The organism is Acinetobacter sp. FL, assembly GCF_040744925.1.
Lineage (GTDB): Bacteria > Pseudomonadota > Gammaproteobacteria > Pseudomonadales > Moraxellaceae > Acinetobacter > Acinetobacter radioresistens.
This window is the reverse complement of record NZ_CP160437.1, coordinates 634,385-865,070: the sequence shown is the minus strand read 5'-3', so window position 1 is coordinate 865,070 and position 230,686 is coordinate 634,385. Positions and strand designations below refer to the sequence as shown.

The window sequence follows — 230,686 nt, the reverse complement described above, 5'->3', positions numbered from 1 at the left end:
GACTTGCTCTGTTACACCATGTTCCACTTGTAGACGGGTATTCACTTCCAAGAAGTAAAACTCTTGCGTGTCAGTGTCCATGACGAATTCAACCGTACCTGCCGAGCGGTAGTTTACCGATTGCATGAGTTGAATCGCGACATTTTGAATATAGGCACGTTGCGTATCATTCAGATGTGGCGCAGGTGTTTCTTCAATCACTTTTTGGTTACGACGTTGCACCGAACAATCACGTTCGCCGAGTGCTAGTACTAAACCATTGCCATCACCAAAGATTTGCACTTCGATATGTCGGGCATTTTGTACGAATTTCTCCAGGTACAAGCCTGCATCTTTAAAGTTGGCTTGGGCTAAATAGGACACGGTTGCGTAGGCATCTTTCAGCTCTTCTGCATTCCAGACCAAGCGCATACCGATCCCGCCACCACCCGCGGTACTTTTCAGCATCACAGGATAGCCAATACGTTCAGCCTCAAGCAGTGCTTCCTCTTCATCAGCCAACAATTGACTACCCGGAAGTAATGGTACATTGGCTTGAATCGCAAGTTCACGTGCAGTGTGCTTTAAACCAAAGGCTTTCATCTGTTCAGCATTTGGCCCTAAGAACACAATGCCTTGTGCTTCACACAGATTACAGAATTCGGCATTTTCAGATAGGAAGCCATAACCCGGATGAATCGCTTGTGCGCCCGTTTGCTTGGCAACTTCTAAGATTTTATCGACATTTAAATAGCTTTGGTTGGCAGGTGCTTCACCGATATACACCGCTTCATCCGCTAAAGTGACATGCAGTGAATCACGATCTGCTTCTGAATACACTGCAACCGATTGAATACCGAGTTTTTTTAAGGTACGAATCACACGGCAGGCAATAGCACCACGGTTGGCGATGAGAACTTTATTAAACATGGCTTATTCCTCACCTTCGCGGACAATCAGTTGAATTTTGGTTGGGTTATAGGCATTACATGGGTTATTCAGTTGTGGGCAGTTTGAAATGAGGACAATCAAATCCATCTCGGCTTTGATTTCGACATATTTACCGGGTGCAGAAATACCATCATCAAATTTCAGGTGACCATCAGATGTCACCGGCACATTCATAAAGAAGTTAATGTTTGGACCGATATGACGCACGTTTAAGCCATGCTTTTTCGCAATCGGATGTTGTGACAATGCGGTCATGAAATTGTTACGGCAACTGTGCATTGGATATGTATCATGTGCATAACGCACCGTATTACTTTCACATGAACATGCGCCACCTAAGGTGTCGTGGCGACCACAGTTGTCATCATGGATGGTGGCGATTTTATTGCCAAAATTGGTATATAAAGTTGTACCTTTTTCTAGATAAATTTGACGGTTCATCGCCAAAGTATCGGTTGCGCTATAGCGCTCTTCAGGGTTATGTGCGGAAATAAATAAGGTATCCACCGCTTGATTGCCTTCGAGATCAACAATACGGAAATACTGGCCTTTTTTAACTTCGCACATCCACGCTTCACCAGCAGGACATACTTCACTTAACACAGATTTTTCTAAATGGACTAAAGCTGTCATGTTGTATTCCCCCAATTAAGCGCTTAAAGCGTAGTAGCGGTTGTTGTTTTGGAACGCACGCTGATTTTGCGGGCATGAATCACGGCAGACATCGGTCTCACCTAAAGGCAGTGCCTTAAACAAAGAAAGTTGAATATCAGCAGGTGCATATTCCATGCTGTTATCTAAACCGTGTGGAGCAGCTGATAAGAACACCAAGCAGCCCATTTCAAAACGTAGTTCAATCACCTGATCAGTATTGTCTGATGCCACATAAGACAAGTTACCGTTGTCATCGGGTTGAACTTTTGAGAATAGGTTTAAGCTATTACTTAGGTCTGTTGCCGATAAACCAAATTTGGTCATCTCTAAAAGTAGGCTGTCTTTGCCATTACGGTACATATCGTTACGGGCATCTTGAAAAGTTTGAGTCCCAAATTGTTGTTCAATTTGCTGGGCGCTACTGGGCGCACAAAAGACATCATTCCAGCCGTGATCATCCTTGACAATTGAAACCATCGCACGTCCAAGATCAGACGCCAAAATGTGACCTTTACTTAGAAATGCGCTGTGTTGACCCTTTAAGCTGTCTGGCATGTTATAGGCTTCAAGCTTATCTTCTGCATTGACACAGAACAGCGAAACATTGGCATTTACGCCTAATGATTTGAGTTGTAAAACAGCGCCACGTTGAATGCGCCCAGACCAGTGATGGCCACCCGGTAAAAGTTCAGTCCACAGTGCGGAATTTTCGTGATAAGTAGTTGTGCTCATAACAGCCTCTGCATCTAACTTGTACGGTTTACCTCCCGGGCTTTTATCCCTCCGTGTAGCTTTGGTTTTAACAAACCTAGCCGTGAACTCTCGGTCTCAGACACAGCCCTTTAGAAAATAACTGTCGGAACCCTAGATCACTTTATGCTGTAGAGGTAAATGCAAAGGGTATGCCAACTTAATCATACGGATTTGGTATTTCGTAATACTTTTCTATAACACTTGTAGTGCGTTTCGATAATGATGCACTGTTACTGAGCACTATATACAAACAACTCTTGAGTTGATGCTTGATAAAGGCTGTAATGTTGATAAGTGTATGTGCACTTTTTCAGAAATTTTAATAGGGTCAATTCTTAGACTCGTATTTAAAACTCAGAGTCATCAACTGGATTAATTTAAAGCAGCCCTGAATTAGAAATACTCAACGATAAAATGGGTTTAATTACTAAAGCCTGTAGAGATAGAGAAAAAAATTTTATTTATAAATTGGTAAAATATATCTTGAATAAAAATAGAGATCTTTACGGGGCATTCTGAAGATGATGTAGAAATGCTTTATTTGCTTGACAGGGTTTAGTGAAATTTTTATTAAATACACATTTTCCGCTAAGTTCTCACGATAAATATATGAAAGATAGCCTACTTTAAACTATATTTTTAGTGAGTTCTGGATAGCTTTCTGGACTCTGATTCTTGCGCTTCTTTATGACTTGATCAAAATTTAAATTTAAACCTGTTTAATATAGAAACCTTTCTCTCTCAACTTTGTCCTATAGGTCAGGCTCTAGAATTCTCAAATTAAGAATCAAGCCTGTTACCAGGCAGATAGAACAGACTCATGATCAGAAATTACAGGCTTAATCACTTCTCTTTAAAAAACCTGATAAAACATAATTTTTGAAATAAATTAATTTATATCCAATATTTTAAATAATAAAATTAGCTTTTTGAGAAGTTTAATGACTGTTTTTATATATAACTCATAGCAATTATTATTTTTTATCATTATGGCTTAATAAAAAGAAATAATTAGGATCTTTATATTCTTTAAGACCAATTGATTACATAAATAGTGACTAATTACATCTAAATTATCTTATCAAAAGTTAAAATTTCACTCCTATTTATTTATACTTCTGTGTATGAATACATATTTAGAAAAATGAATACTATATGGCGAAGAACTGGCTTATAAGAACAAATCAGTCTATTACCTTTTTACCTATGATCATTGTTATATTTATAGGTTTAATTGGCTATGAATGGTTGCGTGCCGAGTTAGTAGGTAGCTGGGCGCTTTTTATTGCCTTGTTATTATTAGGACGTTTTCTTAATCTGGTTCAAGCTGTTATTCTTAGTGTACTGATATTTCTACTGTTCTTTATTTATCTTTTATTCGATATTCAAGATACCAACTTTGATACCAGTACTAAAATTCTACAACTTTTTATTTTACCTATCGCCCCGTTATTTCTAAGTATCTATTATGAAATTATGTCGACTAATCAGGAGACAGATAATTTACTGGATGCTTATAGAAAAAATTTGACCTATAGCATTTTACCAATTGGTAGCTACCAATATAACCATCTACAATTTCAGCGTATGCTTTCACTTAACATGATTCAAAATTATGCTGAAATTAGGGTGGATATTACCAATCACGAATTATTGCGTGACATGCTGCAAGTTGACGAGTTTAAAGCAGTACAGCAAAAGATTTTTGATGTACTGGAAACCCAGCGTACTTTACCTCACTTTTATTTCACAGATACCCGACTTTCCATTATTCGGATTATTATTATTACAGATGGAGATTTTAGCAAGGTTAAAGAACTGGCTGAACAGCTCAGAGTACTTGACCTGCTTAAGATGCAAATCACAATAAACACGCATACGGTAGAAGAATCCTCCTCGGAGGTTCTCCAATGAGCACATTAATCTATGTTTGCGGCCTATTGCTTTCGGTCAGTACCTTACCGGATCCTACTCTCTCATCTTACTATCAGACCTATTATGATTGTCCGTTGCGGCCTGCGAATACTTTAGAATCCAAAAATGTTTCCAGTATTTATCAGATACCAGAACACTTTCCTACTGAAAGAAAATTATGGCCTGTATTTACTGTTGATCAGGTGCATTCAAAAAACTTTAAACAGATCATGGATCAGGGCATTAAACCGGGGTTATTGATTCCAGAAAATTTTATGAATCCTCTCATTTATTTCCAGTTAAAAAGACAGATAAATAGAGGTGCCATACCTTTACTCGACTTTAGTAGCGTGGAACCATCACGTTTTAACAGCCTGGCTACTCTAGCGACCAGTGCCGGCCTGCGGCCTATGGGTGCTTATGTTCATGATGGCTGGAATCCTTTATTAAAAACTCTTCCAAAAGGGTTATATATTATTCAGGCCAACGAAGGCCAGATTCCCCTACCTGCTTTACCAATTCAGAGCGGACAGCATTTATTTTATACCGCTTATCCCAATTCATATGGTTTTAATGGGACGGGGATTTTATTAAATCCGGAAGGCAATCTTTCAAATGAAGATATTAATTATCCGGTGTTAGGAATTGGTTGGAAATTCCTGAATGTCTCCTTTTACAGTCAGCCCGACCGGATCCATACCAGTATTGCTGGGCATATACTGCTAGCTGCTGGTCTAATGATTCTACCGCTCCATCTGATCTTGTCTCTTCATTATCCTGAATTACTGGGTTTCTGGGGGACCTACACCTCCTGGATGTCTGTTTTCATGATTATGGTGTTGATGATCATCCTTGCAAGCGCCATGTTATGGAGGATATTCAAAAGATCATGAATACAATTGATATCTGTTTTATTGTTGGCTTTATTGGTATCTGGATTCCCCAAGCTTTTTGGGCTTGGCTGAGTTTTTCGGCTTGGCGTTATTCGATTCGGGCCAATCAGGAACTTTCGAATTTACCTGTACCCGAACGTTGGCCAATGCTGAGTGTACTGATACCGGCTTACAATGAAGAAGTAGTTATTGAAGATACATTGCGGGCTTTAGCAGCACAGGACTATCCGCCAGAAAGCTATGAAGTACTGCTGATTAATGACGCTTCCAAAGACAGGACACAGGAAATTGCTGACCGGATGGCAGCCGAGTACCCGGTAATTCGTGTCATCAATGTTCCTAAAGGCCAAGGTGGTAAAGGTAAGTCCCGCACTCTGAATAATGGCCTAAAACATGCCCATGGTGAGCTGATTGCAGTTTATGATGCAGACAGTACCCCTGAACCAGATTGTGTAAGACTTATTGCTCAGACCCTTCTGGCTGACTCAAATCTGGTTGCGGTTAATGGTAAAGTTCGGACCCGCAACTGGAAAGACAGCCCGCTAAGTACATTTATTGCCATAGAATTTATTTATTTCCAGTGGATTTTTCAAGGTGGTCGCTGGTTACGCTTCCGTCTTTCTACCCTCATGGGAACCAATTATGTAATCTGGCGTGATGCGCTGGATATTCTAGGGGGATTTGATGAAAAATCCCTGGTTGATGATACCGAAATGAGTTATCGCATTTTTCTGGGCCATAAACGCATTAAATGGGTACCTTATGCAATTGGATGGCAGCAAGACCCGGGTGATCTAAATATTTTTATTAAACAACGCTCCCGCTGGACACAAGGAAATTTTTATGTCACACGCAAGTATCTAAGTACGGCAATACGTCATCCTTTCCCGATTGGCATGGAAATTGGCAACAATATCATGTGTTATATCATGTTTGTGCCCGCTTTATTTTTAAGCCATATGACACTGGTCGTAGGACTGCTCGGTATTGATGGCACAACTATACCTGGGCCTTTTACTTTACTCTTTATTCTTGCATTCATTCTTTACCTTACACAAATCTGGTTTACTCTAAGTCTGGAAAAAGAAGTTCCAAAACGTTTTTATTTTTACGCGTTCATCGCTTACTTTACTTACTCACAGGTGTTTCTTTTAATCGTGTTTAAAGCTGCCTGGGACATGCTTAAAAATAAGATCAAAGGTGAAGGTATAACCTGGTACAAAACAGAACGAAAAAAGGAAAAAAAATGATCAGTCACTTTAAAAAATCCCGTTTTACGGTGTTATCTTCTGCCCTTCTTTCCTTATATGGCTCTCAGGTCTATGCTGATACCTGGCAGCTAGATGACCTGATATCACGTACTGCCCAGTACCAGTCTCCTTATTTCTTTTATGTGGGCAAGGGTGAAACCTGGCAAAACATACAGTTCAATAGCCAGTTTGACAGTCAGGGCGAAAGCACGCTGGTAGTCCGTTATGATAATCAGATGATTCATAGACAGGATTTAAATGGTAAAGGTGAGTTGAGCTTTACCTTACCTGCAAGTATTGCCGGTTTTCATCGCCTCGATGTCATGCTTTTACAAAAGCCGTCAGTTAACGGGCCCATCAGCAATAATTACTGTGTAGAGTCCACTAACCTTTATACAGCCCTGACCAAACTGACATTAAACTATCAGGCTCAGCATGGCATATTACAGCTCAATCAACTGCCCGATGCCCTGTTTAATACACAGCTGCGCCGTATAGCACCAATTAAGGCTTTACTACAATTTAATAGCCAGAACCGTTTAGAAGCATCCATGATTGCCCGCCTGGCTACAGCATGGAAGTTTAATACCCCAGTTCAGTGGCAAGTTGCTGAGTCTACCCAGCAAGAAGCTCCTGATTTTGTAATTAGCATACAACAGGTAGAACAGCCTCTAGCAGGTGCAAGAATCAGTTTAAGCCGGAATAATGAGATTCCCCGGCTAAATATTGAATACTCATCAGAATCCCAGCTGCTTATGGCAGTTAATGCTTTAATAAACCAGAATTATCTGCAGCAGCTTAATACAGCTACTGCTACATTAAGCGAACCGGTTGCCGAGCCAGCATGGGCAGTAATACGCAAATTCGAGACGCTGGCTGACTTGGGTATTTCTGATTTTGCTCTCGACAGTTCATCTAAAAATATTTCTCTAATTTTCCCGCCTGTATGGGAAGCAACAGACGTATTAAAGGGAAAATTAGCCTTTCGGGCACAAAGTGGCTTATTACAAGGCTCAACTTTACAGGTCTGGTTAAACGAATATTTAGCGGGCAGCTTAAGTCTGGCTAAACTGGATTCAAATCCGGTTGAGCGTCGTTTTGATTTTGTTGGTGCGGATTATCCTTATGTCAACAATTACAATATGACTTTAATAAACTCTCAATTAAACAATGAAGCATGTTTGCCAAATGCGGGCACTGCACTATGGATTGATGCAAATAAATCACTTGTTAACCTCCCCCATCAGATGAAACAGGGCGTAATCAATCTCTCTACCCTTTTCGCCAGTACTCCAGAGATCGCCATCAACAATCCGGCTGCCACCAGTATGGCCATTACTGTAGCAAATGTTGCGAAAACAATGCTGTTAAGCGACCAGCCTGTACCTGTAAACATTACTGAGCTGAATGCTAATAGGCCTAAAAAAATCAATATATTAGTTAATACAGCCCGTTTTAATGATGAATTACAGCGATACAGCCAGCTACTTTACTTACCCGCTACGGCAGGCGGATTTATTGTTTCTGTGAAAGATGGCAGATTCTGGATTAATACGGACAGTGCAGCCGGAGCACAGACTTTTACCCGTTTTTGGCCCGTAATCCAGCAAAGCATTCCCAACAATACAGCAGTACTATTTGTTTCAGCACAAGGCCAGATTACGGTTTTGAGTAAAAATTCGGTGAATAAAGCTAAGGCGCCCGTTGTCGAGCAAGTCTCTACCCGTACTCTTGTTATTGTTCTCACCATAATTACACTGATTATTATCGCTTTAATTCTATGGCGCAGAAGCCGTCGTAAAGTCAAAGGAACAGGTGAATGAGTATAAGGCAGTATGCATTTGTAGGTTTACTGATATTTATATGTTTTCCTGTGGCCATGTTTATAGTTTCTGCTTTATTAATGGAGCAGGCAGATGCCAATACAGCAGCACCTAAAATTGAGGGTATTTTTTGGCAAGTCGACCAGATGAGTCAGCCTTCTGGTAACTGGCAGCTTTTGGGTGTAGATACGCTGGTTAACCAGTGGAGTATTGTAGACGGACGGTCTTTTTTTAATGAAATTCCGGTGCAGCCATGGGATGTGCAACCCGATTGGCAACATATTGGCAAACAGCCTTGGGCAAAACATGTAATTTTAGGGCTGGCCGGCAGATTTCAGGAATCTGTAGCGCGTGAAAATATTGATCAGCTTTATCAGCAGTCTAGGCAGATTATTCAAGCCAAATTACCTGTACCAGTCACAAGCTACTATTTTCCTGTAGAAGCTGACCCTACATGGAATGGTGTCCATACTCTAGGACAATATATTGCTCAGTTTAAATTACCTGTCTGGGTAAGTATTTATAGTGCAGAACCTGAAGCCCCATTTCTAGAATATTGGTTAGAAAGCTGGCTGCCCCCCAATGCAAAAGTTTTTTTCCAGGATGGCGTCGGTGTAGGAACGCGCAGTCCTGAAGAAGCTGCACAAATTTATGGAACTTTAAAAGAGCAATTTGGTGAAGACCGGGTGGTAATTATTTTAGAGGCATTTCGACTAAAAAAAGATGGAACATTCAGAGCTGCCTATCCTTGGGAAATCAGTAAACAGCTTAAAGCCTATTCCGGACAGCGAATTTTCATTTTTGATGGTCCCCACTATTTAAATAGAGCCAGTGTTTTATGGCTCTATATATGGATGAAAATCAATTTTTAAGAGGAAATAGAGTTTAAATCTTTGATAATCTGCTCAAGAATGCGACCCGATGCCCGGCCATCACCAAATGGGTTTTCAACTTCAGCATGCTGAAGGTAATATGAATGATCATCCATCAGTCGTAAAAATTCCTGAACGATTTTAGTCACATCTGTGCCAACCAGAACACCACAACCAGCCTCCACTACTTCTGGACGTTCAGTGACATCCCGTAAAATAAGAACTGGTTTTTGATAGGTTGGACTTTCCTCCTGAATCCCTCCAGAATCTGTCATAATCAGATATGAGGCCTGCAAAATAGCAAGCAGGTCAGGATAATCTAATGGACTAAGTAAATGTACCTGCGGATGTTGAGCGAACTCCTGATGAGCAACTGTATGCACATGCGGATTAAGATGAACTGGCCAGGCAAAATGCAACTCTGGATAACGTTGACATAGCTCATGTATGGCCTGACATATATTCTGTATACCCTGCCCAAAATTTTCACGTCGATGGGCAGTAATTAGAACCAGTCTATTTTTTTCCTGCAGATTTAAGCCAAGTCTTTTTAAACGCTGTTGAGATTGCTGTGAAGAAGCCTGCATAATCTCACGCGCACTGTATATGGCATCTACTACCGTATTACCTGTGACAAAAATATGTTCTTCAGGCACATTTTCCTGTAACAAGTTACTGGCCGAAAGTGCAGTCGGGGCAAAATGCCAGCGTGCCAGACGAGATACTAACTGACGATTTCCTTCTTCTGGAAAAGGATGCAGCAAATCGAAAGAGCGCAAACCAGCTTCTACATGAGCCAGTCCAATATTTAAATTAAATGCGACTAAAGCACCAGCCAGTACTGTTGTTGTGTCGCCCTGCACCACAATAGCATCACATTTTGACATTTGGGTATAGACGCGGTCCAGTTCGGTTAGAGCCGTGCTCAATAAAATATTCAAGCTTTTGCCCGGCTGCATGACCTGTAGATGATGGTCAATTTCAATCTGGAAAAAATCTATAGCATCACGTACCAATTCTAGATGCTGCCCGGTAAATACTACACTTACTTCGAAACGGAAATCTTGTCGTGCTTGTAAAATTACTGGAGCCAGCTTAATCAGTTCAGGGCGAGTCCCGAAAATAAAAGAAATATGTATTGGCATTATTAGAAACTCCGGTAAAACGTTAATTCAACACGGGTATTATCAAAGCTACTATCTACAGATGCCGGGGTTCCATTAACATATTTCCCGTACATTTGTTCAATACGTAGTTTTAACGGCAGCCCTACGGGTTGCCATGCGATGCCGGGCCCTATTTCTGCTATGTTATTATAATATTCCTGTTCACTATCATTAATGGTATGCAGTTTCACATAAGCCTGTATATTACCCCAATCATTATAGTTAAAATTCCAGCCTGTCCGTAATCGCAAATCACCGATCAGATTATAATCCTCACGTGAATAAGCAGCGGCATTACCATAAAGTTCAGCAAAATACTGATTGCTTTGCTGAGCTGGCATATGGCTGGTCTGATCCATCCCCCAGTACCACTCCTGATAGCCTGTTAAACCACCATTAATGCTTTCCCTAAATTTTTTCCGGTTCAGATCAATCAGATCATAGCTACCACCTGCTTCCAGATATAGGTAAACAGGCCATTTCCACGGACGGTAATTTACCCCCAAACCTACTATGGCGGCATTCTGGTCAATAATTTCTGGACGGGCGCCGCCGGTGGAACGGGTATCACGATTGACACTGGCAAATCCATAGATCTGGCCTTGATTGTTTTCATCGAAATAACGGCCATAACGAATCTTTAACGGTAAAATTGTAGTGTCATAACGTCCTTCATAAGAAGGTGAGAAATAAACATCAGCAAAGGTTTTCTTGGCTGGCGTATTACCTGTTCCTGACAAGTTCTGTACTGCCTGTTTAGACTGGGATGCAATTTCCGGATTGGAAGAGCTTTGTAATTGCTTGAATATAACGAGTGCTTCATCATTTCTATTTGCCACATTTAACAAATAAGCTTTTTGCATGAGAAGCTGATCATCAGATGAGTCTAAGGCAAGCGAACGATTAATATATTCTAAGGCTTTATTATTATCATTTTGACGCAAGGCCAAGTATGCCCAAGTTTTCCAGACTTTAGGATCATTTGGTGTCTTTAGGGCAATCTGGTTAAGTAAATTGTCTGCTTTATTAGTATCCTGACTTTCAACTTGGTAATACTGCTCCCACAATGGATAAACGTCAGTGGTATCCATTGGGTTATTTTGAGCCTGTACCCCTAAACTTATCACAAACCCAAAAATCGTTAAGTAGATTTTTTTCATTGTTTTATAAATACTATAAAGTCACCGAGATAATGATTATCTTATATTCTCTAAAATAAAAATACAGATAAAACCGATAGTACTGTGAGAAAATTATTTATTGATTACATATTAATTTTATTTAAAACAGGGAATTAAATAATAAGAAGACTAATCTTTTTAACAAATTCTAACATTCAATAATAAGGATTAAATAGAAATTATTTTGCTACATTAATTTTTATATTTTTCATTGTCTACACTAATCTTATTAATAAATGGCTATTATTAAAGAGATAATGATAAAAAATAAGCCGCTATATAAGCGGCTTATTTAGAATTCTGGCGGAAGCGGTGAGATTCGAACTCACGGAGGGCGTGAACCCTCGTCGGTTTTCAAGACCGGTGCATTAAACCACTCTGCCACGCTTCCAACGAGCGCTATCATATAAACTATTAGTAAAATTGGCAAATCATTTTGTAGATTTAATTGGACAAGTGTTCAAAATAGAACCAGATATTATGAATTTCATGGTTTTTCATAACGAATTGCATTGATATACCACTGCTTCTTCCCTGAAGGGGTCATCACTTCAATCTCATCATTTACCTGTTTTGAAAGTAATGCCCTAGCCATAGGTGAGTTAATTGAAATATGTTGAGGATGATGATCATAAATCTCATCTACCCCGACAATTCGTAAAGTTTTCTGTTCACCATATTCATTTTCAATATCTACCCAGGCACCAAAGTAAACGCGTCCGTCCTGTTCAGGTGAATGGTCAACAATTCTCAGCTCTTCCAGCCGTTTTCCTAAATATCTTACCCGACGATCAATCTTGCGTAAGAGCTGTTTATTATATTGATATTATAACCCCACTATTAAACATACTATTACTCAATAAAAGAGTTTGACAATTGATCAAATATTGATAGTGTGTTTGTTAAACAACTCATACTTCATAATAAATAGTATATGGCTTATGTTAAGAAAATTTATGTAAATTACAAGGATTGTACTTCTCACAGTAGCTTAGTCCTTCCTTGTATCTTGACTGAGAAAGGAGTCATTATTTCTCATTTGCGATATTTGGCTTGGTTTAATTCAAAAAGTGAGGCATGGAAAGAAAGATCATGCTATGCGTTACAACTTCTTTTGAAATATATTAATTCTGTTCCAAATATCGATAGCGCAACAAAACTACTTAAAGCATTCACTGAAGCTTTAATCACTGGCACTATTAATCATTCCAACAGTAAAGACCCCCTGAATCTTTATTGGCGACCACGATCGGTTCGTGATACCAATAATTTATTATTTCATATTACGCACTACACAGATTTTCTCATGTTACAAGATAATCATTCGGCCAACAGAGTTAATCCTTTTCGTAAAGCAACTAGCTATGAAGAACGGTTAAATTGGTGCGCTTATTATCATAAACAGGCAAATGTATTTCTGAATCATTTAACGAAGAAAGATCTAACACAAAACCATGTACGATTAGTCGGCTCTTTTCATGAGAGCATGGTTGATTATGAATATGCTGTACGTTTTCCTGAAGAGCACATTGAAAGACTTCTATATTTGGGCTTTGAAAAGAATGGAAAAATCGATTTTAAATCCCAAGCAATTACTATGTTGATGAATTATGGTGGACTCCGGAAAAGTGAAATTTTTCATATTTACGTATCAGATATTAAATTACATCCAAATCATCATAAAGAAGCGCTAGTTAGAGTTTACCATCCTGAATTAGGTAGCTCTCCAGATCCAAGGTTCAAAAACAGAAAAGAATATTTACTAGCAAAAACTTCTTATAAACCTCGAAATAATTATTTGTTTTCTGAAAGACTTTATGCAGGTTGGAAAACCCCGTTATTAACCTCAAAATTAGGCTACTTTGAGGTCGTATTTAACCCTCCTGAAAAGGCTAAAGAATTTTTATTAATCTGGGCAAATTATCTAAAATATCAACGTATAGAGCCTTCAAAAAGTTCTCCTCATCCTTTTGCATTTACAAATAGTCTAGGTGAACCTGAAACTATAAAAAATTTCCAAAGATTACATAAAAATGCCGTAGAACGTATTGGATTAATCTGTAAAAAAGATCTTGGAACGACCGAACATGGTCATCGACATGCTTACGGTTTTCGAGCACGTCAGGCTGGCTTAAATCAAGTTGAAATTCAAAAAGCGATGCATCACAAAAGCCCAACTTCTTGCCTTGTTTATATCAAACCGACATTAGAAGAAGTTCAAGATAAATTAAGAGATATTAAATGATAAAACCACAAGCTATAAGGAAAATTGAAAATAAAAGATTTAATAGCAAATTTCCTACTTTAGAATCTTTAAAACAAACTTGTAAGAGTTTAGGTATTACAAACTCTGTAATTTATAAAGAAAAATATAAAGAATATGGACTTCCAGCACATCCTGAAAGAATCTATGAAGAATGGGTCAGTTATAAAGATTTTTTCGATATCGTTGAATTTATTTCATATGCTGAGTTACAAAAATTAGTTATTGAAAAAAATTTAACAACTTTAAATCAGTACAAAAAATTTGTAAAACAGCAGAATGATCCATCATTACCTCTTGACCCAGAAGGTGTTTATAAAAATGAATGGAAAAATAGTTACAAATTTTTCGGTAAAGATGAACCATTTAAGCCAGATTTCATCTCTCCAGAATATATTACTTGGGCGATTAAAATAAAAGAATTTATGACTACAGCACGAGGGGGAGATAGTAAAAAAACTCATCTTTGCCGCTTTGTTCGTCTTTATATTGAACCATTTGACCAAAGTAAAACACCCCACGCTTTTCTCATGCAAGAAAAGTTTGATGTAAAGTCCTTTCGTGATGTGCTTGCGAATATAGAATCTGAACCTACGAAGCGTAAACTAGTAGTTGCTGTTAATGAGTTCTTGGATTACATCATTAATAATGATTTAACCATTGAAGATGAAGAAACAGGAGAAATTGTTCGGGTTGAGAATGCTCGCAATCCATTTTCATTTTTTTTAACTCAACAGAATTTATCTTCAAGTTCAATTCGTTCAGAAACAACTAAGCCATGCTTACAGTACCATTTTGTTAAAAAGGCTCAAGAATGGATTATACCAACCAGTGCGAGGTGTTTTCAGGATCTTGAGCATCTGCATAAATTTGATGCCGACTGGATTAAAGTTAATTTTGATCAATTAGATCCGTATGATTCTGAATGTGTCTATCGTATCGAAAATAATCAAGCATATTTATGGTGTCCTACTGACTGGATTCATACATTTGCGCTTACTAAGGTTCCTTTACGAGGACGACAAATTGCCTATAATGATTCTGGTGAAGCTGATGAATATATAGCTGAATTAGATTCACAAAATAAAGTTATTTGGCAAAAGAATACTTCCCCACTATCAGGGATGACTAAAGAACAATCTTTTATTAAAAAAATGCCTGATGGACAAATAGGCATGTTTACCACCACCAATAAAACAAACAATAATGGACAGGGTTACACAATTCCATGGATACCTGAAGATTTAGCTTATTGGCTAGTTAAACTACGCCAATGGCAACAAAAATATAATCCTATAAATAGACCAAGTGAATGGAAAGATTGTGAAAGAACAAATTTAAATGAATTACAAAGAATAGCAAAAGGTTTAAATTGCTTTCTATTCAGGCGGTTTAATGATTTTGAACCCGCAGCTGTTTCAAATGCGCTTACCCCGAGACTAGCCGCTGCATTATGGAATATACAACCTTCAAACTTAACTTTAACAACTTTAGAAGGAAACCCTGCTACACTCGGTTGCTATAAATCAAAATATACTCCTCATAGCATGCGTGTCAGTTTAATTACCGCGTATGTTACTGAAATGGGCATGCCAATTGAAATAGTGATGAAAATTGTTGGGCATAGCTCTGTCATCATGTCTATTTACTATTGCAAGGTTTCAAATAGTGATATTAGAAAAAGACTAGAAGAAGGGGAAAAAATAGCGCTTAAATCTGAAGTAGAATCGATTCAAAAAACAATTGAACAAAACAAAATTGAAGATGTCAAAAATCAATTAATTGGGAATAATTCCGAATTATTACAAGCATTATCAAATGAAGTTCCTGCTGGAAATTATGTTTTTAGAGATTATGGTATTTGCCCTTTTGCAGCATCAAGGTGTGAAGATGGTGGTGAAGCAATCAAAAGTAGTTCTTTCTATACACCTACACCACAAGGTTATTTAGGTATTCAAAATTGCTTACGATGTAGGCATTTCATTACAGGACCCGCTTTTATTGGTGGACTATTAGCAATTACTAACGAAATTTTACTCCAATCCAATGATCAATCTGATGTCTGCGCAAAATTACAACTAGAAATCAATATGATTAATGAAGGTATTAATCAACTTGAAAAAGAAGAATATATCGCCAATCTAAATCAAAAAAAATTTGAAGGAGCTGCTGAAAGATCAAAATTAGAGACGGATCTTCGTAATTTTGAATCTGAATACGAATCAGCGGCAAAAAAATTAGACATGCTCTTGTGTGATATACAAGCTGCTTATATCTCTATAAATAAATGTCATAAGCTCATTAACAATGATGTTTTATTAGAGGATTCAAACAAGATATCTCTAATCACTACTGCTAATGCAGAGTTAGTTTTAGAATTGGAAGAAGTCAGTCACTATCAGCAATTACAGGAAGTCTGTGAAAATGCAGTAATTTATAAATCATGCCATGCAGATCAAGCTATCTATCCAAGAACACAACTGATCGATAAAATGGCGTTATTTAATGACATTATGCCAAAGCTATTTACGCTATCAAAAGATCAACAACTCTCAGCAGGTAACCAAATTTTTAAGTTATTGATGAGTCGGCTTAAATCTTGGGATAAAATCCAAAAAGTCATAGAGGGCGAAATTAAACTAATTGAACTTTCAGAATCTGAGAAAATCTCAAAATCGGAAATTGAATTAATTCTTCATAATTCCCCTACTTTAATTGAGACAAATTATGACTCCTGAAGATTTATTAAAAGAATTAAAAAAGGATAGCTCACTAAAAGTTCAACAATCTCTTGATAATATTTATGAAATATGTTCTGAACAGCAAGAAAGAGGGATTCATGACTTTTCTATCAGCACTATTTCAAAATTAGGTTTTAACCGTGGTGTTCCAAAAGCTCAAAGCATTAGAAACAAGTCTGGTGACAAATACAAAGCGCTAATTCAATGCTTTACAGATATTGCATCACAAAAACCTAGATTAAAAAAAACCTCACAAAGTGAAAATCAGTGGATTGAAGAAATTCAAAATCCCAAGCATCAATTACTAGTACGTATCATGGCATCTGAGTTAAAAGAAGCTCAACAAATGATTCGTGAAATCATTCCTCCTAAACAACGGATTGATATTTATGATCATAAGAATATGATACCTAATCAATCTTTTAAGCTTTCTGAGCAAGAAGTTCGGGCGTTACAGTATTTACTTTCTACAGATTTTCAAAAAAAATGGAATCTAAAACCTAGTTCTTTTGGTGAACTTGTGGATGAGTCGAATAAGCCTGTTTTTAAAGTTTCAACACTGGATGCCTTACGCAAGGCTTTGGAGTATTTGTCTTGAATCGTAAATTGCTAACCGCTGAAGGCTACCAACGCTTACAAGATGAACTAAATGATTTAGTCCGTAAGGAACGTCCAGAAATTACTAAAATCGTATCGTGGGCAGCCAGTCTCGGCGATAGATCAGAAAACGCTGATTACCTCTACAACAAAAGAAAGTTACGTGAAATTGATCGTAGAGTTAGATATTTAATCAAATTATTTGAAGTAGTACATAAAGTTGAGTATAGCCCTGAACAAGATGGAAAAGCTTATTTCGGTGCGTGGGTTGAATTGGAAAATAATGAAGGTGAAACCATCAAATTCCGTATCGTTGGCGATGAAGAAATATATGGTAGAAAAGACTATATTTCCCTTCAATCCCCTATAGCTAAAGCTTGCTTAGGTAAATCTGTAGGTGATGAAGTTAAAGTGCAAACCCCGAAGGGAATAAATGAATGGTACATTATAAAAATTGAGTACTTAGATGGTAATCCCCCTAAAAATAATAGGATCTAAAAGTAGAATTTTCTCTTAAGATACAAGCAAGAGATTCTACATGAAAACATCTAAATTTACTGATAGTCAAATTATGTCCATCTTAAAACAGGCGGATCCTAGCAGACCTCTTACTGCCCTTTGTCTTGAACATGACATAAGTAATGCCATCTTTTATAAATGGCGGGCCAAATATGGTGGTATGGATAAATCATTTATGGCAAAACTTAAAGAGCTAGAAGCCGAAAATACCAGACTTAAAAAGATGTATGCGGAAGAGCGATTAAAGGCCCAAATCATCCAGGAAGCGATGGCAATGAGTAGTACTGCTACGCAAGGGTGAAGCCATCATGCCATTAGTATTTGTTTGGCTTGAAAGCATTTGGCATTAGTGAAACCTGCTACCGCTATCAAGCCAAACTCAGCCATGACAATGCATTAATTGCTGAACAGCTCCTTGAACTTACTGAGAAAAATTCCGATTGGGGATTTGGTCTGTGCTTCTCATATTTACGGCATGTTAAGAGTTACTACTGTAATCACTAGCGGGTTACCGCATTTACTGCATATTCTTTTATAAACCATCCAGTGGTTCTTATTTTCAATCTACCCCTATCTCTTATTCACAATAGTCCCTGATAAGTAACGTTAAGATATTGAAGTGAATTTAGGTGAGTGAATAAAATTTCATATTTTATTTTGAACACCAATCTTTTTTATAGTAAAAGTTAGATGTAGCATCGAAAACTATCACTACTGAGGCTTTAGATATGACAACTAGTAAGGCAATAGATGAAGATGATATAGATGAACATGATATTGCTACCGCAGCAGCTCATATACTTCGAGAAAGATTTATTACAGTTTCTCGTACGGAAACAGTATTTTATGTAAAGAATGATATTGTATGGAGTAAAGCTCCAAATGATAGCCCTGTTTTCATTAAACAATTGTCTGGCCGTAACCCTGATCTTTCCAAAAAGTTCATTAGTCGCGGAACATTTAAATTTAAAAAACGGAATTAAACATTTTGCTATTTTAGTAAATTAAAGATTTTTATTCTAATTGAGCATTTATATGATATTTAACTTCAGCCAATCATTTAAATGCTTCTTAGAAACTGCAAAAGTAATGTCTAAGTATAATTGGACTCTAAAAATCTATTTTGTTTATATGTTTACTTAATGTTGATAAGAAGCCTAGGATGGAAGAGTAAGCACATTAGTTTTTCCATTGTTCTTAATAATTAAATGAGGCAACATATCATTCTTAAAAAATCATAAGCAATAATTTCTGGATGATGCAAATCTATAGCTTGACCAATAAAAACTCAGGCTGCATTTGATGCACATAGTAATAAATGGACTCTTTTAACATCATATTTATTTTTCAAGTCATGTAATAATTACTGTAATCGTACACAGAATTTTTTTCCACTCTCTGGATTAGGGATTGCCCCATTCCCTAAATACTTTGGTAATGCGGTTATTTCTATTATTCCTGCCCCTAATGTCCTATTAAGATTTTCAGCTCTTTGTTAAAGTGGTTCAGCTATTGCTGTGAAATTAATGCAGATTACTACTTCATCATTTTTTGTGAGTGAATCAAGACCTTTAATTTCATAAAATGCATCAATTACGTTTTCATGTGGCCATATAGTATGACATTTGATAATGGAAAAGAATTTTCCGAACATAAAAGGATTACTGATGCCGGCATGGATACGTACTTTGTTGATCCCTACAAGTCTATTCAGCGAGCTAGAAATGAAAATACGAATGGTTTAATCCGTCAATTTCTGCCAAAATCATCATCGTTTGATGACGTGTCAAACGAACGAATAGAGCAGATAGAATTTGCACTCAACCATCGTCCTAGAAAAACACTAGGCTGGCATACACCGAGTGAAGTTATGGCTGGTTTTTATACTATTGCACTTGCCGCTTGAATTCGCCAAATTTTAAAAGTTGTTCATTCTTAATTAAGCTAATGTCATACAATTAATGTAATTAAAGACCAGACACATCATAAAAATGAGAATATTTAATAAAATAATTAAGAGCAGGACAAATAAACTAGCGAAGCTCAAAGATCACAGCACTCTTAAATTTTTTAAAAAAATCATAATGTTAATTAAACCTAAATCTTAATAAAAAACCACAAATATGGTTTTAAGAAAAGTAATTTTGTTATATGATTTAGCATTTCATGAAATACAATTATTAAATATGACTGATGTACTTATTATTTGTGCCTTACGCGATGAATATAATGCCTTACTAAAAACACTTGATGGTGAAACCTCTTGGAAAGAAGAAGTTGTTAATGGGTGGACCGTTGCTAAAGCAACAATAGCAAGTCCATCAGGGACGTTATCTTTAATGGCTACTTGGCAAAACTTTATGGGCCGAGAGCAAGCAATTGCTGCAACTACCTCTTTGCTGCAACAAGAAAAAAATAGAATAAAGTGTATATGTATGACGGGTATTTGTGCTGGAAGAAGAGGTAAAGTTCATCTTGGTGACGTTATATTTGCCGATAGATTATGGTCATATGATGCTGGTAAATCAGTCGTTATTGAAGGTGTCGAGAATTTTCAAGGAGACCAACTCCAATTTAGACCTAATCCTAAAATTCTACAGAGAATGCAAAGCTTTAAGCTTGAAGAAGAAAAATGGTTGGAATTTAGACCAAAATACTCATTAGATTATCAAGAAAGATGGCTTATTTTACAACTACTTGATGGTATCCAACCTTCTAATAACGAAATTTTTCAGACTTATTGTTTTGGCTTCTCTGAAGTAATTAAACGTTTAAGAAAACGTAATTGGATTACATCTCAAGGCTTCAACTTAACTAATGTGGGTTTCAAGGAGGCAACAAAATTAAAAGAAGAGCATCTTTTCGGCCTCCCCAATGATCCTGATTTTTCAGTTCATGTCGCACCTATAGCAACAGGGGGTACTGTTAAAGAGGATGAGAATATATTCAATTATTTAGCTGAAAGAGATATGCGTAAGGTCTTAGGAATTGATATGGAAGCAAGTGGACTAGCGGCATTAGGTGAAATACTTGACATGCCCGTGATAATTTCCAAAGCTGTTTCAGATTACGGTGATACATTTAAAGATGATTCTTATAGACACTTCGCATCTCGTGCCGCCGCGGAATGTTTGATAAAACTATTAGTCAATTGTTCGGACCTAATTTTAAATACGCAAGATACGAATAAGCTTATCGCTGAGGATTCTCTTTCATCTCAAACATGCCTAATTAATGAGTTATCAACTTTATATTATGATGTAAATAGTATAAGAAATATTTGGGTCAGATCAGGAGGTAAACCATCAGATATTTCAAATATTTCAAATGTTTCTGACCTCTGGTTTGAGTTAATACATAAAGCGACTAATGGCGCGAATGTTACTGTAAACGACTTAATTAAAAATACATTGATAGATTTCCCTAAGAATCAATCACTTCAGCAATATCTATAGCTAGATGGAATTATATAATGAGTATGACTTTTTTAGAGGCTTTAAAAAAAGCAGGTTGTCTTGATAAGCAAATTACTGAAAACGACGATCGCTTTGATAAAGCAAACGCTGCAGCTGAAGAATTTGCAGAGAAAATGGATCCAAAACTATTAATTGATGGATGTAATGCTCTAATTAAAGAGTCATTTTTTGAATCAAATCTGGCAATGCAATCAGCGTATGCTACTCTAGAAAATAATTGGTCAAATATTGGTTTGGTTTATCCAGAAGATAAGCCTAATAGACTACTTACGGCCATGGTTCTGTATGCGTGTGAGAGACTCACCAAGAAAGATACTAATAATGCTAGTAAATTAGCATTAAATTTAATTGATATTTGGCCATACTTATCAGTTAATAATAATCATTTAATTCTTACAGAAGAACAAATTAATGAATGGAACAAAATACTTAACATAGAATCTTTTTCTGTTTACCAACAAACTGTTGATGTTAAAATATTAAAAAATAAAGCATTTAAGACTGAAAACTTTCAAAATGAAGGTGAAATTGAAGCCTCTGCGGAAAAAATAGCAAAAAATTTCACAGATACATTCAAAGAGTTAAATGAACAAATTAATTTAGTTTCTTCCTCCTTAAAAAGTCCTTTTGAATATCAAAATGAACAATTAGCAATACTCTGGTGGTATGAAGCAAAATACTCTCAAAGTTTTTTTAGAAGTTACCGAGAAATGGACGTTCTAATTAGACCATTAGTAATGGCAATAGATTTATTACAACTTATTAATGGATATCCAGCTCCTGTTAGTTCAACTTATATTTTGGCTGAATCAATTAATCAAACAGAAAATGCTAATTATGATAAGAAGTATCCATTAATTGATATCCTAACAAAAGTCAGAGAAAGTAGAACCGACCTTTTGGCTAAAGATATCTTCAATAATCTTAAATTTTCTACAGATCAAAATTACTTGAATATAAGAGATCTTATTGTTGCAACATTTAAAACCGAAACTGATTTAGAAACTTTAAGAAATCAATGTATTGTGAATATTGAAGAAATATCTTTACCTGATTTAGCTAAAGCTATTTATAGACAAGAGCAGGCTTATAGCTTATAGGAATAAAAATGTATAAATGTACTAATTCTGAATGTGGCTTAGAAGATGGTATGAGCTGTGATAAAGGTCATTTTGATCTAAATGATTGTGAATTTATCACTATGACTGAAGAAGCTAATGGTCAATTAATAGATGACTCATCTAGATCTACTTATAAAGTTTTTTGGAGTGGAACGCATCTAGGATTTAAAGGTCTCCAAAAGTTATCGGATGTTCGAAAACCTTTAATTATTGGCATAATAGGTCCAGCAGAAGCTGGAAAATCTACACTTCTACTATCGTTATACTTACAACTTTTAAGTGGTAAAAAACTTAGTTTTGGTGATTTTTGGGCAAGTTATACCCTTGAGTCATGGGAAGCTCTAGCAAAAAACTCTAGATTTTCATCGCCATTATCCACACCAGACTTTCCTCTACGAACACCAAGAGGAGATGCCAGAACGCCCGGTTTTTTACATCTATCTTTTCGAGATGAAAATGATGTAATTCGTGATGTTATTTTTATAGATGCGCCAGGAGAATGGTTCAATCAATGGGCAACTAATCCTAATTTAGCTCAAGGTGCTGATTGGGTAATAACTCATTCAGACTTACTCATTATAACTTCTGATTCAGAAAAGCTTTCGCACATAGATACTAAAATTCGTGGAAGTACTAGAAATGATATCTCAAGTATATTTGATCGATTAAAAGACTATCATTATGCAAAGCATATTGCTTTAGTTTGGACTAAAGCTGAAGAAAACAATAATATCCCAAAATCTATTCGTGATTTGATTACTCGTAATCTTAATTCAGTTAATTTCTGTTCAACATCTAGTCACTCTTGTTCAATAACACAACCAGATGAAATGTTTAATATAATTAATGAATTAATTACAAATATTTCAGTAGAACCTACTGAAATCACCGATCATATTATCGGTAATTCTATATTTGAGTCTTTTAGAGGAAGTCATGGATAAAACAAATTCTATTATGGTATTAGGAAAGCCTAATAGCGGTAAAACAGTTTATTCAGCTCAACTATATGGAAGATTAACACGTGGAGTAGAGCAACAAATTACTATACGTAACACTCCAGAAAATCTTGATATCTTTCAAGAGGCCCTAGAAAGGTTAGCTGAAGGTACGAATCCACAGAGAACAACATCTTCTCAATTTGCAAATGTATCATTGCCTTTGCTAATTAAAAATGAAAAAGAAGTCGATCTTACTTGGTTTGATTATGCTGGTGAACAGTTGACTCACATTTTTGATAGTAGATCAGTAAATGAAAAATGGGCTGAAACCTTAATTAATTCAAATGGCTGGATGGTTTTTATTCGTTTGAATGATGAAACTAAATATAAACACAAAATAGAAGATCTATTAAAAAATAGAGAAACAATAAAAAAGGATAAGATTAAAAAAGAAGAAACAGATACTATAGATGCAAACGTCTGGTGGATTGAGCTATTTCAAATAATACTTCATGTTTGCAATTTAAAAAGAAGCCAAAGGATTTTAAAACCAAAACTTGCAATTATATTATCTTGTTACGATCAGGTATCTGATTCAACAAATACTACACCTAAAGAAATTTTTGAAAAAGAATTACCCTTATTAAATCAATTTCTATATTCTAACTGGGAAAAAGATAATATATCTATATGGGGATTATCTTCACTAGGTACAGCTTTAAATAGAAGCTCGCAAAATACTTTTGTAGATAATGGACCTGAAAATCAGGGATGGATTATTTCACCAGACAATCATGAAAAAAATGTTGATCTAACCTCCCCTATAGTTTGGATTTATGGTTGATAATAATGGATAATATAGTTTGGCCAAAATATTTAGAATTTGGATATACTTCTCGAGGCCATAAATTAATATCTGAAACTGATATTGATGTTCCTATAGAGTTAGTTAGTTTAACAGATATTCCTCCCAGTCAGCCATCAAACTGGACATATATCCTTAATTGTAGTCGTATAGACACCTATTTCGCCATTTGGTATACAACACCAGATTTAACTCAAACAAGATCTGGTTCCGTTAAGAGTCAAGTTGCAATTTGGCCTATTACTCACATATTTAAACAAGACGAGATTGATACTGTAATCTATAAATTAATGGGTGAAAATTTTATAAATATCCCCTTACCTTATGATGAATGTTTAAATATTTTAAATACACTAATAGACTCAAACTCTATAGTTTTAACAAATAGTTTTGAGCAATGGCCCAATATAATGAGTTTTTTATGGAAGTCTTTATGGCCAAAGTCACGAAAAAACCTATCTCTACACTGTGTTTTTAAAGAACAAGATACAACATCATTATTGAATCCAACTATTTACTGTGTATTAGGAAATTATGAACTTTCTTGGACAGATAAATTTAATAAAATTAAAAATGATAGTTTACAAAGTAGAAAAAATATTTCAGAGTTTATTTTAGACAAACAAAGTGAAGGTTTTATATATTTTAAAGAATTAATTTGTGACTATGACAACTTAAATGAGTTAAGAATTGTAGATAAAATAATAAGTGTTTATCTAGAATACAGACAAGATTCCAATATATCAAATGCTATTAAGCTACTTAGAGCTAGCTTATCAACAAAAAAGGATAAAAACCCTCTAATTATAAAGTTAGTAAATGAAACCACAGAATTTATAAATGAAAATATAAATAATTTGGATATTGATCAATTATTTACACTTGCCAATATTCCTTTACCTCCAGACTTTAGCATTGATATATTTAACTGGATGATATCAAATATAAAAATTAATTTTAATTTAAAAAAAATTGAAAACACCCTTAAAGCAGCCAATGAAGAGAAGGCTTATAAATGGTGGAGTGAAATTGTTTTAGCTGGATTTAGCTACAATATAAATAAAACAAATGAGTTATCGTCAGAGTATTTATTACTCTTATCCAATCCTACAATCTCAAAAATTATAGAAAATGTTCTTATTGATAAAAAATCTTTTGAAAACAAATTAATTAATGCAACTAAATTTTCAAATAAAAATGTTACCAAAAACTTTTTAGATTTTTGTTTAAAAAATAATTTTTATAAATCACATGCATTAGCTGTAGGATACTTCTATAATGCTAAAGAATCTCTTACCTCTCAATTAGCTTTTGATACCCCCCAAAGCTTACAAACTTTAGTGGATGAGTATCCTAATTCTGAAATCATTTATGCAATTATTGAATATAATGATATAAGCATTTTAAAATACATCACAAATAGAATTATTTTAGATGTCAATATATTAAATGATATAGATTTAGAAAATTTTATTTGGGTTAAAGTATGGTTGAACTGCCTCAACTATAATAATAGAATTCTTCCAAGCAAAGAAACAAAAGAATACTATATTCTCTATGTTTTAAATAAAATTATTAGCAATAGTGATCCAAAGAAAGATTTTAATAAAATAATTGAAATAATACATATAGATGAAGAAATATCAAATATTATTTTAAACTATAATAATAGAGCTTCAATTTGGGCATACATTGAAAATAATCAAAAAAATTTAATACTTAATTCTGTAGCTGAAAAACTATTAACTCTACTAGCAGTTAAAACTATTAACCAACCAGAATCATTACTTAGTCAAAAAGTAATTAGACTTGCTCAGCAAAAAACCACATTACCATCGAATACGATTATACAATTAATCCAGTGGACTTCAATAAATGAGGAAATCGCAAGATATCTACTTAGTCATGGAAGCTGGAAAAGACAATCAAATATAATTGGTACAATTATTAGTCAAAATAACTGGAAAAATATTGCAAAAGATATTTATTCTTCATATAAAAATGGAGATAAAACTTTAAAAGAAACTATCCCTCATATTAAGACTTTATTATCTAAGACTGAAAGGATTATGTTAAAATTATTTGAAGCTAGAAGCTTTCCTACGAGGAATACAATAGTCTCCCAGCATGAAATTAACGAAATAATCATAGAGCTTTGTGCTGAACTTTTTTCTGACAGATTAAAAACTATATGGCTTAAAGCTGGTGGAAAGACTAGTGATCTGGTTAGTAATGGTACTATTTATGATCAATGGGTTCATGCAATTAATGCAGCTTCACAAGGTAAAATTCATGAGTACCCTAGGAGTATAGTAAATATTCTATCTTGTGAATTTCCGCGTAATGATGATGTAAAAAATCTTAATCAACTATTGAAATAATATTTTTACTTTTTGATGGCTTTGTTACACAAACCTAGCCTAGAAGGTTTATTCAGCCATACAATTTCAATATGAATAAACCTATTCCTAAAATCTATCGCACAACTAATTGGTCTTCCTATAATCGTGCCCTTATTAACCGGGGTAACATTTCCATTTGGTTTGATCCAAACACTCAATGGTATGCACAACTACAAGGCAAGCAAGGTCGAAATCAAATTTATTCTGATACAGCTATTCAATGCTGTTTAATGATCAAATCTTTATTCAAACTCTCTTTACGTATGGTCACGGGTTTTGTTCAAAGTCTGATTAAACTGTGTGGATTAAATTGGACTGCACCAGATTACAGTACGCTTTGTCGAAGACAAAAGCATATTGATATTTCGATTAGTTATCAAAAAAGTAGCGATGGGCTACATCTACTCGTAGACTCAAATGGCTTGAAGTTTCTAGGTGACGGTGAGTGGAAACGTAAGAAACATGGACCTGAATATCGTCGCCAATGTCATAAGCTTCATATTGCTATCGATGCTGAAACCTTGCAAATACGTGCAGTACAGCTCACTACAAACAATGTAAACGATTCGCAAGTACTCGATGATTTACTTTCTCAAATTCCCTTAGATGAACGAATTGATTCGGTCTATACCGATGGTGCTTATGACACGAAGCACTGTAGACAAGTCATTTTAGATCGAGATGCACATGCGGTCATTCCGCCAAGAAAAAATGCAAAACCATGGAAAGATCAGAAATTGAGATCTTTAGAGCGGAATGAATTACTGAAAACGGTCAAACGTCTAGGAAGAACGCTTTGGAAAAAATGGTCTGTTTATCATTTTCGAAGTTTGGTAGAAACCAAGATGCATTGCATCAAATTATTAGGCGATAAATTAACAGCAAGGAGTTTTCCTAGTCAGGTGAGTGAGATTCATGCACGCATAGCCGTATTGAACAAATTTACAGAATTAGGTCAGCCTCATACCCAAGTTGTCACTTGAGTTCTGTTCAAATTAGCAGAGTGTTGTCTTTCAAATCTTTGTGCAACAAAGCCGTTTTGGGTATAGGCAAGATTTATTAAGCACTCACATAAGACGTTTCACTCAATCGAAATTTAAAAAGGTTCTGTATTAAGAGCACATACTCTTAACCACCTTAGTTACGGAATTTCTGGTGAGTAAGTAAAAATATTGAACTTAATCCTAGAATAGACATCAAAAAGCGCTAAACTTATCTAAAAGAGGCTTATGACTAATCGCCTCCTCGCCATGCCATTTTAGACTCCACTTCCAACTATCTGGTCTTGAAACACAATCTTTACATTGATCGCAGTGGTTTTGTTTAAATCCTTTCAAAAAAACGGGGCCTTCATCTCGATCATAAACCTCAGCTAACGACCACCCACCACTAACGTAATGATGCTTCAAACAAACTAAAGTAATCATTCCTAAAGAATGCATTCCTAATTGTTGAGCAATCATCCCTCTAGGTTTGTAATGTACAAATAAGCTCTCACAATTCTTCATTACATTGGAAGGGTCATAGTTTTGAAGTCCTATTTTGACGAACTGCCCCTCTTCACTTTTAGAATCATCTGGATCCATCCCAAGACTCTTCGCTAAGTTTAAAAAGAATACTTTTTGTTCTTCTGGGCTTGAGTCATAAAAACTGTGCTCCGTGTGCAAGTCTTTAACATGCACTTCTATTTCATCCAACATATCTTTTGCATCAGGAGAAAGCTTAAGTACAAGCTCTCTTATTGAGACCAACTTGCTTCGGTTTTCATACATCTCATTGATATATAAAAAATAAAACTTTTCTAACTTACGGTAATCACCACATGACGAAACATAAGCTATAATTGTTTCGATACTTAGAGAATGCCACTCCTCTAAAAAATCTATAGACTGTTTTGAACCACGCGCAGAATGAACCATTTTGAATAAGTAAAGTAGTTGAGCTAATTCAACAAATAAGGACGCGAGTACATCAAATTGACTTTGGCTTATCAACCTATTACAAAGGATGATTAGCTTCTGAAGTTCTTTACATACTTCAAGATATAATTGATGTGTTTGCCCATCCATAAGCATATATTCAATACTTCGGCTATCAAAATTTGCATTAGAGAAATGTAATGCGTGAAGCTGCTCTAATTTTATTTTAAATATTTCTATGCGCAACTTTCCTATCGCAGTAGTTCCATATATATTACTTCGGACTTCCCTTGCGACATGGACTAACATCTCTTTAATCTTAAGCCGTTCAGAAATTTGTTCAACTTTAATGGTCTTGTATGGTGCAGCCTCAAATGCTTCAGCGAAATAAGCTAGAGCAATAAATCTATCTTTAGCAGGAACTATTGGTGATTGAAATATCTGGCTGGCTTGCTCATAAAGCGTCTTAAATTCCTTCTGTAAAAAGAGTCGATCAAGCTTTACATGGTGAGCTTTGAAAAAAGCGTCACCTATATTATTAATACACTTATCAATTTCATCAGGTCTAACAACTAAATAATTTGAAACTGCTTTCCTAATGCCCCTTATAGATAAATAATCCCAACATTGCTTTACAGCAGCTATCAATCCTAGAAATGAGTCATTATCTTTTCGAATGAGTTCACGTTGTATAGGCAGATGTACACTCTTGTTTTCATCATTCGTACTTTCTATCTGCTCTCTAATTATTTCACTATCAGTAATGGATACCCAAAACACTCTCTCCAGAGTCACATCCACCACTACCAATATTACAGGTATGTTAAATGATAAATAGTATTTCAGTCTTTCGACTTTGATGCTATGAGATACAACTTGCCCGTCCTTAATAAACGAACAATTTTCCTCGCCCTTTACTTGGATCTTAAAAACGTTGTCTTCACCAAGAGCCTTCCCTTCTGCATCTTTAATTTCAATCTCATAGTCAATACCATGATCATCTTGATCTTCTTGGCTGCGGGCAATCCAATTAGCAGGCAGCTTATATTCAAAAATCCGCCCCGCCTCTTTTCCAATTTCTCCAGCATTCATTTTACAGCCTCATACCTTTAACCAAGACATTATAGCAAATGTAGATTTTCAATCTGACCATTCAATTTATTTCAAATCTATCTACTAGATCAATTTAAAGAGAGTCAAGAGTGGTAAGCGCCTACCAGTCCAAAATAAGCTCATAGAAGTCTAATTTCTCATTCTGCCTCAGTAGAAAGAATGTCCACAATGCTGGCATTGAAAGCAAGATTGCACAGTTTGAGTTGAAGCCGAACCAAATACTGAACCTAACAAACCACCGACTACGACCACTGCCATCCCTCCTATGAGAAGTGACACAGGTAATGTTTTTGATAATGCTGCACCCATCGTGGCAAATGATGCTGACGATGCCAAGCTTTGATTGCCAGCCTGTGAACTACCATTTTGCATAACACGGATCATATGCTCTGAATGGCAATATGGACAATTGATTTGCATAAGATATACCTCTGAAATAGAAAAGGCCTAGTGTTAAGCTAAGCCTTTGAAAACGACGTGTTCTCATTCAGATGGTATATATGTGAAAAAAATAAAACCATTCCAACATGTTGTTTAAATGACTTGTAACCTGCCCTATCCTCAAGGGTCCAATCTATCCAACCTATCTTTTATTGAATTGTTCAGGTCTATGATCAATATCACGGCTAAACCTATCAATTTCTTCTAGAAGCCCCCCTTAGGTAATATCCTCTAAGTTGAAGTGATCCGAGCCTAAGTCTTCTTGAACTACCATAAAGCGGATTCGACTCATACATGTAGGACATAATATCGCTTACAGGAACTAGTCTGACTAATTAAGCAAAGTATTGCTATCATCAACAAGTATTATATATTACTGAATAATAGGTTAAAAATAAGGTTCTATACGTGGCATTAGAAGCAGGCGGTTTTGCTGAAAAATTGGGCAACTATTTTGAGACAAATTGGATTGCCAATCAATTCATTAAACTTCTTCAAGAAAAAATTGCTTATGTCACTATAGAGCCCATAGGTACTGATGAAGTAGGCGTAGACGTCATTATTGGGCGACTAGATGGCAAAACAGAACATCATCAATGCAAAGCTGGCAATGGAAGCAATGAATTTTGGACTCTTTCAGCCTTAAATAGTACAAGCATCTTAAAAAATGCCAAATTCCAGATTGAGCAAGGTACTGAAGAATTTAATCTTGTTTCACCTTTAACTTGTAAACTAATGTCGGACTTACGTTTAATTGCATTGAATTACAATGGAGTACCTCAAGATTTTTTAACTTATCAAATTAACTCTAGCGCAGAAAGACAAAAGGATTTTTCACAGCTATGTACATATCTTGGTTTGGATATTCAACAAGATATACACTTGGAACGTGCAATTAATTTTCTTCAAAAATTTATAGTGACCAGTTACTCTGAAGATGCCTATCAACGGAATGAGCTACTGGATAAGGCTTCTATACTCTTTTTTGATCGACCAATTAACGTAATTAATTTTCTAAAAACCTATCCTGTTGGCTTTAATAGGCTTAGGCAAAAAATTACAGCTTCTCAACTATTAAACGATCTTGAGGCCCACGGTTTCAGTCTAAAAATCACTCCTAATGATGAAAGAATCATGACTGTTATTAGACAACTATCAGAAGAATTCGTTAACTCTATTGAACCTCATCTAATTACTCAAAATGTTATCCCACGTCCTGAACTTAATGAAATTGTTCAATCAGTAAATCAAACAGCCGTCACTCTTATTAAAGCAGAAGCTGGTATGGGTAAAAGTGTTGTCTTATTGGATCTGCATCACCAGTTACAAGCACAAAATATTATTAGTATCCCTATAAGACTTGATCGAAAGCACCCTGAAAATAACATAGATCAGTTTGGGCAAGATTTAGGATTTCCTTCTTCCCCTATTAGCTGTTTAAAAAATTTTGCGAAACATCAAAAAGTAGTGATTCTTTTAGATCAACTAGATGCGATACGTTGGACGGGATCACATTCAAGTAATGCCTTAGAAATATGTCGTCAATTAGTAAGACAGATTCTTAGTTTACGTCAAGAAAAGATTCAAATTAGTATTATTCTTGCTTCTAGAGATTTTGATGCACAGGAAGATGCAGCCCTTTCAAGTTGGATTGGCAGCCTTAGCAGCCATCTTAATGAAATTAGTATTTCCACATTAGATCAATCAATAGTCAGTGATCTTATCAAAGATTATGAGGTTTATAATTCGCTGACTGAAGAAAAAAAGAAAACTTTACAGATCCCTTTATGGCTTAATATTTATTTAACGATCGCAGAAAGAATCCAATCTGCTCCCCAGTTTACAAATAAGTTAGAATTAGTACGACTCTTTAGAGAGAATCGCTTAGACCTCTTAGAATTTAGTCATCATATTTCTAAACAAGGTGCGATAAATCTTATCGATGTTATTGTTGAACAAATGTCTCGTAACTCACGCCTGAATGTAAATGAAAACATTCTTCCTTCAGGTAGCCAAAATACATTACATGCTTTAATTTCTGTAGGACTATTATCTAAGCAAAGCACTAGAATAAGTTTCAGACATCAAGCTCTTTATGATTATCAAATTGGACTTAAGTTCTTTAATGAGGCTATAATATCTACTGATCATCTAATTCAAATGCTTGGAAATCGTAGCGAACAAACTTTAACCAAGCGTGAGCATTTAAAATATGCTCTAAACCTTTTACTTGAAGCGGATCAAACCTCATTCTGCAATAGTATTAGAGCAATAATTTTTAATGAAAATATAAGATTTCACTTAAAGTATTTAGCCCTTAATTCACTAAAAAATATAAAAGATTTAAAAAAACCAGCTAAGCTCTTAATTGATGAAATTATTGCGGAACCTAGCCTATTTATTAAGTTCCTAAACAACAGCTGTTATGAAAATGTCGCAATTTTATCCTATCTTTCAGAAAAAAAGTGTTTGAATAGTTGGCTAAATGACCATAATCCTGAATTGCTAGATATTACTTTAAGATTACTTAGATCGATTGCAAACTATTCACCAGATCTTGTTCTCTCTGAAATGAAATCATTTATAGGGAAGACTGAACAATGGGATAGATATGTCTATAACACCTTATGCTGGGATATAGCTAATGACTCAGTAGAAATGTTTGAAGTACGCAAACAGCTTATAGCAGTAGGCTGTTATGTGAATTTTATCAACTGGAAAGATCTTTCTAGAAAAAATCCCCTACGAGCCTTAGACCTGATTGAGTTAATGCTGGATCATTATAAAGATATTATAGAAATTGATTATTATTCTGAAAAACGTTCTAGTAAACCCAAATTTTCAAATAGAGATAACTGGTCAAGTATCGAACTGGATGAAATTATTACTCTCGCTGATGCAATTCCCCAAAAAACTATTCGTAGATTACTTGCTCGCTTATCTAATCTCTTAAGCAGTACAGATAATGATGAACAACCCTATCACTGGTTATCTAAAAATACTAGATACAATAATGACCCTGTAGCTAATCTAATTCATGGAATAATTGAATTACTCGAAAAATCAGCTGAGAACCTACATGACCAATCTAATCTTTTGTTTGAGTTAATTCACGGCTATAGCAGCAACAAAAATTTTGTATTTAATCATATATTAGCTAAAATTATCATATATCTATCACCTAATTATTCAGATTTTATCATTGAATGGATTTTATCCAATCCTGAAATACGTTTTGAATGCGGAAATACCTACAAAGAACCAGCATGGATATTATCAGGAAAAATAATTGAAAAATTTTCTCCATTCTGTTCAGAAACCTTATTTCATGAATTAGAAAATCGAATTTTATTTTTTTCTTCCTTTGATTATGACGATATAAAAAGACAGCTTAAATATAGAAGAACAGGGTATTTCTCTCATTATTGGGGAGAAACTCAGTACTTCTTACTGCCAAAACTTGATAAAAAAAGGCGGTCTATCCAAGCAGAAGAAATGATCCAGATACTTAACCGTAAGTTTGGTCAATCTAAATCATCAGATTTTTGTAAAGCTTACGAAATAAATAGTGGTTGGGTCACCTCTCCTATACGCAACGCTAATCATCTTTCTGATAAAGCATGGACTAATTTGATTCTCACGCCTGCTAAAGAGTTTAATTCATTTAGATTAAAACGTATTAATGGAGATACTCTAGCAGAAGCAAGTATCCATCAATTTTCAAATGCATTATTTACTGCTACAAAGAATCAACCTATTCGCTTTTGTAGATTAGCCTTATCCTTACCTAAAGATATTGATAGTCAATATATTGAAGCTTTCTTTCGAGGCTTACGTGATTCCAGCTCATCGAATGTTACTGAACCATATCGTGATAGTTGGCAATCCCCTCCTATCGAATTAATTGGGCAAGTATTAGCCCACTTTTCACTAATAGATGATGGTCAAGCTTTAATTGATTTATTAGACACTCGTATAAAAATATTGTCTCCAAAATATATTAAACAAATTGAATATTTAGCGATAAATTCAAAAGATCCAATACAGGGTAAGCTTAATATCTACAACCCTCAAAAGGGAAATGACCCAGCAATTATTTCAGCTGAAGAGCTTAGGGGTAATACAATTAACTGTGTAAGAGGTAAAGCTTATTTGGCTATTGCCGAGCTCTTTTGGAATGATAAAGAATATGCTTTGTCTCATAAGCATTTTGTAGATTTAGCTATAAATGATCCTCATCCAGCAGTAAAATTAGCTGCACTGGAACTCTTAGCTCCTTTGTTAAATTATGACGAAGATTTTGCATTCATCCAATTTCTTGCCTTATGCAATAGAGACCTAAGAATGGCTTGTGGTTATGAGTCACATTATTTTTTCAATAATGGTTTTAAAGGTAAACATCAGGAAGATTTAATTTCACTTGTTTTGAAAATGTTAAGCTCAGAATATCAAGACGTTCGTAAAGAAGCTGCACGCCAAATTTATGCTCGTTGGTATTTTTATGATCTTTTTCAGGAGGAACTCAAAATCATTTTTAATGACACTGGTGTTCTAAAAGAAGGCTATACGTCTGTAGTTAACCAGCTTCTATGTGATGGACATGGAGATGAAAATTTAGAAAAATTGCAATCATCTTTTGAGATATTGGTTAATGATAACGATGAAGGCATACTGCGTTCAATTAGCAGTACAGTTGGACATGATGAGTTTTGGAACAAAACAAATTCAGTAGCACTATTTGAAATATTTGCCAAATCAAAAGCTGCTCATTTTAATCTATATGGTTTATTTCATTACTTTGAAAACAAAAGTGATAGTTACACTGAATATAGTTCATCACTTTTGACATTAGTTATTAATATAACAACTAACTCAACCAGCAATAGTGAATCTAAAAATGAAAGGTTCCAAGACTTAGAAATTATAAAAGTTGTACAACGTCTTTATGACGAAGCAACAAATGATGAAGATAGCGACACTCTTAACATTTGTTTAGATATATGGGACTACCTATTTCAGTCAGATGCTTATTCTTCACTTGTTCTAAGAACGACTAATCATATAGAAAATGGTCTTCTAAATTAAATAATAGAAGCGCTACGTAGGGTATGAAATCCAATAGATAAATCTATCTAATAAACTATTCACTTCATACTGGACAGTATAATGCGCACAAAATGAGGACTATAAACCTTTTAAATACATTCAGTGGCGTATATGAACGAAATTAAACATTCTCTTAAAGAACAATTTCTTCTATTAGTAGAAAATAATGCACTTATTACTTGGTATAAACCAAAAGAACTTTGGGAAAGGTTTGAACATACTAGTCAAATACAAAAATATCGAATTTACTCTTTTATTAATCAATTAGAAAAGTATGACTATATTAAAAGAAGTTATGATGAAACAGGTACCTTTTATTACTCAGAAACAGATAAACCAACTGATTTCAGAGTTAATTACTGTCAAGAAAAAGCTATCAAAGTTTTAAATGAAAAATTAAGACTTTTAGAACTAGATATAATAAAAAAGACCAGGAAATACAGTTAATCAGAGAACTTATTCAACAATTACCTGAAATAAATTTTTGCCTAAAAAACCATATAAAAAACAATCAAGATACTATTAAAAAAATCAAAAACAAGAAGGTAATTATTTATAAAATTCTTAAAAATATTAATGAATGCATTTACTAACCTCCAAACTAAATATTCGTATTTTAATAAATACATTAAATTTAAAAAAATAATTCAAATAAATATTAAAAATCTAAAAAAATAGATTTAAATAACATTTAAGAATCAGCTACCAGTAAAAATTTTATAAAACTAAAAATTAATATTCTTTTTTTCTAAAATAATTTTCAAAATTTCATTAGGAGTAAACTTACTCCACCTTTGAAAACTCTCAATGATATAGGTATTAATAAAAACCTCTATTTCCGAATCAACCCAATCATATGAAAGACTTTTTGAATATAACTCTACGTTATCATTCTTATCCAACTTATCAATTCTTGCTGATATTTCATACCTAAAAACATAGTTCTTTTTAAAATCAAATTTAGTATCTAACAGCTTTTCCATTTTGTATAACTGTGAAGTTGCATTTTTAGCACAATAATTTAAAATATTAAATATAACTTCTAAATTATACTTCCCTATCATTCTAGAAATTTCATAATCAAATGCATTATCTTTCTTCCATGGAATGGAGTTTTTTTCACAGATTAAATCTACCAACCTATAAATATCAAAAAACCTTTGATTTAAAATAAATTCTTCAATTTCTTTAACATCATTAATTGTTATATTGGCATTAATAATATTTGAGTAAATTTCAATCAACCAACTGTCAATATCATTATATTTTTCAGGTATAATAATCTCGCAATGATAATCAAAATTCAAATTTAAGTAGTTTTTTATTTTATTTTTCAATTCATCATCAAATTCTTTTTGATTCCCCATAATTAATGAGTGCAATTCAGCTTGTTTTAAATTACAAGAATGACAGCCTTTTATTTCTTTTATATATCCTTTTTCTATGATTTTTATTGCTAAAAATTGATTACCACTATAATTTAATGCATATAAAGAATTCCAATTTTTGAGAGGGCTATTTTTATAATTTTCAACTAAAAGGTATAAATAAATTTTCTCCAAATAACTCAATTCCAAAACTTCTAAATTTTCATTATTTAATCTACATTCGTGTTCTTGAATGTCGACAATCAATTTTTTAACTTTCTTAAGATTTCTATTTTTTTTACAATCATAGCAAATTATATCTTCTCTTAATATTTTCAATTTTAAATTTTTAAAATTTGCTCTATTAGAAAAAACAAAATCAGCATAACAATTATTACAATCTTTTAATTTCTTTATAAGAAGTGAGCCTGCGTCCGCTACTCTTTCAGAAAGATCATCATAGCCTTCCAAATTAAATTTATTAATTAAAAATTTAGCTGTAAAAACAAAATCAAATTTTATTTCATCTACAAATTTCCAGTAATCCAACAAAAGTTCAGTATTACCATCTTGTTGTTCTATAACTTCTAAAATTTTTGTTTTCATTTTTCCCTTTAACTTATATTTGATATGTTCTTCAAAATAGTACATACATATAGTATATATACTATTTTAAATATCTATTAAAATTAATTAATTAACGTTAGATAGTATAAAAAATAGGGTTATTTTTTTTAATCGGCATTTTCACTACGATCGCCCAGACTGGCAGCCCAGTTAACTTTCTTGGTTATTTCCGGACGTTCTTCGTGCCAGAGCTGTTGTAATTCAGCCACCAACCGGTCATGGCCGGCTCGAGTAATTAAGTTAGATTTCATTATGAATATTCAGTTTAAATACGTATTCAATTTATATAATTATCTATTATGCCATACAGTTTTAACATATTGCTATAATCTTAATTTAAAATATATTAATATCAATTACTTATATAAATATCGCTCATCTATTTTTGATCAAAATTTGACATAATAAAATTTGCACTTTATTATCCGTTCACTTTTTAGTATTTATATTCTTTTTATCTATGTAGTTAAACTACACAGTTTTATTTCATTCCTGTCATTTTAAATGACTTCATGACTGCCCATCCTCTTATTGAATTTATCAACTTATAAAAGTTGCAGACCCATTTTTGTCTGCCTTTTAGGGCATAAGTTACTTTAGCGGAGACACCATGCACAGTAGTTCAACTTCTGGGTCAAGGCTTAGCCTTAACTCTTTATTTTCTACTCTCCCTGTTCGATTACTTGTATTAAGCACAGCTCTTGTACCTTGGCACAATATTAATGCAAGTAAAGCTTCACAATATAATTCCGTTGTGAATACTAATACGTTAACTGTGGTCACGGTGGAAAGCCCGACGACCTTATTTAAAGATGGCAAGATTATGTATGGCTTCGGCTATGATCTTGTCCGTAATTATGCTCAAAACCTGAATGTCAGGCTCGAACTAAAGACAGTTGCGGACAACGCAACAGCTTTAAAATGGGTCGCTCAAGGCAAAGCCAATATGGCAATGACTACGGCTGACTTTAATACTATTGAAAAGCATCAGCTGACGTCTTTCTCTGCAAGCTGTGGAGATACAACCAGTCTGGTTAAAAATGGTTTAAACCCAGCATTGAACTGGGTATTCAAACAGGCCGAAGAACCGCTAGCTGCTACTGCAAGTGGCTATATCTGCCAAGGTAAACAAAATGGGGCGATTCGTCAGTTGGCTTCTTTTTACAACCGTAATGTAGTACAGCCTGATGCCTGGAAAACCATTCAGCGTGATTTGTCAAAACGTATGCCGATTTATAAAGCGAGTTTTCAGCAAAGTGCTGAACGTTATGACCTGGACTGGCACCTGCTGGCTGCAATTGGCTATCAGGAATCTTATCTAAAGCCCAATTCAGTTTCACCTACAGGCGTACGTGGCCTGATGATGCTCACCAGTAGTACAGCCAAAGCCATGGGAGTACAGAACCGTACAGATCCCCATCAGAGTATTCAAGGCGGGGCCAAGTACTATGATTTAATGCTCGACAAGTTTTCTGACGTTCCTTATCCGGACCGTAACTGGTACGCCTTGGTAGCTTATAATATGGGTCCTGGTGCTGTTGGCCAGATTCAAAAACGTATTCAAACCCAAGGTCGTAATCCAAATAACTGGGTAAATCTTTATGATTATCTGGAACGCCATCAGACCAGCAATGGTCGTTATCGTCAGGCTGTGCAGTATGTTACCCGTATTCGAGCCTATCTTGAACATATCAAGAAGTCCGATCTGGTCACAATTTAGACAAAAGCGTTATATGTAATATAGAATGTAGTACAAACAATTTAATTTATAAAAAAAGCTTACCTTCACGGTAAGCTTTTTTTGCTCTTAAGCTTCTTTTTTTCAAGAAGTTTGTGCAAGGATATTCTTAAACAGGTCTTTCTGCTCTTGGCTTGGCTTTACAGTCTGTAATGCCATCAATTGTGACATATCGCCCTGCACCTTGATTTTGCCTGTCATAAATGCTTGCATCGCAGCTGCCATATCGAATTCAAGGAAGACTTTACGCAGGGTTTCGCCATCCATATTCAAAGTAGTTTTAGCATTTGAAGACAGACCTTTCTGGATTTTTCCACCATCTAATGAAAGTTCAGTCGTATTATTGTCTGCATTTACAACTACAAGATTAATTGCCAGATTAGCCAAGGCTGGTGGCAGGTTCAAATCACCTGCTTCAGCAGTTAATTTATCAACAGTTGCAAACCAATCATCAGTGAGTAACGCAGGCATAATTTTTCCTCAAGTATATTTTTCAATTTATAGAGCTGCCTTTCCAGACAGCATATTCATGAAGCTGTGAGCTTTTATTTTGTTATAGCATGTAATGAGGCAATTAGAACAATTTTTTTGTACTGATCATTCAGTTTTTGATGTTTTTATGTATTACTGATTTAAATAGGCACCTTAACTGGGCAAGATGCCTAATATTTGGTTTTATTCAGCAGCAAAACTCAAATTAACTACATCCAGACGATTAGTTTTTTCCGGTTCTTTGAAGTCATACTCATGTTGCGAATCAAGTATCTCAAAATCGAACAGTTCACGGTCAGCCAGCTGAGATGGTGATACGTTCTGTAAAGCGCCGAAAATACTGTGCAGACGTTTCGGATGGGCTTTATCCCAATCACGCAACATATCATTAATGATTGCGCGCTGCAGATTTTCCTGAGACCCACAGAGATTACATGGAATAATTGGGAACTGGCGCAGCTCCGCATATTTTATAATGTCTTTCTCTTCCACATAAGCCAGTGGACGAATCAGAATATTCTTTTTGTCAGATGACAGCAGTTTTGGTGGCATGGCTTTTAGACTGCCACCATGAAACAGGTTCAAAAAGAAAGTTGCCAGAATGTCATCACGGTGATGTCCAAGAGCAACTTTGGTTGCGCCGATTTCCTGGGCAAAACCGTATAGGGATCCACGGCGTAAACGCGAGCACACAGCACAGTATGTTTTACCTTTCGGTGTCAAGCGTTTGGTAATGGTATAGGTGTCTTTTTCCAGAATGTAATATGGAATATTGTTTTCTTCCATATAACGCGGCAAGACATCCTCCGGAAAGCCAGGCTGCTTCTGGTCTAGGTTGACAGCAACTACATCAAAGTTAATTGGTGCAATACGCTTGAACTGTAGCAAAATGTCCAGCAAGGTATAACTGTCTTTACCACCCGATACGCACACCATTACCTTGTCGCCATCTTCAATCATCTTGAAGTCACGAATAGCATGGCCAACTTGGCGACGCAGCTTTTTAAGCAGACGATAATAGGCTGAACTGGTTGGCAGTTCTGGCTTGAAATTAAATCCCTGGTTGGACTCAACTGGCGAGTACATAGAACAGAATTACCCATAAAAGAAATACCGCGCGATTTTAGCCGATCTCCCTCCGATTCGCATCACCGAATTACAATTAATGTGGAACACCACTGGTCAGAAAAAAAATAAGCCCTTGTATAAAAAATAGACGCTTGCGTTCAAAATTGTATCAAAATGCTTATATTTTAGACTTTTCCACAGTTTTCCACAAAACCTGTGGATAAAATTGTGGATTTCTCTAGGCTTGACAGGGGGTGTAATCGGCCTATTAAGGGTTTTATTTAAATTGATTATTTTTTGATCAATTGATATTTATTAATAATTACAATTACTTATATATGTCAAGCTATACTTTTTAAAAATTTTTTTTTATTTATTTGATTATTTTCGAAACAAATGGTCTTGCTTTTTTTTCAATTTTTTTTGTCAAAGAAACTCAAGTTTTTGGTTTCCATTGTAGAGTTTTTTGTTAAACTCGGACTGAATTTTGAGCTCCAAGTTGCTTACAGATTACTATGAAAACTTACTTTGATATTTCACGCTTGGGTATTTGGGGATGTGCCGTACTTGTACTGGCTTCAAGCTATAGTAGTGCAGGTCAAATGTATGTCTATAAAGACCAAAGTGGCAGCACCCTCCTGACTAACCGTAAAATGAATGACAGTTCATTAAAGAAAGTTAAAGTTACTTATTATCCCGAGAGTAATATTCACAGTTATAGTAACTGGGGAAAGTCAGAAGCGGCGGTGTTGCCAAGCTATAGCAAAAATCGTGATGCTTTTGATCATATAATCAAACAGGCGGCTCAGCAGCATGGTGTCAGTGAAGGTCTGATTAAAGCAGTTATGCACACTGAATCAGGCTTTAATGTAAATGCCCGCTCTCCTGTAGGTGCACAGGGCTTGATGCAATTGATGCCTGCAACAGCACGGCGCTTTAATGTCTCAAATGCATATGATCCTTATCAGAATATTCTAGGAGGAGCCAAATATTTAAGCTGGCTCCTGAAACGCTTTAAAGGCAACACGCATCTTGCTCTTGCAGCCTATAATGCAGGAGAAGGTAATGTTGCTAAATACGGTGGTATTCCCCCATTCCGTGAAACCCAAGATTATGTTCGTCGGGTCACCAGTCGTTATAGCAACCTTTACTCAGGCGGAGCTCTAAACCTTACTGCCAGTAATAATCCGGAAAACGGGTTGCTGGTTCAGGAAACAGTGAATTCTGCTGCAAATACTCAAGCTGCAGGCCGGAGCTATGCGCCCCGGCAAATTATTACGCTGGCAGATGGCTCCTATACAGATGCACCAGGCACTTATGTCAGCTCTAACGCTACAGCCTCAGCACGTATTCATATTTCTAACTGATCTTTTGATTCATTTTTTCTATATATATTTTTCAAGTTTTTCTTGAATTTTAACGAGCATCACCGCATATTAGTTTTACGATTTATATTTCAAAATCGATTTATTTTTTCTATCAAAAGAGGATTATCTCAATGATGCGGATTGGTTTGTTCTTGCTAACCAACCTCGCGGTACTGGTAGTAGCTGGCATTATTTTGTCGCTCTTCGGAGTCGGAAGTTATCATGGTGCGGGTGGCCTTAATCTGGGCAACCTTTTAGTCATCTGTTTTGTATTTGGTATGGTGGGTTCTCTCATCTCCCTCTTTATGTCCAAATGGATGGCTAAAAAGGCGACCGGTACACAAATTATTGACCCTAATGCTCCTCAAAATCAGGCAGAAGCCTGGTTATTGCAGACCGTTGCTGAATTATCACAGCGTTCTGGCATTCAAATGCCAGAAGTGGGCATTTTTCCGTCTTATCAGTCTAATGCATTCGCAACAGGCTGGAACAAAAATGATGCACTGGTCTCGGTCTCTACCGGTTTGCTTGAACGTATGAATAAGGATGAACTGCGTGCAGTACTGGCGCATGAAATCGGCCACGTCGCTAATGGCGATATGGTTACACTTGCCCTGATTCAAGGGGTAGTGAATGCTTTTGTCATGTTCTTTGCCCGTGTAGTAGGCGACTTCATTGACCGTAACGTATTTGGCCGTGAAGATGGTGAAGCACCTGGGCTGGCTTACTTTGCAATTACGATTGTACTGGACATTGTATTTGGTATTCTTGCCTCTGCAATTGTCATGTGGTTCTCACGTTACCGTGAATATCGGGCCGATGAAGCGGGTGCACAGCTTGCCGGAAAACAGGCTATGATTTCTGCCCTGTTACGTCTACAGGCAGAGTCTGACATGCCAGATCAGATGCCTAAAGAAATGAAAGCCTTTGCAATCTCTTCTGGTAAAGAAGGTGGTTTTAGTCTGGCTGCTCTGTTTATGACACACCCGACTATTGAAGACCGGGTAGCTGCTTTACAGCGTCTCAACTGTCCATAAGTTTTTCTGTCGATTCATCCAGATTCAAAAAAGCCTCCTGCGTGGAGGCTTTTTTACATTTAACCTTTTAAGCTAATGCAGTGTATATTTTAAAAATACTGCTGTGCCAGCCTGATAGCAAACCACAAACCGGCTGCAAATAGAATCAGGAACAGAACTCCGACCAAGTCAGGTATATGTAGCCATAACCAGGCCACCACTGGCTGGCGCCAGAAAGTAGAATGTTGCTGTTTACGTTCTAACTTCTCATGCAGATAGGGATGCCTTAAATGAATATCTGTAGTCATCTGATATTCTGTGCGGATATGTTCATGCACAATATCAAGTGCCTTGCGGCTCGGCCGGATAAATATATCAAATACCGTACCGATTACAGGCACAAAACCGACTACTGCATCCAGGGCAGCCATTTTAATAACTGGCCGCAATTTATGGGAAGGCACGCCAATCTGGCGCCCCTTGTAAACTGCATAACAAGTCAGGGCAAAGCCTGCCAGATCTCCTGCAATTGGTACCGTGCTCAAGGCTGCATCCGCACCGATTCCCTGCTTGGTAAAAGGAATACGAACTAAAGAGTCCATGATATTGGCAAACTTGGCCAGATCACGCTCCAGACGGATCACTTCTTGCTGAGTAAGTTTTTTTTGTTTTTCAAGCCCGGGCATTACCAATTCCAGTCATTAGAGAGTTATCAGCATAAAACAGATTAGAACGCGGGATGTATTAATCTGTGTACTAAAACAATAGTTTGGATGCTACAAATAAGTAGATAATCACGCCTGTAGCATCACAGATTGAGGTAACTAAAGGTGCTGAAGCACTGGCAGGGTCCAGTTTCAACTTATTTAAAATAAAAGGCAAGCTCATACCCGTCAGACAACCCATGAGTACGATCCCTACCATGCTAATTGCCAGTACAATCGCGACCATGAAATCACCGCGAATATAACCTAGCATGGATACGGCACAAGCCATCGTTACGCCTAAACAAAGTGCCACCACAGTTTCACGGCCGAGCAAGCTGAACCAGTCTTTAAACTGTACATCTCCGGTCGCCAAGGCACGCACCATGAGAGTAGCAGACTGCGATCCGGCATTTCCCCCACTGCCCACCAGTAAAGGGAGAAAGAAAACCAGTACAATGTGAGTTGAAATAATCTCTTCAAAATGTGCAATTCCAATTCCTGACAGTAAACTGCCAAAGACCAGAATAACCAGCCAAAATACCCTTTTTTGGTATAAGGTTATGATGGGAGCAGTTTTCAGGCTGAGCTCAGCTAACGGACTGACTGCACCGGATTTTAAAATATCTTCGGTAGTTTCTGCCTCTACAATATCCATTACATCATCATAAGTGATAATGCCCAGCATTCTTTCCTGCTCATCCACTACAGGTAGAGCGATTAAATCATAGTAAGCCAGAGTTTTAGCAACGACTTCCTGATCATCATGGGTATAGACATAAATCACATCCCTTTCCATTACCTCTGCAATTGTAGCTTCGGGCCTGGCCTGAATAATCTGGCGTAGAGAGATGACACCTATCAGCTGATTCTGCTCATTTACAATATAAACCAGATAAAGGGTTTCCCGTGTTGCGGCGATTATACGCAGCGCCTGGATGGCTTCATCCATGCATAAGTCTTGGTGTAAGGTAACAAAGCTGGAACTCATCATCGCACCAGCTGTACCTTCAGGATAAAGCGCCAGTTTTTTTAAGGTATTTTGAGACTCCTCGGACAGCAGTGTTATAAGCTGTTGTTGTAATTCTGGTGACAGTTTTTTATAAATATCGACAAAGTCATCAGAATACATATTATCAAGAATAGGGATGAGATCAGGAACAGGTATAAATTCAGCCAAAACAGCTTGCTGGCTGAGCGGCAAATATGCAAACACCTCACTTGGCTCATCCAGTTTCTGCAGGATCTTGACCTGTTCTGCAGGGGTCAATCCTTTTAATACACTAGCCTGATCAGCAATATTTAATTCATTTAAAAGGCCAATAGCCGTATTGAACTTTTCAGAACGGAGCTGTTGGCGAACATATTGTATTTTCTCTGCAATCTGCGGCATGCCTGTCTCATGATAATTTATTGATTAAATAAAAATTTATTTTTGATCAGGGGGATTAAACTACTTCTATCATGCTCTGGAGAGTTTTCACTATAATTTTGCAATACGCCTACATTTATCGAATAAAGTCATAAACTGAGGGCGGTCTTTAAAGTAAAAAAACCTGATCTCGTCAGGTTTATTTAAAGACAAATCAAGATAAATCAACTAACCAAGGTGCTGTTTTCTTGTCATCAGATTCCGGACCAAAACATACATGAATGGAATGAATATCACTACCAAGACTGTTCCAAACATAACTCCACCTAGAACACTCGTACCAATTTCCTGACGGCTGGCAGCTCCTGCACCAGCGGCAAACACTAGCGGCACTACACCGGCACCAAAAGCCAGAGAAGTCATCAAGATCGGCCTCAAGCGCAAGCTGGCGCCTTCCAGAGCTGCTGCTACTGCATCTTTGCCACGTTGCTGGGCCAGTGCAGCGAATTCAACAATAAGAATGGCATTTTTGCATGACAGACCAATTGTTGTCAGCAATGCGATCTGAAAATAAATATCATTAGGAAAGCCAGCTAGATAACTGAACAGGATATTCCCACCAATACCAAGTGGTATTGCTGCCATAACCGCTGTCGGTATGCTCCAGCTTTCATAAAGGGCAGCGAGGCACAGAAAAATAAAGCCAATCGACACCAGATATAACCAGATTGCCTGATTACTGGACTGCTGTTCTTGAAAAGATAAACCGCTCCAGGCTAAGTCAATGTCAGGAAATTGATCAATCAGGGCCTGGACATCCTGCATCGCTTCACCGGTACTAAAACCAGATCCTGCATCTGCTTCCATTTGTAATGCAGTATAGCCCATGAAACGGTTAACTACTTCTGGCCCGCCAGTCCATTCAAAACTGGCAAATGTAGAAAATGGAACCATTTGACCAAGATCATTACGGACAGACCAGAAATATAAATCTTCAGGTTGTGCCCGATAAGCCGCATCACCTTGCATAATGACCCGCTTGACCCGTCCCCGGTCAATAAAATCATTAATATAACTACCACCCCAAGCAGCCGCCAGAGTACTGTTAATTGCAGGCTGACTTAAGCCTGCTGCCATTGCCTGTTTCTGGTTAATATTGACCTTTAACTCAGCCTTGTCCGGATTAGCTTTTTTGTCCAGATTTTGAAAACTGTCATATTGATTAGTTTTGGTCTGTAATGACTTAAACTGCTGTTCTAGATAAGTCCGGCCTTGGCCGTTAATATCGCGAATCCAGAATTCCAGTCCATCTGTCTGCCCGAGACCACGAACAGCTCCCGGCATATTGACCATGATTCTGGCATCAGGATTATTACTGAAATACTTTGTAGCACGCTCACGAATTGCCTGCGCAGAATTTTCCTGCCCCGGACGATCATCCCAGTGCTTGAGCGCAATGAAACCCTGTCCAAGATTTTGACCTGTACCAGAAAAGTTACGGCCATAGCGGATAAGTACCAGTTCAACATTCTCTTGTTCTTCACTCAGGAAATAACGCTGAATCTCTTCTCCTACTTGCTGGCTTTTAGCCATTGGAGCGCCATTTTGCAAGCTAAACTGGATATTAAGCGTGCCCTGATCTTCACTTGGAATAAAACTGCTAGGTAGTGCACGATAAAATAGCGCAAATACAGCAATCAAGGCTATAAATACCACTGAATAAATCATTTTGTGCTGCATGGAACTCTGGATCACTTTGAGATAATACTGTCTAAGTCGCTCCAGTTTTTTATTGAACCCATTGGCCCAGCGAGCATGTTGCTGCTTGGGTTTTAAAATCAATGCACATAAAGCAGGAGTCAAAATCAAGGCGACTAGCAATGACAATACCATTGCTGCCACCAAGGTAATTGAAAACTGCCGGTAGATTACACCAGTTGAGCCACTAAAAAATGCCATCGGAATAAAGACAGCAGTGAGAACCAGCGTAATACCCACTAGCGCACCGCTAATTTCCTGCATTGACTCTAAGGCAGCCTGTTTTGGGCTGAATTGCCTCTCTTCGATCAACCGCTCGACATTTTCAACCACAACAATCGCGTCATCCACCAGCAGGCCAATCGCCAGTACCAGAGCAAATAGGGTTAATGTATTTACACTTAGGCCTAATACGTACAGTATGGCAAAGGTTCCTAAAATTACTACAGGTACAGTAATGGTAGGAATTAAGGTTGCACGCCAGCTTTGTAAAAACAGGAACATCACCAAAATTACAAGAATCACTGCTTCAATCAGAGTTTTAACTACCTCTTTAATTGACTCTTGAACAAAAGGTGTATTATCACGTGGATAGACAATTTTATAACCGGCTGGTAGCTTCTCGGTAAGACGGTCTATGGTCTGTTTAATTAAGGCGGAAGTCTGCAAAGCATTTGCGCCCGTAGCCAGTGAAATACCCAGACCTGCTGATGGATAACCATTAATGGTATTAAATGACTGGTAGTTCTCTGCCCCAAGTTCAATTCGGGCAATATCTTTTAAATATACAAAACCGGCATTAGCAGAAGATTTAATAATAATATTTTCAAACTCTTCAACCGTTTTTAAACGTGAACCCGAACTGACTTTAGCATTCAAATACTGTTCACTGGCTGTAGGCAAGTCTCCAATACCCCCTGCTGCCACCTGAGTATTTTGTGCTTCTACAGCTGCACGAATATCACTTGGCATTAAATTATATTGTTTTAAACGGTCTGGATTCAGCCAGATCCGCATTGCATATTGCGAGCCAAAAACATCGACTTCACCAACTCCTTCAATCCTGGAAATCTCCTGTTCCAGATGGGTCATCATATAATCAGATAATTCGATATTATTACTTTTGCCAGTCTGGTCATAAAGGCCTATGACCATATGCGTATCGCCTAGCGATTTCCATACATTAACACCTTGCCGCTGTACATCCTCCGGCAGACGGCTGATTACGCCATTAATACTATTTTGTACCTGAACTTGGGCCGTATCTGGGTCTGTACCATTCTCAAAACTAATACTGATCCGGCTACGTCCCGATGAATCACTGCTGGAGCTAAAATATAAAAGATGATCAATGCCTTTAATTTGCTGTTCAAGCAGCTGCGTTACACTCTCTTCTACGGTTTCTGCAGAAGCACCATTATATGTAGCCGCTACTGTAATCTGCGGTGGAGCAATATCCGGATAGCGTTCTACAGGCAGGTTTATGACAGAGAAAATACCAAATGCCATTACAATAATGGCGAGTACTCCTGCAAAAATGGGACGTTCAATGAAATATTTCGACAACATAGATGTTCAGGCCACCTGCTCGGCTAGAGTGAACGAAAAAAGAATATGGCGGACCACAGTCTGGCAGATTAAAGTTATAACATTGAACAGGTATGACGAAAATTCATTATTCTCACGCATTTACATAAATTTATATAATCTATTAAATGAGGAGAGAATATGAAGAAAAGTGGTTTAAATACTATTACTATAGAGGTAATTGAAGTTATTGGGGCTTATAAACCATTTTCTTAGTCTGAGCTGCTGCTCATCAGAATGATTATTTGACAGCTCATTATGAAAATAAAATTAGCGAAATTTTGGATATAATGATCTTGCCAATTTACCAGGTAATAAAAATTAAAAATGGCTTCACATGAAGCCATTTATTAGAAATTATTTTTGCAAGACATTATTAAAATAGACAGGTATCCAGAGATACTGTTCATTGGAAACCTTAGAAATATGTCCAATGCCCGGAAAAGGTAAATGTGGTGCAGCCACCCAGCTACCTTCATCCGCAATTTTACTGAACAGTTTAAGTCGGGTTTTTACAGCCTCATCTGGCTGGATATCATACTCAATAGCAGTACGCGGCGCTTCAAACTGCACACTGTGCGAATGCACTGTATCTCCAATAAAAACCATTTTATCTTTATTATGCTCCAGCACAAAACTGTGGTGGCCGGGTGTATGGCCACGTGTATCCATCACCTGAAGGCCAGCAATCAATTGCCCCTCTTTAAAAGTCATAAATTGTTTATCTTGTTGATAAGGTGCTATCGCGTCCTGAATTTTGTTGCGGGTTGACTGATAATTTTCCAGTTGTTCTTTAGACAACTTTACTGGCGTCTGACCTAACCAGTAATTTACTTCACGTTCATGAGCATAGACTTTAGCGTTTGGAAAAACTTTTTGGCCCTCTTTAGTTAAACCGCAGACATGGTCAGGATGTAAATGCGTCAGTAACACTACATTCACGTCCTCAAGCCGATAGCCTGCCTTGACCAGATTACTGCTCACTGAACCGAGATGGGGACCAAAACAGCTAGCAGCACCACTATCTACTAAAACTAGCGCTGTTCCAGTATTAATTAGAAAAGCATTTACCGATGTTTGTACGCCCTGTTGCTGATCATTATGGTATTTTTTTAAAATCTGCTGAATGTGCTTTACCTGAGAATTATTTAGCGTTTTAAATAGACTAGGTGACATATAATTGGTGCCATCCAGTAACGCGGTAACTGTATATTTACCCCACTGCTGATGATAATAACCCGGCACCTGTTCAGTTGGTGTAGCTGTTGAAGCCATACCAGTTGAAGAAAGCACTGTAAAACTAACCAAACTGATGAGTGTCTTAAATATTTTCACTGCTTACCTGCTATATTAATTAAGAGCATGAATTGTTTTTAATATATTTTACCTCATTAAGCGAGTCTGTTCTGGGACACTCGTCAATTTTTATACTCTTCTGATAACCGATAAGCCCGTTACAAAAAGCTCTATACTGATTTAGTTTATAATATGGAAGAACATTATATTTTTTTATCAACCGATTTTTATCCTATAGGTTCTATAGAAACATTGTTAAAGTAGCAATGAACAATCCTATACATAATCCTAAAATAATTAAAATCATCTTTTTTTGAAATTCAGCAGCTCGTATATCTTCAATTAGAATATCCTGTTCAAATTGCTTAAACTCTCGATAAAGCTGGTCACCTGATTTGGAGCCCGGTGCACCTTTTAATTTAAAATTATGCATACCACTCTTTCTCGCTTTCGCAAACCTGAAAATCTATTCTCATAGAGAAAATCTAGTAAAAAATCTGCTTTTTCTAAAATAAACAGGACATTTGCTTTGAGACAATCTAATTTTAAAAAATGAAAAATTTAACTCTATATCCAGCTAATTATTTTATAATTCAATTAAATAGTTACACTGGCAACACATTACACTTTTATAAAAAACTTAAATCCAGGTATCTTGGACTATTTCTTTATATTTAGCTTATACCCTTACTATTTATAAGGTTTTTAATTATTTTTAAAATCTTTCTTTAAAATGAGTTTAATTTTGCAATAATTTTTTAAATTATCTCTATGGTATTTTTTTCCAAATTTAATTATTTTCTAAAATTTTATATATCACAAATTTTTTAGCAATAAGAATAAACCATAGGACTGAACTCTTAAATTAAATATTTTTCAGGTAAACCTATCTGCTTTAACTAACGATTCATAGAGTAAATATTTCAGGAAATAAAAAAGGTCGCACAAAGCGACCTTTTTTATTCACTCCACTATATCAAGAAAACTTTTGTAGTGAAGCGATAAATATATTCATGCCATATCCATATATGAAATATCAATGGCTTAAATAAAGCTTGGACAGATTACATCATACCGCCCATGCCACCCATACCGCCCATGTCTGGCACAGCTGGTTTGTCTTCTGGAATATCAGTAATCATGCATTCAGTGGTCAGCATCAGGCCAGCAACAGAAGCAGCATGTTCAAGCGCAGAACGCGTTACTTTTGCAGGGTCAAGAATACCCATCTCCAGCATGTCGCCATATTCACCTGAAGCTGCGTTATAACCATAGTTACCTTCGCCGCTCTTCACTGCATTAATTACTACCGAAGGCTCATCACCTGCATTAGAAACAATTTGACGAAGTGGTGCTTCAATAGCACGACGAAGAATGTTGATACCTACATTCTGGTCATCATTGTTACCAGTTAGGCCATCAAGTGCTTTTGCAGCACGAACCAGCGCTACGCCACCACCAGCAACTACACCTTCTTCAACCGCAGCACGAGTTGCATGCAATGCATCATCTACACGATCTTTTTTCTCTTTCATTTCAACTTCAGTTGCAGCACCGATTTTGATCACTGCTACACCACCAGCTAACTTAGCAACACGTTCCTGAAGTTTTTCTTTATCGTATTCAGATGTAGATTCTTCGATCTGTGCACGGATTTGCTGTACACGCTCAGCAATTGCATCAGCATTACCTGCACCATCAACAATCACTGTATTTTCTTTAGATACAGTAACTTTATGTGCAGTACCCAGATCTTCAAGGTTAGCCTGCTCAAGAGACATACCCACTTCTTCAGAAATTACGGTTGCGCCAGTCAGGATAGCAATATCTTGCAGCATGGCTTTACGGCGGTCGCCAAAGCCAGGAGCTTTCACTGCACACACTTTGATAATACCGCGCATGTTATTTACAACCAGAGTTGCCAGCGCTTCGCCTTCTACGTCTTCTGCAATGATCAGTAACGGCTTACCTGTTTTTGCAACAGCTTCAAGTACAGTAATCAGTTCACGAATATTACTGATTTTTTTGTCAACCAGAAGAATGAACGGATTTTCCAGCTCAGCCGTCAGAGTATCTTGCTTGTTTGCAAAATATGGAGAGATATAACCACGGTCAAACTGCATACCCTCTACAACATCAAGCGAGTCTTCAAAGCCTGAACCTTCTTCAACGGTAATTACGCCTTCTTTACCGACTTTTTCCATTGCCTGAGCAATCAGCTTACCTACAGTCTCATCAGAGTTTGCTGAAATTGAACCCACTTGTTCAATAGCTTTAAAATCATCTGCTGGCTTCGCTGTAGCACGGATATTTTCAACTACAGTCTTCACTGCAAGATCAATACCACGTTTCAGGTCCATTGGGTTCATACCCGCAGTTACTGATTTAATGCCTTCATTCAGGATTGCTTGCGCAAGTACAGTTGCGGTTGTTGTACCGTCACCCGCGATATCATTGGTTTTTGAAGATACTTCACGTACGAGCTGTGCGCCCATATTTTCGAATTTATCTTTTAGAGAAATTTCTTTAGCAACGGTTACACCGTCTTTAGTAATATGCGGTGCACCAAAAGAACGGTCAATCACTACATTACGGCCTTTAGGACCTAAAGTTACTTTAACAGCATCTGCCAGAGTGTTTACACCAGCAATCATTTTTGTACGGGCTGAATCACCGAATTTTACGTCTTTAGCTGACATTTTTAACTCCAATTTTTTAAGAAATACTTGATCTGATCACAAATGAGTTAAACGTAAATTAGCCTTCTAACACCGCAAGGATGTCAGACTCTTTCATAATAAGAAGCTCTTCCCCATTTACTTTTACAGTTGTACCGGCATAAGTTCCAAACAGAACCTTGTCGCCAACTTTTACGTCAAGTGCACGTACACCATTATCAGTAATTTGACCATTACCCACTGCAATGATTTCACCTTGAGAAGGTTTTTCTGCCGCAGAACCTGGCAATAAAATACCACCAGCAGTTTTTGTTTCTTCTTCTACACGACGAACTACTACACGGTCATGTAATGGACGAATATTGCTCATAATTAACTCCATCAGACTAAGTCTTTTTTAAGTAATCAGTTATTACTTTATTTATAAGTCTAAGTAATAACCTAAAGTGTTTTGATGACACTTTTGTGGGGATAGAAAAAAACGCTTCAAGGGGAAAAATAAAAAAAATTTGTATTTTTGTATTTTTTTTAACCGCTCGACAGATCTTGGGTAATTATTTAATCATATCTGTCCGTAAAACAAATGATTGACTCTCTTCATTAAACCAGTATTGCAGAATTTCACCAGATATTGAAACAGTGTTAAAACTGTTCGGCAGGTTCTTGTGCAAGCGCCAGGAAGTCGCAGTACCGGCATGAATATTATAAATAGGATGATCAACTTTTAAATTATATAGTCGGGCCAGATCATAGATCGCGGTTTTATGTAAATGGCCATGTAAAATACCAAACAATTCATATTGTCCCCAAACCTCTAGAGCCATACGGCCCAGTACCGGACAGTCTTTTAAACCATGGGGGTCGTCAGGTTCAGTATAAAACGGCTGATGTGACGTAATAATTTTAAGTTTATGTAAGGGGGCCTGTTCTAGTTTCTCACGGGTTTCATGAATTTGCTCTAGTGAGACATGACCACGTGTATGATAACGCCGTCTTACACTATTGACTCCAATAATATAAAAGTGTTCGGTTTCTAGTACATTTTCCAAATTACCGAAAAAATACTGGTAACGGGTAAACGGGCTAAAGACACGATTCCACAAATGATAAAGTGGTATATCATGATTGCCAGGTACAACCAGATAAGGAATCTGGAGACTCTCTAAAAACTGCTTACAATAATAAAATTGCGTAAACCGGGCACGTTGAGTCAGGTCCCCACTTACCACGAGAGCTTCGGGTTGTTGATCTTTACAGAATACTCGTAAGGCATTTATACATTCTGGCCGCTCGGTACCAAAATGCAGATCAGAGAGATGGAGCAGCATACGGCACCATTATGTTAAGCGCATTTTTTTCAACTGTAATTTTTAAAGGTGTCTGCAACTCGACAATTTCTCCATCAATCGCCACTTTAATATTTTTTTTAGCTGCGTGTACCTGAACCTGATCTGCGCAGAAGCTATAGACCTGTGAAGCCTGTTCAAGCTTGCCTTGTATCAGTTGAAATAGCAGTTTAAACAAAGTTCTTTTATCAGTATTTGCTACAGCCACACCGGCAACCCGGCCAGCCGCCGCACAGTCAGCAACACGCAGACGCATTTCCTGTAGCTGAAGTTGATTATTACCAAAAAAGACCAGCGGTGTATTTAAGGGATATCTTTTACCATCCACTTCTAAAGTCAGTTTTAAAGCTTTGCGGTCTCGAATCATGACATCCAGAGCTGAAGCATATGCATTAAATGTGAAGCGGCCAAACCGCTGGTTATATGCCTCCCTTCGCTTAATAAAGAGTGGATATAATCCTAGACTTGCATTGTTCAAATAAATCTGATTATTAAGTTTTGCCACATGAATCGCCTGAGGCCGACCAGAAATAATTACTTTTGTAGCTTCAAGCAAATCTAAAGGAATATTCAGGGCCCGCGCAACATAATTAAATGTCCCTAAAGGTAATAAGCCTAGCGGTATGTCAGTATGCAATAACTTTGCCCCTACTGCATTTAGAGTACCATCCCCCCCAGCTGCGACCACAACCCCTACATCTGGCCCATTTAAATGACGATCCAATACATCCCGCATCAACTGGTCAAAATCTGAGTTTGAATGTAATTCCAAGACCTGAATTTCGAAGCCATGTGTACTGAGTTGAGTTAGTATTTCTTCATAAAGCTCATCGCGACGGGCTGCATGAAAACCAGAATTTCTGTTATAAATAATGGTTAGAGGGCGCAATTGCTCATTCATAAACAATAAAAATTAAAGTAGTTGCTCTAATTTCGTCCAATTAATAGACAATTAAAATAGGCATTATGTAAAATTTAAATGAGTATGATTTATTTTACCAATAATAGTAAATTCAAGTTTTTTTAATGTAATTATTTTATTTTTAATAAAATTTTTTAAAAAAATACCATATATTTTTATTAAAAATAATTTGATATAAATTTCTTAATCTAATTTAATATATTGATTTTAAGAATATTTATATAAAGATCTACATGTAATTACTTTCAGCCTTTAGTCTTATTTTTTTTATTAATTTATGCTTTAATACTGCCACTTTTTTTATTCATTTTGTTTGTCTTGTTTAGACAGACGAATTTGTACTTGTACTTTGTACATATTTTTAATAGGCCTCACCATGACCCAAGTGAACGCACCAGAATTCGTTCGTCATCCTAAGCTTATTGCATGGGTTGAAGAAATTGCAAAATTAACGAAACCTGCAAAAATTGAATGGTGTGACGGTAGCGACGAAGAATATCAACGTCTAATTGACCTGATGATTGCTAACGGCACCATGAAAGCATTAAACCAAGAAAAACATCCTGGTTCGTATCTTGCAAATTCTGATCCTTCCGACGTTGCTCGTGTTGAAGACCGTACTTACATCTGTTCTGAAAAGCAAGAAGATGCCGGTGCGACCAATAACTGGGAAGCTCCAGCCGAGATGCGTACCAAACTGAATGGTTTGTTTGACGGTGCCATGGCTGGACGTACCATGTATGTCGTACCTTTCTCTATGGGCCCGCTGGGCAGCCACATTGCACATATCGGTATTGAATTGACTGACTCTCCTTATGTTGCAGTGAGCATGACTAAAATGGCTCGTATGGGTAAAGCCGTTTATGATGTGTTAGGAACTGATGGCGAATTTATTCCATGTGTGCATACAGTAGGTGCACCGCTTGCAGAAGGTCAAAAAGATGTTTCTTGGCCATGCAACAAAGAGAAATACATTGTTCATTACCCAGAGACCCGTGAAATCTGGTCTTACGGTTCTGGTTATGGTGGTAACGCATTACTTGGTAAAAAGTGTCTGGCACTTCGTATTGCCTCTGTCATGGGTCGTGACCAAGGCTGGCTAGCAGAACATATGCTTATTCTAGGTGTAACCAATCCTCAGGGCGAAAAACACTATATCGCTGCAGCATTCCCGTCAGCCTGTGGTAAAACGAACTTTGCCATGCTGATTCCACCTGCGGGTTATGAAGGCTGGAAAATTGAAACTGTAGGCGATGATATTGCCTGGATCAAACCAGGTGAAGACGGCCGCCTGTATGCAATTAATCCAGAAGCTGGTTTTTTTGGTGTAGCACCTGGAACCAATACTAAAACTAACCCGAACTGCATGGCAACGCTGCATAAAGACGTCATCTATACTAACGTTGCTGTGACTGAAAATGGCGAAGTATGGTGGGAAGGTCTGTCTAAAGAAATTCCAGCAAATCTTACGACCTGGAAAGGACAGCCTCATGCTGAAGGCGAAAAAGCTGCGCATCCAAATGCCCGCTTTACTGTTTCAGCAGCTCAGTGTCCTTCTATTGATGCAGACTGGGAAAACCCGGCAGGCGTACCTATTTCTGCATTTATCTTTGGTGGACGTCGTGCCGATACAGTACCTTTAGTTTCAGAAGCTTTTGACTGGGTAGATGGCGTATACAAAGCAGCAACCATGGGTTCAGAAACCACTGCTGCAGCTGTAGGTCAACAAGGCATCGTACGCCGTGATCCGTTTGCAATGCTTCCATTTGCTGGTTACAACATGGCCGACTACTTTGGCCACTGGCTAAGCATGGGCGAAAAAGTTGCTGCGCAAGCTGAAGCACATGGCAACTATTTACCGAAAATCTTCAATGTAAACTGGTTCCGTCGTGACGCTGAAGGCAACTTTGTATGGCCTGGTTTTGGCCAGAACATGCGTATTCTAGAGTGGATCATTGACCGTTGTGAAGGTCGTGCAAGTGCAGTTGAAACTCCAATTGGCTATGTTCCAACTTATGAACAGCTCAACTGGACTGGTCTAGACTTTAGCAAAGAACAGTTTGATACTGTAACTTCTCAAGATAAAGACCAATGGATTAAAGAACTGGAAAGCCATACTGAGCTATTCAGCAAGTTAGGTGACCGTTTACCACAAGCACTGAAAGACCGTCAGAATCAGCTGCTTGATGCTGTAAAATCAGTTTAAATCAATAAAATAAAAGAAGGTCGCAATTGCGACCTTTTTTATTTTAATTTTATCCACGCTCTATTAATCAATCACCAGAGAAAAATTGCTATTATCATTTACCTATTAAATTGATGTCTTTAACATTTACTTATAATTTCTTCAGCTTACTGAAGCATATCAGTCCTTAAGATTGCTTATTTCCGCTAGTTCTATGCCATACTTGAACCTATAAGGATAAAAGGCTTTCTAATTATGAAGAAAATAACTTTATTGGTTACTTTACCATTATGTTTTATTATAACGGCATGCCAGACTAGCCCTCGCCAGTACAATGGTATTACAGGCTATCAGATCGAGAACAAGTCTGCCCAATCAGCGACTATTGTCTATACTTTGGCATTACGTGCCAACCAGTCTATAGATGAAAATAAATTGCAGATGGCTTGTCAGCAAGTATTAGGTACTGGTAAAACTTATAAAATTTCAGTATTAAGCGCCAATGAGATTCCAAATCCTGCTGCTACCCAGCAGGACAATTATGGTATACAACTCGGCCAGAACCGGGCCTCATTCAGTTTATCTGATACCCCAAGTTTAAATAACAGTGAAGATTACGCAACTCGACAGGCACTTGAAGCCAAGCCTGCAACTCTACGCGTCATTCGCTATACCTGTTCGTAATATTTTATGCTTTATCAGCTCAGACGTTATTTAAACTTATAACGTCTTATAAAAGCTGACATTGCGAAATTCTTTAGCTTCATCTAGGTCTGGCCAAGTGGTGGCACTACGTTCTTCAGTTTTGCAGTAACGAGGGTGACTAAAGTTTTTTACCCGACTATCTGCCACCCAGACCGTTGAAGTAAATTTCAGAAATTCATCCAGAAAGAAGCGGTTACTCTGATCGTAAAGTACATCAGCCGCCAATAGCACATCAACCTGCTCTGCCTTATACAAGTCATCCAAATACTCAAGCTCGACATCATTAAGCTTTGCATTCTCGCGACAAGCCGCCAGACTGACCTGATCGATATCACAACAGATTACCCGTTTGGCACCTGCCATTTTAGCGGCAATAGCTACTATTCCAGAACCGGCACCAAAATCCAATACCACTTTATCTTTGACATGCTGTGGCTCGGCAAGCAACCACTGTGCCATAGCAAGTCCTGAAGCCCAGCAGAAAATCCAGTAAGGCGTATCATTCCAGATACGTCGAATAACCTCATCATCGAGGCGGTCAGTAGGAAAAACTGGCGGTATTAACCATAATAAAATAGGGGTTTCAGGTAATTGCTGTGCCTGTAGTTCACACTGTGGTATAACCTCATGTAACGCTTGAAGAAGATGCTCAGGAGCCTTAGCCAGTTGAAAAGTACAACTCATCAAAAATTTAACCTTTATTAAAGCGATTCAAAGTTATTAAAGCTTAATATGATAAGCACTCTAGTCCATACCCCACTGCTTAAAGGCAGAATTTATAATAAAAGAATAATTCTGCGCCCTATAATTTTTTAATACTTTTTAACGAGTTTCGCAGGCCAGAGATAGTTTTTCTGCCTTTTTCAAAACAGAAATAAAGTGAACAGCCGATTAATTCAAATAAAGATCAGGATAAACAGGCCATGAAAATAGCTTTAAAAGCTTTATTAACATAAAAGCCATGCAAACTTAACATTTACATAGCTTTTAATAATGCTTTTAAGATCAAGCCAAGGCTTTCTCAGCGGCTTCGACTGTCTGGCGAATTAAAGTCGTGATTGTCATTGGCCCTACACCCCCTGGAACAGGAGTATAAGCAGAAGCCAGCTCTTCAATACCTGCTAGTTGAATATCCCCTACACCACCGCCATCACGCGGATGAAAACCAGCATCAACCACCACAGCACCCGGCTTGATCCATTCCTTTTGTATAAACTCGGCTTTTCCAACAGCCCCTACAAGGATGTCAGCCTGCTTAACAAATTCAGAGAGGTTCTGTGTACGTGAATGGCAAATCGTCACTGTAGCATTAGCCTGAAGCAACATCATTGCCATTGGCTTGCCCAAAATAGCAGAGCGGCCTACAACAACGGCATGTTTACCTGCAATTTCAATATTATTTTCTTTTAAGATCGTCATGATTCCAGCAGGTGTTGCAGAGCCATAGGCAGCCTCTCCCATTGCCATACGACCAAAACCCAAGCAAGTCACGCCATCTACATCCTTTTCTAGCGATATGGCATCAAAACAGGCACGTTCATCAATCTGTTCCGGAACAGGATGCTGAAGCAGAATACCATGTACATCAGGGTTTTCATTTAGCTTTTCAATTTCTGCCAGTAACTGCTCGGTAGTTGTTTCTTTTGGCAGTTCCACTTTAAGAGAATCCATACCAACACGACGACAGGCATTCCCTTTCATGCGTACATAAGTAGCTGAAGCACCATCATCTCCTACCAGGATAGTTGCCAGAATTGGCGTACGACCTGTTTTTGTCTTTAACGCCTCTACACGTTGCAACAAGTCAGCTTCTATCTGTTTCGCCAGTGTACGACCGTCTAAAACCAATGCCACAGCACATCTCCCAAGTGGATATGAATCAATTTTGCACATAATACATGATTATTTAACCGTTTTTATTTTAGTTGCTGTTTTTATGTGCATATTCACCATACATCCTATTGTTTTTTTTTCAAAGATTGCTAATATGTGCATCACCAAGAGATGGCGGGGTGGCAGAGTGGTCATGCAGCGGACTGCAACTCCGTGTACGCCGGTTCGATTCCGACCTCCGCCTCCAATCTTGTGTAACGCCCGGGTGGTGAAATAGGTAGACACAGGGGATTTAAAATCCCCCGCCCACAAAGCGTGCCGGTTCGAGTCCGGCCCCGGGCACCATTTTAAAGCTAAAATAAAATGGTGTAATAAAGAATCCAGCTTAAAGCTGGTTTTTTTATGCCTGTAATTTCTTGAATATAAAAATATAAATTTTACAATGATCAAGTTTATTCAAATTACGATTTCCTCCTCTTCTAAATCAACAGTTTAGTAGCTTAAGTATCCAGACATTTTTAAATACAAGTTTTGCAATTATTTAAAAAATAGCTCATCAAATAGATAATCATCGCATATCACAGTGCTGTACTCTCAGTCACAGCTACTGTGCTTTAAAATTTAATAATTAAGGAAATAAATAACCATGAGAAAACAAGAATGATAATTCCGGCAAAAGTTAAGGATGTATGCCGTTAAGTGGATCAAATATTATATTTAACGATGACAGGATTGCAGAAAAACATTCAGGACAATACTGCCAACTATAGAATATCCTGAACAAACCATAAGACTTTGCAATAAAGTTATCTTACCACTCCCTATTGGTAACCAGTTCTTCCATATCAATATCTAGATAACCCGCCTCCTGTACCACCATCATCATAGCCTCAGCAATATAATCAGCTGCTGCATCATCTAGAGATGAATCCATCTGCTCAAACTTGGGTTTCATTTTATTGATTTGAACTATGATCTCCTGAGCAGAAGAATATATATCTATCTGACTCAAAGAACTTGCTGTAATTTTTTCAGAGAATTGTAGCAGCAACTGTTTAATACGTGATACCAGCTCTTCAGGGTAGTATTCATCCTCACACATAGGAGTTAATAACTCATCATTCATTACTTATTCTCAAAAATAAAAATCCGAGCCTAAAGAACCCGGATTCAGTCAAATATAGAAACCATCAGGCAGACAGTGTAGCACACCAGATTTTAATCGCATCACTGGTAGCCTTCACATCATGTACCCTTACGATAGATGCACCCTGCTGTATACTCAAAAGATGCGCTGTGACGCTGCCAATTACACGATCTTTTACCTCTGCGCCCTCCAGGGCCTCACCAATGAAGCGCTTACGTGACAGTGCAGATAGAACCGGATAACCTAATTCATTAAGCCGCCAGAAATCCTGCAACAGTTTCAGGTTATGACTAGCATTCTTGGCAAAGCCAAAGCCTGGATCAATAATGATATTATCCGCCCGCACTCCTGCTGCAATGGCCGCCTCAACTCTTACAGTCAACTCACGAAGCACTTCTTCAACTACATCTTCATAATTGGCCAGCTGGTTCATTGTGGTAGGCTCACCACGCATATGCATGATGACTACAGGTATATCCAGCTCTGCCGCCACTGCAAGTGCATCTGGGCGACTCAATGCCCGCACATCATTCCAGATATGGGCTCCCTTCTTCACTGCCTGACGGATTACTTCAGGCTCACTGGTATCAACAGATATAATTACATCATGTTGTGCCAAAGCTTCCACTACAGGAATTACACGTTGAAGCTCTTCTTTAATCGATACTGGAGTAGCGCCTGGCCGGGTAGATTCCCCTCCAATATCAATAATAGTTGCCCCGTCTTTTATCATCTGCAAAGCATACTGGAGAGCTTGCTCTCTATGGTTATATTTTCCGCCGTCACTAAAAGAGTCAGGAGTAACATTTAAAACCCCCATAATATGCGGGCGAGCTAAATCCAGACTTACATCTTTGCATTGTAAAGTCTGTTTAGGTAATGGCATTAGCCGCATTGGTTTCTCCTGATCTTATGATTGATACATTTTAACAAGTTAAATTCTGGCCGAGTGTTAAGTTATTTTCATGTTTTTATTTTTAAATAATAAAAAAGAGCCACTTGAAGTGGCTCTTTTCTAAATAACTGTATTTAGTTCATTGCTGGCAATGGAGGTGGTGTAGACGGCCCATTTTTAGGTGGTTCTAAGTCTGCAACCGGATTATCTGCAACATAAACTTTAGGTGGCTGAGGATCACGACCTTCCATAATGTCACGGATCTGCTCACGATCAATAGTTTCCCATTCCATCAGAGCTTTAACCATTTTATGTGCAATATCCTGATTACCTTCAAGAATATCCCAAGCAACTTTATATTGCTCATCCAGAATACGACGCACTTCCTGATCGACTTGTTGCTGGGTAGCTTCAGAAATAGTGCGACTATTCATACTGCCCATAAATGACTGCTGTGAATCATCTTCATAGACCATTACACCCAGTTTGTCAGACATACCGTATTTGGTGACCATCGCGCGTGCCATTTTTGTTGCACGTTCAAAGTCGTTAGATGCACCCGTTGACTGCTGATGAATAAAGATCTCTTCTGCAATCCGGCCACCGAACAAAATAGATATCTCGTTCAGCATTTTGTCCTTGTAATGGCTGGTCTGATCAAACTCTGGTAACTGCCAAGTTACGCCTAAAGCCCAACCACGCGGCATAATTGTTACCTTATGGACCGGATCAGTACCGGGCAGCATCTCAGCAACGATTGCATGTCCCGCTTCATGGTAAGCAGTAGCACGGCGTTCTTCTTCACGAAGAACCATCGATTTACGCTCTGGCCCCATATACAGTTTATCTTTTGCATCCTCGAAGTCATGCATGTCGACTGTGTTCTTGTTGCGACGTGCCGCAAAAAGAGCTGCCTCATTGACCAGGTTTGCCAGTTGGGCACCCGAAAAGCCAGGTGTACCACGCGCCAACACTTTAACATCTACACCGGTAGTTGAAGGCAGTTTTCTTAAATGAACATTCAGAATCTGTTCACGACCCTTAATGTCTGGCAGACCTACCATTACTTGACGGTCAAAACGACCTGGACGAAGCAAGGCTTTATCGAGTACATCAGCACGGTTAGTGGCTGCAATTACGATAATACCTTCATTTCCTTCAAAACCATCCATTTCAACCAGCATTTGGTTAAGAGTCTGCTCACGTTCATCATGTCCGCCACCTGTACCTGAACCACGATGACGACCCACTGCATCAATCTCGTCAATGAAAATGATACAAGGTGCATGACGTTTAGCCTGCTCAAACATGTCACGTACACGCGAGGCGCCCACACCAACAAACATTTCAACAAAGTCAGAACCGGAGATGCTAAAAAACGGCACTTTTGCTTCGCCGGCAATAGCTTTGGCGAGCAAGGTTTTACCTGTACCCGGCGGGCCTACCATTAAAACACCTTTAGGAATGGTTGCGCCTAGACGCTTAAATTTTGCCGGATCTTTCAAGAAATCGACAATTTCAACCACTTCCTGTTTGGCCTCATCACAGCCCGCCACATCGGCAAAGGTTACTTTAATCTGGTCTTCAGATAACATTTTTGCTTTGGATTTACCAAAGCTCATTGGCCCGTTCTTGCCACCTGCACCGCCACCCATATTTCGCATAAAGAACATGAATAACAAGATGATTAGAAGTACAGGAAAGCTTGCAATGAGTAATTGCATCAATAAACCTTGACGTTGCGGTGCTGTACCCTCAACGACAACATTATTTTTGATAAGGCTCGGCATAAGCTCAGGGTCTTGAACCGCAGGACGAATGCTTTCAAACTCTGAACCGTTGACTTTTTCGCCATTAATACGCTCGCCATCAATTGTGACTTGCTTAATTTGACCGGCATTAACCGCTGCCACGAATTCGGAATAATTCATCGCAGTCGGCTTGTTGCGGTCACTGATGTTACTGAAAATCAAGATCAGAACACCCAGTATTATTAGCCACAATACGGCATTCTTGAAGAGATCGCTCAAAGCTTTATTCCCATATCAATCTAATTTGATCATGCCCAAAATTTCTGGGGTGACCCTAACAAAAAACTGTAAAACAGCATGCAATGTCTAAAAAAGTACAAAATGCACAATTTTTGACGGGTTGGCAAGTAAAGTTTATTGCAACGCTTTTTTACGGCCTTGTCCAATTAAAAACACTTCTTTCGAACGGGCTCGTGACGCGGCGGGTTTAACAGTTTTTAACACATCAAAACTATCAACCACTTGCTTGCGAAACTCATCAAAGCCAGCCCCTTGGAATACTTTTACCACAAACTGTCCGTTGGGTCCGAGTACCTTTTGTGCAAAATCTAAAGCAAGTTCACACAAATATATCTGGCGGGGCTGATCAACCGCCCTATTACCAGATGTATTGGGGGCCATATCCGAAATTACAACGTCTACCTGACGTCCATTTAAAATATTTAACAATTTTTCGAATACTTCTTCTTCACGGAAGTCACCCTGCAAGAAAGTGACATCTGCCAAAGCATCCATCGGAAGAATATCGGACGCAATTACCAGTCCTTTATCCCCTACCAGTTTACCCGCTATCTGCGACCAGCTCCCTGGAGCCGCTCCCAGATCAACTACAGTCATACCCGGTTTGATGAGCTTATATTTTTCCTGGATCTCAAGAAGTTTATAGGCAGCGCGTGCACGATAGCCTTCCTTTTGCGCCTTTTTTACAAAAGGGTCGTCCAGATGCTCTCTCATCCACGCACGACTACTTTTAGATAACTTCTGGTTGGTAATGCGTGTTGCCATAACTACTAAATATTGAAATAACTTCTATTTTTTTATTGTACGTGAAAAATGTGCAGCTTGCAGTATACATCTGTATCTAAAGCGCCCTCCCCAACGGATATTTTTAATAAGCTTCATCGATAATTTAAGAGTTTTAGAGTGTTTGAATTCGGTTTTTGCTATACTGGGGCGTTTTTAAATTTAGGTTATATTTCATGGCGGCTCTCTCTATTCAAGAACGCAAGCGTTTACGTCAAATTGGACATGCTCTTAATCCGGTAGTAATGATCGGGGGGCAAGGCCTGACCGAAGGCGTGATTGAAGAAACCAACCGCGCATTAAACGATCATGAACTAATTAAAGTGAAGATTGCTGGCGAAGATCGTGAAGCACGTGGACAGGTTATTGATGCGTTAATAGAAGCTACTGGTGCTCAGGCAGTACAGAAAATTGGTAAAATTGTTCTGCTTTATAAAAAGGCAGCCAAACAGAATCAGCATTTGTCGAATCTGGTTCGTTACGCGCATCTTTCAAGCTGATCATTTTCTCTTATGGCTAGTTACGAACTTAATCCTTTTAAAAGGTTTTCTGCTATTTCCTTGGTAGGTGCAGTTGAACAGCAAGATCAGGCTTCTTTAAATATCGGTTTCTGGATTAGTGACCCAAACCGGCTAATCCTTTGGCCAGATAAAGTCGCATCAAATCCACGCCGTGACTATCTATGGGAAAATACCTGTTATGAAATTTTCATTGGTGTAAAAGATCAAGATTTTTATCGGGAAATTAACCTTTCCCCTTCTGAAGCTTGGCAAGCCTACCAGTTCGAAGAGTATCGCTATCCGGAAGATATTCCTCCAAAACCAGCTTATGATATTGAGTTAAATCAGCTCAAGCGGACACATTATGGTTTAAATGTGAGTCTGGATCTGGGACGGTTTATGGCAGACCATGAATTGAAGTGGTCAGATTTATATCTTGGCTTGTCGGCAGTACTTAAGACTTCACAAGAAGTACATTATTTCGCTATGCAGCATAGTAGCCCGCAACCAGATTTTCATAATAAGCGTGACTGGCTACATCAGTTTTGAAACTTCCAGTAATAATTTAAAAAAGTGAGTTTATACTCACTTTTTTATTATTTATTCAACTTAATTATGACGCTGAACCTTATTCCACACTTCAACAGCATTTGCTTTAGAGCGTTTAAATGTCTCGGTAAGGTTTTCTTTATGTTTTAATGAAATCTGGCTGATGTCTGCTTTCAAATCTTGGCTTAATTTGGCAAGCTCATCCACCAGATGAGTAAATTCACTTTTAACCAGATTTTTTAATTCAGAAATTTCTTGGCCCGAAAAGGTTAGTTGACTTTTTAATGACTCTAAACGCGCCCATAACGCCTGGTTGGATTCACGCGCAGGCTCCTGCTGTGTTAACGCTTCTGATGCTGTGTTGACAACTGGTGTAGTCTCAATTACTTCATTCTTTTGTTCTTTAGCCAATGGCTGAGCTGCTTTTTTAGCTTTCTGAGAAGAATTAGTCATAATAATATTCCCTGCTTTGATGAAAATTATAAAATCATCTTAATTTATTGAATAAAAAATGATCTATTTATTGTCTGACAATTATTAAAAATCTTGCTTGCTCTCTCATTCTTTTCTCATGGAAGGCTTGCGCTTGTGTTTATTTGAAGTTACAAGCTCCCTATCTGATATAAACATTATAATTAGCGTGGACTTTTAGACTCTTCATGCGTACAATACGCTGTTAAGTTACAAGCGAGCAGACCAAAAGGAGGGCGTGTTTTTTTTAGACAGCCACCCTTTTTTTATGTCTACTCGCTTTTTTACAGCCTAAAATTCAGGAGCTTTGGTTTGAGCATCCCCGCCATTTTAGCCCTTGCAGACGGAACTATCTTTAAAGGTAAGTCTATCGGTGCATCGGGTTGTACGACTGGTGAAGTCGTTTTTAACACCGCCATGACTGGCTATCAAGAAATTTTGACTGACCCAAGTTATGCACAACAGCTTGTGACATTAACTTATCCTCATATTGGCAATACTGGCTGTAATGCTGAAGATGCCGAGTCCGGCCGTATTCAGAAAGTCTGGGCCAATGGCCTGATTATTCGCGACCTGCCTTTATTACATAGCAACTTCCGTGCAGATATGTCTCTTGGTGAATATCTTGAGCAGAATAATGTTGTTGCGATTGCAGATATTGATACCCGCAAACTGACCCGTATCTTGCGGGATAAGGGCGCGCAGAATGGCTGTATTCTTGCAGGTGAAAATATTACTGCTGAAGAAGCATTAGAAAAAGCGCGGGCTTTTGGCGGTCTTGAAGGTCTAGACCTGGCAAAAGAGTGTTGTGATCCAGAAGGTTTTGAATGGACCGAAGGCTCATGGGCATTAGGTCAAGGCTTTACCCAGCCTGAATTAAAATATCATGTAGTAGCATATGACTATGGTGTCAAAACCAACATCTTGCGTATGCTTGCAGATCGCGGCTGTAAATTGACCGTTGTACCTGCCCAGACCCCTGTTGAAAAAGTACTGGCACTTAATCCTGATGGCGTTTTCTTGTCCAATGGACCAGGTGACCCGGCTGCATGCGGTTATGCAATTGAAGCTGTAAAAACTATTGTCGAAACAACTACACTACCGGTCTTCGGTATCTGTTTAGGGCATCAAATTCTGGCTCTTGCAAGTGGAGCAGCTACCCTCAAGATGGGTCATGGTCACCATGGCGCCAACCATCCTGTACAGAATATTGAAGATGGTACAGTGATGATCACTTCGCAGAACCACGGTTTTGCGGTAGATGAAAGTACCTTACCTGAAGTGTTACGTGTAACTCACCGTTCGCTGTTTGATGGTACAAACCAAGGTATTCATCGTACTGATAAACCGGCTTTCAGTTTCCAAGGACATCCTGAAGCGAGTCCTGGTCCGCATGATTGCGCACCGCTGTTTGATCATTTCATTGAACTTATCGAAGCATCTAAGAAGTAATTAAGGAGCGAAATAATGCCTAAACGTACGGATATTAAAAGCATCTTAATTATTGGTGCTGGCCCTATTGTAATTGGTCAGGCATGCGAGTTTGACTATTCAGGTGCACAAGCATGTAAAGCGCTGCGTGAAGAAGGCTACCGTGTTATTTTGGTGAACTCTAACCCGGCAACCATTATGACCGACCCTGCAATGGCAGATGCTACTTACATCGAGCCAATCACTTGGCAGACTGTTGCCGCGATCATTGAGAAAGAGCGTCCGGATGCGGTCCTTCCAACCATGGGTGGTCAAACTGCGTTGAACTGTGCGCTTGCACTTGACGCAAATGGTGTATTAGAGAAATACAATGTTGAATTGATTGGGGCGACCAAAGAAGCGATCGAAAAAGCAGAAGACCGTAAACTGTTCGACCAAGCAATGCGTAAGATTGGTCTTGAGTGTCCAAAAGCTGCGATTGCAGAGTCAATGGAAGAAGCACTTGAAATTCAAGCTCGTTTTGGCTTCCCAGTGATTATCCGCCCATCATTCACCATGGGTGGTTCTGGTGGCGGTATCGCTTATAACCGCGAAGAATTCCTTGAAATCTGTGAACGCGGTTTTGACCTTTCTCCGACTAAACAGTTATTGATCGATGAGTCTTTAATTGGCTGGAAAGAGTACGAGATGGAAGTTGTTCGTGACAAAAACGACAACTGTATCATCGTATGTGCGATCGAAAACTTTGATCCAATGGGTGTACACACCGGTGACTCGATCACGGTTGCACCTGCACAAACATTGACTGATAAAGAATACCAATTGATGCGTAATGCATCTTTAGCAGTTCTTCGTGAAATTGGTGTTGAAACAGGTGGTTCTAACGTTCAGTTTGGTATCAATCCAAAAGATGGTCGTATGGTGATCATCGAGATGAACCCGCGTGTATCACGTTCCTCTGCGCTTGCATCGAAAGCAACAGGTTTCCCGATTGCAAAAATCGCAGCGAAACTGGCAGTTGGCTATACCCTTGATGAACTGAAAAATGATATTACTGGTGGTACAACTCCAGCATCTTTCGAACCAGCAATTGACTATGTCGTCACCAAAGTTCCACGTTTCAACTTCGAAAAATTCCCGCAAGCTGACGCGACTTTAACAACTCAGATGAAATCTGTCGGTGAAGTCATGGCCATTGGCCGTAACTTCCAGGAATCTGTGAATAAAGCACTTCGTGGATTAGAAGTGGGCGCTTCTGGTTTTGATGAAAAAATCGAAGTGGGTACTGAAGGTGCACGCGAGAAGATTCTTCAGGAACTTAAAGTTCCAGGTCCAGAGCGTATCTGGTATGTAGCGGATGCATTCCGTCATGGTTTCACTTTAGACGAAGTATTTGCAGCGACCAATATCGACCGCTGGTTCCTGGTCCAGATCGAAGACATCATCAACACTGAAAACCAGATCAAAACTTTAGGTTTCGGTGACTTGAACGCGGACAACATCCGTTCATTCAAACGTAAAGGTTTATCGGACCTGCGCATTGCGAACTTGATGGGTATTTCACAAAAACAATTCCGTAAACACCGTTGGAACCTGGGCGTAACCCCTGTTTACAAACGTGTGGATACCTGTGCAGCTGAATTCGAATCGGATACAGCATACATGTACTCAACTTACGATGAAGAGTGTGAGTCTAACCCATCGAACCGTGACAAGATTATGGTGATCGGCGGTGGACCTAACCGTATTGGTCAAGGGATCGAGTTCGATTACTGCTGTGTACACGCGGCGCTTGCAATGCGTGAAGATGGCTATGAAACCATCATGGTGAACTGTAACCCTGAGACTGTTTCTACAGATTACGACACATCAGACCGTTTGTACTTCGAACCGATTACCTTGGAAGATGTACTTGAAATCGTTCGTACAGAGAAGCCTAAAGGCATCATCGTACAATACGGTGGTCAAACTCCGCTTAAATTGGCTCGTGCTTTAGAAGAAGCGGGTGCGCCAATTATCGGCACATCACCTGACGCGATTGACCGTGCAGAAGACCGTGAACGTTTCCAGCAAATGATTCAACGTTTGCAACTGCGTCAACCAAATAACAGTATCGTAAAATCTGCTGAAGAAGGTATGGCTGAAGCAGCGAAAGTCGGCTACCCGCTTGTGGTACGTCCTTCTTACGTTCTTGGTGGCCGTGCGATGGAAATCGTATACAACGACGAAGAACTCAAACGCTACTTACGTGATGCGGTTCAGGCATCTAACGAAGCGCCAGTTCTGCTTGACCGCTTCCTGGATGACGCGATTGAAGTTGACGTTGACTGCGTGTCTGACGGTAAAGACGTTGTGATCGGCGGGATCATGCAGCATATTGAACAAGCGGGAATTCACTCAGGTGACTCAGCATGTTCTATTCCTCCTTACTCTTTATCTAAAGAAGTTCAGGACGAAATGCGCCGTCAAACGATTGCTATGGCAAAAGAGCTTGGCGTAATCGGTTTGATGAACGTACAGTTTGCGGTGAAAGGCGACGACGTTTACATCTTGGAAGTGAACCCACGTGCATCACGTACTGTGCCGTTCGTTTCTAAGTGTATCGGCGAATCTTTAGCGAAAGTCGCTGCACGTTGTATGGCAGGTCAATCTCTTGAGTCACAAGGCTTCACGGCTGAGATTATCCCTGAGCACTTCTCTGTAAAAGAAGCAGTGTTCCCATTCAACAAATTCCCTGGTGTTGACCCGATCCTTGGCCCTGAGATGAAATCGACAGGTGAAGTGATGGGTGTAGGTAAAACATTTGGTGAAGCATTCTATAAAGCAGTGCTAGGTGCAAATGAACGTTTACCTGGTCTTCCAACTGAAGGCGAAGTGAAACATGCATTCATCTCTGTACGAGACTCAGATAAACCTCGTGCTGTCGGTATTGCGAAACAATTAATTGACCTAGGCTTCAAGATTCTTGCGACTGATGGTACATTTAAAGTGATTAGCGAAGCTGGTCTTGAATGTGAACGCGTGAATAAAGTGACTGAAGGTCGTCCTAACATTGTGGACCGTATCAAAAACGGTGAAATCCACCTTGTCATTAATACGACTGAAGGCAAAAAGGCACAAGAAGACTCATTCTCGATCCGTCGTTCAGCACTTCAAGGTAAAGTGTATAATACAACTACATTGAATGGTGCGGACGCTGTATGCCAAGCTCTAGCAATTAAATTGCCAATGGATGTATATCGTTTGCAAGACCTAACTAAAGGTTAATTCGCTTCCAAGAAGTCCCGCTACCTTCTTGGTGGCGGGCTTTTTTTTATTTATATATTTTACATCCTTCCACTGACTTTTGAGGGACAACATGCAACGTTATCCTATGACCCCTGAAGGCAAAACTGCCTTAGAGAAAGAATTACACCAGCTTAAAACTGTAGAACGTCCACGTATTACAGCAGCGATTGCAGAAGCACGTGAACATGGCGACTTGAAAGAAAATGCAGAATATCACGCTGCACGTGAACAGCAAGGTTTCTGTGAAGGTCGTATTCAGGACATTGAAGGTAAACTGGGTGCAGCTCAGGTTATCGATATTAAAGATCTTGAGCAGAGTGGCCGTGTAGTTTTCGGTGTAACAGTAACTATTGAAAATCTTGATACTGAAGAACAGAAAACTTATAAAATCGTTGGTGATGATGAAGCTGACTTTAAAATTAATAAAATTTCTGTGAACTCACCTATTGCACGCGGACTTTTAGGCAAAAGCGAAGGTGATGAAGCAAAAATTGTTACGCCTCAAGGTGAAGTAGAATATGAAATTGTGAGTGTTGAATATATTTAGTCAAACACGATACACATGAAGCCCCTTTCATCAGGGGCTTTTTATTGACAATATTATTTTCGCTCATCTCAAATTTTAAAATTTTTCAGATATAATCTGCTGCTCTTCAGTATTTAATTTTTCTTATGGATCAGCTGATCAACTCTCCGGTTAAACACTGGTGTGAGTTCGAATTCATCTCGAAGACAGTAAAGAATCCGAATATTCATATTAAAGGCAATTATAGCTATTACTCAGCCTATTGGGATCAAGGGTTTGAACGTTGTGTAGTGCGTTATCTTCATGATAAACCTGCTGCCCCAGATAAACCGATTGATCAGCTTTATATTGGTAATTTTGTCTGCTTTGGTGCTGAAAGTGTCATTATGATGGGGGGTAATCAGCTACACCGTACAGAGTGGATTTCAGTGTTTCCCTTTGATACCCGTAGTTTTGTGCTAGCAGGAGATACAATTATTAGTGACGGTTGCTGGATTGGTAGCCGTGCCATGATTATGCAAGGTGTAAAACTGGGAGAAGGCGCAGTAATAGCAACAGGTGCTGTAGTAACTAAAGATGTTCCACCTTATGCAGTTGTCGGTGGTGTACCTGCACGAATTATTAAATACCGTTTTTCTCAAGAAGACATCCAGAAGCTGCTTTCCCTTAAGCTTTATGATATGGACGAAAAGCAGTTATTAAAAATACGCGGGCGACTACAGTCAGATAACGTTTCATCTTTAATAGCATTTTTAAATGAATTTTAATCCGCATCTGATAGAGACTGTATATTAATTTTTATCTTGCTAATTTCCAGACAGAGAGAATTAGGGATCTTAAGTTGATTTGGAAATTCAGGGTAGCCACTGAAATTTTTTTAAGTTTATCTTTCCATTTATGACTGTCAGTCCCTCTTCAATTAATAAAACGGACTGTATATTTTGACCTTGTGTATTTAATTTACTCAGGCTAATTCTACCTTGACTATTAATTACGCGATGCCATGGAATATCAGTTTCTATAGGCAGATTTTTGAGTATATAGCCGACTAATCGTGCATGTTTTGGCAACCCGGCAAGACGCGCAACCTGCCCATAAGTTGCAACTTTACCACAAGGAATCAGACTAATAACTTCTAAAATCTGTCCATATAATTCATGTGCAGAAGAAATAATATCCTCCTTAAAATCTATAGCTTTATAAAGTATAAGAAAACTCAAAATTCTAAATAGATTATCACTTAAGTTTAAAAAAATTTTAACTAAAAACAAAAAAGGACCCGAAGGTCCTTTTTTGTTACCTTATATATTTAGAAAATAATTTGGCCATTCTGTAACAGTTCATCCAATGTAATGGCACTTGGCTGATTGGTCAGCTGTAATAATGGAGTGGCAATAAAAGTAGTTCCGGTTCCATCGCGGTCGATGGACAAGGTTACAGTTGATGACGTTGAATTATAGTTTAGCTGGATATATTGTCCCAGATTATTAGCATTAACCTCGCCTCCTAGCAGATCCGACACATCAATCCGGTCAGCCTGATTATCGGTACGAATATTACCTACATGGAAGTCTGTCCAGGTATCAGTACCATTACTGCCTGTTGCATTAGCGGCAACCAGTAAATCAAACACTACAGTATCAGCGCCTGGGCCACCAATAATAGTGTCATTGCCTGCACCACCATTAATATAATCATTACCTGCCCCTGCATTTAAAGTATCATCACCATTACCACCTCGCAGGATATCATTTCCTGAACCGCCATTTAACGTATCATTTCCATCATAACCATAGAGGCGCTGAGATACAGTACTATTGCTATTACCCAAAATATTAGCATTAGCATTACCCTCAACAATCGGTGAAGCGCTTCCTGAAAGTAGACCGCCCAACAGATCTACACTTGCAATCTCACCTCGGCTATATGAGGTAGATGAGCCTTGGCTATCTGTAGCAACCACATTCAAATTATTCAGTAAATTCAGATTTAAGATGCCTCCCAGCAAACCACCCGATAATTTGACTGATGCCAAGAATTCATTAATTTCCTGATTATCAAGTACCTGCCCTTGTGCAGCTTCAATTGTAATACGAGCTGGACGTCCTAACACAGTGCTACTTTGAGTAGTAACATTATAACCAAACAGATTACGTAACCCTGTTGAGAAGCTAAAATTCTCTCCACCCAGTGATACTGCAGAATTTAATGTAATTTCTACTCTTCTTAAATCGCCATTTGCATCTGCCGCTGCAAATAGTTGCTGATTTAAATCAATCAGACCTGCTACATCTGCGCCTACAACGCCCAGTAGAGCATTACTGTTAACAGCTGCAACAGGTGCAACCTGGCCAATAATATTCAAGTTAAAGTTAGCAGTTGTAATATTACCTGCCGTATCTGCTACTCTAGCCTGCCAAGTATGATTTACACCGGTCGCAGATGAAGACAGTGCTGTGGCAGGCGTATAACTCCAGTTACCACTAGCATCTACAGTAATTGGCGTAGTTATTGTTACACCGTCCTGAATAAGCGTAATGGTACTGTTCGGCGCTGCCCTGCCAAAGATTGTTGGCGTATTATCATCAGTAATCGTACCAGAATAAATATTGCCTTGAATATTACCTGCATTATCGCCTGCACCTACGATTGTAACTACTGGCGGTGTAGTATCTAGAGTAATATTACCTAAAGAAGAGGTATTCGTATGATTGGTAGTGTCTGTTACGGTAGCCGTCACATTATAAGTACCATCTGCAAAACCAGCTGGAGGCGTAGCAATCCACCTGCCAGTTGCGGTGTCATACACGGCATTGACGTTCACTCCAGTACCGGAAGCAGATGTATACCTTACCACTACTGTGTTCACATCCGGATCTGCGGTCACCGCGATGCGACCATCTTGGGTGATCAGGTCAGTATTACTGTTACCCGTATCATTAACTAAAGTAACTCTAGGGGCTGTTGTAGAAGTATCTGCAATGTTAATAGTAAGTTTTGCTGTATCTACTGTATTTCCATCAGATAATGTATAAGTAAATACTTCAGAACCGCCTATAGACGCTGGATCTCCATAAGCTGTATAAGTATAGGCTCCTGACGAATTAATAGTAAGTACACCATATAGTCCTTCGACTGTAACATTGCTTCCATTTGATGGAATGACTACGATAGGGCCATCAGCAATTTGTACCTGAGTAATTACACCTCCCTGTGCATCATCTGTACCACCATTACTGCTACCCGCCCCTGTAATCACATTACCACCTGTTAAGGCTTCATTAGCAAAATCGGTTTCCGTAAGCTGGGTCGTAATATCAGTAGCTTGCAATAGTGTAAGTGTATTACTTAAAAGAGCATCTGCTAGTGAACTCAAGACTGTATTGAGTAGTCCGGTAGCACCAACATTATTCAAAATAGTGACTAATGGATTAATAATCTCATCAACTGGCAAACCATTCAATGTAGTTAAAACAGGAGATAACAGCGTAGTAACTGTTGGCCCTAAAACTGGACCTAATGCATTAGAAACTGTATTGAGTACCAGCGTCTGATTTTCAGGCCCTAAAATGACGCCTGAATCTCCAAGCTCTTGTAAAGATACTCCACCACTATTATCTGAATCTAGCAAGTCAGTTAATGTACTCTCGTCATTACGAACCACAACACGATATGTACCCGGTTGCAAGCCTCTGACTGTAGCAGTTAAAGTATTATCTCCTGTTACACCTAAGACATTTAAACCAAGAACATCCCCTACTAGCGAGTTTTGTGTTACTGCAGAATAGACAACATTACCATTTGCATCAACAACATCTAACCGGAAGGCATCTGCAACTGCGGCGAGTGCAGTTTGGCTTATTTCAATATTGAGTACACCAAATTGATCAGGTCCTACAATTACAGTCACACCATTGTCAGTGCCATTATCAGACTCTAATAAACCCAATACCTGAACATCTGTATCGGTCACTTCGGGATAGACTGTAGTGATCTGACTTACAATGTCCAGGTTTACGACATCATCTATGGCATTTGGTGGTGTCAAATCTATTCTTACTGGGGCTGTAGCAACGTTTCCGGCTATATCTGTAGAATTCACGCTAAGCAGCTGGTTATCCACTACAGAGGCTGTCGGAATATTAAATGTATAGGTGCCGGTTGAACCTACTATCGTACTAACAGGATTGCCTAGATTATCTACAATTGCTACACCTGTATTTGTGGTTAAAGTAACAGTAGATCCTACCTCTGCTGTGCCACTTACAATGACAGTCGTCGGATCTGGGTTGCCATTATCTGAATCTAAAGTAAAGCGCGCAGTAACCGTAGTGATAGTATCTATAGTAACGCCTACCGCATTGGTTATACTGCTGTTGCCATTAACATCAGTCACGACAGCTCTGTATTGATAGGTATTATCTGCGACTCCAGTCTGTGCGGCTGTTGTTGCCACCCAGGTATTTCCGCCATCCGTAGAAATCTGGTAGACCACGGTAGAACCTGTTTCCTGACCCGTTAATGTCAAATTAAATGTATTGTCATTACTGATTCTATCAGAGAGGCTGATGCCCGTATCGGAGAAATCTGCCAGACTCAGGCTTCCAGGGATTGGTGCAATATTATCTGTTACAGTCGCGGTATCAGTGGCAGTGTTGCCATTGATATCGGTTGCGGTGGCGGTGTAGCTACCGGCAAGAGCCGGCGCAGCAATGCTGCCACTGATGCTGCCATCTGGCGCCACTGTGACCGGCACTGCTGCTCCGTTCGGGCCCCGTATGGTTACAGTGGCGCCCGGTTCGGTGGTACCGCTGAGGGTGGCACTGCCATCGGCATTGATCACCACGTTCAGCTCTACGGCCGGTGGCGTGCTATCTGTTGCAGTCGCGGTATCGGTGGCAGTGTTGCCATTAATATCGGTCGCGGTGGCGGTATAGTTACCGGCAAGAGCCGGCGCGGCAATACTGCCACTGATGCTGCCATCTGGCGCCACTGTGACCGGCACTGCTGCTCCGTTCGGGCCCCGTACGGTTACACTGGCGCCCGGTTCGGTGGTACCGCTGAGGGTGGCACTGCCATCGGCATTGATCACCACGTTCAGCTCTACGGCCGGTGGCGTGCTATCTGTTGCAGTCGCGGTATCGGTGGCAATGTTGCCGTTGATATCGGTCGCGGTGGCGGTATAGTTACCGGCAAGAGCCGGCACGGCAATACTGCCACTGATGCTGCCATCTGGCGCCACTGTGACCGGCACTGCTGCTCCATCCGGGCCCCGTACGGTTACACTGGCGCCCGCTTCGGTGGTACCGCTGAGGGTGGCACTGCCATCAGCATTGATTACCACATTCAGCTCTACGGCCGGTGGCGTGCTATCTGTTGCAGTCGCGGTATCGGTGGCAATGTTGCCGTTGATATCGGTCGCGGTGGCGGTGTAGTTACCTGCGAGGGCCGGCGCAGCAATGCTGCCACTGAGGCTGCCATCTGGCGCCACTGTGACCGGCACTGCTGCTCCATCCGGGCCCCGTACGGTTACACTGGCGCCCGCTTCGGTGGTACCGCTGAGAGTGGCACTGCCATCGGCATTGATCACCACATTCAGCTCTACTGTCGTAATAGTATCTATAGTTAAAGTTGCTGTATCTGTACCCGTATTACCTGCCTGGTCTATGGCTCTTACAGTAAGGTTATATGTCCCGTCCTGTAATACCGGTAAAGTATTATCTGCTAAAGTCCAGGTACCATCACCGTTATTTACGGCTTCATAATCAGTACCATTAAGAGTAACCACGATTCGTGCGGTAGTATCATTAACCGTACCACTCAACGGTGGGGTATTATCGCTGCTGGAACTATCATCCAGCACCACCACTGGCGCTGTAATATCAGCTGAAACTGTACCGCTATCCGATAATGATGCATTCCCTGCAGGATCTGTTGCTATTGCAGTAATAATATCACCATTAGCAAGACCACCTGGGTTAGCTACACTCCAGCTGCCACTTTCATCTGCAAGTGCGGTAGCGATCGTGCCATCTGGGAAGGTAACAGTGACAGTAGCCCCAATTTCTGCTGTTCCACTAATCGGATCAGTTACGTTAACCGGATCAAGCTCAGGAGCATCTGGAGCAGCTGTATCTACAGTGACATTAACTGTATCTGTGACACTGCTGTTGCCATTAACATCAGTCACGACAGCTCTGTATTGATAGGTGTTATCTGCGACTCCAGTCTGTGCGGCTGTTGTTGCCACCCAGGTATTTCCGCCATCCGTAGAAATCTGGTAGACCACGGTAGAACCTGTTTCCTGACCCGTTAATGTCAAATTAAATGTATTGTCATTACTGATTCTATCAGAGAGGCTGATGCCCGTATCGGAGAAATCTGCCAGACTCAGGCTTCCAGGAATTGGTGCAATATTATCTGTTGCAGTCGCGATATCGGTGGCAGTGTTGCCATTGATATCGGTTGCGGTGGCGGTGTAGCTACCGGCAAGAGCCGGCGCGGCAATGCTGCCACTGATGCTGCCATCTGGCGCCACTGTGACCGGCACTGCTGCTCCGTTCGGGCCCCGTACGGTTACACTGGCGCCCGGTTCGGTGGTACCGCTGAGGGTGGCACTGCCATCGGCATTGATCACCACGTTCAGCTCTACGGCCGGTGGCGTGCTATCTGTTGCAGTCGCGGTATCGGTGGCAATGTTGCCGTTGATATCGGTCGCGGTGGCGGTATAGTTACCGGCAAGAGCCGGCGCGGCAATACTGCCACTGATGCTGCCATCTGGCGCCACTGTGACCGGCACTGCTGCTCCATCCGGGCCCCGTATGGTTACACTGGCGCCCGGTTCGGTGGTACCGCTGAGGGTGGCACTGCCATCGGCATTGATCACCACGTTCAGCTCTACGGCCGGTGGCGTGCTATCTGTTGCAGTCGCGGTATCGGTGGCAGTGTTGCCATTAATATCGGTCGCGGTGGCGGTATAGTTACCGGCAAGAGCCGGCACGGCAATACTGCCACTGATGCTGCCATCTGGCGCCACTGTGACCGGCACTGCTGCTCCGTTCGGGCCCCGTACGGTTACACTGGCGCCCGGTTCGGTGGTACCGCTGAGGGTGGCACTGCCATCGGCATTGATCACCACGTTCAGCTCTACGGCCGGTGGCGTGCTATCTGTTGCAGTCGCGGTATCGGTGGCAATGTTGCCGTTGATATCGGTCGCGGTGGCGGTATAGTTACCGGCAAGAGCCGGCGCGGCAATACTGCCACTGATGCTGCCATCTGGCGCCACTGTGACCGGCACTGCTGCTCCATCCGGGCCCCGTATGGTTACACTGGCGCCCGGTTCGGTGGTACCGCTGAGGGTGGCACTGCCATCGGCATTGATCACCACGTTCAGCTCTACGGCCGGTGGCGTGCTATCTGTTGCAGTCGCGGTATCGGTGGCAGTGTTGCCATTAATATCGGTCGCGGTGGCGGTATAGTTACCGGCAAGAGCCGGCACGGCAATACTGCCACTGATGCTGCCATCTGGCGCCACTGTGACCGGCACTGCTGCTCCGTTCGGGCCCCGTACGGTTACACTGGCGCCCGGTTCGGTGGTACCGCTGAGGGTGGCACTGCCATCGGCATTGATCACCACGTTCAGCTCTACGGCCGGTGGCGTGCTATCTGTTGCAGTCGCGGTATCGGTGGCAATGTTGCCGTTGATATCGGTCGCGGTGGCGGTATAGTTACCGGCAAGAGCCGGCGCGGCAATACTGCCACTGATGCTGCCATCTGGCGCCACTGTGACCGGCACTGCTGCTCCATCCGGGCCCCGTACGGTTACACTGGCGCCCGCTTCGGTGGTACCGCTGAGGGTGGCACTGCCATCAGCATTGATTACCACATTCAGCTCTACGGCCGGTGGCGTGCTATCTGTTGCAGTCGCGGTATCGGTGGCAATGTTGCCGTTGATATCGGTTGCGGTGGCGGTGTAGCTACCTGCGAGGGCCGGCGCAGCAATGCTGCCACTGAGGCTGCCATCTGGCGCCACTGTGACCGGCACTGCTGCTCCATCCGGGCCCCGTACGGTTACACTGGCGCCCGGTTCGGTGGTACCGCTGAGAGTGGCACTGCCATCGGCATTGATCACCACATTCAGCTCTACTGTCGTAATAGTATCTATAGTTAAAGTTGCTGTATCTGTACCCGTATTACCTGCCTGGTCTATGGCTCTTACAGTAAGGTTATATGTCCCGTCCTGTAATACCGGCAAAGTATTATCTGCTAAAGTCCAGGTACCATCACCGTTATTTACGGCTTCATAATCAGTACCATTAAGAGTAACCACGATTCGTGCGGTAGTATCATTAACCGTACCACTCAACGGTGGGGTATTATCGCTGCTGGAACTATCATCCAGCACCACCACTGGCGCTGTAATATCAGCTGAAACTGTACCGCTATCCGATAATGATGCATTCCCTGCAGGATCTGTTGCTATTGCAGTAATAATATCACCATTAGCAAGACCACCTGGGTTAGCTACACTCCAGCTGCCACTTTCATCTGCAAGTGCGGTAGCGATCGTGCCATCTGGGAAGGTAACAGTGACAGTAGCCCCAATTTCTGCTGTTCCACTAATCGGATCAGTTACGTTAACCGGATCAAGCTCAGGAGCATCTGGAGCAGCTGTATCTACAGTGACATTAACTGTATCTGTGACACTGCTGTTGCCATTAACATCAGTCACGACAGCTCTGTATTGATAGGTGTTATCTGCGACTCCAGTCTGTGCGGCTGTTGTTGCCACCCAGGTATTTCCGCCATCCGTAGAAATCTGGTAGACCACGTTAGAACCTGTTTCCTGACCCGTTAATGTCAAATTAAATGTATTGTCATTACTGATTCCATCAGAGAGGCTGATGCCCGTATCGGAGAAATCTGCCAGACTCAGGCTTCCAGGAATTGGTGCAATATTATCTGTTGCAGTCGCGATATCGGTGGCAGTGTTGCCATTGATATCGGTTGCGGTGGCGGTATAGTTACCGGCAAGAGCCGGCGCGGCAATGCTGCCACTGAGGCTGCCATCTGGCGCCACAGTGACCGGCACTGCTGCTCCATCCGGGCCCCGTACGGTTATACTGGCACCCGGTTCGGTGGTACCGCTGAGGGTGGCACTGCCATCGGCATTGATCACCACATTCAGCTCTACGGCCGGTGGCGTGCTATCTGTTGCAGTCGCGGTATCGGTGGCAGTGTTGCCATTAATATCGGTCGCGGTGGCGGTATAGTTACCGGCAAGAGCCGGCGCGGCAATACTGCCACTGATGCTGCCATCTGGCGCCACTGTGACCGGCACTGCTGCTCCGTTCGGGCCCCGTACGGTTACACTGGCGCCCGGTTCGGTGGTACCGCTGAGGGTGGCACTGCCATCGGCATTGATCACCACGTTCAGCTCTACGGCCGGTGGCGTGCTATCTGTTGCAGTCGCGGTATCGGTGGCAATGTTGCCGTTGATATCGGTTGCGGTGGCGGTGTAGCTACCGGCAAGAGCCGGCGCGGCAATGCTGCCACTGATGCTGCCATCTGGCGCCACTGTGACCGGCACTGCTGTTCCATCCGGGCCCCGTACGGTTACACTGGCGCCCGGTTCGGTGGTACCGCTGAGGGTGGCACTGCCATCGGCATTGATCACCACGTTCAGCTCTACGGCCGGTGGCGTGCTATCTGTTGCAGTCGCGGTATCGGTGGCAGTGTTGCCATTAATATCGGTCGCGGTGGCGGTATAGTTACCGGCAAGAGCCGGCGCGGCAATACTGCCACTGATGCTGCCATCTGGCGCCACTGTGACCGGCACTGCTGCTCCATCCGGGCCCCGTACGGTTACACTGGCGCCCGCTTCGGTGGTACCGCTGAGGGTGGCACTGCCATCGGCATTGATCACCACGTTCAGCTCTACGGCCGGTGGCGTGCTATCTGTTGCAGTCGCGGTATCGGTGGCAGTGTTGCCGTTGATATCGGTGGCGGTGGCGGTGTAGCTACCGGCAAGAGCCGGCGCGGCAATGCTGCCACTGAGGCTGCCATCTGGCGCCACTGTGACCGGCACTGCTGCTCCATCCGGGCCCCGTACGGTTACAGTGGCACCCGCTTCGGTGGTACCGCTGAGAGTGGCACTGCCATCGGCATTGATCACCACATTCAGCTCTACCGTCGTAATAGTATCTATAGTTAAAGTTGCTGTATCTGTACCCGTATTACCTGCCTGGTCTATGGCTCTTACAGTAAGGTTATATGTCCCGTCCTGTAATACCGGCAAAGTATTATCTGCTAAAGTCCAGGTACCATCACCGTTATTTACGGCTTCATAATCAGTACCATTAAGAGTAACCACGATTCGTGCGGTAGTATCATTAACCGTACCACTCAACGGTGGGGTATTATCGCTGCTGGAACTATCATCCAGCACCACCACTGGCGCTGTAATATCAGCTGAAACTGTACCGCTATCCGATAATGATGCATTCCCTGCAGGATCTGTTGCTATTGCAGTAATAATATCACCATTAGCAAGACCACCTGGGTTAGCTACACTCCAGCTGCCACTTTCATCTGCAAGTGCGGTAGCGATCGTGCCATCTGGGAAGGTAACAGTGACAGTAGCCCCAATTTCTGCTGTTCCACTAATCGGATCAGTTACGTTAACCGGATCAAGCTCAGGAGCATCTGGAGCAGCTGTATCTACAGTGACATTAACTGTATCTGTGACACTGCTGTTGCCATTAACATCAGTCACGACAGCTCTGTATTGATAGGTATTATCTGCGACTCCAGTCTGTGCGGCTGTTGTTGCCACCCAGGTATTTCCGCCATCCGTAGAAATCTGGTAGACCACGGTAGAACCTGTTTCCTGACCCGTTAATGTCAAATTAAATGTATTGTCATTACTGATTCTATCAGAGAGGCTGATGCCCGTATCGGAGAAATCTGCCAGACTCAGGCTTCCAGGGATTGGTGCAATATTATCTGTTGCAGTCGCGATATCGGTGGCAGTGTTGCCATTGATATCGGTTGCGGTGGCGGTGTAGCTACCGGCAAGAGCCGGCGCAGCAATGCTGCCACTGATGCTGCCATCTGGCGCCACTGTGACCGGCACTGCTGCTCCGTTCGGGCCCCGTACGGTTACAGTGGCACCCGGTTCGGTGGTACCGCTGAGAGTGGCACTGCCATCGGTATTAATGATTACTATAAATTCTAAACTTGGAGCTGTAATGTCTGCATCAACCGTCGCGCTGACCGGGGCCGAGCTGTTGCCGGCCGCATCGCTGGCCACCACGCTGATCTGCTGCCCATCGCTCAGGTTGCCCGGGTTGACCACGCTCCAGTTCCCCGCAGCATCTGCCACGGTGCTGGCCGTGGTGCCGTTCGGATAGGTCACCACGATCCGTGCACCCGCCTCTGCCGTGCCGCTGATCGGGTCAGTGGTATTGACCGCATCCAGCAGCGGTGCTGCCGGGGCGGTGGTATCAATGCGGATGCTGCCGGTCACTGCACTGCGGTTCCCCGCCGCATCGGTGGCTGTCACGGTTACGTTAATCAGGCCTTCCGGCAGGACCGCGATGATGTTGTCGGCCAGGCTCCAGCTGCCGTCGCCATTGTTGATGGCCTGGTAGGTGCTGCCGTTAATGCTGACTTCAATCCGGGCTGCCGGGTCATTCACCGTGCCGCTCAGGCCCGGGGTGGTGTCATTGCTCAGCAGTGCATCCAGGCTGACCTCAGGTGCGGTGATGTCTGCATCAACCGTCGCGCTGGCCGGGGCCGAGCTGTTGCCGGCCGCATCGCTGGCCACCACGCTGATCTGCTGCCCATCGCTCAGGTTGCCCGGGTTGGCCACGCTCCAGTTCCCCGCAGCATCTGCCACGGTGCTGGCCGTGGTGCCGTTCGGATAGGTCACCACGATCCGTGCACCCGCCTCTGCCGTGCCGCTGATCGGGTCAGTGGCATTGACCGCATCCAGCAGCGGTGCTGCCGGGGCGGTGGTATCAATGCGGATGCTGCCGGTCACTGCACTGCGGTTCCCCGCCGCATCGGTGGCTGTCACGGTTACGTTAATCAGGCCTTCCGGCAGGACCGCGATGATGTTGTCGGCCAGGCTCCAGCTGCCGTCGCCATTGTTGATGGCCTGGTAGGTGCTGCCGTTAATGCTGACTTCAATCCGGGCTGCCGGGTCATTCACCGTGCCGCTCAGGCCCGGGGTGGTGTCATTGCTCAGCAGTGCATCCAGGCTGACCTCAGGTGCGGTGATGTCTGCATCAACCGTCGCGCTGGCCGGGGCCGAGCTGTTGCCGGCCGCATCGCTGGCCACCACGCTGATCTGCTGCCCATCGCTCAGGTTGCCCGGGTTGGCCACGCTCCAGTTCCCCGCAGCATCTGCCACGGTGCTGGCCGTGGTGCCGTTCGGATAGGTCACCACGATCCGTGCACCCGCCTCTGCCGTGCCGCTGATCGGGTCAGTGGCATTGACCGCATCCAGCAGCGGTGCTGCCGGGGCGGTGGTATCAATGCGGATGCTGCCGGTCACTGCACTGCGGTTCCCCGCCGCATCGGTGGCTGTCACGGTTACGTTAATCAGGCCTTCCGGCAGGACCGCGATGATGTTGTCGGCCAGGCTCCAGCTGCCGTCGCCATTGTTGATGGCCTGGTAGGTGCTGCCGTTAATGCTGACTTCAATCCGGGCTGCCGGGTCATTCACCGTGCCGCTCAGGCCCGGGGTGGTGTCATTGCTCAGCAGTGCATCCAGGCTGACCTCAGGTGCGGTGATGTCTGCATCAACCGTCGCGCTGGCCGGGGCCGAGCTGTTGCCGGCCGCATCGCTGGCCACCACGCTGATCTGCTGCCCATCGCTCAGGTTGCCCGGGTTGGCCACGCTCCAGTTCCCCGCAGCATCTGCCACGGTGCTGGCCGTGGTGCCGTTCGGATAGGTCACCACGATCCGTGCACCCGCCTCTGCCGTGCCGCTGATCGGGTCAGTGGCATTGACCGCATCCAGCAGCGGTGCTGCCGGGGCGGTGGTATCAATGCGGATGCTGCCGGTCACTGCACTGCGGTTCCCCGCCGCATCGGTGGCTGTCACGGTTACGTTAATCAGGCCTTCCGGCAGGACCGCGATGATGTTGTCGGCCAGGCTCCAGCTGCCGTCGCCATTGTTGATGGCCTGGTAGGTGCTGCCGTTAATGCTGACTTCAATCCGGGCTGCCGGGTCATTCACCGTGCCGCTCAGGCCCGGGGTGGTGTCATTGCTCAGCAGTGCATCCAGGCTGACCTCAGGTGCGGTGATGTCTGCATCAACCGTCGCGCTGGCCGGGGCCGAGCTGTTGCCGGCCGCATCGCTGGCCACCACGCTGATCTGCTGCCCATCGCTCAGGCTGCCCGGGTTGGCCACGCTCCAGTTCCCCGCAGCATCTGCCACGGTGCTGGCCGTGGTGCCGTTCGGATAGGTCACCACGATCCGTGCACCCGCCTCTGCCGTGCCGCTGATCGGGTCAGTGGCATTGACCGCATCCAGCAGCGGTGCTGCCGGGGCGGTGGTATCAATGCGGATGCTGCCGGTCACTGCACTGCGGTTCCCCGCCGCATCGGTGGCTGTCACGGTTACGTTAATCAGGCCTTCCGGCAGGACCGCGATGATGTTGTCGGCCAGGCTCCAGCTGCCGTCGCCATTGTTGATGGTCTGGTAGGTGCTGCCGTTAATGCTGACTTCAATCCGGGCTGCCGGGTCATTCACCGTGCCACTCAGGCCCGGGGTGGTGTCATTTGTTAACAATGTGTCTAATGTAGCTTGTGGGACAGTTTGGTCGCCTCCTGTAACCGGAGATTGTCCTGAACTGTTGCCAGCAGGATCTACTGCTTCAATTGTCCCCTGTTCTCCTTCATTTAACGGATTCGGCTCAATGCTCCACTTGCCGTCTTCTCCTACCTTAATTTCAGTCTGATTGCCTTGGCTATCTTTAACAATTACTGTACTGCCGGCTTCACCTGTACCACTTAAACCATCACCATTATTTTCAGTAATAATTGGTTTCTGTGGTGGTGTAATATCATTTCTTGTATCATCGGAAGAATCGCTAGTAGAGGTTACCGCTGCAGCCAATCCTCCTATTCCTACTGCCCCAACTAACCAGGGAACAAAAGCTTCACTCTCTGCTCCATATAAAAGTGGCGTGACTTCTTCTAAGTTTAAATAAGAAATTGGATCTAATATTGCCCCACTGGCATCAGTAACTTGAGCCAGTAAAAGCTGATTCTGATCATTTTTAAAGACCAGACTATTATCAGCGGCAAAATAATTTTCTATATAAATTTGCTCACCATTTTTCAGGATGATAGTAAGGCTATTTCCACTACGATCAATAGATGCTACCTCCTCTGGAGCAACATCAATAACGACAACTACAGGCTCCCCTAATTTAAAACTATTGCCTATATGCTCTACTTGCTGAGCTGTTTCTTTTGAAATTATAAAAATATCCGCCATTATATTCTTCCTTACATATTATTAGAGGAGCTAATTTCCTGAATTTTTTATTAAAAATTAGCTTTATTAGATTTTGCTTTGTAACTATTTTCTTCCTAGAAAATTTAATAAGCTTTATAAATAGATAGCATGAAATAAGTAAGTTTTTTATTAAGTTGAGTAAACAAGTCTGCTTTAAAGTTAAAATATATAAATCAAATACATATATTTTTTATTTTATTAAGTAATTGTTTTAAAAAGATAAAAAAAAGATATGTGAATAAGAAATATTTTCATCTTTCACATAAAATCAACAGTGAAATACATAGTAACACTTAGGATAAATTTATTAAAAATAGTCGATCTAGTATCTTAATTTTTATTTATTCCTAAAATAGTCTGTATATCAAATTGCCTTTAAAAATTGTCAGGACTTTCCAGACGTTTGACTTCTTGTGCTTTTATCGGATGATGGACAGCTGTAATGCCGTCATCAGTTTTCTGGTCCATTATTTCCTCGGGCTGATACACAGTAATGGTTTCATTACCATTCGCATCTTCTCCCACAATATATTTAAAACCTTTACGATTCATTTTGTGGCATAAACGTTGATACCATCCTTTAAAGCCCTGAGTCTCTTCATTTGGATTATAGTAAAAAGCATTCATAACGGCTGGTAGTCCTAAACCGCAAACCACACCTGAAAGCAATACACTAATGAAAGTATAGCCAATCAAAATACTGCTATATTCACGTAGTTGTGGAATATTAGCCACAGCTAATATGAGTGCCAGTGAAATACCACCCCGCACTCCTCCCCACGATAAAATGGTTAAGCTACCGTTATAACTCTTTTTGCGAAAAGATGGGAAAAAGGCAAAAGATAAGAAATTTGCGGCAAACCGTGAAATATGCAGGGCAAAAAATGCGAATATCCCTCCAAGGATCATGCTACTACTCAAGTCCAGAATGAACAGCTCTAATCCGATTAATGTAAACAGAAATGAATTAATAATGCCTTCTACAGTATGCCAAAAATGATTTACTTCACGAATTTCACGATCATGCAGAATTTCTTTCCATTTATTTCCGACGATGAGACCACCGATAACACAAGCAATTGGTGCAGAAGCATGAGCAAACAGGGCAACCAGGTAAGAACCGCAGGCCAGCAGCGCAGTTGTCAGGATCAGGGACTCCATTTCATGCTTACCGCGCAATAAGCGTAAAATTCCTAAACCGAACCCCCAACCGATAATTACAGCTACCACAATTTCATAGAGAAAATTTTCTAATGTGCCCAATAAGGTAAAATGTTCGCCTTGTAATACATTCAGTAAAGTCATGAACACGGCGATACACATTGCATCATTAAACAGTGACTCACCTTCGAGTTTCACAATCAAATGATGGGGTGCTCTAACTGAACTTAACACCCCTTTAACTCCAATTGGATCTGTTGCACCTAAAGCAGATCCCAATAACAGCAAGACTAAAATAGGGACCGGATTTCCAATTAATGCCTGAAAACCATAAAGGATGCCACCGAAAAATACAGCACAGATTACCAGTGCAATCGTGGCTAGAATTCCAATGGGTTTCCAGTGACTTCTTAAGTCAGAAATTTTAAATTTAAGCGCAGACGAGGTCAGGATAAAACAGATTACGCCATTAATAAGAAAGTCATAGAAATCAATCCCGCGTACAGCTTCTTCAATATTATGAATATTAATGACTATAAACTGGTTACCATTAAGTAAGCTCGCACCCCACTGCAAAATAAATACAAAAACTGCCGAGACAATTGGCACACCAATCGCCTGAGGAAAGTCTAAAATACGCTTATTGAAAATTGTAGTTGCGATTGAAAGTGCAAAAATAACCGTTAAAGCTTGAAGAAGAAAAAAATTGCCCATGCGAATCCTTGAATATAACTGCTGGCTTTCTTAAAACGCATCCAATCAGTCACTTCTAGATGAATATCAGTTATAAAACTCTTAACTGGGAATTTTACTCCCATTTCTAAGGGTAGGTCATGGATAATTTTATTTCATTTTAAATAGACCTGGTTCTCGCATAAACAATTCGGCTTTTGCCGTTTCCAGATCATTTCAAACTATAATAATATTTCTCATAAATACTGGCTGTATATTTCTTTTCATGCATCAATCTTTAAAATTCATTTTTCGTCTTATCCTGGCTTTAATCATTTTTACTGTAACTCTGGCACTATTACTGACCTGTTACAGCAAATTCAACACACTGGCACAGGCGAATACATGGCTAGAGCACCGCCAACAGATTGAGCTGGTTTCAAGCAATCAACAGTCTTACCTGCTCCTGTCTAATAGCCAAAAGCCAGATCGAGCAATTTTTATTGTTTTAAAAGGCAAAGGATATATCAGTAAAATCAGTTGTGAGCATTATCAGACTACGCTCTGTCTTTCTAGCTATGATAAAAGTCCGTATAGAGAGGTTCAAAAAGCAGTTCTACAAATTATTGGCCCTTATCAATATATTCAGTCTATAAACTATGTAGATACTCAGACTAACATGCCAGGTAACCTAACCTTAAAACAACAGCAAGTGGTTGATTTCTATCAACAGGATATGTCAGCCCTTAAATATTACTTGTTAGGAGTTTTTCTGTTTACGATCATTGCATTAATTTCAAGTATTCGTATCTTGAAAAATTTTCGCAGTTTTTTAACAAAATAGATTATTGAGTACAGTAATAACCTTATCTGTACTCAATAATTCTTTTAACTGCCTTAAACTGGCTGGTTAAAAGTATCGCACTGGTTAAGATCACCACTCTTCAAGCCGGTCTGGAACCACTGCATACGTTGTGCACTGGTTCCATGCGTAAAGCTATCAGGTACAACTTGTCCAGTTGCACTTTTTTGCAAATAGTCATCACCAATTTTATGGGCAGCATCCATTGCTTCCTGAACATCACCCTGCTCTAGAAACTGGGTACGCTGCTGGTTATGATGTGCCCACACTCCGGCCAAACAGTCTGCTTGAAGCTCTTGCCGGACTGAAAGCTGATTTCCTTGTACTTGACTGGCACGGCTGCGAGCCTGTTGCACTTGAGAAGAGATACCTAACAGGTTCTGTACATGGTGACCCACTTCGTGTGCAATTACATAAGCCTGAGCAAAGTCTCCGGCTTGGTCTTGTCGAGAGAGTTCTGTCTGGTTCTGCTCACCAGAAATTCCCATCTGCTGGCGCATATCTTTAAAGAAACTGGTATCTATATAAACTTTTTGGTCAGCTGGACAATAAAATGGCCCCATTGCCGCCTGTGCAGTACCACAACGTGAATTAACCACGCCACTGAACAAGACCAGTTTAGGAGGGGTATAATTTTGCCCCTGCTCCTGAAAAATTGCCTGCCAGGTGTCTTCGGTATCAGCAAGAACAGTCCCGACAAAATCTGCGGCTTCTTGCTGCTGGGGCGTTGGATTTTCCAGGCCGACGCTTTCTACCTGCTCTCCGGCGGTTACCTGTTTTGTTGCCTGATAAGCCTGCTGCGGATCTACACCAAAAAACTTCCAGGCGACAAAGGCAACAATCAGACCTAATATACTGATACCCCCTGCTTTTGCTCCGCCTCCACCCCGGCGATCTTCCAGATTAGTACTGACACGGCGACCTTTCCAACGCATAGTTTACCCCTTCCCTATTATTACGATGTCGCAAAAGCTGATAGCTTAAGCAGATTTCTGTTTAGATTTTGGCCAGATTTTTTTAACTCCACTGACTAAAAGCAGAACAATAAAACCCGCTACTATGCCGATTCCTAAATTTATTAAAGTTGGTGTAATTGCTCCTACGATATGCCCCAAAGTAGGAATCAGTTCAACATGATCAACAGTATCTTCAGTAAAATGATGTATTAAAGGAACAGCATGATTAATAATGCCTCCCCCGACCAGAAACATAGCAATGGTACCGACGATTGATAAAGTCTTCATCAAAATCGGGGCAAAGCTCAAAAGAGCCTGACCAATACGCTGTTTAAAATTTGAAACCTGTTCAGTCAAATGCAGGCCCAAGTCATCAATTTTTACGATCATGGCTACCAGTCCATACACGCCTATAGTCATTACAATAGCGATAATACTTAGTACTGTAACTTTGGTCATAAAACTGGCTGCTGCAACTGTACCCAAGCTAATTACTACAATTTCAGCAGAAAGAATAAAATCTGTTCGAATTGCACCTTTGACTTTATCTTTTTCATAGGCATGCAAATCAATGTCATCCTGTTCGAGCTTGGCAATTGCTTCTTCAGGACTATGTGGCTTTTTACGCTGTAGTGAATGCAAGACTTTTTCTATACCTTCATAGCACAAGAATAAGCCACCAATCATTAACAATGGGCTAATTAACCATGGAGCAACTACACTGATAAGCAACGCTAAAGGTACTAGAATAACTTTATTCACAAATGAGCCTTTTGCTACGCTCCAGACCACTGGCAATTCCCGATCTGAACGGACGCCACTGACTTGCTGGGCATTTAAAGCCAAGTCATCACCTAGCACTCCTGCGGTTTTTTTTGCAGCCATTTTACTCATGACTGCGACATCATCCAGAATTGTGGCAATATCATCTAATAATAAAAGCAAGCTGCTCGCCATTTTATGTTCCCAGTCTTATCTTTATGTAGCTAGTTTAAATCGCTTTAATCAGAGAAAGTGTATAAGCTTTATATGTTTATCTATTAAATTTCTCACTTTTTACCAGCTGGAGTTTATTGTAAAGAGGCACTACCAGTATTTATGCCTTACAATAGACTTCATCAATTAATATATTTTGCTTAATTTACAAACGCTTTGGAATGCATCATGAGTGATCAAGATACCCGTCCAGTTATTTTGACTGGTGACCGCCCGACCGGACAGCTCCATCTAGGACATTTTGTAGGTTCACTACGTTCTCGTGTAGGCTTGCAAGACTCCCATCACCAGCACCTGTTACTCGCCGATGCTCAAGCTTTAACTGACAATGCCGATAATTTTGAAAAAGTACGTCGGAATATTCTGGAAGTCGCTACAGATTATTTAGCAGTGGGTATTGATCCGGAAAAAACCACCATCTGTGTGCAGTCTCAATTACCGGCACTCAATGAGCTGACCATGCTCTATCTGAACTTTGTGACGGTGTCGCGTTTGGAACGTAACCCAACGATCAAGTCTGAAATTCAGATGCGAGGTTTTGAGCGCGATATCCCGGCAGGTTTTCTATGTTATCCGGTCGCACAGGCTGCCGATATTACGGCATTCAAAGCTACTGTTGTGCCGGTAGGAGAAGACCAGATTCCAATGATTGAACAAACGAATGAAATTGTTCGTCGCCTTAACCGTCAGATCGGCCGCGAGCTTTTGCCTGAATGTAAAGCCTTACTTTCTAACATGAGCCGTTTACCAGGATTCGATGGCAAGGCCAAAATGTCTAAATCTCTGGGTAATACCATTGTTCTGGATGCTTCAGATAAGGATATTAAAAAGGCAGTTAATGCCATGTATACTGATCCTAATCATTTGCGTATTGAAGACCCGGGTCAGGTAGAAGGTAATGTGGTTTTTACCTATCTTGATGCTTTCGATACCAATAAAGAAGAATTAGAAGAATTAAAAGCCCATTATCGTCGTGGTGGTCTAGGTGATGGCACTGTGAAGAAGCGTTTAGAAGGTATTTTAAAAGAGCTGATCGGTCCAATTCGTGAACGTCGTGCAGAATTGCAAAAAGATCCGGACTATATTATGGATGTTTTACGTCAAGGCACTCAAAAATGTCAGGTTATTACCCAGCAAACTCTAGATGAAATTAAAAGCGGTCTAGGAATGTTCCACTTTTAAAATTGTGGTATTAATACAGGCCCTGCTTTAAGGGCCTTTTTAATTGAAATATTAATTTATTAAAATTCAACTGTATAAAATATCATAGTTCAAAAAATTACAATATAACCTATAGTTTAACGTGATTTAACACTTGTTAACGTGAATACCAAGGAAGTTACTCAGGTATTCAAATATTATACTTTCATGATTTAGAAAGCTTCTAAATTCATGACATTTCTCCTTAACCGAAACTGTGTATGCAGATTCGTTGTTCTGCGCAATGATCACCCCAATCATTGCGTATTTTTTTGTCTATAAAAAATATGATATATCAAAATCTACAAGTTATAGACTTAAATTAAAGCAAATTACTTATCTAATCTACTTAAATAGTTTGCTTTAAGGTGGACAACTATAGGGTAAACTAAGCTTGAGTTAAACTTACAATCCTAATAGCGTTGAAGAAGAATTTATTCTCTCCATCATTCTCATAATAAAAAAGCCCCTTTCGGAGCTTTTTTGCTGTCTACTTAAGCCAGGCCTTTATCTTTCAACACCTGTAACATAGTAGAACCTAGCTCTGCCGGACTCCGTGTATATGCCATACCCGCTTTTTCAAAAGCAGCAAATTTTTCTTCTGCTGTTCCTTTACCACCAGAAATGATTGCACCTGCATGGCCCATACGTTTGCCCTTTGGAGCTGTTACACCGGCAATATAACCTACAACTGGCTTGGTCACATTTGATTGAATATATTCAGCAGCTTCTTCTTCGGCTGTCCCACCAATTTCACCAATCATAATGATCGCATCAGTCTCGGGATCATCCTGAAACAATTTAAGCGCATCAATCTGGTTCATTCCTGGAATTGGATCTCCACCAATACCAATACAGGTAGATTGGCCTAATCCCAGACGGGTAGTTTGTGATACCGCTTCATAAGTTAACGTACCAGAACGGGAAATAATTCCAATACGGCCTGGCTGATGAATGTGTCCCGGCATAATTCCAATTTTGCATTCACCCGGTGTAATGATACCCGGACAGTTTGGTCCAATCAGACGCGTACCGTTACCATTGGTTTCCAGATAACGCTTGGCTTTAAGCATATCAAGAGTAGGTACACCCTCGGTAATGACTACAATAAGTCCAATCCCTGCATCTACTGCTTCTACAATAGAATCCAGCACAAATGGTGCAGGCACATAAATCACAGACGCATCTGCCTGTGTTTCCTGTACCGCCTCGCGCATGGTATTAAATACAGGAAGATTTAAATGACTCTGGCCGCCTTTACCTGGCGTTACACCACCGACTACTTTTGTACCGTATGCAACAGCCTGTTCTGAATGAAAAGTTCCGTTTTTACCCGTAAAACCCTGTACCAATACTTTGGTGTCTTTATTTACTAATACGCTCATGATTGATACTCCTTATGCTTTGACTGCTGCAACAACTTTTTCTGCAGCATCAGCTAGACCCTGAGCAGAAATAAGTGTTAGGCCGGATTCATCCAGTAACTTGGCGCCAAGCTCGGCATTGTTACCTTCAAGTCGTACGACTACAGGAATAGTTACGTTCACTTCCTGAACCGCAGCAATAATTGCTTCTGCAATCATGTCACAGCGTACAATACCACCAAAAATATTGATTAATACTGCCTGAACAGAGCTGTCAGCAAGGATAATTTTAAATGCTTCAATCACCCGCTCTTTCGTTGCACCACCACCTACATCTAGAAAGTTGGCTGGTTGTCCACCATATAATTTGATGATGTCCATGGTTGCCATAGCAAGACCGGCACCATTTACCATACAGCCGATATTGCCTTCTAAGGCTACATAGTTCAGGTCAAATTCAGAAGCTTTAAGCTCGCGTTCATTTTCCTGAGACTTATCACGTAGCGCAGAGACCTCTGGTAAGCGATACAGTGCATTGGAATCAATGCCCACCTTGGCATCTACACAAAGAATGTCACCATTTTCACGTACAGACAGCGGGTTAATTTCAAACAGGGCAAAATCATTTTCTACAAAAGCATGGTAAGCCCCTGTCATCAGCTTAACAAACTGATTAATCTGGCCATCTTTCAAACCCAGTGCAAAGGCTACTTCCCGTGCCTGAAATGGTTGCAGGCCAACCAGAGGGTCTACTGTAACTTTAATAATTTTTTCAGGTGTTTCTTCTGCAACTTTTTCAATTTCAACACCACCTTCGGTGGATGCCATAAAGGTAATGCGACGAGTAGAACGGTCAACCACAGCACCCAAGTATAATTCACGCTCCACAGGATAAACGTCTTCACAGACCAGTACGCTATTGACTGGCTGGCCGTTGGCATCTGTCTGGTAGGTGACTAGGCGTGTACCAATAATACGACTGGTATAATCTGCGGCTTCTTCTTTTGACTTAACAACCTGTACACCGCCGGCCTTACCACGGCCACCTGCATGCACTTGGGCCTTAATGACTGCAAACTTTCCGCCAAGCTGTTCAAAGGCAGCAACAGCTTCATCAGCATTGGTTGCTAAAATACCTTCCTGAACAGGCATACCATATTTTTTTAATAGCGCTTTGGCTTGATACTCATGTAAATTCATTTACTTACCTTTTACTAGTTCTACTTTCTTATCCATACTTCTATGTACCCTTCCATCACGGTACACATTAGCAATTATTTAATCTTGTCTTTATATTTAGAGGGTTGTTCCAATCATTGCAACCCATGAAGCAAAAAAGAGCGGCTTTTGAACCGCTCTCTCTTTAATCTTATTTACGTTTACGCTGAATTGCGTGAATTGCACGTCCATCGACTGCAAGAGCTGCTTCATGTACAACTTCAGAGAAAGTTGGATGACCAAAAGTCATTAACTGCAAGTCTTCAACACTTGATACAAATTCAAGGGCAATCATACCCTGATGAACGATGTCAGAGGCAGCCGGACCTACTACGTGCATACCCAGTAGTCGGTCAGTTTTAGCATCAGCAACAAATTTTACAAAACCTGCGCCCTCACCTGCAGCAAGTGCACGACCATTCACAGCAAACGGGAATTGGCCAGTTTTAACGTCGTGGCCTTTTTCTTTTGCCTGCTCTTCAGTTAAACCGACCCATGCGGCTTCCGGATGGGTATAGATTACACTGATGATAGTGTCATAATTTACTTGTGCAGCGTGACCATGAATACGCTCAACAGCCATTACGCCTTCTTCCATTGCCTTATGTGCAAGCATTGGACCACGAACCAAATCACCAATCGCATAAACACCTTCAACAGAAGTTGCGCAATGATCATTTACTTCTACCAGACCACGTTCTGTCAGTTTTATACCTGAGTCTTCAGCTAACAGACCTTCTGCATAAGCTTTACGGCCTACACACACAATCAGCTTATCAAAAGTCTGTTCTTTGTCTTCACCGCCCTGGCTGTATTTAACAGTTACTTCGCGACCATTGATCTCAGTACCAGAAACTTTCGCGCCAATACGGATGTCCAGACCCTGCTTAGTCAGGATTTTCTGGAATTCTTTAGCCAGTGCTTTATCGGCCATTGGTAAGAATGTATCCATAGCTTCAAATACAGCAACTTCTGAACCCAGACGACGCCATACTGAACCTAGCTCAAGACCAATTACACCCGCACCGATTACCCCTAAACGCTGAGGAACTTCAGGGAATTCAAGTGCACCGGTAGAATCTACAATCAGATCTTGATCTACAGGAGCAACGGGAATATTTACTGGTACAGAACCAGATGCCAGAATTACATATTTAGGTTCTAGAACCTGAGTCTCACCTTCAAATGGTACAAACTCAACTTTTTTACCTGCCAGCAGTTTACCTGTACCTTGCAGCCACTCGATCCCATTACCTTTAAGTAGCTGAGCTACACCACCGGTCAGTTGCTCTACCACTTTGTCTTTACGAGCAAGCATCTTTTCAAGGTCAAATTTCACTTCAGCTGTTGTAATACCATGATCACCCAAATGATGAACGGTATCTTCATAACGATGAGAAGAGTCAAGCAATGCTTTAGATGGGATACAGCCAACGTTTAGACAGGTCCCACCCAGAGATGGTTTACCTTTATGAATACGTTTTTCAATACAAGCAACTTTGAAGCCCAGCTGTGCAGCACGAATTGCTGCTTCATAACCGCCTGGGCCACCACCGATCACAACAAGATCAAACTGTTGAGACATATTTATCTCCAAGTGCCAGGATAAAGGGAGACTTTATCCTGGTTTATTTTGCTGGTAAGTATTAAAGATCAAGGATAAGTTTAGCTGGCTCTTCTAACAATTCTTTGATTGTCACAAGGAAGCCTACTGCTTCTTTACCATCGATTAAACGGTGATCATAAGATAATGCCAAATACATCATTTGCAGAATTTCCACCTGTCCGTTTACAGCCATAGGACGCTCTTGGATTTTATGCATACCCAGAATCGCAGTTTGTGGCGTATTCAAAATCGGAGTAGAAAGTAGCGAACCAAAAGTACCACCGTTGGTAATTGTGAAAGTACCACCAGTCATATCTTCAATTGCAAGTTTGCCTTCACGCGCTTTGCCAGCATATGCACGAATACCGTTTTCAACTTCAGCGTAGTTCATACGATCAGTGTCACGCAGGACAGGTACTACAAGACCGCGATCAGAAGAAACTGCTACGCCAATATCATAAAAACCGTGATATACGATATCGTCGCCATCAATTGAAGCATTGACTGCCGGATAGCGTTTTAACGCTTCAGTTGCTGCTTTCACAAAGAAAGACATAAAGCCCAGACGCGCACCATGACGTTTTTCAAACGCATCTTTATACTGGTTACGCATATCCATGATTGGCTTCATGTTAACTTCATTAAACGTAGTCAACATTGCTGTTTCTTGTGTTGCTGCAAGCAGGCGCTCAGCAACACGTTTACGTAGACGTGTCATCGGAACACGTTTTTCAATACGCTCACCTACAGCTACGCTAAGCGCTTGAGGCTGAGCTGCAGCAGCTGGTTTAGACTGATGGTTTGCTACGTCTTCTTTAGTAATACGACCACCACGGCCTGTACCAGAAACATCAGAAGCGTTAATACCTGTTTCAGTCAAAGCTTTACGTACAGCAGGTGCCTGATCCTGTACAGGCTGGCTGCGCTCAACTACAGGAGCTGGACCAGCTTCTGTATTAGCAGATGCATTTTCCACATTTCCATCAGAAGTTACTGCTGTTTGAGCTGGCTCTGCTGTAGCTCCGGCACCTGCTTCAAATTGTGCAATTACTTCATCAGAAAGAACTGTGTCGCCTTCATCTTTAACAATAGCAACCAGAGCACCGTCTGCAGGGGCAACCACTTCTAGAACAACTTTGTCAGTTTCAATGTCACAGATGACTTCATCACGTGAAACAGCTTCACCGACTTTCTTGTGCCAAGTTGCGATCGTGCCGTCAGCAACTGACTCTGGGAATACCGGGGCTTTAATTTCGGTTGCCATTATTTAGAATCTCCTGATTGTTCAGCTTCGATTGCTAGAGCATTATTGATAAGCTGAGCTTGTTGTTTTGCGTGCAAATAAGGTGAGCCACATGCAGGTGCTGCAGATGCTTCACGTCCTGCGTAACTAATACGGACTTGCTTACCTGTTTTTATTACGTCGTCATACAAACGTGGCGCAATAAATAACCAGGCCCCTTGGTTTTTCGGCTCTTCCTGACACCACACGAGTTCTTTCACGTTTGGATAAGAGGCAAGAACTTCAGCAAGGCGTTTTTCTGGGTATGGATACAACTGTTCAATACGAACGATTGCAGTATTGTTCAGTTCCTGCTCGCGACGTTTTTCAAGCAGATCATAATAGACTTTGCCACCACAGAGCACCAGACGGGTAACGTCGGCCTTGTTAAGTGTATCGATCTCATCAATCACTGTCTGGAATGAAGTCGTTGCCAGCTCTTCTAGAGTCGAAGTTGCCAGTTTATGACGAAGCAGCGACTTAGGAGACATAACGATCATTGGTTTACGGATCGGACGTACTGCCTGACGACGCAGCGCATGGAAAATCTGTGCAGGCGTTGTTGGAGTAATCACCTGCATGTTGTCTTCTGCACATAGCTGCAAGAAGCGCTCAAGACGAGCAGATGAGTGCTCAGGGCCCTGTCCTTCGTAACCATGTGGAAGTAACATGGTCAGACCACATACACGCTCCCATTTAGTTTCACCAGAAGCAATAAACTGGTCAATCACGACTTGGGCGCAGTTTGCGAAGTCACCAAACTGTGCTTCCCAAATAATTAGGCCGTGCGGAATAGTGGTTGCATAACCATATTCAAAAGCAAGTACAGCCTCTTCAGACAGCAACGAATCATATAATGCAAAACGTGGCTGGTTTTCTTTTACATGGCAAAGCGGAATGTAAGTGGAACCATCTGTCTGGTTATGAAGTTTGGCATGACGATGTGAGAAGGTACCACGACCTACATCTTCACCGGTAATACGTACCAGATAACCTTCGTCTAGCAATGTTGCATAAGCCAGAGTTTCAGCAGCACCCCAGTTTAATGGCATTTCACCAGTTTGCATTTTCAGGCGGTCATCAATTACTTTTTGAACCTGACGCTGCATTACAAAACCTTCAGGAAGTTTACGCATGCCTTCGCCCAGCTGTTTCAGGCGGCTCAAGTCAAATGAAGTATCCCAGTCATCGGTATAGTCATGGCCGAGATATGGAGCCCAGTCCACAAACATTTTGGTATTTGGTTCAAGAACCAGTGCACTGGCAACATGATTACCTGCTTCAAGATCAGCACGATAATCTTCAACCATCTTGTCAGCAGCAGCACGGTCCAGAACATTTTCCTGAACAAGTTTGTCTGCGTACAAAGTACGGGTTGTTGGTTTCTTGCTGATAACCTGATACATAATTGGCTGAGTTGCTGCTGGCTCGTCCGCCTCATTATGGCCACGACGACGATAACAGAACAGGTCAATTACTACATCTTTACGGAAAGTATGACGGAAGTCATGCGCCAATTGAGTAGCAAAAATTACAGCCTCAGGATCATCACCATTCACATGGAAGATAGGTGCCTGAATCATTTTTGCAACGTCAGTACTATATTCAGTTGAACGCGCATCACGCGGGTCAGAAGTTGTAAAACCAACCTGGTTGTTCACAATGATATGAACCGTACCACCTACAGTATAACCACGGGTCTGTGACATCTGGAAAGTTTCCATATTCACGCCCTGACCTGCAAATGCAGCATCACCATGTACAATTAATGGCAATACATCGTCACCACCAATATCTTTACGACGTACTTGACGCGCGCGCACTGAACCTTCAACTACAGGTCCAACAATTTCAAGATGGGATGGGTTAAATGCCAAGGCAAGGTGTACTTCACCGCCTGGGGTCATTACGTTTGAAGAAAAGCCTTGGTGATATTTAACGTCACCAGAACCTTTCTTATTCAGCATTTTGCCTTCAAACTCACCAAACAGGTCAGCCGGGTTTTTACCCATAATATTGACCAGGAGGTTTAAACGGCCACGGTGTGGCATGCCAATCACAACTTCTTTACAGCCTACTGAGCCGGCACGCTGGATCAGTTCATTGACCATAGGAATGAAAGATTCACCACCTTCCACACCAAAGCGTTTAGCACCTACATATTTATTACCCAGAAATTTTTCCAGGCCTTCAGCTGCAGTTAAGCGTTCAAGAAATAATTTTTTCTGGTCAGCAGTAAAATCATACTTACCGCGTACACCTTCAAGACGTTGCTGAATCCAGCGCTTTTCCTTGGTATCAACAATGTGCATATACTCGGCACCGATTGAGCCGCAATAAGTCGCCTCCATTGCTTCAATCATTTCACCAAGGGTAGCTTCCGTCTTGCCAATTGCCAGATTACCTGTATTGAATACAGTATCCAGATCAGATTTGGTCAAGCCATGTGCAGACAGGTCAAGATCAGGAACATCTTCACGTTTTGCCAAGCCCAACGGATCCAATTTGGCTTTCTGGTGCCCACGGTTACGGTAAGCTGCAATTAATTGCAACACACCAATCTGACGACGTTCATGTTCAGAGCTTACTGCACTTTGCGCAACTGGTTGTCCACGGCTACCATTACGTCCTAATAACAGGAATTGCTCACGTACATTGCTGTGAGGCTGATCACCTTTAGGGAATTTATCAAAATACTGGCGCCAATCCTCACCTACTGAGGTCGGAGAAGTCAGGTACTGCTCGTAAAGCTCTTCAATATACGCTGCACTATCAGCGGAAAGTTCAGTGTCAAGACGCAATGCGTCAGCAACTTCTTGCATTTGTGGACCCATTTCCTATTGCAAAAACATTACAGGTTGCTTGTTAAGCATACCCATGCTTGATAATGCCAAATTGGTAAAATGACATTAATACCCACTCGGTACTCAGACCACGGGCGCTATAATCACACCAGAATTGACCAGTGTGTGTTATGAATCATAACGCTCTTACCTGCATCATCATTCATTTATATACTCGGCAATACCGAGCAATTTTTTTGCAAAATCGTCTTAGAAAAGATAAATCGGCGAATTAGCTTTTCTAAAGCAACTTTTAGTAAAATTTTGCTCAACCATCCTCAATCCGCTTAATAAATAAACAATAAAATAGCCATTTTTTTCAATTATAACTGTGTGTTATATCGTAACATGAACTCCAGATTGGATTGATTTTTTTGACACATACCTCCTATAAATTGGCTAAATACATTAAAAATTTTATGCTTTAACATACGGTGCTTTATATAAAAAATAGAGCGAATTACAAATAAAGTCCCCTGTCTTTTACACAAATGAACAAAAAGAGCGCACACCTGTGATGTACGCTCTTTTTTAGGGATTAATTAACCGGCTTGATCAAGTAGCATATTACGGATATGACCAATTGCCTTAGTCGGATTCAAACCTTTAGGGCAAACAGATACGCAGTTCATAATACCTTTACAGCGGAAAAGACTGAACGGGTCATCCATACGTGCCAGACGGTCTTGAGTCGCTGTGTCACGCGAGTCAATAATAAAACGATAAGCATTTAGCAATGCTGACGGTCCCAGGAATTTATCAGGATTCCACCAGAATGATGGGCATGCAGTAGAACAGCATGCACATAAAATACATTCATACAGACCGTTCAGATGATCACGCTCTTCCGGAGTCTGCAAACGCTCTTTTGGCGGTGCAGGCTGATTATTAATCAGGAATGGCTGGATCTTGTTATACTGCTCGTAAAACTGGTTCATATCAACAACCAGATCTTTGATTACTGGCAGGCCCGGTAATGGGCGAATAGTAATTTCATTTGGCAGGTCATTTAAATTTTCAAGACAAGCCAAACCATTTTTACCATTGATATTTACACCATCCGAACCACAAATACCTTCACGGCAAGAGCGACGGAAAGTCAGACTTTCGTCCTGTACTTTTAACGCCAGCAGAGCATCAAGCAACATACGGTGCTTATCAGTCAGCTCAAGCTTGAAAGTTTGCATGTACGGCGCTTTATCCTTATCAGGATCATAGCGGTAGATGTGAAATGTACGAGTACCTCTACTCATCTTTATACTCCTGATCAGAATGTACGCGGTGCTGGTGGAATTGGATCAACAGTCAGCGGGTTGAAACGCACTGGCTTATATTCCAAACGGTTATCTACTGAGTACCACAGAGTGTGTTTCATCCACTCATCATCACGACGACCATATGAATAGGTCGGGTGATCTGCTGGTAACTCGTAATCAACCACAGTATGAGCACCACGACATTCTTTACGCGCAGCTGCTGAAATTAAGGTGGCTTTTGCTACCTCATACAAGTTTTCAACTTCCAGAGCTTCAATACGCGCAGTGTTAAATACTTTAGATTTGTCTTTCAAGTGAATATTACGAACGCGTGGTTCAATCGCAAGAATCTGCTTAACACCCTCATCAAGCAAGGCTTGAGTACGGAATACACCTGCATGATCCTGAACAATATCACGAATCGCATCAGCTACTTCTTGTGCATTTTCACCAGCAGTAGATTCGTCCAGCTTGCGTATACGGGCTACGGTCTGCTGTAAAACATTAGTTGGCAGCGGAGCATATTCATCACCGTGATGTTTAGTCACGTAATCAATAATATGTTCGCCCGCAGCCTTACCAAATACCACCAGGTCAAGCAATGAATTTGTACCTAGACGGTTTGCACCATGTACAGATACGCAAGAACATTCACCAATAGCATAGAAACCTTTTACCGGCTTGGTGTAGTTGTCTGTACCTGGTTCAGGCAGTACAACTTGGCCATGCATATTGGTTGGGATACCGCCCATCTGGTAATGGATAGTGGGCACCACCGGAATCGGCTCTTTAGTAATATCAACGTTTGCGAATTTTTTACCAATCTCGAATACAGACGGCAAACGCTTCATGATTGTATCCGCACCCAAGTGAGTCATATCAAGCAAGATATAATCACCCTTTGGACCACAGCCACGGCCTTCTTTAATTTCCTGGTCCATAGAGCGTGATACAAAGTCACGTGGTGCCAAGTCTTTTAAAGTCGGTGCATAACGTTCCATGAACGGTTCGCCGTCTTTATTACGAAGGATTGCACCCTCACCACGACAACCTTCAGTCAGCAATACACCTGCGCCCGCAACACCTGTCGGGTGGAATTGCCAGAATTCCATATCCTGTAATGGAATACCAGCACGAGCAGCCATACCCAGACCATCACCTGTATTAATATAGGCATTAGTAGATGCACGGTAAACACGACCAGCGCCACCTGTAGCAAACAGTGTTGCTTTTGCCTGGAACACAGCAATATTACCTGTTTCCTGGTCAATTGCTGTTACGCCCAGTACCTCGCCTTCTTCATTACGGATCAAGTCAAGAGCGATCCATTCAACGAAGAACTGAGTTCCCATTTTCACATTGCTTTGATATAGCGTATGCAAAAGTGCGTGACCAGTACGGTCAGCTGCTGCACAGGCACGTGGAACTGGCTTTTCACCATAGTTTGCAGAGTGACCACCAAATGGACGCTGATAAATTGTACCATCTGCGTTACGATCAAAAGGCATACCTAAGTGTTCAAGTTCATAAACAACTTTCGGTGCTTCACGGCACATGAACTCGATTGCATCCTGGTCACCCAACCAGTCTGAACCTTTTACAGTGTCATAAAAATGGTAATGCCAGTTATCGTCCTGCATATTACCCAGTGATGCGCCGATACCACCCTGCGCTGCAACTGTATGGGAACGGGTCGGGAATACTTTGGTCAGTACTGCAACTCGCAAACCTGCTTGAGCAAGCTGGTAAGAAGCACGCATACCTGAACCACCACCACCTACAATGACTGCATCGAAAGTGAGGTTTTGAATATTTGAATAATCTTCTTTAGGGGTTATCGCGCCCATGATATCTTCCTATCAATTCGCCCAGAAAATCTGGATACCCCAGATTGCGTACACAAACACAGCAATAATGACTGCAGACGTAAGCACAAGGCGTAAACCATTAGCTGAAGGTCCCATCTGACGGGTAGTTACATAATCTGTAAACACCTGCCACATGCCAATCCATGCGTGTCCGATAAGTGATAAGATCGCCAACAATGAAAATATTTTCATTGGCACTGTCATCATAAAGCCAGACCATTGCTCGTAAGTGAATCCGCCATTTAGTAGGATCCATCCTAAAACCACAACAGTATAAGCTGCCAGTACCACAGCACTAATACGCTGAATGTACCAGTCGCGAGAACCCGAACCTGTTAATCCTGTAGCACTTTTCATCAGAACATAATCCATACAAAGGCTGCGATGATACCAATCACAGACAGAGCCAATGAAATTGTAGCTGCAGTACGACCACTTTGCAGGCCTTCACCCACACCGATATCAGCAAGCAAGTGCTTAAGACCAGTGAAGAAGTGATAAATCAAACCAGCTACAAACACCCATACGATAAAACGTACGAAGAAACCGCTAAAGATTTCCTGAACTTGAGCAAAACCTTCCGGTGAAGATAATGACTTATCTAAGAGCCATAAAAGAACTGGAACGAGTAAGAATACGATCACACCGGAAATACGGTGCAAAATTGATGCAATAGCCACGGGTGAGCGTAAGTTTACTGCTAACACCTGACCCATGGACAAATTGACAGGTCTGTTGCTTTTCACAGCGGGCATCCTGTAGGTAAAAACTCCAGCTGGAGTTTGTTGGAATTAATTCGAAGGAAAGCTGGCATTGTCAGGCAAGCAAATGCCTAAGACTTATAAAACGACATCGAATTATAAAACGTGGTCTGTCAAAATACAAACAATCAACTGGCGCTTTTCTATAAAAATCTCATTAAATAAGAATCATTAACAATAAAATAAGTAATTATAGCTCACCACAGAGCAGAAAAATTCAAGCTAAGTCACTCATTCATTTAAATTAATATACAATTTAACCTGATCGGAAAATATAAAAAGATAAAACAAATGTTTTAGACTAAAGATGAATAAAAGCAAATACTTATATTAATTAATATTTTTATTAAACCTTATGTGCTTTTAAAGTAATTATAGGCTGAAATGCTCTTAGAACAATTGATAAAAGCAAACTACATGTTTACTGACTCCATTATTTATGGCTTAAACAGTCATAATTTAAACTTTTTAAATGCCTTTCTTTGTTTAGAAATGGATAAGCTCAATCGATTATAAAATCTGAAATGACTATTTTATAAACAATTTTAGATTAATTTATGAGTCATTTTTTATACAATCAAACGTTTTTTTCGAAAGTATTTATTTGTTTTTTCTATGACCCATAGAAGTCTTTTAAATCTCACTAAACTAAATAAGTTAAAGGTTTCATCATCTTTTTTCACAATCATGTTTCTCTTAAGAAGGAAATAAAATACATTTTAAGGATAAAAATTTGCTTATATTTACGGCAACCATCCTATTTTTTTCTGCACCTGCCCTGTAATTTGACTTATTATAGCCAGCTGGTGCTGTGATTTTATTCATACTTTCCTTACTTGATTATAATGACTAAACCCATGTGGCCACGTCATTTTTTATCCATAAGTATAATTGACAAAATTTCAGTACTCACTAATCTTAGTAGCAATTTTTGATCCGTCTGGTTCGCATTAAAAGATTAGTAACGAATCAGATAAAATATCCACCAGGACAGGAGATCTATTGAATGTCTGAAGCAACTGGCAAAAAAGCCGTTCTTAAGCTTGATGGCAAAGAAATTGAATTACCAATTTACAGCGGCACATTGGGCCCAGATGTAATCGACGTTAAAGATGTGTTGGCCTCAGGTCACTTTACTTTTGATCCTGGTTTCATGGCGACAGCTTCTTGTGAATCTAAGATCACGTTCATCGATGGTAATAAAGGCATTCTTTTGCACCGCGGCTATCCGATTGATCAGCTGGCAACTAAAGCTGACTATCTTGAAACTTGCTACCTGCTTCTAAATGGTGAACTGCCAACTCCGGAACAAAAAGCAGAGTTCGATGCAAAAGTTCGCAACCACACTATGGTTCATGATCAGGTAAGCCGTTTTTATAATGGTTTCCGCCGTGATGCACACCCGATGGCCATTATGGTAGGTGTGGTTGGTGCGCTGTCTGCGTTCTATCACAACAATCTGGATATTGAAAATGTTGATCACCGTGAAATCACTGCGATCCGCTTGATCTCCAAGATTCCTACACTTGCTGCGTGGAGCTACAAGTACACCATCGGACAGCCTTTCGTTTACCCTCGTAACGATCTGAGCTATGCTGAAAACTTCCTTCACATGATGTTTGCGACTCCGGCTGACCGTGATTATAAAGTTGATCCGATCCTTGCAAAAGCAATGGACCGTATCTTCACGCTGCACGCAGATCATGAACAAAATGCTTCAACGTCTACAGTACGTCTAGCAGGTTCTACTGGCGCTAACCCGTATGCATGTATCGCTGCTGGTATCTCTGCGCTCTGGGGACCAGCTCATGGTGGCGCGAACGAAGCTGTTCTTAAGATGCTTGATGAAATCGGCTCGGTAGAAAACGTTGCTGACTTCATGGAAAAAGTGAAAACTAAAGAAGTTAAACTCATGGGCTTCGGTCATCGAGTTTATAAAAACTTCGATCCACGTGCTAAAGTCATGAAAGAAACTTGTGACGAAGTATTGGGTGCACTTGGCATCAATGATCCACAGCTCGCTTTGGCTATGGAACTTGAACGTATTGCCCTGTCTGATGAATACTTCATTAAACGTAACCTATACCCTAACGTAGATTTCTACTCAGGTATCATCCTTAAAGCGATTGGTATCCCGACTGAAATGTTTACTGTGATCTTTGCACTTGCACGTACCGTAGGCTGGATCAGCCACTGGTTAGAAATGCATTCTGGTCCATACAAAATCGGTCGCCCTCGTCAGCTTTATACTGGCGAAACTCAACGCGACATCGAAGGTCGTTAATTCATCTCAACATGAATTAGACTTCAGGAAGCCACCTTAGGGTGGCTTTTTTTATGCTATCTGTTTATTTAAAAAAGGGATACAGGCTTCATAAGCCGAACACTCCTGCCCTTTGACCCGCCTTAAAAAATAATCCTGTACCATCTGTGCCTGCTGCTCTATACCATATTCAAAAAACTGCTTTCCTTGTTGCAGTATGTATTGATAACGACGGTTAAATACGGCATTACGGATCACGTTCATTCCCTGCTGGTATTGCCAAACGTGAGTAAGTTCATGGATCAGCCAGGACTGTATGGACAATGGAGCCATAGAAAAATCTTCGCGCCAGTCCTGAATGTTAAAATAGATATGACCATTTGGGCTCATTGCATAGTTTTTTAAAATCGCGTGATGAGCAATGATTTCAATATGATCAAGTTTCAAACTGGAGTGAAATACAGAATAGGCTAATTCACGCTCTCCCGGAGTAAGCAAGCGTCTTTTAATAATAAATATATTCGTTAAACGTTTAGCTACATGCTGTAAAAAAAGTGCCATAAACCTTTGCCTGAAATAAGATATTTTATAAGTACATATTTAAATACTAGAATATGTATTTTTTTCGACTACAATACGGCAAAATCTTGTTCTTTTTTCGTTGTATAGCAGACAAGTGTGTTATATCAACCTATTAAATTTTATTTGTTTAATTGTTTTTAATATGTGTACACGAAGTTGGAAAATTATAACTTCTAAATCAACATGTTGTGTATTTTATACCCTATAGAAATAGGATTAGGTGTGAATGAAAAGTTTTAAGATCGCCCTGGCTCAGTTCTCTCCACATACTGGTAACTTTGAACTTAATGCTCAGAAAATGGTTGAGCAGGCAAATGAAGCGAAAAAACAGCGTGCTGATATTATTGTTTTTCCAGAACTGTGCACAGTAGGTTACTCAGCTGAAGATTTATTGTTGCGTCCAAGTCTGAGCAAACGTACACAAAAGGTCTTTGAAATTCTGGGACAAGTTAAAGATATCGTCATGGTATTTGGCTTTGTTAATCAGGCTGAAACCGGGCAGCGATATAACTCGGCTGCTGTGGTTAAAGATGGTCAAGTACTGGGGGTTTATAATAAACAAAACCTGCCGAATTATAGCGTATTTGATGAAAAACGATATTTTGCTTCTGGTAACCAGCAACTTGTATTTGAATATATGGAACACAAGTTTGCTGTATTGATCTGTGAAGATATCTGGTCAATTAATACAGTACAGCAGCTAACCCAGCTTAAGGCGCAGACCGTATTGGTACTTAACTCTTCGCCATATGAAGTAGGCAAGCCACAGCATCGTATTCAGACCATGCAGCAGCTGGTCAAACAGCTCAATTTTAATCTGGTGTATGTGAACCAGGTATGCGGCCAAGACGATATTATTTTTGATGGGTCAAGTTTTGTATTAAACCCGCAAGGCGAACTGGTTACACGTGCACCTAGCTTTCAAGAATGCCTGCACTACGCCGAATATAGTGCAGATAAAGACGCCTTTATAGTTCAGGAAATCGCACCTGAGCTTGACACTATGGCCGAGATCTATCAGGCATTGGTAATGGCAACCCGTGACTATATCCAGCGCTCTGGCTTCCCCGGCGTTATTCTCGGGTTATCTGGTGGAATCGACTCTGCCCTGACCTTGGCTATTGCTGTTGATGCGATTGGAGCCGACAAGGTCCAGGCAGTAATGATGCCTTATACTTATACCGCACAAATTTCTGTTGAAGATGCTGCAGCACAGGCCAAGACTATGGGTGTAACTTTTGGCATTGCTGAAATCAATCCGATTGTGAATGGCTTCTTGCAGACTCTATATCCATTCTTTGGAAACAGTCCGGCAGATACGACAGAAGAAAACCTGCAGGCACGTGCCCGTGGCACTTTGCTCATGGCACTATCTAACAAGTTTGGTAATCTGGTTCTATCTACCGGTAACAAGTCTGAAGTAGCTGTAGGTTACTGTACATTGTATGGTGACATGGTAGGTGGTTTTTCGGTATTAAAAGATGTTTATAAAACTATCGTTTTCGAACTGGCCAAATATCGAAACAGCTTAAGTGAAGTACCAGTTATACCTGAACGTGTAATTACCCGTCCACCTTCAGCAGAATTAAGTCCAGATCAGAAAGATCAAGACTCTTTACCACCTTATGATATTCTGGATGCAATTCTTTATGCTTATATCGAAGAAGATATGAGTCAGGAAGATATTATTGCCAAAGGATTTGAACGGGCAACCGTCGAGAAGGTAATTAAACTGGTCGACCGTAATGAGTACAAACGCCGACAAGGTGCGATTGGTCCGCGGATCAGCTCACGTGCTTTCGGACGGGATCGACGTTATCCGATAGTAAATGGCTGGAAACCTGGTGTCTAATAATCAAAAGACTTATAAAATCACTCCAAATGAACTTGCTCAAGCACTTTTGCTTGAGCAGGTGAAGTTTTTAAAACAACACTATATTTATTCTAAAGATCATCCAGCTTTAAAAATTTTGATCCAGCAGCTTTATCATTATTCGGAAAAGGTGCAGCTTAAACAGGTAATCAATGTGTCTCAGCTCCATGCTGTGGTACAACGCTACGCCTTTGAAATGAATCTGGGTGCAGAAATACTGGAACTGATCGGAATAATGTCGCAAAAGCTGCATCAGTACGCCTTACAGTCGGATACTGAACTTCAAGATCTTATTTCAGATCAGCAATATCAATTCTGGCTTACAAAGCTCGTCGAACTGACAAATGTCCGCTTATATTTACGCGATTTATTACTACAGAGTCAGCAGGTAGATGAAGTCTGTCTGCAAATGGCGACTCATATTATTGAAAGCAAGACCCCATGGTTAAACCAGTTACGCTATAGCAAATATAAAGTATCAGGCATTCAGCAACGGGTTTTACAGTTTATGCAGGAACAGCAGCAGACTATTGAAGCCAAGCTCGAATTCAGGCTCGCAAATATAATTAAAGAACAGCTCAGTGAACTTCTGCTGCTTCCTTCAGAAGATCTGTATGATATTGCAATGCATGTATGGCAGGAATTCAAATACAAGAGTCTGCAAGACAGTATGTCGCAATTCACTGCAATTGATATAGAAGAGTTCTTTGTATTACTTTATGAATCTTGGCGGGAATTACGTGAAAGTAGCTATTTACAGCAACTGATCCTTGAAGGGGTAAATATTTTTTATCAATATTTCCAGGAACATTCATTAAAAGAACTGCTGAATGCCGTAGGATTAACCCAGGATGACTTAATGAATGAAGGTTTACGCTTTATTCCATCTGTACTGCAAGCGCTCGATCAAAATGACATACTTGATCCGCTATTGCATCAGCTGTTATCACCATTTTATGCAGCACCGCATACAATAGAGCTCATCCGGCAATATCAGGTAAACTAATAAATATATTGAAGCTTAATTTTTATAAGATTGGGCTGATGATTAATCAAAAATATTCGGCAATAATTTTTAGGCACAAAAAAAGAGACCAGACTGAGAGCCTGGTCTTTTAAAATGGTGGCTATGACGGGACTCGAACCTGTGACCCCAGCATTATGAGTGCTGTGCTCTAACCAACTGAGCTACATAGCCGTAAACTGTGTGCGCATTATCTAAACTTCATTGCTCAGCGTCAAGAACTATCTTTAATGAATGCTCAGTCTTTAAGCAAAAAGATGCATTTTGCTGAAAAATAATACACATGTTTGATTTTACGTAGAAAATAATTTGAGAACTTTATCAGGACACAATATGAAAATTAAAGTGATGATCGCCAGTACTGTCTTGTCCGGATTTACAGCCTGCAGTGCGATTAGTCCGATCTTTGTAGATTATAACGGCGTACGTATGGATGTAGCCAAATGGATTAATCACCAGCAATTACTTAGCATGCAGCAAAAGCGCAGCTTGGCACAGCTCAGTCGGGCACAGCAGAAGCTTTATCGAATTGATGAAATCACAGAGAGTCAAAAACTCAGTATTGCCGAGGAGAATCAGATAGCACTGCACTGCGCCAGACAATATTTAAGTGAAAAGAAAATTACACAGCTACAGGAACAGGTCTTTGGCAAAGATCAACGCCAACGGATCTTAAACACATATACAGAAAGGTTTCCACAAATCAAACTAGATACCAACTCGATAACCTGTGACTAGTAAAGTCCTCTACTCGCTACTCAAACGATAACCACACAGACAAAAAAAGACCACGTTTTAGAGAACGTGGTCTATAAAAATGGTGGCTATGACGAGACTTGAACTTGTGACCCCCGCATTATGAGTGCGGTGCTCTAACCAACTGAGCTACATAGCCAAAAACTGTGCGCGCATTATCTGCATTTATCTTTAGCAGGTCAAGCTTTATTTACAGGAAAATTGTTGAAGTGAGCCTGTAAGCCGGGTTCTGTCGAGGACGGTCATTCCTCTAGGCGTACAATCACTCATACGCTCAAGCGACCTACCCGAATCCAGTACGGGCCGTACCTCAGGATTCCTATTTGGTCTTGCTTCTGGTGGGGTTTGCCATGCCGTATACTGTTACCAGATACGCGGTGCGCTCTTACCGCACCCTTTCACCCTTACCTCACGAATGAGGCGGTCTACTCTCTGCTGCACTTTCCGTCGGCTTACGCCGCCCAGGGGTTACCTGGCACCCTGCCCTATGAAGCCCGGACTTTCCTCCCCTGCTTTAGTCACGAAGACCTCCACAGCAGCGACCGTCCGGCTCACTTCGTCGCGCATAGTATCAAATTTATCTGTTAATTGCTCGCACTTTTTTGAGCAGTCAACATTTTATATTTCTGCATCAGCTCATCTTCTGTTTCCACATGGTTTGGATCATGGGGAATACAGTCGACCGGACAGAACAGCTGGCACTGAGGCTGCTCATGATGTCCGACACACTCAGTACAGAGGTCAGGATGAATTTCATAAATCATCTCCCCCATAAAGATAGCTTCATTGGGACATACGGGCTCGCATACGTCACAATTAATACATTCATCAGTAATATATAAAGACACGCTACCAACCTTGCTGATGTTTACGTTCAAAGGCTTCAACGACTGCCGGGGGTACAAACTTGTTTACATCACCTTTTAAGCGGGCAATTTCACGAACCAGTGTCGATGAAATAAAGGAATATTGTTCAGAAGGTGTTAAGAAAACTGCTTCAAACTGAGGGTCTAACTGCCGGTTCATATTAGCCAGCTGAAATTCATACTCAAAATCGGAAATCGCACGCAGTCCACGTAGTACTGCAGTTGCCTTCTGCTCATGAAAGAAATTGACCAGCAGCCCGTCAAAACCCACAAACTCGACATTACTTAAATGACTTAAGGAAGCTTTCGCCAGTGCTACACGCTCCTCCAGACTAAATACCGGATTTTTATGATGTCCTATCGCAATGGCAACCACCACTTCATCAAACATCTTGGCTGCACGGGTTACCAGATCAATATGGCCATTAGTAATTGGATCAAAGGTTCCCGGGTAAATAACGCGAGCTTTAGACATCGCTTGATACTCTAATTTATTGTGCAGGGCCCTAGTTTAACAAAAACTTGATTTTTTAGCGAAGTATCCCCATCTTTTTGAAAAAACTTTCTCTTGCTGGCACTTTACGGCACAATAAGTACAACTTTGGAATTTAATGATTATGGCGAACGTAAAAGTTGTGAAAAAAAATAATGGTGGAACAATTGCGCAGAATAAACGCGCACGCCACGATTATTTTATTGAAGAAAAGTTTGAAGCCGGCATGTCGTTACAGGGTTGGGAAGTTAAATCATTACGTGCTGGACGTATGAGCCTGACAGAAAGCTATATCCTTTTGAAAAATGGCGAAGCTTATCTGTTTGGTGCCCAGATTCAGCCTTTACTTTCTGCTTCTACCCATATTGTTGCTGAAGCAACCCGTACCCGCAAGCTGCTTTTATCTAAGCGTGAAATTGAGAAATTAATGGGTGCAGTTAACCAGAAAGGTTATACCTGTGTGCCCTTGGCCTGTTACTGGAAAGGACCTTTAGTCAAACTTGAAATCGCGCTGGTTAAAGGTAAACAGCTTCATGATAAACGTGCAACCGAAAAAGACCGTGACTGGCAGCGCGACAAGGCACGTATCTTCCACAAATAAGTATCCTGCAATGAAAAAACCTCCACAACTGGAGGTTTTTTCACACCGGAAAAATTTACAAATGAGTTTGAAGTAGCGAGCACAAAGGACCTGACTGGTTTATCCTGATGATTGCATAAAAACAAATGTTGCCATACGTCCGGTCTGGGCGTTTCGCCGATATGAAAAATACTGATCAGATTGCTGATATGAGCAGTGGTCGCCTCCTAGTACCATCTTTACACCTTGTTGTTGCAGAATATAACGGGCAATTGCATAAAGATCGGCATAATACTTCCCTGAGCGCCCTGATATAAAGGCCGATTCAACTTCCGCATATTTATGACAGAATGCTGCCTTGACCTCTGCACCAATTTCAAAACAGGACTGACTAATCGCCGCACCTAACCAGGCCCAACTAGGCCTGTCTTGCATGGCAGTAATGGTATTTTCAATAATACCACCTGCAAGTCCACGCCAACCCGCATGCAGATTGGCAACTTCAGTGCCTTGTGCATTTCCCATCACTACAGGCAAGCAGTCTGCTGTCATCATCATCAAGGCATGAGCTTTCTTCTGGGTAATTAAACCATCACCAATAAGAGCTTCGAATGGAAGTGCTTCATTAATCGTATGACAGATCGTGCTATGAGTTTGAGTCATCCATGTGATTTTATCTACACCATAGCCTGCCAGTCCTTCCAGCAAGATCATCCGGTGAGCTTGTACTCGCTGCGTATCATCCTGCACGTGCAAAGCCAGATTAAAGCCCGCAAGTTCCGGTTTTGCTGAAGTTAATGTACCTGGATGCCAGATACGTGTCTGTCCTGCATATACACCTGATGGAAGCCCTGAAACAAACTGCATGTCAAATTTCCCGTGTTAATGAATTAATAAGCAGCATTCTCTTGACGAAGTACTTCAATTAAACGCTTAAAGTCTTCAGGCCACGGCGCCTCAAACATCATATTCTCGCCTGTACGCGGATGAACTAGACCAAGCTTGGCAGCATGTAATGCCTGCCGTTTAAAACTGCGCAAAGTATCAGCCAGCTCTTCAGAAGCTCCGGCAGGTACACGTACCCGGCTCATATAGACCGGGTCACCAACCAGGCCATAACCGATATAACTAAAATGGACCCGGATCTGGTGAGTACGACCGGTTTCAAGCTGTGCCTGAACACGGGTAAAGTCTTTAAATCGCTCTTTCACGTTATAGTGAGTAACCGCTTCTTTACCACCCGGTAATATGGCCATTTTAACGCGATCGACAGGATGGCGTTTGATTGGCTCATCGATGGTTCCACCGGCTACAATATTTCCATAAACAACTAAATCATAAATCCGGTAGACAGTCTTTTTTGCCAACTGTTTGCTTAAAGAGAACTGGGCCTCAAGGTTTTTTGCAACCACCAGCAGACCGCTAGTATCTTTATCAATCCGGTGGACCAGTCCGGCACGGGCCAGTTCATTAGATTTCGGATAATGGTAAAGCAGCGCATTGACCAGAGTGCCCGACCCATTTCCTGCACCTGGATGTACGACCATTCCTACGGTTTTATTAATGACAATAATGTCATCATCTTCATAAATAATATCAAGCGGAATATTTTCTGGCTGGCTGGCAGTCTGAATTTCCAGCTCTGCCTCAAGCGTAAGCAGCTCATTGCCCTCACACTTGTATTTAGGTTTGACATTGTTACCATTTACTAACAAATGGCCGTCTTTAATCCATTGTTTAAGTTTCTCTCTGGAAAATTCATTCCAGACTAGTGCTGCTGCTTGGTCAATACGCTGCCCGAGATAGCTTTCATCCAATTGAAACTGCAACGATAAACGTGTTGCAGTCGGCTCTGAAGTATGGTTATCTGCATCCTCAGAATCTTCAAGTAAATTGAAATCAGTTTCAGGGAAAGTAGAATTAGAAGATTGTGCTGAAGTCATTTGATCATCGAGACAAAAGTGGTTTAATAGCGCAATTGTAGCTCATTGCCCGATTAACAGAGGAGTTTTTATGTCGCTACCACGTTATAAAGTTACGATGCTTGCTTTATCTTTAGGCATGGCATCTGCATTAGTGGGCTGTAGCAGCAATCCAAAAAAAGAAGTTGTCGATACTGGCCCACAGTCAAGCGAACAGGTTTATTTCAATAAAGCCGAACGTGCGCTTGAACGTGGTCAATATTCTGATGCTGCAAAACAGCTAGAGGCACTGGACACCTACTTCCCGACCGGACAATATGCGCAGCAGGCACAACTTGAGCTGCTTTACGTTAAATTCCAGCAAAAAGATTATGAAGGGGCGATTGCTCTGGCTGAACGTTTTATCCGTTTAAATCCACAGCACCCTAATGTTGACTACGCTTATTACGTACGTGGTGTAGCTAACATGGAACAGAATTATGATGGCTTGCTGCGTTATACTTCTTTGCAGCAATCACACCGTGATGTTAGCTATTTAAAAGTAGCTTACCAAAACTTTGTTGATTTTATTCGTCGCTATCCAAGCAGTCAGTATGCAGTAGATGCTGCACAGCGCATGAAGTTTATTGGTCAGGAACTGGCTGAAAATGAAATGAACGTAGCACGCTATAATCTAAAGCGTAAAGCTTGGGTTGCTGCTCTGGAGCGGGCGCAGTGGGTAGTTGAACATTATCCGCAGACTCCTCAAATTCCAGAAGCTTTAGCTACCATGGCTTACGCTTATGACAAGCTGGGCGATCAGGCTTCATCACAGCAGTATGTAGACGTCTTAAAACTAAACTATCCGGAACTGGTGCGTAGTAATGGCAGTGTAAACCTGCGTGCCGCCCGCAGAGATGCCAGCCTGCTTAACCGCGCTACACTGGGAATTTTTGGCCGTGAAGCCAAAAACAGTGCTGCAAGTGAAGTATCGCAGGAAACCTCTAGTCATTCTTCAGAAGAACGTAGCTGGCTCAACCGTCTGAGCTTAGGTATGCTCGGTAAATCTGAAAATGGACAGCAACATACACCAATGCTCGCCAAACCACCGGCTGATATAGCTACAGAAACTCCAAACGAATAATCTCGACCAGATGGTCGCTTTTTTCGGGGGGGAAAGTTAAAATACTTTCCCCCCCTTCTTTTTTTCAGTAAAGACGGCTAGATTCTGTACAGGACTGTTTAGTTCAAGTGATAGCAACTGAATAGTCCTTAAAGCAAGACTTCAGGTCAGCGTTTTTATGGTTAAAGTATATAAAATAATGGCTTTTTCTTATGGCAATTCCACAGCATACGATTGATCAGATCCTGGATCGTACTGATATTGTTGATCTGATTGGCCAACGCGTAAAACTTAAAAAAACCGGACGGACTTATTCTGGCTGTTGTCCTTTTCACCAGGAAAAGTCACCCTCTTTCCATGTCTACCGTGACAAGCAGTATTACCACTGCTTTGGCTGTCAGGCCAATGGCAATGCCATACGTTTTTTAATGGATATCGACAGCCGTAATTTTGTTGATGTTATGAAAGACCTGGCAAGCCAGACTGGTATTGAACTGCCAAAAGACAATCAGGACAATAAGCGCCTGTCCTATAAACGTGAAATCAAAAAAGTTAGCAAGCCGGTTCAGGCTCCTGCCGCGCAGGCTAAAGAACAGATCCAGTCTCCTATCACAAATACACCTTATACTCCGATTGATCCTTTCGTTGAATTTCAGAGTTTTGATCCGTTTGAACAATTTGAAAATGTGACAGATGTACCAGTACAGGAAGGTAACTTGTATGATCTGCTAGAGAATATTGCTCAGTTTTATGAACAGCAGTTACCTAAAAGTCAAAGCGCACAATTTTACTTTAAACAGCGAGGGTTAAGTCAAGATGCAGTCCAGTTCTGGCGCTTGGGCTATGCACCAGAGGACTGGCAGCATCTGGAAAAGGCGTTCCCCTATGATATTGAAGGTCTGAAACAGCTAGGGCTGATTCGCTCTAGTGAAAGCGGACGTGACTTTGACTTACTTCGTGACCGGGTTATTTTCCCAATCCGGGACAGTAAGGGCCGTGTAGTGGGTTTTGGGGGGCGTGCATTAAATGATGAGATCAAACCCAAATATATTAACTCGCCAGATTCTGAAGTCTTCCATAAGAATCAGTTATTGTACGGCCTTTATGAAGGTCGCAAGCAGAAAGCTCAAGACTGGTTAATGGTCGAAGGCTATATGGATGTTATTGCATTGCAGCAATACGGGATTAGCGGTGCAGTAGCAACTCTTGGAACAGCCAGCAATACTGAACATCTTAATATTTTATTCAGACAGAATAACCGGATTACGATTGCGTTTGATGGAGATGCTGCAGGTCAAAAGGCAGCCCGGCGAACACTGGAAATTGCTCTGCCTTTATTAAATGATGGCCGTGAACTGAAATTTTTTGTTTTACCCGACCAGCATGATCCCGATTCTCTGATCCGTCGTGAAGGACTGGAAAATTTTCAGCGTTTACTTGAACAGGCCCCCCTGTTATCCGATTTTGTATTTGCACATCTCACGCAACAGCGAGATGTTTCTTCACCTGAGGGTAAAAGTCAGGTAATGGGCGAGCTCAGGGAGCTTACCGACCTGTTACCTAAACATGGATCATTTCGCTATCTGCTCACTCAGTCATTTAAAGAAAAGCTCGGCCTAGGCAAGCGTTTTACTCCGAAACTTAGTAATGATGCATCACTCTCTTTTAATATCCGCACCAAGGATGAAGATTTCGCCATCGCTATGCTGATACGGCATCCTTATCTGTATATTCACTTTGAAACTCTGCGTGCTTTTATTCATCCGGATGAATTGCTGGCACAAATACTGGCAATATTAGATAAAATCTTTGATGAACTACCGGATGATCAGGAACTGGCTGTCTATTATGTGCTTGGCGCGTGCAGTATGTATTGTCATGCGGTTGCGGATATTTTACAGCGTACCAATATTGAAAGCCTGATTCCGGCACCAGAAATGGCAGACAAGCTTGCTAAAGAATATGCCTTGGGCCTGCAGGAAAAATACTTAAAACAGAAACTAAAATCACCCATTTCACTTATTGAATCACGCAATCTGCGGCAGCAACTCAATGAACTGACCAAGAAAATCAGCTTAAGATTATTGCATTCATAAGGTTTAAGCTGTTTTCAAATTATTTTTTAAGTTTACGCTGACGGTCAAATATCCCCTGCAAACCGTCCTGTAACCACTCAAAATATGAGGGATCTTCTTCCTGAGCTGCCTGCTTTAGCAGAATTGAAGTCGGATGTAATAATTTCTGAGTGAGACGATGGGAAAAGTTTTGCAGGACTTCAGCCGCATCTTTTCCAGCCTGCAAATGCTCCAGCGCCAACTGCAACTCATATTCAGTCAAGTGCTGGCCCTGTTCACGATAAGCAGCGATAGTACTGCCAGCCTGCTGGACCTTTTGATGGGTAATAAGCTGGGTCGCCAGCTGGTTAACCATAATTTCAGCTTCAACCGCAGCCTGACGTCGCTGGGCAAGGTTCTCGTCAATAACACTTTGCAGGTCATCAACGCCATACAGATATACACCATCTAGTGACGCGACTTTTGGCTCAATATCACGCGGAACAGCCAGATCTACCATTAACATCTGCTGGTAGCGCCGTTTTTTTAATGCTGTTTTCACATCACGATAAGAAATTACCTGATACAGGCTGCCTGTACAGCTTGAGATTACATCAGCACGGTACAAGTTACTGGCCAGTTCCGAAAATTCCAGAATTTCGACCTCTACCTGATGAGCAATCTCCTGCGCCAAATTCTCTGCCCGCTCGCGACTACGATTACAGATCAGGATTTTACCTACACCCATTTCAGCTAGGTGTTTAGCTACTAAACTGTTCATCTCTCCAGCAGCCACAACCATTACAGTCAACTCTTGTGGCTGGCTAAAGACCTGCAGGGCAAGCTGAGCAACTGCATAACCCATAGAGACTGCATGACTACCTACAGCAGTTTCTGAACGTACACGTTTAGCTGCATAGAAGGCATATTCAAAAATGCGGTTTAGTGCCGGTGAAACCATATGGGCTTCTTTTGCAATCGACAGTGCCTGTTTTACTTGACCCAGAATCTGCGGTTCACCCAGCATTAAAGAGTCTAAACCGCTGGCAACACGCATCAAGTGAGTAATCGCCTGAGCATCTTCATAACGGTAAGTATGTTTGATGAGCTGATTGACATCTAAACCATTTGCATGGGCGAGCCAGTCCAATACCATATCAGCATGCTCTGCCATGGCATAGACTTCTGTTCGGTTACAGGTCGAGACCACCACCATATCATTCAAGACAGGATGCTGACTTTGCTTGGCAAATAAAGCGTTTAACCGCTCAGGGTTAAAAGCGATCTGTTCTCGCAACTCTACAGAAGCAGTTTGATGGTTGACCCCTAATGCAAAGAAAGACATATCAGATCATCATTTCACTAAATTTATGTTATTGTGCAACATCGGTGTCATAAAAAGCATTAGCTGGATCAATAAAAATTGCGTCAAATCAATAGCCGACTATCCGGCATGACTATACGGCGATATTCTACCACAGTCTTACTGGTAGGTAGCATAGCCTCGACCGCTCATCTTAGGGCATCGGGCGATATTTATCATGAAAATTCTAACTATAATGCCTTAAAACAAAGCATGATTGCCGAATTTGCACTCGCTTACGGTGATATTCCTACTGCGTTGCATAACTATACTGTACTGGCCATTAAAAGTAATTCAACCACTATCAAACAGCGTGCCCTGAATGTTGCCCTCGAACAGAATGATCTGAAAGCAGCCTTAGACATCGCGACACACTGGGTGGTTCACGAACCTCAAGATGTCCCGGCTTTATTTTATCTGGCCCATATTTCTCTGAAAGCGCATGAATATGAGCTTGCCGCCGATACCCTGAATAAAATTCTTAATATTGATCCAAATGCTGATCTGGAACAGATTCTGGCAGGGATTGCCCCAGAGCTTCCAGAAGATCGCGAGATACTTTTAAATGCCTTACGTAGCAGTAAGGAAAAAAATAATCCTTCTATTCTGGTTTTAATCGCTGGTCTGGAAGCACAAAATGGTCAGCTAGAGCAGGCTTTAGTGACTATCAATCAGGCACTGCGCAAGCGGCCCAAAGTTACTGGTTTTATTCTGATGAAGGCCAACCTGTTAATGGCTCAGAATGACCAGCTAGCAGCCCAGCAATGGCTGGAAAAATCAAGCCGTAAACAGAAATATAATTTGGATATCCGGCTGGCAGAGGTCCGCTTTCTGGTCAAATCCAATCAGGCCGAATCAGCCTTAAAAAAGCTTCAAGGTATTTTAAAACAGTGGCCAGATGCTGAAGAGGCATTATTTATTGCCGGATTAACCAGTATTGACCTCAAACAATATGAGCAGGCAGAAAAATATCTGGTAGAGCTACGTTATTCTGATCAGTATCAGAATGAGGCTTATTACTATTTGGCAGTAAATGCCGAGCGGAAACAGCATTACGAAACAGCGAAAGCTTATTATCGTCTGGTGGACGGTAGTCTATACACTGTATCACGACGGAATCTGGTCACTATTTTTGAAAAGCAAAACCAGCTGAATGATGCCTTGCGTTTTCTTACTCAGGAACGTGTCAATTATCCACAGCATGCCAGTTTTTTATACCAGGTTCAGGCAGAAATCTTGAAAAAGACGGGAAATAAAAAAGCAGCGCTGGCCTTACTTGATGAAGCAGTTAAAAACCTGCCAGATGACCCGGAGCTGATCTATGCCCAAGTCTTATTGCTTGATCCTTTTCAAGACCGGGAAAAACTGGACCAGACACTCAAACATTTGCTGGAAATAGAACCAAACAGTCCAACTTACCTGAATGCATATGCTTACACTCTCGCTCTGCAAAACCGGCGTCTAAATGAAGCGCGCCAGTATGCAGAGCATGCACTTGAGTATGCGCCGGAACAAGCCTCAATACTCGACACACTCGGGTACGTCTGCATATTGCAAAATGATTATGATACTGCCGTCCGGGTACTGGCCAAGGCCTACAGCCTAAGTCAGAACCTGAAAATTGGCGTACGCTACGCTAAAGCACTTTATATGCAGGGTTCACTCACAAAATTTAGTGAAGTGTTAAAACAGCTTAAACAAAAATATCATAATGATCCGCAATTGGATCAGTTAGATGCGTTATTGTTACCTCAACAATTTAAATAGAGTTAAACTTTCATGCGTTCTTTTTCTAAACTGGGACTCGCTTTGTGCGCTACGGCAACTCTGGCTTTTACCGGCTGTCAGCAATATACCCAACCTCAAAATCCGGTTAACACCCAGCCAGAAAACAATCAATTTAATCTGCAGGGAAAAATTGGGGTAAAAACTCCCAAGCAGTCAGGGAGTGCATTTTTTAACTGGGAACAGCAGCAGGATAATTTCGATATTGAACTGACGGGCATCTTAGGCGTAGGCAAAACACAAATTCAAGGCCGTCCGGGAGAAGTCACACTGAATAGTGCAAAGACAGGTCTGATTCGCGCAACAACACCTGAAGAGCTACTGGAACGTGCTACTGGATGGCAGGCACCGATTACTCACCTCGTACACTGGGTCCAAGGCAGACCGGCAAGCTTGAATGCTAAAATTAAAAAAGATGAACAGCAACGGATCAGTACCATTCAGGAACAGGACTGGAATGTCGAATTAAGCTATAATGGCAATGCCCAACAACCCAATAAACTGATTTTAAAACAGTCACTTGATAATGGCCAAGAAAACCGTATTACAATGCTGATCCAGAATCGCTAATCTGTTTTCAGCTGTGGTATTTAGTATGATCCGAGTTCCCTCACCCGCTAAACTTAATCTGTTTTTACATATTACAGGTCGTCGTGAAAATGGCTACCATGAGTTACAGAGTATTTTTCAACTAATTGACCTATATGACTGGTTGGAATTTGAAGTCAACATGACTGGAAAAATTCACATTGAAGGTCTAGGTAATGTACAGCTTGAACAGAATCTAATCTACAAAGCTGCATTATTACTTAAATCACACACTAAAAATTCTTCTGGTGTACAGATCAAAATTGAGAAAAATATTCCGATGGGTGCAGGATTAGGTGGGGGATCATCCAATGCTGCCACTACACTGATTATATTAAATCAGCTCTGGGATTGCGGTTTAACAATTGAACAGTTGGCTGAATATGGTGCACATCTTGGAGCGGATGTACCTGTTTTTGTATATGGTCACAACGCTTGGGCAGAAGGAATTGGAGAACAGTTAAGTTTCATTAACTTAGAACCGAAACAATACATAGTGCTCAAACCTGACTGTTTTATCAGCACTCAACTGCTTTTTTCACAAAAAACATTGACAAGAAATACGAAGCCCACTACATTTTGCGCCTATCAGTTAAAGCCATCTGCTTTCGGAAATAACTTTGAGCCACTGGCCAGAGGTTTATATCCAGAGGTTGATGAAGCCATGCGTTATCTCGATCAATTCGGTACTGCACGGCTTACAGGTACAGGTGCTTGTGTTTTCACTGAACTGACTTCTGACATGAAGCCAGACGATATTTTAAAGAATGCACCATGTAAAGCTTACCTGGTTCATAGTTTAGATGAGTCTCCATTATGTCAGTTGAAAGTAAATTGATAGGGGCGTCGCCAAGTGGTAAGGCAGCGGGTTTTGATCTCGCCATCCGTTGGTTCGAATCCAGCCGCCCCTGCCATCAATTTTACCTGTAGATGTTTGTATTAGGGGCGTCGCCAAGTGGTAAGGCAGCGGGTTTTGATCTCGCCATCCGTTGGTTCGAATCCAGCCGCCCCTGCCATCAATACAATCATCCATTTTAGGGGCGTCGCCAAGTGGTAAGGCAGCGGGTTTTGATCTCGCCATCCGTTGGTTCGAATCCAGCCGCCCCTGCCATTTTCCTGTAAAAAGATAGAACGTTCATTTGCAAGTTCGTGTTAATTTACCTTGACATAACCATGCAAAAATATTAAAGTTCTGCCGCATTAGGGGTATCGCCAAGTGGTAAGGCAGCGGGTTTTGATCCCGCCATTCGTTGGTTCGAATCCAGCTACCCCTGCCATCTCATTCCATACATGCCAACCGCCAAGGGTGCTTCATGCCCAATCTTGTCGTTTTTAGTGGAAACGCTCATCCACAATTCGCTCAAAAAGTCGTAAGCCATTTACACATTCCGCTGGGAGCTGCTTCTGTAGGCCGTTTCTCTGATGGTGAAATTGCAGTAGAAATTACTGAAAATGTACGTGGTAAAGACGTCTTTATTGTTCAGCCTACCTGTGCACCGACCAACGATAACCTGATGGAAATTCTGGTTATGGCTGATTCATTGCGCCGTGCAAGTGCTGGTCGTATTACTGCTGTCATTCCTTACTTCGGTTATGCTCGTCAAGACCGTCGTCCACGTTCTGCTCGTGTGCCTATTACTGCTAAAGTCGTTGCTGACATGCTCACCACTGTCGGTATAGACCGTGTAGTGATGATTGACCTGCATGCCGACCAGATCCAGGGTTTCTTCGATATTCCTGTAGATAATATCTATGGTACCCCTGCACTGCTTGCTGATCTTCGTCAACAGTCACATCATAACCTGATGGTGGTTTCACCTGACGTAGGTGGTGTTGTACGTGCACGCGCAGTTGCAAAACAGATGGGTGATATCGATCTGGCTATTATTGACAAGCGTCGTCAAAAAGCCAATGAATCACAGGTAATGCATCTGATTGGTGATGTAAAAGACCGTGATTGTGTCATTGTTGATGACATGGTTGATACTGCTGGTACGCTTTGTAAAGCAGCTGATGCATTGAAAACTTTCGGTGCCCGTAAAGTGGTTGCTTATGCAACTCACCCAGTATTATCTGGTAAGGCACTTGAAAACCTGAAGAACTCTGTGATTGATGAGCTGGTCGTATGTGACACAATTCCTCTTTCACAAGAAGCACTTGAGCTTGGCAAAATTCGTCAGGTATCGGTAGCTAGCATGGTTGCTGAAACAATTCGTCGTATCAATAACGAAGAATCTATTAGCGCAATGTTCGATAGTTACTTATAATAGCGCAGATTTTTTATAAACCCTGGCATAAGCTGGGGTTTTCTATTCACCAGACTGGTCGCAAGTCTGGTTTAACTTAAACTCAATGAGGAATATCTCATGGCTAATTTTACATTAAACGCTCAAGCGCGTGCTGCAGATGTACAAGGGAAAGGTGCGAGCCGCCGCCTTCGTCACGCTGCTCAACTTCCAGCAATCATCTATGGTGGTGATGCTGAACCTGTAGCAATTACCCTAGAACTTCGTCAGCTTGTAAAAGCTTTAGAAAACAATGCTTTTTTTGAAGAAGTTATTGAAATTGTTGTAGGCGACAAAACTGAAAGCGTAAAAATTCAAGCGCTTCAGCGTCACCCAGCTAAAAATACACCTATGCACGCTGATTTCAAACGCGCATAAGTGCTAAAAGGCAAAATTAGTGTCTAACATTTCACTGATTATTGGTTTGGGCAACCCAGGTACTGAGTATGCCCAAACCCGCCACAATGCCGGCTTCTGGTTTGTCGAACGTCTGGCAGAACAATATGGCATTACTCTTAAAAATGATCCTAAATTCCATGGAATTAGCGGTCGTGGTCAAATCGAAGGACAAGATATCCGACTCTTGTTACCCACTACATTTATGAACCGTTCGGGGCAGAGTGTGGTACCCTTCGCAAAATTCTATCAAATTAATCCCCAGTCAATGCTAGTAGCACATGACGAACTCGATATGAATCCTGGTATTATCCGGCTGAAAACAGGTGGCGGCCACGGCGGACATAACGGGCTTCGGGACATTACTCCGCATACCGGTCCTGATTTTCATCGTTTGCGTATTGGTATTGGGCATCCAGGTTCTAAAGAGCGTGTTTCAGGACATGTCCTCAGCAAAGCCCCGCGCAGTGAGCAAGAGCTTATGGATGATGCGATTAGCCATGCATTAAGTAAAATCAAGTTACTGGTCAATGGTGAAATACAGCAGGCCATGAACCAGATTAATGCTTACAAACCGGGCTGATAAAAACCTGCATTACTGAATAATCCATCTTGCCTTGACGCTTATTTAAGAGCAAAATGCGCAGCAGTTGCTTTATTGCACTCTGTATCAAGTGATTGATTTAACCCTAAGACCTATCTTGGTCGACCAAGGAGACGCTAGCCATGCTATCTCGTTTATTAAAATGCAAAATTCATCGTGCGGTAGTAACTCATGCTGAACTTCATTATGAAGGTTCTTGTGCAATTGATGGCGTTCTGATGGATCTAGCTGGCATCCGCGAATATGAAGAAATCCATGTATGGAACGTAACTAATGGCAAACGCTTTGCCACTTATGCAATTCGTGGTGAAGAAAACTCAGGGATTATCTCTGTAAATGGCGGTGCAGCTCATCAGGCAGATGTTGGAGATTTAGTCATCATTGCCACCTTTGGTGATTTTACCGAAGTTGAAGCCAATGCGCATAAACCGCGTCTCGTCTATGCCAACCCTGACAATACGGTAAATCATACTGCTAACTGCATACCGGTTCAGGTCGCTTAAAGTAAAAAAGATAATCTTAAAAAGCCCATGTATGGGCTTTTTTATATTTATAGCTGCACTTTACAGAAAAAGTATCTTAAATTTCATACAGTAATAACGTACCCAAAAGGCATTTAGACTAATTTATTCTAAATATAGAACCGATCGTTCTATAGAAAAACATGATTATTCACTTAAAATTGCATTATAATTGAGCTACATCGCTTCAGGGCGGGGTGAAATTCCCCACCGGTGGTAAAGTTGTTTCAATATAAAATCAGCAAGCCCACGAGCGTATTACCTATTTAAAGTACTACGCAGATTTGGTGCAATTCCAAAGCCGACGGTATAGTCCGGATGAAAGAAGACGAGATTACCCTTATGTATATTTATATAGGGGTCGTTATATATTTCATATCTGTCCTGAAATGTTCCACTGTATTTTCATTTACGTGAGCGTTTCATATGTCTAGTTTAATTCAACCCGAACTGTTTTTTTCCGCTTTATCTCCTGCTGAGCAACGTATTCAGCAAGCTCTAGAAGATATTCGCCAGGGTAAGCCTGTACTGGTTATGGATGATTTTGACCGGGAAAATGAAGCTGATCTGATTGTAGCTGCTGAAACTCTCAATGTTGAAACCATGGCTCGCATGATTCGCGATGGTTCTGGCATCGTCTGTTTATGTCTTACCGAACAAGCTGCAGATCACTTAGAACTTTCGCCAATGGTGAAGCACAATTCCAGCCATTTCCATACTGCTTTTACAGTAACTATTGAAGCAGCTCAGGGGGTAACGACTGGCGTTTCAGCAAAAGACCGGGTAACTACTATTCATGCTGCAATTAAAGACGGCGCTGTGGCAAGTGATTTAAATCGTCCCGGCCATGTTTTTCCCTTGCGCGCACGAGATGGCGGTGTGCTGGTTCGTCGCGGACATACCGAAGGTAGTATAGATCTGGCACGTATGGCTGGCCTTAAACCGGCAGGGGTGTTATGTGAGCTGACCAATCCTGACGGAACTATGGCTACAGGTATTCAGGTACTGGCATATGCCCAGACTCATCACCTTACCGTAATTACCATAGAAGAGCTGGTTCAATACCGCATGCAACATCAAATCTAAAACTTAACAGACTTTTAGAATAGCCTCTCAGGAGGCTTACTCATCATCTTCCATATACAGCAGATTTTGTCGTATATCCCCTGCCCGCAACCAAGCCAGTTCATAACTGGCTTTAGCCAAAGCCAATACTTTTTGCTCAAATAGTTGCCATAATGGTTTAATTTGGTCAGTACTGATACCCAAACCACTCTCTTCAGCCAGATTCTTATTTTTTTCACAGATTTTAAGTGCATGGTATAACTTGCGTCCCTGACTCGCATTTTCCAGCAGACGTACCCGTTTTGATAAAACGAACTCCTCAACTTGTGCCAGCTGGGCCATCGGGAGCATAGGTACTAAAATCTGGTCCAGCTGGGCATCGAGTCGTTGCCACACTGCCATACGCTCTTCAACTGTATACGTATTCCACTGGATCACTTCATGATTAAAACGCCGGCACCCCCGACAGACCTGATCACCAAATACAGTTGAACAACGTCCAGCACACGGTGTCAGGGATGGGATACGGCGTTCAGTATTCAAGACAGGCTCCTTTCAATAAAAACCATAACAGCCATATGGTTTTCTCGCTTCTTCATAAAATTCGCGCTAAAATACGCGCCTTAATTTCCTATCTTAATACATTTGGAGTCTTCCATGAACGCTACTGTAGAACAGCTTGCACCTGTAGAACAGCAAGCGACCACTGACTGGGTTGTTGCCGCACTATATCAATTTAAAGAAGTTCAAGATCCAGCCGATCTTCAGCAGCGTCTTCTTGATCTGGTGCAAGCTATGAACCTATGTGGGACTCTTATTGTAGCAGGAGAAGGTATTAACGGGACTGTAGCAGGCGACCGCAATGCTATTGATACTCTTCATCAGTTTTTGCTGGGCGAAGGGTTTAACGAAATGGAATATAAAGAGTCCCATAGTGCTGACAAACCATTTCGTAAAATGAAAATCAAGCTAAAAAAAGAAATCGTAACGCTCGGTGTACCGGTAAAACCACGTGACCTGGTCGGCCATTATCTTGACCCGAAAGAATGGAATGAACTCATTGCACGCGATGATGTAATTCTGATTGATACACGAAACGACTATGAGTATAAGGCGGGTACATTTAAGGGCGCAATTGACCCTAAAACTGAAACCTTCCGTGAATTTCCCGAGTACGTAAAAAAGAACCTTGAACAGTATAAAGACAAAAAAATTGCGATGTTCTGTACAGGGGGCATTCGATGTGAAAAATCAACTTCATTACTTTTACAAGAAGGTTTCAATGAGGTTTACCATCTCAAAGGCGGTATTTTAAAATACCTAGAAGAAACACCACCGGAAGAAAGTCTCTGGGAAGGTGAATGTTTTGTCTTTGATGGGCGTACTGCTGTTACTCATGGCGTGGAAGAAGGACAGCACAGTAAATGCCATGCATGTGGATGGCCATTAACGCCTGAAGAAATTGAACTGCACAGCTATGAACATGGCGTATCTTGCAAGTACTGTATAGATAAAACAACAGAAAAACAGAAGGCAGGTTTCCGTATGCGTCAGTCTCAAATTGCTGCAGCAAAACGTAAACGTCTATAATTCTTTAATGTAATCTATATGTTAAAAACCGCATTAGTTTTGATGCGGTTTTTACGTTTTATCACATTCACTCGCAAACCCGCTATAGTTTTCTACATTTTCACTATCTGAAGCTTATTGTATTGCTCATTGATCTTGCTAATCTACACACTGTTAGATTTTGTTACCTTCTATTCACCATAAAAAATTTATAAGTCTATAGATATTACTCTTATAGGCAAATATGTGAATAAAACCATTCAGATTCATTTGCAGGAAGGCCAGATTTATGGAAATTAGTGAGCATACTGAATATCCAGCTTCTTCAAGCATCCATTCTTTACAGTCTAATCAGATTCAGGCTGAGCTAGAAAAACAACCCCATATTTTTATAGTCTTATTAGGTGCAATGATCGGTATCATCTTTGCGCTGTTTATTGCCTATCATTTGAAAGGAATGTTTCTTTCCTTACTCTGTATTGGTACGCTGCCTTTGTGTTTTGCCTACTTCTTGCGAAAAGTCTATATTCATACTTTAGTCAATTATCAGGAATAAACTCATCTACTTACATGATTTAGACAGAATAAAATAAAAGATTGGTTTTCACTGCAAAGTATAAATACCTAAACTGAATGACGTGAGCTGATCTATGAATCTTGATGAGTGGGTTATTTCAATCATGGAACAGTTAGGCTATCTGGGAATAGCCTTACTGATGTTTCTGGACAACATTTTTCCTCCTATCCCTTCTGAAGTTATTATGCCGTCTGCCGGTTATGTGGCGTCAAAAGGTGAATTGCTTTTAGTGGGTATCATTATTGCTGGTAGCTGTGGTTCATTACTGGCAGCGGCCCTACTCTACTGGATTGGCAGAAAAATTCCTCAGGACAGACTGCTTGATCTGGTAGACCGGTACGGTAAATATCTTTTCATCAAGAGAGCTGATGTTATTAAAGCCTTGAAATGGTTTGAACATTATGGGCATCGGATTGTATTCTTGGGTCGCATGGTACCTGCCGTACGCTCACTGATCAGCATTCCCGCAGGTATGAGCCGAATGCCATTCTGGAAGTTCATGCTTTATAGCGGGCTGGGCACAGTGATCTGGACGACATTTCTTGCATGTGTGGGTTTCTATCTGGGTGAAAATCAGGACAAGATGCATGCGCTGATGAGTAATGTCGGCAATATGGTCTTGGCTATTGTTGTGATTATTGCACTCTGTTTTGTATTTAAGTGCTACTGGAAGAAAAAACATTTCTCTTAGCAGCATTTTTTATCATAGCCGAACTTTCACAGCTGTAATTTTAGTCTGCTAAATTTTGACGAAATTCCCTGTGAATTATAACTATACTCATGATAATTATCTGATTCTGGCAAAAAACTATAAAAAAACACCCTGCATGAGGGTGTTTTTCTTTAAGAGAAACTATTCTGGCGTATGGTACATCAGATAGAGTTCATTGAGATTCTCTGGAATTTCCTCTGCCAATTCATCCATCAACTGGCCATTACGACGGAAAGATTCCATCTGCGGATCTTCTTCATCAACGCCACTGAACACCATAATCGGCAAGGTTAAGTCTACCAACTGATCTTCAAACTCTGGCGTAAACCAGGCTTCCTCATTTAAGAACATGGCATCGACAAAACCAACTGACCAGTCGCCCAAGCTGGATTCTACATCAGCTTCCTCAATTTCAAAGGGAAACTCGATACCCTCTTCATTGGCAAGATTTTGCTGAAGTGAAGTCAACCAGAGCTTGATTTGGGTAATAATTTCTGCTGGCACTTTCTTGTGATTATTATCAAACAGCTCTTCAAGCCAGCGATCAAACTTCGGGCCAACCGCAATAGCACATAAAAAACCGTGAGTTGCTGCAAAATCTAGACCATACTCATTTTGGTCACCATCTAGATACTCGCTCAACAGGTCTAAATCTAAAGCACTCATCTTGAATCCAAATTAATAAATTAAGCCTAGAATAGCATTTCTCGACGGGATGCCCAATCGGGTTTATTCGTCATCGTCGAGATCATCGTCATCAAAGTCGTAATCAAAATCTTTCAGTTCTCGTTCCAGGCGACGTTGAGCTAGCAGGTCATCGATCAGACGACGTTTTTCCAATGATTCTTTTGCGCTGATTTTACTCGACGCCTCATCAAAGCTGACATCATCATCACCGTAGTTATCATCTAATTCAAAATCTGTAGAAGACACTAAAACTACCTCGTAGTAGAAAAATGTGAATGGGCCTAGGCGCTATTTATCTTTCTTCATTTTAATTGTCAAGATTTATTTGTTTTTTTTGAGAATTCCAGTTAAATAACTCTTTTTTTTAACGGCAAAATTGTGTATTTATGGAGGACTAACTGAGTGATGGGTTTAACCTGACAAAATTTAGGCCATTCACTTGAAAAAAATAATTTTAGCCCAACATTCAACAATAATTGTGAAATGAAATCTATTTATAAAATCATGCTTGACTGATCAAATCAGAAAATTTTGATGCGATTTGTGCTATCATGCACGGTTTTTCACTGCCACAGATTCAACGAAGAGTAAGCAAAGATGAGCGATATGCATTCCCCTACTTCTCAAGTAGCGGCTCTGATTAGCCGAGGCAAAGAACAAGGTTACCTAACTTACGCTGAGGTTAACGATCATCTCCCAGACTCAATCACTGAAAGTGAACAGATTGAAGACATTATCCAGATGCTTCAGGATGTGGGTATTCCTGTACACGAACGTGCTCCTGAATCTGATGATGCGATGTTTGAGGATAACGCCGAAGCTGCCGATGAGGTAGCCGAAGAAGAAGCTGCAGCTGTTCTTGCTTCAGTTGAAAATGAGCCAGGCCGTACTACAGACCCTGTACGTATGTATATGCGCGAAATGGGTACTGTCGAGCTTTTAACCCGTGAAGGCGAGATCAGTATTGCTAAACGTATTGAAGAAGGTATTCGCGACGTTCTTCACTCTATTGCTTACTGGCCAAATGCAGTTGAAGTTGTATTAAAAGAATATAAAGATTATCAAGAAGGCGAACGTCGTCTGGCCGATATTCTTTCAGGCTATCTTGATCCGGAATCTGATGAAGAAATTCCTGAAGTGATAGAAGATGCTGTACTGGAAGAAGATGAAGATGAAACTGCTTCGAAATCGACCAAGGAAGTTAAACTTGATGACGATGAAGAAGAAGAGGAAGAATCTGAATCAGATGATGATTCAGAAGCAGATTCGGGCCCGGATCCTGAAATTGCCAAAGTTCGTTTCACCGAGCTTGAGACAGTCTGGCAACAAACTAAGTCAGTAATTGAAAAGCATGGTCGTGATAGTGCAGAAGCAAAGGCTGCACTTGAGGCTCTGGCATCTGTATTTATGATGTTTAAGTTTACTCCGCGCCTCTTTGATATTATTTCTGAAATGATTCGTGGTACGCATGAGCAAATCCGTACTTCCGAACGTGAAATTATGCGCTACGCAGTTCGTCGTGGCCGTATGGACCGTACCCAGTTCCGCACCTCCTTTCCAGGACAGGAGTCAAACCCGGGCTGGCTTGATGAACAAATGGCAAAAGCATCTCCAGATATTAAAGGTCATCTAGAAAAAGTTCGTCCTGATGTTTTGGCATTCCAGCAGAAGATTGCTGATATTGAGAAAGAACTTGGTCTGAACGTTATTGATATTAAAGATATCTCTAAACGTATGGCAATTGGTGAAGCTAAAGCTCGTCGTGCCAAAAAAGAGATGGTTGAGGCCAACTTGCGTCTGGTAATCTCGATTGCCAAAAAATATACCAACCGTGGACTGCAATTCCTGGATTTGATTCAGGAAGGTAATATTGGCCTGATGAAAGCCGTAGACAAGTTCGAATACCGTCGTGGCTATAAGTTCTCAACTTATGCTACCTGGTGGATTCGTCAGGCAATCACCCGCTCAATTGCCGATCAGGCACGTACCATCCGTATTCCGGTGCACATGATTGAAACAATTAACAAGATCAACCGTGTATCACGTCAGTTACTTCAGGAAATGGGCCGCGAGCCAACACCGGAAGAGCTGGGTGAACGTCTGGAAATGGATGAGGTGAAGGTACGTAAGGTACTTAAAATTGCCAAAGAACCGATTTCAATGGAAACACCAATTGGTGATGATGAAGACTCGCATCTGGGAGATTTCATTGAAGACCAGAACATTACCTCTCCGGTAGACGCTGCAACTTCAGAAGGGTTAAAAGAAGCAACACGTGAAGTTTTAGAAAACTTAACCGAACGTGAAGCTAAAGTTCTGAAAATGCGCTTTGGTATCGACATGCCAACTGACCATACATTAGAAGAAGTGGGTAAACAGTTCGACGTTACCCGCGAACGTATCCGTCAGATTGAAGCCAAAGCTTTACGTAAATTGCGTCATCCATCCCGCTCTGAGCACTTACGTTCATTCCTGGAAAATGACTAACCGGGCTGGGACCGGTTTGAAATATAACCCGCTGCCCTCATATTTTAACTAACTGTTCAAGACGCCTGCTTCAGCAGGCGTTTTCTATCATTTTGAGGTGTCTTATGCTTGACCGTACCCCATCGCGTGAGCTGCGTGAAGAACTTTGGGTTTTCCCGATGGATTATCCTATCAAGCTCATCGGCAATGCTGGCGATGAACTGCGCATAGCAGTAATTGAAATTCTGCTTAAACATTTCCCTGATTTTGATGAAACAACCTTAAAGATACAGCCATCACGTACAGGAAAATACCACTCTCTTACTGCCCAGTTACGTTTTGATGAACTGGAGCAGGTTCATGCACTTTATGCAGACCTGGCCGCTTGCCCTTATATTAAAACCGCGCTTTAATTCAAAACCAGATATGAACAATATCTGGTTTTTTACTTTCTGATAGGGTCATTTTACTATGGCGGAACAAGTAACTGAATCTAAGCCCGCATTAACTGTACGCTGTTTTAAAGGATTACAGGACTATACCCCAACTTTTGAAGCCATGAAGCGCTTCACCGAGCAGCGGGATAAAAATACGCCCGATGAATTATGGTTATTGCAGCATAATAATGTTCTTACTCAGGGACAGGCTGGGAAACCTGAACATATCCTCCAGCGTCCAGATATGCCAGTAGTGCAGAGTGATCGTGGCGGTCAGGTAACTTGGCATGGCCCAGGTCAGCTGGTAGCTTATTTCATGTTTGATTTGAATCGATTGAGATGGAACGTGCGTACGCTGGTCAGTTTTGCCGAACAGTTCATGGTCGATCTGCTTAAAAAGTATGGAATTGAAGCATATGCCAAGCCAGATGCGCCAGGTGTTTACGTTGCTGACCGTAAAATCGGTTCTTTGGGATTCAAGATTCGTCGTGGCCGTAGCTATCATGGACTGGCATTAAATATTGACTGTCAACTGGACGGCTTTCACTGTATTAACCCTTGTGGTTATGCCGGTCTGGAAATGGTACGATTAAATGATCTACTTGATGACTACCCTACCTTTGAAAAACTGTGCCAGGACTTCATTGAATATCTAGACAACACCCATTACTTTAGTGAACTGCAAGTCAATAATGAATAAATGACTTTGCGAATGTTATAAAATACATTAGAGTATTTACTCTAAATAATAATATTTTTGAATAAAGGGATAAGCGAGTGATTTCTATAAACTCTGTAAAACCCGCTTTGCAGCAGGCTTATGTCAGGCTGATGATGGATATCATTGGACGCGGACTGGTCATGGCCAGTCAGGTTGACCATGAAATTCAGCAGGAAGTTGCAAAATTTCCAGAAGGATTTGTGTTGTCGATGACAGTATATCCGCATGGTCCGGCCTTTGTGGCACAAGTGACAGCAGAACGGCAACTTAAACTGTTAAATGATTTTAATGGCAAACCCGACCTGACCATCATGTTTAAACACCTGAGTCATGCATTCTTAGTTTTTTCCTTTCAGGAAAGTACTGCACAATCGTTTGCAAATGACCGTATGGTTGCCGATGGCGATGTAAGTTATGCAATTCGTCTGGTACGTTGCCTCAACAAAATGGAATCTCTGATCTTGCCAAAACTGGTTGCAGAGTTTGCAGTAAAACAATATCCGGCCAAACTTGGCTTAAAAGAAAAACTTAGTGGCGCTACCAATATTTATTTAAAAGTTGCCCAGTCCTATTTCAAACGGAGTACTTAACATGGCTAAACCTTATTATGAATTTTTCTGTCCAGTTAAAGTAATTGCAGGAAATGCCGCGTTAGAACATATTCCTTTTGAACTGGCTACTTTAGGCGCCAAGCGGCCGATGATCATCACTGATAAAGGCGTACGGGCCAATAATTTGTTACAGCCGATTGAAGCAGCTTTTGAGTCAACTGACGCTGTGATTGGATGTATTTTTGATGATGTGCCACCGGATTCAAGTCTGCAGACTGTGCGTAATGCGGCACAGGCATACCGTGACAATAACTGTGATGCCATCATTGCTGTTGGTGGCGGTTCAGTGATCGACACCTCCAAAGCTACCAATATTTTAGTGTCTGAAGGTGGCGATGACCTGCTGAAATATTCCGGTGCACACAATCTGCCGAAAGCTTTAAAACCATTTTTTGTAATTCCTACTACTTCAGGTACAGGTTCTGAAGTAACCATGGTAGCTGTTGTATCTGACACAGAAAAGAATGTAAAACTGGCTTTTGCTTCTTATTATCTGATGCCACATGCAGCTATTCTTGACCCGCGCATGACTTCCAGCTTGCCGCCCCATCTGACGGCCATGACCGGTATGGACGCACTTACACACTGTGTCGAGGCATACACCTGTCTCGCCTCCAATCCTCTAAGTGATGCTTATGCTGTCGCCGGTATCAAAAAAATCAGTGAAAACCTGTTTAAAGTTCTGGATCAGCCCAATAATGCACAAGGTCGTCTGGAATTGGCACAAGCCTCTACCATGGCTGGTATTGCATTTTCTAACTCTATGGTCGGTCTGGTTCACTCGCTTGGGCATGCACTGGGCGCGGTAGCTCATTTACCGCATGGTTTATGTATGAATCTGTTTCTGCCTTATGTACTGGAATATAACAAAAGCATTAATGGCAATAAAATCGGTGAGCTGCTGTTACCGCTTGCAGGTGCAGATACCTATGCCCAGACACCAGCAGAGCTGCGTGCAGACAAAGCTATTGCAACTATCCTGACCATGCGTGACCATCTATATAGCCTGACTAAACTCCCGAGAAACCTACGTGAAACTGGTAAAGTCACTGAAGAACAGCTCGATGAGGTGGCAGAAAAAGCCTTAAATGATGGCTCGATTATCTTTAATCCGAAAGAAGCCACTCTAGATGACCTGCGTGCGATTTTACAAAAAGCTTGGTAAAGGCTGGTTTATATAACTTTTGCGTCCAAAATTTAGACCAATTTTGGACGTTTTTCTTTTAAAACAGAAGACGACTTATCTTGGTAATAGTTTAACTAACCAAAAAAATGCTAAAAAATCCTGCAAAGCTACTGACAATATAAATCATTTAAGATAGATTGGCGCGCACTTTGCTTTATTTCGTAGGGGGGATCGTTCGTCTCAAACGATCCTTAAATATAGCTGATCCTTGATCAACGATTATGAGGATAACGCCGTTGACTAATTTCACTGGGACGCAATCGGCAGCCAAACTGCAAAAAACGCTAGGCCTCTGGCACATTATTATTATTGGTTTGGCCTATATTCAGCCTATGACCTTGTTTGATACATTCGGTCTGGTATCTGAAGAAAGTCATTATCATGTACCTACTTCCTACATTATTGCCCTGATCGCAATTCTGTTTACCTCGATCAGTTATGGTCATATGATCCGTCGCTATCCGTCTTCCGGGTCTGCGTATACTTATGCCCAGAAATCCATTCATCCGAATGTCGGCTTTATGGTGGGCTGGTCATCCTGGTTAGACTATTTATTGTCACCGATGGTAAATATTATTCTGGCGGTCATTTATCTGGAAGCTTTATTTCCGGATGTGAATCACTGGGTATGGGTAATAGGCTTAACTGCCTTTATGACCGGTGTAAATCTGCGTGGTGCCAGATTTGTAGCGAACTTCAATAGTATAATCGTGTTTATACAGTTGGGCGTAATTGCCTATTTCACCTGGATGGTCTACAACCTCCTGATTGGTGGAGTAAATGCTGATGGTACTCTGGTCAATGCAAAATACCAGTTATGGAGTCTGGAACCGTTCTGGAACGAGATGACTAGCTTGGGTGCTTTAATTACCGGTGCAACTTTACTCTGCTTCTCATTTACCGGTTTTGACTCCTTAAGCTCACTGGCTGAAGAAACAAAAGATACTGAACGCACTTTGCCTAAAGCAATTTTCCTGACAGCTTTAATTGCAGGTGTGATCTTTATTATCAGCACCTACTTCATGCAAATCTATTTCCCGAATGATCCGAAGACTTACTTTGAAGATGTAGCGGCAACCCAGCCAGATATCCTGCAAGCTGTAGGCGGCGTGGCTTTCAAGACTGTTGTCCTTTATTTTGCAATTGTAACAGTCATGGCTTCAGGAATTTCAGCACATGCTGGCGTATCCCGCCTGATGTATGTGATGGGACGTGATGGGGTAATCAATAAAAAGATCTTTGGTCATATCAGTCCTAAAAGCTTCACTCCGTCTTACAATATTATGATTGTAGGTGCAGTTGCCTTAACTGCTGGGTTCATGGACCTGGATATTGTGATCTCAATGATCAGCTTTGGTGCGCTGACAGCATTTACATTTGTCAATCTGTCCGTAATTTCGCGTTACGCACTACGTGATGGCCGCAGCAAGAACCTCAAAGATATTTTTAACTTTGTAGTTATTCCAATGCTCGGTTTTATCAGCATTTTTGCAATGTGGCTAGAGATTGAAGAAACAGCATTGAAATATGGTTTATGGTGGGCCATGTTTGGTATTTTATACTTAGGTTATAAAACTAAAGGCTTTAAATACCCTGCTCCACAGCATAATGAATATGATGATCGCTGATTATAAAATATAAGAAAAGGAGGCGCATTGAGCGCCTCTTTTTTATAGGTTAATTTAGGTTAAAGCGGTTGAAACCCCTGCTGGCGCCATGCTTCATATACAATAACAGCAGTCGCATTTGATAAATTTAAACTGCGTGATTCGGGTGCCATTGGTAAACGAATCCAATGCTGTTCTGGAAACATCAGGCGTACCTGCTCAGGCAAACCACGAGTTTCCGGCCCCATCAGCAAAGCTACCGGACGGTTAAGATCAGCAGTATGCGGCGTTTCAAAGCCTTTAGTGGTTAATGGATAAACCGCATCTATACCAATTCCTTTGGTCTGCAAGTGTGCAAGGCATTCTTCAATATTTTCCCAGATCTGCATACGAGCCCATTCATGATAATCCAGACCTGCACGTTTAAGCTTTTTATCATCAAGTTCAAAACCTAACGGTTTCACCAAATGCAGTTGAGCGCCAGTATTGGCACACAAACGGATAATATTTCCTGTATTTGCAGGAATTTCGGGCTCAAATAACACAACATGAATCACAAATATCTACTCTTTAAAATGGTACAGTTAAGTATTACTGCCACTGCAACTGTTCACGTAAACGAACAACTTCACCAATAATGGTTAAGGTCGGAGCCTGAATCTGATGTTCTGAAACTTTAGAGACAATATCTGCCAGTGTGCCGATTACTACTTTCTGCTCTGGTGTAGTGCCTTTAGAAACCAGTGCAACCGGCATATCTGGGCGCTGGCCATGTTCTATCAGTCTTTCACAGATTTTTTCAAGTCCTACCAGACCCATATACAATACTAATGTCTGATTCTCATACACCAACTCTGACCATGGCAGTTCCGGTGAACCTTCCTTTAAATGCCCCGTCAAAAAACGCACACTTTGAGCATAATCGCGATGAGTTAATGGAATACCGGCGTAAGCAGAGCAACCAGATGCCGCAGTAATACCCGGCACGACCTGAAATGCGATACCTGCTGCAAACAGCTCTTCAATTTCCTCACCTCCACGTCCAAAAATAAACGGGTCACCTCCCTTAAGACGGCAAACCCGCTTTCCTTGTTGTGCATACTTTACCAATAAGGCATTAATTCCTTCTTGCGGTACGGCATGGTTGGAACGCGCTTTACCAACATACACCTTTTCTGCATCACGTCGACAAAGTTCCAGAATAGGTTGAGAGACCAGACGGTCATAAATGACTACATCGGCCTGTTGCATCAAACGCAGGGCCTTTAAAGTAAGTAATTCTGGATCACCGGGACCTGCCCCGACCAGGTAGACCTCACCTTTTGGCGTTTTCCAGGTTGAGAGGGCCTGCTCGATTAGCTGCTCTGCATCGGTCAACCTGTCATTAAACACCTGTTCTTTAAGCGGACTGGCATACAACTCTTCCCAAAATATCCGGCGCTCATCAGGATTGACTATTACTTCCTTAACGCGACTACGCCATTTTCCAGAGAATTCAGCCAGTTTACCCATTCCATAGGGAATAGCCGCTTCGAGCTGGGTTCGAATCTGGCGCGATAATACTGGTGATGTTCCGTTACTGGCAATCGATATTACCAAGGGTGAACGGTCAATAATTGCTGGCACCATAAAACGGCAATGTGGAGGGTCATCGACACTGTTCACTAAAACATGATCTGTCTCACAGTCCAGAAAAACCTGCCGGTTTACCTCTGCAACATTGGTTGCGGCAATAACCAGACGATACTGCTTTAATTTAATATCAGCCGGATAACTTAGTGCAATATGCTGTCCGGCTGTTTGCATGACAATCTCTGCCAGTGCCGGGTCAATATCAGGTGCCAGTACATCAATGATGGCACCTGCCTGAGAGAGCAAGACCGCTTTGCGGTAAGCAATCTTTCCTCCTCCTACAATCAGACAAGGTTGCTGCTGCAACTTTAAAGAGATTGGAAAAATATCCACAAATTTTACCCTCATATCACTGCAATATTTTATCATCATCCCTTTGAACCGGGATGTTAAAAAGTAAATAAATAGCAAAAAACTTGCCATTTTTGGTTTATCAGCTGGTGTAAAAATGGATAAAGCTTGAACTTAATTTGGATAGTCAAATTTCCTGATGATGTCGATGATAGATCTAATTATTCAGGAGATTACTATCATGGCTGGATCTTATATTGACGTCCAAACAGCAACAGGTTCGTTTAAAGCATATCTTTCCGTTCCAGAAGCAGGCCAAGGCCCAGGCCTGGTTTTGTGCCAGGAAATCTTTGGTGTAAATGAAGTGATGCGCCAAAAAGCAGACTTTCTGGCGGAAGAAGGTTACACCGTAATCGTGCCAGACTTATTCTGGCGCATTCAGCCTAATGTTGAACTCGGTTATACCGATAAAGATTGCCAGAGAGCATTCGACTTATATACCAAGTTTGATCAAGACACAGGTATTGAAGATATTCAGTCTACTATCAATACCCTTAAACACTTAGAAACTGTAAATCAGGAAACAGGTATAGGTTTAGTCGGTTATTGCTTAGGCGGGAAACTCGCTTATCTGGCTGCTTGCCGTATTCCGGAATTAGGTTGTGCAGTGTCGTACTACGGCGTAGGTATTGAACAGAATCTTGATGAAGCGAAGAATATCAAGTCTAAGCTGGTTTCGCATTTTGCAGAACTTGACCAATTCTCTGATACCAACACACGGGAAAAAATTCTTTCTGCATTAAAAGATAATACAAAGATCGAAACCTATGTCTACCCAGGCGTAGATCATGCATTTGCTCGTCCGAACAGTATGCACTATGACAAACCAAGTGCATTAATGGCACATGAGCGCAGTATTACGGCACTCCGCAAAGCGATTGGTCCACACTATGACCTCGCTGCCCTATGGGAAGAACACGTCCGTTTCGAATTTGATACGCGAAATGTGCCAGATACGATGGCAACCATGGCTGCTGAACCTTATGTAAATCATATCCCAACCTTAACAGGTGGTGTGGGTTATAAACAACTCGCACGCTTTTATCAGTATCACTTTATACATAACAATCCGAAAGACATGAAATTAACTCCAATTTCACGCACTGTCGGCTCTACGCAAGTGGTGGATGAATTCATCATGAGCTTTACCCATGATGAAGAAATCGATTGGTTAATTCCAGGAATTAAGCCAACAGGCAAATATGTCGAGATTCCGATGCTCGGAATTATCAAATTCCGTGGACCAAAACTTTGCCATGAGCATATCTACTGGGATCAGGCAAGCCTGCTTGTACAAATCGGGGTACTAGACCCAACCGGCCTACCAGTTGCAGGTATTGAAACTGCGAAGAAACTTCTGGATGAAACGCTCCCCTCAAATGAATTGATGCCCACTTGGCCGTCAAGTGAAAACAAACCTGTTGGCGAATAAGGAATAAGGTTCTGACTCTTCGAGCCTCTATGAAGGAATATGATTATGCTGAATGTAATGACCCCAGTAATACAACTTGAACCACGGTCACTTCGCCAACTACTTGGTCAATACGCCACAGGTATTACGGTAGTGACTGCCCTGGATGTGAATCAAAGAAAAATAGGAATGACAGCCAACTCCTTCACATCAGTTTCACTTGATCCCCCGCTTATTCTCTGGAATATCGCAAAGTCAGCAACCCATTTTGAAGATTTCAAACAGGCAGAATACTTTGCAATCAATATTCTTAATGAAGATCAGTATTTAGAATCAAAACATTTTTCCAAATCTGCGGATGACAAATTCGAAGGACTTGATGATGTAGATGAGTACATGGGCATACCAATTTTAAACAAGTCCCTCACGACTTTTGTGTGTCGTCAGTATGAACTGCATGAAGCGGGTGATCATTACATCATCGTTGGCCAAATTGAAGCGTGCCGTAATCAAATGGGTAATCCACTGGTATTCCATAACGGACAGTATAAACAGGCCAATGTACACCAGGCTTTTGCTGATGTGTAACCCGACTCATTTGTTTAAAGGATTTTCAAAATGAAACAACATCACTTTTTTAATAATAACCGGTTTTTATTAGGTTCATTTGCTTCAAACTGTTCAGGTGGCATGACCGTTTCAACACTTGAAGATCGTTGGAATGCAAGTTGGGAGAAGAATTTAGAACTTGGTAAAATGCTGGATGAGGCGGGGATCGACTTCATGCTACCGATTGCACGCTTTACTGGCTATGGAGGGCAGACAGATTTCCAGGGTACTATTTTGGAAACCATGACGTGGGCAGCTGCTTTACTAGCTTTGACAAAAGATATTACTGTCTTTGCCACAATTCAGACAGTACCTAACCATCCCGTAGTTGTTGCCAAACAGATTGCAACATTATCTGAAATCAGCCAAGGTCGTATTGGTTTAAATATTGTCGCCGGATGGAACAAACCTGAATATGAAGCTTTAGGATTATATTTACCCGACGACCATGAAACACGCTATGGGTATGCACAAGACTGGTACAATTTAATTAAAAAAGTATGGACCAGTGAAGAAAAATTTGATTTCGAAAGCAACTTTTTCAAAACTAAAGGAACTTATGGAAAACCGAAACCCCTAGTCCACCCTCCAATTTTTAATGCAGCAGGCTCTAAAAATGGTCGTGAGTTTGCAGTAAACAATGCAGACTTCCTGTTTACGCCAGCCTCTGATTTGGGCCGGAGTAAAACTGAAATTGAAGAATTAAAACAAGCAGGTCTTAAAGTGAATCGCAAGGTTAATGTGATGACCTTTTCACACGTGATTTGCCGTCCAACGCAAGAAGAAGCCCAGGCTGAATGGGATCGTCAACTCAACAATGCCGACGTGGTAGCTGTCGATAACTTGATGAATCTAATGTTCGCGCATGCTCAAAGTTTTCCAAAAGAAGTTCAACAATCGATTCGTGAGGCCATGAGTGTTGGCCATGGGGGGTTTCCTCTGGTAGGGACCCCAGAACACGTTGCTCAAGGCATTATTGACTTACATAAAGCAGGCTTCAGGGGTACAACGCTTTCTTTCCTTGATTATAGCCGCGAGTTTCCATACTTCCGTGACCATGTTTTACCCATACTGGAAAAATATAATATTCGTTAACCCCCTAAACCGACACATTTACTGTCGGTTTATTTTTTTAAGGAGGATTTTATTGTGAAATTTTTATTACATGAGTTAAGTGCAGGTGTCTTATGCTGCTTTCTTACGACAACTACATTGGCGGCTAATTAGAGCAATACCTCTTTAGCAGCCAGTTATGGAAGAGACTTTTCTGAACCTTTTAAAAATGATGCACAAGGTAATGCGATTGATATTAAAAAGTACATATTTAGTTTGGTTTACTTAAGTGGCTATACCTATGGGACCAATTTTTTCCAATTAAATATGCACCAATCATCCAATGAGCCGAATACCAATAAAGCATCTGGTCATGGAGCTCAAGAAGCTTATGTTATTTATCGGCACACCTTGGATATTCCAAGTATTACACAACACAAAATCGAAGATTCTGCCTGGTTAAAAAGCTATGGCTTCACTGTTGGTTTTGACTGGAATACCAAAAATGATGATTATGGTTCTAATCGTCAAATGTATGTTGCCGGTCCAAGTATCACCCTAAATGTACCTGGTTATTTAAATCTAAGTTTACTGGGCTATTATGAAAGCAATGATGCCAATGTTTTAACCAGTAAATACACGTATGATCCATATCTTGCCTTACAAGTACTTTGGGATTTTCCAGTAATGCAAAGTAATTGGAATTATCAGGGAATTGGTGTTTGGATGAGTCCTAAAGGCAAAAATGAAACCGGTGGCAAGACGGCAAGTGAAATTTTTGTCGATATGTCACTCATGTATTCTTTATTGAAAGACATATCTGTTCACCAGCCAAAGTTGAAAGCTGGAGTTGCCTATCAATACTGGAAAAACAAGTATGGTAATAATGAATCAGGGGAAGCAGGACGGGGAGCGACAGCAAGTAGCCCCATGCTTCGGCTTGCCTATCACTTTTAAATAATAACTTACCTGTACTCTAATGAATTACCAGATCAGTATTTTTATATTATTTTGATTTAAATAGGTTTATTTAAAATGAGATAAAACACAAAAGCAAAGATTATGGATTGATTTTTGCATAGAAAATATCAGCAAGCTAAGGGTAGAGGTAATTATGTATAGTCAGCAACATAGGTCTATTTCTAGAATTCAGTCTCACACGCAGAATATTCATGATGCCAGGCACTGTCTTGAGTTAATTATTGGTCCACATGATTTAGTTGACTCGAATAAATATGAACCTCTAGATTTTAGTTTTCATGGTTCACAGATCGGTCGTATGATTATTGGTGACTTAACTTACGGTAAAGATATTATTTTTAAAACCCATGACCAAGAGGATATGAACTATTTTTGTATTACACGCCCTAAAAATGGGCGCCCCTTGTTTAAAAAAGATGGTGCTATTTTCTATGCATGTCATGATCAGGCTTCAATTGTTTCTCCTGAAGATAAATTTGAATTAATCATCGATAAAAACTGTATTCAAACCTTCATTTCTTTTTCAAAAACTTTTGTTGAAAAAATCTTATCTGATTTAATTTCTCAACCCGTAATATAACCTCTTATTTTTGAGAATGTAATGGATAGTCACAATCCCAAAATTAAAGCCTGGTGGGATTTAATCGATAGCATTAAGAACTTTACGCATAATTTTACCAATGCCTCTTTCTTTCAAGAAATGCGGTCAGATTTTGAATATATTATTGTCAAATCATTATTATTGTCACAGCCAAACAATTACAGTGATTTGATTTATAAAAATACTCTGGACTACCCTGATTTTCTTAATCGGTTATTAGAGTTTATTCAAAAAAATATACAGCAAAAAATTGAAATTTCAGATCTGGAATACGCTTCGGGTTTAAGTAAAAAGAAATTAAATACAATTTTTAAAAAATATTTAAAATGCAGCCCGAATGCCTATATTCGACATTACCGACTTAAATGTATTTATAATGAAATTTCCCAATCAAGCTATAAAATTAATATTACTGAGATTGCATACAAATGGGGAGCTACGCATTTAGGTTGCTTTTCTATTGAATATAAAGAAGTATTTGGTGAAAAACCTAGCGAGACTTTAAAGAAAATTATAGAACGCTAATTAGCACATCATAACTTAGGTATTAATTCGAATTTATTGATTCATAAAAAAAGCTAAATCAGATGATTTAGCTTTTTGAATTGATCAATTAATCAATAAATTCTTGTCCGCCCATATATGGACGTAATACCTCAGGAATTTCAATCGAGCCATCAGCACGTTGGTAATTTTCCATCACAGCCAATAGCGTACGTCCAACAGCCAAACCTGAACCATTTAATGTATGCACAAATTCAGTTTTTTTCTGGTCTACACGGTAGCGGGCCTTCATACGACGAGCCTGAAAATCCCCCATATTAGAACAAGAGGAAATCTCGCGATAGGTATTTTGGCTAGGCACCCACACTTCCAGATCATAGGTTTTAGTGGCACCAAAGCCCATATCTCCACCACATAGCAAAATTTTACGATATGGTAAACCCAGTGCCTGCAAAATGCTCTCTGCATGGGCAGTAAGTTCTTCAAGTGCCTGCATGGATGTTTCAGGCTTAACGATCTGTACCATTTCCACTTTATCAAACTGATGCTGGCGGATCAGGCCTCGGGTATCACGGCCATAAGAACCGGCTTCACTACGAAAACATGGCGTGTGCGCTGCATATTTCAATGGAAGGCGAGCAGTATCAATAATCTCGTCACGCACAAAATTCGTTACAGGTACTTCTGCAGTCGGGATCAGGTAATATTCTTTTTCCCCCTGCAATTTGAATAGGTCTTCTTCAAATTTTGGTAGCTGGCCTGTGCCACGCAGGGAATCAGCATTTACCAGATAAGGCACATACGCTTCGGTATACCCGTTTTTAAGGGTGTGCGTATCGAGCATAAACTGGGTTAAAGCACGTTGCAGCCGCGCCAGAGGACCTTTAAGTACACTAAAACGTGAGCCGGTTAATTTGGTGGCTGTTTCAAACTCCAGTCCACCCATCCACTCGCCCAGGTCTGTATGGTCCTTGATTTCAAAGTCAAACTGACGTGGAGTACCCCATGTTAAAATTTCAACATTGTCACTTTCATCTTTGCCTGCTGGTACAGACTCATCTGGCAGATTAGGAATATTCATTGATTTGGTTTCAAGCTCGGCTTGCAGTTCAGCCAGTGCCAGTTCAGCAGCTTTGATTTCATCACCAATTGCTGACATACGTGTCATAATCTCTGATGCGTCTTCACCTGCTTTTTTAAGCTGACCAACCTGCTTTGCTCCGGCATTACGTTCTGCCTGCAAATTTTCAGTCTTCTGCTGGATTTCCTTACGGCGCACTTCCAGAGCTGCCCATTCTTCCACATCAAGCTGAACACCGCGTTTTGCCAATGCTAAATTTACAGCCTCAATATTATTTCTGAGTAATTTCGGGTCAATCATAGCCAATCATAAATAAGGTAAAAAACTGGCTATAGTGTAAGCTCTTCAAGGCAAAAAATACAGACAGCACAGGAAGTTGTTCGGATGATTCGCATAATAAGCCCACAATTTCAACTATAGTGCCCTTCCTTTCTATAGCGGATATATAAGAGAAACTATAATAAAAAAGCTGCCACAAGGCAGCTTTTTAAATTTAAAAGAATTTATTTACTGGTCAATAATATCGGTGCCTTTTGGCGGAGTGAAATTAAAGGTAGAGGCCGGAATAGAAGCATTAACTTTTACATTGCTAAATTTTACATAGGTGGTCTGGCCAAGTGAATCTTCTAAAATCATCAGGCTTGGAGCTTTGTTAGTACCAAAGCTAATAGTCAGGCTCTGAAAAGCCCCTTCATTATTCTTTGGATAAAGGGTGTAATAGGTTTTGGCTTTATTTGGTTGCGTTACCCGATAAGACTGCATAATTTGACTGGTATTACCAGAGAGCAGTAACGCTGGTGTATTTGAGACCTGTTCATCTAAAGACTGACGGACTGCCTGCTGAAGATCAGGGTCATAAATCCAGACTGTTTTACCGGTAGTAACAATTGTCTGTTTAGACGGGCTGCTGGTTTCCCAGAAAAATTTTCCAGGACGCTCAACTTTCATTGTACCTTTAAAGGTCTGGTTCATATGTTGAGCTGTCAGGCCTTTCTGCTTTTTAGGCGCATTGCCACTAACTTTAGTGGTCTGTTCAAAATTGGCGCTCAGACTTTGTAGGCCTTTGAGCTGCTGAACCAGATTTGCAGTTGCCTGCTGCTCCGATGCCGCCACAGGCGCAGCGATAACAGAGGTACTGATTACTGGCGCCAAGGTGGCTGCACCCACTGTCATAGCACATATGGTTTTACGAAGCATATTCATATAATCACCTTTATATTTGCCTGATCTCATTTATTTGAGTTTCATCTTAACTGACAAACTCTGGCCTAATCATTGAGAATATAAGATATTTTGTTATGTTCTTCATGCAGTTTGTTGAAATTTATCCATCATGATGAAGATTTTTTCTATAACTTTAGATATAAAAAAAGCCCACATTTACAGTGGGCTTTTCTCAAACAGTTTAAACTTATACAGCTTCAACTGTTACGTAGCGACGGCCAAATTGACCTTTCACCTCGAATTTTACTACGCCATCAGCAGTAGCAAATAAAGTATGGTCACGGCCCATACCTACATTTGCACCAGCGTGGAATTCTGTACCACGTTGACGAACGATGATGTTACCAGCAGTCACAGTTTGACCACCATAAATTTTAACACCTAACATTTTTGGGTTTGAATCACGACCGTTACGTGTCGAACCACCGGCTTTTTTGTGAGCCATGTCTCTTACTCCTCGTAATTAGCCTGAAATACCAGTAATTTTCAACTCGGTAAACCATTGACGGTGACCTTGTTGTTTACGGTAATGTTTACGACGACGCATTTTGATGATGCGGATTTTGTCGTGACGACCATGGCCAACTACTTCTGCAGTTACTTTAGCGCCAGCGACTACTGGAGCACCGATTTGAATGCTTTCGCCGTTCACAACCATTAGTACGTCGTCAAACGTAATAGTTGAGCCAGTTTCAGCTTTCAACAATTCAACTTTAAGGGTTTCACCCTCAACTACACGGTGCTGTTTACCACCGCTTTGGATTACTGCGTACATAATGTACTCCAATCATGCCCGTGTCGTCGTGCCGGCAAAGGGATATACCGATCTTAAGACGAGCGCCACTGGGGTTATACAAGGCCAAAGATTTTAAGTGAAAACCGATCAAACAACAAGTAATTTACCCAAAATATTCAGACGACATTTGTATACACACTATTCTTTTTCCCTTACCGGTATTTTCAGTGATTTTTCTTTGCATTTTTAAGGCCACGCTGTATCTTGTCTGGCGCAACAGCATCATGGCAGCAGTTCTTTAGAAGAATATACTCAAAGGCAGCGGACCTTAAACTAAAGGCTCCCGTCTGGTTTAAGCCCTAGAATTTTGGCTACCTTCCTGGCTGCTTTAGGATACAATAGCTTTAATTTTTTAAGTATCAGCTATCTAAAGGCTGGTCACGGTGTTTAGACGTCTCACTGTTTAACTGTGCATCCGATTACTTTCGCAAGAGGTTCTTCTTCATATGGCCATCGATTTCAAGCAAGATATTCTCGCTCCTGTTGCTCAAGATTTTGCAGCGATGGACCAGTTTATTAATGAAGGAATCAGCTCCAAGGTCGCACTGGTCATGTCAGTCAGCAAGCATGTCGTTGAAGCAGGCGGAAAGCGCATGCGTCCGATTATGTGCTTACTGGCCGCTTATGCCTGTGGTGAAACCAATTTAAAGCATGCACAGAAGCTGGCGGCCATTATTGAAATGCTGCATACGGCGACTCTGGTACATGATGATGTGGTAGATGAGTCTGGCTTACGTCGTGGCAGACCAACAGCAAATGCGACATGGAATAACCAGACTGCGGTACTAGTGGGGGATTTTCTGATTGCCCGGGCATTTGATCTGCTGGTTGATCTGGACAATATGATCTTGTTAAAGGACTTCTCTACAGGAACCTGTGAGATTGCTGAGGGTGAAGTATTGCAGTTGCAGGCACAGCATCAGCCAGATACGACAGAAGCTGTTTATTTACAGATTATTCACGGTAAAACCTCACGGTTGTTCGAACTGGCGACCGAAGGCGCTGCAATACTAGCAGGCAAACCTGAATACCGTGAACCTTTACGTCGTTTTGCCGGACACTTTGGCAATGCTTTTCAGATTATTGATGATATTCTGGATTACACTTCAGATGCTGATACGCTCGGCAAAAATATTGGCGATGACTTGATGGAAGGCAAACCCACCCTGCCGCTGATTGCAGCAATGCAAAATACTCAAGGTGAACAGCGCGACCTAATCCGTCGCAGCATTGCCACTGGCGGTACTTCACAGCTTGAACAAGTTATTGCGATTGTACAAAATTCGGGAGCGCTGGATTATTGCCATAAGCGTGCTACTGAAGAAACCGAGCGAGCATTACAGGCACTAGAAATATTACCTGAGAGTACTTACCGGCAGGCGCTGGTTAACTTGACCCGCTTAGCTTTAGACCGAATCCAATAATATTATTAAAAATTTTATGCATTTAAACTTTCAAGATCTTTTTCTCAGAATGCACCAGCAGCTTGAGCAACCTCAAGCTGTATTAGATGAAAATATTCTTATTGAGCTGGTTAACCGTCTACGCCCCGCTGATACCAAAAATACCGAAGAAATTGAAAGAAAATTTCGGGCATTTATTCAGTCGCTTTTAATTACACCGGCCGCTGCCTGTACATTTCAAACTTTTGTTCTACGTATTATTAATCATTACCGGCAAACCGCACTTTATGCTGACAGCGGCATTTTATCGTTAGATGGTTTCTGGAATCAGTTTACCCAGCGTTTAGGTGCACACTTTTTGCCGCTGATCAATGATGAAACCCAGCTGACCGATCTGCTGCACCGTGTCTTTCATCAGCGTACTGACAAATACTGGCTAGAAAATATTGATAGCCAGGACTGGCAACTGTTCTTTAGCTTGATTAGCCGCAGTAATGGCAATATGGCAGAGAAGCAGTCAGTCCGTGATGAAATGATCCGCGCGATTACCGTTTTATCTTACCGGATTAGTGGTATTGGACTCTATCCGGAGTTTATTAATGCCTATCCTGAACTGACCGAATACGAATCCCCCTTTCTGGTCCAGAATCGGGAAGTAGTGGAATTTATTGTCCGCTATAAAAAGCTGCTTCAAAATCTGGACCAGTTTGCCGTGATGGAGCCACCAGATGCATCACAGGCATTTGTGATGTTTGAACAGTGCCGGGATGTCGTGCTCAAGATTCGCCGGTCTACCAAGCGTATTGGGGTAAGTTTAAGCCTCGCCTATCTGCTTTCCCTGCTTGAGCAATGTGTGGACCGGATTGAATTGCTGCTGCATATCGTCACTGTAGAAGATATTTATACTTATGATGCACTCAGCCAGCTGCTGAGTGAGCTGGTCAAGGCACATTATAGTGAAAAAAGTGTACGGGCTTTATTGACCACTACCAGTGAGCTGATTGCCTTACAGGTAACTGAGAATGCCAGCCGGACCGGTGAACATTATGTAAGTACCGATAAAAAGGGCTTTTTTTCAATGTATAAGGCCGCAGCAGGTGCAGGGGTAATTATTGCCACAATGGCAACCCTTAAAATCCTGATGGCGCGTCTGGCCATGGCTCCGCTCATGCAGGCCTTTATGTTCAGCATGAATTACTCTTTAGGCTTCGTACTGATTCATGTCTTGCATTTTACAGTAGCGACCAAACAGCCAGCTATGACCGCAGCAGCGCTCGCTGCCACGGTACAGCATAAGAAAGGCTCTCGCACCGCACAAATTGCAGAACTGGCAGCCCTGATTATTAATATTATCCGGACTCAGTTTATTGCAATCTTGGGTAATATCTCGATAGCCATACCAACCGCAGCACTGATTACCCTGCTATGGGAAGCCGGGATGCAAGAACCTCTAATGACCCATATGAAAGCTACCAAGCTTTTGCATGACTTGAATCCCTTTACTTCCCTTGCTCTGCCCCATGCAGCAATTGCCGGTGTTTGCCTGTTCCTTTCGGGACTAATTGCCGGCTATTTCGACAATATGGCAGTTTACCGTAAAGTAGGACCACGCCTGAAAGCGCATCCCCAATTAAAAAACCTGATGGGACAAGACCGCCTAGACCGTTTTTCTGCCTATATTGAACGTAATCTGGGAGCACTTGCCGGTAACTTTCTATTTGGGATTATGCTGGGCAGTATGGGAACACTGGGTTTTATTTTAGGATTACCCCTAGATATCCGGCATATTGCCTTTGCATCGGCCAATTTTATTCAGGGTCTGATGAATATTAATGGCGGGCCAGATCTTGGCCTCATCATTGTTTCTTTTCTGGGCGTCCTGCTTATTGGCTTAACTAACTTGTTTGTCAGTTTTAGTCTTACCATTATTGTAGCTCTACGCGCACGACGGGTTCGTTTTGAGCAATGGAAACCTTTGGCAAAGTTAGTTTTGACACATTTTATGACCCGTCCTAGTGATTTTTTCTGGCCCCCTAAAATTGAAGAAGCAGCAAATTCTGTAGATAACTCGCTGTCTAAAACAGAAAAATAACTTAATTTTGTTGCGTTTATGTGATATTGCTTCTAACTGCTCAGTTAAAAATAAGATAATTCTAGAGACTTGAAAAAAAGTGTACCAGTCAGTACACTTTGCTTCAATTTATGGCTCCTAACTGATCAGTTAGAATACAAGGTTGCTGCATGCCCTACCTGTTCTTGCTTATTGCTTGCCTTATGCTTGTCCTTAGCGGACTGGTATCTTACATCCCTGCGCTTCAGGGATGGGACGTGGCACAAGTAAAGTGGTTCAGCCAGCACCGAACAGAATCCCTTAATATTGTTGCAATGTTCTTATCTAAAATAGGTGGTTCAGTTGTCATAGGATTTGTTGTACTGCTTTGGTGCTCAAGACTGGCATGGTATAAAAAATATAAAACCGTTATTTTTATTAGTTTCGGAATGATCGGCAGCGGCACGCTGGTCTGGTTATTGAAATGGTGGATTGCAAGGCCCCGACCCTTAGAAATATATCACCTGGTTCAGAGCTACGGCGCCTCATTTCCAAGTGCCCATAGTGCATATGCTGCAAGCTTTGCTTGTCTGTTGCTCTTCCTACTTCGCAAGCATCGTTATTATGTTTGGATTTTCCTTGCTGCGAATAGCTGGTGGATCATTATGGGAATTTCACGGGTTTATCTCGGGGTTCATTACCCAACCGATGTTTTAACGGGTTGGAGTATTGGTTTTATTTGGATCTCTCTGCTTTGGCTATGGTTTCGTCATAATCAGTCAGGCAAAAATAATTTATTTTTAGATAAAAATCTAAATGAGGTGGAACAATGACATCGGCAAAGCTTTGGGCACCGGCCCTTACCGCTTGTGCTTTAGCAACAAGTATCGCACTTGTGGGTTGTAGCAAAGATCCAAAAGATGCACAAACAGGCGCGGCTGCTCAACAAATGCCACCACCTGAAGTAGGTGTCCTGGTTGCTCAGCCACGAAGTGTAGAACAGTCTGTTGAACTCTCTGGACGTACCTCACCCTATCAGATCTCTGAAGTACGGCCACAGGCAAGCGGTGTAATCCAGAAACGTCTGTTTACTGAAGGAAGCTATGTCCGTCAGGGACAGGCTTTATATGAAATTGACTCGCGTACCAACCGCGAAAATGTAGCAAGTGCTCGTGCTACATTGAACCGCCAGCAGGCAAACCTGAATGTTCTGCGTGTAAAAGAAGGCCGTTATCGTCAGCTGGTAGGCACCAATGCGATTTCAAGACAGGAATATGATGATATTGTAGCTCAGGTAAAACTGGCACAAGCTGATGTTAACGCCTCTCAGGCAGAACTGCGTAATGCAGAGATTAATCTGGGCTACTCTACTGTACGGGCTCCAATTTCAGGTCAGTCTAGCCGCTCTTCAGTTACAGCAGGCGCACTGGTGACGGCCAGCCAGACTGAACCTTTAGTTACCATTCAGCAGCTTGATCCAATTTATGTCGATATTAACCAGTCAAGTGCTGAACTGCTGCGTCTACGTCAACAGCTGAACCAGGGTAACCTGAGCAGCAGTAACAACACTAAAGTTAAACTGCGCCTTGAAGATGGAAGCGAGTATCCGATTGAAGGGAATCTTGCATTTTCTGGCGCCAGTGTTGATCCAGAAACCGGCACAGTGACTCTACGTGCAGTATTCTCCAACCCGAATCACTTGCTGTTACCGGGTATGTATGCGACTGCAAAAATCGTACAGGCAGTGATTCCAAATGCAATGCTGATTCCACAGGCTGCAATTACCCGTCTTCCGACAGGACAGGCGGTTGCCATGGTCGTAAATGCTAAAGGCCTTGCAGAAAGCCGTCCGGTACAAACTGCCGGTGTGCAAGGTAAAGACTGGATTGTGACTAGCGGTATTCAGGCAGGTGAACGTGTCATTGTAGAAGGCATTGCCAAAGTTAAAGAAGGCCAAAAAGTGAACCCTAAACCTCTACAGCCTCAGGCAGCGGCCCAGGGAAGCAATAACGCAAAACCAGCTCAACAGGCCAAACCACAAGCTGAACAAAATGCTACTTCAAATACATAAGGGGTAGACTGAATGGCTCAATTTTTTATTCATCGCCCCATATTTGCATGGGTGATTGCGCTGGTGATCATGCTGGCGGGGGTACTTACTCTCACCAAAATGCCGATTGCACAGTATCCGACGATTGCTCCACCGACCGTGACGATTGCGGCAACTTACCCGGGCGCTTCTGCTGAAACTGTTGAAAATACAGTGACCCAGATTATTGAACAGCAGATGAACGGTCTGGACGGGTTACGCTACATTTCTTCAAATAGTGCCGGGAATGGTCAAGCGTCTATCCAGCTGAATTTTGAACAAGGTATTGATCCGGACATTGCACAGGTTCAGGTTCAAAACAAACTGCAGTCTGCAACGGCTCTGCTTCCTGAAGATGTACAGCGCCAAGGCGTGCGGGTAACCAAATCTGGTGCCAGCTTCTTGCAGGTCATTGCATTTTATTCACCTGATGATTCCCTGTCAGATGCCGATATTAAAGACTACGTTAACTCAAATATTTCTGAACCATTATCACGTGTTGCAGGTGTGGGTGAGGTACAGGTATTTGGTGGCTCTTATGCCATGCGTATCTGGCTCGATCCTGCCAAACTAAGCAGTTTTCAGCTGACTCCAAGTGATGTAGCTAACGCCATCCGTAGCCAAAATGCTCAGGTGGCAGTGGGTCAGTTAGGCGGTGCGCCACTGACTAAAGATCAGGTGCTAAATGCTACAGTTACTGCACAAAGCCTGTTGCAGACTCCTGAAGAATTTAGCAATGTATTTTTGAAAAATACTGCAAGTGGTGCACAAGTCCGTATTGGTGATGTCGCCAAGGTGGAACTGGGCAGCGCAGATTACGGTTTTATTTCAAAATATAATAATAAACCAGCGGCCGGTGTAGCCATTAAACTTGCGACAGGCGCCAACGCACTCGACACTGCTGAAGCAGTCGAGGCACGCTTAAAAGAGTTACGTACCAGCTATCCTCAAGGGATGGTAGACGTGCTGGCATTTGATACTACTCCGTTTATCAAACTTTCAATTGAAAGTGTGGTTCATACACTGGTTGAAGCAGTCATTCTGGTCTTTATCGTGATGTTCCTGTTCTTGCAGAACTGGCGCGCCACTATTATTCCAACACTTGCTGTTCCGGTTGTTGTTCTAGGTACTTTTGCTGTAATTAATATTTTTGGTTTCTCGATTAATACCCTCACCATGTTCGCCATGGTACTAGCAATCGGTCTGCTTGTAGATGATGCGATTGTTGTGGTGGAGAACGTTGAACGTGTTATGGCAGAGGAGCATCTTGATCCGGTTACTGCCACAGAACTTTCAATGAAACAAATTTCTGGTGCCCTGATTGGTATTACATCAGTGCTAACCGCAGTATTCGTACCCATGGCGTTCTTTGGGGGCACTACCGGGGTCATCTATCGGCAGTTCTCGATTACTCTGGTTACCGCAATGATCCTGTCGTTAATTGTAGCGCTTACCTTTACGCCGGCGCTCTGTGCGACACTGCTCAAACAGCACGATCCAAATAAAGCACCAAGCAATAATATTTTTGCCCGCTTCTTCCGCTGGTTTAACCATAAGTTTGACCGGATGTCTCACCGTTATCAGAATGGTGTAAGCAAACTCCTGCATCACCGTATTATTTCTGGCGTGTTTTATGTTGTGGTGATTGGCATACTGGTGCTGCTGTTCCAGAAACTGCCTTCTTCATTCCTTCCAGATGAAGACCAAGGTGTAGTCATGACGCTGGTACAGCTTCCACCTAATGCATCACTAAGCCGTACTGAACAGGTAGTTGACACCATGACCGGCTTTTTCCTTGAGAATGAAAAGGAATATGTCCAGTCTGTATTTAGTGTCGCAGGCTTCTCGTTCACTGGTGTAGGACAAAATGCGGGTCTGGCATTTATCAGATTAAAAGACTGGAGTGAGCGTACTACCCCTGAAGCACAGATTGGTGCAATTATCCAGCGTGGTATGGCACTGAACGTTATTGCTAAAGATGCCAGCTACGTTATGCCTTTACAATTACCTGCCATGCCTGAACTGGGTGTGACTGCGGGCTTTAGCTTCATGCTGAAAGATGCAGGTGGTAATGGCCATGAAAAACTGATGGCTGCCCGTAATGCAATTTTGGGTATGGCTGCCCAAGACCCGCGCCTGATGGGTGTGCGTCCAAATGGTCAGGAAGATACGCCACAATATAAAATTTCGATTGACCAGGCTCAGGCCGGTGCAATGGGAGTAAGTATTGCTGATATCAACAGTACTATGAGTATTGCGTGGGGCGGGTCTTATATTAATGACTTCGTAGATCGTGGCCGTGTAAAACGTGTCTATGTACAGGGTCAGGCAGACACCCGGATGATGCCTGAAGATCTGGACAAGTGGTATGTGCGTAATAACCAGGGCCAGATGGTCCCATTCTCAGCCTTCGCAACTGGTGAATGGACTTATGGTTCACCTCGTCTTGAACGTTATAACGGTATCTCATCGGTTAATATTCAGGGTACACCTGCCCCGGGTGTGAGTTCTGGTGATGCCATGCTGGCAATGCAGGAAATCATGGCCAAGCTGCCAAGTATGGGTATGCAGGGATATGATTATGAATGGAGCGGTTTATCACTTGAAGAAAATGAAGCCGGCTCGCAAACTGCTGCATTGCTTGCCCTTTCAATCCTGATCGTATTCCTGTGTCTTGCTGCACTTTACGAGAGCTGGTCTATTCCATTCTCGGTACTCATGGTTATTCCATTGGGTATTGTGGGTGCCGTAGTACTGACGTTCTTAGGCATGATGATTTCGAAAGATCCTAACCTCTCGAATAACATCTACTTTAAAGTTGCAATTATTGCGGTAATTGGTCTGGCTGCGAAAAACGCTATTCTGATTGTGGAATTTGCAAAAGACCTGCAAGAAGAAGGTGAAGAACTGTTAGAAGCTACGCTGCATGCTGCAAGAATGCGTTTGCGTCCAATTATCATGACCACATTAGCATTTGGTTTTGGTGTACTGCCACTTGCCCTGTCTTCAGGCGCCGGTGCAGGCAGCCAGCACTCGGTAGGTTACGGTGTATTGGGTGGTGTCATCAGCTCAACATTACTGGGTATCTTCTTTATTCCAGTATTCTATGTATGGATCCGTAGCATTTTTAAACAGAAACCAAAAAACAGAAATAATCAGGAGCAAATATCGTGATGCAAAATTTCTGGACTTTAACAGGTCGCGGTTTTGCTTTGTCTGTTCTAGCGCTTGCTCTGACTGCATGTCAGAGCATGCGCGGTCCAGAGCCAGTCGCTAATGCCAATATTCCCAACAATTATATTGAAGCAGATAGTGGAACCTCGATTGCGGCACAGGGCTATAAAGACTTTTTCTCAGATGAACGCCTGAAATCGGTGATTGATCTGGCCCTGACCAATAACCGTGACCTGCGTACGGCGACCCTGAACATTCAGCGAGCCCAGCAGCAGTTCCAGATCTCTGAAAATAACCAGCTCCCTACCATTGGTGCCAGTGGTAGTGTACTACGCCAGGACAACCTGAATAGTCAGGGCCGTGGTCCGACTACTTCATACAATGTAGGGCTAGGTGTAACAGCTTATGAGCTGGATTTTTGGGGTCGTGTCCGTAGCTTGCGTGATGCAGCACTAGACACCTTCCTGGCTACGCAGACTGCTCGTGACTCTACCCAGATCAGCCTGATCAGTCAGGTGTCACAAGCCTGGCTCAACTATTCATTTGCTAGCGCCAATCTGGACCTGGCTGAACGTACACTGGCTGCCCAGCTTGAATCCTACAATCTTAACCGGAAACGTTTTGATGTCGGGATTGATTCTGAATTACCCGTCCGTCAGGCACAGATTTCTGTTGAGACTGCTCGCAATGACGTAGCGAATTATCGCACGCAAATTGCGCAGGCCCGTAACCTGCTCAATTTACTGGTGGGTGAACAGGTTCCTGACAACCTGTTGCCACCGAAGCGTATTAGCCGTGTAACGAACCAAAATGTCCTTTCGACCGGTCTGCCAAGTGACCTGCTGGTTAACCGTCCGGACATCCGTACTGCTGAATATGAGCTGAGTGCCGCCGGAGCCAATATTGGAGCTGCACGCGCACGCCTGTTCCCGACGATCAGTCTGACTGGTTCGGCTGGCTATGCTTCAACTGACCTGAGTGACCTGTTCAAATCAGGTGCATTTGTCTGGTCGCTTGGTCCAAGTCTGGATATTCCAATCTTCGACTGGGGTACGCGTCGTGCCAATATTGCTATTTCTGAAACAGATCAGCAGATTGCCCTGTCAGATTATGAGCGTTCAATTCAGGCTGCATTCCGTGAAGTTAATGATGCACTGGCTGTTCGTAAAAATATTGGTGACCGTGTCGCTGCACAGCGTCGTCTGGTAGAAGCCACCAATACTTCATATCGTCTGGCAAATGCACGCTTCCGTGCTGGTATTGACAGCTATCTGACTGTACTTGATGCACAGCGTGCTTCATATGCAGCCGAGCAAGGCTTGTTGCTCCTTGAACAGGCCAATCTGAATAATCAGGTAGAACTGTATAAATCTTTAGGTGGTGGGGTTAAAACCACTAGTTCCGATTTGATTGCTCGCCCGGCTTCAACTGCTGAACAAAAAGCAAACCGTGAAGCGAAAGCTGTACAGTAAGTATAATTTATAAGAGAGCCCACTTCGGTGGGCTTTTTTATTGCTTTTCAAGTCCAAATTTTCTATCTTCAATTATGAACAAAAGGAAAATAAGATGTTATTAAGCAATCTAGAATCTGTTCCGGGTCACCACATTACCAGGCAAATTGATGTGGTCTATGGCAGCACGGTCCGCTCCAAGCATGTCGGACGTGACTTTATGGCTGGCTTGAAAAATATTGTAGGCGGAGAACTTAAAGGTTATACCGAATTATTAGAAGAATCCCGTCAGGAAGCCATGAACCGCATGATTGAAAAAGCCCAAAATCTGGGTGCTAATGCAATTGTCGGGATTCGTTTTTCTACCTCAAATATAGCACAAGGTGCTTCTGAACTGTTCGTATATGGGACTGCAGTCACCGTAACTCCAGTTGCACCTTCAATTCCAGATCCGTTTTCTTCATAAAATCACACAGGATGCCGGGTTATGGACGCTTTGATTTTTAAGATCGGAATTTTTATAGTGCTGTTCGTGATTGGCTGGGCATTTGGACGCCATGTCGAATACAAACATCTGCGTGAACTTGAAGAAAAAGAAAATATGCTGGCACATATTACTGTTGATAATCAGCGCTTTCATACCACTTTGAATACCGGACAGCTCGTCTCGAGCAATGTAGTCATCTCACATGACTATTTTAAATATGTGATTGCCAATATTCAGAATTTTTTTGGTGGCCGGCTCACTGCTTATGAAAGTATTGTAGAAAGAGCTCGGCGTGAGGCAATTATACGTTTAAAGCAAGAAGCTCAGCGTACAGGAGCAACCCATATCATGGGTTTACGCCTGAGTACCACTGAACTCGGAATGCAGGGTGGCATGGTTGAAGTATTTGCCTACGGCACAGCAATTAAAACCACATAAGTCATTTTTAGCAGGGGGACTGAACAGGATTTGCAGTTCTCCCCCCAGCTCTCCAAAAAAGAAGCACAGGTCACTTTACTTTCATTTTACGGATCATTTTATATAGCAGCTTGGGTGATAGGCGAGATACCAGTACGCCCAGCTTTTCCTTATGGCCTCCTACGACAATATATTCTTCCCCAGCCAGTAAGGCCTCAACCGTAATTTTGGCAAACTGTTGTGGTTCCAGACCATTTTCTATTGCTTCATCCTGATGACCTTGTGGCTTGCCCTCTCCATTCAAGGCATTAAATGACACATTGGTCTTCACAAAACCGGGGAAAATTACAGAAACGCCTATACCCTCCTGAGCGACTTCAGCACGCAGACTATTGGCCCACATATGGATTGCTCCCTTGGCCGCCGAATAGGACGCGCGATACTGAGTACCCAGTAGTCCTGCTACACTTGAGACAAAGGCAATCTGTCCAGACTTCTGCTGGATAAAAGTGGGCAAGACTGTTTTGGTCAGAAATACCTGTGAGAAATAATCGACTTCCATGATGGCACGTTCGGTCTGCATGGTGGTATCCTGAATCAAGGCGCGCTGGCTGAGGCCTGCATTATTGATGAGCCAGTCAATGCGGCCTTTAGCAGCCACTACCTGATCATAAGCATGACGTACCTGACTTTCATCTGTTATATCCATAGGAACAACCAGATGATCTTGCGCATTTGGCAAAGCCAGACGAACTTTTTCCAGCTCATCATAACGGCGCGCGCTCAGGACCAGCTTTGCTCCTAAAGCTGCACATTCTTGTGCCAGCGCCTTACCCAGACCTGAAGATGCGCCAGTGATCCAGACGATTTTATTGTTTAATTGCGGACTTGCCATTTTTCTCTGCCTTTTATTCCTGGTCAGTTAACAACTTTTTATCAGGCTTTTTGCATAAAGCCCATGAAATGTTCAATGTATGCATTGGCCTGTTCCTTTTGGAGCTGAGTCCCAATTTTTTCCAGACGTTTATAGCCTAAATGGGTAGTCATATGAATTACGCCGCTTAAGGTCTTGTCGATAAATACATTAAATTTAAGCTGCTTCTTCGGTTCACGGATCAGGCAGGTTACGCCAACATCAATAATATGAATAAGCAAGGCAAAAGCTCGTGGCACTGCACTCAGCTGGCCTGCACGAATCTGTTCAACGGTCTCCAGTACATCCTGCATGAGCTGCATATGTACGTCATAGCGGATCCAGATTTGCCGGTCATGTTCACAGATCAGTCCTGCAAAATAGTTGACCAGTGGCAGCAGGCGCTCATTACTAAAAAATGAAATCGCCCAAGGCAGGTATTTACGTAAAGTTTCCAGTATCTGCCTGACCACCTGCCGGTTTTCTTTAATTTCTTTTGTATCCTCAGCGTTTATGCTATTGGCCTGCTTTAAAATCAGTTCACTAAAGGCCTGCTCAATAATTTCACAGGCAATTTCGCTGAGTACCCCACCCAGCATTTCAGCCTGACTTGCTTTTACCCCGGCATTTAACTGCATGCGAATAACTTCAAAACGGCTGTAAGAGGATTCACTCAATTTGAGAAATACAGCATAGCTCATGAAGGTTGTTTCCTTATTTTTCACTACTTATATTTTTTATCTAAATGCTTAAAGGCCTCGATCCGGACTTAAAGCAGCTTAAATCTACCGTGTTTCAGCATAAATACAAAATTATTTGTCGGGTTTTACTGCATTAAAAACAGATATTTTTTTGCTACAATGAATACAATTTTTTATTAGCTTTTGATCTCTTAAAACTATGACCGATTCAGCTCAGAATATTGCAACAACCTACGATCCAACCGAGATCGAGAAAAAATGGTACCAGACCTGGGAAGAACGTGGCTATTTCAAGCCATCTGAAAAAGGTGAGTCATTCTGTATTATGATTCCGCCGCCCAATGTCACTGGTAGCTTGCACATGGGTCATGGTTTTAATAATGCCATTATGGATGCCCTGACTCGCTATAACCGTATGTCAGGTAAAAATACGCTTTGGCAGCCAGGTACGGACCATGCTGGTATCGCAACCCAAATGGTGGTTGAGCGCCAGCTGGCAGCACAGAATATTAGCCGTCATGACTTGGGCCGTGACAAGTTCATCGAGAAAGTCTGGGAATGGAAAGAACAGTCTGGCGGTAACATTACCCGTCAAATCCGTCGTTTGGGTTCTTCTGTAGACTGGTCACGTGAACGCTTTACCATGGATGACGGTTTATCCAATGCAGTTAAAGAGGTTTTCGTAAAACTGCATGAAGAAGGCCTGATCTACCGTGGTAAACGTCTGGTGAACTGGGACCCGAAACTGCAAACGGCCCTGTCTGATCTTGAAGTTGAATCGGTTGAGGAAAAAGGTTCCCTCTGGCACTTTAAATATTTCTTTGAAGATAAAACGCTGCGCACCCAAGACGGCCATGATTACCTGGTGGTCGCCACTACACGTCCAGAAACCCTACTGGGTGATACGGCAGTTGCTGTACATCCTGAAGATGAACGCTACGCGCACCTGATTGGTAAAAATATCGTATTACCGATTACTGGTCGTTTAGTACCTGTGGTTGCCGATGAATATGTAGAAAAAGATTTTGGGACCGGCTGCGTAAAAATCACCCCTGCACATGACTTCAATGACTATGAAGTGGGCAAGCGCTGCGAACTGCCGATTATCAATATCTTCAACAAAAATGCAGAAGTACTGGCTGAGTTTGAATATATTGCCAAAGCTGGGGAACAAATTTCTAAAACCATTCCTGCCCCAGCAGACTATATTGGTCTAGAGCGTTTTGAAGCGCGTAAGAAACTGGTTGCACAGGCCGAAGCCGAAGGCTGGTTAGACCAGATTCAGCCTTATGACCTAAAAGCGCCACGTGGTGACCGTTCAGGCGTTATTGTTGAGCCTCTGCTCACAGACCAGTGGTATGTAAAGATTGCACCACTTGCGAAACCGGCCATTGAAGCGGTGCAGGATGGCCGTATTAAGTTTGTTCCTGAGCAGTACAGCAATATGTACATGGCGTGGATGAACAACATTCAAGACTGGTGTATCTCGCGTCAACTGTGGTGGGGTCACCGTATTCCAGCTTGGTATGATAAAGATGGCAATGTCTATGTGGGCCGTGATGAAGCAGAAGTTCGAGCAAAAAACAATATCCCTGCCGATGTTCAGTTAGACCAGGACGACGATGTACTGGATACCTGGTTCTCATCTGGTCTTTGGACATTCTCGACTTTAGGCTGGACTGGCGACGAAGCAAAAGATAAAGCCAACTATTTCTTAAATACTTTCCACCCGACTGATGTACTGGTAACAGGTTTCGACATCATCTTCTTCTGGGTTGCCCGTATGATCATGCTGACCATGCACTTCATGAAAAATGAAGATGGTACGCCTCAGGTGCCGTTCAAAACTGTGTATGTACATGGCCTGGTACGTGATGGCGAAGGTCAGAAAATGTCGAAGTCTAAAGGGAACGTACTTGACCCGTTAGACCTGATTGACGGTGTAGACCTTGAAACGCTGGTACAAAAGCGTACCACAGGTCTGATGAACCCGAAACAAGCGGCGAAGATTGAAAAATCAACCCGTAAAGAATTCCCGGAAGGTATTCAGGCTTACGGTACCGATGCAGTTCGCTTCACTTTCTGCGCACTTGCCAATACCGGACGTGACATCAAGTTCGATATGAAGCGTGTTGAAGGCTACCGTAACTTTGCTAACAAAATCTGGAACGCGACCCGTTTTGTGATGATGAATGTCGAAGGCCAGACCATTGGGCAGGAAGCACGTCAAGACCTTTGGGAGTTGCCTGAACAGTGGATCGTAAGCCGTCTTCAAAAAGCGGAACAAGCAGTGCAAATAGCATTTGCGACGTATCGTTTAGATCTGGCTGCGCAAGCGATTTACGAATTCATCTGGAATGAATACTGTGACTGGTATGTTGAGTTAACCAAACCGGTTCTGAACGATGAAAATGTATCTGAAGAGCGTAAAGCTGAAGTACGTCGTGTTCTTCTTGCGGTAATGGAAGCATCTTTACGTTTGGCTCACCCATTGATGCCATATCTAACAGAAGAAATCTGGCAAACGCTTGCACCTAAACTCGGTATTACTGGCGAAACGATCATGCTGGCGCCATACCCGGTTGCAGATACAGCGAAGATCAATGATCAAGCTGAAGCGGATATGCAATGGCTGCAAGGTCTGATTGGTGCGGTGCGTAACATCCGTGGTGAGATGGGTCTAGGGAATGCGCGCTTGTTGCCTGTGCTGCTGCAAAATACCACGGATGCTGAAAAAGCGCAGATTGCACGTATTGAACCATTGTTTAAAGCATTGGCAAAAGTTGAAAGTATTACTTTCTTGGCTGATGGTGAACAACCACCATTGTCTTCTTCATCTGTCGTTGGTCACGTATCTGTATACGTTCCAATGAAGGGCTTAATTGACCCTAAAGCGGAATTGGGTCGTCTACAAAAAGACTTAGACAAGGTTCAAAAACAGCATGACCAAATTGCAACTAAACTTTCTAATGAAGGTTTTGTGGCGAAAGCACCTGCTGCTGTGGTTGAAGGCGAGAAAGTGAAACTTGCTGAGTTTGCTGACCAGTTAATGAAGATTAAAACGAATATGGAGCAGATTGCGGCGCTTTAAGGCTGTAGTTTGATTCAAAAAAATCCCCTCTTAGTGAGGGGATTTTTATTGTGCAAAATACAAACAATAAAATTATTAGATGTTAGAATAAATTAGAATTAACAACTATTTGAAAAATACATGCAGAAAAGCAAATTCCAAATTGATGCTCGCTTAGTTACATTACTTTCACAATCTTACTCCTCATCTGAACAAGCATTAAAGGAGCTCATAGATAATGCATGGGATGCTGATGCAGACACAGTATTTGTTGAAATTCCAGATGAGGCTATGACCAATAGACCTATCGTAATCAAAGACCTAGGTTCAGGAATGACTGAACTCGAGCTAAAAAATGAATACCTTTTCATAGCAAGTGACCGTCGAAAAAGACGAGGTGAACTAACACACTTATATAAGCGTAAAGTAAAAGGAAAAAAAGGAATTGGAAAATTTGCAGGATTAATGATTGCTGACTATATGAAATTAGAAACATGGGCAAAAGGTCAATATTCATACTTTGACATTTCTGCCAATGAACTCTTAAATTCATTAGAACTAGGCAAATTAGATTTATCAATCAAAATTGAAGACTGTGATCCTAAACTTAAAGGAACTCAGATTACCTTAAATAGTTTTAAACAAAATTTACACCTTCCAAATCCTGAAAAATTTAAATCACTTTTAATTAGAGAATATGGTAGAAGTGAAAATTTCAACCTCGTAGTAAACTCTAAAACTTTAGATATTGATGACCTAAAAGGTAAATATCACGAGGAAATAATACCAATTAACAAATTTGGAAACGTAAAATTACAGCTGACTATATCAACAGAAAAGTCAAAATTAAAACAGGCGGGTATTTCAATTCGTGTTCAAGGAAAAGTTATTGGAAAACCTTTATTTTTTGGCTTAGATAAACATGAAAGTTTTCCTCCAAAACTATTAGATAAAATTTATGGTGAAGTAGAAGCTGATTGGTTAGCCGAACATGTTACTGCTGATTGGGGCTCTTTTATCGAGAACAGTCTATTACTCGAAAAGCTTGAAGAGACTCTTCAACCAATTTTAATTTCTAAAGTTAGAGAAGAATATAGACATGATATTGATTAGGCTCATGCTAGATTACAAAAGCAAACTAATGACCGTTTAGCACTTCTTCCCGAATATAAGCGGCAATTTGCAGACAAAGCGATTAAAGCTATTTTAGAAAAATATTATGATGAGCCTGAGTCTAAAGTTACTTCTATTGTTAATGTTTTATTAGAATCATTAGAACGATCAGATTATAGAGCTATCCTTGATTATATAAATGATGCTGACAAATCAGATATTTCTAAACTAGCTGATGCTTTATCAGATTTTGGTTTAGCAGAATTAGCTATCGTTGCAGAACAAGCAAAAACAAGACTGACTTTTCTGGATCATCTTGAACAACTTTGTGATAATGAAAAAACTCTTGAAAGTGAAGTTCATAAAAGCTTAGAAAACAATTTGTGGCTTTTGGGTGCGCAATATTCAATTTTCAGCAGTAACATAACTCTTAAGAAACAAATAAAAAAATATTTAGATCAAGAGTATTGTGGTGATAGAGCAGATAAGAGACCTGATATAATGCTCAATGAAAACTTCTATGCTGAATATTTACTGATTGAGTTTAAGAGACCAAAACATCCACTTTCATTTAATGATTATCAACAAGTAATTCATTACCGAAATGATTTTTTGAAATATACAAATAAAGATATCAAAGTAATGCTAATAGGCGGTAAAAGATCAACTGAATTAGCAAATAATCGTTACTTAGAACCTAATGTTGAAATACTAATATTTAATGAAATTATTTCTACTGCTCGGAATCAATTGAATTGGATACTAAAAGAACTGCGCTCTAAATAGCCCTCACCCCAACCCTCTCCCATAGGGAGAGGGAGCTTTCATTACTCTTCTATTTTCAGTTGTGAACACACATTCCACAAATCTTCCAACACCACATCCATCCGCCCCAGCACATCAGGATTCCAATAGCGCACAACAGTTAAATCTAAAGCTTCTAAAAACTTGGTTCGTTCAGCATCATACTCAATAGCATCCTCCATTCCATGCTGACTACCATCCAACTCAATCACCAAACCAATTTCATGACAATAAAAATCCACAATATAAGGTTTAATCACATGCTGACGACGAAATTTAAGATTCATAAATCGTTTAGCACGAAGTATTTGCCACATCAAATATTCTGCATCGGTGGCGGTGTGGCGCATGGATTTGGCAAATAGTAAAAGTTGAGGGTCGAGCTTTTTATTCATGAGATTTTGTTTTTATTATTTTATTTAGATTAGCAGAATTTATAACCTCTCCCTACCCCTCTCCTACAAGGAGAGGGAACTTTCATTTTTGATTCTATAAAATTATAAAATTACGTGCAGCTCCCTCTCCCTATGGGATGAGAAGCACAGCTTCGCAAGGGGGTGAGAGAAAACTAAAAATTATAGAACCCCATTCTCCAACAACATCTCCACCTCACTCACCTTCTTCATATACTTCAACCGTTCTTTCTCCCCTTTTAGCTGCTTCTTCAGCGCTGAAGTATCTGCATCCACTTGCTTATATAAATCGGTAATTTTCACCTTGCCTGTATGGGCTTTTGTATTCCAGCTCAATGATTGAATAATTTCTTCTATTTGATCATCTAACTTTTGACTTTGCAGATCTAAGGCCAATTGGTAAAACTTCATTTGTTCCGCACTTAAACCCTTTTGTGAAGTACCCCGATTCTGCTCAATTTGGATTTGCAATTTCAGTAAATAAAATAAATCCTGCGCTGCATAAGCCTCATTCGCTCGCTGCAATAATTCAGTCTTTTCTACTTTTTTAGCTTCATCCGGTTCACGGTCTGGGTGAATAGTTGCAGCAATTTTTAAGTACACAGTTTTTAAAGACTGCTTGGCCAGCTTTGTAGCCTGTTCCAGTTTTTTCTGCTGGCGTTTAAGCTTGGCTTGCTCTCGTGTCTGGCTGTACTTTTCGCTATCCCATTCTTCAAAATCTTCAGATGCTATCTGTTCCGAATTATTTTCTTCATCAAAAAATAGCTCTATTTCCTCTGCACTTTGCTTTTTATTTTTTCTGGCTTGGCTATGTTCAATATGCTGTTGATAGTAATTATAAATGTCGTCAACAATCTCGGCTTGCTGCTTTGATAAAGATTGAGAGTCTTTTAAATAAGCTGCAAGATACTGAATTTTAACATCCAGCTGCGTCGCCTCTGCCTTGGAGAATTCTGCCTCATGCAAATGTTTCCATAACTGTTCCAGTTGCTGAAACAGCACCGCATGTAACTCTTGATAGACCGGCATTAAAGTCTGACGGGTATATTGCTGAATCTGTTCCTGCGCCTGCTGCCACTGCTTCAGTTCAAGCTGTTGCTGCTCAATTTTATCAATTAGCCGGTTCAGCTTTCTCTGCTGTGGCGAAAGCCCAACATCGGGCTGAAGTGTGGTTTTTAGTTCAAGCGCCATATGAATAATGCAGCAAAATAAAAATTATACCTGATTTAAAGTCCCACATTTGAACCTTTACTTTACATCACCCAAGCAATTACAAGCGGCAACGTTATGGCAGCGCATAAGGTCTGTAAACTGATAACAGCTGCCATAAGCTGACTATCACCCTTTAATACTTTAGTCAGAATATAAGCTGCCGACGCTGTCGGTAATGCGAAAAAAATCACCAGAATCTGGGTTTGTAACACCGAAAGCTGCATCCACCAGCAAATTCCTATAGCCAACGCCGGCATTACCAGCAAACGGGCAAAAGTATCCAGCATTAAGGCAGGAATATCTTTTTTCATTTCCATAAACTGTAAGGCTGCACCGACACAGAGCAGGCCAAGTGGCAGGCTTGCAGCAGAAAACAGTTTGATCAGGTTAAATACTCCTTCCCAGAGAGGAATATTTGATACATTTACGATTGCTCCCACCAGACAGGACATGATCAGGGGATTCTTCAGCAGAGAAATAATGACAGGCCGTAAGCTCATCTGCTCGCTAGACGTCAGTGAAAGCACAGAAATGATATTAACCAGGGGTATACAGACTGCCAGCAGAACCGCCAGTATGGCCATACCTTCCTGTTTAAACAGTGCAGCCACCAGTGCCAGCCCGATGTAAGTATTAAAACGAACAATACTTTGTGTATGTACGCCAAAGCGGGCGGGCTGAATGTGTTTTATATAGCGCAGCAGGTACAAGGCAATCGTGGCAGTCAGCACTGTAATAAACATTGCCGCCAGCAGCATTTTCAGACTGTCAAATTCAATTTTTGTAGTCGCTAAAGTGTGAAACAGCAGCGCCGGAAACAAGATATAGTAATTCAGCTTTTCAGCGCCTGACCAGAATTCGGTACTTAAAAAATGATATCTTTTAAACAGGTAGCCCGTAGCAATGAATGCAACCAACGGAAAAAGGGCCAGAATTATATGTGTCATGTGAAATACTATATGCTGGGGCCGCATTAAAAAGTATCAAATTAATTTTTGATCCAAGCAGCAAAAATAAATAATGTTTTAAACAACATATAAGCTCTGCAAAGGATACACAATCTGTATTTTTAGCCCTAAGTAAAAAAATAGTTTTTTATTTTTCCTGCTTCATAAAAACAAGCCAGTCTCATCATGAGAGAAACGGAGTATAGAGTTGAAATGCTATACACGATCAAGCTCCTCTTACAGCCGTCAGTTGTAAGTAAAACTAATCATCCACACCCCTTTAAAATGATGCTTTTTTCATCATAATTTCTTTTATTTACAAACATTTGGATAAAAGTCCCTACAACTTCAGTCGTGGATATCTTCCACACCGATTATTAACATGCTAAAAGATAAGTTGAAAGATGTATAAAAATATTTAATCGTTTAAAACAGGTAAACATTCAGGTGTTTATCTTGGGCAGGAACAGCAAGCTCACAACAATAGAAAAGGAGTTTTACCATGTCAAATAAAGTACGTGCAGCCTCAGTGCTGTGCCTGAGTACATTGATGCTCGGCCTTGTGGCCTGTAGTAACAATAATAATGCTCCTGCTAGTGAAAATAATGCTGCATCGGGGAATGCTGCAAATACAGGTTCAGCAGGTTCGGGGACATTGGAGAAAATCCGTCAGTCTGGCACTGTAGTACTAGGACACCGTGATTCATCTATTCCATTTTCTTATATTGCAGATAATCCAAACCAGCCGGTGGGTTACGCTCATGACTTGCAAATGAAGGTCGTAGAAGCTCTCAAGCAGAAACTGAACAAACCGGATCTGAAAGTGCGTTATAACCTGGTGACCAGCCAGAACCGTATTCCTTTGGTTTCAAATGGTACCGTCGATCTGGAGTGTGGCTCAACCACCAACAATAAGGAACGTCAGCAACAGGTCGACTTTTCAGTTGGTTTCTTCCAGGTTGGTTCTCGTCTGCTTACAGCGAAAGACTCAGATATTAAGGATTTTTCTGACTTAAAAGGTAAAAAGGTCGTAACCACCGCCGGCACAACTTCTGAACGTTATATCCGTCAGCATGCACAGGAACTGGGGATTGGTGAAGTTATTTCTGCCAAAGACCATGCTGATTCATTCTTGATGCTGCAAAACGGCCGTGCGGCAGCCTTTATGATGGATGATATTCTGCTGGCTGGTGAAAAGTCTAAAGCCAAAGAACCAGACAAGTGGGTGATTGTAGGTACACCACCGATTCAGGAAGTTTATGGCTGTATGCTGCGTAAAGGTGATAAAGAATTTAAACAGGTAGTTGATGACGCAATCAAGGCCACTTATGCCTCTGGTGAAATCAACGATATGTATAAAAAGTGGTTCCAGCAGCCAATTCCACCAAAAAATATTAACCTGAACTTCCCAATGTCGGAACAAGTAAAAGCCCTGATCAGCAATCCGCATGACCGGGATCAGTAAGTCCTGATTTTAGACAGTCATCGTCAGGCCAGATATCTTCTGGCCTGCTTCTGTCAGGAGTTTTCATGAATTATAGCTGGAATTGGTCAGTACTGTTTCAGTCGACTGGTGTAGGTGACAGCACTTATTTGCAATGGGTATTAATCGGTCTGGGCTGGTTACTGGTCATTGCGCTGGTGGCCTGGAGTATTGCCATGGTGCTGGGGAGCATCCTGGGAATTATGCGCACCCTGCCCAGTAAGACTGCACGTACTATCGGCACTGCTTATGTAACACTTTTTCGTAATGTTCCCTTATTGATCCAACTGTTTATCTGGTTCTATGTAGTCCCGAACTTTTTGCCTGGCCCGGTCAAGGACTGGTGGATGAATGACTTAAGCTCAAATGCCAGTGCACTCATCTCGGCCAGTGTCGGATTGGGCCTGTTTACTGCCGCACGTGTCTGTGAACAGGTACGTACCGGTATTGAGGCATTGCCACGTGGCCAGATCAATGCAGGTTATGCCATGGGCTTTAGTACATCACAGTTATACCGCTATGTCATTCTGCCACAGTCATTCCGGACGATTTTGCCGCCGCTCAGTTCCGAGCTGACCAACTGTGTTAAAAACACTTCAGTTGCTTCACTGGTCGGGGTAGCGGAAATCATTTCACAGATGAAAACCATTAGTGAATATACCCAAAATACTATTGAAATTTATACCTTTGTGACCCTGATTTTTATTGTGATCAATGTCTGCCTCATTTTACTGATGACCCTGTTGGAACACCGTTTACGTGTTCCGGGCCTGATTGCAGGAGGCAAATAATATGGAATGGCTCACTTCGTTTCTACAGGATTTACAGGCTTCTGGTCCGGCACTCTGGTACGGCATGACCATCACCCTGAAAGTTGTCTGTATTGCCACCCTTGGCGGAATTCTGATTGGTACCCTGCTGGCCCTGATGCGCCTGTCTTCTTTTAGAATACTTAATCTGGTGGCACAGGCGTATGTAAATCTGTTCCGTTCCATTCCCCTGCTGCTGGTGCTGATGTGGTTCTACTTTGCAGTTCCATTCATTTACACCACAATAACCGGACGTTTCCTGACTATAGATACTGCTTTGGTTTCCAGTATCGTAGCCTTCATGCTGTTTGAAGCAGCCTATTTCTCGGAAATTGTACGTGCAGGCATACAGTCAATTCCACGAGGCCAAAGTGCTGCGGCTTATGCTCTGGGAATGACATATAGCCAGAACATGCGGCTGGTTGTTTTGCCTCAGGCCTTTCGCAAGATGACTCCATTACTGCTACAGCAGACTATTATCCTGTTTCAGGATTCAACCATGGTTTATGCCATTGGCCTGCTGGATTTCTTCCGCAGCAATTATGTCCGCGGTGACCTGATGTCACTGCTCACTCAATACATCCTGTTTGCCGGTCTGGTCTATTTCACCATTAGTGCACTGGCAACATATACCGTAAGAAGATTACAGAAAAGGTTACATGTATGAATGATCAAAAGATCATGATTGATATGCACAATGTTAGCAAGTGGTATGGCAAGTTTCAGGTACTCACGGACTGTACCACCCAAATTCGTCAAGGTGAAGTGGTAGTAGTCTGTGGCCCATCAGGTTCGGGGAAATCCACTTTAATCAAAACAGTTAATGGCCTGGAAACCATCCAGCAGGGACAGATTCTGGTTGATGGTATTGCGATTAATGACCCCAAAACCGATCTGAACAAATTGCGTAGCCGGGTTGGTATGGTATTTCAGCATTTTGAACTGTTTCCTCACCTCAGCATTACTGAGAATCTGACTATTGCCCAGATTAAGGTATTGGGTCGCAGTGAAGCTGAGGCCAAGAAAAAAGGCCTGGCATATCTGGACCGCGTCGGTTTAAGTACTCAGGCAAACAAGTACCCGGCCGAGCTTTCCGGTGGCCAGCAGCAACGTGTGGCAATTGCCCGTGCTTTAAGCATGGACCCAATTGCCATGCTATTTGATGAACCCACTTCTGCTCTTGATCCGGAAATGATTAATGAAGTACTGGACGTAATGGTTGAACTGGCTAAAGAAGGCATGACCATGATGTGTGTAACTCATGAAATGGGTTTTGCCCGTCAGGTCGCAGACCGGATTATTTTCATGGATCAGGGTAAAATCGTGGAAGACTGTAGCAAGCAGGAGTTTTTCACAACGCCTCGGGGTGAACGTGCTCAGCAGTTCCTGAACAAGATTCTGCATTAAAAAAATTGATGAGAACAAGCAGATCATATGATCTGCTTTTTTATAGTGTTTAAGATTAAAGCCAGGTTTACAGTTAGTTTTGTTAAATTTTCAACCTGATTCTCTACTTTTTATCTTTAGCTTTAAAATGCACTTTTTCATAGCGCAAATTCATAACCAGCCTTATACCCATTAAAAATAATCTATATTTATCAACAAATTAAATTATAAATAGACTATATTTTTATGCTCCATCTTGGCGCAAAACAATAATTTAAACCTAAGTAATTGCTTTATATCGAGTCTTGTTATTTCTTAGCAAAACTTAATCAATATTTTCCGTCTTCTCCTCTCTTTTACTTAAATTTGGCATGGTTATACTGACTGAGTTTTAGATCAGTTGCACCGAATTGGAACCTCATTATGCAAAATATGGATTTATTTTTTCTCCTTCTTGGTGCAATTCTGGTACTTGCCATGCATGCCGGATTTGCTTTTTTAGAATTGGGAACTGTACGTCATAAGAATCAGGTGAATGCCTTAAGTAAAATTCTGACAGACTTCTCGATTTCTGCCTTGGCTTATTTTTTTGTTGGTTATTATATTGCCTATGGTCATCATTTTTTTCACCTGGGTGCAACGCTGGCTGAAGATCATGGCTATAACCTGATGCGCTGTTTTTTTCTGCTGACTTTCGCGGCAGCCATACCTGCCATCATCTCTGGCGGTATTGCTGAACGTGCCAAAATGCGCTCTCAGGCAATTGCGACTCTAGTTCTGGTTGCCTTAATTTACCCGTTCTTTGAAGGTATGATCTGGAACGGGAATCTGGGCCTCCAGGACTGGCTCAAGTCCAGTTTTGGTGCAAGCTTTCATGACTTTGCCGGTTCAGTGGTAGTCCATGCGATGGGCGGCTGGATTGCCTTGGCAGCTGTAATCCTTTTAGGTGCGCGTCGTGGCCGCTATAAAAAAGATGGACGGATCAGTGCACATCCCCCTTCTTCAATTCCTTTTCTGGCGTTGGGTTCCTGGATTCTGATTGTGGGCTGGTTTGGTTTTAATGTTATGAGTGCCCAGCGTCTGGATGCTATCTCCGGTCTGGTGGCCATTAACTCCCTGATGGCCATGACAGGTGGTACGCTGGCTGCCAACTTTATAGGTAAAAATGACCCTGGTTTTTTACATAACGGACCACTTGCCGGATTAGTGGCTATCTGTGCCGGGTCAGATATTGTTCATCCAGTAGGTGCCTTAATTATTGGAGCACTAGCAGGCATTATTTTTGTCAAACTGTTTACTTATACCCAAAACCGTCTAAAGGTAGATGATGTACTCGGTGTGTGGCCATTACACGGCGTATGCGGCGCTTTTGGTGGAATAGCAGTGGGAATATTTGGACAGCAGATATTGGGTGGTCTGGGCGGTGTTTCACTCATTTCACAGTTATTCGGTACTTTACTGGCAATTGTTATTGCACTGGGTGGTGGTTTTTTAGTCTATGGCGTACTTAAACTGACTGTGGATATCCGATTAAGTCAGGAAGATGAGTTTATTGGTGCAGACCTCTCTATCCATAAAATTTCTGCTAATTCGGATGATAGTATGTTTTAAAATTCTGCTTATATGTGGCGGCCATCCAGGCCGCTTTTTAGCTTTATTAACCAATAAATTGCCAGATTTCCTCAAGTTTTTTAATTCTGGGGCTTATTAACTGAGCGTCATATGGATCTACTTCATGAAAGCCTTCCATCCAGACCGGATGCATTCCTGCATTTTGTGCGCCCTGAATATCATTTATGGGATGGTCACCAATAAACAGACATTCTTCAGGCATAACATTCAGCCGCTGACATACATATTGAAAAATTTCTGGCTCCGGCTTTTTAGAACCTGCTAGCTCCGAACTGACAATCAGGTCAAAATAGTGAGCGATATTTAAACCCTCTATAATTTTGAGTCGTGTGTCATGACCGCCATTTGACACTATTGCCAGTTTAAAACCCTGCTGTTTTAGCTCTTGCAATACTTGTTCAGAGCCTTCCATCGGTACTGCATGCAGGCCAAACTGTTCAAACCAGAATGCCGTCAACTCATCAAAATCTACAGCATGATGCCATTTAAGTTCATGTTGTAATGCCTGTGCAACGGAAGCAGCAATACTCGGATGAGTTAGCAATTCCTTTTTGGGATAGCCGCCATTATCAATCCGGTTGATGATAGCTTTAATCTGCATTACATCCACCTCTCCCAGGTGCCGTTGATAATATTGGGCCAAATAGTAACTATAAGCTTCTACACTCTGGTCACGGTGTGTCAGGGTATTATCCAGATCAAAAAGGATGGCTTGAATCATACATTATATTCATAACTTAAAATTTAGAAGATTAGAGTAGCCTAATTGAGAATCGGCGTTATACTAATTTGTGTTAAAAACATACAGCAATTGCAACTATAACAACCAGCTCGATCATGACAGGGCTATTAGTCATTACAATAATTTAAATCATTTATCTTTTGCCAAGAATGAGTTACATGATGAAAAAAAGAGCATTTGCCTTCAGTATTAGCTTAGCCGCAATATGGATGAATTCAAGTTTTGCCGAACTTGTTTCCAAGACGACAGCTTCAGACTCAACTTTAAATATGCCCTTAGTTTATAACATGATGGCTGCATCAACTCCGCATCAAACTGCTGAAAGTTTTACTGCATCCGCAGCTGAAACAGTTTCCCTTTCCCCCATGAACAGTGCAAAGCAGACCCTAAATGATAATATGCACGTGATGAATGGTCCTAATCGTACTGCTTTGGATAAACTTTGTCAGGGAAAAATAATGGGAGAGAAAATTACCAGTAACAGTTATCGTCTGTCTGGCACATGCCGGCTCAGCTTCAAACCGAATAACCCTCGTGACTGGTCACGTCTGGAGCAGCATCAGTTCTACAATACAAGCGCTGATCCTACCAGCCGTTTGGGAACATACTCAAAATACCAACAGCTCTGTAAAGATAAAAAAGTAGGACAGTCAATTTATGTCATAGTGAACAGACAAAAAATTAAAGGGGTGTGTCAGGCTCAGTTTCAGCCTGATTTACCTCAACGCAATTAACCGGCTTTTTCACTTGATCTAGCAAACTGCTGCTCATACGCTTCATTCGATATTGTTAAAAAACCGGGCTCAACAGTGCGAACCCTATTATTCATTGGCCCTGTTCATACATAGAATTTTAGAATTTATATTCAAGTCCTATACCCCCTAGAGGCTGTTTATTTTTACTTTCACCCTGCTCGAGCGTTAAATAACCCGCATAACCATAGGTTTTGACCTGTTTATTTAGGGTATAGTCCGCACCTACCATATACTGCTGTGCTTCGTAATCTGGTGTGGCATTCTTAAAAGAGGTGGCATTCTGGCTATATTGTGCCTTTAGAATCCAGTCTTGGGCCTGAGGCAATTGATACTCTGCTCCGATCAGCCAGCCTTGTGCATCATCAATTGTCGCTGCACCGGTTGCATTTCCGGCTGCATCCGCCACTTTTGAACTCTGATAGAGTACTTTCAGATACAGAGGCTGGTTCAGATGAATCCGTCCCACTGCCCGAACGGTATTTGCTGCTGCGAATATACCGCTGCTTAAGGGTTCCGGCTCGGAAGCATTTAAAATACCTCGTCCAAGAAAATTACTTGGGATAGCTTTATCATAGGCAATGCCTGCATTAAACAGTTGATGGTCATAGATGATCGCTGTAGAGAACGCATCACCTAAACCACGCCCAGCTGTTTTAACACCGCCACTGGATTTTTTAATACCTGAAGCTTCTCCAGTTGCCAGTAGCGTATTTATTTTAAGATTTCCTTCCGCTACAGGAATAGCGGGTGATTCATAAACCAGCACATTGTCTACCCTGTTTTCACCAGTAAAAATACCGGCAACATCTGCCTTATTAGCCACATAATTATTAAAGCTATCTACCACACCGGACAGCTGCTTAAGGGGTGTATCATGTTTGCCCAGCTTGAGCGTGCCAAGTCTGATATCTTTTAAACCTATAAAGCGGTTACGCTGGTCAAAATCGGTGTTATCACCATCTGCATAAAAGGTCCATTCAGCAGCATAGATTGCACTTAAACGCTCGTTCAGTTTTTCCTCGCCCTTGATTCCAATAAAGCTACTATTACTATTAATTTCCCAAACGTCTTTATCAGAAACACCCGAACGATTATTTTCTGGAAGATAATCCAGACTTACATCGATTTCCCCGTAAATGACTGGTGCAGCGAAAGATGTGCTCGTAACCAGACTCAAGATTAGCCCCGTTAAAATTTTCATTTTCATGATTTACTCGTGATTGATTTGTAACGGATCTTAGCGAGCCCTGTGATTGAATAAAATCAATTATTTTTTATTTAAAAATCTGATTTTATTATTTATTTTTTTATTACAAGCTTAGTTGTCTGCTCAAGGAAGGTATAGTTGTACCTGATACCTTTTCACTCCGCATGAGGTCCATTAAGTTAAATCAACTGCTAATAGGATCTGAATATAGAAAACAACTGAATGAGTGGTATCACAGGTAGACACTGGCTGCATATAGTTATTTATTAAGATGCTTCAATATAGAACACTAGAATAATCTATTATTTAGTAGACGACTGGTCTATTAGTAATTTATAGTAAAAGTATGAAACGATCAGATAAAAGTGAAGCAACGCGCCAACATATTTTAAGCAGTAGTTTTGAATTGGTACTGCATAAAGGTTTTGTTGGAGTGGGCTTACAGGAAATTCTCAAGAATTGCGATGTGCCTAAAGGCTCATTCTATTATTACTTTGCTTCAAAAGAGGCTTTCGGCTGCGCACTTCTACAACAGTATCTGGCTGATTACAAGGTCAAGATTGACCAGTTGATGCAGCAAGAAGGCGGAAGCGCTTACCTACGTCTTCTGGCACTTTGGAAAGCATGGATTAACCCTCCTGCTCATATTGAAGAAAGCATTCATGGCAGAGGCTGGGCAGAAAACTGTCTGATCGTCAAGTTAGCAGCAGAAGTTTCAGATTTATCTGAAGATATGCGTCAAATTTTGAACTTTGGCGTGCATAAGTTAACACAACGTATTATGAGTCTACTTAAAGAAGGACAACAAGACGGTTCAATTCCCTTACATATTGAACCTGAAAAACTGGCGCAAACAATGTATCAACTATGGTTGGGTGCAGCTTTATTGGCAAAACTTGCACAAGATAAACAACCACTCTATCTCGCCTTGGAAACCACCCAACAATTATTAAAACCTTTAAAGGAATAGCAAATGCAAAGTATTATTCATCATCAGTTTGGCGAACCCATTGAGGTTTTAGAAACTGCCGATATGCCACAACCCGAGCCGAAAGCTGGCGAAGTACGTATTAAAACAATTTTATCTCCAATGCATAACCATGATATATGGACTGTGCGTGGCAGTTATGGCTATAAGCCGACACTTCCTGCAATTGGTGGTAGTGAAGCTGTAGGGATAATCGATGCACTGGGTGAAGGTGTACAAGGTTTAACAGTGGGTCAGCGTGTGGCAGTTGCTGGAGTTCATGGTAGTTGGGCGGAATATTTTATTGCGCCAGTGCAGGGTATCGTCCCTTTAATTGATGCAATTGATGACGAAACTGCGGCTCAGTTAATTGGGATGCCAATTAGCGCATTAATGCTCTTAGATTTTATTAACCTGCCTGCAGATTCATGGCTGATTCAAAATACTGCAAATGGTGCGGTGGGTAAAACTGTGGCTATGATCGCAAAAGCGCGTGGCCAGAAGGTAATTCATCTGGTTCGTCGGCACGAAGTAGTCACTGAAATGCAAGCCTTGGGTATCGAGAATGTAGTCGCAACAGACCAGGCAGATTGGAAAAATCAGGTGAAAGCCATTCATGCTGATCAGCCTCTTATAGCCGGTGTAGACTCAATTGGTGGTCAAGCCAGTGGTGAAATGCTCGCTTTACTGAGCGATAATAGCCTATTGGTTTCATTTGGCAGTATGACAGGTGAAACCATGCAGATTTCCTCAGGAGATCTGATTTTTAAACAGGCCACTGTCAAAGGCTTTTGGGCAAGCGTCGTCAACAAGCAGTTATCTGTTGAACGCAAAAAGACGCTAATTACCGAATTATTGACGCTTGCAGCGCAGAAAAAATTACTACTTCCTGTTGAAGGTATATTCAGCTTTGCGCAAATTAAAGAAGCTGCACTGAAAGCCACTCAAGGTGCACGTCAGGGCAAAGTACTTCTTAAACCGTAATTTTTTATCCCAGATCAGCTACGAAGCTGATCTGGCGTTATTCATCAATAATAAGGATAAAGTGTATGATCGGAAAAATTCTGATTGTTTTGATTGCACTGATACATCTCTATATTTTAGTTTTAGAGATGTTTTTATGGGATAAGCCCCATGGTTTAAAAGCATTTGGTAATACTCTTGAAAAAGCACGGTTGACTAAAGTCATGGCTCAAAATCAAGGCTTATATAATGGTTTCTTGGCAGCTGGCCTGCTCTGGTCATTGTATGCACCTGAGAGCTATACACTGGCACTCGCCAATTTCTTCTTAGCCTGTGTCCTGGTTGCAGGAATATACGGTGGACTGACCGCAAGCAAGAAAATTATATATATTCAGGCAGTACCCGCCCTTGTTGCCTTGATTGTAGCGAATCTTTTCTAAATTTATTAATTAATAAAAATTATTTATAAGGCAAAATAAAAATATTTAATTTTCACACACCATCCTAAATTTGGTTTATATAACTTTTATTGTTTAAAGTTCTTATAAGAATAAAACCATATACTTTTTTCTATCACCTGAATACAGTAAAACAAATAGTCCTTATACATCCGAAGGATGCTGGCTGACTTTTGTCCAGAGCCAAATTGGATACATACACAATATTGAAATGCCTATAATAATATTCAGATAATAGGCATAACCTAGCCAGTCTCCGGCGATACCACTTAACGTGTACAGTAGCCCACTGATTGTTGCCATAAGGGCAACCTGAAAAGTGAAATCTGTACCGGCATGTTGTTTTCTTGAATATTGCATTACCAGTGTGAGCATGACAACCAGTAACATGGCAGAGAACATGTCTTCAGCTGCATTAACGCAATAGATTAACCAGTGACTTACCCTATACTGCTGGTCATAACAATAAGCCAGCCAGGCGTATGCAATTAAACTTAAAACCTTGAAAAAAGAAAACAGGAATAAAGCCTGCGTACGACGCATCCATCTTAATAGCGTACCAGCTAATACTGCTCCGAAAAGTGCTGCAACAGCACCTAATATTGTGATGTAAATACCAATCTGTGAAAGGCTGAGTCCCAAATCGACCATCAGTGGTTTTAACAGCGGTCCGGATAGTCCATCTGCCACTTTAAAAGTGACTAACACTCCTAACCAGGATTTTAAAATCCGGTTATTCAGGAAATAGTTAAAATACTGTCTGATGCTTTGCTTGCAGGATATTTTTTCGTAAAAGACCGATACTTCTTTTGCGGGCTCTTTAAATAAAACAATGGGCAGCGTATTTAAAAGAACCAAAGCTGCCAGTACTAAAAATGTAGGTTGCCAGCTTAACCAGTCCAATGCCCAGAGCAAAGCTCCGCCCCCTACTATAAAGCCCAAACGTGAGCCAATGACCTGAAAAGTGTTACCCCAATGCTGTTGTTTGAGGGTAAGCAAATGAATAGCCAGTCCATCTGTAGCTATATCTTGGGTGGCACCTGCCAGATTTAGCAGCATCAAGGCAGCAAAAAAAGTGAGTAAAAAAACGGGCTGGTCGAGTGCCTGAATCGGCAAGAATGACAGGGCAATTAATATTAAAACACTGCATAACTGTGTAGGGATAATCCAGCTACGATAATGTCCAAACCGTTGAGTACCATAATGGTCAATCCAGGGTGCCCAGAGAATTTTGATTGACCACGGCAGCATCAACAGGCCAAAGCCGCCAATATGTGCCAATGATACCCCTTGCATACGAAGAATAACAGGTAAGGCATGTGTCATAAAACCAACAGGTAGGCCTTGCGCCCAGTACAACGAAAACAGCAGCAGATAAAGATGCCGGGACATTTACTTTACTCGGTTATTCAGGAGTATTTTTGTGCTGCTCACACTGTCCATGATGCTCATTCCCATAAACCAAGCTTCAGATATTTTGCCAATGTATCAGCTGTGACATCGGATTAAGATTTAAAATACGCCACTACTTAAAAAACCAAAGCATGTTACAACATTTTCCCCGTCTGCCCAATCTGGTTCCCTCACGCGGTACAGCAGCTACTCGGCTTTTATGCCAGAAACTGTTTCTGGCACAGGGCTGGACTTTTGAAGGTAAATTTCCCAATCTGCCTAAAGCTGTTGCAGTGGTATCACCCCACACTTCCAATATTGATGGCTGGTACGGTTTTTTGGTGATTGGGGCACTGGGATTAAAAGTAAACGTGTTTGGAAAAGATAGCCTGTTCAGATTCCCTTTTAAGTCTTTACTCAAATGGATAGGTATTATTCCAGTCAAGCGTAACAGTACCAATGGCCTGACTGAACAGGCAGTGGAAAAAATCCACTCTACTGACAAAATCTGGATTGCCCTCACCCCAGAAGGCACCCGAAAACGTGCCGAGAAAATCAAAAGCGGTTTTTACTGGATTGCTTATCAGGCAGATATTCCAATAGTCATGTTTTCTTTCGACTACAAGCATAAAAAAGTTTATTGCCTAGGCATCATGCAGCCTACAGGCAACTATGAAGCAGATCTGGAGTATATCCTGAAACAATATCAAGGGAAATTCTTTCCCAAAAAACCAGAGTGGCTGGCCCTACCCTTACAAAAACTGCTGGAAAATGCTGGCAAAAATTAAGCAAATCTGCTGTGATGGACATATCTTTTCTGATCCAAGTCACTACTAAACTAAAGATGAAATTTTTACAGCTTACTTTTGCAGGAATACTGGCACTAGCTCTTGCTGGATGTGACAAGACCGCCCAGACTCCACCGGTTACAACACAATTAAAGGCTCGTGAGCCCGTCATTGCCTTAGCACTTGGTGGTGGTGGTGCTAAAGGTTTTGCTCATATCGGTGTAATTAAAGTACTCGAATCTCACGGTATTAAACCTAAAATTGTTACAGGTACCAGTGCCGGTAGCTTTGTCGGTAGTATTTATGCCAGTGGTAAAACCCCGTATCAGTTACAGCAGCTGGCACTACAGCTTAAAGAGGCTGATATTCGTGATTTAACCCTTAATAGCCAAGGTATTATTTTAGGCCAAAAATTGCAGAACTATGTGAATACTCAGGTCAGCAATAAACCAATTGAAAAATTTCCAATCCGCTTTGCTGCAGTCGCAACACGTCTTGATAATGGTCAAAAAGCAGACTTCATTAAGGGGAATGCGGGACAGGCTGTACGGGCCTCATGCAGTATCCCGAATGTATTTGTGCCGGCAACTATTGGTAAAACCAAATATATTGATGGTGGACTGGTGAGCCCGATTCCGGTAAAAACTGCCAGAGATATGGGAGCGGATATTGTTATTGCGGTTGATATTTCAGCCAGACCAGATGCCAGCCGTCCGGTAAATATGTGGGGTTTGCTGGACCAGACCATTAATATCATGGGCCAGCAAAGCATTAATGAAGAACTTGCACAGGCCAATGTGGTCATTCAACCTAAAGTCGGGCACTTAGGCGTACTTGACTTAAAAGCCAGCAATGAATCTATTTTAGAAGGCGAGAAAGCGGCGCAGCTTAAGATACGGGCTATTCAAGGTGCGATTCAGCAATTTAAGAAGTCACCTGCGGCCTTTAAGCCAGCCCCACGCCCAAAATTCTGAATAGCTGAAAATTTTTAAATTTTCATTGGGTTATTGATCTGTTACAGTGAAGATTCATCTTTTTGCTGTAACTTTAATCACCGGACAAAATTATGGAATTTGTAATTGAACCTTGGCACTGGTTTGTACTCGGCATTTTACTGATTCTGTCCGAGTTAATTCTTCCTGCCTTTGCCGCATTATGGTTTGGTATTGCTGCAATCATGGTTTGTATTTTGTTTTGGCTTTTTCCAATGATGAGCCTGACCACTCAGATCGTGATGTGGATTGTCCTGTCGATTCTATGTACCCTGCTCTGGTTCAAGTTTATCAAGCCTCTGTCTATCGATAAAACCAAGGCCGGGCTCTCAAGGGAGGCCACTATCGGCCAGATAGGCATGGTTATTCAGACCGGAATGGAACATGGCCAGATTAAAGTCCGTTTTCCCATGCCGTTACTAGGGTCGGATGAATGGAACTGCCGTACGCAAGATATTGTTCAAGTCGGTGATCGGGTACAAGTGACGGATATATCAGGAAATAACCTGGTCGTGCAGCGACACGGTTAACTGCACGTTACTATCATGAAAATATAAAGAGAAGCCATCATGTCAGTCAGCACCATTATTGTTTTAGTCTTTTTACTCTTTGTAGGCGTAACTATTTTTAAAGGGGTGCGTATTGTTCCTCAAGGTTATAAGTGGATTGTTCAACGTCTGGGTAAATACCATACTACTTTGAATCCGGGCCTGAGTTTTGTGATTCCCTACGTCGATGAAGTCGCCTATAAAGTGACCACCAAAGATATTGTTCTGGATATTCCTTCACAAGAAGTGATCACCCGAGATAATGCCGTACTGCTGATGAATGCAGTAGCTTATATCAATCTGACTACACCAGAAAAAGCCGTCTATGGTATTGAAAACTATAGTTGGGCGATTCAGAATCTGGTACAGACTTCTTTACGTTCAATTGTTGGTGAAATGGATCTGGATGATGCACTTTCTTCACGTGATCATATCAAGGCCAAACTTAAAGCAGCCATTTCCGATGATATTTCGGATTGGGGTATTACTTTAAAAACTGTAGAAATTCAAGATATTCAGCCTTCTGCAACCATGCAGGCTGCAATGGAAGCGCAGGCAGCGGCTGAACGTCAGCGCCGTGCAACCGTAACACGTGCTGATGGTGAAAAACAGGCTGCCATTTTAGAAGCTGATGGTCGTCTGGAGGCATCTCGCCGTGATGCAGAGGCACAGGTCGTATTGGCCGAAGCCTCACAAAAAGCTATTGATATGGTCACCTCAGCAGTAGGTGACAAGGAAATACCGGTAGCTTATTTGCTCGGTGAACAATATGTAAAAGCCATGCAGGATATGGCAAAATCCAACAATGCTAAAACGGTGGTTCTACCGGCTGATGTACTCAATACCATCCGCGGAATTATGGGTCGTCATAACTAATCTTGACTGATTTTATTAAAATAGGCGGCTTGCTTAATAGCCGCCTGTTCTTATTTTTTTAATATTAAATAGAGTTTAATAACAAATAACGGAAGTAAAACTTGAGTCTCGGCAGAAAGACTTTGAGCAAAACACCCATAAATTACTCAATAAAAATTGCTTTAAACAGACTGATAGTTAGAAAAAATAGTTTTATGAGCGCATTTTTTATATAAAAAGGAGCTTAACATGCTCCTTTTTCATTACAGGGTTTTATTGGCCAGATCTAGCTTTTACGTGAAAGCAAAAATTGGGATATTGTATTGAGCTCTTCAGCAGCCTCTCCAAAATATTCAAGCGCACTAAAAGCCTGATCATGGAGTTGCTTGGCATAAAGCTGTGCCTGTTCAAGCCCCATCAAAGCAGGATAAGTTGACTTTTCGACCTGCTCATCTTTACCGGCCGTTTTACCCAGTACTTCTGTTTCAGACACAATATCCAGAATATCATCCTGTACCTGAAATGCCAGACCAATTGCCTGTCCATACTGGCGAAGCTGGGGAATAGCCTGATCCGTACCATTAAATATAGTCACTGCAGCCATCATAATCGCTGCCTGAATCAATGCGCCTGTCTTATTGCAGTGAATATTTTCCAGCTGGCTTTGGTCTACCTGCTTGCCTTCAGCCTGTAAATCCATCACCTGGCCACAAACCATTTTTGAGCTTGCAGTAGCCAATATCTGCATCTGTCTTAATACAACTGCCTGGTCTACCGCCACGCCTTGATCAAACAGGCGGCTACCCAGAACTTCAAATGCCATTGACTGTAATATATCACCAGCCAGTAATGCAGTGTCTTCACCAAAAGCAACATGACAGGTAGGCTGACCGCGGCGCAGCAGATCATTATCCATACATGGCAAATCATCATGTGCCAGCGAATAGCAATGGATCATTTCGATCGCGACCGCAGCACGGCGCACAGCTGCAAAATTGGAGTTGGGCTGCAGGGCCGCTGTTGCATAACAGAGTGCAGGACGGACCCGTTTACCTCCGAGCATGACTGCATGATATACCGCACTTTTTAAAGGCTCTGGTAAGGAAAATGCCTCCAGCGCACTGAGCAGGTCCTGCTGGATACGTTCTTGCGCCTGTTTTAATATCTCTGCTTTAACTGCGGGTATTGCTGACACAAATAGCCTCAATATCTTCTGTTCGGTTAGACTTTTTTAACAAATTCGGATTTAAGTTTCATGGCTCCAATTCCGTCAATCTTACAATCAATATTATGATCACTATGCTCAATCAGGCGAATATTTTTAACTTTTGTACCTATTTTTACGACCTGTGAGGAACCTTTAATTTTCAGGTCTTTGATCACACTGACCGTATCCCCATCCTGAAGCAGATTACCTACCGCATCCTTAACTGTAAAAGTTTCGGTCTCTATCATGTTGGATGCTGGCCACTCGTGCGCACATTCAGGACAGATATAAAGTTCCTGGTCTTGATAGGTAAATTCAGAGTGACACTGTGGGCACGCAGGAAGTTGGTCAGTCATGAGGTTATCCTTATCAAAAGTAAGAGCATCATACTGCTTTCCGCCTGTTTTCTCTATGGCTCAGTTCGAAAGTATTATAGCACCCCCTATTTTAGGGAGAAAATCACATTGACTCTTTATAATCAAAAGAGGAAATATAAAAAATACCAGCCTGACTTTGAAGACTGGTATTTTTTAATTTAATGTCTTTGGTTAAAAACAGTCGCCCGGTACACGAACCCAGCCTTCCATCAGCACACGGGCACTCCGGCTCATAATGGCTTTCCTGACAGTCCATGTTCCCTGCTGCTGTTCAGCTTGTGCGCCCACACGTAAGGTCCCGGAAGGATGTCCGAAACGGACGACTTCACGCTCTCCCCCACCAGCAGCGAGATTTACCACAGTGCCTGGGACTGCCGCCGCTGTTGCTATAGCAACTGCAGCAGTACCCATCATAGCATGGTGTAGTTTACCCATCGACATCGCACGGACCAGCAGGTCAATATCTTCCTGCTTGACCTGCTTTCCACTGGAGGCCATATAAGTAAGCGGGGGCGCCACAAAAGCAATTTTCGGCGTATGCTGACGGGAGGCTGCCTCAGCTATATCCTGTATCAGTCCCATTTTAAGAGCACCAAAGGCACGAATAGTTTCCAGACGTGCTAGCGCTAAAGGGTCAGTATTAATCTGTTCTTGTAACTCCGTGCCGGTATACCCTAAATCTGCTGCATTTAAAAAAATAGTGGGAATGCCTGCATTAATAAATGTAGCCTGAAAACTGCCTTCTCCAGGAACCTCGAACATATCGATGACATTGCCGGTAGGAAACATACTGCCCCCCTCACCATCATCATCGGAAGGATCTAAAAACTCAATTTGAACTTCGGCTGCCGGAAAGGTCACACCGTCCAGCTCGAAATCTCCAGTTTCCTGAACCTGCCCTTGCGTTACAGGTACATGTGCAACAATTGTTTTACCAATATTGACCTGCCAGATTTTTACGGTACATATACCATTTTCAGGAATACGATTAGCATCGACCAGTCCGTTACTAATAGCAAAAGACCCAACTGCTGCGGTCAAATTGCCACAGTTACCACTCCAGTCAACGACAGGCTGGTCAATTGAGACCTGTCCAAACAGATAGTCGACATCATGTTCTGCGCGGGTACTTTTAGACAGGATCACCGTTTTACTGGTGCTTGAGGTCGCTCCACCCATCCCATCAATCTGTTTGGTATAAGGGTCTGGACTGCCGATCACACGCAGTAAAAAATGATCACGCGCCTGACCTGCTTCGCGAGCCTTTTCAGGTAAATCATCAAGTTTAAAAAATACACCTTTACTGGTTCCGCCACGCATATAGGTAGCGGCGACTTTAATTTGTGGTACTGAACTCATTGCTGTTTTAATTCCTGTCATTCTTTATGATTATTGCTGGGCAAATGTGGGCTATCCAATCCCGGTTCATATTAAAGCTTTTTTAAACTGCTGTGCAGGCTATTCCTGTTCGAGTCTGAAACCGGCAGAATTATTTTATAGACTAGTCAGACTAAATTTAAATACTCAACCATCCCGATTCTATAAATAACAGCCTTACATCTCGCTAAGTTATTTATTTTTATTAAATTTATAAAAGAGCTTAAGATTCAGCAGCAAGCAATTAGTCTGACTAGGCTAATAAGTTGCAATACATTACAATACTTGACTTAGTCATCGTCGAGCTGAGCACTTTGAACAATAATACATCGCAACTTCAGCGTGGCTTAAAAAACCGTCATATCCAGCTTATTGCCATGGGTGGAGCTATTGGTACCGGTCTGTTTTTAGGTTCTGCGCAGGTTATACAGTCTGCTGGTCCATCCATTATTTTAGGTTATGCGATCGGTGGATTAATTGCTTTTTTAATTATGCGCCAACTAGGTGAAATGATTGTACATGAGCCGGTTGCTGGCTCTTTTAGTCATTTTGCGCATAAATACTGGGGTAACTTTCCGGGCTTCTTGGCAGGCTGGAACTACTGGATTCTTTATATTTTAGTTGCAATGACAGAGCTGACTGCTGTTGCCAAATATATCAATTACTGGTGGCCGCATATTCCTGCGTGGGCTTCGGTACTCTTCTTTTTTGTAATCATTACTTTAGTTAACTTGGGTAATGTCAAGTTTTATGGTGAATCAGAATTCTGGCTATCCATTATCAAGGTGGCAGCAGTCATTTCCATGATTGTGTTTGGCCTTTATCTGATCTTTACTGCAGATGCCAGTTCTGGTGCATCTTTTAGCAATCTGTGGAGTCATGGCGGCTTTTTCCCAAATGGTTTTGACGGCCTGTTTTATATGCTGGCTTTCCTGATGTTTGCTTTTGGCGGGATTGAACTGATCGGAATGGCAGCTGCAGAAGCAGAAAACCCGGAAAAAACTATTCCTAAGGCTATTAACCAGGTAGTTTTCCGAATTTTACTGTTTTATGTAGGTTCACTCACCATCTTACTGTCACTGGTACCATGGAACCAGCTGGAACTCGGTGGTCTGGATAAAAGTCCATTTGTAATGATTTTTAGCCAGTTAGGTATTGGCTGGGCAGCTCATCTGCTGAATTTTATTATTCTGACTGCAGCCCTGTCAGTTTATAATAGCGGCATGTACGCCAATAGCCGTATGCTGTATGGTCTGGCTCAGCAAGGTAATGCGCCAAAAATATTCTTGAAGGTTAATAAGCAAGGTGTACCGATTCCTGCTGTGCTTTTCTCTGCACTTCTGATTTTCGGTTGCGTATTACTGAACTATCTGATTCCAGAAGATGCATTAGGTCATCTGATGTATGTGGTAGTAGGAGCTTTAGTACTGAACTGGGCCATGATCACGTTAACCCACTTAAAGTTCAAAGACTATATTCAGAAAAATGGAATTTTATCCAAATTTCCGGCACTGTTTTCACCTCTGAGCAACTATATCGTTTTAGTATTTATTGCTGTTGTACTCTACATTATGTGGACACAAGGCTTTAAAGAATCGGTGCTGATGCTACCAATCTGGGTGGTTCTCATGCTAGTGCTTTATAAAATACTTAAACCTCGTGCGTAAAGTCCATAAAATTCTATTTTGAAAAAGTTATTGTTGAGGCAGTAACTTTTTCATTTATAATAAGTCTTCTTTGTGCCTTTAGCTTAACTGGATAGAGCAGTTGCCTCCTAAGCGACCGACGTGGGTTCGAGTCCCGCAGGGCACACATCCTTTTAAATCAGTATACATCTCTTTAATGATGGCAAAGCCTTTTGCATATTTTGTCTCTCCTCTTCCCTGATTTAAGTATCATTTAAGTTTCAGCTTTTACATTAAAATTCCATACAAGCTGAAAGTATCAATGCCTTTATGATATTCAGACAACTCCAGAACAAGATTCCGCCTATTTCACTTAATATCTTCAATTTAATCCTGGCTATATGGTTTGGCATTGCCCTGAATCTTTCTTTTTATATGAAGATAATTCAGCTCACACCTTACCAGGGAATCAAGGCATGGTTATTTTTAATGGCAACAGTCATTGTAGTGGTGAGTATCTACAACCTGATTTTTCAGTTGCTGCAGTGGAAATGGAATATTCGATTCTTTGCTGTCATCTTCATTCTTTTAGGCGGTTTTTCAGCTTATTTTGTTAACAGTCTGGGCATAGGTATATCAGCTGACCAAATTCAGAATGCATTACAAACCGATCAGCACGAAGTACTAGATCTGCTCTCCTGGCAATTTGTTTTGTGGGGTCTTGGCTTTGTCTTGCTGCCTTTATCATTGCTAGGCTTAGTCAAAATACAAACTGAAGCTTTATCTAAAGTTTTTATTTCTAAAATGTTCGGTGCGCTTACCTCATTGGTTCTGGCCGGCCTGATGCTATTTACCTTCTATATTGATTACGCAGCTATCTTTCGTGAACATCGTGATCTAAAAGGTATGATCAGCCCACAAAATGTAATCGCATCTAGCATTTCGTATTATAAAAAGAAAGCGCCAAGACAGAATTTGCCACTTATTAAATATGGAGAAGATGCACATTTAATTTTACCGGTATCAGATTCGAAAAAACCCCAGCTTATGGTTCTGGTAGTAGGTGAAACTGCCCGTGCTGAGAGTTTTGCTTTAAACGGATATACCAGAGCGACCAATCCAGAATTATCTAAACTGAATATTATAAATTTCAGTCAGGTCAGTTCTTGTGGAACAGCCACAGCAGTTTCAGTTCCCTGCATGTTTTCCGGTATGCCGCGTCAGCAGTATGATGAACAGCTGGCATCACACCGGGAAGGCTTGCTAGATATTGCCCAGCGTGCGGGCTACAAAGTAACCTGGGTAGATAATAACTCAGGCTGTAAAGGCGTCTGCAACCGCATAGAACAATATGAATTCAATAAATCTCTTAAACAGAAGTGGTGTATAGAGGGAGAATGTCATGATGAAATCTTGCCTGAGGCACTCCAGGCTTATCTGGCCAGTATTCCAGAGACCGATAAGGCACCACGCCTGATTGTTCTGCATCAGGCAGGTAGTCATGGCCCGGCTTATTTTAAGCGCTCAACAGCAGCATACCAGCCGTTCCAACCGACATGTAATACCAATGCCATTCAGGGTTGTAGTGCCGAGTCTTTAATTAATAGCTACGATAATTCAATAGTTTACACCGATCATGTGCTTGCCGAGCTTATACAAACCTTAGAAGGAAACCAACACTATCAGAGCGCGCTATGGTATTTGTCGGATCATGGTGAATCTACTGGAGAGCATGGTTTATATTTACATGGTTCGCCTTATGCCATTGCACCCAGCCAGCAAACCCATATTCCAATGTTAATGTGGTTTTCAGCGAGCTGGAAACAGCAGCACCCTGTGCAGGTCGCCTGTCTGGCCAACCAGAAACAGCAAAATCTGAGCCAGGATAATTTATTTCCTACCCTGCTCAGTCTGCTCAACATTAAGAGTGCAGTGATACAGCCACAGCATGATATGCTGCAACAATGCCATCATCTATCGGGCCTGAGGATATAAAAAATGAATAAAATCCTGATTATTGAAGATGATTTTATGATTGCCGAATCCACCATTACACTGTTGCAATATCAGCAGTTCGCAGTGCAATGGGTAAATAACGGTATTGATGGCCTAAAACTGCTTAAAACACAGGAATTTGATATTGTCCTGCTAGATCTGGGCCTTCCTCTTATGGATGGAATGCAGGTCCTCAAGCAGATCCGGCAGCAAAAACCGGCTCTTCCAGTTTTAATTATTTCTGCACGCGACCAGCTACACAACCGAGTAGATGGCTTGAATCAAGGTGCAGATGATTACCTGGTCAAGCCTTATGAATTTGATGAATTACTGGCACGTATACAGGCTCTATTACGTCGCAGCACTATAACCAGCATTCAGACCGAAACCGTACAGATACTACAACATGGCGACCTGATACTTGATCTGGAACAGCATTCTGCCCTATTTAAAAACGAACATATTGACCTGTCCAAGCGTGAATGGGCTATCCTTATTCCCTTGATGAGTTACCCCTATAAAATTTTTTCCAGAAGCAGCCTAGAAGATAAGCTCTACGATATAGATTCTGAAATCAACAGCAATACCATTGAGGTCTATATACACCATTTACGCACCAAGCTCGGCAAAGACTTTATCCGGACTATTCGAGGTTTAGGTTACCGTCTGGGTCAGGCCTAAGCTTAAACAGCGAAGTTTTTATGTCATCAAATTACTCCTTAAAAAAACGGCTCATACTCTATATTTCATTCTTTAGTATCAGTCTAGGCTGTGTACTGGTCTTTTCAGCTTATCGTATTGCGCTTGAAGAAATTAATGAAATTCTGGATGCCCAGATGCAGAATCTGGCTGAACGTATTGCCACTCATGGTCCAGAGCAGATCCAAAGCCAGTTTGATGAACATCAGCGCTACCATGAAGAAGATTTATTTGTAGATGTATGGGCATATACTGATCAAGATCATCAAAGCCAGTCAAAGCGGCTGGTTGCACCGGTAGAAAAAGCCGGTTTTTATACACACCAGACTGCAAGTGATATCTGGCGGACTTATGTGCTCCCACTTGAGCATGACCAGATACAGGTTAGCCAGCAGCTTTCTGTCCGCCGGCATCTGGCACTAGAACTTGCGGGCAATATGTTTATTCCCTACTTGCTGTTTATGCCCTTGGTGCTCTGGGGATTAGGCTGGATCATCAGCCACAATCTTAAACCTTTAGACGAATTTAAAGAAGAAATTGCAAAGCGTGAGCCACATGAATTAGAACCGGTTCAAATATTTAAATATCCTCAAGAAATTGTACCAGTCCTTAATGAAATCAACTCTCTATTTAGCCGAATTCAATATTCACAGCAAGAGCAGCGGCAATTTATAGCAAATGCAGCTCATGAGTTAAGAACACCGATTACTGCATTAAATTTGCAAATACAGATTCTGTTACAAGAGTTTCCTGACCATCCTGCTTTAAAGAACCTCAATAAAGGTTTAATGCGTGTCCAGCATCTGGTCAGTCAATTACTTAGCCTGGCTCAACAGGATGCAAATATTTTAGAAACTGAGCATGGTGTGCAGGTCAGAGTGAGCGATATCGCTACAAATTGTGTAGAGGAACTCATCCAGCTGGCAATACAAAAGAATATCGATCTGGGCATGGAGCAGCAGGATCCGGTGAGTATCTTGTCGGAACCCGCTATCATACACTCAATCATTTTTAATCTGATTGATAACGCCATTAAATACACGCCAGAGAATGGTGTAATTAATGTTTCCGTATATGCCAGAGAAAATGGAGCACTGATACAGATAGAAGACAGTGGACCAGGTATTGACCCTATGCTATACGAAAAGGTGCTTCAGCGTTTTTACCGTGTTTATCAGCATACAGAAATTGGGAGTGGCTTAGGTCTGTCCATTGTTCATAAGGCAACCCAACGTTTAAAGGGACGGCTTAGTTTTACACACAGCCAGACATTAGGTGGCTTACAGGTCAATATATTTTTACCAGATAATATTCTTTAAAAAACCTGTAGAAAGTAGAGAGCCAGAATCTCTAGTCAGTAGTTAAAATTTGAGGAGAATACTTGAGGATAATCTGGTATATCAGAACATTTACACACCAGCAGATCCACAATGTCCATAGATTATGACTTAAAAAATGGGCACCACGCATCATCTGCGCCCAGCCCATTGCAAAACCAAGTATTAAGCCAGCCACAAGAAAGAAACAGGCCTTTTTTATATTAGATAAGCGGTAAACAAAATAGCCTGTTAATAAAGCAAAACCTGTTGAAGCATGGCCGCCTGGAAAGCAATGCCCATTTTTTGCTGAAAAATCCCAAGTAAACCCCGAAACAGAAGGGATAGTCATATTCCATGGACAAGCATATGCAGACTGCGACTTGATGAGACCAACGATACTGGTACATAACAGGGAGACCAGAAAAAAATAGCCCCACTTCATTTGATACATTTTAAGTTTTTGGCACTTAAATGAGCTTAACCAGCCCATAAAATAGCAGATATAAACAGCCATAATTATATCTTTTATATAGCTATGGTTGAGTTTCGCCAAATACCAGCTATCACGAAATAGGAATTCTCCCGAGTGGCTTACCCACGGTTGTATAAGAGATAAATCGATTAACCCGCCTACAGGGAAAAAAATTTTTAAGATAAAGAAATTTATAAATAATAAAATGTACTGATAAGACAAAAAATAGTTTGAGTTTTGCATCACAGAAAATTTAAATAAATATCCTCTTTATCTGAACAGATATTACTTAAAATCATCTTAAACTGACCCACTACTTCCTACTTAAAATCTTGTTTAAAGAAAATTAACCCATTCCTCCCTACAATGAATTCACTTAAATTAATTATTTGCTTAAATTTTGCTCTTGATTTTCTTGATTATTTTTAAAAATCTGAATAGTCAAATTTTAAATTTTAATTGAAAAAAGCGATTATTACATAATAACGATAAATTAATATTTTTATATTTCAATTACTTAATTTATTATTCTTTTTAAATTATAGAACATTTACTCCAGTTAGCATGTTTTTTCAACATATTTTTTTTATTTTTAAGTTCAAATAGAGCATTTACTCTTAGTTTAATTGTGCTATTTTTGTCACATGGAGTTAAGTTAGATTTTATCCCGGAAGAGGATGATCTCCAAAATTAAAAAGCATAGATCATGCACGTAAAACTTCCCGTATCTCAAGGAAAGACTAGAATGAAATTAAAAACTCTTAGCACAGCAATGATTTTAGCAATGCTACCTGCAACTGGGGTATTTGCAGCAGCTTTAGATCGTTCAGGTCAGTCGATCTCTGCATTCTTACAGCCAGGTAATTATTTTGAAGCCGGAATTTCTGTTCTTGATCCATCAGTTTCTGGTAAAGTTCAAAATAATTGGACGCCAGGAGGAGCTGCCGCACCATTAGCTCCTGCTTATCGAGGCACCTCAGTTGGCGAAATGGGTGATGATTATTATTTTCCAAGTGCAGCATTAAAATTTCAGTTAACTGATAATTTTTCATTTGGTATAATTTATGATCAGCCATTTGGAGCGAAAGCAACTTACCCTACTGATACTTATTTAAATCCTTTAGCTGGTGGTGTTTTCCATAATGGAACAGAAGGTACAGAAGTAGAAGTTAAATCAGAAAATATTACTATGCTTGTAGGTTATCAACCTATTGAAAATTTTAATATTTATGGTGGTGCTGTATACCAGTCAGTTGAAGGTAATGTTCAATTACGTGGTCTAGCATATGGCAGTACAACTGCATTAGGTCAATACAATGCTACAATGGAAGACGATAGTGCTGTAGGTTGGTTAGCGGGTATTGCTTACCAGATTCCTGAAATTGCTCTAAAAGCATCACTAACTTATCGTTCTGAAATTGATCATGATTTGAAAACAAATGAATATGGTCATAGTGATATTTTAGCTTTAGTAACGCAAAACCCTGCTGCTGCGCTTTATAATGTAAATACAAATACTAAAATTTCTACTCCTCAGTCTGTAAACCTTGATTTCCAAAGCGGTATTATGGCAGATACAGTAGCCTTTGCTAACGTACGCTGGGTCAACTGGAAGGATTTCTCAATTCGTCCACAGCAGTTTGAACGAGTTTCAAGAGCTTTAGGCGCGGCAGGTGCTACTCCTAATAATCCAAATGGCTTTGATATTGTTTCTTATACTGATGATCAAATCTCAGCTACTCTAGGCGTAGGCCGTAAATTTTCTGAACAATGGGCAGGTAACGTTTCTGTAGGTTGGGATTCAGGTGCTGGTAATCCAGTTTCTACTTTAGGCCCAACAGAAGGCTATTGGAATCTTGGTTTAGGTCTACAATTTAGCCCTGCACAAAACTACTTTATTGCGGGCGGTGTGAAATATTTCTGGTTAGGCGATGCAAAAGCTCAAGCTGCATCTGATTTCGGTTCTAATTCATATGTAGCTGATTTTGAAGATAACGATGCTTGGGGTTATGGTCTAAAAATTGGTTATCGTTTCTAAGGTAAATTATTTTAGAAAGGCTATCGCTTGCGGTAGCTTTTCTATTACTACTCTACTATACAAATTTCAAGTGTTGCTAATTTAGCCAAAAAAATTCGGTTTTACTTGGTATATTTTTAAAACATTTACTCTAATTTTTTATTTATAAATCATTTATATACATCAGTATTCTTAGTCTTTTTACTCTAATCAAGTATGTTTCTTGCATTCATCAGTTCATTTTTTAGACCGAGCTGAGCATTTACTCTTTTTTGTTTTGTGTTACTTTCCTTCAACTTTTTTGTTACAGATGGCATCAGGGAAAGACCATGAAGCTCAATAAAATTTATTCCGCTATTCTTCTTAGCTCACTCCCTCTCACTGCGGTTAATGCGGGTGGTTTAGACCGTTCAGGTCAATCTATTCAGGCATTTTTACAGCCTGGAAACTATTTTGAGACAGGTATTTCTATCCTTGATCCTGATGTTTCAGGTACTGACGCAAATGGGAATGTTGCTGGTGATATGGCTGGTGACTACTATTTCCCATCAGCGGCTTTGAAAATTCAGGCTACTGATAAAATTTCACTTGGTCTGATCTATGATCAGCCATTTGGTGCTGACGCCGAGTACAAAGGAAATAATAACTTTGTTGAAAACCGTATGGTTCCATTTAAAGGTGGTACTACCGTTGAAGTAGATACTCAAAACCTGAATTTTCTGATTGGCTATCAGCCTACTCAAAACTGGAATTTATATGCAGGTGCTGTTTATCAGACAGTTGATGGTACGGTGAAATTACGCGGTAATGCTTATAGCGCCTTCAATGGATATGATTTAAAAACAGGTGAAGACGAATCGGTAGGCTGGCTGGCTGGTATTGCTTATCAAATTCCTGAGATTGCCCTAAAAGCTGCTATAACCTATCGTTCTGAAATTGAGCATGATATGAATGCTTATGAGAATTTTGGCGCGGCAGGACTCACTGGTAATCCTCGACTTGATGGTGCAATGAACCAGATTAGTGCTACTTCTGGACGTACTGAATTAACCACGCCACAGTCAGTTAATATCGATTTTCAAACGGGCATTATGGAAAATACTGTCGCATTTGCCAATGTACGATGGGTAGAATGGTCCAAGTTTGCAGTTCAACCTTATAAATTCGGCAAGTTATCGCAAGTCCTTGGTCAATCAACTCCAGCTCTTGGCAAACCAAATGGCTTTAATCTGATTGACTATAAAGATGATCAGATTTCAGCAACGGTCGGTGTAGGTCGTAAATTTAATGATCTGTGGGCAGGTAATGTATCAGTAGGTTGGGATTCTGGTGCAGGTAATCCTGTAACAACTCTAGGCCCAACTGAAGGTTACTGGAGTATAGGTACAGGCGTACGTTTTTCACCGGCTGAAAATTACTTTATTGGTGCAGGTGTAAAATACTTCTGGTTAGGTGATGCTGATGCAGTAACAGGTGCTCATACGGCGGCAGGTACTTTTGAAAGTAATCATGCTATCGCTTATGGTCTAAATATTGGTTACAAATTCTAAAAATCTCATTAGACAATTTATAGAAAAAGGGCGCTTCAAGTGCCCTTTTTTAAGCTTATTTATAAAATCTTAAACTGGAATATCGCGCAGTGACACTGAACGGATTGCCTCTTTTAAAGCAGCGTAACCATGAATTGCCTGGAACTGCGGGAACTCAGCGATTACATTTTCTGGCGCATCAAACAGGAAACCATGGTCTGCTTCACCCAGCATGGTTGTATCATTATACGAGTCCCCTGCTGCAATTACACGGAAATTCAGGTTGTGGAGTGCCTTTACTGCCTCACGTTTCTGGTCTGGCTGACGTAATTTATAGGCAGTGATCATGCCTTTTTCATCTGTTTCCAGCTTGTGACAAAAAATAGTAGGCCAGCCCAACTGTTGCATCAATGGATGGGCAAATTCATAAAAAGTATCAGATAAAATAATCAGCTGGAAATGGATACGGACCCACTCTACAAATTCTTTGGCGCCGGGTAATGGACCCATATCTGCAATCACGGCCTGAATATCATTTAAACCTAAACCATGCTGCTTTAAGATATTTAAACGCTGGGTCATCAGGACATCGTAGTCAGGAATGTCTCGAGTAGTGGCTTCTAGTTCTTTAATCCCTGTTTTTTTTGCAAAGTTAATCCAGATTTCCGGGACTAATACCCCTTCAAGATCGAGACATACAATTTCCATGAATTCTCCAAGCATCATAAAAAAATCGGATTATCATAGCATTAACCCGTTATATTTTGCGCAACTGTTTATTAATCAGTTTTATTCATAAGCTTTGTAGTTAATGTGCTAAGCAGCTTATTTCATTTCCCTTAAAATGTATTGCACTTTAGTGAATATATATTTTTACAGCGTCCAAGCCTTTGAGCCAGGAGCCTTCATGACCGCTATCCCAACCATTGATATAGTGGATGCCTTGGCATCTGAATATGCTGACAAATCTCCAAGCGAGATTCTGGAACTTGCCTTGAGTCAGGAAGGTGAAATTGCTATTTCATTTTCAGGGGCTGAAGATGTAGTTCTGATTGATATGGCCTCCCGTTTGGGAAAACCATTTCGGGTATTCAGTCTGGATACTGGCCGACTGCATTCAGAAACCTATCAGTTTATTGAAAAAGTCCGCAATCATTACAACATTGAAATTGAAATTTGTTTTCCTGAAGCAGAACCCTTACTCGATATGGTAAATCGTAAAGGCCTGTTTAGCTTCTATGTTGATGGCCATCAGGAATGCTGTGGTATTCGTAAAGTTCAGCCGTTACGCAAGAAACTAGCGACTTTAGATGGCTGGATTACCGGTCAGCGTCGTGACCAGAGTCCGGGAACCCGTACTGAAATACCAGTAGTTCAGGCAGACACAGGTTTTTCTGGGCCGGGTAAACAGTTAATCAAGTATAACCCGCTGGCCAACTGGTCAAGCAGTGATGTCTGGAGTTATATCCGTTTAATGGAAATTCCATATAATGCCCTGCATGAACGTGGTTTTATTTCAATCGGCTGTGAACCTTGTACTAAAGCTGTTTTACCAAATCAGCATGAACGTGAAGGGCGCTGGTGGTGGGAAGAAGCCACCCATAAAGAATGTGGTCTGCATGCTGGTAATTTAAAGAAGTAATATCAGTCAAAAAACCGCTCATACCTAACTGAGAGTCTTAACAGTTAATTGAGCGGTTTTTATTTAACTGATGAATTCACATAAATTTATGCTGCGTCTGGACTGAAAGATTATATACTGTAACGCGTGTCCTATAATTCTAACAATGAGCAGCTCAATAAGAGCTGACAGATCCATTGCAGTGAGGCAATCAACGCTATGCGTCCATTACACCCAATTGATTTCATTTTTTTATCATTAGAAAAACGTCAACAGCCCATGCATGTAGGCGGTCTATTCCTGTTTGAAATTCCTGAACATGCACCCGCGACTTTTATACAAGATCTGGTACAGGATATTCGTAACTCAAAATCAATTCCGGTACCACCCTTTAATAACCGGCTAAGTGGCCTGTTTTGGGATGAAGATGAAGAGTTTGATCTGGATCATCACTTCCGCCATATTTCACTGCCTCATCCAGGACGTATTCGCGAACTATTAGCTTATATTTCTCAAGAACATAGTACACTTATTGATCGCGCAAAACCGCTCTGGACCTGTAATATTATTGAAGGCATTGAAGGCAACCGGTTTGCTATGTACTTCAAAATTCATCATGCCATGGTTGATGGAATTGCAGGAATGCGACTGGTTGAAAAATCACTATCTAAGGACCAGCTGGCTAAAAGTATTGTACCGCCATGGTGCGTAGAAGGCCCACGAGCCAAACGCCTTAAAGAAGCTAAAAAAGGAAGTACAAAGAAAATTCTTGGGTTACTTAAAGACCAGTTTGAAGCTGTACCTAAAGTAATGTATGAACTGTCACAGACAGTGATGAAAGATATGGGCCGTAATCCGCACTATGTTTCCAGCTTTCAGGCACCGAAAAGTATACTCAATCAGCGGGTCAGTGCTTCACGACGTTTTGCAGCACAATCTTTTGAGTTGAACCGTTTACGTAGTATCGCAAGTGCATTGGATGTAACTATTAATGATGTAATTCTGGCAGTGTGTTCGGGTGCTTTACGTGAATATCTTCTTAGCCAGAACAGTTTACCGGCGAAGCCATTAATTGCCATGGTTCCAGCTTCTATCCGGGATGATGACTCAGATGTGAGCAACCGGATTACCATGATTCTGGCCAATCTGGGTACACATCAGGCAGATCCACTGAAACGACTGGAAACTATTCGCCGGAGTGTACTGAATGCTAAACAGCGCTTTAAACGGATGACGTCAGGTCAGATTCTGAATTACAGCGCACTGGTATACTCTGCCGCAGGACTTAATATACTTTCAGGAATGATGCCTAAACGTCAGGCCTTTAACTTGGTAATTTCTAATGTGCCGGGTCCACGTGAACCCTTGTACTGGAATGGTGCAAAGTTGGATGCACTTTTTCCTGCTTCGATTGTACTGGATGGACAAGCTTTAAATATTACCATGACCAGTTATCTGGACAAACTCGAGGTCGGCTTAATCGCCTGTCGCAATGCATTACCCAAAATGCAGAATCTGCTTACCCATTTGGAAGATGAAATACAACGTTTTGAATCACTGATTGAAGCTGAAACGTTTGAGAAAAATCTGACTGTAACAGGTTAAAGGACAATAGAAAATTGAGGGGCTAAATTAGGCCCCTTATTTTTTAATAGTACGGCACTGTTTTAAAAGCTGGTGACAAACCGAGCGGATCATCGCAGTAGTAATCTGGATTTCTCGACCATCATCATCAAGCATATAGCATGTATTCACTTTTTTTGAATCAAGTACGTGTTGAAAACCTTTATGAATAATTCTTTCGCTAACATTCATGTCATTTACCTCATTTGCTAAGACTACATAGGGGAGAAAAGTCTTTGGCTACCCAATGCATCTAGTATTGAAAATTCATGCATGAAAGTAAAATTTCAGTTGTAACAAGGATTAAGCGAAATTCTGTTACAACTTTAGCTTAAGATGATGTCATATTGCTCTTGCGTATACAGATTTTCGACCTGGAACTTAATTACCCGATTTACAAAATGCTCTAAATCCGCCACTGCTGGTGCTTCTGCTGTTAATAGACGGTCTATGACCGCAGGATGGGCAACTACTGTAAAGCCACTTTGTGATTCAAATGCCCGAGCATAGCGCATAATTTCTCGAAATATCTCGTAACATACTGTTTCTGCTGTCTTCACATATCCCCGTCCCTGACAGGTTGGGCAAGCTTCACATAATAGATGTTCTAAAGACTCCCGAGTTCGTTTCCTGGTCATTTCTACCAGTCCCAATTCGGAAACTTGTGTAATTTTAGTTTTGGCATGATCCCGTTCCAGCATTTTTTCAAACTGGTGCATGACTTCATTGCGGTGGGTCGCTTCCTGCATGTCAATAAAATCAATAATAATGATGCCACCCAAGTTGCGTAGTCGTAACTGCCGGACAATCACTTGAGTGGCTTCCATATTGGTTTTAAAGACCGTATCTTCAAGTGAACGGCCGCCCACATAGGAACCTGTATTAACATCAATAGTAGTCATGGCTTCAGTCTGGTCAATCATCAGATAGCCACCTGATTTTAAGGCCACTCGTGTCTGCAAGGCTTTTTGCAGGTCTTCTTCGACATTATACAAGTCGAAAAGTGGGCGCTCACCTGGGTAGTGAATCAGACGATCTTGCATACCCGGTACGAACTCTTCAATAAATTCGCTGAGTTTGGTATAGATTTCCCGTGAATCAATATAGATTTTGGCAGTTTCTTCATTGGCCAAATCACGGATAACACGCTGAGGCAAAGGTAATTCTTCAAAAATCAGAGATGGGACAGTGGTAGCACGCTGTTTGCGCTGAATATATTCCCAAAGCTTGGCAAGGTAGGCCATATCTTGGGCAATATCTGCTTCATCGACGCCATCGGCTGCCGTACGCACAATTACGCTACCAGGTAAATCGTGCTGTTGCTGAATTTTCTCAATCAGTGAACGCAGCCGGTCACGCTCTTCTTCTGATTCGATCCGCTGTGAAACACCAATATGATTTCCAAATGGCATCAGTACCAGATAGCGGGAAGGAATTGAAAGGTCAGTAGACAGCCGCGCGCCTTTAGTACCCAGCATATCTTTCATGACCTGCACCGTCAGAATCTGGCCGGGCTGTAATAATTCAAATACGTTGGGAGTAGGCTGGTTGCGGGGCCAGATCATGTCATTGATATGTAAAAAGGCTGTACGTGAAAGGCCGATATCGACAAAAGCGGCCTGCATGCCAGGCAATACACGGACTACCTTGCCCTTATAGATATTTCCTACCAGACCACGCTTGACAGTCCGTTCAACAAACAGTTCATTGACCGTACCATTTTCAACTAATGCGACCCGGCATTCCATAGGGGTAACATTAATGAGTAGCTCATCAGACATACTAAAACTCAAAACATTATAAAAATTCTTTCCAGCGGTTAATTTAGTGCCTTAACTGCTTTTAATAACTGTATTGTTTCATGTAACGGCAACCCGACTACATTGGTATAGCTGCCAAAAATCCGGAGAATATATTGCGCTGCAATGCCCTGTATGGCATATGCACCCGCTTTGCCTTCTGGCTCTCCGGTCGCCCAATAACGCTCCATATCGTTTGGACTGAGTGTTTGAAATTCAACCTGGGTATGTACCACTATACTCGAAATCTGCCGGGATGTGGCAATACAGACCCCTGAAAAAACATCATGGTGTCTGCCAGATAATTTTGACCAGATTTCAAAGGCATGCTGCTTCGATTCAGGTTTACCAATAATGGTACCATCCAGCCCGAGACTGGTATCGGCAGCAATAATTACAGATTCAGGATATTGTGCGAGTACTGCCTGTGCTTTTTGACGAGCCAGACGCTCTACATACTCAGGAACACTTTCACCTGCTCTTGTGCTCTCGTCAATATCAGGACTGTGAATATCGAATTCCAGTCCTAATTGTCTGAGCAGCTCCTGTCGCCTTGGCGAACTTGAGGCCAGAATCAGATGCGCCATTTTCGCAGCAGGTAATAAAGGATTGGCCAGCACAAAATACTGCTAAGCAATGGCTGCCAGTGCCGTGCAATTGAAAAATGCAGCCCGGCCATAACCTGGGTGAACCAGGTAAACAGCAGATGGGCAAAAATTGCTAGCGTTGCCAGTACCCATAAATTGCCAAAGGTTAAAATCCGGCGTTCACGGGTAAACCAGCGTACGACAAAGGTGATCAGCACAAAACTGAGTGCATTCATTCCCAAGGGCGCATCACGTAGCAAGTCTGTAAAAATGCCCACTGCAAAGGCAAACCAGACACCTGTCCAGCTTGGCTGACACAATATCCAGAAAAGCATGATCATTAGCATAAATAATGGCCGCCATCCGGAAATGTCATAAGACAGTGGATAGACCATTAATACTGACCCGACTATGACTGACAGGATAATGACAATCAATGGATCTTTACGCTTTTCATAACGCAACTTAGCGATTGGCATAGGGTTGCTCCATCGCCAGAGAGTCCGAAAACAGGATCACCACATGATGTCCACCAGCCAGCTGTGCAGCTGGAACCACCTGAATCTGGGCGAACTCACCTGAATTATGGCGTCTGACTTTAGATACGGTACCCACCAGATAACCTGCCGGAAAATGTTCACCTAACCCTGAAGTATAGATTTTGTCTCCCGGTTTGATATCTGCACTGGTCGGCACGTATTCCATTTTCAGCAGCCCGAGATCACCTGTTCCTGCCACAATGGCACGCATACCGGTCCGTTCCAGACGTACAGATAGCGAATGCTCCTTGTCCGAGAGCAACATTACACGGCTAGAATGCGGATAGACATCAATGATCTGCCCCATTACTCCACGGTCATCCAGCACAGTCTGCCCCACCTTGAGCTGATTGCTGGCTCCCCGGTTAATAATAATGATATGTCGTAAGGGATCAGCATCAGTACCGATGACTTCTGCAATTTCCATACGACCATCAATAATAAGTGGCGTATCGAGCAGACCGCGTAAACGTGTATTCTCGGCAGAGAGCTCTGACAATTTCTGCAGACGCACCTGAGCCTGTAACAGCTCGGCCTGCATCGCAGTATTTTCACGGCGCAGCTGGGCTTCAGATTTGGTTTGTTGACTCAGCCATTCTCTCGACAACACGGGATAGCTTGCCAGTGCATAAATAGGATTATATGCAGCGTACAGGACTTCCCTGGCAGGTTGCACCACATGCGGCATGCGCCAGTCAAAAAACAGCACAATAAGGCAGGTGATCACCGCTATGATGAATGAGCGAAAAGATGGCGGTTGTCTTGAAAAAAGATTCGGTTGCACCGCCTGGTTCCTAACTTAACCTACAAACAGCATGTCATGATTCGGGTTATCGAAGAATTCGAGTACCTTACCGCCACCGCGAGTCACACAGGTCAGTGGATCTTCTGCAACCATAACAGGCAGTCCGGTTTCCTGAGCCAGCAGTTTGTCCAGATTACGAAGCAATGCACCACCGCCTGTAAGCACAATTCCGCGCTCGGCAATATCAGAGGACAGCTCTGGTGGAGTCTGTTCGAGTGCCGATTTCACTGCACTGACAATATTGGAAAGCGGATCAGCAATGGCCTGAGTAATTTCATCAGAGGTTACGGTAATTGAACGGGGAACGCCTTCAGCCAGGTTACGGCCACGCACTTCGATTTCAAGTGTTGTACCGTCTCCGATCGCCATACCCACTTCTTTTTTGATCAGTTCGGCAGTCGTTTCACCAATCACGCAACCATGTGCTTTACGCACATAATTAATGATCTGCTCATCAAAAACATCACCGCCAATACGTAAAGAATCTGCGTACACACAACCCTGTAGGGAAATAATCGCAATTTCAGTAGTACCACCACCAACATCAACCACCATAGAACCACACGCCTGCTCAACCGGCATACCTGCACCGATTGCAGCCGCCATCGGCTCTTCAATCAGGCGGACATCACGCGCACCTGCATTAAATACCGCTTCACGGATAGCACGACGCTCAACCAGTGTCGATTTGCATGGTACACACACCACAACACGTGGTGCAGGTGGAAACAGGCGCTTCTCATGGACTTTGCCAATGAACTGGTTCAGCATGGTCTCAGTTACTTCAAAGTCGGCAATTACGCCATCTTTCATCGGACGTATGGCAGAAATATTTGCCGGGGTACGTCCAAGCATCTGTTTCGCATCCAGGCCTACGGCGGCAACAATTTTCTGTGAACCACTGTGACGGATCGCGACAACTGTCGGTTCATTCAGAATGATGCCCCGCCCTGGTGCATAAATAAGTGTATTTGCTGTACCTAAATCAATGGCTAGATCCGGCGAAAACAAGCCAATTAGTCGTTTTAGAATCACGGGTCGTTCTCAGTTAAACTTTATGTGGACGCAAGGTGGCAACTTTAACTAAATGTAGTGCGTTGAACAAGTCAATCGCTTATTATAACGCACGATATTTTGAATTTTTTAATACTGATTAGGTGATGGTATGTCTACACCGGATGCTCAGCATTCTGCAGATTTAAATGCACAAACAGTTTCAGCAATCGCCAATCTTGCACGTCTTTCGCTCAATGATACGCAATCTGCTGAATATGCTCAAAGTCTAAATAAAATTTTAGGCATGATGGATACCTTAAAAGCAATCGATACTGAGGGTGTTGAACCGCTAAAAAGTCCATTTGATCACCCTCAGCCATTACGTCAGGATGTTGTGACTGAAACCAATCATCGTGAAGAATATCAGGCAGTTGCCCCAGCTACTGAAGCGGGCCTGTATCTGGTTCCACGTGTAATTGAATAATTATCTGGTCAACTTCTGTACTTCAAAACTGAACCTAAAAGAATTTAACTCATGACTGATTTACATCGTTTATCGATTCGTGAACTTGCCGAAGGCTTAAAAACAGCCCAGTTTTCCTCGCGCGAATTGACTCAGCACTATTTAAACCGTATTGAAAAAATTGATGCGCAGGTTAACAGCTATGTCACTGTAACTGCCGAACAGGCACTGGCTCAAGCTGATGCTGCTGATGCTGCGATTAAAACCGGTAACGCAACTGTACTTACCGGCGTGCCTATCGCACATAAAGATATTTTCTGTACTCAAGGTATTAAAACCACTGCCGGCTCTAAAATGCTGGATAACTTTATTTCCCCTTACGATGCTACCGTAGTTGCCAAGGGCAAAGCAGCCGGTCTGGTCACACTGGGTAAAGTGAATATGGATGAATTCGCTATGGGTTCAACCTCCGAGAATTCATTTTACGGTGCGACCAAAAACCCGTGGAATTTAAGCTGTGTACCGGGCGGATCATCGGGTGGATCGGCAGCGGCTGTGGCAGCAGATCTTGCTCCGTTTGCCACCGGCACCGATACTGGGGGTTCAATCCGTCAGCCTGCATCTTTTTGTGGACTTACCGGTCTGAAACCTACCTATGGCCGTGTATCCCGTTTCGGAATGATTGCCTATGCCTCGTCACTGGACCAAGGTGGCCCGATGGCACGTTCTGCTGAAGACTGTGCTTATTTGATGAATGTCATGGCCGGCCATGATGAAAAAGACTCGACCTCCATGAATCAGGAAGTCGACGATTATGTAGCCAACTTGAATACAGCTTCTGTTAAAAGTTTACGTATTGGTATTCCTAAGCAGTATTTTCAGGTTGATGGGTTGAATGCTGAAGTAAAAGCGCGTGTTGAAGAGTCGTTGAAAAAGCTCGAAGAAATGGGCGCGATTCTGGTTGAAATTGACCTGAACATGACTGAGGCTTACGTTCCGACTTATTATCTGATTGCTCCGGCCGAGGCCTCATCCAACCTGTCACGTTATGACGGCGTGCGTTATGGCTATCGCTGTGAAAATCCGGTGGACTTGATGGATCTTTACAAACGTTCGCGTTCGGAAGGTTTTGGTACAGAAGTCCAGCGCCGGATCCTGATTGGAACCTATGCCCTGTCAGCCGGTTATTATGATGCTTACTATGTCAAAGCCCAGAAAGTTCGTCGCCTGATTCAGCAGGATTTTCTGAAAGCTTTTGAACAGGTCGATGTCATTGCGGCTCCAAGCGCACCGACTACTGCCTATCAGCTGGGTGCTGCACAAGATACGGTAGCCATGTATCTGGGCGATATCTATACCCTTGCGGTCAACCTTGCTGGTCTGCCAGCTATTAATGCGCCAATTGGTTTCGATGCCAACCAGCTGCCTGTAGGCCTGCAACTGATTGGTAATTACTGGTCTGAGTCACAACTGCTGTCTGTAGTACACCAGTATCAGCAGGTAACCGACTGGCACACCCAACGTGCGGCAATTGCTGAGGAGAACGCATAATGGCTAAGAACACTGCTAAACCAAAATCTAACCTGATTGATGGTTGGGAAGTCGTTATTGGGATCGAGATTCACACTCAGCTTGCGACCAAATCGAAAATCTTCTCAGGTTCATCGACTGAATTCGGTCAAGACCCAAATACACAAGCCAGCCTGGTTGATCTGGCCATGCCGGGCGTATTGCCAGTACTCAACAAAGAAGTGGTGGATTTAGCGATTCGCTTTGGTTTGGGTATTGATGCCTACATCGACCAGGCGTCTGTATTTGCACGTAAAAACTACTTTTACCCGGATTCTCCAAAAGGCTATCAGATCAGCCAGATGGATAATCCGATTGTGGGTTTGGGTCATATCGACATCCAGCTTGAAGATGGTACAGTTAAACGCATTGGCGTGACGCGTGCGCACCTTGAGGAAGATGCTGGTAAATCAATCCATGACCAGTTTGAAGGTATGTCAGGCATCGACTTGAACCGTGCTGGTACACCACTTTTAGAGATCGTATCTGAACCCGATATGCGCTCAGTTGAAGAAGCGGTTGCCTACATTAAAGCGATTCACACGCTAGTGCGTTGGTTAGGGATCTCTGACGGTAACATGGCAGAAGGTTCGTTCCGTGCCGACTGTAACGTGTCTTTACGTCGTCCGGGTCAACCGTTCGGTACACGTTGTGAGTTGAAAAACCTCAACTCATTCCGTTTCATTGAACAAGCGATTAACGTGGAAATCGAACGTCAAATGGAAATCCTTGAATGGGATGGCACGATTGACCAAGAAACACGTTTATTCGACCCTGTGAAAATGGAAACGCGTTCTATGCGTTCGAAAGAAGAAGCGAACGATTACCGCTACTTCCCTGACCCTGACTTGTTGCCTGTGATCATTGCTGACGAGCAAATTGAAGCGATTAAAGCGACCATGCCTGAGCTTCCTGCTGCACGTCGTGCGCGTTTCGTGGCTGACTTTGGCATGACTGAGTATGATGCGCACGTATTAACGCTGACACGTGAAATGTCAGAGTTCTATGAGGAAGTCGTTAAGGCTGCTGGTGGTGCTGCACAAGGTAAGATTGCGGCGAACTGGGTAATGGGTGAATTCTCAGGTGCTTTGAATAAAGCAGGTTTAGACCTTGCTGACTCTCCTGTATCGGCTGAAAAACTTGGCGGTATGATTGCACGTATTGTGGACAACACGATTAGCGGTAAAATCGCAAAACAAGTGTTCGGCTTTATGTGGGAAGAAGGCAAAACTGCGGACGAAATTATTGCGGAAAAAGGCTTGAAACAGGAAACTGATACAGGCGCGATTGAAGCAATTATTAAGGAAGTACTTGCTGCCAACGAGAAGATGGTTGAAGAGTATAAATCTGGTAAAGAGAAAGCTTTCAACGGTCTTGTTGGTCAAGTGATGAAAGCGTCTAAGGGTAAAGCCAACCCTGCACAAGTAAATGAATTAATGAAAAAATTGATTGGTTAATCTGATCTTTTTCTAAAAAACCCGCTTTAGAGCGGGTTTTTTAGAAATTTATTAAAAATAATATTTCCGATTATTAGCCCTTTACTACTATAAGCGGGTAATTCATCGACACTCTTAACTCCATAGTGGTTAAGTAACATAGATAGTCGAGGAACTAAAATATCCAGATTTTTTTCGAGATTTTCGAAATTTTCAGTCCCATATAGATTTTGAAGAATTAAATCAGTACTCTTTAATGTAAATGATTTAGTTTCCGTAAATATTAGACCCTTTGATGCCAAATAATCAACATCAACAGAAGCGGGATAAAGACTTAAAAAATATTCAGTTAAAGTATTTAAGCCTTTCAAATACTCTGTAAAAGAAAGATTTTTAATCTTTTCGATCTCATCTTGTCGTAAGCCTTTTTGATTTAACATACTTACCAAATTTCGACAGTTAAAATCCTCTCCTTGATATGTAATATTAATAGTCAAATTTCTAATAGCAGTTAAAAAACCTAAAAAATTGATTTGATTTTTTGAAATATTACTTAATGTCTCAATTGCATCATCAAGAATATAGCTATTATCATCTGCTTCATCTGAATCTAATTTTTTTGATAATAGTTCAATTAAGAGTTGCTTAGACGAATTCTCTTTTCTCCTAATAATATTTTTTAGTCCCTCATGAAATAGATATTGAAAATTTGCATCTGTCACTTTTGAAAGAATTTTTATCGCTTCTTGATCAGAGTTAGAACTAGTGGTGAGTTTTGACTCTAGCATTGTATTTATACTTTGCTTAAATTGTTGAATTTCTGCTTGTACTTTTTGATTTTCAGCTTCTATTAATTGTGGGCCATGTACTAGTAACAGTTCAGGAACTCTTTTTTCTATCTGGTAGTCAATAGTTTCTATAATTTGCAATAAAGTTGGGCCATTATAAATATCTCGAGCTGCTTGCTGAACAGTACTATTTTCTGAAGCCTCTGCCTCCATTTTAACCTTTTCTAACATTCTTACTTTTCACTCTTACTTTTAACTTTTTCCTTTAATTTTATATCACGGCCTGCCTGAATAACTGTTGAGCCGTTAGAAGCTTTCGCTGAATTTCTAACTACCGAATTGCTTCCGAACATCGCAATTATAGCTGCCAACAAGCCATGTAAAGCCGAGAATATAATAGCCCATGTGTTGTAATCATAACCTATCCAATCAATTTTAAAATAAATTGCGCTGCCTACTGTCAAAACCCAAGCAATAGCGACTAACAGATATAAAATTTTCAAACTACTTCGTTTAATTATCAAATAAAATTATTTTATATCAAAATCTTGTGGTAATTATAGAAAGTTTCCTGAATCCCCAATATTCATTTACTGCTTTATATTAAATAATGACCTTCAAAAAAGTATCCTCTATCGCCAAACTCGAAGACTTAGGACTTACCAAAGTTCGCTAATCCCCCTAAATCCCCCTTTGAAAAAAGGGGATTTTGTCGTGTAATCAAATCGATACGTGATGTTCCATCTCCTTTTTTAAAGGAGAGGACTAGGGAGAGGATTTAAAACATGCTATAAAATCAAAAACAAACCGAAGAAAAATAAAAATGACACCTGAACAATTACAGCTCTATATTTTCTTTGGTCTTGGGATCTTTATTCTGCTCATTATCTTGCTTCTGCTTCATCCCAAGTCCCGTAGCAAAATCACTACACCCTCTAAAACTCGAAGCAGTCGAGACTCCAAGTTAGCCAACCTTTCCGATGGTATCGAGCTAATTTTTACACCGATTTTCTGGATCATTAAACTCATCATCGGGATATTCAAATCATAAAGCTATTCTTAACGGAAATTTGAAATCTGCTCAGAAAATGCCACTTTTCCCATATTGGAAATTGATTAATTAGAATAGAATCTGCGCATTCTCCCATCCCGCTCACTAACATGTCCAAGAACCTCGCCACCCTGATCGGCTTTAGTGCCATCTTACAGTGGTCGTCTATCGTGGGTTTACTCAAAAAAGTTAGTGCAAATATTGGTGCAGATTTAGCTGTGCTGTTTATGTATAGCTTAAGTGCGGTACTGCTGTTTGCCCTATTTCGCATTCCCAACTTGAAAATCATTCCACGCAAATATCTCTTTGGTGCAACGGCATTATTTGTGGTCTATGAAATCTGCTTTTCCTATGCCATTGCCCTTGCCCAAAACGCACAACAAGCCATAGAAATCAGCTTGGTCAATTACCTGTGGCCAAGTATGACCATCTTGATGCTGATTCTATTTAAAGAACTGAACTTCAATAAGTGGGTGATTTTAGGTTTAGGGATTAGCCTTGCAGGCGTGTTCTATATTCAAACCGGGAATGGTGCGATTGATCTTGCTGCGGTGATTAGCCATATGCAAAGTAATCCGCTGAGTTATGGACTGGCATTTGTAGGCGCAAGTTTATGGTCACTGTATTGTGTGATGACTAAAAAATACAGTCAGGGACATAATCCGATTAGCCTCTTTTTTATTGCCACCAGTCTAGTGCTGTGGCTCAAAATGCTGGTACTACATCCTGAGCAATTGACACACATAGTTCAGATCGATGCCACAACATTGATGTATATGCTGATGGTCTCTACCGTGACAGGTTTAGGTTATGCCGCATGGAATATTGGCATTAACCGAGGCAATATCACCATGCTGGTCACGCTGTCTTATTTCAGCCCAATATTTTCATCCATCATGTCGATGTGGATTTTACAAACGCCCCTATCGAAAACCTTTTGGCTTGGGGCAATCATGGTGACTTTGGGTTCTTTTGTGTGCTGGATTTCGACCAATTGGCATGAGCTTAAACAACGTTTTATCACGATGCGGTTAAGACAAACTTGAACCGCAGCTTTTTACTTATACAACTTATTTTTATCCGAGATTTTAACGGGTAACACCCAACTTATTCCAAAGATCCGGCGTCAAGAAAGTTGTTACCAGCTTATTCAAATCTACATATTTCAGAACACCATTAAGCTGCTGTTTAATTTCAGGCGTTTTAAGAATTTCTTCACCTGTAATACTGCCTAACTCTTGAAAACTATCTCCCACCGCCTGCAAACCTTCAGTCTGAATCACCGCCTTGGTCTGTGCCGAACATTGCTCTACCAGTATGCGTTGCAGCACAGTGGCCAGATTCTTATCTAATGCTTCCTTTTGTGTCGCAGTCACATTACTAAAGGCCTTTAAGTCGGGATGATTGCCCAATGCCACAAAGGTCCATTGCAGAACTACGGTTTTATCGGTGGGGGTGGTCGATTTCATCAAACAGTTACTGAGCTGATCCACCGTTGGGCCAGCCAATGCAATCTGAGAGGCCCCTAGTAAGGTTGCCCCTATAAAAAGTCCGCGAAACTTGCTCAAGGATATAAGCGCCATAGTATTTCCCTGCTTTTTAATATTGGGCCAATTATATAAAACCGTTTATTTGTAGCATACCGGCTGCTGGTTTACCTGTTATGACTGTGTAAATAGGTGCATTAGAAAGTTTATAGAGAAACCATGAAGACAATGTTCCGTAAACATCAAAAGTTTTCTAATTCCTTAATCACTATAAGCAGGGTACTGTAGCGTAATAACAGACTGCGGCTTATAGTCAGCAAAACCGGTATATAGGGAATTGACCAGATTCTTTATATTAAAAAAACCCGCCGAAGCGGGTGGAGTAAAAGCACTTTAATCATCTAATACGGCTTCAAAGGTCTTGAGACGTTTATAGATCGATAACAGCTCGATAATCGTTTTCCAGGACATAATCAGATACTGAAATGATTCACGGACTTTATCGAAAACATTACCAATCTGGTTGATCAGGCCCAAAGTCATCTTGCCGGCTGCAATAGCAGGGAAAAGCACGACCAGACTGTAGAGGATATCAAGCTGGCGGTACCAGGTTGCCACCAGATTAAAATAGGCGTAATGAAAATATAAACGGAAATAGTTCTGGCGTACGCGGGAAAACAGCTCTTTTAAGGTTGCCGGCTGGGCTCGGTCTGCATAGTCTTCACCATATACCAGCTCTTTACGGTAAGCTGCCTCAACTTTCTGGTTATTAAACTCAAGGCCCGGTAACTTGACGCCCACCACCATGAGCAGAACCGTACCAAAGATAGCCCAGACAATGGCTGCCCAGACTAGTGAGTGTTCTACCTGCCCCACCAGCGGCAATTCCGGTACATGCCGGGAGAGCTCAAATAAGATCGGCAGGAATGCAACCAGAACCATAACCGCTTTAATCAGCTCGACCCCTAAATCTTCCATAATAGTGGCAAAACGCATGGTGTCTTCCTGAACCCGCTGTGATGCTCCTTCAACATGACGTAACCGGTCCCAATGCGCGGTATAGTATTCATTCATTGCGGTACGCCAACGAAAAATATAATGACTGGTAAAGAAAGCATTAATGACCATAATGGTCACTGCTACCATGGCAATATATAAAAAGGTCAAGGTACCCATATACAGGTCACGGATATTACCGCCACCGCTACTCAGCATTCGCTGAATTAAATCCCAAAATGGCCCATACCACGCATTAATAGCTACACTGACCTGTACGCTAAACCAGATATTAAACAGAATAAATGCCGAGCCCCATACCGACCAGCGCTGCCAGGGATGATTTGCTTTAAACCGCCAAAAAATGGCAAAGATCACAGTAGCTACGAAGAACCAGAGGTAAAACCAGAGAAATGCCGGAGACCAGAACCGGCTAACCCCAATGGGCAGTTCAGCCTGAGCATAATCTGCTGGAAAGCCCAGCCAGCTTCCCCACTCCCGTCCGCCTGCTACATACCAGAGTAGCAGGTTGACCATGAACCAGAACAGCAATGACAGAAAAAATACTTTGGGTTGTGGAAAAAAAGATTTAAACATGCAACCTGTGATTCCTTTTATTTTTTATAAACGGCATTGAACTAATAAATTACACGTGTGGCTGGCCAAGTACCAGTCTCTTGATGAATGCACCGGTCATTTTTGGTTCATTATTTTTTTCTATAGCAGGTTTCCAGCACTTCTTCTTTGACTGTCAGCATCAGTATTTAAGATGCTAAATATCCCAAATTACAAAAAGCAGGGCGAGTGCCCTGCTTTTTATAAGTGTACCAGATTAGGAAACCTTTAAATTGAGTTCCTGTTGCATCATTTCACGGATTTTATATTTCTGGGCTTTGCCTGAAGCCGTTAAAGGAAAAGCTGTTACAAACCGGATATAACGCGGCACTTTCTGGTGGGAGATATGTTCCTTGCAGTACTGTCGGATAATTTCTTCACTGGTATTACTATGCGGATGCAGGATAATACAGGCACAGAGTTCTTCACCATATTTCTGGTCAGGTACACCTACAACCTGTACATCAGACACATCGGGATGAGTATATAAAAAATCCTCTATTTCTTTAGGGAACAGGTTTTCCCCTCCCCGAATGACGACATCTTTAATACGGCCCTTAATCTGGATAAAACCCTCCTGGTCCATTTCCGCCAGATCTCCGGTATGCATCCAGCCAGTCTGATCAATCACTTCTTTAGTTTTTTCTTCATCTTCCCAATAGCCCAGCATGACTGAATAGCCCCGGGTACATAGCTGGCCAAGTTTGCCACGCGGTACAATCTTGCCGTTACGGTCGATAATCTTGATTTCTACGTGCGGATGTATGCGTCCCACTGTATTGACCCTAGTTTCAATCGGGTCATCTACCATACTCTGGGCACTTACCGGCGAGGTTTCAGTCATGCCATAGCATATGGTTACTTGTGACATATGCATGCGGTCGATCACACGCTGCATAATCTCACGCGGACACGGACTGCCCGCCATAATTCCGGTACGCAGGCTGCTCAGGTCAAACTCATTAAACTGCTCATGTTCCAGCATGGCAATAAACATAGTAGGCACACCATAAGCAGCCGTACATTTTTCCTGTTCAATAGCTTTTAAACTGCTAAGTGGATTAAACACATCACATGGATAGACCATTGCAGAACCATGAGTTACACAGGCCAGATTTCCCATGACCATACCAAAACAGTGAAATAGTGGTACCGAAATACATACCCTGTCCTGTGGAGTAAGTAAAATTCGTTCACCAACAAAATAGCCATTATTCAGAATATTGTTATGGGTCAGCATGGTCCCTTTGGGGTTACCGGTAGTACCAGATGTAAACTGGATATTAATAGTTTCATCGAATTGTAATTCCTGACCGATATTTTGCAGCGCCTGCAACTGCTCTGAGGTAGGTGAAGTCAGTAAGTCATCGAAACAGTGGAAAGCAGGATGAGCCTGATCATCAATTTTTATCAGATGTTTTAAATGCGGCAGTCGCTGTAAAGACAGTTCACGGCTTTGAGTTTCATGCAGCTCAGGAACAATCTTGAGTAAAATTTCCTTAAAGTTACTTGTTTTGCACTGTACTGCCATAATCAGGCCAACACAGGACACCTTGTTGAGCACATATTCAAGTTCATGACTGCGATAAGATGGATTCAGATTAACCAGAATGATACCTGCCTTAGCCGTGGCAAACTGTGCAATAGTCCATTCCACACAGTTGGGTGCCCAGATTGCAAGGCGATCACCTTTTTTTAGTCCCAGCTCAAGCAGGTTACAGGCAAAGGCATCAACCAGTGTTCTCAATTCTGCATAACTGATGCGACGATTTTGGTGAACCGAGACAACGGCATCCTGTGCAGCATATTGCGCACATGCCTGATCAAATTTCTGTCCAATGGTCATGCCTAGTAAAGGTTGCTCACTTGCACCAGATGCATAACTTAATTGTGTATCTGTCATTGAATCCTACTCCTTGATTCATTGTCATTGTGTTTTTCAGATTGTTATTAGGGGTCGATACATGACCCCGGTTTTCATTGTGTTTTACGTATTGTTATGTGCAATTCTTTGTTCAGTTCTTTCTTATCCATACAACAGGCATGTTTAGGTGTTAATTTTCTCCTTGTACCGGTTGAGGTGCACGAACGACTGCCTGCAGACAGAACTCGGCTACATAACGGACAAAGTCCTGCTTATCAAACTTTTTACGGCGAGCCGGGTCAATCGGCTCGACTACAGCAAAAGTCATGGCACCAACAATACACAGGGCTGCGGTATTGACATCGTCAAAACTAAAATCTCCACTTTCCTGCCCTTCTTTCAAAATATCAATAATGGCATTCTTAATTAGCTGCTTAACCCGTACACGCTCAATTTCGATAGCCACATCCACCGGTTCGAAGATGAGTGAATAAGCCAGCTGCGGTCCGGTAAGTGCGCGTTTTACAAAGGCTGTAACTGCCTTAAACAGTTTTTCTTTTGGCGGCAGGTCTTCCCGGTAAATGGACTCAAGAATGCGGATTTCCTGCATGGCAGCGTCGGTCAGGACTTCCACGAGTAACTGGTTTTTTGAATTAAAGTAACGATAGACCAGACCGCTTGAAATACCAGCCAGTTCTGCAATGGCATTAATCTGGGCATCTTTAAATCCCCCACGAGCAGTCAGGTCACGTGTAGCCTGTAAAATGGCCAGCCGGTTCTGTGCCATCCGTTCTTCCATCAGAGAAGATCTTTTATAGTTCATAAGAAAAATATTATTTACTTCACGCCTTAAAATGAATTATAAATCATTTTATGAATAAAGGTTCACTTTTTTAAAAAATAATTGTATTGTGAACTCAGGTCACAAAAAATATAGCTGCGAAATAACAAATACAGTTCTACAGGATGGTAGAGAATGAATTTACAAACAATTGATTTTGGAATAGATAATACCCTAAAGGCCCTACAGGAATCGGTTCAGAACTTTGCAAAAAAGGAAGTGGCGCCTCTTGCGGCCAAGGCCGATCAGGATAATCTGTTTCCAGCGCAACTCTGGAAGAAAATGGGTGACATGGGCCTGTTGGGCATGACCGTTTCTGAAGAGTACGGCGGCAGTAATATGGGTTATCTGGCACACATTCTGGTCATGGAAGAAATCTCGCGGGCCAGTGCATCTATTGGCCTGTCTTATGGTGCACATTCTAACCTCTGTATCAACCAGATTCACCGTCATGGTACTGAAGCACAGAAACAGCGTTACCTGCCAAAACTGGTATCTGGTGAATATGTAGGAGCGCTGGCAATGTCTGAACCGAATGCCGGTTCGGACGTGGTAAGTATGACACTTCGTGCTGACCAGAAAGGTGACCGCTATGTATTAAATGGTTCAAAAATGTGGATCACCAATGGCGGTGATGCTGACGTATTGGTGGTCTATGCCAAAACCGATCTGCAGGCAGGTGCCAAAGGTATGACGGCCTTCTTAATTGAAAAAGACATGAAAGGCTTTAGTCATGGCCAGCACCTGGACAAACTGGGGATGCGCGGCTCTAACACTTACCCTCTGTTTTTTGATGACTGTGAAGTACCCGCCGAGAATGTACTGGGTGGAGTGGGCAATGGTGTCAAGGTACTCATGAGTGGACTTGATTATGAACGTGCTGTACTAAGCGGCGGCCCACTTGGCATTATGGATGCCTGTCTGGATATTGTGATGCCCTACCTGCATGAACGTAAACAGTTCGGTCAGGCACTAGGCGAGTTCCAGTTAATGCAAGGCAAAATTGCCGATATGTATTCGACCTGGCTGGCCTGCAAGGCTCTGGTATACAGCGTAGGTCAAGCCTGTGACCGTGCCGATCATGGCCGTGCTCTGCGTAAAGATGCAGCGAGCGCCATTTTATATTCGGCTGAAAAAGCCACTTGGATGGCCGGTGAAGCAATTCAGACTTTAGGTGGTAATGGTTATATCAATGACTTTGCTACAGGGCGTTTATGGCGCGATGCCAAACTGTATGAGATCGGTGCCGGCACTTCAGAAATCCGACGCATGCTGATTGGCCGTGAGCTGTTCAACGAAACAGCCTGATCCCTTTAACCTTAATGCACAAGGATGACTGCCATGAACCAGATTGCAATCAAGATGAATAGCCGCAGTGAAGAATTCAAACAGAATAAGCAGGCCATGCAGGAACTGGTCGATGACCTAAACCAGCTGGCTGCCAAAATCCAGCTGGGTGGTGGAGAAAAAGCCCGAGAAAAACATCTGGCCCGGGGTAAACTGCTACCACGTCAGCGTATTGAACGCCTTCTAGATACAGGCAGCCCTTTTCTGGAAATTGGTCAGCTGGCTGCCTATGGCTTGTATGACAATGATGTACCTTCTGCCGGTGTAATTGCCGGTATTGGTCAGGTGCATGGTGTACAGTGCATGATTATTGCCAATGACGCCACAGTTAAAGGCGGTACCTATTATCCGCTTACAGTCAAAAAACACCTTCGGGCCCAGGAAATTGCCGAGCAGAACCGGCTGCCCTGCATCTATCTGGTAGACTCGGGTGGAGCTTTCCTGCCTCTCCAAGATGAAGTATTTCCAGACCGCGACCATTTTGGCCGGATTTTCTATAATCAGGCACAGATGTCTGCCAAAGGCATTCCGCAAATTGCAGTGGTCATGGGCAGCTGTACCGCAGGGGGCGCCTATGTACCGGCCATGTCGGATGAAACTATTATTGTGCGTAATCAGGGCACAATTTTTCTGGGTGGCCCGCCACTGGTCAAGGCAGCCACAGGCGAAGTGGTTACTAGCGAAGATCTCGGCGGTGGCGATGTCCATACCCGTCTTTCCGGTGTTGCCGACCATCTGGCTGAAAATGATCTGCATGCACTTGGAATCGCCCGCAGGATTGTAGCCAACCTGAACTGGAAAAAAGCAGCACAGCTTCAGCTAAAAGAGATTGAATCACCATTATTTGATGCCGAAGAGCTATATGGCATTATTCCGAGTGACAGCCGCAAACCTTTTGATGTACGGGAAATCATTGCACGAATTGTTGATGGTTCACGCTTCGATGAATTCAAGGCACGGTTTGGAACTACGCTTATTACAGGCTTCGCTCATCTGTATGGTATGCCAGTTGGAATTATTGCCAATAATGGCATTCTCTTTTCCGAATCTGCCCAGAAAGGCGCACATTTTATTGAGCTGTGTACACAACGCAAAATTCCACTGCTATTCATTCAGAATATTACCGGCTTTATGGTTGGCCGCCAGTATGAAAATGAAGGAATTGCCAAACATGGTGCCAAACTGGTCATGGCAGTTGCTACAGCCAAAGTTCCTAAAATCACGCTGGTAATCGGCGGCTCGTTTGGGGCCGGAAACTATGGCATGTGTGGCCGCGCATATTCACCACGTTTTATGTGGACATGGCCCAATTCACGTATATCGGTCATGGGTGGCGAGCAGGCTGCTAGTGTTCTTGCCACTTTACGCCGCGATGCCATTGAGAGCAAAGGCGAAAACTGGACTGCCGAGCAGGAAGACGAGTTCAAAAATCCGATTCGACAACAGTACGAGCGCCAGGGCCATCCTTATTATGCCTCTGCCCGACTGTGGGATGACGGGGTAATTGATCCTGCACAAAGCCGTCAGGTACTTGCACTCAGTTTGTCCGCGGCCTTGAATGCTCCAATTGAAGAAACCCATTTTGGCGTATTCCGCATGTAGGAGAGATTCATGAAGCATTTTGAACTGATTGAAATTGAAGAGCAGCCTAATGGAGCCACCTATATCTGGCTAAACCGTCCAGAACTGCACAATGCCTTTAATGCACAATTAATTGCCGAGCTCAACCAGTGTTTTGATGCACTTGAGCAAAACGTGAATACTCGTGTGGTAATACTGGCAGGCCGCGGCAAAAATTTCTCTGCTGGCGCAGACCTGAACTGGATGAAAGCAGCCCGTCATTTTAGTAGTGAAGAGAACCAGCAGGATGCCATGAAGCTGGCCACCATGCTGCATAAACTGGCTCATCTTAGACAGCCCACCATTGCCCGTGTGCATGGTGCAGCACTAGGAGGCGGGTTAGGCCTGGCCTCGGCCTGTGATATATGTATTGCCAGCGAAAACGCAATGTTTGCAACCTCTGAAGTACGTTTGGGACTGGCTCCCTCTACCATCAGTCCCTATGTGATTCGGGCCATTGGTGCGCGTCAGGCTTCACGTTACTTTTTAACTGCTGAGCGGCTTTCAGCACAGCAGGCTAAAGCCATCGGACTGGCTCATGAAGTCTATAGTGCCGAAGCACTGGATACAGGCATTCAACAAATAATTGAACAGCTGCTATTAGGTAGCCCGCAGGCACAAACGGCCTCCAAACAACTGATCGACACTGTAGCCGAACAGGAACTGACTCCTGAACTTATGCAGCAGACCGCAACTCATATCGCAAGATTACGGCTGGGCGAAGAGGCACAAGAAGGCCTGAGTGCCTTTTTGGAAAAACGTACACCACACTGGTGCGCTTAAGGCTATTTTCCACAAAATCATAAAAAGCAGGATAAAGGATTATGTTTAAGAAAATTTTAATTGCGAACCGTGGTGAAATTGCCTGTCGTGTCATCCGTACTGCCAAGGAACTCGGCATTCAAACTGTTGCGGTTTATTCTGAAGCTGATGCCGAGGCACAGCATGTTAAACAGGCAGATGAAGCCATCTGTATTGGTCGTGCTCCAGCCAGTGAAAGTTACCTGCAAATTGAACGGATTATAGAAGCAGCACTGCTAACCGGTGCAGAAGCGGTCCATCCGGGTTATGGCTTTTTATCTGAAAATGATGATTTTGCACTAGCCTGCCAGCAAAATGGTATCGAATTTATTGGGCCGCCGGTGGAAGCAATCCGGGCAATGGGTCTAAAAGCTACCTCTAAAGCACTCATGGAAAAGGCCGGTGTGCCGTTGACACCAGGTTATCATGGCAAAAATCAGGAGCCGGATTTTTTAAAACAGCAGGCCGATGCGATTGGCTACCCGGTGCTGATTAAAGCCAGTGCAGGTGGTGGCGGTAAAGGCATGCGTCTGGTGGAACGCAGTGAAGACTTCTTAAGTTCTCTGACCTCATGCAAGAGCGAAGCTCGATCAAGTTTTGGTAATGAAGATGTATTAATTGAACGTTATGTCACGCGCCCAAGACACATTGAGGTTCAGGTTTTTGGTGACAAGCATGGCAATTATGTTCATCTGTTTGAGCGTGACTGTTCAGTACAGCGCCGTCACCAGAAGGTTCTGGAGGAAGCCCCTGCTCCGCTGATGTCAGAAGAAAAACTTGAGGCCATGCGCCAAGCTGCGATTGACGCCGCACGCGCTGTCAACTACGTAGGTGCCGGTACAGTCGAATTTATTGTCGAGCAAGATGGTACAGCTTATTTTATGGAAATGAATACTCGCCTGCAGGTCGAACATCCGGTGACTGAAATGATTACCGGACAGGATCTGGTCGAGTGGCAGCTACGGGTTGCCTATGGTGAGCCTCTACCTAAAGCTCAGGCAGATCTTTCTATTCAAGGTCATGCCTTGGAAGCTCGGATTTATGCAGAAGATCCAGATAATGGCTTTTTACCCTCGATTGGTAAAATTCATTTTCTGCAATACCCACAGCAGAATGCACATGTGCGGGTAGATAGCGGCATTATTCAGGGCGACAGCATCAGCAGCTTTTATGACCCGATGATTGCCAAGCTGATTGTCTGGGGCAAAACCCGTCAGGATGCACTGCGCCAGATGCAGCATGCCTTGCAAAACTTTTATATTCAGGGTGTGGGTAATAATGTAGCTTTCCTGCACCGTCTGGTGGGGACTGGATCATTTAGCCAGCCAAACTTAGATACTGGACTGATCGAGCGTGAAAATATCCAGCTGTTCAGTTCAAAGCCTGAGATTAAACCATCTCTACTGGCACAAGCTGCTGTCCTCCATCTGCTTCAGCAGACGTTAAAGCACTCCCTGCCGCATGATCCTTGGCAACAGCCTAACTTCTGGCGATTGAACCAGCAGGCTAAAACCCATGTTCAGTTACGCCATCAGCAGGAAATTTATGATATTGAACTGGCTATCTTAAAACAGGGCTATCTGGTCAAGGTCCATAATCAAGATTTTAAAATTTCTGGCGAACTGACTGCATCTAATACAGCCCATCTCCAGATAGATAATCATCAACATAAGCTATGCTTTGTAAAGTGTGACTCAAGTCTGGTGCTCTTTGAACACGCACAACCCTATGAGTTTGAAATTATTGATCCGTATGCCCATGTAGAAGGCGGGGTTGAAGAAGCAGGTAATCTTAAGGCACCTATGCCAGGCATTATTACTCAGGTACTGGTAGAGCAGTTTGCTCAGGTCAAAAAAGATGAACCGCTTATGACACTGGAAGCTATGAAAATTGAATATACCATCCGGGCACCACAGGACGGTATCATTAACAATCTGTTCTTCCAGTCTGGTGATCAGGTCGCTGCGGGTGATGAATTGCTGGATTTCTGTATTGAAGCGGAGGCCTCTGCATGAATGAAAGTATCAGGATTGTTGAAGTCGGTGCACGTGATGGCCTGCAAAATGAAAAAAGTGTGATCACTTTTCAACAGCGTTACGAGTTTCTCACCCGCCTGATGGCAACAGGGATTAAAGCGATAGAAGTGGGCTCTTGTGTATCGGCAAAGTGGGTTCCACAAATGGCTAACAGTGATGAACTTTATGCACAGCTCCCGAAACAGGATGATATTTCACTGAGTCTGCTAACTCCTAATTTGAAAGGTTTTGAAGCCGCCCTTCAGGTGAGGTGTCAGGAAATTGCAGTTTTTACGGCAGCCTCAGAAAGCTTCACTCAGAAAAATATTAATTGTTCGATTCAGGAGAGCCTTGAACGCTTTCAAGATATTATGCAACAGGCCAAACAGCATAATATTCGGGTGCGTGGTTATGTATCATGTATGGTGGATTGCCCTTATGAAGGTGCAATTTCCCCCCAGAAAGTTGCAGAAGTTGCAAAGACTTTATATGACATGGGCTGTTATGAAGTATCGTTAGGTGAAACTATTGGAACCGCTACACCGTTAAGGGTTCGCGCAGTCTGGAGAGAATGTCTTGAACTCCTGCCAAAAGAAGCTCTGGCTGGGCACTTTCATGACACTTATGGCATGGCAATTACTAATATCTATGAGTCGATTCAGCAAGGAATCCGTAGCTTTGATTCTTCAATCTCCGGACTTGGTGGCTGTCCTTATGCCAAAGGTGCTTCAGGTAATGTTGCAACTGAAGATGTCTATTATCTGGTTAGCCAGATGGGTTTTGATACGGGCATACAGCTCGAAAAACTGATAGCAGCTGCAGACTATATTGCAGAGGTATTGCATCGGCCTAATCCGTCTAAATTTGCACAGGCCTATAAACAAAAACTTTGCACTGTATAAAGTCCATAAAAAATTAAGGATGAGGTCCTATGAATAATAAAGTTTATCCCTCAGCATCCGATGCGTTAAAAGATATTGTACAGGATGGTCAGCAGATTGCTGTAGGCGGATTCGGCCTGTGTGGTATTCCTGAAGTACTTATTGATGCCTTACAGGCAACGGGTGTTAAGAATCTTACCTGTATTTCCAATAATGCAGGCGTAGATGACTTCGGCTTAGGAAAGCTGCTGGCTACCCGTCAGATCAAAAAAATGATTTCATCCTATGTGGGAGAAAATAAAGAATTTGAGCGTCAATACCTGAGTGGTGAACTTGAAGTTGAACTTACCCCTCAAGGTACGCTGGCCGAAAAACTGCGGGCCGGCGGTGCTGGTATTCCAGCATTTTTTACCCAGACCGGCGTAGGCACTCTCATTGCTGAAGGGAAGGAAGAGCGAGAGTTCAACGGCAAAACCTATATTATGGAAGAATCACTGACAGCCGATATATCGCTGGTTAAAGCCTATAAAGCCGACAAAGCCGGAAATCTGGTCTTTCGTAAAACCGCACAGAACTTTAATCCGGTCTGTGCCATGGCCGGAAAAATTACCGTGGCTGAAGTTGAACAGATTGTCGAGATTGGTGAGCTGGATCCGGACGCTATTCACCTGCCGGGAATCTATGTTAACCGTATTGTACTCAATGCCACACCTGAAAAACGGATTGAACAGATGACACTGAAAACGGCGGAGGGATAAATATGGCCTGGTCACGTAATGAAATGGCACAGCGTGCCGCACAGGAGCTTAAAGACGGATTTTATGTCAACCTGGGTATTGGATTGCCGACCCTGGTCGCCAACTATATTCCAGAACAGGTCAATGTCTGGCTCCAGTCTGAAAACGGTTTACTGGGGATTGGGGAGTCTCCAACTGAAGAAACGGTGGATGCTGATCTGATCAATGCGGGTAAGCAGACCGTAACAGCCCGGCCGGGCGCTGCATTTTTCTCAAGTGCTGAATCCTTTGCCATGATTCGTGGTGGACACGTCAATATTGCGATTTTAGGGGCAATGGAAGTTTCCGAACAGGGAGACTTGGCCAACTGGATGATTCCGGGCAAGAAAGTTAAGGGCATGGGCGGAGCCATGGATCTGGTTGCAGGTGTACAAAAAGTCGTAGTACTGATGGAGCACTGTGCGAAAGACGGAACACCAAAAATTGTAAAACAGTGTAGCCTGCCACTTACAGGTAAAGGTGTAGTCCACCGGATTATTACAGATTTAGGGGTAATGGATGTCACCGAACAGGGAATCGAGCTGATTGAACTGGCTGAACAGGTAAGTTTTGAAGATATTCAGGCTGTAACCGGAGTCAGGCTCATCAATACAATTTCTACAGAACTGGCAGATTAAAATATTTGAATACAGATATTAAAGTGGTTGTAAACAGCCACTTTAATAAGCTTTGGGAACTAAAAAATTTAATTCAATTAGGATATAAATTTAAAGTGAATAATTAACTATTAAGGACGTGTTAAACTTTGTAAAAAAAAATTAAGAGTGTATCTATAATATATTTTTTTTATATTACATATAAGAAAGGAATCCAAATAATAAGAATTATTCTCTTTTAAATCAATCTATAAAATTGCCTATAATTTCTACAAAATATAAAAATTATCTCCAGTCAGCTAATTTTATAAATAAATTAAATACTTATAAAAGTTTTTATTTAGCCTGCATTTATACTGACAATGTTTACATAAGTTCTCGAATTAGTTGCATTTTTCAATATACAGTTTGCTAAGCATATTGCAAACTGATCATGAGCTTATCAATGACCCTTTTATTTCACTCCAGAGATCTCAAGGTCATTGTTCTCCTCAGCTGGGATAAGAAAGTCAGATAATGGCTTTCTTAGCTCCCATTTAGGGCCCCTTCACTCTCGCTCCCAACCAGGGGCTCTTTTTTTACCTATTAGTTTTGATAGCAGCCGTATCATTAAGCGCAGTAAGATTTTTCTGGTCGTCTCTCTGCTGATTGTTATATTTAGTCTCAATAGCCAGTTCAATCATTTCCAGTTTTTCCAAGGTAGCCTCCCGACCAGCTTGCATGCTGGCTTCACGCCCACGCACATCAAAAATATGGGCTTTTTCATGTAAGTCAGGCTGGATCACTATATCAGCATACTTCAACTCTTCATTAGCTAGCCGGTTCTGCATGATGTTAATATTCTGATTAAACAGCCCCCAGACATTTGAAGTTTCGGTATGAGTAGGCTGTGCCAGAATATCAACTGCAATAATAATATCAGCGCCCAGATCACGTGCCACCTCAACCGGTACCGGACTGGTCAGTCCCCCATCAACATATTCTTTATCACCAATACGGGTAGGAATAAACATGCTCGGAATAGATGCCGATGCGCGTACTGCCTGTCCGGTATTTCCATAGTTAAATACAGTACGGGCACCCTCTTTGAGTTCAGTGGCTACTGCATAAAAAGGTATTTTCATTTTTTCCAGCGGCATGTTATCAACCTGCTGGTTAATATAGTCTTCAACTTTCTTGCCATCAAAAAAGCCTTTCATATCCAGGGTAATATCGCGTACATCAGTGGCTTTCATATTAAGAGCAATACTCCGCAGCTCTTTTGCAGATTTTCCACTGGCATATATAGAACCTACAATACTGCCCGCACTGGTTCCCACAATAAAATCTGGACGGATTCCCTGCTGCTCCAGAACCTCAATTACCCCTATGTGCGCATAGCCCCGGGCACCGCCGCTACCCAAGACCAAAGCCACAACTGGCCGCTGCTCTAGTGTTTTAATCTGAGCAAAAGGAACCTTTTCAAACTGTGCCCGTGCATCAGTGACCATCTGTGCAGCCTGTGGCTCAGATGTTTTAAAATGTTGGCAGCCGGTCAGGCCGACCAGACTCATCCAGAGTAAGCAGAATGTGAGCTGTTTCATGGGCACTTGAGAGATCTGAGTTATTTTTCTGAAAAAGGAATTGTAGAAGTACATTTCAGAAATTGCTGTATAAAATTTATTTAAATTGTCATGATTGGACTTTAAACTCAAGCCATTTGTGAGAAGAATATCGATCATGAATTTATCTGTTCAGTATCTCACTATTTTTCTTATTTTTTTAAAACTGGGTTGTACCTCATTTGGAGGACCAGCTGCACACCTGGTCTTTTTTCACCGCACCTTTGTTGAAAAATATTGCTGGCTGACTAGCGATGAATATACGCAACTGGTCGCATTAGCCCAGCTTCTTCCCGGCCCTACCAGCAGTCAGGTTGGACTCGGTATCGGTTACTTACAAAGGGGTTATGGGGGCGCTCTTCTGGCTTGGCTTGGTTTCACCTTACCCTCTATAATTTTAATGCTGGGCTGTGCACTACTGAGCGTTTCCCTGTCTTCCTGGCTTTCTTCATCAGTTTTTCATACAGTACAACTTATCGTACTGGCTGTCGTAATTTTTGCTTTCTGGCAAATGTTAAAAAACTTCTGCAGTACGGTCTGGCAATTTATTCTGATGCTAGCTTCAGCACTTATTATTTATTTTATACCGCTAGCCATGAGCCAGCTGCTGGTGATTATCTTGGGTGGCGTGGCAGGATTATACTGCGTTCATACAGCGAAACTTGCTGTACCAATAGTTATAAAAGATCAGCCAGAAATACAAAAGACTGTCTCTACGCCCTTTCGTGCCTATTATTGGCTGTTGATATTTGTTGGCCTGTTTATATTACTTTTTATCATGCAATGGTGGGCACCTTCTTTTGCTGTACAAATATTTGAAAGTTTTTACCGTTCAGGCTCACTGGTATTTGGCGGAGGACATGTTGTGCTTCCTCTCTTATACCAGGAACTGGTAACGTCCAGACTAATTGAAGAATCAAATTTTGAACTAGGTTATGCCTTTGCACAGCTTGTACCTGGACCTTTATTTACTTTTGCTTCTTACTTGGGTGCATTCTTACCGGTTACTTCTTCTCCATTAATTAATGCAGCGATTACTACAGCCGCCATTTTCCTTCCTTCATTTTTACTGATTTTCGGAACACTGCCTTACTGGTCTATCTTATTAAGGCAGACAAAAATTCAGGCTGCAGTTTATGGAATCAATGCCGCAGTAGTCGGTTTACTGCTGGCGATGGTAGTGCAGCTCGGACAAAAAGGTATCCAGCACTGGAGTGATATAATTTTTGTTGGACTTGTTATTGCTTTACTGAACAGTAAAATTCCGGTTCTATTGAGTTTACCACTCTCATGTTTAGGCTATTTTTTATTTTCACTTTATTTCTGATCATAAAAAAGCTCCTCGCAAGGAGCTTTAAACAGGTTCTACCAAATATCTGAATCGACTTTCTTCTTGAGTTCCGGATACTTATCTATTTTAAATTCCGGCTCCTTAATGCCTTTTTTAAGCTGAGAGCTATAATCTTTCAATAACATTCGCAAGAAAGGCGTCAGGAGTAAAATAGCAAACAGGTTAATTGTTGCCATTAAGCCCATGGATAGATCCGCCATTGACCAGACCAGTGGTACGCTGGTAATCGCGCCAAAATATACCATTGCCAGTACCAGAAGACGAAATACAAACATGACTTTTGGCTGATTATTGATAAATTGAACGTTACTCTCAGCATAGGCGTAATTCCCGATAATAGAAGAGTAAGCAAACAAGAATAAAATCAGGGCCAGAAAATCATCACCCCAGCTACCGATCTGACTGACCAATGCCATCTGGGTGAGCGTAACGCCCTCAAAACCTGCTTCATGATACAGACCGGAAGCCAGAATGATAATCGCAGTACATGAGCACACTACAAAGGTATCTACAAATACTCCAAGCATCTGTACTAGCCCCTGGTCTACCGGATGTTTTACATCTGAAGCAGCTGCAGCATTCGGTGCAGACCCCATGCCGGCTTCATTTGAAAACAGGCCACGTTTAATACCCTGCATCATGGCCATCGATACCATTGCACCAAAAAAACCACCCGCAGCAGCATCAAACTTAAAGGCTTCAGTAAAGATCAGTTTGAATATATCTGGAAGAATACTGAAATTTATTATGGCAATATAAAGTGCAACTGCCAGATAGAGCACAGCCATTAATGGCACCATACGCTCTGCCACGACCGCAATACGCTTGATTCCACCAAAAATAATTGCTGCGGTCATAATGACCAGTACTACGCCAACCCAAGAAACTTCAAAACCCAGTCCACCCAGATCAAGCATAACATTTGCACGGTCCCAGCCCCAGGCATGAGCAGTTGCATCTACAATCGAGTTAGCCTGTACTGCATTAAATACAAAGCCATAAGCTAAAATAAGAGAGAGTGCGAATACAACGCCTAACCATTTCTGCTTTAAACCTTGGGTAATGTAATAAGCTGGCCCTCCACGGAATTGCTGGTTCTGATGATCACGTACTTTAAATAGCTGTGCCAGTGAGGACTCAACAAATGCTGAACTCATCCCCAGAAATGCAGTAAACCACATCCAGAATACGGCGCCCGGACCGCCAATTGCAATTGCAATTGCGACACCTGCAACGTTCCCTACCCCAACCCGACTCGCCAGACCCGTAACAAAAGCCTGAAACGGGGTAATACCATGCTGATCGTCACCTTCTTTACGGCTGCCCTTCATTACACGGATACTGTGTAAGAACAGGCGAATCTGAACTGCGCCGGTTAGAAGTGTATAAAACACTCCAACCACCACCAGAAAGACCACCAGAAAATCCCATAAAGGATCATTAAAGAAACTTACCCAAGCCATTAAACGGGTATTTAGTTGTTCATCCATACAATCTCTTGCTACTCAAATTTGTAAAATATCGCCGACTTTAACCTCAATAAAAAAGCCCCGTATGAGGGGGACTTTTTTATGAATGCCTGTTAAGCAAAGAATTTTAGAATCAGCTGAATCACGGTTGCGTTGATCAGGTCAACAAAGAAAGCGCCACATAATGGTACGATCAAAAAGGCTTTATGTGATGGACCATACATATTGGTAATCGCCTGCATGTTTGCAACCGCTGTTGGGGTTGCGCCCATACCAAAACCACAATGGCCAGCAGCCAGTACTGCGGCATCATAATTTTTGCCCATTACCCGGAAAGTAATGAAAGCTGCATACAATGCCATAGTTAAAGTCTGTGCGCCTAAAATCACTACCAGTGGACCTGCCAGATCAGCCAGTTGCCACAGTTTTAAAGACAGCAGTGCCATAGCCAGATAAAGTGACAGTGAAGAATTACCAAAGACATCAATTGCACGATCAAAGATATCAACTTTGAATATACTTTCTAGAACGTTACGCAGAACTACCCCACCGCCCAAAGCCCATACAAAGGTTGGTAGTTCAAACCAGGTACCTTTACTGTAACCCGTCATAAACTCGGCAAAGGCCAGACAGGCAGCGAACATGCCCAAGGTCGTAATCGCATTGTCAGCAGTAATCAGGCGTACCTGATGCGGATTTTCAAAAGGTGCAAGCTCGGGAAAATCGGGTGCAGGATGTGTGTCCCGATCATTAATCTGACGCACGGTGCGTGGCTGAGACAGGTTGTATCGGTTAATTAAAAGTTTAGCCAATGGGCCGCCAATAATACCGCCAATAATCAGACCGAATGTTGCACTGGCCATCCCCAGAGCAAGTGCGCCTTGAATACCGTGTTCAACTTCCAGGATTTCGCCCCAGGCACCCGCTGTACCATGCCCACCGGTCAGAGTAATTGAACCTGCTATCAGACCGATCAGCGGATCAACTCCCAGCAAACTGGCCAGACTCATACCGACTGCGTTTTGTACTACAATAAATGAAGCAACACAGATCAGGAATACCACCAAACCGATACCACCTTCTTTTAGCTTCATAAAGTTGGCACTTAGGCCAATGGAAGCAAAGAAAATCAGCATGAAACTGGTCTGTAACTCACTGCTAAAAGTAATACTGTAACCCCAGAGGGAATGCACAAGTAACGAGACTACCGCAGCAACCAGACCACCGGCCACAGGTTCGGGAATGTTATAACGACTCAGAAAACCGATCTTGTTTACAAGGAAGCGGCCAAGAAGTAAAACAATTACTGCTGCAATAAGCGTGTAAAACGCATTAAAGGTAAATTCCATAAGAAGATCCATCAAATATGGCTAATGTCTTTCTTCATACTTTATTTTATATAAAATGCCGATTTTATAATCTATAGGCAACTTTACTTCAAATAAATTAAAGCATGCTGTAATCACAAGAATGTATCGCGTCTTTAAGTTAAGGATACATGAACTGTTCTATCTAAGAACGGAAAGTATCAAAACTCGACTGTATTACATCTTGCCTTATATTGAAGAAACATGGCCTTTGCATTTGGACCCCCATCCGGGATGCAAAACACAGCAACTTTAATGTATGGGTAAATACATGTTGAAACTGCTGAACAGGCTTAATACTGAGAGATAAACTCATTATAAGCTCCAAACTGTTGAATGAGTTCTTCTATAGAATACTACCTAGAAGTTGACTCGATGGAAGTTAAATTATCTTGGGTGTACAGATTAAAAAATTTGCTGATTATGCAGTTTTTTTTAAGGGATGTCTTGGGGGGATTGCAAATTTATCTACGACCTTAGTCTGACCTTTTTACTTCATTTTTATTTGAATTAGTCGAAAATATAAGAAAAATTCTTATTTGAATATAAAAAAACTGAGGCATGTGCCTCAGTTTTTAGTTTATTTACAATGATTTAGAAATCATATTTAGCCATCATGCCAATGCGATTATCTTTACCTTTGTCACCGGCAGCGGTTTCACGCTCACCATACACATATTCAGCACCAAAAGTGATTGGTTTAACCGGATTAAACATTACGTTTAACCAGCCTTGTTGTAGCTGATCATTTTGCGAGCCAGTTGCATCATCATAGAATATTGCGCCGTAGCCCAAGGTACTACGCCACTGCGGTGTGAACTTGTAGGTCGCGCCTAAAGACACAGCATTAAATTCATTCAGCTCAATACCATCGCCCTCAGGGGTATAACGGTTTTCTGTGTAAAGCAGGAACTTGTCATCACCCTTAACATGAGAATAATCAGCATTTAAGGTTAACTGGTCAGTTGGTTTAAAGTTGGCACCCACTGCCAGACCCCAGCCTAATTCTGTTTCATCGAAATAAGGCGCTGGTTGATTTGTTGTGCTATTTAAAGCTCTCGCGCGCACTTCCTGTAACAGCGCACGACCAGTTACTACGCCTGCACCATCAGCAAATTTATGGTTAATTTTAGCAGTAGCTGCTGGCAGACGGTTATCATCATTACCTTTTTCCAGACCCAGGAAGTAGCGGGTATTGGCATCTAGAGTATGGCTATAACGTACCATTGGAGTACGGTAGGTTCCGATACCAAGCGGTGCATTAAAGTCCAACATTTCTGGTGTGGTTTCAGAAGAAAGGAATGAAGAAGTAGTCTGACCAAACAGCCAGTCATTATAAGTCAGGTAGGCATGACGAATACGTACTGTGTCATTGCTGCTTCCACCACGGAAATCGACTTCAACTTTACCCCCAATATCTGCACCCTGGATTGGAGTTTTAAAATCCACTCCGATACGTGTAGTAGTCGCAGTGGCATCAAACCGATCTTCAGTGGCTTCCTTATCTGACGCATTATCCAGAGTTACTGTATTAATGCGGTTAAAGATCCCTCTTCCACCTTCAAACTGATAAGCTGCATCACCACGGACAAAACCGTAAAGCTTAACTTCCGCACCGTTTGCTGTACGGGCTGTTAAACCGGTTGCAGGCGTAGCAGGTGCCGGCGGGCTGGCATTATTACCAGACTGCTGAGATAAAGGTACAACTTGAGGTGTAGCTTGCAGTGCTGAAGAACTTGCTACAGTATTTTGCCCCTGATTGGAAGCTTGAGGTAAATGCTGGTGAATCAATGCCTTGAGTTCTTTAACCTCAGCACGAAGCTGTTGAAGCTCTTGTTGTTCTGTCATGGCATGTGCCGAGTTCATCATCAGTGCAGCAACTGCAACCGCGAGTCCCTGTGGCAGAAAAGCTTTTCGGCTAGATACTTTGCTCATCCTAATCTCCAGAAATATTATTATGTCCGCATCCGTGCAAGGTTGGCCAGGTCAGCCTGCAAGTTCAATTATGCTATTCCTTAAGTACTGCCAAACTCTTTTAAAAGTACTGCACTTAAATGCTTACAAAAATTAAAATAAAAACGCTAAAATTCCGTTGTTAGTAACATAATGTGTATTACTTAGGGCTAATGTAACAAGTTCTCTTTGTTATTAAAATCAGTTTTAACGTCTATTTTTAAATTTACGATCGTTTTTTGTGATATAAAACACAAATACCTTATTATTCTTAAGGTTATAAACCGGTATATAAAGCTATTATTTTATTTATAAGACTATTGTATATAGTAGAAGTAACTATAAATCAGCCTGAACCCGGTATTTTTATGAACCCTGAGCAAGTTCGCCATGTCGATGAAGCCATCACTTCCCGTCATTCAGTCCGCGCATTTTTATCCACTCCAGTAGACCCAAAACTGATTCGGGATATTCTTTCAGTAGCCAGCTATGCGCCTTCCGGTACCAACACTCAGCCTTGGAAAGTATATGTTGTTTATGGCCAAAAGCGTGATGCTCTAGTTGAAGCCGTATGTCAGGCTCAGATTGAAAGCAGTCAACATCCAGAACTGGCAGCACAATATAAAGAAACTTTTGCCTACTATCCCTCTACCTGGATTTCCCCTTTTATTGACCGGCGTCGTGAGAATGGCTGGGGGCTATATGGTTTGCTAGGCATTCAAAAAGGAGAAAAAGAAAAAATGGCTGAGCAGCAGTTACGTAATTTCAAACTGTTCGATGCACCAGTTGGTCTGTTTTTTACCGTTAACAAAATTATGGGAATCGGGTCGAAGATGGATATTTCTATGATGATCCAGAATGTGATGGTTGCCGCTAAAGCTCGCGGTTTAGATACTTGCCCGCAAGCTGCCTGGAATCATTTTCACCCTCTGGTTTTAGAAATTCTGGGCGCTGCGGAAGATGAAGAACTGGTTTGCGCAGTTGCGCTAGGCTACGCCGACCCAGAAGCACTGGTTAATACGTTTATTACTCCACGCGAACCGGTAGAAAATTTTGCAGTTTTTCTGGATTAAACCACAAGAGATCTTTTATATATAGATGCCTTTAACTTTAATCCTTAAAGAGCTAGAGAGTTTCTGCTTTTAAATATACTGGCCACACCAATTACGATAAAGAACAGCATTACCAGTGCCATATTTAGCAGGGGGCTCCAGAACAGAAAATTCAGGATTAATCCGCCAAGCAGGCCACAGGCAAATTGCATACTCCCCATGATTGCGCTGGCTGTACCGGCGCGACTGCCCTGCTCGGCCATCGCCAAGGCCATTGCATTTGGTCCGGTAAAACCAATACCCGAGACAGCCAGAAACAGACCTGACATCACAATAGCAAGTGCAGTATCGTCATACAGTCCTGCACCAAGCAGAATAAAAACACCCATTAACTGGAGAATTCCACCAAGCTTTAAACGCTGTATGATCGACATATTTCGGGCCAAGCGTTTATTAATGGATGAAAATAGGGTAATCCCTACGGCATTAAATCCGAAAGCATAGGCAAAATGCTGCTGACTTAGATGATATTGATCAATCAGGACGGACGCAGCTGAACTGATATAGCAAAACAGCACTGCGCCAGTAAAACAGCCAATCACCATCGGACCACGGAAACTTTTATCCTGAAAAATTGTTTTATATAAACTGAGCACCTGTCTCGCACTTAACTTTAAACGACGTTCAGGTTGCAGAGTTTCCTTAAAAAATAAGGCGACACAAATACAGCAAATTACCCCAATCAGAGCTAAGGCAACGA

General features: G+C 41.7%; 192 protein-coding genes, 10 tRNA genes, 1 other RNA gene, 4 pseudogenes and 2 riboswitches (2 of these 209 cut by a window edge). Of the genes and pseudogenes, 116 read left to right on the top strand and 91 right to left on the bottom strand.

Features of this window, described 5'->3' with window-relative positions:
- The 3 genes in view from uca to ABZP31_RS03930 are tightly spaced (at most 15 nt apart) and all read right to left on the bottom strand, a layout consistent with a single transcriptional unit that may run on beyond the window.
- Positions 1–909, bottom strand: the beginning of a protein-coding gene (gene uca, locus ABZP31_RS03940; protein ID WP_367156913.1) for an urea carboxylase. The gene continues 2,697 nt to the left of window position 1, outside the view; 909 of the gene's 3,606 nt are visible here — the first part of the coding sequence; the start codon lies at positions 907–909; its stop codon lies beyond the left edge, outside the window.
- 3 nt (positions 910–912) lie between these two features.
- Positions 913–1,563, bottom strand: coding sequence for an urea amidolyase associated protein UAAP2 (locus ABZP31_RS03935; RefSeq protein WP_248135100.1), 651 nt, complete (start codon positions 1,561–1,563; stop codon positions 913–915).
- Between the two features lie 15 nt (positions 1,564–1,578).
- Positions 1,579–2,316, bottom strand: a complete 738-nt coding sequence (locus ABZP31_RS03930) for an urea amidolyase associated protein UAAP1 (protein WP_248135099.1) — start codon at positions 2,314–2,316, stop codon at positions 1,579–1,581.
- A 30-nt stretch (positions 2,317–2,346) separates the two neighbouring features.
- A riboswitch (guanidine-I (ykkC/yxkD leader) is annotated at positions 2,347–2,463 on the bottom strand.
- Between the two features lie 1,029 nt (positions 2,464–3,492).
- On the opposite strand from ABZP31_RS03930, the gene ABZP31_RS03925 reads away from it, so the two are divergent.
- Genes ABZP31_RS03925 through ABZP31_RS03905 form a run of 5 tightly spaced genes read left to right on the top strand, consistent with a single transcriptional unit; the run spans position 3,493 to position 9,089 of the window.
- The gene (locus ABZP31_RS03925) at positions 3,493–4,251 is read left to right on the top strand and encodes a hypothetical protein (RefSeq protein WP_075040222.1); all 759 of its coding nucleotides are present in this window, start codon (positions 3,493–3,495) and stop codon (positions 4,249–4,251) included.
- Entirely contained in the window at positions 4,248–5,144 is an 897-nt protein-coding gene (locus tag ABZP31_RS03920; RefSeq protein ID WP_248135097.1) for a hypothetical protein, read from the top strand. The genes ABZP31_RS03925 and ABZP31_RS03920 overlap by 4 nt, the downstream gene beginning before the upstream one ends.
- The gene (locus tag ABZP31_RS03915) at positions 5,141–6,394 is read left to right on the top strand and encodes a glycosyltransferase (protein ID WP_248135095.1); all 1,254 of its coding nucleotides are present in this window, start codon (positions 5,141–5,143) and stop codon (positions 6,392–6,394) included. The genes ABZP31_RS03920 and ABZP31_RS03915 overlap by 4 nt, the downstream gene beginning before the upstream one ends.
- Entirely contained in the window at positions 6,391–8,217 is a 1,827-nt protein-coding gene (locus ABZP31_RS03910) for a hypothetical protein (RefSeq protein ID WP_248135093.1), read from the top strand. The genes ABZP31_RS03915 and ABZP31_RS03910 overlap by 4 nt, the downstream gene beginning before the upstream one ends.
- Positions 8,214–9,089, top strand: coding sequence for a hypothetical protein (locus ABZP31_RS03905; RefSeq protein ID WP_248135090.1), 876 nt, complete (start codon positions 8,214–8,216; stop codon positions 9,087–9,089). Before ABZP31_RS03910 ends, ABZP31_RS03905 begins: the two co-directional genes overlap by 4 nt.
- On the opposite strand, the gene wecB is transcribed toward ABZP31_RS03905, so the two are convergent.
- The 4 genes and pseudogenes from wecB to ABZP31_RS03885 all read right to left on the bottom strand — a co-directional run.
- Positions 9,086–10,234, bottom strand: a complete 1,149-nt coding sequence (gene wecB / locus ABZP31_RS03900; RefSeq protein ID WP_248135087.1) for a non-hydrolyzing UDP-N-acetylglucosamine 2-epimerase — start codon at positions 10,232–10,234, stop codon at positions 9,086–9,088. The genes ABZP31_RS03905 and wecB overlap by 4 nt on opposite strands.
- A gap of 2 nt (positions 10,235–10,236) precedes the next feature.
- On the bottom strand, positions 10,237–11,415 hold the full coding sequence (locus ABZP31_RS03895; protein WP_262475485.1) for a M48 family metallopeptidase: 1,179 nt from the start codon (positions 11,413–11,415) through the stop codon (positions 10,237–10,239).
- Positions 11,416–11,737: 322 nt separating this feature from the next.
- Positions 11,738–11,827, bottom strand: a tRNA-Ser gene (locus ABZP31_RS03890).
- 96 nt (positions 11,828–11,923) lie between these two features.
- Positions 11,924–12,262: pseudogene (locus ABZP31_RS03885) on the bottom strand (GreA/GreB family elongation factor); the annotation flags it as partial.
- Positions 12,263–12,370: 108 nt separating this feature from the next.
- On the opposite strand from ABZP31_RS03885, the gene gmtY reads away from it, so the two are divergent.
- From gmtY to ABZP31_RS03820, 13 genes and pseudogenes are all read left to right on the top strand, one after another.
- Positions 12,371–13,681: a gamma-mobile-trio recombinase GmtY gene (gene gmtY / locus ABZP31_RS03880; RefSeq protein WP_367156912.1), complete on the top strand. Its 1,311-nt coding sequence runs from the start codon at positions 12,371–12,373 to the stop codon at positions 13,679–13,681.
- Positions 13,678–16,437: a VPA1269 family protein gene (locus ABZP31_RS03875; RefSeq protein WP_367156911.1), complete on the top strand. Its 2,760-nt coding sequence runs from the start codon at positions 13,678–13,680 to the stop codon at positions 16,435–16,437. Before gmtY ends, ABZP31_RS03875 begins: the two co-directional genes overlap by 4 nt.
- Entirely contained in the window at positions 16,427–17,038 is a 612-nt protein-coding gene (gmtX, locus tag ABZP31_RS03870; RefSeq protein ID WP_367156910.1) for a gamma-mobile-trio protein GmtX, read from the top strand. The genes ABZP31_RS03875 and gmtX overlap by 11 nt, the downstream gene beginning before the upstream one ends.
- Complete coding sequence (greB, locus tag ABZP31_RS03865; protein WP_367156909.1) at positions 17,035–17,535, top strand: transcription elongation factor GreB; 501 nt, start codon at positions 17,035–17,037, stop codon at positions 17,533–17,535. The genes gmtX and greB overlap by 4 nt, the downstream gene beginning before the upstream one ends.
- Before the next feature lie 40 nt (positions 17,536–17,575).
- A pseudogene (locus ABZP31_RS03860) lies at positions 17,576–18,057 on the top strand (transposase); the annotation flags it as partial.
- 227 nt (positions 18,058–18,284) lie between these two features.
- Positions 18,285–18,539, top strand: coding sequence for a hypothetical protein (locus tag ABZP31_RS03855; RefSeq protein WP_367156908.1), 255 nt, complete (start codon positions 18,285–18,287; stop codon positions 18,537–18,539).
- Between the two features lie 629 nt (positions 18,540–19,168).
- Positions 19,169–19,462, top strand: a pseudogene (locus ABZP31_RS03850) (IS30 family transposase); the annotation flags it as partial.
- Positions 19,463–19,700: 238 nt separating this feature from the next.
- On the top strand, positions 19,701–21,011 hold the full coding sequence (locus ABZP31_RS03845; RefSeq protein WP_367156907.1) for an effector-associated domain EAD1-containing protein: 1,311 nt from the start codon (positions 19,701–19,703) through the stop codon (positions 21,009–21,011).
- Between the two features lie 17 nt (positions 21,012–21,028).
- Positions 21,029–22,132 carry a GTPase-associated system all-helical protein GASH gene (locus tag ABZP31_RS03840; protein ID WP_367156906.1) on the top strand — a complete coding sequence of 368 codons (1,104 nt, stop codon included), beginning with the start codon at positions 21,029–21,031 and terminating at the stop codon, positions 22,130–22,132.
- 8 nt (positions 22,133–22,140) lie between these two features.
- On the top strand, positions 22,141–23,097 hold the full coding sequence (locus tag ABZP31_RS03835; RefSeq protein WP_367156905.1) for a hypothetical protein: 957 nt from the start codon (positions 22,141–22,143) through the stop codon (positions 23,095–23,097).
- Positions 23,090–23,938 (top strand): hypothetical protein, encoded by an 849-nt coding sequence (locus ABZP31_RS03830; protein WP_367156904.1) that lies wholly within the window; start codon positions 23,090–23,092, stop codon positions 23,936–23,938. The genes ABZP31_RS03835 and ABZP31_RS03830 overlap by 8 nt, the downstream gene beginning before the upstream one ends.
- Positions 23,939–23,943: 5 nt before the next feature.
- Complete coding sequence (locus ABZP31_RS03825; RefSeq protein WP_367156903.1) at positions 23,944–26,340, top strand: hypothetical protein; 2,397 nt, start codon at positions 23,944–23,946, stop codon at positions 26,338–26,340.
- Between the two features lie 71 nt (positions 26,341–26,411).
- Positions 26,412–27,344 (top strand): IS5 family transposase, encoded by a 933-nt coding sequence (locus ABZP31_RS03820; protein ID WP_367156902.1) that lies wholly within the window; start codon positions 26,412–26,414, stop codon positions 27,342–27,344.
- Between the two features lie 213 nt (positions 27,345–27,557).
- Here ABZP31_RS03820 and ABZP31_RS03815 read toward each other — a convergent pair whose 3' ends face one another.
- Entirely contained in the window at positions 27,558–29,372 is a 1,815-nt protein-coding gene (locus ABZP31_RS03815; protein WP_367156901.1) for a DUF4365 domain-containing protein, read from the bottom strand.
- Between the two features lie 168 nt (positions 29,373–29,540).
- A complete protein-coding gene (locus ABZP31_RS03810) occupies positions 29,541–29,813 on the bottom strand; it encodes a hypothetical protein (RefSeq protein WP_367156900.1) in 273 nt (90 codons plus the stop codon).
- Between the two features lie 429 nt (positions 29,814–30,242).
- Here ABZP31_RS03810 and ABZP31_RS03805 point away from each other — a divergent pair, with 429 nt between their 5' ends.
- Both ABZP31_RS03805 and ABZP31_RS03800 read left to right on the top strand, forming a co-directional pair.
- Positions 30,243–34,919 carry a hypothetical protein gene (locus ABZP31_RS03805; RefSeq protein WP_367156899.1) on the top strand — a complete coding sequence of 1,559 codons (4,677 nt, stop codon included), beginning with the start codon at positions 30,243–30,245 and terminating at the stop codon, positions 34,917–34,919.
- Positions 34,920–35,051: 132 nt separating this feature from the next.
- Positions 35,052–35,387 (top strand): hypothetical protein, encoded by a 336-nt coding sequence (locus ABZP31_RS03800; RefSeq protein ID WP_367156898.1) that lies wholly within the window; start codon positions 35,052–35,054, stop codon positions 35,385–35,387.
- A gap of 278 nt (positions 35,388–35,665) precedes the next feature.
- Here ABZP31_RS03800 and ABZP31_RS03795 read toward each other — a convergent pair whose 3' ends face one another.
- Together ABZP31_RS03795 and ABZP31_RS03790 are read right to left on the bottom strand one after the other, a co-directional pair.
- On the bottom strand, positions 35,666–36,913 hold the full coding sequence (locus ABZP31_RS03795; RefSeq protein WP_367156897.1) for a hypothetical protein: 1,248 nt from the start codon (positions 36,911–36,913) through the stop codon (positions 35,666–35,668).
- Positions 36,914–37,044: 131 nt separating this feature from the next.
- Positions 37,045–37,185: pseudogene (locus ABZP31_RS03790) on the bottom strand (transcription elongation factor GreB); the annotation flags it as partial.
- 359 nt (positions 37,186–37,544) lie between these two features.
- Between ABZP31_RS03790 and ABZP31_RS03785 the strand changes: the two are divergent.
- Positions 37,545–38,654 (top strand): transglycosylase SLT domain-containing protein, encoded by a 1,110-nt coding sequence (locus ABZP31_RS03785; RefSeq protein WP_248135082.1) that lies wholly within the window; start codon positions 37,545–37,547, stop codon positions 38,652–38,654.
- A gap of 102 nt (positions 38,655–38,756) precedes the next feature.
- Here the strand turns inward: ABZP31_RS03785 and ABZP31_RS03780 are convergent, their stop codons facing one another.
- Positions 38,757–39,143: an SCP2 sterol-binding domain-containing protein gene (locus tag ABZP31_RS03780; RefSeq protein ID WP_005015601.1), complete on the bottom strand. Its 387-nt coding sequence runs from the start codon at positions 39,141–39,143 to the stop codon at positions 38,757–38,759.
- Positions 39,144–39,347: 204 nt separating this feature from the next.
- Positions 39,348–40,250, bottom strand: a complete 903-nt coding sequence (gene ttcA, locus ABZP31_RS03775; RefSeq protein ID WP_248135080.1) for a tRNA 2-thiocytidine(32) synthetase TtcA — start codon at positions 40,248–40,250, stop codon at positions 39,348–39,350.
- Between the two features lie 497 nt (positions 40,251–40,747).
- Between ttcA and ABZP31_RS03770 the strand changes: the two genes are divergently transcribed.
- Together ABZP31_RS03770 and htpX are read left to right on the top strand one after the other, a co-directional pair.
- Entirely contained in the window at positions 40,748–41,599 is an 852-nt protein-coding gene (locus ABZP31_RS03770; RefSeq protein WP_248135078.1) for a lytic transglycosylase domain-containing protein, read from the top strand.
- 131 nt (positions 41,600–41,730) lie between these two features.
- Entirely contained in the window at positions 41,731–42,636 is a 906-nt protein-coding gene (gene htpX / locus ABZP31_RS03765) for a protease HtpX (RefSeq protein WP_005015604.1), read from the top strand.
- An 89-nt stretch (positions 42,637–42,725) separates the two neighbouring features.
- On the opposite strand, the gene ABZP31_RS03760 is transcribed toward htpX, so the two are convergent.
- The 9 genes from ABZP31_RS03760 to ABZP31_RS03720 all read right to left on the bottom strand — a co-directional run bounded on the left by ABZP31_RS03760 (position 42,726) and on the right by ABZP31_RS03720 (position 54,257).
- A complete protein-coding gene (locus ABZP31_RS03760; RefSeq protein WP_005015606.1) occupies positions 42,726–43,301 on the bottom strand; it encodes a DUF4112 domain-containing protein in 576 nt (191 codons plus the stop codon).
- 70 nt (positions 43,302–43,371) lie between these two features.
- Positions 43,372–44,712 carry a magnesium transporter gene (gene mgtE / locus ABZP31_RS03755; protein WP_248135076.1) on the bottom strand — a complete coding sequence of 447 codons (1,341 nt, stop codon included), beginning with the start codon at positions 44,710–44,712 and terminating at the stop codon, positions 43,372–43,374.
- A gap of 207 nt (positions 44,713–44,919) precedes the next feature.
- Positions 44,920–48,018: a multidrug efflux RND transporter permease subunit gene (locus ABZP31_RS03750; protein WP_248135074.1), complete on the bottom strand. Its 3,099-nt coding sequence runs from the start codon at positions 48,016–48,018 to the stop codon at positions 44,920–44,922.
- Positions 48,019–48,393: 375 nt separating this feature from the next.
- A complete protein-coding gene (locus ABZP31_RS03745) occupies positions 48,394–49,371 on the bottom strand; it encodes an MBL fold metallo-hydrolase (RefSeq protein WP_248135071.1) in 978 nt (325 codons plus the stop codon).
- A gap of 202 nt (positions 49,372–49,573) precedes the next feature.
- Entirely contained in the window at positions 49,574–49,765 is a 192-nt protein-coding gene (locus tag ABZP31_RS03740) for a hypothetical protein (protein ID WP_005406082.1), read from the bottom strand.
- Positions 49,766–50,396: 631 nt separating this feature from the next.
- Positions 50,397–52,031 (bottom strand): chaperonin GroEL, encoded by a 1,635-nt coding sequence (groL, locus tag ABZP31_RS03735; protein WP_005015664.1) that lies wholly within the window; start codon positions 52,029–52,031, stop codon positions 50,397–50,399.
- A gap of 58 nt (positions 52,032–52,089) precedes the next feature.
- Positions 52,090–52,380 (bottom strand): co-chaperone GroES, encoded by a 291-nt coding sequence (locus ABZP31_RS03730; protein WP_005015665.1) that lies wholly within the window; start codon positions 52,378–52,380, stop codon positions 52,090–52,092.
- Between the two features lie 184 nt (positions 52,381–52,564).
- Positions 52,565–53,338, bottom strand: coding sequence for a metallophosphoesterase (locus ABZP31_RS03725; RefSeq protein WP_248135068.1), 774 nt, complete (start codon positions 53,336–53,338; stop codon positions 52,565–52,567).
- Complete coding sequence (locus ABZP31_RS03720; protein ID WP_248135066.1) at positions 53,319–54,257, bottom strand: diacylglycerol kinase family protein; 939 nt, start codon at positions 54,255–54,257, stop codon at positions 53,319–53,321. The genes ABZP31_RS03725 and ABZP31_RS03720 overlap by 20 nt, the downstream gene beginning before the upstream one ends.
- Positions 54,258–54,654: 397 nt before the next feature.
- Here ABZP31_RS03720 and ABZP31_RS03715 point away from each other — a divergent pair, with 397 nt between their 5' ends.
- Both ABZP31_RS03715 and ABZP31_RS03710 read left to right on the top strand, forming a co-directional pair.
- Positions 54,655–56,484 (top strand): phosphoenolpyruvate carboxykinase (GTP), encoded by a 1,830-nt coding sequence (locus ABZP31_RS03715; protein WP_248135062.1) that lies wholly within the window; start codon positions 54,655–54,657, stop codon positions 56,482–56,484.
- A gap of 234 nt (positions 56,485–56,718) precedes the next feature.
- Positions 56,719–57,147 (top strand): hypothetical protein, encoded by a 429-nt coding sequence (locus ABZP31_RS03710; protein ID WP_248135059.1) that lies wholly within the window; start codon positions 56,719–56,721, stop codon positions 57,145–57,147.
- A gap of 36 nt (positions 57,148–57,183) precedes the next feature.
- Here the strand turns inward: ABZP31_RS03710 and ABZP31_RS03705 are convergent, their stop codons facing one another.
- Together ABZP31_RS03705 and folD are read right to left on the bottom strand one after the other, a co-directional pair.
- The gene (locus ABZP31_RS03705; protein WP_248135056.1) at positions 57,184–57,852 is read right to left on the bottom strand and encodes a methyltransferase; all 669 of its coding nucleotides are present in this window, start codon (positions 57,850–57,852) and stop codon (positions 57,184–57,186) included.
- 321 nt (positions 57,853–58,173) lie between these two features.
- Positions 58,174–59,022 carry a bifunctional methylenetetrahydrofolate dehydrogenase/methenyltetrahydrofolate cyclohydrolase FolD gene (gene folD / locus ABZP31_RS03700; protein WP_005406102.1) on the bottom strand — a complete coding sequence of 283 codons (849 nt, stop codon included), beginning with the start codon at positions 59,020–59,022 and terminating at the stop codon, positions 58,174–58,176.
- A gap of 152 nt (positions 59,023–59,174) precedes the next feature.
- Between folD and ABZP31_RS03695 the strand changes: the two genes are divergently transcribed.
- Positions 59,175–59,248: transfer RNA gene (locus ABZP31_RS03695), tRNA-Cys, on the top strand.
- Between the two features lie 12 nt (positions 59,249–59,260).
- A tRNA-Leu gene (locus ABZP31_RS03690) sits at positions 59,261–59,346 on the top strand.
- A gap of 466 nt (positions 59,347–59,812) precedes the next feature.
- Here ABZP31_RS03690 and ABZP31_RS03685 read toward each other — a convergent pair.
- The 4 genes from ABZP31_RS03685 to rlmE all read right to left on the bottom strand — a co-directional run bounded on the left by ABZP31_RS03685 (position 59,813) and on the right by rlmE (position 63,859).
- Positions 59,813–60,127, bottom strand: a complete 315-nt coding sequence (locus ABZP31_RS03685) for a DUF5713 family protein (RefSeq protein ID WP_248135054.1) — start codon at positions 60,125–60,127, stop codon at positions 59,813–59,815.
- 64 nt (positions 60,128–60,191) lie between these two features.
- Positions 60,192–61,043 (bottom strand): dihydropteroate synthase, encoded by an 852-nt coding sequence (gene folP / locus ABZP31_RS03680; protein ID WP_248135051.1) that lies wholly within the window; start codon positions 61,041–61,043, stop codon positions 60,192–60,194.
- Positions 61,044–61,177: 134 nt separating this feature from the next.
- Positions 61,178–63,073, bottom strand: a complete 1,896-nt coding sequence (gene ftsH, locus ABZP31_RS03675) for an ATP-dependent zinc metalloprotease FtsH (RefSeq protein ID WP_005015684.1) — start codon at positions 63,071–63,073, stop codon at positions 61,178–61,180.
- 135 nt (positions 63,074–63,208) lie between these two features.
- Entirely contained in the window at positions 63,209–63,859 is a 651-nt protein-coding gene (rlmE, locus tag ABZP31_RS03670; RefSeq protein WP_005015686.1) for a 23S rRNA (uridine(2552)-2'-O)-methyltransferase RlmE, read from the bottom strand.
- A gap of 194 nt (positions 63,860–64,053) precedes the next feature.
- Between rlmE and yhbY the strand changes: the two genes are divergently transcribed.
- Positions 64,054–64,377: a ribosome assembly RNA-binding protein YhbY gene (yhbY, locus tag ABZP31_RS03665; RefSeq protein ID WP_248135045.1), complete on the top strand. Its 324-nt coding sequence runs from the start codon at positions 64,054–64,056 to the stop codon at positions 64,375–64,377.
- A 12-nt stretch (positions 64,378–64,389) separates the two neighbouring features.
- On the top strand, positions 64,390–64,926 hold the full coding sequence (locus tag ABZP31_RS03660) for a DOMON-like domain-containing protein (RefSeq protein WP_248135042.1): 537 nt from the start codon (positions 64,390–64,392) through the stop codon (positions 64,924–64,926).
- Between the two features lie 60 nt (positions 64,927–64,986).
- On the opposite strand, the gene ABZP31_RS03655 is transcribed toward ABZP31_RS03660, so the two are convergent.
- Positions 64,987–65,379 (bottom strand): hypothetical protein, encoded by a 393-nt coding sequence (locus tag ABZP31_RS03655; RefSeq protein ID WP_005015692.1) that lies wholly within the window; start codon positions 65,377–65,379, stop codon positions 64,987–64,989.
- A gap of 330 nt (positions 65,380–65,709) precedes the next feature.
- Between ABZP31_RS03655 and carA the strand changes: the two genes are divergently transcribed.
- The 4 genes from carA to ABZP31_RS03635 all read left to right on the top strand — a co-directional run bounded on the left by carA (position 65,710) and on the right by ABZP31_RS03635 (position 71,409).
- Positions 65,710–66,849 carry a glutamine-hydrolyzing carbamoyl-phosphate synthase small subunit gene (carA, locus tag ABZP31_RS03650; protein WP_017400946.1) on the top strand — a complete coding sequence of 380 codons (1,140 nt, stop codon included), beginning with the start codon at positions 65,710–65,712 and terminating at the stop codon, positions 66,847–66,849.
- A gap of 15 nt (positions 66,850–66,864) precedes the next feature.
- Complete coding sequence (gene carB / locus ABZP31_RS03645) at positions 66,865–70,095, top strand: carbamoyl-phosphate synthase large subunit (RefSeq protein WP_005015696.1); 3,231 nt, start codon at positions 66,865–66,867, stop codon at positions 70,093–70,095.
- Between the two features lie 91 nt (positions 70,096–70,186).
- A complete protein-coding gene (gene greA, locus ABZP31_RS03640; RefSeq protein WP_248135039.1) occupies positions 70,187–70,663 on the top strand; it encodes a transcription elongation factor GreA in 477 nt (158 codons plus the stop codon).
- A 125-nt stretch (positions 70,664–70,788) separates the two neighbouring features.
- On the top strand, positions 70,789–71,409 hold the full coding sequence (locus tag ABZP31_RS03635; protein ID WP_248135036.1) for a CatB-related O-acetyltransferase: 621 nt from the start codon (positions 70,789–70,791) through the stop codon (positions 71,407–71,409).
- 87 nt (positions 71,410–71,496) lie between these two features.
- Here ABZP31_RS03635 and ABZP31_RS03630 read toward each other — a convergent pair whose 3' ends face one another.
- From ABZP31_RS03630 to ABZP31_RS03620, 3 genes are all read right to left on the bottom strand, one after another.
- Positions 71,497–71,862 (bottom strand): MGMT family protein, encoded by a 366-nt coding sequence (locus ABZP31_RS03630; protein WP_282437661.1) that lies wholly within the window; start codon positions 71,860–71,862, stop codon positions 71,497–71,499.
- Positions 71,863–71,951: 89 nt separating this feature from the next.
- Complete coding sequence (locus ABZP31_RS03625; RefSeq protein WP_367156896.1) at positions 71,952–85,154, bottom strand: Ig-like domain-containing protein; 13,203 nt, start codon at positions 85,152–85,154, stop codon at positions 71,952–71,954.
- A gap of 396 nt (positions 85,155–85,550) precedes the next feature.
- Entirely contained in the window at positions 85,551–87,050 is a 1,500-nt protein-coding gene (locus ABZP31_RS03620) for a sodium:proton antiporter (RefSeq protein WP_005406943.1), read from the bottom strand.
- Between the two features lie 244 nt (positions 87,051–87,294).
- Between ABZP31_RS03620 and ABZP31_RS03615 the strand changes: the two genes are divergently transcribed.
- Positions 87,295–87,852 (top strand): hypothetical protein, encoded by a 558-nt coding sequence (locus ABZP31_RS03615; RefSeq protein WP_111280618.1) that lies wholly within the window; start codon positions 87,295–87,297, stop codon positions 87,850–87,852.
- Between the two features lie 53 nt (positions 87,853–87,905).
- On the opposite strand, the gene ABZP31_RS03610 is transcribed toward ABZP31_RS03615, so the two are convergent.
- Complete coding sequence (locus tag ABZP31_RS03610; protein ID WP_005015720.1) at positions 87,906–88,805, bottom strand: neutral zinc metallopeptidase; 900 nt, start codon at positions 88,803–88,805, stop codon at positions 87,906–87,908.
- Between the two features lie 45 nt (positions 88,806–88,850).
- Positions 88,851–89,783 carry a DUF808 domain-containing protein gene (locus ABZP31_RS03605; protein ID WP_005015724.1) on the bottom strand — a complete coding sequence of 311 codons (933 nt, stop codon included), beginning with the start codon at positions 89,781–89,783 and terminating at the stop codon, positions 88,851–88,853.
- 207 nt (positions 89,784–89,990) lie between these two features.
- On the opposite strand from ABZP31_RS03605, the gene trpS reads away from it, so the two are divergent.
- Positions 89,991–91,004, top strand: coding sequence for a tryptophan--tRNA ligase (gene trpS, locus ABZP31_RS03600; RefSeq protein WP_005015726.1), 1,014 nt, complete (start codon positions 89,991–89,993; stop codon positions 91,002–91,004).
- A gap of 512 nt (positions 91,005–91,516) precedes the next feature.
- Here the strand turns inward: trpS and sucD are convergent.
- The 9 genes from sucD to sdhC all read right to left on the bottom strand — a co-directional run bounded on the left by sucD (position 91,517) and on the right by sdhC (position 103,214).
- Complete coding sequence (gene sucD, locus ABZP31_RS03595) at positions 91,517–92,407, bottom strand: succinate--CoA ligase subunit alpha (RefSeq protein ID WP_248134337.1); 891 nt, start codon at positions 92,405–92,407, stop codon at positions 91,517–91,519.
- 12 nt (positions 92,408–92,419) lie between these two features.
- Positions 92,420–93,586: an ADP-forming succinate--CoA ligase subunit beta gene (gene sucC / locus ABZP31_RS03590; RefSeq protein ID WP_005015729.1), complete on the bottom strand. Its 1,167-nt coding sequence runs from the start codon at positions 93,584–93,586 to the stop codon at positions 92,420–92,422.
- A 169-nt stretch (positions 93,587–93,755) separates the two neighbouring features.
- Positions 93,756–95,189: a dihydrolipoyl dehydrogenase gene (gene lpdA, locus ABZP31_RS03585; RefSeq protein ID WP_248134339.1), complete on the bottom strand. Its 1,434-nt coding sequence runs from the start codon at positions 95,187–95,189 to the stop codon at positions 93,756–93,758.
- Positions 95,190–95,250: 61 nt separating this feature from the next.
- Positions 95,251–96,474: a 2-oxoglutarate dehydrogenase complex dihydrolipoyllysine-residue succinyltransferase gene (gene odhB, locus ABZP31_RS03580; RefSeq protein WP_367156895.1), complete on the bottom strand. Its 1,224-nt coding sequence runs from the start codon at positions 96,472–96,474 to the stop codon at positions 95,251–95,253.
- Positions 96,474–99,314, bottom strand: coding sequence for a 2-oxoglutarate dehydrogenase E1 component (locus ABZP31_RS03575; protein WP_248134341.1), 2,841 nt, complete (start codon positions 99,312–99,314; stop codon positions 96,474–96,476). Before ABZP31_RS03575 ends, odhB begins: the two co-directional genes overlap by 1 nt.
- 563 nt (positions 99,315–99,877) lie before the next feature.
- Positions 99,878–100,588 carry a succinate dehydrogenase iron-sulfur subunit gene (locus tag ABZP31_RS03570; protein ID WP_005015737.1) on the bottom strand — a complete coding sequence of 237 codons (711 nt, stop codon included), beginning with the start codon at positions 100,586–100,588 and terminating at the stop codon, positions 99,878–99,880.
- Positions 100,589–100,602: 14 nt separating this feature from the next.
- Positions 100,603–102,438: a succinate dehydrogenase flavoprotein subunit gene (gene sdhA / locus ABZP31_RS03565; protein WP_005015740.1), complete on the bottom strand. Its 1,836-nt coding sequence runs from the start codon at positions 102,436–102,438 to the stop codon at positions 100,603–100,605.
- 12 nt (positions 102,439–102,450) lie between these two features.
- Positions 102,451–102,816 carry a succinate dehydrogenase, hydrophobic membrane anchor protein gene (gene sdhD / locus ABZP31_RS03560; protein WP_005015742.1) on the bottom strand — a complete coding sequence of 122 codons (366 nt, stop codon included), beginning with the start codon at positions 102,814–102,816 and terminating at the stop codon, positions 102,451–102,453.
- Complete coding sequence (sdhC, locus tag ABZP31_RS03555) at positions 102,816–103,214, bottom strand: succinate dehydrogenase, cytochrome b556 subunit (RefSeq protein ID WP_005404293.1); 399 nt, start codon at positions 103,212–103,214, stop codon at positions 102,816–102,818. Before sdhC ends, sdhD begins: the two co-directional genes overlap by 1 nt.
- A gap of 1,012 nt (positions 103,215–104,226) precedes the next feature.
- Here sdhC and gltA point away from each other — a divergent pair.
- Positions 104,227–105,504 (top strand): citrate synthase, encoded by a 1,278-nt coding sequence (gene gltA / locus ABZP31_RS03550; RefSeq protein ID WP_005015746.1) that lies wholly within the window; start codon positions 104,227–104,229, stop codon positions 105,502–105,504.
- Positions 105,505–105,555: 51 nt separating this feature from the next.
- Here the strand turns inward: gltA and ABZP31_RS03545 are convergent, their stop codons facing one another.
- A complete protein-coding gene (locus ABZP31_RS03545; protein ID WP_005015747.1) occupies positions 105,556–106,044 on the bottom strand; it encodes a hypothetical protein in 489 nt (162 codons plus the stop codon).
- 247 nt (positions 106,045–106,291) lie between these two features.
- Here ABZP31_RS03545 and ABZP31_RS03540 point away from each other — a divergent pair, with 247 nt between their 5' ends.
- Both ABZP31_RS03540 and ABZP31_RS03535 read left to right on the top strand, forming a co-directional pair.
- Complete coding sequence (locus ABZP31_RS03540) at positions 106,292–107,917, top strand: NAD+ synthase (RefSeq protein WP_005015749.1); 1,626 nt, start codon at positions 106,292–106,294, stop codon at positions 107,915–107,917.
- On the top strand, positions 107,895–108,944 hold the full coding sequence (locus tag ABZP31_RS03535) for a hypothetical protein (RefSeq protein ID WP_282437624.1): 1,050 nt from the start codon (positions 107,895–107,897) through the stop codon (positions 108,942–108,944). Before ABZP31_RS03540 ends, ABZP31_RS03535 begins: the two co-directional genes overlap by 23 nt.
- A 115-nt stretch (positions 108,945–109,059) precedes the next feature.
- Here ABZP31_RS03535 and ABZP31_RS03530 read toward each other — a convergent pair.
- Positions 109,060–109,136 (bottom strand) — tRNA-Met (locus tag ABZP31_RS03530).
- A 159-nt stretch (positions 109,137–109,295) separates the two neighbouring features.
- Between ABZP31_RS03530 and ABZP31_RS03525 the strand changes: the two genes are divergently transcribed.
- Positions 109,296–109,700: a hypothetical protein gene (locus ABZP31_RS03525; protein ID WP_248134345.1), complete on the top strand. Its 405-nt coding sequence runs from the start codon at positions 109,296–109,298 to the stop codon at positions 109,698–109,700.
- An 80-nt stretch (positions 109,701–109,780) separates the two neighbouring features.
- Here ABZP31_RS03525 and ABZP31_RS03520 read toward each other — a convergent pair.
- The 4 genes from ABZP31_RS03520 to coaD form a co-directional block, all read right to left on the bottom strand.
- Positions 109,781–109,857 (bottom strand) — tRNA-Met (locus tag ABZP31_RS03520).
- 63 nt (positions 109,858–109,920) lie between these two features.
- Positions 109,921–110,276: RNase P RNA component class A (gene rnpB, locus ABZP31_RS03515), an RNA gene on the bottom strand.
- A 26-nt stretch (positions 110,277–110,302) separates the two neighbouring features.
- On the bottom strand, positions 110,303–110,566 hold the full coding sequence (locus ABZP31_RS03510) for a YfhL family 4Fe-4S dicluster ferredoxin (RefSeq protein ID WP_005015756.1): 264 nt from the start codon (positions 110,564–110,566) through the stop codon (positions 110,303–110,305).
- Position 110,567: 1 nt separating this feature from the next.
- Positions 110,568–111,059, bottom strand: coding sequence for a pantetheine-phosphate adenylyltransferase (coaD, locus tag ABZP31_RS03505; RefSeq protein ID WP_005025000.1), 492 nt, complete (start codon positions 111,057–111,059; stop codon positions 110,568–110,570).
- A gap of 142 nt (positions 111,060–111,201) precedes the next feature.
- On the opposite strand from coaD, the gene smpB reads away from it, so the two are divergent.
- Positions 111,202–111,678 carry an SsrA-binding protein SmpB gene (smpB, locus tag ABZP31_RS03500; RefSeq protein ID WP_005404295.1) on the top strand — a complete coding sequence of 159 codons (477 nt, stop codon included), beginning with the start codon at positions 111,202–111,204 and terminating at the stop codon, positions 111,676–111,678.
- Positions 111,679–111,777: 99 nt separating this feature from the next.
- On the opposite strand, the gene pgeF is transcribed toward smpB, so the two are convergent.
- Positions 111,778–112,524 carry a peptidoglycan editing factor PgeF gene (gene pgeF, locus ABZP31_RS03495; RefSeq protein WP_248134347.1) on the bottom strand — a complete coding sequence of 249 codons (747 nt, stop codon included), beginning with the start codon at positions 112,522–112,524 and terminating at the stop codon, positions 111,778–111,780.
- Positions 112,525–112,547: 23 nt separating this feature from the next.
- Positions 112,548–113,600, bottom strand: coding sequence for a 23S rRNA pseudouridine(1911/1915/1917) synthase RluD (gene rluD, locus ABZP31_RS03490; RefSeq protein ID WP_005024995.1), 1,053 nt, complete (start codon positions 113,598–113,600; stop codon positions 112,548–112,550).
- Between the two features lie 70 nt (positions 113,601–113,670).
- Here rluD and ABZP31_RS03485 point away from each other — a divergent pair, with 70 nt between their 5' ends.
- On the top strand, positions 113,671–114,702 hold the full coding sequence (locus tag ABZP31_RS03485; protein WP_248134349.1) for an outer membrane protein assembly factor BamD: 1,032 nt from the start codon (positions 113,671–113,673) through the stop codon (positions 114,700–114,702).
- Between the two features lie 191 nt (positions 114,703–114,893).
- Positions 114,894–116,777: a CHC2 zinc finger domain-containing protein gene (locus ABZP31_RS03480; RefSeq protein WP_248134351.1), complete on the top strand. Its 1,884-nt coding sequence runs from the start codon at positions 114,894–114,896 to the stop codon at positions 116,775–116,777.
- Positions 116,778–116,796: 19 nt separating this feature from the next.
- On the opposite strand, the gene hemA is transcribed toward ABZP31_RS03480, so the two are convergent.
- Positions 116,797–118,080: a glutamyl-tRNA reductase gene (gene hemA, locus ABZP31_RS03475; protein ID WP_248134353.1), complete on the bottom strand. Its 1,284-nt coding sequence runs from the start codon at positions 118,078–118,080 to the stop codon at positions 116,797–116,799.
- A 78-nt stretch (positions 118,081–118,158) separates the two neighbouring features.
- Here hemA and ABZP31_RS03470 point away from each other — a divergent pair, with 78 nt between their 5' ends.
- The 12 genes from ABZP31_RS03470 to ribB all read left to right on the top strand — a co-directional run bounded on the left by ABZP31_RS03470 (position 118,159) and on the right by ribB (position 125,363).
- Positions 118,159–119,865 (top strand): tetratricopeptide repeat protein, encoded by a 1,707-nt coding sequence (locus ABZP31_RS03470; RefSeq protein ID WP_248134355.1) that lies wholly within the window; start codon positions 118,159–118,161, stop codon positions 119,863–119,865.
- A gap of 12 nt (positions 119,866–119,877) precedes the next feature.
- A complete protein-coding gene (gene lolB, locus ABZP31_RS03465; RefSeq protein WP_111280597.1) occupies positions 119,878–120,453 on the top strand; it encodes a lipoprotein insertase outer membrane protein LolB in 576 nt (191 codons plus the stop codon).
- A 25-nt stretch (positions 120,454–120,478) separates the two neighbouring features.
- A complete protein-coding gene (ispE, locus tag ABZP31_RS03460) occupies positions 120,479–121,309 on the top strand; it encodes a 4-(cytidine 5'-diphospho)-2-C-methyl-D-erythritol kinase (protein WP_248134357.1) in 831 nt (276 codons plus the stop codon).
- Between the two features lies 1 nt (position 121,310).
- Positions 121,311–121,385 (top strand) — tRNA-Gln (locus ABZP31_RS03455).
- Positions 121,386–121,412: 27 nt separating this feature from the next.
- Positions 121,413–121,487: transfer RNA gene (locus ABZP31_RS03450), tRNA-Gln, on the top strand.
- 20 nt (positions 121,488–121,507) lie between these two features.
- Positions 121,508–121,582 (top strand) — tRNA-Gln (locus ABZP31_RS03445).
- A 91-nt stretch (positions 121,583–121,673) separates the two neighbouring features.
- Positions 121,674–121,748, top strand: a tRNA-Gln gene (locus ABZP31_RS03440).
- A gap of 36 nt (positions 121,749–121,784) precedes the next feature.
- Positions 121,785–122,738, top strand: coding sequence for a ribose-phosphate pyrophosphokinase (locus ABZP31_RS03435; RefSeq protein WP_005015785.1), 954 nt, complete (start codon positions 121,785–121,787; stop codon positions 122,736–122,738).
- Between the two features lie 99 nt (positions 122,739–122,837).
- Entirely contained in the window at positions 122,838–123,134 is a 297-nt protein-coding gene (gene rplY / locus ABZP31_RS03430) for a 50S ribosomal protein L25 (RefSeq protein ID WP_005015793.1), read from the top strand.
- 19 nt (positions 123,135–123,153) lie between these two features.
- Positions 123,154–123,735: an aminoacyl-tRNA hydrolase gene (pth, locus tag ABZP31_RS03425; protein WP_111280595.1), complete on the top strand. Its 582-nt coding sequence runs from the start codon at positions 123,154–123,156 to the stop codon at positions 123,733–123,735.
- Positions 123,736–123,878: 143 nt separating this feature from the next.
- Positions 123,879–124,259 (top strand): aspartate 1-decarboxylase, encoded by a 381-nt coding sequence (gene panD, locus ABZP31_RS03420; protein ID WP_005015800.1) that lies wholly within the window; start codon positions 123,879–123,881, stop codon positions 124,257–124,259.
- Positions 124,260–124,457: 198 nt separating this feature from the next.
- Positions 124,458–124,611, top strand: a riboswitch (FMN riboswitch).
- 92 nt (positions 124,612–124,703) lie between these two features.
- A complete protein-coding gene (gene ribB / locus ABZP31_RS03415; RefSeq protein WP_005024979.1) occupies positions 124,704–125,363 on the top strand; it encodes a 3,4-dihydroxy-2-butanone-4-phosphate synthase in 660 nt (219 codons plus the stop codon).
- Between the two features lie 36 nt (positions 125,364–125,399).
- On the opposite strand, the gene ABZP31_RS03410 is transcribed toward ribB, so the two are convergent.
- On the bottom strand, positions 125,400–125,885 hold the full coding sequence (locus ABZP31_RS03410) for a DUF1289 domain-containing protein (protein WP_248134359.1): 486 nt from the start codon (positions 125,883–125,885) through the stop codon (positions 125,400–125,402).
- A gap of 114 nt (positions 125,886–125,999) precedes the next feature.
- Here ABZP31_RS03410 and ABZP31_RS03405 point away from each other — a divergent pair, with 114 nt between their 5' ends.
- The 3 genes from ABZP31_RS03405 to ABZP31_RS03395 all read left to right on the top strand — a co-directional run bounded on the left by ABZP31_RS03405 (position 126,000) and on the right by ABZP31_RS03395 (position 128,179).
- Positions 126,000–126,932, top strand: coding sequence for a rhodanese-related sulfurtransferase (locus tag ABZP31_RS03405; protein WP_248134361.1), 933 nt, complete (start codon positions 126,000–126,002; stop codon positions 126,930–126,932).
- 268 nt (positions 126,933–127,200) lie between these two features.
- Positions 127,201–127,467, top strand: a complete 267-nt coding sequence (locus ABZP31_RS03400; RefSeq protein ID WP_026444506.1) for a hypothetical protein — start codon at positions 127,201–127,203, stop codon at positions 127,465–127,467.
- Positions 127,468–127,561: 94 nt separating this feature from the next.
- Positions 127,562–128,179 (top strand): DedA family protein, encoded by a 618-nt coding sequence (locus ABZP31_RS03395; protein ID WP_026444505.1) that lies wholly within the window; start codon positions 127,562–127,564, stop codon positions 128,177–128,179.
- Positions 128,180–128,341: 162 nt separating this feature from the next.
- Here the strand turns inward: ABZP31_RS03395 and ABZP31_RS03390 are convergent, their stop codons facing one another.
- A complete protein-coding gene (locus tag ABZP31_RS03390; protein ID WP_005015821.1) occupies positions 128,342–128,866 on the bottom strand; it encodes a YecA family protein in 525 nt (174 codons plus the stop codon).
- A gap of 63 nt (positions 128,867–128,929) precedes the next feature.
- Positions 128,930–129,133 (bottom strand): PA3496 family putative envelope integrity protein, encoded by a 204-nt coding sequence (locus ABZP31_RS03385; RefSeq protein WP_005015822.1) that lies wholly within the window; start codon positions 129,131–129,133, stop codon positions 128,930–128,932.
- A gap of 351 nt (positions 129,134–129,484) precedes the next feature.
- On the opposite strand from ABZP31_RS03385, the gene rpoD reads away from it, so the two are divergent.
- The 6 genes from rpoD (at position 129,485) to ABZP31_RS03355 (ending at position 135,936) form a co-directional block, all read left to right on the top strand.
- Entirely contained in the window at positions 129,485–131,374 is a 1,890-nt protein-coding gene (gene rpoD / locus ABZP31_RS03380; protein ID WP_151838839.1) for an RNA polymerase sigma factor RpoD, read from the top strand.
- Between the two features lie 104 nt (positions 131,375–131,478).
- Positions 131,479–131,766 carry a DUF493 domain-containing protein gene (locus tag ABZP31_RS03375; protein ID WP_248088391.1) on the top strand — a complete coding sequence of 96 codons (288 nt, stop codon included), beginning with the start codon at positions 131,479–131,481 and terminating at the stop codon, positions 131,764–131,766.
- A 58-nt stretch (positions 131,767–131,824) separates the two neighbouring features.
- The gene (lipB, locus tag ABZP31_RS03370; protein ID WP_248134363.1) at positions 131,825–132,490 is read left to right on the top strand and encodes a lipoyl(octanoyl) transferase LipB; all 666 of its coding nucleotides are present in this window, start codon (positions 131,825–131,827) and stop codon (positions 132,488–132,490) included.
- A gap of 77 nt (positions 132,491–132,567) precedes the next feature.
- Entirely contained in the window at positions 132,568–133,101 is a 534-nt protein-coding gene (locus tag ABZP31_RS03365; RefSeq protein WP_005015830.1) for a hypothetical protein, read from the top strand.
- A 1-nt stretch (position 133,102) separates the two neighbouring features.
- Complete coding sequence (locus ABZP31_RS03360) at positions 133,103–134,287, top strand: iron-containing alcohol dehydrogenase (RefSeq protein ID WP_248134365.1); 1,185 nt, start codon at positions 133,103–133,105, stop codon at positions 134,285–134,287.
- Between the two features lie 257 nt (positions 134,288–134,544).
- Positions 134,545–135,936 (top strand): APC family permease, encoded by a 1,392-nt coding sequence (locus tag ABZP31_RS03355; RefSeq protein WP_005015833.1) that lies wholly within the window; start codon positions 134,545–134,547, stop codon positions 135,934–135,936.
- A gap of 59 nt (positions 135,937–135,995) precedes the next feature.
- Here the strand turns inward: ABZP31_RS03355 and ABZP31_RS03350 are convergent, their stop codons facing one another.
- Positions 135,996–136,472 carry a tRNA (cytidine(34)-2'-O)-methyltransferase gene (locus ABZP31_RS03350; RefSeq protein WP_005015835.1) on the bottom strand — a complete coding sequence of 159 codons (477 nt, stop codon included), beginning with the start codon at positions 136,470–136,472 and terminating at the stop codon, positions 135,996–135,998.
- Positions 136,473–136,506: 34 nt separating this feature from the next.
- Entirely contained in the window at positions 136,507–137,880 is a 1,374-nt protein-coding gene (cysG, locus tag ABZP31_RS03345; protein WP_248134367.1) for a siroheme synthase CysG, read from the bottom strand.
- Positions 137,881–138,079: 199 nt separating this feature from the next.
- On the opposite strand from cysG, the gene ABZP31_RS03340 reads away from it, so the two are divergent.
- From ABZP31_RS03340 to ABZP31_RS03315, 6 genes are all read left to right on the top strand, one after another.
- Positions 138,080–139,330, top strand: coding sequence for a dienelactone hydrolase family protein (locus ABZP31_RS03340; protein ID WP_248134368.1), 1,251 nt, complete (start codon positions 138,080–138,082; stop codon positions 139,328–139,330).
- 45 nt (positions 139,331–139,375) lie between these two features.
- Positions 139,376–139,897, top strand: a complete 522-nt coding sequence (locus tag ABZP31_RS03335; protein WP_111280585.1) for a flavin reductase family protein — start codon at positions 139,376–139,378, stop codon at positions 139,895–139,897.
- Positions 139,898–139,927: 30 nt separating this feature from the next.
- Positions 139,928–141,013 (top strand): LLM class flavin-dependent oxidoreductase, encoded by a 1,086-nt coding sequence (locus ABZP31_RS03330; protein ID WP_248088404.1) that lies wholly within the window; start codon positions 139,928–139,930, stop codon positions 141,011–141,013.
- 285 nt (positions 141,014–141,298) lie between these two features.
- Entirely contained in the window at positions 141,299–141,928 is a 630-nt protein-coding gene (locus ABZP31_RS03325; protein WP_248134370.1) for a hypothetical protein, read from the top strand.
- A gap of 157 nt (positions 141,929–142,085) precedes the next feature.
- Positions 142,086–142,532, top strand: coding sequence for a hypothetical protein (locus tag ABZP31_RS03320; RefSeq protein WP_248123086.1), 447 nt, complete (start codon positions 142,086–142,088; stop codon positions 142,530–142,532).
- A gap of 21 nt (positions 142,533–142,553) precedes the next feature.
- Positions 142,554–143,078 carry a helix-turn-helix transcriptional regulator gene (locus ABZP31_RS03315; protein WP_228156638.1) on the top strand — a complete coding sequence of 175 codons (525 nt, stop codon included), beginning with the start codon at positions 142,554–142,556 and terminating at the stop codon, positions 143,076–143,078.
- A gap of 88 nt (positions 143,079–143,166) precedes the next feature.
- Here the strand turns inward: ABZP31_RS03315 and serS are convergent, their stop codons facing one another.
- From serS to rplU, 4 genes are all read right to left on the bottom strand, one after another.
- On the bottom strand, positions 143,167–144,438 hold the full coding sequence (gene serS, locus ABZP31_RS03310) for a serine--tRNA ligase (protein WP_005024948.1): 1,272 nt from the start codon (positions 144,436–144,438) through the stop codon (positions 143,167–143,169).
- Between the two features lie 207 nt (positions 144,439–144,645).
- Positions 144,646–145,341 carry an outer membrane lipoprotein chaperone LolA gene (gene lolA, locus ABZP31_RS03305; RefSeq protein ID WP_248123088.1) on the bottom strand — a complete coding sequence of 232 codons (696 nt, stop codon included), beginning with the start codon at positions 145,339–145,341 and terminating at the stop codon, positions 144,646–144,648.
- 208 nt (positions 145,342–145,549) lie between these two features.
- Positions 145,550–145,807 carry a 50S ribosomal protein L27 gene (rpmA, locus tag ABZP31_RS03300; RefSeq protein ID WP_005015863.1) on the bottom strand — a complete coding sequence of 86 codons (258 nt, stop codon included), beginning with the start codon at positions 145,805–145,807 and terminating at the stop codon, positions 145,550–145,552.
- A gap of 18 nt (positions 145,808–145,825) precedes the next feature.
- The gene (gene rplU, locus ABZP31_RS03295; RefSeq protein ID WP_005015865.1) at positions 145,826–146,137 is read right to left on the bottom strand and encodes a 50S ribosomal protein L21; all 312 of its coding nucleotides are present in this window, start codon (positions 146,135–146,137) and stop codon (positions 145,826–145,828) included.
- Between the two features lie 467 nt (positions 146,138–146,604).
- On the opposite strand from rplU, the gene sdsA reads away from it, so the two are divergent.
- The 8 genes from sdsA (at position 146,605) to ABZP31_RS03255 (ending at position 157,250) form a co-directional block, all read left to right on the top strand.
- Positions 146,605–147,582 carry an All-trans-nonaprenyl-diphosphate synthase gene (gene sdsA / locus ABZP31_RS03290; protein ID WP_005015869.1) on the top strand — a complete coding sequence of 326 codons (978 nt, stop codon included), beginning with the start codon at positions 146,605–146,607 and terminating at the stop codon, positions 147,580–147,582.
- A 16-nt stretch (positions 147,583–147,598) separates the two neighbouring features.
- A complete protein-coding gene (locus ABZP31_RS03285; protein WP_248134372.1) occupies positions 147,599–149,653 on the top strand; it encodes a site-specific recombinase in 2,055 nt (684 codons plus the stop codon).
- A gap of 149 nt (positions 149,654–149,802) precedes the next feature.
- Entirely contained in the window at positions 149,803–150,444 is a 642-nt protein-coding gene (locus ABZP31_RS03280; protein ID WP_248134374.1) for a phosphatase PAP2 family protein, read from the top strand.
- Positions 150,441–151,682 carry an efflux RND transporter periplasmic adaptor subunit gene (locus ABZP31_RS03275; RefSeq protein WP_248134375.1) on the top strand — a complete coding sequence of 414 codons (1,242 nt, stop codon included), beginning with the start codon at positions 150,441–150,443 and terminating at the stop codon, positions 151,680–151,682. Before ABZP31_RS03280 ends, ABZP31_RS03275 begins: the two co-directional genes overlap by 4 nt.
- A gap of 12 nt (positions 151,683–151,694) precedes the next feature.
- Positions 151,695–154,874: an efflux RND transporter permease subunit gene (locus tag ABZP31_RS03270; protein ID WP_248134377.1), complete on the top strand. Its 3,180-nt coding sequence runs from the start codon at positions 151,695–151,697 to the stop codon at positions 154,872–154,874.
- Positions 154,874–156,346 carry a multidrug efflux RND transporter AdeIJK outer membrane channel subunit AdeK gene (adeK, locus tag ABZP31_RS03265; RefSeq protein ID WP_248134436.1) on the top strand — a complete coding sequence of 491 codons (1,473 nt, stop codon included), beginning with the start codon at positions 154,874–154,876 and terminating at the stop codon, positions 156,344–156,346. Before ABZP31_RS03270 ends, adeK begins: the two co-directional genes overlap by 1 nt.
- 94 nt (positions 156,347–156,440) lie before the next feature.
- Positions 156,441–156,791 (top strand): YbjQ family protein, encoded by a 351-nt coding sequence (locus ABZP31_RS03260; RefSeq protein WP_005015884.1) that lies wholly within the window; start codon positions 156,441–156,443, stop codon positions 156,789–156,791.
- Positions 156,792–156,812: 21 nt separating this feature from the next.
- Positions 156,813–157,250, top strand: coding sequence for a YbjQ family protein (locus ABZP31_RS03255; RefSeq protein WP_005024928.1), 438 nt, complete (start codon positions 156,813–156,815; stop codon positions 157,248–157,250).
- 70 nt (positions 157,251–157,320) lie between these two features.
- Here the strand turns inward: ABZP31_RS03255 and ABZP31_RS03250 are convergent, their stop codons facing one another.
- Positions 157,321–158,124, bottom strand: a complete 804-nt coding sequence (locus ABZP31_RS03250) for an SDR family oxidoreductase (protein WP_248134379.1) — start codon at positions 158,122–158,124, stop codon at positions 157,321–157,323.
- Between the two features lie 41 nt (positions 158,125–158,165).
- Positions 158,166–158,843 (bottom strand): hypothetical protein, encoded by a 678-nt coding sequence (locus tag ABZP31_RS03245; RefSeq protein ID WP_248134381.1) that lies wholly within the window; start codon positions 158,841–158,843, stop codon positions 158,166–158,168.
- A 199-nt stretch (positions 158,844–159,042) separates the two neighbouring features.
- On the opposite strand from ABZP31_RS03245, the gene ABZP31_RS03240 reads away from it, so the two are divergent.
- From ABZP31_RS03240 to ABZP31_RS03230, 3 genes are all read left to right on the top strand, one after another.
- A complete protein-coding gene (locus tag ABZP31_RS03240; RefSeq protein WP_248134384.1) occupies positions 159,043–161,934 on the top strand; it encodes a valine--tRNA ligase in 2,892 nt (963 codons plus the stop codon).
- Positions 161,935–162,054: 120 nt separating this feature from the next.
- Complete coding sequence (locus tag ABZP31_RS03235; RefSeq protein WP_248134386.1) at positions 162,055–163,026, top strand: ATP-binding protein; 972 nt, start codon at positions 162,055–162,057, stop codon at positions 163,024–163,026.
- A 390-nt stretch (positions 163,027–163,416) separates the two neighbouring features.
- Positions 163,417–163,812, top strand: coding sequence for a VRR-NUC domain-containing protein (locus ABZP31_RS03230; RefSeq protein WP_248134387.1), 396 nt, complete (start codon positions 163,417–163,419; stop codon positions 163,810–163,812).
- A gap of 41 nt (positions 163,813–163,853) precedes the next feature.
- Here the strand turns inward: ABZP31_RS03230 and ABZP31_RS03225 are convergent, their stop codons facing one another.
- The 3 genes from ABZP31_RS03225 to ABZP31_RS03215 all read right to left on the bottom strand — a co-directional run bounded on the left by ABZP31_RS03225 (position 163,854) and on the right by ABZP31_RS03215 (position 166,402).
- A complete protein-coding gene (locus ABZP31_RS03225) occupies positions 163,854–164,225 on the bottom strand; it encodes an endonuclease domain-containing protein (protein WP_248134389.1) in 372 nt (123 codons plus the stop codon).
- 180 nt (positions 164,226–164,405) lie between these two features.
- Complete coding sequence (locus tag ABZP31_RS03220) at positions 164,406–165,434, bottom strand: molecular chaperone DnaJ (protein WP_111280571.1); 1,029 nt, start codon at positions 165,432–165,434, stop codon at positions 164,406–164,408.
- A 62-nt stretch (positions 165,435–165,496) separates the two neighbouring features.
- Entirely contained in the window at positions 165,497–166,402 is a 906-nt protein-coding gene (locus ABZP31_RS03215; protein WP_248134391.1) for an AEC family transporter, read from the bottom strand.
- A 502-nt stretch (positions 166,403–166,904) separates the two neighbouring features.
- Here ABZP31_RS03215 and ABZP31_RS03210 point away from each other — a divergent pair.
- From ABZP31_RS03210 to ABZP31_RS03190, 5 genes are all read left to right on the top strand, one after another.
- On the top strand, positions 166,905–167,867 hold the full coding sequence (locus tag ABZP31_RS03210; protein ID WP_075040921.1) for a glutamate/aspartate ABC transporter substrate-binding protein: 963 nt from the start codon (positions 166,905–166,907) through the stop codon (positions 167,865–167,867).
- Between the two features lie 65 nt (positions 167,868–167,932).
- On the top strand, positions 167,933–168,676 hold the full coding sequence (locus ABZP31_RS03205) for an amino acid ABC transporter permease (RefSeq protein ID WP_005015905.1): 744 nt from the start codon (positions 167,933–167,935) through the stop codon (positions 168,674–168,676).
- 1 nt (position 168,677) lies between these two features.
- Positions 168,678–169,361: an ABC transporter permease subunit gene (locus ABZP31_RS03200; protein WP_005015907.1), complete on the top strand. Its 684-nt coding sequence runs from the start codon at positions 168,678–168,680 to the stop codon at positions 169,359–169,361.
- Between the two features lie 14 nt (positions 169,362–169,375).
- A complete protein-coding gene (locus ABZP31_RS03195; protein ID WP_171053876.1) occupies positions 169,376–170,101 on the top strand; it encodes an amino acid ABC transporter ATP-binding protein in 726 nt (241 codons plus the stop codon).
- Positions 170,102–170,503: 402 nt separating this feature from the next.
- On the top strand, positions 170,504–171,691 hold the full coding sequence (locus tag ABZP31_RS03190) for an ammonium transporter (protein WP_248134393.1): 1,188 nt from the start codon (positions 170,504–170,506) through the stop codon (positions 171,689–171,691).
- Between the two features lie 46 nt (positions 171,692–171,737).
- Here ABZP31_RS03190 and ABZP31_RS03185 read toward each other — a convergent pair whose 3' ends face one another.
- Positions 171,738–172,433 (bottom strand): HAD family hydrolase, encoded by a 696-nt coding sequence (locus tag ABZP31_RS03185; RefSeq protein ID WP_005015915.1) that lies wholly within the window; start codon positions 172,431–172,433, stop codon positions 171,738–171,740.
- 182 nt (positions 172,434–172,615) lie between these two features.
- On the opposite strand from ABZP31_RS03185, the gene ABZP31_RS03180 reads away from it, so the two are divergent.
- Positions 172,616–173,188 carry a hypothetical protein gene (locus ABZP31_RS03180; RefSeq protein WP_345791562.1) on the top strand — a complete coding sequence of 191 codons (573 nt, stop codon included), beginning with the start codon at positions 172,616–172,618 and terminating at the stop codon, positions 173,186–173,188.
- Between the two features lie 118 nt (positions 173,189–173,306).
- Here ABZP31_RS03180 and ABZP31_RS03175 read toward each other — a convergent pair whose 3' ends face one another.
- Positions 173,307–174,416 (bottom strand): porin, encoded by a 1,110-nt coding sequence (locus ABZP31_RS03175; RefSeq protein ID WP_248134397.1) that lies wholly within the window; start codon positions 174,414–174,416, stop codon positions 173,307–173,309.
- Between the two features lie 346 nt (positions 174,417–174,762).
- Here ABZP31_RS03175 and ABZP31_RS03170 point away from each other — a divergent pair, with 346 nt between their 5' ends.
- From ABZP31_RS03170 to ABZP31_RS03160, 3 genes are all read left to right on the top strand, one after another.
- Entirely contained in the window at positions 174,763–175,386 is a 624-nt protein-coding gene (locus tag ABZP31_RS03170; RefSeq protein ID WP_034683361.1) for a TetR/AcrR family transcriptional regulator, read from the top strand.
- Between the two features lie 3 nt (positions 175,387–175,389).
- Positions 175,390–176,367, top strand: a complete 978-nt coding sequence (locus ABZP31_RS03165; RefSeq protein WP_248134399.1) for a zinc-binding dehydrogenase — start codon at positions 175,390–175,392, stop codon at positions 176,365–176,367.
- A gap of 65 nt (positions 176,368–176,432) precedes the next feature.
- Positions 176,433–176,786 (top strand): DUF1304 domain-containing protein, encoded by a 354-nt coding sequence (locus ABZP31_RS03160; protein ID WP_034686167.1) that lies wholly within the window; start codon positions 176,433–176,435, stop codon positions 176,784–176,786.
- A gap of 162 nt (positions 176,787–176,948) precedes the next feature.
- On the opposite strand, the gene ABZP31_RS03155 is transcribed toward ABZP31_RS03160, so the two are convergent.
- Positions 176,949–178,196 (bottom strand): MFS transporter, encoded by a 1,248-nt coding sequence (locus ABZP31_RS03155; protein ID WP_034686165.1) that lies wholly within the window; start codon positions 178,194–178,196, stop codon positions 176,949–176,951.
- A gap of 152 nt (positions 178,197–178,348) precedes the next feature.
- Between ABZP31_RS03155 and ABZP31_RS03150 the strand changes: the two genes are divergently transcribed.
- The 4 genes from ABZP31_RS03150 (at position 178,349) to ABZP31_RS03135 (ending at position 181,400) form a co-directional block, all read left to right on the top strand.
- Positions 178,349–178,984 (top strand): lysophospholipid acyltransferase family protein, encoded by a 636-nt coding sequence (locus tag ABZP31_RS03150; protein ID WP_367156893.1) that lies wholly within the window; start codon positions 178,349–178,351, stop codon positions 178,982–178,984.
- A gap of 56 nt (positions 178,985–179,040) precedes the next feature.
- Entirely contained in the window at positions 179,041–179,958 is a 918-nt protein-coding gene (locus ABZP31_RS03145) for a patatin-like phospholipase family protein (RefSeq protein ID WP_155757240.1), read from the top strand.
- A 92-nt stretch (positions 179,959–180,050) separates the two neighbouring features.
- The gene (locus ABZP31_RS03140) at positions 180,051–180,506 is read left to right on the top strand and encodes an NfeD family protein (RefSeq protein ID WP_005015941.1); all 456 of its coding nucleotides are present in this window, start codon (positions 180,051–180,053) and stop codon (positions 180,504–180,506) included.
- A 39-nt stretch (positions 180,507–180,545) separates the two neighbouring features.
- On the top strand, positions 180,546–181,400 hold the full coding sequence (locus tag ABZP31_RS03135) for an SPFH domain-containing protein (protein WP_005015943.1): 855 nt from the start codon (positions 180,546–180,548) through the stop codon (positions 181,398–181,400).
- Positions 181,401–181,665: 265 nt separating this feature from the next.
- Here ABZP31_RS03135 and ABZP31_RS03130 read toward each other — a convergent pair whose 3' ends face one another.
- The 3 genes from ABZP31_RS03130 to prpF all read right to left on the bottom strand — a co-directional run bounded on the left by ABZP31_RS03130 (position 181,666) and on the right by prpF (position 184,322).
- Positions 181,666–182,574 (bottom strand): polyprenyl synthetase family protein, encoded by a 909-nt coding sequence (locus tag ABZP31_RS03130; RefSeq protein ID WP_034686160.1) that lies wholly within the window; start codon positions 182,572–182,574, stop codon positions 181,666–181,668.
- 26 nt (positions 182,575–182,600) lie between these two features.
- Entirely contained in the window at positions 182,601–182,942 is a 342-nt protein-coding gene (locus ABZP31_RS03125; RefSeq protein WP_034429059.1) for a zinc ribbon domain-containing protein YjdM, read from the bottom strand.
- Between the two features lie 192 nt (positions 182,943–183,134).
- Positions 183,135–184,322 carry a 2-methylaconitate cis-trans isomerase PrpF gene (prpF, locus tag ABZP31_RS03120; RefSeq protein WP_005015951.1) on the bottom strand — a complete coding sequence of 396 codons (1,188 nt, stop codon included), beginning with the start codon at positions 184,320–184,322 and terminating at the stop codon, positions 183,135–183,137.
- Between the two features lie 332 nt (positions 184,323–184,654).
- On the opposite strand from prpF, the gene ABZP31_RS03115 reads away from it, so the two are divergent.
- The 5 genes from ABZP31_RS03115 (at position 184,655) to ABZP31_RS03095 (ending at position 189,978) form a co-directional block, all read left to right on the top strand.
- Positions 184,655–186,007 (top strand): amino acid permease, encoded by a 1,353-nt coding sequence (locus ABZP31_RS03115; protein ID WP_005406968.1) that lies wholly within the window; start codon positions 184,655–184,657, stop codon positions 186,005–186,007.
- Positions 186,008–186,079: 72 nt separating this feature from the next.
- Positions 186,080–186,152 (top strand) — tRNA-Arg (locus ABZP31_RS03110).
- 143 nt (positions 186,153–186,295) lie between these two features.
- Positions 186,296–187,960 carry a phosphoethanolamine transferase gene (locus tag ABZP31_RS03105; RefSeq protein ID WP_034686159.1) on the top strand — a complete coding sequence of 555 codons (1,665 nt, stop codon included), beginning with the start codon at positions 186,296–186,298 and terminating at the stop codon, positions 187,958–187,960.
- Between the two features lie 3 nt (positions 187,961–187,963).
- Positions 187,964–188,641 (top strand): response regulator transcription factor, encoded by a 678-nt coding sequence (locus ABZP31_RS03100; protein ID WP_005015954.1) that lies wholly within the window; start codon positions 187,964–187,966, stop codon positions 188,639–188,641.
- A gap of 20 nt (positions 188,642–188,661) precedes the next feature.
- The gene (locus ABZP31_RS03095) at positions 188,662–189,978 is read left to right on the top strand and encodes an ATP-binding protein (RefSeq protein ID WP_005015955.1); all 1,317 of its coding nucleotides are present in this window, start codon (positions 188,662–188,664) and stop codon (positions 189,976–189,978) included.
- Between the two features lie 31 nt (positions 189,979–190,009).
- Here ABZP31_RS03095 and ABZP31_RS03090 read toward each other — a convergent pair whose 3' ends face one another.
- The gene (locus ABZP31_RS03090) at positions 190,010–190,693 is read right to left on the bottom strand and encodes a phosphatase PAP2 family protein (RefSeq protein WP_034688407.1); all 684 of its coding nucleotides are present in this window, start codon (positions 190,691–190,693) and stop codon (positions 190,010–190,012) included.
- Between the two features lie 502 nt (positions 190,694–191,195).
- Here ABZP31_RS03090 and ABZP31_RS03085 point away from each other — a divergent pair.
- On the top strand, positions 191,196–192,488 hold the full coding sequence (locus ABZP31_RS03085) for an OmpP1/FadL family transporter (RefSeq protein WP_005015959.1): 1,293 nt from the start codon (positions 191,196–191,198) through the stop codon (positions 192,486–192,488).
- 308 nt (positions 192,489–192,796) lie between these two features.
- Positions 192,797–194,017, top strand: a complete 1,221-nt coding sequence (locus tag ABZP31_RS03080) for an OmpP1/FadL family transporter (RefSeq protein ID WP_367156892.1) — start codon at positions 192,797–192,799, stop codon at positions 194,015–194,017.
- A 69-nt stretch (positions 194,018–194,086) separates the two neighbouring features.
- Here the strand turns inward: ABZP31_RS03080 and thrH are convergent, their stop codons facing one another.
- Positions 194,087–194,704: a bifunctional phosphoserine phosphatase/homoserine phosphotransferase ThrH gene (thrH, locus tag ABZP31_RS03075; RefSeq protein WP_367156891.1), complete on the bottom strand. Its 618-nt coding sequence runs from the start codon at positions 194,702–194,704 to the stop codon at positions 194,087–194,089.
- 199 nt (positions 194,705–194,903) lie between these two features.
- Between thrH and ABZP31_RS03070 the strand changes: the two genes are divergently transcribed.
- Together ABZP31_RS03070 and ABZP31_RS03065 are read left to right on the top strand one after the other, a co-directional pair.
- Positions 194,904–195,638, top strand: coding sequence for a phosphoadenylyl-sulfate reductase (locus ABZP31_RS03070; protein ID WP_005015964.1), 735 nt, complete (start codon positions 194,904–194,906; stop codon positions 195,636–195,638).
- A 198-nt stretch (positions 195,639–195,836) separates the two neighbouring features.
- Positions 195,837–197,222 (top strand): wax ester/triacylglycerol synthase family O-acyltransferase, encoded by a 1,386-nt coding sequence (locus tag ABZP31_RS03065; protein ID WP_248132706.1) that lies wholly within the window; start codon positions 195,837–195,839, stop codon positions 197,220–197,222.
- A gap of 36 nt (positions 197,223–197,258) precedes the next feature.
- On the opposite strand, the gene ABZP31_RS03060 is transcribed toward ABZP31_RS03065, so the two are convergent.
- The 6 genes from ABZP31_RS03060 to ABZP31_RS03035 form a co-directional block, all read right to left on the bottom strand.
- Positions 197,259–197,432 carry a PA1571 family protein gene (locus ABZP31_RS03060; RefSeq protein ID WP_005015969.1) on the bottom strand — a complete coding sequence of 58 codons (174 nt, stop codon included), beginning with the start codon at positions 197,430–197,432 and terminating at the stop codon, positions 197,259–197,261.
- Positions 197,433–197,566: 134 nt separating this feature from the next.
- Positions 197,567–199,021: a ribonuclease G gene (gene rng / locus ABZP31_RS03055; protein WP_039900683.1), complete on the bottom strand. Its 1,455-nt coding sequence runs from the start codon at positions 199,019–199,021 to the stop codon at positions 197,567–197,569.
- Between the two features lie 38 nt (positions 199,022–199,059).
- Positions 199,060–199,626 (bottom strand): Maf-like protein, encoded by a 567-nt coding sequence (locus tag ABZP31_RS03050; protein WP_005404315.1) that lies wholly within the window; start codon positions 199,624–199,626, stop codon positions 199,060–199,062.
- On the bottom strand, positions 199,614–200,105 hold the full coding sequence (gene mreD / locus ABZP31_RS03045; RefSeq protein ID WP_005024886.1) for a rod shape-determining protein MreD: 492 nt from the start codon (positions 200,103–200,105) through the stop codon (positions 199,614–199,616). The genes ABZP31_RS03050 and mreD overlap by 13 nt, the downstream gene beginning before the upstream one ends.
- The gene (gene mreC / locus ABZP31_RS03040; RefSeq protein ID WP_005015986.1) at positions 200,092–200,949 is read right to left on the bottom strand and encodes a rod shape-determining protein MreC; all 858 of its coding nucleotides are present in this window, start codon (positions 200,947–200,949) and stop codon (positions 200,092–200,094) included. Before mreC ends, mreD begins: the two co-directional genes overlap by 14 nt.
- A gap of 15 nt (positions 200,950–200,964) precedes the next feature.
- Complete coding sequence (locus ABZP31_RS03035; protein ID WP_005015988.1) at positions 200,965–202,005, bottom strand: rod shape-determining protein; 1,041 nt, start codon at positions 202,003–202,005, stop codon at positions 200,965–200,967.
- 130 nt (positions 202,006–202,135) lie between these two features.
- Between ABZP31_RS03035 and gatC the strand changes: the two genes are divergently transcribed.
- From gatC to gatB, 3 genes are read left to right on the top strand one after another with little or no spacing between them, the layout of a single operon-like run.
- Positions 202,136–202,450: an Asp-tRNA(Asn)/Glu-tRNA(Gln) amidotransferase subunit GatC gene (gatC, locus tag ABZP31_RS03030; protein WP_005015990.1), complete on the top strand. Its 315-nt coding sequence runs from the start codon at positions 202,136–202,138 to the stop codon at positions 202,448–202,450.
- A 51-nt stretch (positions 202,451–202,501) separates the two neighbouring features.
- Positions 202,502–203,980, top strand: coding sequence for an Asp-tRNA(Asn)/Glu-tRNA(Gln) amidotransferase subunit GatA (gatA, locus tag ABZP31_RS03025; RefSeq protein WP_005404316.1), 1,479 nt, complete (start codon positions 202,502–202,504; stop codon positions 203,978–203,980).
- Positions 203,980–205,455: an Asp-tRNA(Asn)/Glu-tRNA(Gln) amidotransferase subunit GatB gene (gatB, locus tag ABZP31_RS03020; protein ID WP_005404317.1), complete on the top strand. Its 1,476-nt coding sequence runs from the start codon at positions 203,980–203,982 to the stop codon at positions 205,453–205,455. Before gatA ends, gatB begins: the two co-directional genes overlap by 1 nt.
- A 26-nt stretch (positions 205,456–205,481) precedes the next feature.
- Here the strand turns inward: gatB and ABZP31_RS03015 are convergent, their stop codons facing one another.
- Both ABZP31_RS03015 and ABZP31_RS03010 read right to left on the bottom strand, forming a co-directional pair.
- Positions 205,482–206,453 carry an LPO_1073/Vpar_1526 family protein gene (locus ABZP31_RS03015; RefSeq protein ID WP_005404318.1) on the bottom strand — a complete coding sequence of 324 codons (972 nt, stop codon included), beginning with the start codon at positions 206,451–206,453 and terminating at the stop codon, positions 205,482–205,484.
- Between the two features lie 2 nt (positions 206,454–206,455).
- Positions 206,456–206,725 carry a hypothetical protein gene (locus ABZP31_RS03010; RefSeq protein WP_147554592.1) on the bottom strand — a complete coding sequence of 90 codons (270 nt, stop codon included), beginning with the start codon at positions 206,723–206,725 and terminating at the stop codon, positions 206,456–206,458.
- Positions 206,726–207,045: 320 nt separating this feature from the next.
- Between ABZP31_RS03010 and ABZP31_RS03005 the strand changes: the two genes are divergently transcribed.
- Both ABZP31_RS03005 and yddG read left to right on the top strand, forming a co-directional pair.
- Positions 207,046–207,273 carry a hypothetical protein gene (locus ABZP31_RS03005; protein WP_039900692.1) on the top strand — a complete coding sequence of 76 codons (228 nt, stop codon included), beginning with the start codon at positions 207,046–207,048 and terminating at the stop codon, positions 207,271–207,273.
- 110 nt (positions 207,274–207,383) lie between these two features.
- Complete coding sequence (yddG, locus tag ABZP31_RS03000; protein ID WP_005404319.1) at positions 207,384–208,319, top strand: aromatic amino acid DMT transporter YddG; 936 nt, start codon at positions 207,384–207,386, stop codon at positions 208,317–208,319.
- A 42-nt stretch (positions 208,320–208,361) separates the two neighbouring features.
- Here yddG and ABZP31_RS02995 read toward each other — a convergent pair whose 3' ends face one another.
- The 4 genes from ABZP31_RS02995 to ABZP31_RS02980 all read right to left on the bottom strand — a co-directional run bounded on the left by ABZP31_RS02995 (position 208,362) and on the right by ABZP31_RS02980 (position 213,058).
- Positions 208,362–208,856 carry a hypothetical protein gene (locus ABZP31_RS02995; RefSeq protein ID WP_005016006.1) on the bottom strand — a complete coding sequence of 165 codons (495 nt, stop codon included), beginning with the start codon at positions 208,854–208,856 and terminating at the stop codon, positions 208,362–208,364.
- Positions 208,857–209,153: 297 nt separating this feature from the next.
- Positions 209,154–210,353 carry a peptide antibiotic transporter SbmA gene (gene sbmA / locus ABZP31_RS02990; protein ID WP_005404320.1) on the bottom strand — a complete coding sequence of 400 codons (1,200 nt, stop codon included), beginning with the start codon at positions 210,351–210,353 and terminating at the stop codon, positions 209,154–209,156.
- 235 nt (positions 210,354–210,588) lie between these two features.
- Entirely contained in the window at positions 210,589–212,274 is a 1,686-nt protein-coding gene (locus ABZP31_RS02985) for an AMP-binding protein (protein WP_005404322.1), read from the bottom strand.
- 151 nt (positions 212,275–212,425) lie between these two features.
- Positions 212,426–213,058, bottom strand: coding sequence for a TetR/AcrR family transcriptional regulator (locus ABZP31_RS02980; protein WP_005404936.1), 633 nt, complete (start codon positions 213,056–213,058; stop codon positions 212,426–212,428).
- A 153-nt stretch (positions 213,059–213,211) separates the two neighbouring features.
- Here ABZP31_RS02980 and ABZP31_RS02975 point away from each other — a divergent pair, with 153 nt between their 5' ends.
- From ABZP31_RS02975 to ABZP31_RS02945, 7 genes are read left to right on the top strand one after another with little or no spacing between them, the layout of a single operon-like run.
- Positions 213,212–214,384 (top strand): isovaleryl-CoA dehydrogenase, encoded by a 1,173-nt coding sequence (locus tag ABZP31_RS02975; protein WP_005404324.1) that lies wholly within the window; start codon positions 213,212–213,214, stop codon positions 214,382–214,384.
- A 33-nt stretch (positions 214,385–214,417) separates the two neighbouring features.
- Positions 214,418–216,025 carry a carboxyl transferase domain-containing protein gene (locus ABZP31_RS02970; RefSeq protein WP_005404325.1) on the top strand — a complete coding sequence of 536 codons (1,608 nt, stop codon included), beginning with the start codon at positions 214,418–214,420 and terminating at the stop codon, positions 216,023–216,025.
- Between the two features lie 9 nt (positions 216,026–216,034).
- Positions 216,035–216,826, top strand: coding sequence for an enoyl-CoA hydratase-related protein (locus ABZP31_RS02965; protein ID WP_005404326.1), 792 nt, complete (start codon positions 216,035–216,037; stop codon positions 216,824–216,826).
- Between the two features lie 41 nt (positions 216,827–216,867).
- Positions 216,868–218,859 (top strand): acetyl/propionyl/methylcrotonyl-CoA carboxylase subunit alpha, encoded by a 1,992-nt coding sequence (locus ABZP31_RS02960; RefSeq protein WP_005404327.1) that lies wholly within the window; start codon positions 216,868–216,870, stop codon positions 218,857–218,859.
- Positions 218,856–219,761, top strand: coding sequence for a hydroxymethylglutaryl-CoA lyase (locus tag ABZP31_RS02955; RefSeq protein WP_248134410.1), 906 nt, complete (start codon positions 218,856–218,858; stop codon positions 219,759–219,761). The genes ABZP31_RS02960 and ABZP31_RS02955 overlap by 4 nt, the downstream gene beginning before the upstream one ends.
- A gap of 29 nt (positions 219,762–219,790) precedes the next feature.
- Positions 219,791–220,498, top strand: a complete 708-nt coding sequence (locus tag ABZP31_RS02950) for a CoA transferase subunit A (RefSeq protein ID WP_005406924.1) — start codon at positions 219,791–219,793, stop codon at positions 220,496–220,498.
- 2 nt (positions 220,499–220,500) lie between these two features.
- A complete protein-coding gene (locus ABZP31_RS02945) occupies positions 220,501–221,154 on the top strand; it encodes a CoA transferase subunit B (RefSeq protein WP_248134412.1) in 654 nt (217 codons plus the stop codon).
- A gap of 557 nt (positions 221,155–221,711) precedes the next feature.
- Here the strand turns inward: ABZP31_RS02945 and ABZP31_RS02940 are convergent.
- Entirely contained in the window at positions 221,712–222,716 is a 1,005-nt protein-coding gene (locus ABZP31_RS02940; RefSeq protein WP_034683954.1) for a patatin-like phospholipase family protein, read from the bottom strand.
- A 136-nt stretch (positions 222,717–222,852) separates the two neighbouring features.
- On the opposite strand from ABZP31_RS02940, the gene chrA reads away from it, so the two are divergent.
- On the top strand, positions 222,853–224,061 hold the full coding sequence (gene chrA / locus ABZP31_RS02935) for a chromate efflux transporter (protein ID WP_248134414.1): 1,209 nt from the start codon (positions 222,853–222,855) through the stop codon (positions 224,059–224,061).
- A 38-nt stretch (positions 224,062–224,099) separates the two neighbouring features.
- Here chrA and ABZP31_RS02930 read toward each other — a convergent pair whose 3' ends face one another.
- The 3 genes from ABZP31_RS02930 to ABZP31_RS02920 all read right to left on the bottom strand — a co-directional run bounded on the left by ABZP31_RS02930 (position 224,100) and on the right by ABZP31_RS02920 (position 228,856).
- The gene (locus ABZP31_RS02930) at positions 224,100–225,575 is read right to left on the bottom strand and encodes a sodium:alanine symporter family protein (protein WP_005024851.1); all 1,476 of its coding nucleotides are present in this window, start codon (positions 225,573–225,575) and stop codon (positions 224,100–224,102) included.
- 92 nt (positions 225,576–225,667) lie between these two features.
- Entirely contained in the window at positions 225,668–226,903 is a 1,236-nt protein-coding gene (gene gltS, locus ABZP31_RS02925) for a sodium/glutamate symporter (RefSeq protein ID WP_005016037.1), read from the bottom strand.
- Between the two features lie 612 nt (positions 226,904–227,515).
- On the bottom strand, positions 227,516–228,856 hold the full coding sequence (locus tag ABZP31_RS02920; protein ID WP_111280514.1) for a DcaP family trimeric outer membrane transporter: 1,341 nt from the start codon (positions 228,854–228,856) through the stop codon (positions 227,516–227,518).
- A 386-nt stretch (positions 228,857–229,242) separates the two neighbouring features.
- On the opposite strand from ABZP31_RS02920, the gene ABZP31_RS02915 reads away from it, so the two are divergent.
- A complete protein-coding gene (locus ABZP31_RS02915; RefSeq protein ID WP_034671157.1) occupies positions 229,243–229,947 on the top strand; it encodes a nitroreductase in 705 nt (234 codons plus the stop codon).
- A 44-nt stretch (positions 229,948–229,991) separates the two neighbouring features.
- On the opposite strand, the gene ABZP31_RS02910 is transcribed toward ABZP31_RS02915, so the two are convergent.
- A protein-coding gene (locus ABZP31_RS02910) for a multidrug effflux MFS transporter (protein WP_026444220.1) crosses the window boundary here: on the bottom strand, positions 229,992–230,686 show its 3' portion. The gene runs 514 nt beyond the window's last position; 695 of the gene's 1,209 nt are visible here — the last part of the coding sequence; its start codon lies beyond the right edge, outside the window; the stop codon is at positions 229,992–229,994.

Excerpts from the sequence above, each read along its gene's own strand:
- gltS (WP_005016037.1), bottom strand. The coding sequence starts at position 226,903 with ATGGAATTTACCTTTAATGCGTTTTACACGCTTATTGCAGCAGTAATT.
- rluD (WP_005024995.1), bottom strand. The coding sequence starts at position 113,600 with ATGACTTCAGCACAATCTTCTAATTCTACTTTCCCTGAAACTGATTTC.
- ABZP31_RS03160 (WP_034686167.1), top strand. The coding sequence starts at position 176,433 with ATGATCGGAAAAATTCTGATTGTTTTGATTGCACTGATACATCTCTAT.
- ABZP31_RS03340 (WP_248134368.1), top strand. The coding sequence starts at position 138,080 with ATGGCTGGATCTTATATTGACGTCCAAACAGCAACAGGTTCGTTTAAA.
- sucC (WP_005015729.1), bottom strand. The coding sequence starts at position 93,586 with ATGAATTTACATGAGTATCAAGCCAAAGCGCTATTAAAAAAATATGGT.
- ABZP31_RS03915 (WP_248135095.1), top strand. The coding sequence starts at position 5,141 with ATGAATACAATTGATATCTGTTTTATTGTTGGCTTTATTGGTATCTGG.
- prpF (WP_005015951.1), bottom strand. The coding sequence starts at position 184,322 with ATGAGTTCAGTACCACAAATTAAAGTCGCCGCTACCTATATGCGTGGC.
- ABZP31_RS03200 (WP_005015907.1), top strand. The coding sequence starts at position 168,678 with ATGGAATGGCTCACTTCGTTTCTACAGGATTTACAGGCTTCTGGTCCG.
- ABZP31_RS03575 (WP_248134341.1), bottom strand. The coding sequence starts at position 99,314 with ATGCAAGAAGTTGCTGACGCATTGCGTCTTGACACTGAACTTTCCGCT.
- rplU (WP_005015865.1), bottom strand. The coding sequence starts at position 146,137 with ATGTACGCAGTAATCCAAAGCGGTGGTAAACAGCACCGTGTAGTTGAG.
- ABZP31_RS03245 (WP_248134381.1), bottom strand. The coding sequence starts at position 158,843 with ATGAGCTATGCTGTATTTCTCAAATTGAGTGAATCCTCTTACAGCCGT.
- ABZP31_RS02915 (WP_034671157.1), top strand. The coding sequence starts at position 229,243 with ATGAACCCTGAGCAAGTTCGCCATGTCGATGAAGCCATCACTTCCCGT.
- adeK (WP_248134436.1), top strand. The coding sequence starts at position 154,874 with ATGCAAAATTTCTGGACTTTAACAGGTCGCGGTTTTGCTTTGTCTGTT.
- ABZP31_RS03840 (WP_367156906.1), top strand. The coding sequence starts at position 21,029 with ATGAGTATGACTTTTTTAGAGGCTTTAAAAAAAGCAGGTTGTCTTGAT.
- hemA (WP_248134353.1), bottom strand. The coding sequence starts at position 118,080 with ATGTCTTTCTTTGCATTAGGGGTCAACCATCAAACTGCTTCTGTAGAG.
- ABZP31_RS03545 (WP_005015747.1), bottom strand. The coding sequence starts at position 106,044 with ATGGCACTTTTTTTACAGCATGTAGCTAAACGTTTAACGAATATATTT.
- chrA (WP_248134414.1), top strand. The coding sequence starts at position 222,853 with ATGAATTTATCTGTTCAGTATCTCACTATTTTTCTTATTTTTTTAAAA.
- ABZP31_RS02955 (WP_248134410.1), top strand. The coding sequence starts at position 218,856 with ATGAATGAAAGTATCAGGATTGTTGAAGTCGGTGCACGTGATGGCCTG.
- ABZP31_RS03925 (WP_075040222.1), top strand. The coding sequence starts at position 3,493 with ATGGCGAAGAACTGGCTTATAAGAACAAATCAGTCTATTACCTTTTTA.
- lipB (WP_248134363.1), top strand. The coding sequence starts at position 131,825 with ATGGCGGAACAAGTAACTGAATCTAAGCCCGCATTAACTGTACGCTGT.
- ABZP31_RS02930 (WP_005024851.1), bottom strand. The coding sequence starts at position 225,575 with ATGGATGAACAACTAAATACCCGTTTAATGGCTTGGGTAAGTTTCTTT.
- ABZP31_RS03830 (WP_367156904.1), top strand. The coding sequence starts at position 23,090 with ATGGATAAAACAAATTCTATTATGGTATTAGGAAAGCCTAATAGCGGT.
- sdhC (WP_005404293.1), bottom strand. The coding sequence starts at position 103,214 with ATGCCCGCTGTGAAAAGCAACAGACCTGTCAATTTGTCCATGGGTCAG.
- ABZP31_RS02970 (WP_005404325.1), top strand. The coding sequence starts at position 214,418 with ATGAACCAGATTGCAATCAAGATGAATAGCCGCAGTGAAGAATTCAAA.
- thrH (WP_367156891.1), bottom strand. The coding sequence starts at position 194,704 with ATGGAAATTGTATGTCTCGATCTTGAAGGGGTATTAGTCCCGGAAATC.
- ABZP31_RS03205 (WP_005015905.1), top strand. The coding sequence starts at position 167,933 with ATGAATTATAGCTGGAATTGGTCAGTACTGTTTCAGTCGACTGGTGTA.
- ABZP31_RS03800 (WP_367156898.1), top strand. The coding sequence starts at position 35,052 with ATGAACGAAATTAAACATTCTCTTAAAGAACAATTTCTTCTATTAGTA.
- ABZP31_RS03270 (WP_248134377.1), top strand. The coding sequence starts at position 151,695 with ATGGCTCAATTTTTTATTCATCGCCCCATATTTGCATGGGTGATTGCG.
- ABZP31_RS03180 (WP_345791562.1), top strand. The coding sequence starts at position 172,616 with ATGAAAAAAAGAGCATTTGCCTTCAGTATTAGCTTAGCCGCAATATGG.
- ABZP31_RS02940 (WP_034683954.1), bottom strand. The coding sequence starts at position 222,716 with ATGAAACAGCTCACATTCTGCTTACTCTGGATGAGTCTGGTCGGCCTG.
- ABZP31_RS03375 (WP_248088391.1), top strand. The coding sequence starts at position 131,479 with ATGCTTGACCGTACCCCATCGCGTGAGCTGCGTGAAGAACTTTGGGTT.
- ABZP31_RS03725 (WP_248135068.1), bottom strand. The coding sequence starts at position 53,338 with ATGCTGCTCCATCTCTCTGATCTGCATTTTGGTACCGAGCGGCCAGAA.
- trpS (WP_005015726.1), top strand. The coding sequence starts at position 89,991 with ATGAGTGATCAAGATACCCGTCCAGTTATTTTGACTGGTGACCGCCCG.
- ABZP31_RS03435 (WP_005015785.1), top strand. The coding sequence starts at position 121,785 with ATGCCCAATCTTGTCGTTTTTAGTGGAAACGCTCATCCACAATTCGCT.
- ABZP31_RS03605 (WP_005015724.1), bottom strand. The coding sequence starts at position 89,783 with ATGGCGAGCAGCTTGCTTTTATTATTAGATGATATTGCCACAATTCTG.
- rplY (WP_005015793.1), top strand. The coding sequence starts at position 122,838 with ATGGCTAATTTTACATTAAACGCTCAAGCGCGTGCTGCAGATGTACAA.
- ABZP31_RS03635 (WP_248135036.1), top strand. The coding sequence starts at position 70,789 with ATGGATCAGCTGATCAACTCTCCGGTTAAACACTGGTGTGAGTTCGAA.
- ABZP31_RS03405 (WP_248134361.1), top strand. The coding sequence starts at position 126,000 with ATGAACGCTACTGTAGAACAGCTTGCACCTGTAGAACAGCAAGCGACC.
- ABZP31_RS03330 (WP_248088404.1), top strand. The coding sequence starts at position 139,928 with ATGAAACAACATCACTTTTTTAATAATAACCGGTTTTTATTAGGTTCA.
- ABZP31_RS03085 (WP_005015959.1), top strand. The coding sequence starts at position 191,196 with ATGAAATTAAAAACTCTTAGCACAGCAATGATTTTAGCAATGCTACCT.
- rpoD (WP_151838839.1), top strand. The coding sequence starts at position 129,485 with ATGAGCGATATGCATTCCCCTACTTCTCAAGTAGCGGCTCTGATTAGC.
- ABZP31_RS03875 (WP_367156911.1), top strand. The coding sequence starts at position 13,678 with ATGATAAAACCACAAGCTATAAGGAAAATTGAAAATAAAAGATTTAAT.
- ABZP31_RS03685 (WP_248135054.1), bottom strand. The coding sequence starts at position 60,127 with ATGAATGATGAGTTATTAACTCCTATGTGTGAGGATGAATACTACCCT.
- ABZP31_RS03620 (WP_005406943.1), bottom strand. The coding sequence starts at position 87,050 with ATGGGCAATTTTTTTCTTCTTCAAGCTTTAACGGTTATTTTTGCACTT.
- ABZP31_RS03660 (WP_248135042.1), top strand. The coding sequence starts at position 64,390 with ATGGCTAGTTACGAACTTAATCCTTTTAAAAGGTTTTCTGCTATTTCC.
- ABZP31_RS03930 (WP_248135099.1), bottom strand. The coding sequence starts at position 2,316 with ATGAGCACAACTACTTATCACGAAAATTCCGCACTGTGGACTGAACTT.
- ABZP31_RS03820 (WP_367156902.1), top strand. The coding sequence starts at position 26,412 with ATGAATAAACCTATTCCTAAAATCTATCGCACAACTAATTGGTCTTCC.
- ABZP31_RS03910 (WP_248135093.1), top strand. The coding sequence starts at position 6,391 with ATGATCAGTCACTTTAAAAAATCCCGTTTTACGGTGTTATCTTCTGCC.
- ABZP31_RS03105 (WP_034686159.1), top strand. The coding sequence starts at position 186,296 with ATGATATTCAGACAACTCCAGAACAAGATTCCGCCTATTTCACTTAAT.
- ABZP31_RS03795 (WP_367156897.1), bottom strand. The coding sequence starts at position 36,913 with ATGAAAACAAAAATTTTAGAAGTTATAGAACAACAAGATGGTAATACT.
- ABZP31_RS03835 (WP_367156905.1), top strand. The coding sequence starts at position 22,141 with ATGTATAAATGTACTAATTCTGAATGTGGCTTAGAAGATGGTATGAGC.
- groL (WP_005015664.1), bottom strand. The coding sequence starts at position 52,031 with ATGTCAGCTAAAGACGTAAAATTCGGTGATTCAGCCCGTACAAAAATG.
- ABZP31_RS03360 (WP_248134365.1), top strand. The coding sequence starts at position 133,103 with ATGGCTAAACCTTATTATGAATTTTTCTGTCCAGTTAAAGTAATTGCA.
- ABZP31_RS03015 (WP_005404318.1), bottom strand. The coding sequence starts at position 206,453 with ATGTTAGAAAAGGTTAAAATGGAGGCAGAGGCTTCAGAAAATAGTACT.
- ABZP31_RS03655 (WP_005015692.1), bottom strand. The coding sequence starts at position 65,379 with ATGACTAATTCTTCTCAGAAAGCTAAAAAAGCAGCTCAGCCATTGGCT.
- ABZP31_RS03165 (WP_248134399.1), top strand. The coding sequence starts at position 175,390 with ATGCAAAGTATTATTCATCATCAGTTTGGCGAACCCATTGAGGTTTTA.
- ABZP31_RS03280 (WP_248134374.1), top strand. The coding sequence starts at position 149,803 with ATGCCCTACCTGTTCTTGCTTATTGCTTGCCTTATGCTTGTCCTTAGC.
- ABZP31_RS03395 (WP_026444505.1), top strand. The coding sequence starts at position 127,562 with ATGAATCTTGATGAGTGGGTTATTTCAATCATGGAACAGTTAGGCTAT.
- greA (WP_248135039.1), top strand. The coding sequence starts at position 70,187 with ATGCAACGTTATCCTATGACCCCTGAAGGCAAAACTGCCTTAGAGAAA.
- ABZP31_RS03320 (WP_248123086.1), top strand. The coding sequence starts at position 142,086 with ATGTATAGTCAGCAACATAGGTCTATTTCTAGAATTCAGTCTCACACG.
- ABZP31_RS03610 (WP_005015720.1), bottom strand. The coding sequence starts at position 88,805 with ATGCGTTGGAAAGGTCGCCGTGTCAGTACTAATCTGGAAGATCGCCGG.
- ABZP31_RS03710 (WP_248135059.1), top strand. The coding sequence starts at position 56,719 with ATGAAGAAAATAACTTTATTGGTTACTTTACCATTATGTTTTATTATA.
- rpmA (WP_005015863.1), bottom strand. The coding sequence starts at position 145,807 with ATGGCTCACAAAAAAGCCGGTGGTTCGACACGTAACGGTCGTGATTCA.
- ABZP31_RS03155 (WP_034686165.1), bottom strand. The coding sequence starts at position 178,196 with ATGTCCCGGCATCTTTATCTGCTGCTGTTTTCGTTGTACTGGGCGCAA.
- ABZP31_RS03740 (WP_005406082.1), bottom strand. The coding sequence starts at position 49,765 with ATGCATAATTTTAAATTAAAAGGTGCACCGGGCTCCAAATCAGGTGAC.
- gatB (WP_005404317.1), top strand. The coding sequence starts at position 203,980 with ATGGCTAAGAACACTGCTAAACCAAAATCTAACCTGATTGATGGTTGG.
- ABZP31_RS03720 (WP_248135066.1), bottom strand. The coding sequence starts at position 54,257 with ATGAATGAGCAATTGCGCCCTCTAACCATTATTTATAACAGAAATTCT.
- ABZP31_RS03935 (WP_248135100.1), bottom strand. The coding sequence starts at position 1,563 with ATGACAGCTTTAGTCCATTTAGAAAAATCTGTGTTAAGTGAAGTATGT.
- ABZP31_RS03400 (WP_026444506.1), top strand. The coding sequence starts at position 127,201 with ATGGAAATTAGTGAGCATACTGAATATCCAGCTTCTTCAAGCATCCAT.
- mgtE (WP_248135076.1), bottom strand. The coding sequence starts at position 44,712 with ATGCCGCAGATTGCAGAGAAAATACAATATGTTCGCCAACAGCTCCGT.
- ABZP31_RS03770 (WP_248135078.1), top strand. The coding sequence starts at position 40,748 with ATGAAAACTTACTTTGATATTTCACGCTTGGGTATTTGGGGATGTGCC.
- pgeF (WP_248134347.1), bottom strand. The coding sequence starts at position 112,524 with ATGCAGTTTGTTTCAGGGCTTCCATCAGGTGTATATGCAGGACAGACA.
- ABZP31_RS03480 (WP_248134351.1), top strand. The coding sequence starts at position 114,894 with ATGGCAATTCCACAGCATACGATTGATCAGATCCTGGATCGTACTGAT.
- ABZP31_RS03195 (WP_171053876.1), top strand. The coding sequence starts at position 169,376 with ATGATTGATATGCACAATGTTAGCAAGTGGTATGGCAAGTTTCAGGTA.
- ABZP31_RS03140 (WP_005015941.1), top strand. The coding sequence starts at position 180,051 with ATGGAATTTGTAATTGAACCTTGGCACTGGTTTGTACTCGGCATTTTA.
- ABZP31_RS03525 (WP_248134345.1), top strand. The coding sequence starts at position 109,296 with ATGAAAATTAAAGTGATGATCGCCAGTACTGTCTTGTCCGGATTTACA.
- ABZP31_RS03050 (WP_005404315.1), bottom strand. The coding sequence starts at position 199,626 with ATGGCGCATCTGATTCTGGCCTCAAGTTCGCCAAGGCGACAGGAGCTG.
- ispE (WP_248134357.1), top strand. The coding sequence starts at position 120,479 with ATGATCCGAGTTCCCTCACCCGCTAAACTTAATCTGTTTTTACATATT.
- ABZP31_RS02975 (WP_005404324.1), top strand. The coding sequence starts at position 213,212 with ATGAATTTACAAACAATTGATTTTGGAATAGATAATACCCTAAAGGCC.
- ABZP31_RS02985 (WP_005404322.1), bottom strand. The coding sequence starts at position 212,274 with ATGACAGATACACAATTAAGTTATGCATCTGGTGCAAGTGAGCAACCT.
- ABZP31_RS03920 (WP_248135097.1), top strand. The coding sequence starts at position 4,248 with ATGAGCACATTAATCTATGTTTGCGGCCTATTGCTTTCGGTCAGTACC.
- ABZP31_RS03625 (WP_367156896.1), bottom strand. The coding sequence starts at position 85,154 with ATGGCGGATATTTTTATAATTTCAAAAGAAACAGCTCAGCAAGTAGAG.
- serS (WP_005024948.1), bottom strand. The coding sequence starts at position 144,438 with ATGATTGACCCGAAATTACTCAGAAATAATATTGAGGCTGTAAATTTA.
- ABZP31_RS03615 (WP_111280618.1), top strand. The coding sequence starts at position 87,295 with ATGCATCAATCTTTAAAATTCATTTTTCGTCTTATCCTGGCTTTAATC.
- ABZP31_RS03125 (WP_034429059.1), bottom strand. The coding sequence starts at position 182,942 with ATGACTGACCAACTTCCTGCGTGCCCACAGTGTCACTCTGAATTTACC.
- odhB (WP_367156895.1), bottom strand. The coding sequence starts at position 96,474 with ATGGCAACCGAAATTAAAGCCCCGGTATTCCCAGAGTCAGTTGCTGAC.
- ABZP31_RS03825 (WP_367156903.1), top strand. The coding sequence starts at position 23,944 with ATGGATAATATAGTTTGGCCAAAATATTTAGAATTTGGATATACTTCT.
- smpB (WP_005404295.1), top strand. The coding sequence starts at position 111,202 with ATGGCGAACGTAAAAGTTGTGAAAAAAAATAATGGTGGAACAATTGCG.
- ABZP31_RS03705 (WP_248135056.1), bottom strand. The coding sequence starts at position 57,852 with ATGAGTTGTACTTTTCAACTGGCTAAGGCTCCTGAGCATCTTCTTCAA.
- ABZP31_RS03175 (WP_248134397.1), bottom strand. The coding sequence starts at position 174,416 with ATGAAAATGAAAATTTTAACGGGGCTAATCTTGAGTCTGGTTACGAGC.
- ABZP31_RS03855 (WP_367156908.1), top strand. The coding sequence starts at position 18,285 with ATGACAACTAGTAAGGCAATAGATGAAGATGATATAGATGAACATGAT.
- ABZP31_RS03170 (WP_034683361.1), top strand. The coding sequence starts at position 174,763 with ATGAAACGATCAGATAAAAGTGAAGCAACGCGCCAACATATTTTAAGC.
- ABZP31_RS03150 (WP_367156893.1), top strand. The coding sequence starts at position 178,349 with ATGTTACAACATTTTCCCCGTCTGCCCAATCTGGTTCCCTCACGCGGT.
- ABZP31_RS03225 (WP_248134389.1), bottom strand. The coding sequence starts at position 164,225 with ATGAATAAAAAGCTCGACCCTCAACTTTTACTATTTGCCAAATCCATG.
- rlmE (WP_005015686.1), bottom strand. The coding sequence starts at position 63,859 with ATGGCAACACGCATTACCAACCAGAAGTTATCTAAAAGTAGTCGTGCG.
- ABZP31_RS03190 (WP_248134393.1), top strand. The coding sequence starts at position 170,504 with ATGCAAAATATGGATTTATTTTTTCTCCTTCTTGGTGCAATTCTGGTA.
- ABZP31_RS03090 (WP_034688407.1), bottom strand. The coding sequence starts at position 190,693 with ATGCAAAACTCAAACTATTTTTTGTCTTATCAGTACATTTTATTATTT.
- panD (WP_005015800.1), top strand. The coding sequence starts at position 123,879 with ATGCTATCTCGTTTATTAAAATGCAAAATTCATCGTGCGGTAGTAACT.
- ABZP31_RS03065 (WP_248132706.1), top strand. The coding sequence starts at position 195,837 with ATGCGTCCATTACACCCAATTGATTTCATTTTTTTATCATTAGAAAAA.
- rng (WP_039900683.1), bottom strand. The coding sequence starts at position 199,021 with ATGTCTGATGAGCTACTCATTAATGTTACCCCTATGGAATGCCGGGTC.
- ABZP31_RS03005 (WP_039900692.1), top strand. The coding sequence starts at position 207,046 with ATGACACCTGAACAATTACAGCTCTATATTTTCTTTGGTCTTGGGATC.
- lolB (WP_111280597.1), top strand. The coding sequence starts at position 119,878 with ATGCGTTCTTTTTCTAAACTGGGACTCGCTTTGTGCGCTACGGCAACT.
- carB (WP_005015696.1), top strand. The coding sequence starts at position 66,865 with ATGCCTAAACGTACGGATATTAAAAGCATCTTAATTATTGGTGCTGGC.
- ABZP31_RS03070 (WP_005015964.1), top strand. The coding sequence starts at position 194,904 with ATGACCGCTATCCCAACCATTGATATAGTGGATGCCTTGGCATCTGAA.
- ABZP31_RS03390 (WP_005015821.1), bottom strand. The coding sequence starts at position 128,866 with ATGAGTGCTTTAGATTTAGACCTGTTGAGCGAGTATCTAGATGGTGAC.
- ABZP31_RS03895 (WP_262475485.1), bottom strand. The coding sequence starts at position 11,415 with ATGAAAAAAATCTACTTAACGATTTTTGGGTTTGTGATAAGTTTAGGG.
- ABZP31_RS03815 (WP_367156901.1), bottom strand. The coding sequence starts at position 29,372 with ATGAATGCTGGAGAAATTGGAAAAGAGGCGGGGCGGATTTTTGAATAT.
- mreD (WP_005024886.1), bottom strand. The coding sequence starts at position 200,105 with ATGCCAATCGCTAAGTTGCGTTATGAAAAGCGTAAAGATCCATTGATT.
- ABZP31_RS03285 (WP_248134372.1), top strand. The coding sequence starts at position 147,599 with ATGCATTTAAACTTTCAAGATCTTTTTCTCAGAATGCACCAGCAGCTT.
- sdhA (WP_005015740.1), bottom strand. The coding sequence starts at position 102,438 with ATGGGCGCGATAACCCCTAAAGAAGATTATTCAAATATTCAAAACCTC.
- sdhD (WP_005015742.1), bottom strand. The coding sequence starts at position 102,816 with ATGAAAAGTGCTACAGGATTAACAGGTTCGGGTTCTCGCGACTGGTAC.
- coaD (WP_005025000.1), bottom strand. The coding sequence starts at position 111,059 with ATGTCTAAAGCTCGCGTTATTTACCCGGGAACCTTTGATCCAATTACT.
- ABZP31_RS03060 (WP_005015969.1), bottom strand. The coding sequence starts at position 197,432 with ATGAATGTTAGCGAAAGAATTATTCATAAAGGTTTTCAACACGTACTT.
- ABZP31_RS03810 (WP_367156900.1), bottom strand. The coding sequence starts at position 29,813 with ATGCAAATCAATTGTCCATATTGCCATTCAGAGCATATGATCCGTGTT.
- ABZP31_RS02980 (WP_005404936.1), bottom strand. The coding sequence starts at position 213,058 with ATGAACTATAAAAGATCTTCTCTGATGGAAGAACGGATGGCACAGAAC.
- ABZP31_RS03145 (WP_155757240.1), top strand. The coding sequence starts at position 179,041 with ATGAAATTTTTACAGCTTACTTTTGCAGGAATACTGGCACTAGCTCTT.
- gatA (WP_005404316.1), top strand. The coding sequence starts at position 202,502 with ATGACTGATTTACATCGTTTATCGATTCGTGAACTTGCCGAAGGCTTA.
- ABZP31_RS03275 (WP_248134375.1), top strand. The coding sequence starts at position 150,441 with ATGACATCGGCAAAGCTTTGGGCACCGGCCCTTACCGCTTGTGCTTTA.
- ABZP31_RS03080 (WP_367156892.1), top strand. The coding sequence starts at position 192,797 with ATGAAGCTCAATAAAATTTATTCCGCTATTCTTCTTAGCTCACTCCCT.
- ABZP31_RS03785 (WP_248135082.1), top strand. The coding sequence starts at position 37,545 with ATGCACAGTAGTTCAACTTCTGGGTCAAGGCTTAGCCTTAACTCTTTA.
- ABZP31_RS03335 (WP_111280585.1), top strand. The coding sequence starts at position 139,376 with ATGCTGAATGTAATGACCCCAGTAATACAACTTGAACCACGGTCACTT.
- ABZP31_RS03240 (WP_248134384.1), top strand. The coding sequence starts at position 159,043 with ATGACCGATTCAGCTCAGAATATTGCAACAACCTACGATCCAACCGAG.
- ABZP31_RS03215 (WP_248134391.1), bottom strand. The coding sequence starts at position 166,402 with ATGACACATATAATTCTGGCCCTTTTTCCGTTGGTTGCATTCATTGCT.
- folP (WP_248135051.1), bottom strand. The coding sequence starts at position 61,043 with ATGCGGCTAATGCCATTACCTAAACAGACTTTACAATGCAAAGATGTA.
- ABZP31_RS03540 (WP_005015749.1), top strand. The coding sequence starts at position 106,292 with ATGAAAAGTTTTAAGATCGCCCTGGCTCAGTTCTCTCCACATACTGGT.
- ABZP31_RS03260 (WP_005015884.1), top strand. The coding sequence starts at position 156,441 with ATGTTATTAAGCAATCTAGAATCTGTTCCGGGTCACCACATTACCAGG.
- gatC (WP_005015990.1), top strand. The coding sequence starts at position 202,136 with ATGTCTACACCGGATGCTCAGCATTCTGCAGATTTAAATGCACAAACA.
- ABZP31_RS03250 (WP_248134379.1), bottom strand. The coding sequence starts at position 158,124 with ATGGCAAGTCCGCAATTAAACAATAAAATCGTCTGGATCACTGGCGCA.
- sucD (WP_248134337.1), bottom strand. The coding sequence starts at position 92,407 with ATGAGCGTATTAGTAAATAAAGACACCAAAGTATTGGTACAGGGTTTT.
- ABZP31_RS03905 (WP_248135090.1), top strand. The coding sequence starts at position 8,214 with ATGAGTATAAGGCAGTATGCATTTGTAGGTTTACTGATATTTATATGT.
- lpdA (WP_248134339.1), bottom strand. The coding sequence starts at position 95,189 with ATGTCTCAACAGTTTGATCTTGTTGTGATCGGTGGTGGCCCAGGCGGT.
- ABZP31_RS03135 (WP_005015943.1), top strand. The coding sequence starts at position 180,546 with ATGTCAGTCAGCACCATTATTGTTTTAGTCTTTTTACTCTTTGTAGGC.
- gmtX (WP_367156910.1), top strand. The coding sequence starts at position 16,427 with ATGACTCCTGAAGATTTATTAAAAGAATTAAAAAAGGATAGCTCACTA.
- ABZP31_RS03715 (WP_248135062.1), top strand. The coding sequence starts at position 54,655 with ATGACCCAAGTGAACGCACCAGAATTCGTTCGTCATCCTAAGCTTATT.
- ABZP31_RS03760 (WP_005015606.1), bottom strand. The coding sequence starts at position 43,301 with ATGCCCGGGCTTGAAAAACAAAAAAAACTTACTCAGCAAGAAGTGATC.
- ABZP31_RS03220 (WP_111280571.1), bottom strand. The coding sequence starts at position 165,434 with ATGGCGCTTGAACTAAAAACCACACTTCAGCCCGATGTTGGGCTTTCG.
- ABZP31_RS03100 (WP_005015954.1), top strand. The coding sequence starts at position 187,964 with ATGAATAAAATCCTGATTATTGAAGATGATTTTATGATTGCCGAATCC.
- htpX (WP_005015604.1), top strand. The coding sequence starts at position 41,731 with ATGATGCGGATTGGTTTGTTCTTGCTAACCAACCTCGCGGTACTGGTA.
- ABZP31_RS02950 (WP_005406924.1), top strand. The coding sequence starts at position 219,791 with ATGAATAATAAAGTTTATCCCTCAGCATCCGATGCGTTAAAAGATATT.
- lolA (WP_248123088.1), bottom strand. The coding sequence starts at position 145,341 with ATGAATATGCTTCGTAAAACCATATGTGCTATGACAGTGGGTGCAGCC.
- ABZP31_RS03095 (WP_005015955.1), top strand. The coding sequence starts at position 188,662 with ATGTCATCAAATTACTCCTTAAAAAAACGGCTCATACTCTATATTTCA.
- ABZP31_RS03570 (WP_005015737.1), bottom strand. The coding sequence starts at position 100,588 with ATGAGTAGAGGTACTCGTACATTTCACATCTACCGCTATGATCCTGAT.
- ABZP31_RS02965 (WP_005404326.1), top strand. The coding sequence starts at position 216,035 with ATGAAGCATTTTGAACTGATTGAAATTGAAGAGCAGCCTAATGGAGCC.
- gmtY (WP_367156912.1), top strand. The coding sequence starts at position 12,371 with ATGGCTTATGTTAAGAAAATTTATGTAAATTACAAGGATTGTACTTCT.
- ABZP31_RS03325 (WP_248134370.1), top strand. The coding sequence starts at position 141,299 with ATGCACCAATCATCCAATGAGCCGAATACCAATAAAGCATCTGGTCAT.
- yddG (WP_005404319.1), top strand. The coding sequence starts at position 207,384 with ATGTCCAAGAACCTCGCCACCCTGATCGGCTTTAGTGCCATCTTACAG.
- ABZP31_RS03185 (WP_005015915.1), bottom strand. The coding sequence starts at position 172,433 with ATGATTCAAGCCATCCTTTTTGATCTGGATAATACCCTGACACACCGT.
- ABZP31_RS03730 (WP_005015665.1), bottom strand. The coding sequence starts at position 52,380 with ATGAGCAATATTCGTCCATTACATGACCGTGTAGTAGTTCGTCGTGTA.
- ABZP31_RS03255 (WP_005024928.1), top strand. The coding sequence starts at position 156,813 with ATGGACGCTTTGATTTTTAAGATCGGAATTTTTATAGTGCTGTTCGTG.
- ttcA (WP_248135080.1), bottom strand. The coding sequence starts at position 40,250 with ATGTACTCGCCAGTTGAGTCCAACCAGGGATTTAATTTCAAGCCAGAA.
- ABZP31_RS02920 (WP_111280514.1), bottom strand. The coding sequence starts at position 228,856 with ATGAGCAAAGTATCTAGCCGAAAAGCTTTTCTGCCACAGGGACTCGCG.
- ABZP31_RS03535 (WP_282437624.1), top strand. The coding sequence starts at position 107,895 with ATGGCTGGAAACCTGGTGTCTAATAATCAAAAGACTTATAAAATCACT.
- sbmA (WP_005404320.1), bottom strand. The coding sequence starts at position 210,353 with ATGTTTAAATCTTTTTTTCCACAACCCAAAGTATTTTTTCTGTCATTG.
- ABZP31_RS02945 (WP_248134412.1), top strand. The coding sequence starts at position 220,501 with ATGGCCTGGTCACGTAATGAAATGGCACAGCGTGCCGCACAGGAGCTT.
- ABZP31_RS03750 (WP_248135074.1), bottom strand. The coding sequence starts at position 48,018 with ATGTTGTCGAAATATTTCATTGAACGTCCCATTTTTGCAGGAGTACTC.
- ABZP31_RS03485 (WP_248134349.1), top strand. The coding sequence starts at position 113,671 with ATGTCGCTACCACGTTATAAAGTTACGATGCTTGCTTTATCTTTAGGC.
- wecB (WP_248135087.1), bottom strand. The coding sequence starts at position 10,234 with ATGCCAATACATATTTCTTTTATTTTCGGGACTCGCCCTGAACTGATT.
- ABZP31_RS03315 (WP_228156638.1), top strand. The coding sequence starts at position 142,554 with ATGGATAGTCACAATCCCAAAATTAAAGCCTGGTGGGATTTAATCGAT.
- ABZP31_RS03235 (WP_248134386.1), top strand. The coding sequence starts at position 162,055 with ATGCAGAAAAGCAAATTCCAAATTGATGCTCGCTTAGTTACATTACTT.
- yhbY (WP_248135045.1), top strand. The coding sequence starts at position 64,054 with ATGGCGGCTCTCTCTATTCAAGAACGCAAGCGTTTACGTCAAATTGGA.
- sdsA (WP_005015869.1), top strand. The coding sequence starts at position 146,605 with ATGGCCATCGATTTCAAGCAAGATATTCTCGCTCCTGTTGCTCAAGAT.
- ABZP31_RS03210 (WP_075040921.1), top strand. The coding sequence starts at position 166,905 with ATGTCAAATAAAGTACGTGCAGCCTCAGTGCTGTGCCTGAGTACATTG.
- ABZP31_RS03780 (WP_005015601.1), bottom strand. The coding sequence starts at position 39,143 with ATGCCTGCGTTACTCACTGATGATTGGTTTGCAACTGTTGATAAATTA.
- ABZP31_RS02960 (WP_005404327.1), top strand. The coding sequence starts at position 216,868 with ATGTTTAAGAAAATTTTAATTGCGAACCGTGGTGAAATTGCCTGTCGT.
- ribB (WP_005024979.1), top strand. The coding sequence starts at position 124,704 with ATGTCTAGTTTAATTCAACCCGAACTGTTTTTTTCCGCTTTATCTCCT.
- gltA (WP_005015746.1), top strand. The coding sequence starts at position 104,227 with ATGTCTGAAGCAACTGGCAAAAAAGCCGTTCTTAAGCTTGATGGCAAA.
- ABZP31_RS02995 (WP_005016006.1), bottom strand. The coding sequence starts at position 208,856 with ATGGCGCTTATATCCTTGAGCAAGTTTCGCGGACTTTTTATAGGGGCA.